The following is a 221,911-nucleotide window of genomic DNA, read 5'->3' as shown; positions in this document are numbered from 1 at the left end:
TGCTTCCACGGCACCCCGCTGGACACGATGCTCCGGATGGGCGGCCACGACACCCTGCTCGTCGCCGGCGAGGCCACCAGCGGGTGCGTGCGCTCGACCGTCGTCGACGCGTGCAGCCGCGGCTACCGCGTCGGCGTCGTCGGCGACTGCTGTTTCGACCGGTTCGAGGCGTCGCACTGGCTGAGCCTGTTCGACCTGGACCAGAAGTACGCGGACGTGCTCACCGCCGAGGCGGCCATCGGCCACCTCCGCCAGACCTCGCGAAGGATCCCGGCATGACCGACCTGCGGAAGTGGCTCGCCGAAGCCGAGGCGGCCGGGGAGGTGCAGACCGTCGAAGGCGCCCACTGGGAGCTCGAGATCGGCGCGCTGTCCCAGGTCAACTACCGGCGCGGCAACCCCAAGGCCCTGATGTTCGACGCGATCAAGGACTACCCGTCCGGGTCGCGCGTGCTGTCCGGCTCGGTCAGCAACCCGCGGCTGCTCGGGTCGGTGCTCGGGCTCGGCTGGGACAACACCGACGAGGACCTCGTCGAGAAGCTCGCCGTCAAGCCGGGGGAGTGGATCTCCCGGTCGGGCGAATTCCGTGCTGTGACGGTGGAAGACGGCCCGCTGCTGTCCCATGTGGACGACGAGGTCGACCTGCTGAAGTTCCCGGTGCCGCGCTGGCACGAAGGCGACGGCGGCCGTTACATCGGCACGGGCTGCGCGGTCGTCACCCGCGACTACGACACCGGGCGGATCAACCTCGGCGCGTACCGGATGCAGGTACAGGACGACGGCCGCGCGGTGAGCGTCAACATCGAGGCGGGCAAGCACGGCGCCCAGCACCTGCGCCGCTGGTTCGAAGCCGAGGGCCGGGCGCCGATCGCGGCGTCGCTGGGCCACCACCCGGCCTACCTCGTGGCGGCCGGCGTCGAGGTGCCCGGCGACGTCTCGGAGTACGACTACGTCGGCGCGATGGCCGGCGCCCCGGTGCGCACGATCGCCGGGCTCGCGACCGGCCTGCCGCTGCCGCACGACGCCGAGATCGCGATCGAAGGCTGGGTGCGGCCGGACGACAAGCGCCCGGAAGGCCCGTTCGGCGAGTGGACCGGCTACTACTCCGGCTCCCGCGACCCGATCCTCACCATCGACGTCGAAAAGGTGTACTACCGCGACGACCCGATCCTGCTCGGCGCGCCGCCGGGCAAGCCGCCGCACGACTACTCGTACATGCGCACGGTGATGAAGTCGGCGATCATCACGGATTCGTTGCGCAAGACGGGTTTACCGGGGCTGCGGGGCGTCTGGGCGCACGAAGCGGGTGGCGGGCGGTCACTGCTGATCGTCGCGATCGAACAGCGCTACGCGGGTCACGCGCGTCAAGCGGCGTACCTGACTTCGCAGCTGCCGAGCGCGGCGTACATGAACCGGTTCACGGTGGTCGTCGACCACGACGTCAACCCGCGCGACCTCGGCGAGGTCGTCTGGGCGATGTGCGGGCGGACCGACCCGTCGCTCGACATCGAGGTCATGAAGCGGACGTGGGGCAGCCGGGTCGACCCGCTGACGTTGCCGGGATCGGTGCCGTTCAACAGCCGAGCGATCATCGACGCGTGCCGGCCGTTCGAGCGGCTGGGCGACTTCCCGGCGGTCGCGGAGTCGAGCCCGTCCCTGATCGCCGACGTGAGCCGGCGCTGGCCCGAGGTCCTCGGCTAGTGACCGCGGCCGATCTCGCGGACCTCCGGCGGGAGCTGCTCTTCACGGCGCTGCGCGGAGTGGACGGCAGCTCGTCGCTGGCGTTCACGATCTTCCAGGAGATCGCGATCGGCATCGTCGAGGGGCGGCTCCCGCCGGGCCACGAGGTGAACTCGGCCGAGCTGGCCCGCCGGTTCAGCACGTCGCGGACACCGGTGCGGGAAGCGTTGCTGCTGCTGGAGCGGGAGTCCCTGGTGATCGTCCCCCCGCGCCGGCGGCCGTACGTGTCCCCGGTGGACATGGCCCAGGTGCGCGAGATCTACGAGATCCGGGCTTCGCTGTACGCGCTGGTGAGCGAGCTGCTGGTGGCGCGGGCGTCGGACGCGGAGATCTTCGGGCTGCGCCGCTGGCAGGGGCTGCTGGAGGCGGACGCTGCTTGTGGTGACGTCGACGCGTACTTCTGGCACAACGTGGGGTTCCGCAACGCGGAGGCGAGCTTGGCGAAGAACGGCGAGCTGCAACGGCGGCTGAGTTCGCTGGGGCTGCAGATGCACCGGTTCCGGCATTTGAGCCTGTCGCTGCCGGGAAGGTTGCTGCATTCGGTGGCGGACCACGAGAGGTTGGTGAACGCGTATGCGGATCGCGACGCGGGATTGGCGGCGGCGGTGAGCCGCTCGCTGGTGATGCGGGGTTACCGGGCAATCGAACGCGCCGGCGGCGTCTGACTCACTCCGCGACCTCGAGCCCCGACCACCCGGAAGCCTCGATGGAGTGCAGCCCGGTCATGATGATCGACCGCGTCAACGCCGTCGCGAGCACCGCGTCCCCGTCGGCATAAGCCCCCAGCAACCGCTCGTGGTCCGCCACCGAGCGGTCCAGCCGCCCCGGCAACGACAAGCTCACGTGCCGCAGCTGCAACGTCCGCAGGCCCAGCGATCCCAGCAACCGGGTCAACTGCCGGTTCCCCGCCACCTCGGCCTCGGCCTGGCGGAACGAAACGTTGTGCCAGAAGTACGCGTCGACGTCGCCACGAGCGGCATCGTCGCGCAGGTGCGCCTGCCAGGAAGCGAGCACCGACAAATCGGCACGCTGAGCCACGATCAGCTCGCTCACCAGCGCGTGCAGCGACGCCCGGATCTCGTACAGCTCCCGGGCCTGGGCCAGCGTCACCGGCGCGACCCGCGGTCGCCGCCGGGCCGGGATGTCCACCAGGCCTTCGCGCTGCAACGTCAGCAGCGCCTCCCGCACCGGCGTCCGCGACGTCGAAAAGCGGCGGGCCAGGTCCACCGAGTTGACGTCGGCACCAGGGGGCAGGGAACCGTCGATGATGCGGCGGGCCAGGTCCTCGACGATCCGGTCGACCAGGGAGACGTCCGCGCGCCCGTCGAGCAGCATCTGACGCAGGACGTCGGGCGGTTCGGTCACGCGTGGTCCTCCGGGTCGGTCGTCGCCACCACCCGCAATACTTCCAGCATCTGCCGCGCCGCGGGGGGATGACTCGCCTCCAGCAGCCGCACTGCCGCGATCCGGCGTCGTGGCGCGGGCCCGGCGATCGCCACCGCGACGACGTCGGGGCGCTGCGCGACGAGCGCCAGCCGCGGGGCCGCGCCGATGCCGATCCCGGCCGCGACCAGGCCCTGCACCGACAGGTAGTCCTCGGTCGCGAAGCCGATCCGCGGTTCGAAACCGGACAACTTGCACAACGTCGTGAACGCTTCGTCGTAGGGCGGCCGGTGGCTGCGCACCACCCACGTCTCGCCGGCCAGCTCCCGCAGCTCCACTTCGGACTCCCCGGCGACCGGGTGGTCCAGCGGCACCAGCACGCACAGCGGGTCGTCGGCCAGGTGCACCCACTCGACGTCCGCGGGCACCGACCGCGGGTCGAAGTCGTAGTCCCAGACCAGGCCGAGGTGGATCGAGCCGTCGCGCAGGGCGGCGGTCATGTCCGACGCGTGCGCCGAGCGCAGCACGAGCTTCGTCTCCGGGTACCGGCGCTGGTACTCGCGCACGACGCGGGGGATGAGATCGGCCCCGGCCGTCGGGAACGCGCCGAGCCGCACCGACGCGTGCTGCGCCTTCAGGTCCGACATCTCCTGCTCGATGTGGGCGATCGTGCCCAACAGGCCGGTGCTGCGTTCGGCCAGCAGCTTGCCCGCTTCGGTGAGCTCGATCCCGCGCGGTCCGCGGATCATCAGCGGCACGCCCAGCTGCCGCTCCAGCAACGCCATCTGCTGCGAGACGGCGGAGTGCGTCATGAACAGGGCTTCGGCCGCAGCGGTGAACGAGCCGTGCTCGGCCACCGCGGAGAAGATCTGCAGCCGCCGCGCTTCCAGCACTCCGGTCCCTTTCGTCACCGCCCCAGCAGGTCGGCCGGGTCGGCCCTGGTCAGCTCGCCGTCCCACGGTTCCGGCGCCAGCTCCCATAGTCCCACCCGGGCCAGCGCGCGGCGAGCCGTGTAGTCCACGAGGTCGCCGACGGTCCGCGGCCGCGCGTAGAACGCGGGCACCGGCGGCGCGATGATCGCGCCGGCCTCGGTCACCGCCACCATCGACTTGAGGTGCCCCAGGTGCAGCGGGGTTTCGCGGACCATCAGCAGCAGCGGCCGTCCCTCCTTGAGGCAGACGTCGGCGGCGCGGCTGACCAGGTCGTCGGTGTAGCCGGTGGCGATCGCCGAGAGCGTCTTGACCGAGCAGGGCACGACGAGCATCGCCGCGACCGGGAACGAGCCGGACGCGATCGTCGCCCCGATCTCGCCCGGCCGGTAGGTGGCGTCGGCGAGCGCGCGGACGTCGGCCACCGTGAGGTCGCATTCGTGGCGCAGGGTGAGGATCCCGGCCTTCGACAGCACCAGGTGCGTCCGGATCTCGGGCTGGTCCCGCAGCAGGTGCAGGACGCGCACGCCCAGGCACGCTCCGCTGGCGCCGGTGATCGCCACGACCACGTTCCGGGTTTCCGTCACGACCGCCGCCCTTCCTCTGTGGACTGCCATCGCAACACGAACGCCCGCCGGAAGCGAGAGCCCGGCTGTCAGTTCTCCTTACGCCTGCTGCCAGGAAAGCGCGCTGGTCCCGCCGCGCCACCCCGCTTAGCGTTCGGACCAGCAACCCGACCGGTGGAGGTGAGTCGGACGGAAGTCCTCGACACGCACGCGCACATCGTGCCGCGCTCGCTGCTGACCGCGCTGGAAACCGCCCCCGTCGCGGGGTTCTCGGCGCGGCGCACGGACGCGGGCTGGGTGGTGGCGGTGCCCGGCACCGGCGAGACCCGGCCGATCGGCGCGCGGATGACCGAAGCCGGGCCGCGCGCGGACTGGCAGCGCCACGCCGGCGTCACGCGGCAGATCCTGTCGCCGTGGCTGGACATCCAGTCGGCGCCGCTGAACCCGGCCCGTGCCCGGGACTGGGCGCGCACGGTCAACGACGCGATGGCGGAGTCGGCGGCCGGCACCGTGGCGCTGGCTTCGGTGGCCACCGACGACGGCGACCGGGCCGCGGACGACCTCCTCGAAGCGTGGAAACGGCCGGAGTTCGCCGGGCTGATCCTCAACACCGACCCGCCCGCCGGCCCCGCCCCGCACGAGCCGTCGTTCGATCCACTGTGGACGCTCGCGGCGGCCGAGGGGATCCCGGTGGTGCTGCACCCGCCGACGTGCGGGCCGTCCGGAGACCTGACGTCGCTGGGCACGATGGGCAACGTCCACGGCCGGCTGATCGACAACACCGTCGCGATCACCAAGCTGATCCTGGCCGGCGTCCTCGACCGCCACCCGGACCTGCGGCTGGTGCTCGTGCACGGCGGCGGTTTCCTGCCGTACCAGGCCCACCGCCTCGACGGCGGCTACCGCACCAAGGAAGCCTTCGCCGGCGAGCTGGAGCGGGGGAAGCCGTCCGCCTACCTCGGCGACTTCCACTACGACACGGTCGGGCTGTCCGGTCCGGCGATCGCGTTCCTGGCCGGGCTCGTCGGCCCCGAGCGCGTTCTGCTGGGCAGCGACTACCCGTTCGCGCTCGGCGACCCCGAGCCGGTCCGGACGGTCCGCGAAAGCGGCCTCGACGCCGCGGCGGTCGACGCGATCCTGCACCCCACGCTCTTCCGGAGGCCCGCATGAGCAAGCCCTTGGCCGTGCGCCGGCGTGGCGCGGGCGAGCCCCTGGTCCTGTTACACCCGCTGGCCCTCTCGGGCGAGCTGTGGACGCCGCTGGCCGAAGCCCTGTCCGACGAGTTCCAGGTTTTCGCCCTCGACCTGCGCGGCCACGGCGACAGCGCCTGGGACGGCAAGCCGTTCACCATCGAGGACCTCGCCGACGACGTCGCGCGCACCCTCGACGCGCTCGACCTGCCCTCGGCGAGCCTGCTCGGCCTGTCGATGGGCGGCAGCGTCGCGGTGAACTTCGCCGGGCGCCACCCCGAGCGCGTCCGGTCGCTCGTGCTGGCCGACACCACGGCCTGGTACGGCGAAGACGCCGGCACGACGTGGGCCGAGCGCGCGCAGAAAGCCGTCGCCGTGCCGCGGGCCAAGCAGGTGACCTTCCAGCTCGACCGCTGGTTCTCCCCGGAGTTCCGCGACCGGCACCCGGAAGAGGCCGACCGCGTCGTCAAGATCTTCCTGCGCACCAACAGCGAGGCCCACGCGGCGGCGTCGATCGCCATGGGTGCCATGGACTCCCGGCCGCTGCTGCCGTCGGTCACCGCGCCGACCCTGGTGCTGGTGGGGCGGCACGACTACGCGACCCCGCCGTCGATGGCCCGGCAGCTCGCCGAGGGCATCGACGGTGCCGAGCTCGAAATCCTGCCCGACCTGCGGCACCTGTCGCTCGTCGAACGCCCGTTGCTCGCCGGCCGCGTCCGGCAGCACCTGCGCCGCGTTACGGAGACCCGATGAAACCCGCCCGCTTCACCTACCACGCGCCGCGCGAGCTCGACGAAGCCCTCGAGCTGCTGCACGACCTGGGCGACGACGCCAAGGTCCTGGCCGGCGGCCAGAGCCTGATGCCGATGCTCAACTTCCGCCTGGCCCACGTCGAGCACCTGGTCGACATCAACCGCCTCGGCCCGACCTGGGAGACACCGGCGTTCGGCGAGGACACGATCACCATCCCCGCCCTGGTCCGGCAGCGGCACGTCGAACGCTCGCCCGAAGCCGCGCGGCTGCTGCCGGTGCTCACCGAGGCCCTGCACCAGGTCGCGCACCCGCAGATCCGCAACCGCGGCACGATCTGCGGCAGCCTGGCCCACGCCGACCCGGCCGCCGAGCTGCCGAGCGTGCTCACGGCGCTGGACGCGAAGTTCACCCTGGCCTCGGCCCGGGGCGTCCGGACGGTGTCCGCGGCGGACTTCTTCCTGTTCCACCTCACCACCGCGCTGGAGCCCGACGAGCTGCTGCTGGAGGTGAGCGTCGACCGGCCCGGGGCGAACCAGTTCTCCTCGTTCCGCGAGTTCGCCACCCGGCGCGGCGACTTCGCGCTGGCCGGCGTCGCCGTGGTGTGCGAAGTGGACGACGGCGTCGTCACGGCGTGCCGGATCGCGGCGGCCGGGGTGGCGCCGACCCCGCAGCGGCTGACCGACACCGAGCTGCTCGTCATCGGGCAGCCCCTCGGACCCGACCTGGGCGCGGCCGCTGAGGCCACCGCCCGCGCCCAGGTCGACCCCACCGGCGACATCCACGCGAGTGCGGAGTACCGCGCCCGGCTCACCGGCGTGCTCGTCAAGCGCGCGCTCGCCGACATCACGGAGAAAGCCCATGTCTGAAGCCACCCACGCGGTTCGCGGCACGGTCAACGGCGAGCCGTTCGACGAGACCGTCGACCCGCGCCTGACCCTGGCGGACTTCCTACGCGAGAAGCTGCGGCTCACCGGCACGCACCTCGGCTGCGAGCACGGCGTCTGCGGCGCGTGCACGGTGATCGTCGACGGCGCCGCGACGCGCGCGTGCCTGATGCTCGCCGTGCAGGTGGACGGCGCGGCCGTCGAGACCGTCGAAGGCCTGGCCACCGACGGCGAGCTGGCGCCCCTGCAGCGGGCGTTCAAGCGCAACCACGCCCTGCAGTGCGGGTTCTGCACGCCGGGGTTCCTGATGAGTGTCACGGCCGCGCTGCGCGAGGAGACCGTGCGTGACGAGGCCCAGGCGCGCGAGGTGCTGAGCGGGAACATCTGCCGCTGCACGGGGTACAGCGGGCTCGTCCAGTCCGTTTTGGACGTCGCGAAAGGACGGTCCGATGCCTGACGCGATGATCGGGCGGCGGCTGCCGCGCCGGGAGGACCAGCGGCTGCTCACCGGGCAGGGCCGCTACCTCGACGACCTCGACCTCCCCGACGCCCTCGCGGCGGCCTTCCTGCGCTCGCCGCACGCGCACGCGCGGATCACGGCGTTCGACGCGTCCGAGGCCCGCGCGCTGCCCGGTGTCGTCGCGGTGTTCTCCGGCGCGGACCTGATGGAGATCCAGAAACCCCTGGCGCCGAAGGTGCTGCACCCGCAGCTGCGCGACTACCCGCGGCTGCCGATGCCGCCGGAGGAGCTGCACTACGTCGGCGAGCCCCTCGCCGTCGTCATCGCCGAGTCGCGCTACCTCGCCGAAGACGCGCTGGAGCTGATCGACGTCGACTACGACGTGCTGCCCGCCGTCGGCTCGACCGCCACCGCGCTGCGCCCGGGCGGCCCGCTCGTGCACACCGGCGACGAGTCCAATGTGGCCGTGCTGCTCACCCAGAGCGCCGGCAACGCCGCCGAGGCATTGCGGACCGCCCCGCACACGCTGAGCGAGGAGTTCTACCAGATGCGCGGCGGCGGCCACTCGATGGAACCGCGGGCCGTGGCCGCGCGCTTCGAGCCGGCGACCGGGCAGCTGACCATCTGGGACACCACGCAGTCACCGCACTACGCGCGCCAGCAGCTGTCGATGATCTACGAGATGGCCGAGGACGACCTGCGCGTGATCGCCCCGCCGGACGTCGGCGGCGGCTTCGGCCCCAAAGCCCAGTTCTACGGCGAAGAAGTCGTCATCCCGTGGGTCGCGAAGAAGCTGCGCCGCGCGGTGAAGTGGGTCGAGGACCGGCAGGAGAACTTCGTCTCGGCGATGATGGAACGCTCGCAGACCCACCAGGTCGAGGTCGGCTTCGACGACGACGGGCGGCTGCTGGCGGTCAAGGACGTGATCGAGCACGACCAGGGCGCGTACTGCGCCGGACTGCAGGTGCCGTCGATCACGACGTCGACCGTGCCCGGCCCGTACAAGGTGCCGAACATCGACATCGAGCTGCGGGCCTGTTACACCAACATGGTCCCGACCTCGTCGGTGCGGGGCGCGGGCCGGCCGCAGGCGGTGTTCGTGATGGAACGCATGATGGACCGGATCGCGGCACACCTCGGCCTCGACCCCGCCGAAGTGCGGCGGCGCAACCTCATCCAGGCCGACGAGTTCCCGTACCAGGTCGGCATCATGTTCCGCGACGGCAGCCCGCTCACCTACGACAGCGGCAACTTCCCCGCGCTGCTCGAAGGCGCGCTGGACCGCATCGGCTACGACGCGGCGCGGGCGGAGCAGGCGCGGCTGCGCGAAGAGGGTCGTTATGTCGGCATCGGGCTCGCGGTGTACGTCGAAGGCTGCGGCCTCGGCCCGTACGAAGGCGCGAAGATCCGCGTCACCAACCGCGGCCGGATCCTCGTGACGCTCGCGGCGGCCGGGCAGGGCCAGGGCTACGAGACGATCTACGCCCAGATCGCCGCCGACGGCCTCGGCCTGGACATGGTCCACATCGACGTCACGACCGGCGACACCGCGCGGATCCCGTTCGGCCAGGGCACGTTCGCCTCCCGCATCACGGCCACCTGCGGCCCGGCGGTGTTCGACGCCGCCAAGCAGATGCGAGAGCGCCTGCTCGACACGGCGGGGGTGCTGCTCGGCTGTTCCCCGTCCGAAGTGGACTTCGACGGCGATCTGGCGTGCGTGGGCGGCGACCGTGAGAAGTCCGTTTCCCTGCACCAGCTCGCTCAGGTCGCGAACATCGGCAAGCACGGCATCACGCTGCCCCGGGGGATCACCGCCGGTCTCGAGACGGCGAGCTACTTCTCACCGGAGCGCGCGGCCTACGCGAGTGGCGCGCACGCGGCGCTGGTCGAGGTCGACCCGGAGACCGGCGGGATCACCATCCTCAAGTACGTCATCGGCCACGACTGCGGGAAGGTGATCAACCCGCTGCTCGTCGACGGCCAGGTGCTCGGCGGGTTCGCCCACGGCCTCGGCAACGCGATGTACGAGGAGGCCGTCTACGACGACGAAGCCACCCCGCAGGCCACGAGCTACCTCGACTACGCGCTGGTGTCGTCGGCCGAGGTGCCGCCGGTCGAGCTGTTCCACATCGAGTCGCCGAGCCCGCTCAACCCGCTCGGCGCGAAGGGCGCGGGGGAGGGCGGCACGGTCCCGCCGCCGGCCGCGATCGCCAACGCCGTCGAGGACGCGCTGCGCCCCCTCGGCGCCCGCGTGACCCGGGCGCCGGTCACTCCCGCCCGCATCGTCGACGCCCTGCTCGCCGCGGCCTCGGCCGCCGACTCAGTTGCCGAAAAGAAGGTCTCCTGATGCTCATCGAGAACTCCTTCGAGGTCGCCGCCGACCCTGACGAGGTGTACCGGTTCCTGCGGGACGCCCACAACGTCGCCGCGTGCTTCCCGGGCGCGGAGCTGACCGAGGACCTCGGCGAGGATTCCTACCGAGGCAAGGTGAAGATCAAGGTCGGCCCGGTGACGGCGGCCTACCAGGGCGTGGCGAAGGTGGTGGAGCGCGACGAGGTCGCCCGCACGGCGGTGCTCCTGGCCGACGGCAAGGACACGCGCGGATCGGGCACGGCCAAGGCCCGCGCGACGATGCGCGTGACGCCGTCGGGCGAGGGGTCGAACGTCGTGCTCGCGACCGATCTGACGATCTCGGGCAAGCTGGCGCAGTTCGGCCGCGGGATCATGGCGGACGTCTCGGGCCGGATGGTGGGGGAGCTGGCCTCCCGGGTGCGGCAGCGCATCGAGCAGGGCGACGAGCCCGCGGCCACGGCTGCGCCTGCTCCGGAGCCCGTCAGCTCACCGGTCAGCTCGCCGCCCGCCGCGCCGCTCGCCGAGGTCCCCGCCATGAAAGCGTCCGCGCTCATCCGCGTCGTCCTCGCCGGAATCCTCGAGCGCTGGGCCGCCCGCCTGCGCGCCACCGCTCCGGGGTCGAGATGACCACGCGCATCACCGTCCCGGCGCCACCCGAGCCGGTGCCGGTCTTCGACGTCGGCATCGACGACAAGGTCCGCGTCGGCAGCGCGGTCGGGCTCGGGATCCAGAACATCCTCGGCATGGCGGGCCTGCTGATCTTCCCCGCGCTGATCGGCACCGCGTTCAAGCTGTCCGCCGCGGACACCGCCTACCTCTACGGCGTCACGTTCATGACGTCCGGGCTGGTCGTGATCCTGCAGTCGGTCCTGCTGCTGCGGCTGCCGATCATCCAAGGCCCGTACGCGGGTTCGCTGGCCGCGTTGCTGGCCGTCGGGCACGGGCGTGGCGGCCTCGGCGCCGCGTTCGGGTCGATGGTCGTCGCCGGGCTGATCTGGTGCGTGATCGCGATCCCGCTCAAGCGCTTCGGGCCGATCACGTACCTGGCGAAGTTCGTGCGGGACCCGATCATCTCCGGCGTGCTCGTGCTCATCCTCGCCACCCAGCTGACGAGCACCGCCCTGCCCAACTGGCTGGGCACACCCACGAGTCCCGGCTTCCCGTGGGTGAACCTGCTCGCCGGCGGTGTCGCGGCGGCGCTGGTCATCGCGTTGACGTTGCTGCGTCGTGGAAAGCTGTTGCGCCGGGGTGCGGTCCTGGTCGCCGTCGTCGTGGGCACGGTCGTCTACGCGCTGCTGGCGCCGACGAACTTCGGCGCGGTGGGCGAGAACATCGGCGTCACCGTGCCGCGGATCTTCCCGTTCGGCTTCGCCGTGCAGGGCGACCTCGTGCTGATCTTCTTCATCACGCTGCTGCCCGCGATCGCCGAGAGCATCGCCACCTACGACATCGTGGCCGGCTGGGGCGGCCAGGAGCTGACCGGCTACCGCGTGTCCCAGGGCGTGTTCGGCGAGGTGCTCGGCAGCACGGTCGGCGCGGTGTTCGGCGGACTGTCCACTTTGGCCTACCCGGACAACATCGGCCTGCTGCGCGTGACGAAGGTCGGCTCGCGGTACGTCACCCTGGCCACCGGCGTGATCCTGCTGGTGCTGGGCGGGCTCGGCCCGTTCGACCGGCTGCTGCAGGCGGTCCCGCTGCCGGTGCTGGCCGCCGCCGGCACGGTGCTGTTCGGCGTCCTGTTCGCCAGCGCGATCGACGTCCTCTCGGGCGTGCACTGGTCCCGCGACAACCTGATGCTGGCCGGTTTCCCGTTCATCACGGCGATCGGCGGCCTGTTCGTGCCCGCGACGACGCTGAAGGTGATGCCGGCGGTCGTCCAGCTGATCCTGGCGCAGCCGCTGATCCTCGGCACGGTGCTGCTGGTCATCCTGAAGCTGGCGTTCGGGTTGCGCCGGAGCTAGCCGGTTCGGTGTGGACGACGACCGCGGTCAGGTGCGGGACCGCGTGCATCAGCCGGTGCTCCACCTCGTGCGCGAGGGTGTGCCCTTCGCGCACGGTCAGCTCCGCCGCGACGGTGACCGCCAGTTCGGCCCGCAGGTGGTGCCCGATCCACCGCATCCGCAGGTCACGGGCGCCGAGCACGCCCTCGACGTCGAGTGCCGTCCGCTCGGCCAGCTCGACCGAGGCCGGGTCGACGGCGTCCAGCAGCCGCCGGAAGACCTCCTTCGCCGCGTCGCGCAGCACGAACACGATCGCGACGGTGATGCCGAGCCCGACGATCGGGTCCGCCGCGGGGAACCCGAACGCGACCCCGGCGGCACCCGCGACGACGGCCAGTGACGTGAAGCCGTCCGTGCGGGCGTGGACCCCGTCGGCGACCAGCGCGGCCGACCCGATCTCCCGCCCGACCTTGATTCGGTAGCGCGCGACGAGCTCATTGCCGGCGAAGCCGATCACGCCCGCCACGGCGACCACCCAGGGGTGGCCGACCGGCTCGGGATCGAGCAGCCGCCGCACTGATTCGTACCCGACGAGCACCGCCGAAGCGGCGACGACCAGCACGACGACCATCCCGGCGAGGTCTTCGGCCCGCCCGAGGCCGTAGGTGTAGCGCCGCGTCGCGGCGCGCCGGCCCAGCACGAAGGCGACGCCGAGCGGGACGGCGGTCAGCGCGTCGGCGAAGTTGTGGATGGTGTCCCCGAGCAGCGCGACCGACCCGGTGACGAGCACGAGCACCAGCTGCGCGACAGCGGTCACGAACAGCGCGGCGAACGACCAGGTCAGCGTGCGCAGCCCGCGCCGGCTGGTGTCGAGAGAGCTGTAGTGGCTGTGCCCGTGTCCGTGTCCCATGCGGTGAGTCTATCTGCGCATGCACGCAGATACGCAAGTAGTAAGGTTCAAGCCATGCACGCGTCGCTGCCGGAGTTCGACATGCCCACCGACGAGCAGGTCCACCTGGCCGCGGAGTCGTTCCGCCTCCTGGCCGACCCGACCCGCATCAAGGTCCTGTGGGCGCTCCTGCAGGGAGAGTCCTCGGTGGCCTGCCTGGCCGAACTGGCGGGCGCGGCCCCGACGGCGGTCAGCCAGCACCTGGCGAAGCTGAGGCTGGCGGGCCTGGTGAAGGGCCGCCGCGAGGGAACGTTCGTGTACTACTCGGCAGCGGACGACCACGTGCGCGGCCTGCTGGCCCAGGCCCTGCACCACGCGGACCACCTGGACCGAGACCTCCCCTCGGAGCACGCCCACCGGCCCTACCCGAGGTGACCGGGTCCAAACCGATCGCTGGCAGCGAAGGGGGTTCCGACGGCAGAGCAAACCTCAGCCGATCGGTTCCTGCAGTTCCGTCACCCAGCCCGTCGGATCCTCCGGGCAGTCCAGGTACAGCTCCCGCTGCGCCCCGGCCGAGGCGAACCCGTGGCCGTCGATCCAGCGGACCACCGCCTGCCAGCTCGGCAGCACCCCGTCGATCGGGCCGCGGTGGACCAGCGTCGCCGCGCGGACCGGGGCCAGGTCCGCGACCGCCAGTCCGTTGAGGTCGCCCGGGCCGATCGACGCCGGGAGCGCCGCGTGCACCACGACCTCGTCCTCCGCGCGCTGCTCGTAGTAGCACGTCAGCCGCCCGGTCGGGGTGACGTCCGCGAGACCGAGACGGCGGCCCAGCTCCGCGCACAGCGGGCGCACCACCGGGCCGATCGCCTCGGGCGCGAACCCCGCCGCCACGCCCGTCAGCTCGACCACCCGCAGCGCCGGCAGCTCCTTGACCACGACGTCCGGTGCGTGCCCCTCTTCCTCGATCGTCCGCAGCCGCGCCTCGACCTGCGTGAGCCGCGCCGCGCCTTCGGCCAGCGCGGCTTCCAGCTCCGCACGCCGCAGCGTCAGCATGCCGCGCACCTGCTCCGCCGAGACGTCGTCGGCCAGCAGCGTCGCCACCTGCTCGAGGGTGAACCCGAGGTCCTTCAGCGCGACGATCCGGTTGAGCCGCGCCAGCTGGCCCGCCGTGTAGCTGCGGTAGCCGGTCGCGGGGTCGACGCGCGCCGGCCGCAGCAGCCCGAGCGCGTCGTAGTGGCGCAGCATCCGGACCGACACCCGGCCGTGGCGGGCGAAGTCGCCGATCGAGAACACGCCCCGATCATTCCGCAGGCGGGACGAACCCGCCGAGGACGTCCGCGGCGAGCTCGGCGAACGTGATCGCGGTGTCGTCCTCGTGCGCCGGCCCGACGACCTGCAGCCCGACCGGCAGCGCGCCTCCCACCGGCGCGCTCACCGCCGGCAGCCCGGGCAGCGACGCCTGCGCGACCCAGAACACCTGGTCGTCGTAGCGGTGCCGGTCGTCGTGCCGCATTGCCGTCGTGAAGACGGTCGGGCAGAGGAAGACGTCGACGTTCGCGAAGGACCGGGCCCACGCCGCTCCCAGCGCCGTCCGCTGCCGCTCCTGCTCGTCCGCGCCGTCCGGTTCGCGGCCTTCCTGCGCGGCGAAGAACCACTCGACCTGGAAACCGAACGCCTCCGCCTGGACGACCGGGTCGACGCCGTCCGGCCAGCCTTCGACGACCTGAACGCCGGCGCGGGCGAGCGCGTCGACGGCGTCCGACAGGGCCCGGCCGACCTCGTCGGTCACCGGGCAGGCCGGGTCGTCGAGGACGACGCCGACGCGGAAGTCCGTCAGCTTCGAACGCCGCGACGGCGTTCCCGGCTCGCCGGTGACGCTCAGCGCGAGCCGCAGGTCGGCGGCCGACCGGGCCAGCGGACCGACCGCCGACGGGAACTCCCGGACGAGCTCGGCCGGCGGCCCGGGCGGCTGGAAACCCCGCAGCGGCACGGTTCCCGGGGTCGGCTTGAGGCCGTAGACGCCGCAGTGCGCCGCCGGGATCCGGATCGACCCGGCCAGGTCGGAGCCGTACTCCAAAAAGGACAGTCCGGCCGCGAGTGCGGCTGCCGCGCCACCGCTCGACCCGCCCGGAGTCCGCGCGCGGTCCCTCGGATTCAGCGTCCGCCCGAAGATCGGGTTCGCCGTCTGCCCGAAGTCGGCGAGCAGGTGGTGGACGTTCGACTTGCCGACGACGATCGCGCCCGCCGCCTGCAGCCGCTCGACGACTTCGGCGTCCTCGTCCGCCACGGCGTCGGCGAACGCCGGCTCGCCCCAGGTCGTGGCCAGCCCGGTGACGGCGAAGGCGTCCTTGACCGTCATCGGGACGCCGTGCAGCGGGCCGCCGGTCGTCGCGTCGGCTTTCGAGGCCGCGGTCAAGGCGAACTCGCGGCGGGTGGCGACGACGGCGTTGACGTCGGAGGCGTCTATGCGCGCGAAGAGCCCTTCGGTCAGCTCGCGGGCCGACAGCGTGCCCCGGCGGAGGTCGGCGGCCACCTCGGTGGCGGTGCGGAAGAACGTCATGGGTCCGGGATAACGGCTGACACGGTGTCAGGGTCAACTGTCCAGTTCGGCCGCGCCCGTTCGTCCTCAATGAGGAGGAACCACCTCGACGAAGGAGCGAAATGGACACGATGGACTTGTACCGGCGCGCCCAGGACGGGTTCGAAGCGGTGCTGGCCGCGGTGCGCGCCGACCGGTGGGACGCGCCGTCGGCGTGCGCGGAGTGGTCGGTGCGGGACGTCGCCGGGCACGTGATCTGGGGCCAGCACCAGCTGCGGGCCTGGGCGACCGGCGAGGACTACGCCGAGACCGGGGGCGCGCCGGGAGCGCCGCACCCCGCCGCGCTGGCCGGGGCGGATCCCGTCGGGACGTGGCGGGCCGCCCGGGTCGGCACGCTGACCGAAGCGGAGCTGAGCCGTCTGGTCGCGGTGCCCGGGCTCGGCGAGATCCCGGTCGCGGGCCTCGTCACGCTGCTGACCACCGACCTCCTCACGCACAGCTGGGACATCGGCTCGGCGACCGGTCAGGACGTGCGCCTGGCGCCGGAGCTGGTGACGGTGGCGTTCGGGTGGGCGCGGGCGAACATCGTGCGCCGGCCGGGGTTCTTCGGCCCGGAGCTGGTCCCGCCCGGCGGCGTCGACGAGCAGACGCGGATGCTGGCGTTCCTCGGCCGCCGGGCGTGGGCGCCGGTGCCGGCGTAGGGGTTTTCGGTTCGCGTCGCGGTGGTAACCATCGGTGATCGCCGTCCGAGTCGCGGACGGCGCAGCGTGGCGGAGGGAAGACCGATGCCGACCACAGTTCGCCTGACCGCACCCCCGGCGCCGCCCGAGGCACCCCCGCCGGATCCCGTCGTGCCGGACCCGGCGCTGCCCGGCCCGGGTCCGGACCGGCCGGCCCCGGAGCCCGGCACGCCGGTCCCGGACCCGCTGCCGCCGGAGACGGAACCCGGTCCGGAACGACACTAAGTACGAGTCACAGATGATATGAGTTTCATATGATCTCGTGTACGGTCGTGGCATGACAACAGCGCAGAACTACCGGCGGATGGTCAACGCCGGGAACAAGATCGTCGTCGGGCTCCAGCGGCTGGGCGTCGCGTTCGGGCCGATGCAGCTGCTCACCGTCCCGGGGCGGCGCACGGGGGTGCCGCGCACGTTCCCGATCGCGGTCATCCCGATCGACGGCGACCGCTACATCTTCCAGGCCTACCCGAAGGCGGCCTGGGTCGCGAACGCCCGTGCGGCGGCCGAGGTGACGCTCACCCGCGGCCGCCGCACGTCACCGGCCCGCCTGACGGAGGTCCCGGTCGAGGAGCGGCGCCCGCTCCTGCGCGAGCTGGTGGCGAACAGCCCGGCCAGCGTCGGAAAGCGGCTGGTGATCACGGGTTTGGCGGACGCGCCGACCCCGGAGGCGGCGGCCGCGGCGGCGGAGCGCATCGCGGTGTTCCGCGTCGAACCGGCCTGAGCCGGCGGGCAAGCCCGAGCCGGCCTCTGGTCGAGGATCCACGTGGCCGGCGCCGGTGGGACCCACAGGCGGGTCGGCCGGCGGCTGCTCGTCGACGACCCCGCCGGGGTGGCGTTCGGCGTCGGCCTCGCCGGGGGTGGCGTTCGCCGTCCACCGCGACGGCGGCCGGGTCCGGTCAGCTGCCGTGAGCCGGCGGTGCGCTCAAGCCGTGCGGCACCGAGTCGAAAGCCGGTCGAGTCCGGCGCCGGTGGGCTGCTCGCCGTCGGCCCGGCCGGCGGCTGCTCCCGACAACCCCGCCGGGGTGGCGTTCGCCGTCGGCCCCGCCGGAGTGGCGTCCACCGCGACGGCGGCCGAGCCAGGTCAGCCACCGCCAGCGGGCAGCACGCTCAAGCCGTCCGGCACCGGGCCGAGAGCCGCTCGAGCCCGGCGCCGGACAGCCGTTCCAGCGCCGCCTCCCGGCCGGTCATCGCCATCACCAGGGCGAGCATCGGACCGGACACCTCCGGCCCGCTCCCGGCCGACCACTCGGCGTCGCTCGCCCGCAGCGTGAGCCCGGCGACCCGGTTCTTCGCGCCGATCAGCAGGTTCGACCGGCGGTAGAACTCGGCGACCCGGGTCAGCGTCGCGGCCGGGAACGCGCGGTCGAGCCCGAGCGGCCACCGGATGTCCGTGCCGTGCACCACGACCTCGCCGAGCCACGAGTCGGCCGGCCCCGGCGGCCCGGTGCTGTCGTCCGCGTGCGCGCGCAGCCGGGCGAGGGTCGCCGAGGGGCCGTCCGCGGTCTCGCGGGCGATGTTCTTCGTCGTCATCGCCGCGAACCGGAACCCGGAGCCGGCCAGCCGGGCGAAGAACGTGACCGGGGTCAGCGGCGCGGTCGAGACGAGGTGGCCGAGTACGTCGTGGACTGTCCACTCGTCACACAGCGAGCGCGTCGACCAGGCATCGACGTCCGCGAGGTCATCGGCCAGCGCGGCGCGCTCCCGGTGGATCTCGGGCCAGGGACCGGCGTCCGGCATCGGGCCTCCTCGGGCCGTCCGGGATCGGCGATCCCGGTGCCCGCACGTCGTCCGGGACGCCCGGGGCGTTACACGCCGGACGGCAGCGGGTACCACCCCGGGCATGGACGACAAGATCCCCGACCGCACCGAAACCCGCGCCGAGCTGCTCCCGGAAGAGCAGGCCGCCGACAGCGCCGACCCCGAAGCCCAGGCCCGCGAGGTGCTGAAGGACTCCGACCGCCGCACCGAGAACCCCGAGCCCACCATGCGCCGCCGACCCGAGGAAACGGCCTGATTACACCATCGCCGGCGCACGCGCCTCGCTGCGCAGCATCAGCACCGCGACCAGCCCGAACGCGGCCACGACGGCGAAGAAGTAGAACCCCCACGGGTACGCGACCCCGGCGGTGACCAGCGCGCCGGTCACGAACGGCCCGAGGATCGACCCGAGCCGCCCGACCGCCGACGTCAGGCCGAGCGCTGTCCCGCGGGCCTGCGCCGGGAACGCCTGGGCCACGTACCCGTAGATCAGCACCTGAGCGGAGAACACGAACACGCCGGTCAGCAGCACGACCGCGTTGAGCACGAACGCGTTCCCGATGCGCAGGCTCAGCGCCGCGAGCAGCACCGCGCCCGCGCCGAACCAGATCCGGGCGATCGGGCGGATGCCGAACCGGTCGGCGATCGTGCCGGCCAGCACCAGCCCGAGCACCGCGCCGATGTTGAGCACCAGCAGCAGCGTGATCGACGTCGAGATCGGGTAGCCCGCGGTGCGCATCAGCTGCGGCAGCCACGTGTTGAGCCCGTAAACCAGCAGCAGCCCCATGAACGAACCCGTCCACACGGCGATGCTGATCCGCCGGAACCGCGCGCCGAGCAGGTCGCGCAGGCCGACGCGCTCGGCCGCCGCGTCCTCGCGGGACGCGAGGTAGGCGGCCGACTCCGGCAGCTTCCACCACATCAGCGGCACGGCCAGCAGGCCGACGATCCCGCCGCCGTAGAACAGCAGGTGCCAGTCGTCCTTCGCGGACAGCGCGAGGATCGACGTCAGCACCGCGCCGACGTGGTAGCCGGTCATGGTGAACGTGCTCGCGCTGGCCCGCCGGCGCGCCGACAGGTTCTCCGTCATGACGGTCAGCGCCACCGGCATGCACGCGCCGAGGCCGAGCCCGGCCACGAACCGGAAGATCCCGAACGTCGCGACGTTCGGCGCCAGCGGCGTCAGCAGGGTGAACAGCGAGAACAGCAGCACCGAGCCGATGAGCATGCCGCGGCGGCCGAAGCGGTCGGTGAGCGGGCCGAGGCCGGCCGCGCCGACCGCCACGCCGATGAGCGACACGGTGGCGACCGCGGTCGCGCCGGCCGCGGTGAAGCCGAGGTGGCCGCTCTTCAGCAGGGTCGGGATGGTGGCGCCCAGCGCGACCAGGTCGTAGCCCTCGAGCAGGACGGTCAGCCAGCAGAGGACCGCCGTCCACACGGGACGGGAAGACGTCGTTGTCATGGTTTCCTCAGAACGGGTAGCCCGCGATGTCGGCGCGGACGGTCAGCCATTGGGTCTCGGTGAAGGCCTCGATGTTGGCCTGGGCGCCGCCGAAGCGGGAGCCGTTGCCGGAGTCGCCGACGCCGCCGAACGGCGCGGTGGGCTCGTCGCCGACGGTCTGTTCGTTGATGTGCACCTTGCCCGAGCGGACTTCGTCGGCCAGCGTCATCGCGGTGCCGACGTCGCCGAGGATGCCGACCGACAGGCCGTACGCGGAGTCGTTGACGATCCGCGCGGCCTCGTCGAGGTCGCGGTAGGCGCGCACCGGCGCGACCGGGCCGAAGATCTCCTCGCGCCACGCGGGGTTCTCATCGGACAGTCCGAAGAGGACGGTCGGCGGGTAGTACGGCGCGTCGGGCTTGCCGCCGGCCAGCACGCGCGCGCCCGCCGCGACACCGCGGTCGACGACGTCGGTGACGTGCGCGAGCTGCCGGTCGTCGATGATCGGGCCGAGCGCGACGGCGCCGGTGGCGGGGTTGCCGACCGGCAGCCGCCGGGCCTTTTCCGCCAGCACCTCGACGTAGTCGTCCACTTGGGACTCGTGCACGAGGTGGCGGCCGGTCGTCATGCAGATCTGGCCCTGGTGCAGGAACGAGCCGAACGCGCCGGCGGACGCGGCCTTGGCGACGTCGGCACCCGGCAGCACGACGAGCGCGTTGTTGCCGCCCAGCTCCAGGTGCACGCGCTTGAGCGCCCGCGCGGCGGCCTCGCCGACCTTCCGCCCGGCGGCGGTCGAGCCGGTGAACGACACGACGGACACCTCGGGCGCGTCGACCACGGCGGCGCCGACGGCGGCGTCGCCGGGCAGCAGGTGCAGCAGTCCTTCGGGCAGCCCGGCCTCCTCGAAGACGCGCACGATGCTCACCCCGCCGGACACCGCGGTGCGCAGGTCCGGCTTGAGCAGGACGGCGTTGCCGAGCGCGAGCGCGGGCGCGACCGAGCGGATCGCCAGGATCAGCGGGAAGTTGAACGGCGAGATCACCGAAACCACCCCGGCCGGGACGCGGCGGGCCAGCGACCAGCGCGGTTCGCCGGTGCTCAGCACCTCACCGCGCGGGTGGGTGGGCAGGGCCGCGGCCTCGAAGCAGATCCCGGCCGCCATCTCCGTCTCGATCCCGGCCTTGGGCCGCGTCGAACCGGTTTCGCGGACGATCCAGTCCTGCACCTCGGCGGCGTGGGTCTCCCACAGCTCACCGGCGCGGCGCAGCACCGCGGCGCGCTCGGCGGGCTTGCGCTTGGCCCAGTCGCGCTGGGCCTTCGCCGCCGCGGTGGCGGCCGCGGCGACGTCGTCCGGCGTCGCGATGCCCACCCGGCCCAGGGTCTCCCCGGTGGCCGGTTCGACGACCGGGTGGGTTCCGCCGGTACCGCGGACGAAGTCTTCGTCGAGCAACGTCATGATCACTCCGGGGAGGTCGGTTCGGTGTCGACCTGGATCAGCCGGGGGCCGTCCGGGGGCGACTTGAGCTGGTTGTGCAGGTCGTCTTCGTCGATGACGGTCGTGGCGGGAACGCCGTAGCCGGCGGCGATCGCGGCGAAGTCGAGGCCGGGGATCTCGGTGCCGGGCACGTCCGGCGTGCCGAGCACCTCGCCGAACCACTTCAGGGCGCCGTAGACGCCGTTGCGCAGGATCACGAACGTGACCGGGACGCGGTAGCGCGCCGCGGTCCACAGCGCCGTGATGCCGTAGTTCGCCGAGCCGTCGCCGATGACGCCGACGACCGGGCGGTCCGGGCTGCCCATGGCGACGCCGACCGCGGCGGGCAGGCCGAACCCGAGGCCGCCGGCGGCGGGGAAGAAGTACGAGCCGGCGCGGCGCAGGTCCATCTGCCGCCACCAGGCCGAGTTCGTCGAGGTCGATTCGACGACGTAGCGGGTGTCGGCCGCTTGGGTTTCGCGCAGCGCGGCGAAGACCTGCTCCGGGTGCAGCGCCCGCTCGCCCGTCCGGGGCGCCGGGTTCGCGACATGGCTCCCGGTCGACGTCCGGGCGGGCACCTTGGCCAGCAGCGCCTCGATCACCGGTGCGGGGTCGGCGACCAGCGCCTCGCCCATCGGCGCGCGGGCGGCGGCGCCGACGTCGTCGGTCACCTGGATCAGCCGCGTGCCTTCCGGCAGATACGCGCCGGGCACGTGCTGGTGGTAGCGGAAGACGGGCGCGCCGAGGACGAGCACGAGGTCGTGCCCGGTCAGCGCGTCCGAGATCGGGGCGATGCCGGCCGGCAGCACGCCGCGGAAGAGCCGGTGCCGGTTGGGGAAGGGCAGCCGGTGCGGCGACGGCGCCACCCAGGTCGGCAAGCCGAGGTGCTCGGCGAGCGCGACGGCCCGGTCGAACAGGCCGGTGGCGTCGAGGTCACCGCCCAGGACGAGCGCGGGGCTCTTCGCCGCGGCGACGGTCGCGACGAGGTCGTCGAGCTGGCTCCCGCTCGGGGAGAGTCCTCTTTGGACACTTCGGTCCAGCGTCACGGCGGCGTTCGCGCCCAGTTCGGCGGCCCAGTCGTCGTAGGGCACCGAAAGGTAGCTCGGGCGCCGGTGCAGCTCGGCCTCGAACACGGCCTGCGCGAGCGAGCGCGGGACGTCCTCGGCGCAGCTCGGCTCGCCGGACCAGCCGACCAGGGGGCGCATCAGCTGCGTGGCGTCGACGTTGGCGAGCATCGCCTCCAGGCCGATGGCCGAGCGCACCTGCTGGCCGGCGGTGAGCACCAGGGGCGAGCGCGAGTAGACGGCGTTGGTCAGCGCGCCCATCGCGTTGCCCGAGCCGGCGGCGGCGTGCAGGTTGACCAGCACCGGGCGGCCGGTGGCCTGGGCGTAGCCGTCGGCCATCCCGACGACGGCGCCTTCGTGCAGGCCGAGGACGTAGGTGAAGTCGTCCGGCAGCTCGGCGAGGAACGGCAGCTCGTTGGAGCCGGGGTTGCCGAAGATCGTGGTCAGGCCGCGGCGGTGCAGGAACTCGTGGGCGAGCCGGCGGGCGGTGGGCATGCGCGGGTCCTCCTCGGACGGGGTTGGCCCAGACCCTAGGGAGGTCGCCGGGCCGTGTTCAAATAGATGTTGGCCGGGTCGTTCATAGACAGGATCGATGATGCGGGATTTCGACCTCAACCTGGTGCGGACGTTCGTGCTGCTGTACGAGACTCGCAGTGTCACCGCGACGGCGGAATCCCTGCACGTCACCCAGCCGACGATCAGCTACAGCCTGCAGAAGCTGCGGCGCCGGTTCTCCGACGAGCTGTTCCGCCGCACCGGCGGCGGCCTGGTCCCCACGACGACCGCCCGCGCGCTCTACGAACCGCTGCACAGCGCGCTGTCCGGCATCGAAACGGCGGTCAGCGGCGCGTGGTCGTTCGACCCCGCGACCGCCCGCGCGGCGTTCACGCTCTGCCTGTCCGACCTGGGGGAGATCTCGCTGCTGCCGCGCCTGATGGCGGCGCTGCCCGCTCGCGCGCCCGGGGTGACGCTGACGGTCCGCCCGCTCGACGTCGAGGGTGCCGCCGACCAGCTCGGCCGCGGCGAGATCGACGCCTTCATCGCGTCGCCGCTGATCAGCTCCCAGCGCGTGGCCCGCGTCCCGCTGTTCTCCGAGGGCTACCTGGGGATGGTGTCCCGCGACCACCCGCGCCTGGGTCCGTCGGTCGGGTTCGCCGAGCTGGCGGCGGAGCGGCACGTGACGGTGTTCGGCCCGACCGGCCACGACGGCCCCCGCCGGGCGCTGGAGGCGTGCGGGCTGCTCGACCGGGTGGTCCTGGAGGTGACGCGGTTCGCGGCGCTGCCGTACCTGGTCCAGGACGGCGAGCTGGTGGCGATGGTGCCGCGCCTGGTGGCGGAGATGTTCGCGGCCGAGCACCGGGTCCGGCTGTTCGAGCTGCCCCTCGAGGTCGAGCCGGCGCAGGTGTCGGTGTACACGCGCCACACGCACGCCCGCAGCCCGGCGCAGCACTGGCTTGTGACATTCATGCGTGAAGTGCTCAGTTGATTTAACACGCATTTTTCATGGCGCCCAATTCACGCCGAAAGATCTGGGCCGATCGTGTAGTGCTTCGTGCTAAACCGATCCCGTCCTCCCTATTGTCGATCACGATCCTGACACCCGAGCTAGGGAGGAATCCGGTGAAGCTCGTCCGCCTGGTCAAGAAAGCGCTTCCCAAGAAGAGCCTGAAGGCCTACGCCTGGTACGGCTGGATCTGATCGCCGCGGCCGGTCCCGGACCTCCGGGACCGGCCCGTTCCCCCTCCGAGGAGTGTCGAACGTGGTCATCGCCCCCGCCCACCGCGAGGTCGTCTTCGCGCCCCGCCTGGCAGCGCTGCTGCGCGACCACCGCGACGACGGGCTCTTCCGGCTCGAACCGGACACCGTCGGCATCGCGGACCCGGAGCTGATGGACGCGGTGCTGCGCGCCCGCCCGGCCGGCGCCGAGGAACGGCCGACGTTCAAGCCGGTGCTGGGCCGCGAGGTCACGCGCGCCGAGTCCGCGAGCCTGATGCAGGGCCTGGCCGCGGACGTGCGGGCGGCGCTGAAGCGTCCCGCCGACCGTCCCGATCTCACCGGCGCGTGGCCCGCCGTGCCGCACGACCACCTGCGCCGGTTCGTCTTCGGGCCGGAGACCCGCCGGTTCCGCGTGCTCGTCGACCGCCGCCTGGAGCTGACGCCGAAGCTGACGTGGTCGGCCGTCACCGCCGGCGCCGCGCTGGTCCGCCCGCCGGCTCCGGACGTCGAGCTGTCCGCCCTGGCGCGGCAGGTCCTGGCCGCGGAAACCCTGACGGAGCGGCGCTTCCGGATGTACCTCTACCGCCGGGTCGCCGCGCCGATCTGCTTCACCGTCGCCGCGCTGGTGACCAACGCCGTCTGGCTGGGCGCGCCGTTCGACGACGACGTCCCCAACGAGTACGTCATCAACGAAGCGCTGCGGCTCCTGCCGCCGTCGTGGAACATCCTGCGCGTCCGCTCGCCGGAGTTCGCCCGGGTCGACGACCGCATCACCCCCGGCGACGACATCCTGCTGCTGCCGCTGCTGAGCCACCGCTCACCGAAGCTCTGGGAGGCGCCGGACGAGTTCCGGCCGCGGCGCTGGGCCGAGCTCGACGCCGACCACCACCCGGGTTACCTGCCGTTCGGGCACGTCGGCGAGCGCTGCTGGGGCCGGCACCTGGTGCTGCCGCTGGCGAGCCGCCTGCTCGACGTCGTCCGCGCCGAAGGCCTGGTGCCCGACCCGCGGCGCACCCGCGCGCACGTCGAGCTCGACGGCCTGCTGGAGCTGGCCGACGTGAAGATCGTCAGCCCGCGTCGCAGCGGGCGCCATTGAGCGTGAACGCCGTGGGCTGGGGGTTACCGCTCGCGAAGGCGCCGTTCAAGCCGGTGCTCACGGTCGCGCCCGGCGCGAGGGTGGCGTTGTAGGACTCGGCGTTCACCGTGACGCGGCTGCCGCTCTGGCCGTACTTGCCGTCCCAGCCGTGGGTGACCCGCTGACCGGCGGTGAACGTCCAGGACAGCGTCCACGGCGAGAGCGTCTCGCTGCCCTTGTTGGTGATGGCGACGCCCGCGGTGAAGCCGTCGTTCCACTGATCGGTCACGGAGAAGCGCACGACGCACGTCGCGGTCTGGACGGGCGGCGCCTGGGACCGCGATGAAGGCGGGGCCGAGGTCGAGGACGCGGTCTGCCGCAGCACGGTCGGGATCGGCGTGGGACTCGGCTTCGCCAGGATCGTCGAACGCGGGGTCGTCGCCGGCGCGAGCGAGTCCGGCGCGAGCGCGGCTTGCCGCCCGGGGGAGCTGTCGGAGGTGACGGCGATGACCACGAGGCTGCCGAGCACCACGACGGCGCCGCCGACCGCGGACACCCACCGCAGCCGCCGGCCGGCCCGCTGCTGGTCAGCGGCCGCTTCCCGCGCTCGCTGCTCGAGGCGTTCGCGGTAGCCGTCGCCGGTGTCCTCTTCACGGGCGGGGGTGCTCTCGGGCGGCCCGCCGAGCGACCGCGGCGTCGCCCCGGTCTCGCGGAGCAGCTCGGCGACCGAGATCTCGTCGTCCCGCCGCCGATCGGCGCGCGCCATCCGGATCCTCCAGTTTCTGCGGCCCGACCGGCGAATCCTAGGAATCCGCGGCGGTCTTGTAAACCGCGTGCACGCGGCGTGCAGCAGCCGTGCACATCGCCGCGCTTACCTGGACCGGTGGCCGGAACGCCCGGCCCGACCCCAGGAGGTTCCCGATGTCCGAGAAGAAGCTCATCGCCGTCGTCGGCGCGACCGGCCAGCAGGGCGGCGGGCTGGCCCGCGCGATCCTCGACGACCCGGAGCAGCGGTTCGCCCTGCGCGCCCTCACCCGCAACCCCGACTCAGCGGCCGCCCGGGAACTGGCCGAGCGCGGCGCCGAAGTCGTCACCGCGGACCTCGACGATGAAGCAAGCCTCACGAAGGCGCTCGAAGGCGCGTACGGCGCGTACCTGGTCACGGCGTTCTGGGAGTACAACTCCGTCGAACGCGAGCAGCAGCAGGCCCGCGCGATGGCGGCGGCGGCTTCGGTCGCGGGCCTGAAGCACGTGATCTGGTCGACGCTGCCGGACACGCGCCTGCACCTGCGCGACGACCGCGTCCCGACGCTCCACGAGCGCTACAAGGTCCCGCACTTCGACAGCAAGGCCGAGGCGGAGGCGTTCTTCGTCGAGGCGGGCGTGCCGACGACGTTCCTCTCGACGACGTTCTACTTCGAGGCCTTCGTCGACTTCTTCCGCCCGGTCCGCGACGACGGCGTCCTCGCGCTGCACCTGCCCATGGGCGACGCGCGCCTGCCGGGCATCGCGGCGGAGGACATCGGGCGGACCGCGTTCGGCGTCTTCGCGCAGGGCCCGTCGGCGGCGGGGGAGCGGATCAGCATCTCCGGCGAGAACCTGACCGGCGAGGAGTACGCGGCGGCGTTCGCCAAGGAGCTCGGGACGGACGTCGCGTACCGGCCGATGAGCGTCGAGGCGCTGCGGACGTCGGGCTTCCCCGGCGCCGACGACCTCTCGAACATGTTCTTCTACTACGCGGAGCACGAAGACGTGTTCGCCGGCGCGCGCGATCCGGAGGCGGTGCGGCGGCTGAACCCGCGGCTGCAGGACTTCGCCACCTGGCTCGCCTCCCACCGGGACGCCTTCCAGGGGCTGTGACGGAATAGGTGTCCGCGGCCACCGGTTGCGCTCTGCGTGACCGATGCGATGCGGTTCGAAGTCCTGGGGCCGATCCGCGCGTGGCGCGGCGACACCGAGATCGAGCTGGGCCCGCCCCAGCAGCGGGCGGCGCTGGCGGTGCTGCTCCTGCAGGAGGGCACGCCGCTGTCGCCGTCCCAGCTGGTCTCGGCGTTGTGGGGCGGCGCCGAGCCCCGGGCGGCGATCGGCATGGTGCGCTCGTACGTGTCGCGCCTGCGGCACGCGGGCGTGCCGATCGAGTCCGCCGCCGGCGGCTATGCGATCCGGGCGGAGTCCCTGGACGTGACGGAGTTCCAGCGCCTGCTGTCCTCCGGCCACCCGCGCGCGGCTCTGCGCTGGTGGCACGGAACCCCGCTGGCCGGAGTGAACGGCGACTACGCGGAGGCGGCGCGCGTCCGCCTGCTGCAGCTGCGTTCGACGGCCCGGGAGGACCTGGCGGCAGCGGACATCGCGGCCGGCCGGCACGTCGAAGCGGCGGCGGCGTTGACGGACCTGATCGCCGAGCAGCCGTTGCGCGAGCGGCCCCGCGAGCTGCAGATGCTGGCGCTGTACCGCTCGGGTCGCCAAGCCGAGGCCCTGGACGTCTACGCCCGGACGCAGCGCCTCCTCGAGTCCGAACTGGGCCTCGATCCCGGCCCCGAGCTGCAGGAGATGCAGCGCCGGATCCTGGCGGCGGACCCCTCGCTGGCACCGATGACGCGCCCCTCACAGCTGCCCCCGGACCTCCCGGAGTTCGTCGGCAGGGCAGCGGAGACGACGGCGCTGTCCCAGGCGCTGACTTCGCGGTTCGCGGTCCCGGTGATCGGCATCGAGGGTTTGGTGGCGATCGGCAAGACGACGCTGGCGGTCCACTTGGGCCACACCCTGACCCCCGACTTCCCGGACGGCCGCCTGTTCCTGGACATGGCGGCATCGGCGGACCCGTTGTCGGAGTTGCTGCACGGCATCGGCAGCACGAACCTCCCGACGTCACCCAGCGAGCGCGCGGCGCTGTGGCGAACCCGCACAACGGGCCGACGGGTGCTGGTGATCTTGGACAACGCCGGCCCCGCCGACGACATCCGCCCCCTGCTCCCGGGCACGGGAGGTCCGGCAGTGCTGATCACGGCGCGTCAGCGTTCGTACGACCTGCCTCACGCACAATGGACGAAACTGGGCGGCCTGGATCTCCCGGATTCCCTGGCATTGCTGTCGCACTTGGTGGGCCGGGACCGAGTGAGCCGCGAGCTCCCGGAGTCCCGAAGGCTGGCAGCAGGCACGGCGGGCCTACCCCAGGTGCTCCAGGCGATAGGGACGCGCCTGGCAGCCCGCCCGGGTTGGACGATGGCAGAGGCACTGAAGCGAGTGGGTCCCCCGACACCGGGCTCGCCGACAAGGCCCCCGGAGTGCGAGGCGATAGAGAAGCCGTACGAGTCGGCACTGGCGGAGCTGACGCCGTGGCAGATCCGGGCATTCGAGCGGCTGTCGGCATTCCCGACGTTCTCGACGGCGACGGCGACCGAGGTCCTGGACCTCGGGCAGTCGGACACGGCAAACCTGCTGGAGTCCCTGATGGACGTGCACTTGCTGGAGTCCCCGGGCCCGGAGCGCTACAGCTACCAGGAGCCGGTCCGCAGGTACGCCCGAGGCCGGGCTGAATCGATGCAGGAAGTCGCAAGCCACCGGATGATGCCAGAGGGTCACAGAGGGTCGATCCAGACCCCCCTGAAGAAGGGTGCGGGGGAGCCGTATACTCTTTCTTCAGCAGGTCCGAGTGGCGGAATGGCAGACGCGCTAGCTTGAGGTGCTAGTGCCCTTAACGGGCGTGGGGGTTCAAGTCCCCCCTCGGACACTTCCCATAACCCCAACTGTGCGCATCGAGACTAGTCTCGATGCGCACTAGTCGTTTTCCGGGGTGGTAGGTCGCGTGTAGCTGGAGCTGCCGGTAGACCTCCGCTTTGCGGTCGGCGTCGGCTGCGGCCAGCACGTTCCGGATGTCGCCCAGCCGCTCGATCAGTTCGGCGATCTGGTCCTTGGTCAGCCGTTGGGGCAGGGGGCGTGCGACGAGGCATGCTTTGGCCTCCGCGCGCCGGGCTTGCGTTTCGGTGATCCAGGCGGTGACCAGCTTGACGTCGGCTCCGGCTTCGAGGGCTGCGCGGTGGCGTCCGAGCGCTCGGTCGCATTCCTCGACCGCCTTGGCGGCAGCTACTGCGCCGGGATCGACATCGAGTTCGGGCTGGGCCTCGTAGAGGTCCTGAATGGTCTCAGTGAGGCGATGGGGTGCGAAGCAGGTGGTGAGCCAGGTGTCGAGCGGTCCGATCAGATCCCGCTCGGCGAGGTAGACGTTGCGGGGGTGCTCGGTCTTATTGGCCAGCCCGTACTCGTTGGGATAGCGGCAGCGGTAGAAGAGCTGGTCACGGCTCTTCTGGCCCTGCATACGACGGCCGCAGATGCCGCATTGCAGCAAGCCGCGCAGGACGTAGCGGTGCTGGGTGCGGGTCCGTTCCCTCGTCTTGCGGCCGGCGCCCTTGGCGGCGGCGATCTCCTGCGCGCGTTGGAAGGTCTCAACGTCGATGATCGGTTCGTGGACGATCTGTTCGGAGAAGATCCACTTGTCGCGGTCGTTCCAGCGCATCTTGGTTTCGTGGCCGAGTCCGACGTCTTCGACGTCGATGAGGACTTCGTCTTTGCGCTGCTTGTTCCAGACCTGGCGGCCGGTGTAGCGGGGGTTGGTCAGGATGACGCCGACGGCGCCTTTGGCCCAGGCGACGCCGGTGCGATGCCGGTTGCGGGCCGGGTCGTTGCTCGAGGGGGAGAGGATGCCGTCGCGGGTGAGTGCCTCGGCGATGGCGAACTTCCCGCGGCCGGCGATGTACTCGGCGTAGATGCGCTGCACGACCGGTGCGGTGGCGGCGTCGGGTTCGAGGCGATGCAACCGTTTGCCTTCAGCGGCTTTGGCCGGGTTGGGGTGAGGTCCGGCGTCGGCGAGTTGGTAGCCGTAGGGTGGTCGGCCGCCGAGGAAGCGTCCTTCGACGGAGGCTTGGGCGGCCATGGCGGCCCTGACGCGGATCTTGATCCGGTTGCGTTCGCCCTTGCTCATCCCGCCGAACACGGACATGACGAGATCGTGGGCTTCGGACTCCGGCTCGATCGCGCCACCGACCTCTGGCACCCACAGCCCGACGCCGTAGTGGACGAGCACGGGGAAGGTCAGCCCGTACTGATTGCCGTAGAACGCGCGCTGCGGCTCGCCGATCACGACGGCATCAAAGCCACGGTCGGGGTCGCGCATCGCCGCGAGCAACCTGATCGCCTCGGGTCGGCGCTTCCAGGGGATCGAGCGGGACTGCCCGATGTCGAAGAACTCGGCGACGATCTCGCCGTGCTTGTCGACCAGCGCCTTGGCCCGGGCCAACTGCCAGTTCCGGGAGGCCTCGGGATCTTGCTGGTCTTCGGTGGAGACCCGGCCGTAGAACGCGAACCGCATGGTCAGGCCGCCTTGTCCGCGTCGAGCAGCAGCCGCAACAGAGCGCCCGCAGCCCCGTGCGACAACTGCGGAGGGGATGTCGGCAGCAGCACCGTCGGCGCGACGTCCCGCCGACGATCAGGTCGAGGCCGACTACCAACGGCGTCCTGGCGCGTCGGCGGTCGTGAACCCCGGGGTGCTGCGCTTGGACGCGGAGTGGTGTTCGGAGGAAGCGTCATGTTCGCCCCAGGAGCTTGGTCGGTGTGCACGGATCGTCCACGACACCGTCGTAGCGGCCAGAGCGGAAGTACCCAGCCAGGTCGACTTCGCCGGTGCGCGTCTCGACGACCAACTCCGCTCGTGAAGCAGCGAGGAGACACGACGACACCAGGTTGTAAAGGGCGGCCGCTCGGACACGGTTGCGTCGGCATGCCCAGGCTTCGTCCAGTCGTAACGTCAGCGACTCGACGAGCGACCGTTCCGACATGACGAATCAATCGAGCGGGCAGCCGGAGAACTACTTGACGGCCACGCAGAACTTGGATGAGACCCTCAACAAAGGGGTCACGATCGATCCCGGTGCCCCAGTCGTCTTTTCACCGACAATCCCCGATCCGACAACGCCCCCGCAGTCGACGCCCCCGGCCACGGAGCCGATCCCAGACGTGGGCGCCGAGTAGCAGGTGGTACCGACGAGCGCAGGCGGCCTGGTCGGGCTCCTGCTGATACTGGCGCCAGGGATCTGGTACGAACTCATCCGACTACGCTCGCGCCCAGGACGGGGGGATTCAACCTTCGTCGAGGCGTCGCGGATCTTGTTGGCCGGTGTGCTCATCAGCCTTGCCGTCTTGGTCTTGCTCGGCCCTATTCGCGCGATCAACCCGCGGCTGCTGGCCGATCCTCAGGCGCTGCTCTCTCAACCGTCTTACGTTGCGTCACATCTCGAGACCGTCGTCTGGACGCTGGTCTGGTTTCTGGTCTTCGCGATGACGATCCCGGCGGTTTGGGTGTACAACACCCCGGGGAAGTCCGCGCACGCGGAGATTCGGCAGGAGAGTCTGTGGGTCTCGTACTTCGATCGGATTCCGAGGCGAGAGGCCGCGAGGAGAGGCCTGTCACCGCCCGAGTTCGTCTACGTACAAGTGAGAACCGATGGCGATGTTCTTTACCGTGGCCGACTCTCTGCCTACGACAATAGCCCCGCAGTCGACGACCGGGAACTGACGATCAGCGGCCCGAATCTGGTTACTAGACCGTCCGGTGAGCAATGGGAGTCACTGGACGCCGAACGGTGGAGCGCGGTGATCATCCGAGGCAACGAGATCAAAGACATCCGGGTCCTGTACTACTCGTCGCCGACACGAAGTCTTCTCGTTGGGACCCGGTCCCGTAGAGCTTCTATGAGCGAGCGACTCCGGACCACGCGGCTCGGTAGATTGGTGGCGGCGACTGAGGCACGCCGGTGGCTGCTGGTCACCTTCTGCTTCGAGCTGCTGGGCTCGTTCTTGCTGGCTGCGACGTACCCCTGAGAGTGGCTCAGCCCGAACAAGGCGTTCGTGGTCGACTCAGCGGACGGATGCGTGTCGGTCGGTGCAGTGAACGATCGTCCGCCTGATCCGTATCGGCGTTCGTGTTCGAAGCCGCACCTCGAAAATCTTCAGCGTGTCGTTGGTTGCCCTGCCGATGGCGGTAAGACTGTTCTGTTAGAACCTTTGTATGGATGTCGCTGCGCGGCCGACGCGCTACATGCAGATGAGCGCCGAGGCTGAGCAGATGCTCAAGCTTGGCGAGTCTGGACGACACGAGTTCAAGCGAGATGCCGAAGCCGTCTCGCCTAAGGTGCTGGCGACGCTGGCGAACTGGGTTGCCCTTGATCCTGCTCGCGAGGTCGCCCAACTCCTCGTCGGGGTCGACGAGGTCGAGGATGCTGAAACCGGATTGGTGTATGGCGTACCGTGCGGCTTGCCGAAGGGGCTTGATAAGGCGGTCGCGCGACTACAAGATCTGGCGAGCAAGACTCGGCCGATCCCGGTCGAGGTTTTCATCGTCGAGGAGGCGGTGGACGAGAATGCTCCGTTCCTTCGAATTGAAGTTCGGCCCACCATGCCGCCTCACTTCGATGACGAAGGGCGCCGTCAGACGCGACAAGGCCGCTCCACGCGCGCGCTCACCGATGACGAGTTGCTTCGAATTTACCTCGATCGGGAGGCGGGGAGCTTTGCGGCTAGGTTCCGTCACACTGCGTCGGAACTGCGGGATGCCGTAGGCGCTGTTGGGGAGCAGGTCGACGAAATCACGGATGCCATCGACCGCAATATCGCTCGCCCGTTGGAGGAACTCACCGAAACGGCGGGTATGGCCGCGACGGCCGCCAGCGCCGCGGAGAGCACTGCTTATACAGTTGAACAAGATTTATCCAATGTTGAACGCCTGGTCCGTGATCTTCAGGAAGTGGTTGACGAGCTCCAAGGCGACTCGTTGGAAGCGCTCGCTGCACGTGTCGCGCGGATCCGTATAAGAGTCTGGTGGGCCTTCACGGTCGATACCTGGCAACGTTCATCTGGTCGCGCTGAACGGCTTTTTTCGGATCTGCACGAGCTCCTTCAAGCGGGGATCCCTTTGGATAGTGTGCGAAATTCTTGGGAGCTAAAGGTTTGGGAAGAGACTCTTTCGGATAGAAAGGAGCAGCGCGGCGCCAGGGGAACATTGAAATGGTGGCATTCTGCTATTGTGGAGATTAAAGAATTCCTTGCGAATCCAGTCTATCGGGCGCCAGAACTCCCAGATTTGCGCGCGGAAATTCGCGGTGATCTAGACAAGGCTCTTGATGATCCGGATAGTTTGACGAATAAGTTCCGTGAAGCAATTAGGAATTGATTGCGGTAGAATTCTCCAAAGGGGCAAGTTGCGGAGTTCCATGTGCGGCTGACTCGCCGAGGGGGAACTGAGTGCAGCAAGTTGAGGTGAGGAACTGGACGGACGCCTCGTCGAAGGTTCGTTGCAGTGGCGTGAGCCTCGGTCGGCCTGGTAGCGCCCGCGGCGTTCCGGTGGCACTGATGGATGTAGTGGTGCCGTCGGCGGCAGTCTGCATGCAGGCGTGGTAGCCGTCTGGCTTGTACATATATGCCGAGTTCGAGTCCTTGCGCAGTCGCCCGCCGTCAGCCTTCGCGAGCATCGGCTTGATCCACTCGGGACGTTCAATGAGGGACGCTCAGCATGTCCAACCTCCGTTCGCGTCGAGACGCGACGGCCTCCCGATTGCTGGATGTGCTGTGTTTATGCTGGTCAACGCACTAACTACTGACAGCAAGTGCTCCCTTGAGCGCTCTGCGCATCAGCCACTCCATCGCAGGGTGACGTTCGGCCGCTCGGCTTGACAGGGCGGGTCTCCGTCTCGCAGTATCCGAACAAGTGTTCGATTAGTGTTCGGGTGCACTCGTGTCTTCCCCGCGGGTGTCTCCGGTGCGTGTTCGTGGTGCTGGAGGTGCGTGGTGGCGGTGCCGGAGGCAGTGGCCGGGCTCGCGGCGATTCCAGGTGTCCGCACGGCCGCCGAGCTGAAGCAGCCGAGCTCCGAGGCGCCGGCCGCGGCCGGCGCCTCGGAGCCGGATCGTTGCCGGTAACGCCCGCGCTCGCCGAGCTGCTGGCCGGCGGTGGGCTGCGGCGCGGCACGACGCTGTCAGTCTCGGGCTCGACCGCCCTGGTTCTGGCTCTGCTCGCCGAGGCGACGCAGCAGGGCTCGTGGGCGGCGATCGCCGGGATGCCGGAGCTCGGGGCCACCGCGGCCGCCGAGCTCGGTATCGACCTGGACCGGTTCGCGCTCGTACCCAACCCCGGGGCGGAGGTCGTCGCGGTCGTGTCGGCGTTGATCGACGGGTTCGACCTGGTCGTTCTGGGCCCGGGTGCCGTGCGAGGAGTTCAGCCGCAGCTGGCCCGCAGGCTGGCCGGGCGGGTTCGCAACCGGGGTGCGGTGCTGATCACCGCCGGCGCGTGGCCGGGAGTCGACCTTGAGCTGCACGTCTCGCGACGCAAGTGGCGTGGCCTGACCGACGACGGGTTCGGCCACCTGGAGTACCGCGACGTCGTCGTCACCAGCCGCGGCCGCGGCGCCGCAGCTCGTCCGCAGACCGTCGCCCTCCAGCTGCCTGGCCCGGGAGGTGCGGCCGCCGCGGGCCGTCCGCTCGCCCGGCGCGGCCTGACCGAGGCCGCCGGATGAGCCCTGCAGCCTGGTCAGGTGCTATCGGCCAGCGGCGCCTCGCCCGATGATCGGCGATCAAGCCGGCGGCGCGGTCCGATCGGGCGCGCGCCGGGAGTTCGGCGAACTGATTCCGCTCCGACCATCGACCGGCCAGCCGGCCACCTGCCTGCGCGGGCACTGGCTGAACCTCGATCTCTACGACAAGCTCGCGCCCTACAGCCATCGCTACCGGCTCCACGCCACCCTTTGCGAGGTCTGCCGCTCGGACGAGGCCTGCAACCCGTCCAAGCGGCGCCTCGCCGAATGGGCTCACCTCGACGTCACGAGCCCGCGGGCGTTCGACCCGGCGTTCGGCGACGGACTCCTCCTCATCGTCCGCGCGCCATCGCCTGGGACGCTGGCCGGTCAGATCGACCTCCACCTCGACCGCGCGCAGGTCGCGACCGTGACGCTCAGCATCTGCGTCCCGTGCCGGACTGCCACCCTCGACTACGTCCACGTCCTCGCGGGTTACCGGTTGCTCGGCTACGGGCGCACGCTCGTCGCCGCCGCAGTAGCCCGCGCTCCCGCCTACCGGTGGACAGCCCCGCTACCTGACGGACCGGTGGCCCAGTCGTTCCGGGCGCGCATCGCCATGCGCCGCGCCGAACCACCATGCACCCACCGCGGTGACGGCGACGTCAGGCGGTAAGAGCCGGGGGAGTATCGGGGAACCGGTCATCAAGGAGCGCCTCGAGGAGCTCCGGCAGCTCGGCCGGGAGCAGCTTGTCCTCGCACCCGCCCAGCGCGACGGCCGGCCACCAGCGGCGCTCGATGAGGCCCGCGCGCTCGTTGGCGGTGTACCGGACGGCGACTTGCGGCGCGTCTTGGCCGGTGCGTGCCAGGTAGACGTGGTCGAGGCGGTGGTGGTCGCGGCCGCGGTAGGTGAACCGGCTTTCGCGTGTCCAGAGCTTGCGGCCGATCTCGTCAAGGACGAGCCCGGTTTCCTCGGCGATCTCGCGGCGTGCGGTGTGTTCGAGCTTCTCGCCGGGGTCCTGCCCGCCGCCGGGGAGTTCCCACCAGTGGTGGCCGGGGTCGTCGGGGTCGCGGGCGTGGATGAGCAGGACTTCGTCGTCGCGGTTGAGGAGCAGGACGCGGGCGCCGACCCGCAGGGCCGGTTCGCTGGCGACGGTCATGCGGTGGGTCCTCGTGCTCGGCGGCTGGCGTGGCGGCCGGGCACGAGTATCCAGGTTCAGAAGAGCGTTGCCTCGCGGTCCGCGGCCGGGTCGGACGTTATCAGCGGCGCGGTCGCGGTCAGTGTCAGTTCGACGGCGAGTCCCGAATGGTCGGTGAGCGCAGGGGCCCCTGAGCGGGTGTCGTGCACGTACGAGCAGTGCGCCAAGTGTTCGAGCAGCGCGGTGGAGGCGTGGGCATGGTCGTAGCGGTAGCCGAGTTCGGCGCGGCGGGCCCAGCTGTGCTCGACGGCGGTCGGCTGCAGCGCACGGAAGGCGTCGGCTAGACCGTGGCGGTGGGTCAGCTCGGTGTAGAAGGCGGTCTCGAACGGGGCGAACTGGCCGGGATGCGGTGGCACGTGGCCAGGCTCGAAGACGTTGAGATCGCCCAGGAGGAGGGCTGGGGCGTCGTCGGCGGTGGCCTCGTAGGCCTGGTGGAAGGCGTCGATCCAGCTGCGTTTGCGGGTGGTCTTCGCTTCGGTGGCGTCGCGGGAAGGGACGTAGGCGCCGAGGATGCGCAGCGGTCCGCGGTCGGTGTCCACCACGATGCCGGCCAGCCGGGCGGGCAGGTAGGTCATCGCGGCGCCGATGGGATCCACCGTGGACTCGAGCTTGGACAGCAGCATGACGCCGCGTTCCTTGTCGGGGTGCTTAGGGAACGTGACCGACCATCCGGCGTCGGTGAACGAGTCGGCAATCAGGCGGGTGCCGGGCCCGGAGCCGGTTTCGGTGAGCACGAAGACGTCCTCGCCGCGACGGGCGAGCCAGTCACGTTGGCGACGGGCTCGCTCGAGGGCGGGGTTGCCGACGTTGAGTGTGAGGACGGTCAGGGGCACGCCGGGTTCTCCGTGAGGGTGCGGTGGATCAGGTCGATGATGGTGCCAGCCGTTGTACGGGGATCGTCGGTGCACTCGATGACATGGACGGGCCAGCCCTGGTCGCGCAGGAACGTTGTCGCCGCCAGGTAGCCGTACGTTTCGCGGAAGCTGCTCCCGACGGCACGCTCGAAGCGGCTGTGCCCACCGCGAGCACGCAGGCGTTGTTCGACGGCAACTGGGGCTGCGCTGAGCGTGCAGACCAGGTCGGGGCGGCACACGTCGTGGTTGAGCGCCCAGACGACATCGAGAGGGATGTCGTCGAACCCCTGCAGGACCAGCGACGATGCCACGTACCGGTCGCAGAGCACGATCTTGCCTTCGGCCAGGGCCGGGAGGATCTCGATGGCCAGCTGGTGATGCCGGTCGGCCGCGCAGAGGCAGGCCAGGGTCATGTCGCGGTAGGTGTCGGTGCCGTGGCGCGCCAGGTCGCCCAGGGGAGAGCGGGACGGCTGGATGGTGGCGTGCACGGGGACGCCGTCTTCTTGGAGCAGCTCAGCGACCAGGGCGGTGATCGTCGTCTTGCCGACGCCGCCGGGCCCTTCGAAGGTCACCAGCTTGCCCGGCAGTCGCGGCGCGCTCATGCGACGTCCAGGGGCAGCAGGCGGCGGCTCTCGGCGGTCACCGGACACAGCTCGGCGTCGACGTCGCCGATGCGGACGCCGGCCGCGACGACCGCGGCCGGACAGCCCTTGCCGCAGGCGGATTCGAGGCTGCAGGACGTGCAGGTCGGGTTCGCGCCGACCTGGAACCGGTCGTGGAAGCGGTAGTTGTCGAGGCGGGCAGCCAGGTCGCGGTCGGTGAAGATGTTGCCGACGATGAAGTCGGTGTCGGGGTGGCGGGAGATCGGGGTCCGAGCGGCGAAGACCAGGTACGGGCAGACGGTAACCTCGCCCGAGGTGAAGACGTAGATGATCGTCCCGGCCTCGCAACCGGCCAGCGGTTTACGGCCGGTGTTGGGGAACCGGATGTGGGCGATGTCGAGGTCAGGGCCGTCGAAGGGCGCGGTCAGCTCGAAGATCTCCTGCATGTGCATGGTTGTCTTCGCGAGTTTCCGCTGGGACTTCACGCCGCGGCCCATGCTGCCGAGTGGGTTGAGCAGGACGTAGCGGGCGCCGTTCTCGCGGGCGAACTCGCACAGCCGGACGTACTCCTCGTTAGCGGCCAGGGAGTTCGGCGTGCACAACAGCCCTTGCAGCAGGCCGGCCGCGGCGAGCTTGCGGACGTTCGCCACGGTCACGTCGAACGAGGTACGGTCGCCGCGGAACAGGCCGTGGGAGTCGGCGGCGAACCCGTCGAGCGAGACGTTGACGTGGACCCCGGCGGTGACGAGCTGCCGGATCAGCTTGTCGTCCAGCTCGGTGGCGTTGGTGCAGATGCCGACATCGATCCCGGCGTTGCGGAAGGCGTGCACGATGCCGAGGAAGTCAGGGTGGACGGTCGGCTCGCCGCCAGTCAGCGTCACCCGCCGGACCCGGGCGTCGGCCAGCCGCGGCACGACCTTCTTCACGACCTCGGTGAGCGGCATGTCCTTGCCGTGCTTGGTCGCCGAGACGAAGCAGTGCGCGCAGCTCAGGTTGCACCGCTCGGTGATCTGCACCAGAGCCTTGCGGTACGGCGAGTCGACGGTGGTGCGGAAGTAGCAGCTCGAAGCCTGCTTTTCGATGGCAATCGGACGGACGATCATCGTTCGGTCCTCCAGTGTTCAGCGGATGCGAAGACGGTCCTGCTGGAGCGGGATACCTTGGTCGAGGCGGTAGATTCGGTCGCAGCTCTCGCATTGCCGAGGGATCTGGCGACTCCGGCGCGCATGCGACGGCCGTAGCTGGACAGCTCCGGAAGCGCCGCAGAGCATGGTGATGGGCTGGCCGGGCTCCGAGAATTCGACGAACTTGAGCCGGTGCCACTTGCCGTCGATGACGGGACGGGTGGTCTGCTCGTCGACATAGATCACCGCGGTCGTCACGATGCCTGCCTTTCGGCCGAGTCGCCCCACTGCTCCACAGTCATGAAGTCTCGGATTCCTTGCCGCTGAATGGTTCTTGCGGTGTCGCTGTATCCGTCGACCAGGAGCGCGTCTGTCAGGTATGAAGTGCAGTAGTTGTGCCGCAGTGCGACAGCGAACGCGCCTTCCCCCAGCTCGAATAGCGTGAACGGGGATATCGACCGTGATGCGCGCACGGTCGGCGGGACGACCCGGATGGTGATGTGCTTCAGCTTTTCCGACGCGCGAAGGTGCGCGATCTGTTGTGGGGCTGTGTCCGGATCGTCGCGAAGGTTGTCGAGCGCCTGCTGTCCGATCATGAACAGGTACTGGCGGGTGCCCTCGTCCAAGGTCTCGTGACGGAACTGGCGATGAAATCGCTCTTGCTCCAAACGGTCCGATCGCGCCAGCGGGATGTCGACGACGGTGTCACCACATGTGGGCGTTTGAAGGAGATCTGGGATGGCGAACGGTGCCCATTCGACGATGCGGCTCGCCAGCTTTTCGTACGCCCACAAGAGGTTGACGAGGCGTGACGATGACTGATCGATGAAGTTCCGGTCGCTGAGGTGCTCGGAGATCTCCATGACCTGATCGAACTCGGAACCGCCGACCCGCAGGCTACCGAGCAGTCGCGCCGCGACTGTCGGCTTCGGCTCGAGGGTGCCGAGTTCCCAGCTCGAAACACGTGACGGGGAAACTCCGAGCTGGCGGGCCAGCTCTCGTACGCCGAGCCCTTGGCGTTCACGGGCTTCTCGCAAGCTGGTGCTGACAGCGAGCAGGGCAGGCTTGGTTATGGCTGGTGCCACGGTGAATCCTTTGCTGAGCGTTGCCACATGGCGGAAAGCGGCTTGTTTGTGATTCAGGCTGCCGAGTTCGTAGTCGTGGTAGGACTTTCACGCTGATCGTCGGGGTCTGGCAGGTGACGCAGTCCGTGAACCACTCGGCTCAGAAGCACATGGTGGGGTTGCTCGGCCAAAGCAAGGTCGCCGGCGTTCGGCCACCGATGAGCGGCAGTGGGACTCCTGCTCGAAGGCGGTCGTCCGCGTGCCGCTGGTACTCCGATTTTATGTTTGTGCCAGCCCGTCTGCGAGGAATCGGGCGGCGTCGTGTTCTGGCGAAGGAGATGGGCGACCGAGGTGTGGTCGTCGAGGTTGCTGTGCTGGCCGTGCGGACGAGCGAACCGGGCCCACAGCCACCAGCCGAACAGCAGGACGGCCGCCAGTCCGACCGCGCATCCGCAGGCCGCGCCTGCGATGTTCACCGTTCGGGCCGCGCTGTCCATCGTTAACTCCTTCGGGTGGATGGCGTCGGTACTGATGTGGTCCGCTGCCGGGGTGTAGGAACCACAAAACCGCAGATCAGACCCGTGAACCACCCAGCTGGACGGTGATCTTGTGATGCAATGTGTCCCTGTTCAACCGGGAGTTTCTGCGCGACAATCCTGGTCGGATACGGTGCACGAAAATCCAGATGAGGAGTCCGCTCGATGCCACCCGCGACCCGAAGCCTGCGACAGGAGCAGCGACAGTTGTCCGCTGAACTCCGTACCCAGTCAAAGACATGGGTCGAGATCGCACAAGTGTTTTCCAAGCGGTACAACGTGAACATGCGGGTGGCTCTTCGCCTGGCGCGCGATTGGAGCCAGCGCGATGTAGCCGATCGCTGGAATTCCCGATGGCCCGAAGACCCCAAGACCTTCAAGAACTTCTCGTACTGGGAGCTGTGGCCCGCCGAGACCGGCCACGCGCCTTCTCTTGTCGTTCTTGGGAACCTGGCAGCGCTCTACGAGTGCAGCGTCGCCGACCTGGTCTCCGACGCCGCAGACTTCCGCGCGTCCGATCTCGCGCACAAGGCCCGCCAGCAACTGGTCGACCTCAGGCCACCGGAACCCGTAGAGCTGCAGGATTTCGTCGCCCGCCTCGACGGCATCGACGTTCGTGATCTTGCGCAGATGGCGTCGACTTGGTCGCACACCGGGGGAGACGCAGTCAGTCGGCGATCGATGCTGTTGAAGGTGAGTGCGGCCTTGTCGCTGGCGTCGGCAGGTTGGGCGCTCGGGCTCGAGTCGACGGCTGCCGCTGTTACGTCGGAAGGTGAGCAGCTGGCCGGTACGGGTCTCTCCGGAATCTGGTTCAGTCAGTACCAGTACCCCAGCTCAGGTCGGCAGAAGATGTTCACGGGCGAACACTACGTGGTGTTGCGGGAGCACGGCGCTCGTCTGGTGGCGCAGAGCCTGCAGCATTCGACGGGATCACGCTTGCGGATCGAGCTGAACAAGGACATGGCGGTCGCCACCGGCACCTGGCGTGAGCAGACCTCACCCACCGGCTACTACAAGGGCGCCGCTTATCACGGCACCCTGCAGCTCGTGGTCGACCCGGCCGGGCGGCGGATGAGCGGGATGTGGCTCGGTTTCGGACGGGATTTCGCCATCAACAGCGGGGAATGGCGCCTGGAGCGATGCGGATCCGACACGTCGCAAGCCGCCCAGGAAGTCTTCCACGGCAAGGTGTAGCGGCTTAGCTCAACACCGCGACAACACGTGTGCCTGGTGTGAAATCGCCGGCTTCTGCGCGCGCGAAGAGCCCGTAGAGCATCTTCGCCTCGTACACCCAGTCAAGGGTGATTCCGTGCCGGTCATTGAAGTCTTCGATGAAGCTGTCGAGCGCTGGACGGCGTTTCGCGTAGCCGCCGAAGTGGAAGTCGACGTCCACGTCCCAATTCGTGGTGGCCGCACCGAACGCTTCGAGCTGGAGGCGGCGAACCTCATCCTCGAGGAACCGTCCTCCCTTCAGCACGGCAAACCCGAGCGCGCGTTGCGGGCCTGACAAGGCGGCCGCGATCCCAGCGAGGGTTCCACCGGTTCCGGTGGCGCAGCAAACGAGGTCGAAGTCGGTCGTGATCTCGCCGACCAGTTCCGCGGTGCCCCGGACGGCGAGGCCGTTGCTGCCGCCCTCGGGCAAGATGTAGCACGGCCCGAACTCGCGGGTCAGTTCGTCGATGACGTCGGTTTCGTCCTTGCGTCGATACGTCGTACGGTCCAAATAGGTCAGTGTCATCCCGTGCGCGCTGGCGTAGGCGAGCGAGTCGTTGAGCGGTTCGTGCTTCTCGCCGCGGATGACGCCGACGGTCTCGAACCCCAGGTGCTTGCCCGCGGCCGCGGTCGCGCGGATGTGGTTCGAATACGCGCCGCCGAACGTCAAGAGTCGCGAGAAGCCTTGATTCTGAGCTGCTTCGAGGTTGTAACGGAGCTTCCGCCACTTGTTTCCCGGTATGTCCGAGCTGATCAGGTCATCCCGCTTGAGCTGAAGGTGAACGCCATGGTGGTCGAGCCGCTCGTCACGCAGCTCCACGACGGGGGACGGCAGGTTGACGAAGCCGGCCATCCTGTCTTCGATGCTGCTCACACAGGACACCTTAGTGCTGTCTACCGTTTGGCGTGCTCTCCTTGATCTGCGACGACCTGACCTTGAGCCACCACCAGCTCGAGACAGCTCAGCAGCTCCAGGTCGCGCAGGGGGTCGCCTTCGACGACGAGCAGGTCCGCTGAGAGGCCGGGTGTCAGCTGACCGGTTGTGTCGCCGATGCCCAGCGCTTCCGCGCTCGTCGTCGTGGCCATGTCGATGATGTGTTCGCGGTCGAACCCTAGGTGCTCGTAGAGCTGGAGGGCACCGGCGAAGTCGTCGAAGCCCGACGTTCCCGCGCCGGCATCGGTGCCGGGGATCATCCGGATTCCGTGCTCGGCCATCCAAGTGAATCGGTCGGCCACCTGGTCGGCGCGGGCCGCTCCGAGCCGGTTCATGAAGCCGCGCCAGTCCGAGGGCCAGGCGACGCAGGCGAAGATGCCGCGTTCGGCCATCTTCTCGGCGACGTCGTCGCGGAGGTCGTAGCCGCCTCCGCCTTCGCGAAGCCAGGTGCAGTGCTCGATGGTGGTGACGCCGGCGTCGACAGCTGCGGCGATCGCGTCCGTGCCGTGCGCGTGCGCCGCGACCGGTAGCCCGGCCCTCCCGGCTTCGTCGACGATGGCGGCCAGCTCGGCGGCCGTGAACTGGCACTCCCACATCGCCGGCGAGTTCGGGGTGATCTGGCCGCCGGATGCCATGACCTTGATGACGTTCGCGCCCAAGTCTACGTTCTTCCGCACCTGCGCTCGGAGCTCGGCTTCGCCGTCGGCTGCGCCGCCGAGGAACCAGCAGTGCCCGTTCGGCACGGTGATCGGTGGTCCGGACGCGAGTACGCGCAGCCCATGCGCCTGCCGATCCCGGAACTGGATGGCGAGACCGTCGCGGTCACCGAGGTCGCGGACGGTGGTCACCCCGGAGCGCAGGAGCTGGGCGGCGCGGTCGGCCAGCTCGGCGTGGGTCGCTTCGGCCGCGGTTTGCACCGGGTCGCCACCGCCGTCGAAGACGAGGTGGACGTGGCAGTTGATCAGGCCCGGCAGGATGGTCCCGCCGGGGAAGTCTTTCCGTTCGGCGGCGGGCGAGGCAAGGCCCTCGACGTCCGCCCGTGGGCCGACGGCGAGGAGGATGCCGTCCTGGAACAGCACGGCACCATCGCGGAGCCGGTGGCCGGCCGGGCCGGGGAGAACCTGGTCGGCGGTGAGGAGCTGCTGGAGCACAGGCGGGGGACCTCTCAGGCGGGGACACACAGCTGGAACACGGCGATCTGCCCCATGAAGGGCAGCACCTGTTCCGGTGGCGCGTCACCGGGGAACGGCCATTCATCGGAGATCCGGGGAAGGCGATCTAGATATCCGGCGACCGCTGCTGCGCCGGCGGCGTCCTCCACGAGCAGAGCGTTGCGGGCCTCGTGCTCGTCGGGTGAGACGGTGCACCGGCCGGCCGCGAGGAGGTTGCGGACCCAGTCGCGGCGCCGATCCGGCGAGCAGACGTACTGGATGCCATCGAGCTGCATGAGCGCGATCGGGATGGATCGCGGCTCGCCGCTGGTGCGGCCGGCCACGGTCAGGACGCGCAGCGCGTAGTAGCCCTCGCGGTGCGATTGCGGGTCCTGCGTGCGGATGCGTTCGAGCATCTGCAGGTTCCGGTCACGGATCTCGGCTTTGGAAATCGTGGTCACGGGGCTCCTTCCCGGGCGAGGGCCCGCGAGAGGTGGATGAGCTGCCGGACATCGGAGTTGATGCCCGCGTCTTCGGGAGCCGCGACGAGCACGCCCGTCCGGCTGGTGGGCGTTCGGCCGCCGGCTTGTAGCTGAAGCGCGCGGCGGAACGTTCCGAGCTGCTGGTCTGCCGGCTGTTCGGTATCGAAGCCCGCGTCGACGAGCTGCGGGCTGAGCTGCAGGAGCCCATCCCTGATCTCGATCACGCGCCGCCAGTACCGGTGGCCGACCCGGTGGGGGAGCAGCGTGTCCAGCCAGCTTCGGGTCGGGGCGTGGTCGAGGGTGTCTGCGGGGAACACCGCGTGCAGCTCCCGCCATAGCGGCCAGAGCTCGGCGTAGGCGCGCCACCGTCGGAGCCACGTCCTCAGCGCGGCGAACCGGGCTGCGAGCCCGACCGAGAACACGCCGACGAGGAACACGAAGGTGCAGATCGGGACCAGCCTGGTGGTCACCTGCATGAGCGGGGCGCCGTACCCGGGGTGGCCGGCCCAGCGGATGATCACCACGATCGTCCGGATGCCGGTCGTGATGGCCGTGGCGACGAGTGCGACGGTGAGGACGCGAAGCCCGAACCGGGCACGGCGGCTGGACTCGGCGGCGTACCGAAGTGCCCAGCGCGCCGTTTGCGCGGCGGCGTAGAGCATGTAGCTGCCGCCGATGATGTAGAAGGGCGCCACGCCGGGGTGGCTCATGTCGTTCGGCAGGTTTCCGGACAACGGGTATGCGCTGTCACGAGCCCCTGGTGGGAGGGCGAGCACCGCGGCGGTCATCGCCGAGCAGGTGCCGATAAGGATGACGCTCTCGATACGGACCCGCCGCCAGGAACCACCTGCGGAGAGCAGGAAGAAGAGCAGGAGTGCGTACCGCGAGGTGTTCAGTGCGACGTTGGTCAGCAGCTTCACCGTGCTCGATGCCGGCAGCTCGCCGAACACCGTCCGGGTGAAGGCGACGAACGTCGACGCGCCGAGCAGCTGGCAGGCGATCGACACCACGACGGCCCATAGCGCGGGATCCCGTGGTGATCGGGCCAGCCGGTAGAGGAACCAGGCCAGCACAAGGAGCAGGAAGTCCGTGAGATTCACAGGACGTCCACCGGGTCACCGAGCGACGTCTGGGCTCGCCGGGCGCGCGGCGACCTCCCCGGCAAGGTGATCTCCTGCGCCTTGGTCGTCGCCTCCAAGAGCACGGTCGCGAGTGCTTCGGCTTCCTGCTCGTATTCGTTCGCATAGGTGGTGCGCTGGCGTAGCGCGCTTCGGATGGCGTCGGGTGGGATGTCGGGGAGCAGTTGACGCCACATCTCGTCGTCGCCCTCGTCCGACGGATGGTCGGCCAGGAGATGCCCGAGTTCGTGGGCGATGATGTGCTCTTGGTGGAATTTAGTGGTCCCCGTGCGCTGGTACAGGATGACGTCGGCGGCTGTCGTCTTGATCCACAGGCCGAACGGGCCGGGCACTTCCATCGGCACGGCCAGCAGCCGGACCGGCTTGCCGCGATGCGCACTGAGCCGGGCGCAGATTTCGGCCATCGGCGTCGGGCCCTCGACGCCGGCCGCGTGCAGCTCAGACCGCAGCCGCCGGCGCAGGCCGGCGATCCGCCGGTCACGGCGAACGCGTTGAACCAGGCTGCTCACGACGGTCCTCCCAGCCCGTTGATGATCACCTCTGAACGATCGTCGCAGATCAGCCGCGGTGTTCGGCAGGCTGGACATCAAGTCACCCGGACGTGTGGTTCTCGCCGCGGCTGGCTTGGAATTCGATGAAGTCCAGGACGCTCGTCAGGACGTCCGGTGAGAGCGCGCTCGCTCGGTACGCGATGTCACGGACTCCTTGCTGGGACAGTCGCTCGAGGAGGGCGTACTGACCTTGGATCTCGCGGGCGCGCTCGCTGGTGCCGAAGTACTCCAACTCGACGTCGAAGTAGGCCGCGAGCTCCTGGGCGAGCCGCAGCTTCGGTTCGTTCGTTCCCTTGATCAGGTTGTAGAGCTGGCTTTTCGAGATGCCGATTTCCTCGGCGACCTCGGACACGGTGTACGGGCGGCCGTCGTCGTGCTTCTTGAGGTGGATGAGCCGTTCGAGAAGTCTGCCGAAAGGTTCAGGCGGCTGGAGCTGTTGCTCTTCGGGCTCGGACACGGTCACCCCCTCCGGATCGGAATTCCAACTTTCTGGAATCTCTACCGCTCTGCGTCCGATTTGTTTGACTCTGCGTCCATGCTTTCGTACCGTTGAAGTTGATCATTCCAAATTACTGGACGCAGAGCGGTGCAGGAACCGCCCGATCGAGTGTCTGCCTCGTCGTCCAGCCGAGATCCGGGTCCCCGCCCACGGTGACGCGCCAACCGGCGCGTCTCGATGCGCGGGGAGGCGCTATGCGCACCATCGACAGCTTCGCAGCGGCGGTGCACCGCAAGCGGAGAGAACGCGGTCTCACACTCGGCGAGGTCGCCGTGAAGGCCGGCTACAGCGCGAGCTACCTCTCGAAACTGCTGCACGGCCATCGCACGCTCCTGCCCGCCGTCGTGCACGACCTCGATACCGTGCTGCTGGCCGAGGGGCAGCTGGAGAAGATCGCGGCGGAACAGCGCGGCGACTCTTGCGCGGTGACCCGTCCCGTCCAGCTTCCCCCTGTAGCCCCCGAATTCGTCGGTCGCGAGGAACAGCTGCAGGTGATGGACCGCGCGTTGATCACCCAGGGACGCCCCGGTGCGACCGTGACCATCGTCATCGAAGGTGGATTCTGGACCGGCAAAACCGCGCTCGCGGTGCACTGGGCCTCCGGCGTGCAAGCCCGATTTCCGGGCGGGTGCCTGTTCGCCGACCTGCGCGGTCTCGCACCCGGCGCGCCGGCGGACCCGGAGGAAGTCCTGGACGGGTTCCTCGTGGCGCTCGGCGTGAGCGCCACCGAACTCGGCGCGTCCGGCCTGCAAACTCGGATCGCGCGCTACCGATCGCTGCTCGCCGAGCGCCCGGCGGTCGTGATCCTGGACAACGTCGCCGACTACCGGCAAGCGGAATGGCTGCTTCCAGGCGCCGGCAGCGTCGCGGTGGCGACGAGTCGGGAACGGCAGCCCGGCTTGCTCGCGCGCACCGGGGGAACGGCGATCGAGCTTCAGCCCTTGCCTCCCGGGCAGGCGCTCGAACTTCTCGGGCGCCGAGCTGGTCACGCTCGGGTGCGGGCCAGCGCAGCTGCCGCTGAATTGATCGTCGAGCGGTGCGGTTGCCTGCCGATGACGATCCTCATCGCGGCTGAGCACCTCCAGCGGTACCGGGAGGTCACGCTGGACGAACTTGGCGACCGCCTCGACTCCGACAAGACCCGCCTCGACCTCTTCACCTCGAACGACCCGGCCGTGAACATCCACGGCGTCGTCGACGTCTCGTACCTGGCCTTGCCCGCCTCGGCGAGGAGGGTGTTCCGGTACCTCGGTGTCGGGCCCGCCAACGTCGTCGGAACCGAATCGGTCGCCGTGCTCGCCGAGCTGGACCTCGACCGCACCCGGGAAGCTCTGCGGCTGCTGGCGGAGGCGCACCTCGTCGAGCCGCTCGCGGACGGCCGGTACCGGATCAGCCACCTGCTCCGCGCCTACGCTCACCAACGTGCGTTGGTCGAGGAACGGCTGTGCGAGGTCGAACGCGCGCACGACCGCGCCTTGCGCTGGTACGCCGCGACAGCGTGGAACGCGAACAACACCCTGATTCCCAGCTGGGCGGACAGCGGAGTCGCCCCGGCCAACCTGGCGGCCGTCGAGCCGATGTCGTTCGAGGATGGCGGCTTCGAAGCTGCGATGGCTTGGTGTGAGCGGGAGGTCGCCACAGCCCTTCAGGTGGCGCGAAGCGCGCGGACACACGGGGCGAAGGACGTCCTGTGGCTGCTGCCCACGGCGTTCCTGCCGTACTTCGTGCTGACCCGCAGCTGGAACACCTGGCTGATCGCGGCACACGATGGCCTCGCGGCGGCCCGGGCCGCCGGCAGCGATGCCGGAGTAGCGCGGAGCCTAGAGGCCCTCGGCTGGGTGGAGCACGAGCTCGGCCGGGCTGACGACGGCATCGCGCACCTGGAGGAGGCGCTCCGGCGCCACGGGGAGCTCGGCGACGATCGATCGCGCGCCTGGACCGCGTACTGCCTCGGTCTGGCCTATGCCTGCCGCCGCCGGACCGCCGAGGCACGTGAACTGCACGAACTCGCTGACCAGTTGTTCTCGAACTCCGGCGTCAAGATCGGAATCGCGGTGAACCGCGCTGCGCTGGCCGAGGTGTGCGACCAGCTCGGCCTCGCGAACAGGGCAATGGAGTACGCCCTCGACGCGCTGAACCGCGCGCAGACGTTCACGTCGAAGGCGGTACTCGGCATCGCCCATCAGCGGATCGGCGTGCTGCTCACCAGACACGGCCACCACCGCGCGGCGCTGAAGCACTTCGACGAGGCGCTGGCCGTCCGCGGCCGGAGCTGGCAGCGCTGGGGAGCAGCCGAGACCTTGATCTCGCGCGCAGAAGTGCTTTCCGAGCTGGGGCAACTCGAGCAGGCGAGAGAGGCATACCTGCGGTGCCTGCAGATCCTCGATGCCATTCGCGACGTGCGAGCCTTGGAAGTCCGCACCAAGTTGGCCTCGTTGGAAGCCCAGGTCGCGGAGTCGTCGAGGTGGGATCGTCGGACCTCTGCCATCGCGTAGCAAATCGTCGACGCGCGATCTCCGCCCGCGTATTCTCGGCCCGGTGAGGATCGTGGGGGCGGCATGCCTTACAGCACTGTGCGCGGCGACGTTGGTCGCATGCGCTCCGGGGAATTCGGACACCGACAAGGCCGCTCGGCAGATCGCCGAAGAGATCGATTCTCCACCGCAGACCTCCGCCGCCAAATATGCGCGGAAGGCTCTTGAGACCACGCTGGGCCGCTCGTCCGGCTTCGCGATCGTCGAGATGCGCGACACGACCTCCGACGACCCGGATGCGGTGACGATGCACCTCGTCTTCCAGGTGCACGACCCCGGCAACCAAGATGAGCTGTTTCCTCAGGAGCCGGTGACGGCTTGCTACGACGTCGGCTTCAACTTTCGCGGGCTCGTGGAAGAGCCGCGGCGCAGGAACTGCCCCGCGGGGGCGACACCGTTGAACCCGCCGCAGATCCCGCCTTGGGAAGTGCCGGAAGGCTTCGACCCGGCCCTGCAGTCCCTGCTGGCGGCGCTGCCGGTGTCCGTGACTAAGGACGAAGTTCTGGCCCGGCTGGCGCACTCGATGCCGACCTTGTCGGTCAACCCTGACAAGCAAGTCCCGTGGCGGCCGCCCGCGCAAGACGTTGCTCTGCGCGGAAACGACATCGGCGTCGCGTATCAGGCGGGCGATCGGTCGACCGGCGGAATCGACTGCTTGCTGGGCTCACGTGTGCAGGGCACCACGCTGGTGTGGCGCCCCAGCTTCGAGCAGGTCCAGCCCGGCGAGCTCCCATGCACGGCGCAGACCGCTCTCGATCGGCAGGGAATCACGCCACCTCACTGACGAGCTTATTGGAAAGGCTTGTCGTCTTGACAAAACCAGCACAGAAGCGGCACTGAAACGGCACAACGCTGGGTCGCCCGGCCAGTTCCCTGACCCTGCTGACAGGTCCAAAGTGGATTCAACGGAGCCATCGATCTCATCGGCTCAAGAATCCACGGAGGAACAATGGAATCGCGCACTCTGCGTGCCACAGCCATCCGCGTCCTGTGCGTCCCCGCGATCGCGTTCGCCGCGTGCGTCGTCGCCGCGGGATCCGCCGGCGCCGCACCTGGCGTCGAGCTTCGTGACCAATGCGGCTACCTGGGCTGGGGCGAATACCGGCACTGCGACAACGGCACCGGCTCGACGGTCGACCTGACCGTCGAGGACATCTGGGGCAACCTCTACCGCTACTGCGTCGGGCCCGGCAAGACCGACCTCCAGCCGGTGATCCGATGGAGGGTGACCGGCGCGTGGTGGAACGGCGGCGTTGGCTGCGGCCCGGGCTTCGAAGGACCCGCGTAGCCAGTTGAACTCGAGGACGTCTCCCAGTCCTCGGCCAGTCGGCGCGGCGGGCGTCTTTGCCCCCTCAGCGGTGCCCGCCGCGCCGGCGTCAACCTGCTACCGCGATCACCGTGGTCATGCCTATCACCAGGCACGGTCCGAACGGCACCGCCCTCTGCCGGCCGCCCTGGTGAGGCACGAGCAGGAGCAGCAGCGCCGTCAGCGAGGCGGTCATCAGCGCGCCAGCGAGCTCAGGCCAACCAGACCAACCGGCTACGAGGCCGACGACGGCCGCCAGGCTCACGTCGCCGGAGCCGACGCCTCCCTCGACCAGGACGGCGAGCAAGAGGTAGAAGCCCGCCGCCGCGAGCGCCGCCCACAGCGCTCGCACGCCAGGAGCCGAGTCGGAACGCAGGACGCACAACATGCCAAGTCCCAGCGCGGCACCGACCAGCTGGGGCAGCACGATGATTCGAGGTAACCGATGTTCCACCCAGTCGATGACCGCAAGCGGGACGCTCAGTGTCAGGACGAAGGCGTACACTGCCAGCTCACCTCGAAGACCGATGCGCCAGCCGAGGACGGCCAGCAGCGGCGCGGTGATGAGCGCGCCCAGCCACCACGACTTCGCGACCCGAGCCGGTCGACGCAGCACACGGCCGGTGATCAAGCTGCCCGCGGCTCCCAGCAGCAGGCCCACGACCGCGCCGGCCGCGCCAAGCCAGGCGCTCATCCCGTCACCGTTCCGACGGTGGCGCTCGTTCCCTTCCCCACGACGCCATGCTGGCCAGCTCGACGCCTCAGCGCACTGCTCGTCCTTCCAACGAGTGAACCTCCGCCGAGGTGGTGTTCCCGACCGGACAGCCAGCTGATCATTCCAATGGGAGGGGAACCCATGGATCCACGCAAAGCAGCTCGCGTCACCGCGGCGTCGTCCGCAGCCCTCATCCTGCTCGGAGGTTGCGCCTCGAATGAGCCGAGCCCATCGCCGACGTCGTCAAGCATTGTCACGACGACGAGTGAGGTGCCGCCGCCGGGCGACATCGCGGAGCAGCGCGCTACCGCCGCGTACCTCGGGATGTGGAACGACATGGCTGACGCCGCGGTGACGTCGGACTGGCAGTCACCCAAGCTCGCGCAGAACGCCACGGCGGACGCGCTGCAGACCATCTCGCGAAGCCTCTACGCCGACCACTACAACGGACTCGTCACCAAGGGGCGGCCCCTCAACCACCCGCATGTCGACGGGGTCCAGCCGCAGGCCGACCCGACGACCGTCACGATCTCCGACTGCGGTGATTCGACGAACTGGCTGAAGTACCGCGCGGACGACGGCCGGCCCGCCGAGGACGGACCCGGTGGTCGCCGCCGGATTGAGGCCCTCGTGAAGAAGGCCGTCGACGGCTCCTGGAAGGTAGCCACCTTCGCCGTACACGAGGTCGGGTCATGCGCCGGATGACCAAGGCGGCGATCTCGACCGCGGCTGCCTTCGGATTCTGCTGGTCCGTGACGCCGTTCGCGCTCGCCGACGGATGGGGCAACGTCCACTGCGGACAGAGAGGAAATCCGTCCTGCGACCTCGGCGCGGGCCGCAACGGCGGGAAGGCGCCGCAGCTGCCCGCAGATCCGGGTAAGCCAGGGCGGCCGCACTCGGCGCCTGATCAGCAGCCGCCTTCGGGAGACAGCATCCTCGGCGGCAACGACATGGCGGCGAAGTGCTCGTACGTCCGGAGCAACTACCAGCCACCGGCGAACGGAGTGCAGACCGTCGGCTACCACGGTGCCGCGTCACCGCGGGTCGTGTTCGTGAGCTGGTCGCAGTCGGTCGTTTTCACCGCGCAGCAGCCACAAGGAGGCTCCTGGTACGTCTACCGGTGTTCCGGACCGGGCGTGCACGACGGGCTCTACCGGGCGCCGATCTGGCTCCCGGACGGCCAAGCTCCGGCTGCAGCCGCGTTGCCTTCGCCCCAGGAATTGGCCGCCCAGGCTCGAGCGCAGCTGCGGCTGCCCACGCCGCGGATCGAGGCGAATCCGGTCGGCGACAAGCTCGTGAGTCTGCCGACCTGGCTGTGGTTGAACCGTGATAGCTGGGGAAGGCGGCAGGCGACCGCGGCCGTACCGGGCGTCTCCGTCACCGCGGTGGCCGCTCCGACCTCGGTGTCCTGGTCGATGGGAGACGGCGGGAAAGTGAGCTGCTCCGGCCCCGGAACACCGTACGCGGCCAGCGAGGCGCCGGCAGCGGCCTCGCCTGATTGCAGCTACACCTACCACCGATCTTCGGCTTCGGCCCCCGGCCAGCCCTTCGGCGTCACGGCGACCATCCACTGGACGGTGACGTGGTCCGGTGCCGGAGCGAGCGGGACGTTCCCCGACATGACGACGTCGGCCACGGCAGCGTTCCGGGTAGCCGAAGTACAAGCGCTCGGCACTGGTCACCGCTAGACCGAATCCCTTTCTGAACCAATTCCCGTTGTGCATCAACAATTTCAATGATGCACGGCGTGGTCGAACCATGCCTGGAGGAACGTCGTGACGAGTATCCGCACCGGTGAACACGGCGCCGGAACCGAGGTGGGTTCCGTGTCGTGGCTGGGGAAGAAAGGCCGTCTTACCGCGGTGCCGACAGGGCGCCGGACGCGCCGGCGCCTGCCGCATCTGCTGATAGGCGTCCTGCTCGTCGTGGTGTGTGTCGGCGGAGCGCTCTGGTGGGCGAGCAGCGCGCAAGGACGGGTGCCCGTGCTGGCCATCGCCCGGCCGGTGAGCGTCGGACACGTCCTCGAGCGAGCGGACGTCCACGAGGTCGAGATCTCAGCCACCGACGCGGTCGCCACCGTGCCGGCCGGACAAGCCGTCTCCCTCCTCGGCAGGCCGATGGCAACGAGCCTCACCGCCGGCGCGCTGCTCACGCCGAGCAGCGTCGGCCCCTCGACGATCCCCGCCGCCGGGCAGTCGGTCGTGGCGGTCGGGCTCAAAGCTGGCCAGTTCCCGCTTGAACTCGCGCCCGGTGCTCCGGTCATCGTCGTGCTCGCGGCGTCGACACCGACCGCCTCGCAAGCTGCAGGTGACGGGCAGATCTGGTCGGCGACAGTGACCGGCCTCGCGAAGGCGGAAACCGATCAGACCACGGTGGTCTCCCTGCAGCTGCCGAGCGCGACCGCGCCGGCGCTCGCGCGCGTCCCGGCCGGACAGGTCACGCTCGTCCTGGTCGCAGGCGGTGAGCGCTGATGCTGATCGCCCTGACCAGCCTGAAGGGATCTCCGGGAGTCACCACCTTCACCGTGGCGCTGGCCGCGAACTGGCCCGTCGCCGTCCGGCGCCTGGTCGTCGAATGTGATCCCGCCGGAGGAGACCTCGCTCAGCGATTCGGCCTCGCGCCGTCGCCCGGCCTGCTCAGCCTCGCCGCCGCGGCCCGACGGCCGGCCGAGCCCGAGGTCGTCTGGAACAACACGCAGCTGCTCACCGACCAGCTGCCGGTCATCGCCGGCCCAGCCGGTGGACCGCAAGCCCGCGCGGCACTGGGCGCCCTGGCAACGCCTGGTTCGCCGCTCCACGGGACCGCACACACCCCTGGAGTGGTGGTGTTCGCCGACTGCGGGCGCCTGGATCCCGGCTCGTCCGCAGAACCGTTGATCCGGCACGCGGATGCGGTGCTCGTGGTTTGCGGCACCTACACCGACGAACTCGCGCATCTGTCCGCTCGGCTTCACGAGCTTGGCCGGACAGCCACTCGGCCGTCCCTCGTCCTGGCCGGGACGGGCCACCCGACGACCGACGTCGAGCGTCAGCTCGGCGTTCCAGTCCTGGCGAGGATTCCTCACGACCCGGCCGCGGCGAGGAGCCTGACCGGGCACGACGTTGCCGGCCGGGGCCGCAAGGGCGGGCTCGCCCAAGCCGCCCTTGCCGTGGCAAGGCTCGTCGTCGGCGATACCGCGCCCGCGCAGGCGCCCCTCGGGGCGCAGGTGCCCGGCGTTCCAGCTCAGCAAGTGCGGACGACCGGCGTCCGGATCGCTCCGGCGCCAGTGCCGCACAACGGCCACCAGCACATCAGCACGCTCGGGAAGGACGTCCCGTCATGACCGTTCTCGACGAGCACCGCCGTCCCGCGTCCGGCGCGGCGAGTCCGGAGGCGCGCCTACGCGACGCTTTCCGCCACGCGCTCACCACCGAACTGCCGGCCCGAGCCGGAGCCGAGGCGAGCGTGGTGACCGGTGAACGCCGCCGGGAGCTCGCACACGAGATCCTGCAGTCCGCCGGTGCCGCGCACAGCGAGTCCGAGCTGCAGGCCGGCCGCGTGCTGTTGCCTCCCGAAGTCGAGGCGCGCATCGCCGAGGCCGCGCTCGACGAGGTCTTCGGACTCGGCGGGCTACAGCCGCTGCTGGCGAACCCGAAGGTCGAGACGATCAACGTCAACCGCTTCGACCGCGTCTTCGTCCAGTACACCGACGGCACGCGTGCGCCGGTAGCGCCGGTCGCGGCGTCGAACGACGAGCTGACCGACCTGGTCCGGACACTCGCCGCGCGCGCCTCGTCGGAAGAGCGCCGTTTCGACCGCGGCTCACCGGCACTGAACCTCCAGCTGCCCGGCGGCGAACGACTATTCGCGGTACTCGGGCTCACCGCCGACGGGGTGACGGCGTGCTCGATCCGCCGGCACGGCTACCTCACGACCAGCCTCGCCCAGCTGCGCCGCCGCGGCACCCTCGACGTCGGCCTCGAGCGATTCCTGCGCGCCCTGGTCCGGGCCCGGAAGAACATCCTCATCACCGGCGGCGCCGGCTTCGGCAAGACCACCTTGCTGCGCGCGATGGCCGCGGAGATGGACCCGCTGGAGCGCATCCTCACCGTCGAAGACGCCTTCGAACTCGGCCTCGGACTCGACCCGCAGCTGCACGCCGACGTCACGGCACTGCAAGCCCGCGAGGCGAACGTCGAAGGTGTCGGTGCCATCAGCCAGGCCGAGCTCGTGCGCTGGGGCCTGCGGATGTCCCCGGACCGCGTCATCGTCGGCGAGATCCGGGGGCCCGAGGTCATCCCGATGTGCAACGCGATGTCGCAGGGCAACGACGGCTCGATGGCGACCTTGCACGCGAGCAGCTCGAGGATCGCCTTCACCCGGCTGGCGTCCTACGCTGCGCAAGGCGCCGAGCGACTGTCGCTGGAAGCGACCGCTTTGCTGGTCGCCTCGAGCGTGCACTTCGTCGTGCACCTGGCCAAGGCCGCCGACCGCAGGACCCGGGTGGTCTCCTCGATCCGCGAGGTCGTCGACGCCGACGGCAGCACCGTCGTCTCCAACGAGATCTACCGCCCCGGATCCGACCTGCGGGCTCGTCCGGTGGCCGGCGCGCTACGCGCGGACACGCTCGACGACCTCGTCGAAGCCGGATTCGAGCCTGAGCTGCTCGCCCAGCCCGAGGGCTGGTGGACGACATGACCAGCACCTTTGTCGCCGCCCTCGCCGGACTCGGTACCGCCACCGGATTGCTGCTCATCATCGGCGGGCTTCGCCCACCCCCGTCGACCAGGCGCCGGCGACCGGCTCGGCCTTGGAGTACCGACCGGACCTGGGGCCTTCGCCTGACGCTCGCGCTCGGAGTCGGTTTGCTGGCCGGCGTCGCGACCGGCTGGCTCGTCGGGGGAGTGCTCGCCGCCGGCGCCGTGTGGTTTCTGCCGCGGCTGGTCGGCCCTGATCGCACTCACGTGCGGCGGGTTGCGCGGATCGAGGCGGTGGCCTCCTGGACGGAGATGCTGCGCGACACGCTCTCGGCCGCAGCCGGGCTCGAGCAGGCGATCCTCGCCACCGCCCCGCTTGCGCCCGCCGCGGTCCGCGGAGAGGTAGCCGCACTCGCCGCTCGGCTGCAGAACGGGCATCGGCTCGCGCCGGCGCTTCGGCTGCTCGCGGAGGAGCTGGCCGACCCGACCGCCGACCTGGTCATCGCCTCGCTTGTCCTGGTCGCCGAGCACCAGGCTCGGCAGCTCGGCGACCTCCTCGGCTCCCTGGCGGATACCGCGCGGGCGCAGGCGGCGATGCGGATGCGTGTCGAGACCGGCCGCGCTCGCACCCGGACTTCGGTGCGCGTGGTCGTCGCCACGACGGTCGCCTTCGCCGTCGGCGTCGTGGTGTTCAACCGTGCTTACCTCGTCGCCTACGACAGCGCGCTCGGCCAGGTCGTCCTGCTGGTCATCGGGGGCCTGTTCGGTACCGGGTTCGGCTGGCTGGTCCGGATCGCCGCCGGCCGGACCACCTCGCGTGCGCTGTCGCTGAGCGATCAGCCCAAGCTGACGGCCGGTGATCCCGCATGATCGTGATCATCTGCCTGGGGCTCGGGACCGGGATCGGTCTCTGGATGCTCCTGAACTGGGCAATCCCGCCGCAGCCGTCGCTCGGCGAGCGCCTCTCAGTCGCCGACGCGAGGACGGGAGTGCTGATCGCGGCCGTCACAGAGGTTGGTTGGGCAGTGGCCGTGGCGCGACCTGCCGTGCCGAGGCTACGAGCGTTGGGCCTGCCGGGGGAGAAGCTCGAACGCGACCTGCGAGTGCTCGGCTGCGGCATCGACACCCACCTCGCGGTCAAGGTCATCCTCGGCTGCGCCGGCCTGCTGACACCCCTGCTGCTCCAAGGCGTGCTCGCGCTCGCGGATCTGTCGCTTGACCTCGAGCTTCCGCTGGTCGCTGCGATCGCCCTTGCTGTCGCCGGGTTCGTCGCTCCCGACCTCGAGGTCCGTGCGAAGGCTGCGCGTGCACGTGCAGAGTTCCGTGGCGCGCTCTCGGCATTCCTCGACCTCGTCTGGATCACCCTGGCCGGCGGCGCCGGCGTCGAAGCCGCGCTGCTCGCGGCCGCCGAAGTCGGACACGGACCCGCGTTCACCCAGCTGCGCCGAGCGCTCGACACTGCCCAGCTGACCCGCACCACCCCGTGGTCCACCCTCCGCCGGCTCGGCGAAGAACTCGACATCGCCGAACTCGCCGAGCTCGCCGCGTCGATCTCGCTCGCCGGCACCGAAGGCGCCAAGGTCCGCACATCCCTGGCCGCGAAAGCCAAAGCCCTGCGGACGCACCTGGTCGCCGACGCCGAGGCCGACGCCCAAGCCGCGACCGAACGCATGGCCCTGCCGGTGACCCTGCTGTTCCTCGGCTTTCTCGGATTCATCGCCTACCCGGCCGTCACCCAGGTCCTCAACGGCCTCTGACAACCGTCCACAGGAGACACCATGCTGACCCACTGCCGGACACTTTGGACCCTGATCACTGCTCGCATCCTGTTGCTGCGTAGGGATGGCGACCGCGGCGAGATCACCACGACCGTCATCGTCACCGCCCTCATGGCGGTGCTGGCCATCGCGCTGATCGCGATCATCGCCGCGAAGCTCACCGCGAAGGCCAACAGCATCGACCTCGGCGGCTGACATGCCGGCGAATCCGTTCAGCACGGTGGTCTGGCGCGTTCGTCGCGCCCTCGCGGGCGACTGCGGCGCGGTGACCGCCGAGCTGGTGATCGCGACGCCCCTGCTGCTGCTTGCCCTGCTGGCGATCGTCCAATTCGCACTCTGGTCGCACGCCACCCACGTCGCGCAGGCATCCGCTTCCCAGACGCTGGCGACGGCCCGGAGTCAAGGCGGGTCGGCCGCGGCCGGACGCGACGCCGGCCAACGGCTGCTGGACGACCTGGCCCAGGGGCCGCTGCGGTCACCGCGGATCGACGTGAGCCGCAGCGCGACCTCGGTGTCGGTGAGCGTGACCGGCGAGGCCGCTGCCGTTCTGCCCGGGGTGCATCTGCACGTGCACGCCGAAACCTACGGCGAGGTCGAGAGGTTCGTACCCGACGCCTGATCCACAGGGGAGAACACCATGCCAACCTTGGGAAAACCGGATCCCGTGACCGACGGCGACTTCGCCGACGGCCCCGACCTCATGCTGTGGAACCCGGACCTCACGACGAAACGCTGGCACGGGGAATTACGTCGTGCCCTCGCGACACGAGCGGTCCTGACACGCTGCATCGGGGGCGTGCTCGCGCTGGTTTTCGGCGTCGAGCTTGTGCACAGCCTGCCGGGCGTATTGATGATCGGCGCCGGTGCCGCGCTCGTGCTGAGCGGCCTCTGCGCAGCCGCCGTCAACCTGACCTGCTTGACCACTGACCACACTCACCCGCGAGGAGCTGTCTGCCGGCTTGAGCGAGAACCCGGCGAGTTCTTCTTCCGCAGTAGGGACTTCACGGACCTGGGCAATGCGACCGCCTTGATCGAGCTGACAGCCCAGCTGCACGCCGCACCGATCCGGAACTGGCTGGAGCCGATGTGGCTCGACGACGTGCACCGGATCGCGTGGGACGCGCTGCGCCTGTTGAACCAGACACGGGCGGCTCGTCAGCCGGCCACGATGCCGGAGCAGATGGACCTCGCAACGGGTTCGGCGATCGACGAGCTGATCTTCCACCTCCGGAGCTGTCTGACGCTGGCCTGGGCGTGGCAGGCAAAGGTGGACGTCCGCCGCGCCCAGGGATTGACGCGATCCGCCGCCGAGCTGGCGGAGTCGGTGTTCGCCTACGTCACTGCCGCTCGCGATCTCACCGGAAGCGGCCCCTTCCCCTGGGAATCGCCGCGACCGGAGACGACGTCATGAGCACCCCGCAACGTCGCCGTACGCCGCTGGCCCGCTGGTGGCGCGGCGAGTGCGGGTCGGTGACCGCCGAGGCCGCCCTCGTCACGCCGGTGCTGGTCATGCTGCTGGTGTTGGTCGCCGTGGTCGTCCACCGCGGTGTCGACGCCCGGATGCGGCTCGACGACGTCGCGCACCAAGCTGCCCGCGCCGCGAGCCTGCAACGTACCCCGGCCACAGCCGTCGCTGCGGCCCAGACAACGGCGAGCACCGCGCTCGCCCACGCCGGCCTGGTCTGCCGCGACGCCACAACCACCACGACGACGTCCGCCAAGCCCGGCAGCACCGTCGTCGTCGATGTGGGGTGCACCGTCGACTTCAGCCAGGCGCTCCTGCTCGGAGTGTTCGGCACCCGAACACTGACCGCGTCGGCGAGCGAGGTCATCGACACCTACCGCTCCCAGCCAACCGGAGGCGCGTGATGACGGCACACCGGCATGCCGCCTGGTGGCGCGCCGAGCAGGGACGTCTCTCCGCGTTCGTCGTCGTGCTGACGCTCGGACTGCTCGCCCTCGCGGGACTGGGCCTGGACGGCGGCCTCGCGCTTGCGGCGAAGGTCCGCGTCACCGGCCAAGCCGAATCTGCGGCCCGCGCCGGCGCCCAGGCGATCGACCTCACGGCGTACCGGGCCACCGGGACGTTGCGGCTGGTGCCGGCCGACGCCGACGATCTGGCCCGTCGCTACCTCGCCGGTGTCGGCGCCGCCGGAACGGTGACCGCCACCGCCGACACCGTGACCGTCACCGTCACGACCAGCCAGCGCACGCAGTTGCTGTCGCTCGTCGGCATTCCGGCGATCAGCGCGCACGGCAGCGGCGCGGCCCACCCCCAACGCGGCATCACCGCACTCGAGCCTTGACCACGGAGGGAGAGTCATGATCACGACTGACGAGATCGAGCGCCGCGTCGAGAAGGCCGACGCGGACAAGAGCGCCAGGAGGACGGCCGCGGCCCGCGAGGTCGGCGAGCTCGCGCACCGTCGTGCCGCACTCGCCGAGGAGCTGGCGGATGTCGAACGCAAGCTCGGCACGGTGCTCGCCGCGGCGGCGGACGTCGTCGGCGTCGACGAGCTGGCCGAGTTCACCGACGTCCCGGCCGCCGACCTCACCAGGTGGCTCACCTCCGGCAAGCCCCGTGCCCGGCGTGGCCGTCCGCCCGGCAGCCGCCGCCCGAAGCCGGACACCCAGCCCGCGACCTCACCGGCACTCACACCGCCGGAACCGCGCTCTGGGCCGCCTGCGCCCGGTACGCAACATCCCGTTGTCCAGGACTAGCGAAGCTGAGCCGGGGAGCTGCGGTGCCTGCTGAGTGGCAGACCGGAACCGGGCCGCGGCGCATTGGTCGCGCGTTCCTGCGCGGCGTGCGACGGTTGCTGCGGGCCGGCGTGGCGGTCGCGCTGCTGGGCGGGTTGTGCGCCGGGCTGCCGTGGGCGCTGGTGCACTTCGTCGGATGGCCGCTCCCGAAGTACGTGCCCACGATGGCGGAGCTCGGCGAGGTGCTGACGGCTCCGCCGTCGACAGGTCTGCTGCTCGACGTGCTCGCGTGCGGCGCATGGCTGCTGTGGGGCGCGTTCATCGTCGAGCTGGCCCGCTGCCTGCGCGACCTCGCTCTCACCGCCGGCCGGCCGCACCTCATCGGTCGCGGTGGCCCGCTGCGGCGGGTCGCCGCGGTGCTCATCACCGCCGTCGTCGTGTCGTTCGTCAGCCGCACGGCCCTCGCCGCGCCCGGCGCGGTCCAAGCCGGCGTGACCTCGTCGGCCGCCGCGTCGACGGCTGTATCGGGGGACATCGAGCTGGTGCGTCCACCCCACGCTGGTGTCCACGACTCGCTGTACCGGATCGCGCAACGTCGGCTCGGTGACGGCGACCGGTGGTCGGAGATCTGGCGCCTGAACACCATGAGCCTCCAGCCCGGCGGTCGAAAGCTGACCTCGCCCAGCCTGATCCATCCCGGCGACCAGATCCGCCTGCCGCCGGTCACCGCCCAGCCGACACCACCACCACAGCTGCAGCGCCCGCCTGAGCCGGTGACGCCCCCGACTGTCTCCCCACTGAGCCCGGTCGCACCTCCCGCTGCGTCGACCAACCCAGAGTCGTGGGGGACCGGCGTGTATGTCGGTCTCGGGCTGGCGGGTGCGATCAGCGCGGCGCTGCTGGTCGCCCGACGACGGCAGCGCGCCGGCTACCGACCCGGTAGCGGGCGTCGCGGCGACGACCTGCCCGTGGCCCCGGTCGTCTACCAGCTGCACCAAGCTCACCAGCACGCGCAAGCCGGACCCGGCGAGCCCGATCCGGACGCTGCCGAACCCAGCACGACGCCCGAGCTGGGCGGCCCCGGCGACGAGGCTGCCGCGGAGCTGGCGCTGGGCCTCGCCGCGACGCACGGCCTCGGTCTCATCGGACCCGGCAGTCACGCCGCGGCCCGCGCACTGCTGCTCACGGCCATGACCTCCACCCGCGCCTCACAGGTCGTGGCGCCTGCCGCGGACCTGCGCGACCTGCTCGGCGTCCCGGACAACGTCGCCGAACTGCCGGAATGCGTCCACGTCGTCGACGACCTCGCCTCCGCGCTCACTTGCCTCGGCAGCCAAAGTCCTCCCGAGGACACCTGCCGAATCCTCGTGGCGAGCGCGCCGGCGGGCGAACCCGATCACACCCGGCTGCAGCAGTCCCTCGCCGAAGGCGGCGCGAACACGACCGTGCTGCTGCTCGGCCAGTGGCATCCCGGCGTTACGGCCTACGTAGACATCGCGGGCGTCATCACCGCGACATCTCCCGGTCCGGGGGAGCCGCTGCGCGGCCGGCGAGCCTTCTCCCTCCCCGAATCCGCAACCCGCGAGCTGTTCACCCTCTTCGAAGCCGCACGCGGCGCTCGCGATGACGAACCTGGAGCTGCCAGCGAGCCGACCCACGGATTGGAGATCGCAAGCGCTCTGGTTGCCGATCAGGCTGAGGCAGCGGAGCCGGTCACGGGATGTGCTGTCGAAATCCAGGAGGGCGCGGTCACGCCGCTGGTGCTGTCGGTGTTCGGGCAGCCGAGGTTGTCATGGCGATCGGACTTCGCCCATCCGGACGAGGCCGTCGAAGTCACCGGCAGCCTGTCGCGGCGGCTGTGGGAGCTGCTGATCTACCTAGCTGTGCATCCGGAGGGAGTTCCGCGGGCGGCGATCATCGACAGCCTGTGGGCGCATCGCCCAGCTCGGGATCCGGCCGCCGTGCTGCGCACCGTCCTGTCCCGCCTCCGCGGCACCGTCGACAAAGCCACCTCGCCCGGTATCGGGGAACTTGTGGTCGTGAACCACGGTAGGTATCGCCTTGACCCTGCCGTTGTCGAGGTCGACTACTGGACGTTCGCCGACGCGCTCGCTCGCCGCCGCGCCGCAACCGACGACGACCAACGTGCCGAGGCCAACGCCGCGATCGTCTCCAGTTACGGAGGCGAGCTGGCTGCCGGCGTCGAAGCCGAGTGGCTCACCGCGCTGCGGGAAGGTGTCCGTCGCGACGCCCTCGACGCGGTCGCCGCCCTGGCGCGCAGCCGGGTCCAGAGCGATCCCGAGTCCACGCTGGAGTTGCTGGAATCGGCGCGGGACTTCGACCCGCACAACGAGCTGCTCTACCGCGACATCATGCGACTCGAGCACAACCTCGGCCGGCACGACGCGATAGCCAGAACCCTCCGCCTGCTCGAGGCACGCCTCGCCGAGATCGACGAAACACCGACTGTCGCGACAACCGAACTCGCTGAACGCCTCCAGGGGCTTCACGCTGGAATGGCGGGGCTCACCTCCTGAGTCATTCTGTGGGCTGTCCAAAGTACCTTTGCGTAGAAACAGCTGGTCGGTCGCGATGGATGTTAGTGTCGGACGCACTGATAGTCGTCACGCAGAAAAGTATCCGGTGTTTCCGTTTAGAGTCGACGTCATTCGACACGCCACCGTCGAGCTTGCGCAACGCTTCATGCGTCCGCGCGCCGAGCTGCACCGGCCTCCTGCTCGGCCCGCTTGGTCGAGGCGGCCGTCCAGAGACTCCGTCCTTCGGTTGCCCGACGGCCAGCGGGGGTGCCGACGCACGCGCCGATCGCCCTGGTGTTCCGGGGGCCGACTAAGTCGGATCGTCCGTCTGCGCGGATACGGGCAGGTCAGCGCCTGTATGAGGGGATCCGCTGGTATCCCAGACTCGCTTGGCGACAAGCAGGTAAGCACATCAGGCCCGCCCCATCGCCCCAGTTGCTGTGATCATGTCCCCGCGTCCCCCTTCGGCGGCCACCTCACCTCATGTCCGTCTATATTTTCGGTTTCTCTTTTTTTGCAAAGAAGCCGGATTCGACTTCTTTTTCGGACCTGTCGCCGGCGGTCTGGTGTCCGCGACCTGCCCAAACCTCCTGGCAAAAGAACTGAGAATTCCTTTATTGGCACGGAATATGTCACCCGAATGGGGCAAGAAAAAGCGTTGCGCACGGGTGTTTCATCGAGTTACTTTTGTTGTGTCACCGGGAAATCCGGAAACAAATCAAGAATCGCGGCAGATCTTTCCTGATCGCCGTATGGCCCGTGTTACTCATTTGGAAAGGAATACCCGCGATGACCACGCCTACCTCGCCCGCCACGGCACCCGCCACCGGGTCGACAACCCCGGCGGGTGGGACGGCAACCCGACTCCGCAACGGCGAACTCCGCGCGATGGTCGCCAAAGTCCTGGCCGACGACCCCGCAGCCATCCAGACCCCGGGCGGCATCGCGGCCACCCTGAACCGCTCATCCGGCGCGGTCGGCAACGCCTGCAAAGCATTGGCCGACAGGGGAGAAGCCGAACTCGTCACCACCGCGCCGCTGGCCTACCGGGCGACTGCTACGACAGCGACCGCCGCCGCCCCCGCCATCATTCCTGGCGCACCCTGCGTGCCGCGTCGCAAGCCGCTCGCGACGGCACCCGCCGCGTCCCCGGCCGCGCCCGCTCCGGCCGGGACCGGCAGCGCCACTGCCCGCCCGGTACGGAAAGTCACCGGCCCGGTGAAACGTCCGAATGGGATGGACTACCACCCCCGGCTCTTGTCCGGCATGCCGGACGTGACCGCGCTGGCCCGGCTACGCGACGCCGGGGTCGCCGCGCTGCTCTATGGCCCGCCCGGCACCGGGAAAACCTCGGTGGTGGAGGCAGCGTTCAACGACTGCCTCACCGTGCAGGGCGACGGCGACACCGTGGTCGCCGACCTCGTGGGCGACTACACCAAAACCCCCGGCGGCGACTTCGTGTTCGTCCACGGCCCGCTGGTCCGCGCGATGCGCGCCGGGGCGCCGCTGTTCATCGACGACGCGACCCTGATCCCGCCGACCGTGCTCGCCGTGGTCTACCCCGCGATGGACGGACGCCGCGAAATCCTGATCAAGGCCAACGGCGGCGAAGCCGTCACGGCCGCACCCGGGTTCTACGTCGTCGCCGGGCACAACCCCGGTGTCCACGGGGCGATCCTCTCCGACGCCCTATCCTCCCGGTTCTCCGTGCACATCCAGGTCTCCAGCGACTACACCCTCGCCGAACAGCTCGGAGTCGACAAGAAAGCCGTACGGGTGGCGCGCAACCTCGCCACCCGGCAGGAAAAGGGCGAGATCGGGTGGGCGCCCCAGCTGCGGGAGCTGCTGGCCTTCAAGAAGCTCGCCGACGCGTGGGACCTCGACTCCGCCGCCGGAAACCTGGTCGGCATCGCACCGGAAGAGGACCGCGCCACCGTCGCCGCCGTGGTGCGCGACGTCTTCGGCCGCACCGTCGCCCCGCTCGCCCTCGGCGCCCAGATCGCCACCAAACCCTGAACCGCCACCCGTCGCGAAAGGACTTCGTCATGAGCACCCACTTCACCACCGACCCGACCGCCACCGGTGCCGCCGTGTTGCCCGCCCGCCCGGAATGGCTGACCCTGTCCGCCGCGTTCGCCGACGAGGTCCCCGTGATCGCCGACCGCGACGACCTCGTGGTCACCGTCGCCCCCGGAGCGGGCGGAGGTGCCCCCGCCTGCTTCTACCCTCACCGCGCCGTGATCGAAGTCGACGGTAACCACCTCGGCGTGAATCCCGCGACCGTGGACCCGGCCAACCTGTCCGACCGCGCCCGGTACGCCCCGGCGTGGGGTGCCCTCACCCACGAGTGCGGGCACGCCAAACACACCGCGTGGGATCCGCCGGACGGCGCCCCGCCCGCCGTGGTCGCGGCCGCGATGCTGCTGGAAGAGCCCCGGATGGAAGCGGCGCACATCCGCCGCCGCCCGGACGACCGGCACTGGCTGCGGGCGTGCGTGAAGGGCATTGTCGCCACCGACCTGCACCTCTACGGCGACCCCGCCACGGCCCCGAAGATGACCCCCGCCGACGCCGCCCACACGGCCGCGCTCCTGCTGGGCCGGGCCGACGGCGGAGTGCTGACCCGCGCCGAGGTCGACCCCGTGGCGCGAGTCGTCGAGGGCGTGCTCGGCGCCGAAGTCCTCCGCGAGCTGCGGGCGGTGTGGCGGCAGGCGCTGCGGACCGCCGACGACGCGGGGGAGAAGATGTTCGACCTCGGGCGGCAGTGGTGCGAGATCCTCGGCACCGACCCCGACAGCACGGACCCGGCCGCCCAGCCCGCCTTGCCGGGCGCCTCTGACCCGTCCGGCGCCTCACCCGGGTCCGGTGCCCCGGCCGCTCCGTCGCCGTTGGCCGACGCCATCGCCGACGTGCTGGGCCGCGTGGCGGCGAAAGTCGCGCGGGAGAAGGCGCCCGAGGACCCAGCCGCCGTCGCGGCCGCCGCCAAGAAGGGCGAAGACGCTGCCGAGAACCAGGCGGGGGAGGTGGCGCGGCGGGTGTTCAGCGTCGGCGGCCCTCCTAGCGGCGGCACCAGCACGACAGGCACCCGGCCACCGACGCCCGAGGAGTGCACGGCCGCGCGGGTGCTCGCGCGGTCGCTGGACACCGCCGGAACCCGGGAACGTGTCGCCGTGCGTTCCACCTCGGAGGTACCGCCGGGAAGGCTGCGGATGCGCGGTGTGCGTGCCGCCGAAGCCCAGCGTGCCGCCGGGGCTGTGGTGACCGCTGAGCCGTTCAGCCGCACCATCCGCACGCCGGTCACCGTGCCGCCGCTGCGCGTCGGAATCGCGTGCGACGTGTCCGGCTCGATGGGCTGGGCGCGCGCCCACGTGGCCTCGGCCGCCTGGATCCTGGCCAACGCCGCCCGGCACACCCGGGTGCCCGCCGATACCGCGAGCGTCATCTTCGGGCACCACGTCCGCCCGCTGACCCGCCCGGGCAAGCCGCCGGCCGAGGTCACCGAGTTCAGCTCGCTCGACAACTACGAGGACATTCCCGGAGCACTCGATGCGCTTGACGGCGCCCTCGGCCTGTCCCGCCCGGGCGCGGCGCGGCTGGTGGTCATCGTGTCCGACGGCGAATACCGCCGCGTACCTCGCCGTGACGGCCAGAAGAAGCTCGACCGGTTGCGCGCGTCCGGATGCGCGGTGCTGTGGCTGACCACCAGCGACATGGACACCCCGCTCGACGGGGCGACCGTCCACGTACTGACCGACCCCACGACTGCCGCCCGCGCCATCGGGCACGCCGCGACCGCCGCACTTCGCGCCGCCGCGCGCCGATGACTCGAGCCCGGCACGAACCGTCCACCCCGACCTGCAACAACACATCAAAGGAGACACTGATGCCTTGCCACCACGCCCGCCATGCCCGCCGCCAATCCCGTCCTCAAGGACGAGACTGTGGGAACCGAACGGAGCACGGGGCGAGCGGGATTCTTCCGGGACAAGGTCCCGGCGCGGCCGTGCGGGCGATCCTCACCTCCGCCGCGCCGAGCGCGCCACCGGCCCCTTCACGCTCGTGACTCTGCCCGTGGGCAGGAAGCTGCTTAGCGCGACCGCCGCCGAAGAGTTCGACAGCGCGCTCCCCCGAAACACCGGCGGTGGCTGTGACGAGATCTCGGCCCCGTTCACGGTGACGCACGCGGCGATCACCTATGCCTGCGCCCAGCGCGGCAAACCCTACGTTTGGAGACGTGACGGCGACGCCGGATTTGACTGCAGCAAACTGACCAGGCCGTGTACGCCGCCGTGGGGATCCGCTGGTCTCTACCTCAGCTGCACCACGATCGACGCGCCCGACTTCGGGAAATCGCGCAGATCCATCCGGACCGCTACCGAGGCAACGGCCGCTATCACGCCACGCGGCCGTTGAGCTAGGATTCGGCCGCATTCGATGCAGCATCGTTGAGGATATGACGCTTCCATTCTAGCCGGGTCAGAGGTTTCGTACCGCCGCTGAAGGCGCAATACGTCGTCGACTGGACAGCGCTGTGCGACCGTCTGTGTCCGGCTTGTCCAGCCGGTAGTATCGCGGACATGTCTTCGGCGGTGCTGGCAACCCTGGTCGCACAATCCGCAGCCAAAGCCGTCGGCGGTATGGCGGTCCGAGCGTCGGCACCCGCGTGGAAGGCTGCGGCGAAGAGGCTCCGTCCCGCTCCGGCGACGGTCAGGCAGTCGGCGAGCTGGCGAGACGTCAAGCTCGTGCGCACCCAACAGACCGCGATCTCCATATACCTGCAAGGCCGCCTGTGCACCGGCCTGCTGGAGATATTCGCCTATCTGGAGATGACCGAAGAAGGCCCGGATACGGCGAGAGAGCGCACCCGGTTGGGGGAGAGCTTTGTCCGGGAACTCTTGGACAAGGTCGACCTCCCCGATGCGCAGGGAAAACGGATCGCCGAGTCCCTCTGGGTCGAGCTGTGCACTTGTGTGCGCCTGCAGCTCCAGGAACTGCGTGAAGAGAATGTCTTCACCGCCGATGATTTACTTTACGCGACAAGCCTTCGTCACCTCGGCGGGAGTCCGCCCGTCGAGTCCTCACTGGCGTCCGCGGTATCTGAGCGATGGGCTCTTTCGGGTCAGAGGCAACGGGCTTCCGCTGCCCACGCTGCCATTCGCGTGATCCGCCAAGCGATGCGCACGCGGTACGCCATGATGGTGATGCCGCATTCGCGCGACGACCACCGAGTCCCGATCGAGCAGATCTATGTTGCCCGCTGGCTGACTCCGCGGCCCCATTTTGAAATGGTCAAGTCCCGTCGAGTCCGCCCCGGCGCCGACGAACGATCGGATACCGGCGGCGCGGCAGAAGCCCTCGAGGACCTTGCGGAAGTCACGAACGACCTGGAGCCGCTGGCGGAGTCAGAAATGGTAGACCGGCGTTTTGTCGTCGTCGGCCACCCCGGGGCCGGCAAGAGCACCTTCATCCGCAACCTCCTCCATCGCGCCGCCTCGCGCCAGGACGATGAGACGCCGATCGCGCCGATGATCGTCGAGCTCAAGGACCATCAGGCGCCGACGGCCTCCTACCTCACCATCCTGGCCGACACCTTGCGCGTCGTGGCGCAGGCCGAGTTCGATGCCGACACCATCCGGGACATCCTTTTCTTGGGGCTCGGCGTGGTCGTGTTCGATGGCCTCGACGAGATCGCCGACATCGACATGCGGCGTTCGACGGTCGCCGGGATCGAGGAGTTCTGCCGCCGCTATCCGCTCGTCACAGTAGTGGTGACTTCCCGCGAGGAGGGCTACCTCCGCGCTCGCCTCGACCCGGCGCTCTTCCCGGTCTACTACCTTCCCGACTTCACCGACGAGCAGTTGGAACTGTACGTTCAGCGCTGGTTTCGGATCGTCGCACAGCCGAGACACTTCGAGGCCGGCGACCGGGTGCGGAACTTCCTCGAAGACAGCGTGCACGTCGCGGACCTGCGGACCAACCCGCTGATGTTGTCGCTGCTGTGCATGCTCTACGAGTACGACGGGTTCATCCCGGAAAACCGGCCGCAGGTCTACGAAGAATGCGCCGAGCTGCTCTTCGAACGATGGGACCGGATGCGCCGGGTACCGATCTCGTTCAAGTCGAACACCAAGACGCGGTACTTGATCCAAGAGCTCGCTTACAACTTCTTCAACCAGGGAAGCGTGCAGAGCGGACTTCCCGAGGGAAGGCTGAAACAGAACATCAAGGACTACTTCGAGCGCAACGTCGTCGACGACGCCGAGTCCGCTTCCCTGCAAGCGCAGGACTTCCTGGACTTCTGCGCCGGACGGGCCTGGCTACTGGCACAGACCGGAACCTCCGAACGCGGGGAACGCCTCTTCGGGTTCACCCACCGCACGTTCCTGGAGTACTTCGCCGCGTGTTTTATCGTCCGCCACTGCAATAGCGCACGCGACATCGTCGGTATGATCCGGCCGCTGATCCAGTTCAACACCAGCGAAGTGGTCCCCCAGATCGCGATCCAGCAGTTCGACGCGCGACGCGCTGACGGCATCGACGACTGCCTGGAGCTGCTCGTCCTCGACCGGTCGGACGCCAGCCGTCGTGTGCAGGTGGAGTTCGCTCTGCGTTCTCTGCGGTTCATGCGCCCGAGCCCGAGAGTGCTCGATCGCCTCTACACGGCCGCGATCCTGCTCTATGCCAGAACCACGGACACCCAACTGCTGGCGTTGCTGCTCTCCTGTCCGCCGGACACCTTCCCGACAGCTCGGCGAAGTTGCCGGGCGATCCTGACCGGGAATGTCGCTGTGAACGTTGAGTGCGGTGCCGCCATCGTCGACGAGTTGTTCCAAGTCGTCGACGACGGAACTGCCCCCACTGCCCTGGCTCGCCGCCTGGAGACCCAGCCGGACGCGTTGGCCGGGGCCGTGGCCGGCCTCGCACCGAGGATCGCGTCTTCCCATCCGGACGTGGTTGTGGAGCTGAGTCGTCGTGACCTGTTGCCGATGAAGCGATACCTTGAAGCCATGGGAGCTCGTGGGCTGTTGTCCGTGCAGCTGCACGGCACGCCCGACGAGACACCGGGTCCGCTGGTTGGCCTGCTCCGACGATTCTTCGCTGCCGGTGAGCTCGATCCGGATCTCCACGATATGCTCGCGCGGATCGCCGCGTCGCCGGCGTACGTGCTCCCGCTCCGATGGCTCGTGTTGTTGGAGCTCGCCGACATCGGCAGGCTGCCCGAGGCGTCCGCGGTTTCCGGAATGTCCGAACAGGTCGAGCCTCAATCCGAGATCACCCTGCTGTCGGCCGAGATGCGCCCCATGTTCGACGACAAGTCGGCGTTGGAAGAACTACTCGCCTCGGACGAGGTACCTAACGAGTTGGCATCCATGGCGCTTGAACCGCGGATGCTGTTCGAGCCGGCCGCCGTACGCCATCACTTCCCGATCGGACGGGACCTTCCCCCGTCGTCGACCGGGTTCTACTTGCTCTTCCTGTCGACGATGCTCGCCGCCTACGAACGTGACCCGTGGCTCGGTGAGAGCCGGTCGGGCACATGGCACATGATCGGCTCTCGCCTACCGGGATTCAGCGATCTCATGACCCCTCTCACTCGAGTGAATAAGACCGGGCAGTTGACGCTGAGCCGTGACGAGTTGGGGGCCTGCGTCAGCCGGTTCGCCACGACGCTGAACTGCAGCACAGAATGGCGTGCCTGGTTCGACGTGTGGGCAAAGGGGGAAGCCGAAGCCTTCGTTCGCCACTGAGTGGCTGCTTCGCGCTGGCCACCGCCGCGAAGGTCCTGGTCCGGCCGCACCGCGACGGCGCGGCATGGCGCGCGGACCCGTCGACATTCTATTCCCGGAGACTTCCGCACTGGCCTCGTGGGAAGGCGACGCACCGGGACGATCTCCCAGCGCCGCAGCGATCGCGGCCTCGGCGACGGCGAGATCCTGGTCACCAGTGCCGCCGCTCGCCCCGATGCCGCCGGTGACCGCCCTGTTCCTCGATAGTCGGCAGGCCGCCTTCGCTGAGCATCACTCGGCCTTCGGTCGCCACGCTGGTCGAGGTGGTGACCTGGACTCGTCCGTCGAACACTGCCGCGCCCTCGGCTGTCGGGCGGGCGAATGCTGCGGCGGTGTAGGCCTTGCCGATCGCCACCTCCGAGAGCGGGAACGGCGTGCCGTCTGCGCGGGCGAACGCCACGAGCGCGCCGCCGCTGTCGACGACGGCGATCGCCATCGGCACGCCCAGCGCCGCTGCTTCCGCACGGGCCGACTGCACCAGGGTGAGGGCGGTTTCGAGGCTTACTCCGGTCATGACGCACTCCTGGTCAGGCCGCCGTCGATGGAGGTGGTCGTGCCCGTCACGTACGAGGCTCGAGGCGAGGCCAGGAACGCGGCGACGTCGGCGAACTCCCGGACGGTTCCCCAGCGCCGCAACGGGATCTCCTCGGCGAGGTGGGGCGGCACGCCATCCGGGTACACCTCGTCGCGGCGGGGTGTCGCGATGCGGCCCGGCGCCAAGGTGTTGACGGTGATGCCGTCCGGCCCCAGCTCGTCGGCGAGGGTCTTCAGGTAGCCGTGGATCCCGGGGCGGACCGCGTTGGACGCTGCCATGCCGGGAGTGGGCTCCCGGACCCCGGTCGTCGTGATCGCGAGGATTCGCCCGCTCGAACTCTGTCGCAGGTGGGGGACGCCGGCCCGGACGAGCCGGAGGAGGGGGAGCAGCACTGTCTCGGCGGCCTCGACGACGTTCGCGGCCGGCAGGTCGACTGCGCTGGTCGGGCGCGGGCCGCCGCTGTTCCAGAGCACGATGTCCAGCTTGCCGAACCGTGCCACCGTCTCCGCGACCACGCGTGCGGGCTCGTCCGGTCGGCTCATGTCCGCCGGGATCGCGTGCGCGCCGATCCTGGCGGCGTGTTCGGCCAGCACGTCGCCGCGTCGGGCGGTCATGACGACGTTCGCGCCTTCCTCCGCGAGGACTTCGGCGATGCCCAGACCCATTCCGGACGACGAGCCGCAGACGAGGGCGGTCTTGCCCTTGAGCTTCAGGTCCACGGCGATGCTCTTCCAGTCCGCTCTCTCATGCGGGCGAAGGTATCGTCGGAAGATCGGTATCTTCAACGAAACCAGGAGGGGCCAGGCGATGGGTTCCGCTCACAAGCTGCTCGCTGCTCGGTGTCCGAGCTGGGCGGTGCTCAATCTGGTCGGTGCGCGCTGGGTGCCGACCGTGCTCAACGCCCTGGCCTCGGGGTCGCTGCGGTTCTCCGAGCTGAAGAAGGTCGTCGAGGGCGTGACGGCCAAGGCACTGACCGAGACGCTTCGCACCCTGGAGTCCGACGGGATCGTCGACCGGGTCGAGACCCTCACGACGGTGCCTCCGACGGTGGAGTACTCGCTCACCCCGCTGGGACGCTCGCTGTTCGCGGTGCTCGTCCCGGTGCAGGAGTGGGCTGAGCAGCACCTCGGCGAGATCGCGGAGGCGCGTCGCCGGTACGAGCTGGGCTCCCGGGCGCCTAGCGACTGACAACGCGGCCCGGCCGCCGAGGTGGCGACCGGACCGCGTCTGACGGAGAGCCTCTGGATCAGCTTGAGGTGAATCGCTTCGGGGCCTCGCAGGTCTTCGTCGCCAGACCGTTGGTGACGAGCTTCTCGAGGGCGTTGTTCACAGCGCCGCTGGATCGGACCAGTTCGGTGCCGATCTTCGCGGGACCGAACTCTTCGCCCGGGTGTTTGTGCAGGAACTCCTTCACCAGTTCATAAAGTGCGCCTTTCGGAAGTCGGCCCTTCTTGGATGCGTCCGTTGTCGAGGTGTCCAGGACTGCCGGATCGGTAGTGATGGGATCGGGAGCAGGCAAGGGATCGGCCTGCTGTTCGTCGGCCTCGTCGGTCTCTGCTACCTCGACTGCGTCGTCGGCCGTATGAGTGCCCCATGTCCAGGTGACGGGGACCGACTGGTCCTTTCCATCGGTCCGGGTCACGACTCCTTCGGCGGCCCAGCGGGAGAGGATCTTCGTGGCCGTGGAGCGGCCCACCCCGGCCGCGGTGGCCAGCGCAGCCGCTGTCGTGCCGGGATCTGCCTCCAGCGCGCGGCGTACCTTCGTTTCCGCGGTGTCGGGCTTGGTGTCGGCTGACGGCGGGCTCTGAGTTTCGGGCATGACGGGCTCCGTTTCAGGAGAAGCGGTGGATGGTCATGCCCCGGCCGGGGCGATCGCCCGCCGGTGCGCATCCGGTGGTTCGGGCTACACGTCTATGGACGCTCCGTGCACCGCTTCATGTCAAGCCATCGTCCAAACAAGACATACGTATCGCCCAGAAGTGCTTACACGATCGCCTACGCACCGCCGCCGGTCAGGCTACTTACGCGACGGTGATCACGACGTTGCCGACTTTCTGTCCGGTCTCGACGTACCGGTAGGCATCGACGATCTGGTCGAGTGCATACCGGCGGTCAATGACCGGCGTGAAGTCCCCGGACTCGATCAACTCTCGCAGGTGGCGGACGATGGCCTGGTTGTCTTGCGGGAACGCGAACTTCACCTTCCTGCCGCGCAGCAGGGGGGTGATCACTGTCAGCATGAGGTTCTGAGCCCAGGGCCCCAGCTCCGAGGACAGGTACACCCCGCCGGGTTTGAGCAGTCGTTTGCAGCGGCCGAACGTGCTCTTGCCGACCGTGTCGAACACCGCGTCGTAGGTCTGCTCGTCCTTGGTGAAGTCCCCTGCCGTGTAGTCGACGACCCGGTCCGCTCCCAGGCTTTTGACCAGCGCCAGGCTGTCGGTGGCGCACACCGCGGTCACGGTGACGTCGAGACTCTTGAGCAACTGCACGGCCGCCGAGCCGATCCCGCCGGTCGCGCCGTGGACGAGGACGTCCTGTCCGGCCCGGGTCCCTGCGTGCCGGATGCACGCGAGCGCGTAGTGCGCCCCCTCGGTACCGGGAGCGGTCTGCTCGAAGGTTGCGCCCGCCGGCATGGTCGCGATCGACCCGTCCTGTGGCACCGGCAGATACTCGGCATGCGCGCCGAACGCGCCTTCGCTGTACCCGAATACCCGGTCGCCGACGGAGAAGGACGTGACGCCGCGGCCGACCGCCTCGACCTCTCCGGCGAACTCGGTTCCCATGATTGTCCGCCGGGGCCGGGTGATGCCGGTGAGCAGTCGCACGAAGAAGGGCTTGGCCGCCCGGTAGGCGCAGTCCGTTCGGTTGACCGTCGTCGCGTGTACCCGGACGAGCACGTCCCGGTTCCCGACCGTCGGTCTGTCCACCTCGCGGATCCGAACGACCTCCGGCGGGCCGTACCTGGTGTGCACCGCAGCCCTCAAGTGAGACCCCCTCGCGCGTTCTACCTTACCGCGTAAGGTTGCCATGTGGAGGCCATGCCGCGCTACTACCACCTGCCCGCCAAGGCGGCGCTGCTCGATTGCGGCGCCGAGCTGTGCGCCGAGATCACAGCCGCCCCCGAACGGGTTGTCGTTGGCCTGGTGGCGCCTACGTAGTCGTCACCGGGATGGCGATACGGCTCCACCTTCACGGCCTGTCCGAAGTCGGGTGCGTCGATCATGGTGCCGCCGCCGATGTACAGACCGACGTGGTGCACGAGCCCGGCGGTCGCGTAGAAGACGAGGTCGCCGGGCAGCAGCGGTGCGCTGGCGGGCACGTGCGGTCCGGCGGCGTACTGCTCGCGCGAGGTCCGCGGCAACGGGACGCCGGCGGCGCCATAGGAGGCGCGGGTCAGGCCGCTGCAGTCGAACCCGGCGTCGCCGCCCTCGGGGCCGTTGCCGCCCCAGACGTACGGGAGCCCGCGTTGCCCGCAGGCGTAGTTGATGGCGGTGAGCGCGGCGGGCGTCGGCGCGGTGATGTTCGCGCAGTCCCCGGCGCCGGTGTGCTCGCAGGCCACTCCGGAGACTGCCGCCACGATGGCTTCGGCGGCCGACTGATGTTGCCCGTACGCGTCCGGTGTGCCGGACCGCTGGACGGCCTGTGCGGCGTCGTTGAGGCTCATTTGCTGCCACCCGGACAGAGCCTGGAGGTGCCGGTAGAACTGGGTCGCGGCGTAGGTCGGGTCCATGATCTGCGCGGGCGTTCCCCAGCCTTGGGACGGGCGCTGCTGGAAGAGCCCGAGGCTGTCCCGGTCGCCGTGGTCGAGGTTGCGCAGGGTGGATTCCTGGATGGCGACCGCGACAGCGATGACCCAGCCGGGCTCGGGGACCTGCAGCTGTTCGCCGACCGAGGTGATGATTGCGGCGTTGGCGAGCTGGTCAGGCCCGTAGCCAGGCACGCTGCCGGCAGTCGTCCCGCTCGGGGTGCAGGTCGTGCTCCCGACGGCCGTGAGCGACGTGACTACGGCGAGCGGGATGGCGCCGAGCAGCACCGGCACCATCGCAAGCACGGCGGCGACACCAATCGCGGTCTTCGATGCCATGAAGCGCTCCTCGCGAGATCAGGACCCGCGATGGCGAGTTCGGCTGGGTGTGGCGTACGGCGGGGTGGGCGACGGCGGCGGCAACCGGTAAGCCGCGGCCTGGCCGGATGTCGAGGCGGCCGCGTCGTCGAGTTCAGAGGTCGCTGCCGAGGCAAGGGCCGGCCAAGCACGTGTCAGCTCGCCGAGCGCGCAGCGTGGGGAAGTAAGACTCGATGGCTTCGCGTTGAGCGGGAGCCAGACCTCGTCCGCCGGACTTGGGCAGGCGGCGGCCTGGAGGAGTTCGGCGGCCGCGGTGGCGACGGGGACGTCGGCGGTCTGGTCGAGGTCGGCGTGGATGCGGGCGAGCGCGGTGCGAGCGCTGGCCTCGCGGCGGCTGGTCGGCAGCCAGAAGAGCACGGGAGTGGCGATGCCGGTGGAGTCGGCGAGGCGGGCGTAGGCGAGCAGCTTGCGGGAGACCTTGGTCAGCGACTCGGTGCCGGTGTCGTGTTCGAGGAAGAACTCGAGCTCGCCGGCGCCGCCTTGCCAGCGGCCATACGCGTCGGGGATGACGAGGTCCCCGAAGTGGCGGGCGCAGCGGGCCTCCGACCACCAGGCCGTGATCCCCTCACCACGTCGAGCAGAGTCGCCGCGTCGGCTGCGGGCGATCAGGGCGGTGAAGAAGTCGCCGACGCCGACGGTGTGGGCGAGCCGCTGGTTGTGGGCGATGGCCATCGCGCGGTCGTGCCGGTAGCCGAGGTCCTTGACCTCCAGGCCGTGCTCGGCGGCCAGCACGGTGGCGCCGGCCGGTCCGAGGACGTAGTGCATTGGCGCCGAGCCGAGCTGCCGGAACGGCTGGAACCGGCTGACCGCCCGCCAGAGGTACAGCTCGCGCAGCCGCTGGCGGGCGGAACGGCCGGAGGGGAACGCCGCGGCCTGCACCTGGGTCGAGGTCAGAACGCGGTGTTCGTGCAGCAGGGCCAGCAGCCACTTGTCTCGTGGCGTGAGGCGCGTCGCGAGCGCGGCCTGGTGCTCGATCGAGTTGGCCGCGCGGGCGGTGGTTGCGCCGGGAAGGTGCTGGCGCAGCTGGTGCTGCCGGGTCGTGGTGGTGATCAACGGGAACCTCCGCGGGTCTCAGAGCCGCGCGCGGCGTGGATCGGTCTTGCGGCCGTGGGCGGCCGGCCTCGTGGGAGTCCGTTCCGGCGGGGCCGTCCGGCTTGCGGGCTCGGACTGGCGACGGCGGAGTTCGGCTCGGATTTCTTTGGCTCGGCCAGGGACGGCGGGGCGCAGGGGAGTGGTGGTCATGGTGAAGGGCTCGGTTTCGGCGCCGTTGACGACGAGGCGGGCGGCGACGTGGTAGACGCCGAGGTGCGCGAGATCGTGTTCGGACAGCCGCGGCGCGGTGTGGCGCGCAAGCTCGCGGGCGTCCTCGGGGGAGGCGTTGAAGAAGATCTTCGACCGGGCGTTGGTCGAAATGCCTTCCTTCAGCTCGCGGGGAAGCTGGCCGAGGTGCTGATGCGCGAGCGTCATAGCGACCCGGAACCCGCGAGCTTCGGCGAGCATGTCCTCGAGCGGGTAGGGCAGGTTGAGGAAGTTGTGGCACTCGTCGACCACCAGCGAGGCGTCCGGACGCTCGCGCTGGGGAACGCGAGCGCGGCCCGTGGTGGCCTGCCATGTCCGGGCGACGACCAGCGAGCCGACGAGCCGGGTCGTCTCATCGCCGAGCGAGCCTTTGGGGATCCGGACCAGGCAGATGCCGCCGTCGTTGAGGACCTGGGCCATGTCGACGGTGGACCGGCCGCCGGCGATCGCGTCCCGGACAAAGGGCCGCAACAGGAACGCGCGGAGCTTGTTCATCAGCGGGGAGATGACCTGGCTGCGGCTGGAGTCGGTGAGATCGTCGTACCACTCCCAGAACCCGGTGAGGACCGGGTCGGTCAAGCCGGAGGTGATGCGAGCGCGGAAGGCTTCGCTGCTGAGCAGCTTGGGCAGGTCGGCGAGAGTCGGCACGCTGTCCTGGGCGCGGAGGGTCAGGCAGGCGGCGCGCATGAGGTCGTCGGTGCGCGGGCCCCAGAACGCGGAGTAGACGCGGCGGAAGACGGAGACGAGGTTGTCGACCTCGCGGTCGGTCTCGCCGCCTTCGAGGGGGTTGAGGCAGGGCGGGCGCTGGCGGGAGTCGGCGTCGAAGAGCACAACCCGGTCGGCGGCTTCGCGCGGGAGTCGGGAGAGGACGTCGGTGACGAGGTCGCCCTTGGGGTCGATGAGAACGATGCCGCGGCCGGCGTCCGCGTCGTCGAGGATCAGGTTGCCCAGCAGCGTCGACTTGCCCGAGCCGGTGGCGCCGAGCACGTGCAGGTGGTGGCGGGCGTCCGGCACGCGCAGGCCGATGCCACGGGCGTGGCCGCTGTCGGCTACCCCGAGCGGCTTGACCTCGGGCCCGGGCACGGCGACGCCTGGTGGCGGCGCGACGGCTTTCGCACCGGCTCGCTCGATGCCGGGGATCTCCAGGTCGACGGGCAGGTGCGCGATGGCGGCCAGCTCGGGAACGGACAGTAGGTCGCCGCGTGCGAGTCGACGCTCGGCGAGCGCGTGTTGCGGGTGGTGGAGGCAGGTTCTGGTGAAGTAGTTGTGCTCGGTGTAGGCGGCGAAGCTCGCGGCGAGGGCGTGCGCGCGGCCGCGGGCGGTGTCGCGAGCTTGCCGGGCTTCGGCGTCGGTGACGTCGGCCGCCAGCTGGGCGGTGACGGCGTAGCGGACGACGACCTCGTACTGCGAGCCGCGCTGCTTTCCCACGATCGCCCGGTTCTGAGCGGAGTACTCCAGGGACAGCTGCGGGTCGTGGCTGATCCGGCGGGCATCCCGGGCGGGTCCGGGCCGAGTCGCCGCCGCTCCAGGGGTGAGCAGGTCGAGGACGCGGCCGCCGAGCCGTCCGGACGCGCCGGCGTGTACCCGCCGAGCTGCGCGACGTGCTCGGCTGACCCGTCGGCCGGTGACCGGCCGGGCGAGGACCTGGACGCTGGCGTACTCGTCGCGGCCGAGCCCGACCGGCGCGCCGAGCAACCCCCGGATCGGGTCGGCGTCGAACCCGGTCCGGATCGGCAGCGCCTCGGGCCGGGCGAGCCGCAACTGACCGCCGACCGTGACCGTCCGCCGGCGAGCGCTGGGCTCGGGCAGCGGCGGGTCGGCGGGGACCGCGCGGGTGTGCGCGCCGGGCCACGCGGCCTCGATCGCGCGCTCGACGAGCCCGGGCGGGATCACGCCCGGGACCCACAGGCGCAGGGCGACGCCGTGCTCGGTGAAGCGGTACTCCCACGCCAGGTGCGGCTGGCCGGCGAACCAGCGTCGCCAGCTCGGTCGCAGCAGTCCGACGAGGTTGGACCACAGCAGGGCGCCGCCGGCGGGGTCGACGGTGGGTGACGCCAGCACGCTGATGCACCGCGCGTCGGCGAGCAGCGCGGCGTGGCAACGGGCTCGCCACCACCGCCGGCCGACCGCTTGGCTCGAGATCACGATGGCGAGTACCGGGATGGCGATCGGCCCCCAGCGCAACACCCCTTCGAGGACGGCAGCGAGGAGGTACTGCACGGCGCTCCACGGATCGGTGAGGTAATCGCCGACCCACCCGCAGTGGCGGTTCATGAGCTGGCGCCCGGGCTAGCGGGGCCGAGGTCGACGACCCCGTCCAGGGCGGGGTCACCGAAGCCCTGCGCGATCTCGGCGAGCTCGGCGGGGTCGGTGGTGACGAGGACGTTTTCCGTCGGCGACGCGAGCGCTTGGAAGGCGACCCATTCGGTGCCGGAGCCGAGCAGGCCTTGGCCGCGGTCGGCGGTGAGCAGGAACTGGCGCTGGCCTTCGGACAGGTTGAACGTCGCGGCGATCTGGTCGATGGCCTGCGGGGATTGGCGCAGCAGCACGCTGGTGGCCGCGTTGGCGACGATCGCGCGGCCGAGGTCGCTGCCGAGGACGTCCTCGATGTCCTGGGTGGCGACGGTGAGCCCGGCCCAGTGCTTGCGGAAGGTCTTCGCCATCCGGAACAGGTACTTTGCGCCCTCCGGCGACTGCATGAGCAGCCAGGCCTCGTCGACGACGACCAGCCGTCGGCGGCGGTCGGCGGGGTTGGAGACGCGTCGCCAGACGGCGTCGAGGGTCAGCAGCGTGCCGATCGCCTTCAGTTCGTCGGGCAGGTCCCGTAGCGAGAACACGACGAGGTGCCCGTCGGGCGTGGTGGTCGTGGGCCCGGAGAAGAGGTCGGCGAACGCGCCGTCGACGAACGGGTGCAGCCGGGCCGCGAGGTCCACGCCGTCTGCGGCGGCCGCGAGGGTGTCACGCAGGTCGCGCATCAACGGGGCCGGGCGGGTCCAGGTGCGCGGATCGGTCGTGATCCCGGCCGCGGCGTAGGTCGCGGCGATGGCGGTGTCCAGGACGGCGCGTTCGCCGGCGCTCAGCTCGGCGCCGAGGCATACGGCGAGCACGGTCTGCAGGAACAGCGCGCGCCGGTTGAGGGCGTCGTGCGGCGCGGTGCGCCGGCCGGCTGCGGTGGTGTGGATGGGCAGGTCGAAGGGGTTGAGCCGGACGCCGCCGGCGCCGAGGTGGACGTAGGCGCCGCCGACCTGCGCGGCGAGGCGGGCGTATTCGTCTTCGGGGTCGATGACGAACGCCTGGATGTCGCGGTAGAGGCTGCGCAGCGTTTCCAGCTTGACCAGATAGGACTTGCCGGATCCGGAGCGGCCGAGCACGACGGAGTTGTGGTTGTCGCAGGCGAACCTGTCCCAGTGCACCAGCCCTTGGGAGCCGACGTTGTAACCGTAGAGTACGCCGCTCGGCGCGGTCGACGTCGGATCCACCGCTGGCATGTCCGGTGATGTGAAGGGGAACGCCGCGGACGCGGCGGCGGTGTCGAACGTCCTTTTCAGACCGAGCGAGTCCAGGCCGAGCGGCAAGGTGGTGACCCAGCCTTGCAACGAGCGGTACGTGGCGGGTTTGGCGTCCAACAGCAGTGACGCGCACAGCGACCGCAGCGCCGAAACCTCCTCGGCGAGCGCTTCTTCGTCCGGTGCGTGGATGGTGAGGTAGAGGCCGAACTTGAACAGCCGGCCTTCGCCACGGGCGACGCGGCGGGAGAGGTCGGCGGCGTCTTCGGCGGCCGCGTCGAGGTCCGGGTCGTCGAGGTGGTCGTGCCGGGCATGGTGGCGGCGGGATGATTCGAGGCGGGCGCGTTGCTTTTTCAGGCCGCTGGCTGCGGTGATCGGGTCGACTGGCTGGACGTGGACGGACACGTCGAGCCGGGCGGGGTAGGTCAGTAGCGGGGCGAGCCAGCCGGGGTAGACCTCCTGCGGGTAGCCGGTGACGCCGAACGAGGCGACCCATTCGTTGCCGACTTCCAGGTGGCGTGCGCCGATCGACAGCGCGTCCGGGGTGAACGCCTCGGCCGTCGACCCGAGGTCATGGATGCGGGACATGCGGGCTCACCTGTCTTCGAAGTCGTCGTAGAGGTCGGTGATCGGTGCGGCGGTGACGATGTCGTCGGCGCCGGCGAGCGCGGCCGACGGCGGCAGGAAGGTGTCGGGGTTGCAGGCGGCGGCCAGCACACCGGTCGCGGTCGTCGCGTCCAGCGCGGTGACGACGATGCCGGCCGGCGCGAGCAGCTCGGTGGCCTCGTTCAGCCGCCGTGCGAGCCGCTGTTCGGCCGCCGTGCGGGCTGCGGGATCGATCGGTTCTGCCGCGGGCTTGCGCCGGAGGTGGCTCAGCGCCGAGGTCACGCTCTCGGCAACGGCGGGGCGCGCGGGTTCCCGCAAGACCAGGAGGACCTGGCGGCGCAGGAGGTCGGCGTGCCGGCTGAGCTGGGTGAGGTAGTCGGCGTGGTCGAGCGCTGCGGCTTCGAGTGCGGGGTGGGGCAGGCCGCCGGCTCGGGCGCGTAGCTCGTCGATCTGCGGGGCGAGGTCGAGTCGTTCGGCGCGGACGAGGAACTGCACCGGCGCGGTCAGCGAGTGCAGGTAGCGCGCGAAGGAGCCGACGAGGGCCTCTTGCTCGGCGGGGGTGCGCAAGGAGAAGTTGACCGTGGAGCAGGCGGCGATCACCGCGAGGCCGTCCGGTCCGAGGTCCACGACGCCGGCGGTGCTGCCGCTGATGACGCCGCGAGCGGGCAGCTCGAGCGGCGTCGGTGCCACCTCATCGTCGGTGGAGTCGCGTCCGGTGGTGAGCCAGGCCGGTGCCGGGCGGATGCCTTCGGGCGCGGAGACCTGGTGGCGCGGAGCGAGGCGCTGCCGGACCGCGGCCAGCAGCAGGCGGTCAAGAGCGACGCCGTCCCGTTGGCCGAGCGCCAGCACCGTCACCGCCAGCGCAACCGGCACCGCGACGACCAGAAACAGCGGCAGGGGCAGGAAGGCGCGGGTGGCGCTGTAGAGGGCGTAGAGCAGCAGGCCGGTGACGCCGAGGATCGCCAGCTGCCGCGCGGTGAGCGGGCCGAGCACGCGGTCGGGGCGGTCGACGTCGGCGGGGATACGAACTGCGTAGGGCCCATTCGTCCGGGTCTCATGGTAGCTCATTGGTGGTTACCCATCCCTTTCATCCGTTGTGCGGCCGCGAGCTGCCCAGCGGAATGGCTGCCGCAGAACTGAGACTCGCCGGCCCCAGCAGCGATCCCAGGTCGCAGGTCGCGATGGACCGGCCTGGCAGTCTTGCCGGAACGGACGCGAGAACCGAAGGGGCGGACATGGCTGGCTGGTCGGCAGTTGCAGGCACGCACGACTACGCGGTCCCCGACAGGACAAGCGCCGAGGCACTGGCCGAGGCGCTGGCCGAATACGGTTTCGCGACGGTCGTCGCTCGCCCGGGACAACCCGAGGGCTGGATCGTCAGCGCGCTGGACGAGGGGCCGTACCCTGTCAGCACCCGGGGACATCGCACCATCGACGCGGTCGGCAAGGCCGCCGCGGTCCTGGCACGCAGTCACCGCGGATACCGTCACGGAGGTAGCCGTTGCGACCCCAGCATGCTCGTGCACCTTCAGAACGGGCCGATCGTGCGCACCAATCCCGGTGCACGTCCGCCGGTTCCCACCGTTCTCGTCGCGCCGGCGCCCTCGCCGCGCGCTCTGGAACTGACCCCAGACCCCGGCTCCGACGCGCACGCCGACCTGACCGGGCTGAACGATGTCGATTGGGCCCAGCTCAGTCACGCCCATGGTCCCGCCGACGACATCACTGCGCTGATCCGGGCGCTCGCGCAGAACGACGACCGATGGGCCGACATCCTCGATGAGCTCTTCGGCGACAACCTGCTTCACCAGGGGACCTGCTACTCCGCGACCGGGCCAGTGCTGCCCTTCATCACCCGCTTGGTCACCACAGGCGGACTGCCCGCGGCGCGGCGGCTCGACCTCTGCACATGGCTGGTCGTTGCGGCAGATTGCTGGCCGGTCAGCCTCCTCGGCGACGCCGACCGCGCCGCTATGCTCGGCCGGATCCCCGAGGCAGCGCCCTGGACGTCGGAGGTGCACCTCGCCGTCGGCGAGCAGCTGCCCGCCTTGTTGGCGCGGTGGGACACCGAGCCGCCTGCGATCCGGTTCGTGCTCGCTTGCCTGGCCGCGCTCTACCCGGAACACGGACAGCAGATCGTCAAGGACGTAGCCGCGATGGCTACCAGCTACGCCGGTCAGCAACCCGGGGAATACCTGCGACTCGCCGAAGCGCTGCTGCTGGCCAACGACACCCAAGCACTGAGGATCGCCGAGGAGATCTTCAGCTGGGACGACGACCTGGGACCAGATTGGCTGGACGTCCCCCACGTCGCCGACGCGCTGAAGGCAGGACATGTACTCGCCGAAGGGACCTTGCGGACCGCGAGCAACACAGCATGACACCCCACGACGCCCTGCCCCTGCCCGAAACCAACCGACCCAACAATCGCAAGAGGTGCAGTATGAAACGACCGTCGGAATGCGGACGGGACGGGACATGACGTCGTTACCTCACTTCGACGTCGGGCGGCGCCGTCGAGTCGGCAGGTCCAGCGGCAACGGCAGCTGCTTGCCGGCCGGCTTCCGCGGCGGCGCGGGCTCGGCGGGCGGTGCCGGTTTCGGCCGGCGGTGCACGCCGAGGGGCAGCGGGTATTGCCCGGACGCGAGCGGCCGGTTGCCGCTGTAGGCGTCGGGGGCCGGACGGCGGTGGGCGCGTGCGGCGCGGTTGATCTGGCCCGAGGAGGTGAGCAGTCCCGGGCCGGTCTGCGGCACACGATTGGTGCGCGCTGGCTCATCGGCGAGGCTGCGACGCGCCGGCTGCGGTGTCTGGGGTGGCAGGTGGATCGGCAGCATGCCCGCGCTCGGCGCGAGCAGCGCGCTCGGCAGCTTCGCGGGCGGACGAGCGTTGCGGTTGATCCGCCCGTCCGGCATCAGCAACCCGGCCTGCCGAGGAGGCCTCGACGCGATTCCCGGGGCCGCGAGGTCCTCGGCGAGGGTGCGCCGCGGCGCGCGGTCGGGATCGCGGCGAACGGTCAACGGCAGTCCGAGCTGGTCGGCCGACAGCGCGTTCGGCAGGTCCTTCAGCGGCAACGCGCGCGGGTTCGCGCGGACCGTCGCCTCGCCGTCGCGCACGGCAGAGCTGAACATCGACAGCTGACCGGGGCCCAGTCCGAGCTCGTTCGGCGCGCCCTCGCGCGGCGGTTCGTCCCAGCCGCGACGCGCGGTCCGGAACGGGCGGGAGACGCGGTGCACCCGCATGGGGAGCATGAACTGGCCGTTGCGCGTCGCCGGCGGATCTGCCAGTGCGCTCGGCCCGCCAGGTCGGGGTCGTGCGCCGCCTCGGCTGGCCGCGGCGCCGCTGAGCAGGCCCATCGTCTTGTAGGCGATGACGCCGCGGGCGATCCGTCCGAGGAGGCTGGGGCGGCCGGAGCGCAGCGGGGCGAGGAACCAGAACGGGATTTTGATCAGCACGTAGAACAGCGCGATGCACAAGAGCAGGTTCATCAGCGCCGAGAGCGACGGCCCGAAGATGGTGAAGCCGCCGGGCGCGAAGAAGATCCGCACCGTCACCACGAGTGTGAGCGACTGACCGACCTGGATGGCCAGCACGCCGCCGGTGCTTTTCCACCACAGGTAGGCGATGCCCTCGGTGTGGGGGAGCGCGTGCAGCATCAGCGCGATCGGCGCGGCGGCGACGAGCAGGATCGTGGCGATCACCCGCACGACGAACACAACCAGCAGCACCAGCAGCATCGCCACCAGGCCGATCCCGAGGATGCCGAGGAACAGCCCGCCGCCGTGCAGGGAGCCCTGCACCATGGTTATCAAGCCGCGGGTCATCTCGGCCGGGTCGGCACCGATCCCGAGGATCGCGGTAGAGACCGCGTTGGCGACCTGGATGCCTTTGGTCGCGAGGAACAGCGACAGCGTGCCGGCGAGGAACCCGACCACGAGCCGGGGCGCGAGTTCCTTGACGGTGTAGCGGGCCTGCAGCGTCTGGTAGCTCATGATGATCAGGCCGGCCAGGAGCACGAGCACGACGTAGGCGGCGAGCAGGATGTGCCACGAGCCGACCCAGATCGCGCCCAGGCCTGGTAGCTTGTCCGGCTCCGGGGTGGTCAGCAGCGTCTTGCCGAGCAGGTCCAGCAGCGGGTTGAGCCCGGCCGCGACGACCGCGGCGAACAACGTGCTCGCGGCGACGACCATGCAGCCCGCGAGGTCGGTCAGGCCGCACTCCGCGGCGTCGCCGACACCGTCGGGAATCGGCGCCGACGGTGGTGTGCTTGGGACCAACGTCGAAGGCTGTGGGATGCAGTTCGGTCCCTGGCACGGCTCCGACGAGCTACTCGGCGGCGTACAACCGGCCTCTAGCGACCCTGGGAAGCACGTCGGCGGCGCGGGCAGCGTGGTGATCGGCGGCAGGGGAGAAGCCGGGATCGACGGCCTCGGCGTCGCACTCGGGAGGTGGGGGTGGCAGGCCGGTTCGCTCGAGCCCGGCGCGCAGCCGGGATTCGGCGGCAACGGCAGCGGCGGTTGCGCGGGAGCGGACTGGCCCACGGGTTCCGCCGGGCGTGGGCTCGAAGCCGCCGAAGCCGAGGTGACGAGGCTGAGCACGACGACCAGCGAGGCGGCCAGCAGGAGGGCGCGACGACGCCACCGCGGTTGTCCGTCGGCGCGAGTCCGTTGTGGAGGTGCGAGCATCCGGCGCTGGGCGGACATCGGCTACACCCCGCCGACGATCGTCTTGAGGATTTCGACCACGAGCGGTGCGAGTGCGGCCAGTCCGAACCCGATGCCGGCGGCCTTGAAGGCGCCTTTCGCTTTCTCGATTTCGCCGGGGTCGTTGGACGCCATCAGATAGCGGAGCCCGCCGATGGTGAGGAACACGAGCGCGACGCCGGCGAGGATGCCCATGATCCATGAGCGGATATTCGACAAAACCTGGTCGACCGTCTGGGCCAGCGCGACATATTGGACGGTCTCGGCGCGCGCCGTCGACCCGGTGAGCGCCAGCGCGGCGGCGACCAAGGTGCAGCCGAGCAGAACAACTGACCGGCGTCGTGGCCGCGGAGAGATCGGAGCTTCCGGCACAGGACGGGCGCGTCGGCAACTCGTTGCGCGGGCTCGAGTCCGGGCGTTGGTTCGGTGGTCGCGCCGGTTCGACGGCCGGCGAGCGCCGGAACGGTGACCGGGGCGGTGCGAGATCAGTCGCATGAGGACGCCTCCTGAACGGCGCCCGGTTCCACTTCGGACCGGGATGGGTGAGGGCGTGCGGGCCATCGGGCCGCGCGATCACCAACTCCGGAATTCAAGAGGCGGGGAGACACCGGACGTCGCGTCTTCTCAGCACTAGGTCGGCTCCGTCGCGTCGCCCGACCTCGCCGTGAAAGGTCGGCGTCGTCGTCGCGGAGGGAGCTGAGATGGTTGGCGAGTTTGCGCTCGGCGCGGTGGCGCGCCTGCTGGGTCGCCTTGTACGTCTGGCCGCGCGCGTGCGCGGCGTCGGCCAGCGACAGCTCACCGAAGCGGGTGTCGCCGATCAACGCCGCCTCCGACGTGGTCAGCGCGCCGGCTTCAACAGCGGTGAGCAAGACGAAGTCCGGGTGCCCGCCGGCGACGGGCGGTCCGGGCGCGCGAGCACCGAGGTCAGCCAGTGGTGTTGCGGCGTCGAGGGCGTGGCGCAGCGCGCGGTGACCGGCGCGGTAGGCGGCCCAGCGCAGACGCACGAGGATGGCCGGCCGGGTGAGGTCGACGTCGGGGAGTGCTTCGAGGAAGCCGGTCAACACCGCGGCGTGGATGTCGTGGACGTCGCCGCGGAACCGCTTGGTCAGCTTCGCCGCCACCGGGATCAACACCGGAAGCGCGAGCCCGACGCACGCGACCGTCCACGTGCCGCCTTCGGCGCGCGATCGCGTCACGAGCGCGGTCCACACCGCGTCCCGCGTCTCTTGTGGACAGCCCTTGGCGATCAACGCTGCGCCGACGTCGTCCATCGGCATTAGCCTCGGCGGCAGTCCGGGAACCCGGCGGCCGTCGAGGGCGACCGGGTGCGGGCCGGTGACGAGCCAGGCGAATGCGGTGCGGGCGGCGTCGAAGACGCCGGGCTCGGTACAACGACCGCGAGCTGACAGTGTTCGGGATTCGGGCTTCGGTGGCGTGGGCAAGTCCATGACGGCACTCCTGAGCGAGCGGAAGGTGACGTCGCCAGGAAGCCAGCCCGACCGCCTCAAAACCGCTTCACGCCCAGGTCAGGACCGTGTCAAAGCCGCATCAAAAGCGTGTCACGCCTGCGTACGAGCGCAGAAATACGTCTCTGACCAGCGGCCGCGGACCTCATCGAGCGGCCTCTGACGGCGGTTCCGGCTGGCGGAGAACTTGTTCGCCGCGGTGATGTCTCTTGCCGACGCGGTCCCCGGAGTTAGCCGACGACAACGCTGAAGCCGCCGCCGTGATCGTCGGCTGCTCGCTCCCGGAGGTTCAACTCGTGACCCGACGTCCGCCGTCTTCGAATACCCGACCGTCCAACCGCGACGATTCGACGAGTCCACGACGGATTCGTCCGGCCAACGGCATCCCGTACCCGGGCGCACCCGACCCCCGCGGCCCGCGCCCACGGCGCGCTGCGAAGACGACCACGGCGGCAAAACGCACACGCGAGCTCCCGCCCATCCCGCCGACCGTCTGGACAACCGGCCCGGATCCCATCGACCCGGCGGCGACCTGGCCCGCGTCGATCGTCGAGTCCATCACGACCAGCTTTTCCACCACCGACGCACGAGTGCTGCTCGCGCCGTGGCCGACGTACGCGGCGCATCGCAGGGCCAGTGACCGCGAGTTGCGTGCCGCGCGCGACGCCGTGCGCGCGCTGGGACGAGACGCCGCGGTCGCCAAGCTCGTCACGGACACCTCGTCGCCGGCCGAGGTTGTCGTGGGCGACAAGCCAGGCTCACCGAAGGCCGAGAAGCGCGGGCGGGCAGACCTGATCATCACGGCGCCGCCGCCGAACTCCGGCAACGGCAGCTCGGTCGAGGCCTTCGCGATCGCGGCGGCCCGGGCTCTCGTCTTCGGCGGCATCCTCGCCGTCTACACCCACCCCGACTGGACGACCGGCCGCCTGATCGACAGCTCCGGGGTGATGATCGCCGCCGCGCAGAACGCCGACCTGATCTACCTCCAGCACATCGTCACCCTGCACACCCCGATCCGGAACAGCCGTCTTCAAGCGCTACCCGAACCCGCTCGCGCGGTACGCGACGACGTCGCGCAGCCCTTCGCTCTGCCTGCGCCGCACGCCCGCGTGCACGGCGACGTCCTCGTTTTCGCCCAGGCCCACGCCGACACCGCAGACCTCCGATGACCGACTAGCCGAAGGACAGGTGCACGACCATGACCACCACACCGCAGAGCAGCCTGCGGGCGCAGGCCGACGAGCCGACCACGCCGCTGTCCCGCGCGTTCATCGACGGCCTCGACACCCCGCCCGCCGACGCGCCAACGGACCGGTACGAGCTGCCGGTATCGGTGTGGGCGACCGCGCAGACCTCGCCAGCCGCGCAGCGCAAGGGCCGGTACGTGCCCGAGTCGACCGCGCACCCGGCCAAGATGCTGCCCGCCGTCGCCGCGCACGCGATCGAGCACTACACGAAGCCGGGCGACCTCGTTCTGGACCCGATGTGCGGGATCGGCACCACGCTCGTCGAAGCGATCGACCTCGACCGCCGAGCGATCGGCGTCGAGTACGAGCCGCACTGGGCCGACATCGCCCGCGCGAACCTCCGCTTCGCGCGCGAGCGCGGCCACGACCACAACGGGCAGGTCGTTCACGGCGACGCCCGCCAGCTCGAGACGCTCCTGCCGGAGCAGTACGTCGGTCAGGTTGCGTTGGTGGTCACCTCGCCGCCGTACGGCCCGTCGGTGCACGGCCTGGTCAGCACGGACCGGGAGGCCGGCGTCGGCAAGGTCAGCAAGCGCCATTACCGCTACGGTAGCGCGCTCGACCGCGGCAACCTCGCCAACATCGGCCACCACCGCCTGCTGGCCGGTTTCACCCGCATCCTCGCCGCGTGCGCACGCGTGCTGCGCCCGGGCGGCCACGTGGCGATCACGGTCCGGCCGTGGCGCGAGCACGCCGAGCTGATCGACCTGCCTTCGCAGGTCATCGCCTGCGGTGCGGCGGCCGGCCTGGTCCCAGTCGAGCGGTGCGTCGCCCTGCTGGCCCGCGTCGCGGAAAACGAACTGGTCGCGCGCGGCAGCTTCTTCCAACGCGACTTCATCCGCAAGCAACGCGAGGCCGGTCTGCCGCTGCACCTGATCGCTCACGAGGACGTCGTCGTCTTCAAGGCGGCCGGTGATCGTGCTCACGAGGACACGATTCGCCGAGCCGGGAACATCAGCGTCCACCACGAGTACGGTGCGAGCGGGCCAGGACACTGGGCGGCCTGAAAACCGGCGGAACAGAGGGTGCTTGCCAGGCGACTTCACCGTTATGAGCGACACTCCGCTGTGGTTACAGATCTCGGTTCCTGCTTTCACGCTCGTTAGCGGGTTCGTGCTCGGACGCGTCACGAAAGTCCTTGATCGGAGGCAGGAGCGACGTGACGAGCATGCAAGTCGGCGGCCGAAGTTCGAGCTCACCCACTTGACCGGTTCCGGATATCGCCTGCAGAACGTCGGCGATGCCGCGGCAACCGACATCCGGGTGGATTCCGGCAAGTATCCGCGAGAGCGTCTCATGCGCTTGCCTGAAGAGCCGTTCGATCTGGCCCAGGACCAACCAGTCGATTTCATCATGTCGACGGGTATCAATCTGCCCAAGCCTGCGGCCCTGCTGGTCCGATGCGCGGAACTACCCGAAGGCGTGCACGTGGCGTTGCCCTAAATCGTGAGGACGGTGCGTCGCCGCCCGACTTTGTCGTGGCCCGCCCGTACCATCGTCGGGAAGGCGAGAGCAAGGAACTCACCATGTTCGATCGCACTGTGGACTACCCGATAGCGGTTGCCAGCTACGACGACGAAGGACTGGACGCGGCCATCGACTGGTGCTGCGAGCACTTGGAGGACGACGACACGGTCTCCGTGTTGACTCACCTGAAGTCCAGCCTGCGGAACTGTCGCAGACTTGAACAGTTCGTCGCTCGGTACCGGAATGTCGAGCACGTGACCGGACGCGGTGGCGGTTACCTTCGCAGCAGCGGTCCGGTCCTGATGGCCTGGCCGGATATGCCCGACATCGGACAGCTGATCCAGGAGGGCGGCTCCCGCGTCCGAGCCCTATGCGTCCTCACCTGGAACGAAGACGCGATCAGACCTTGGGTTTCGGCAGTGCGGCCGACCCTGCTCGGCGACGACTCGCCGTGGGCCGAGCTGACGCCTGGGCTTGATGGCGTCGTGGTCGAGGCACTCAAAAGTCTCGCCCGTTCGGTGAACCACAACAACACCATCTCGGCGGGCTTCGAAAAGATCACGTCGTGAGCACGCTTCTCGCTCTGCGCGACGCCGGCATCGACATGGACGCCGAAGCCATCGAAGGCTGGGCGCTGGCGAACGGCTGGTCCGGCAAGAACCCGCAGCGGCTCGGTCAGTACGTGCGCGACATCAACGCCGGAAAACGTCCCCGTTGTCGCCCCGTTCTTCGAGCTGACTACGTCGACTTCCTGCGTCGACGTGCTGCCGGGAACGGAGAGTGACGTAGTCGTGACTGTCTACAGCGGATGGCTCAGGACGGATGCGTCGCCGCAAGGGGCCATGGAGACGCAGGCCGGGTTCCTGGACCGAATCGCAGGGCCATACTGGGACCAAGTGCGTGACGTCATCAACGACTGGTGCTCCCACCTGCCTGTTGAACTGCACGCGGGCATCCGCAGCCGCCTTCTGGATCGCAACCGGGATGTGAATGTCTATTCCGCACTGTGGGAGCTGTACCTGCACGAGTCTTTGCTCGGCTCTGGATGTTCGGTGGAGATTGAGGCGGCCGTCGGTACCCGAGGAAGGAGGCCGGACTTCCTGGTCTCCCGCGGTGGTGATCAGTTCGTCGTTGAAGCGATCTGGACTGCCGAACGCATCGATGATCCTCGGCACGGCCGGCTGGCGGCTCAGCTGCGTGACTCGATTGAGAAGAATGTTGTGAGCCCGGATTTCGTTCTGTCCATGGTGATCGATGCAGCGGGCCGGACTCTGCCGCCGCAGAAGGGGTTGAAGACGGAGCTGTCCCAGTGGCTGTCCAATCTGGACCGGGAACAAGTTGCTGCACGAGGGTTGCACCAACGCTCTCCGAGATACACCTGGCGCGAGGCAGGCTGGTCGATAACGTTCAGTGCCATACCGCGCCGTCGTGGCTCGCGGGGCGGGCGGATCATCGCTATCTACCCGGGCGTAAGCATGTTCCGAATCGATGGTTCGCCGTTGCTCGGCGCGGTCGAGAAAAAGGGCGCGAGGTACGGGAAACTTGGGCTTCCTTACATCGTCGCGGTAGGTGTCGCGGGCGCATTCGTCGAAGATGACGACATTCAAGCGTCCCTGTACGGCAGCACGATCGACCGCACCGACGCCGGAGTTGGACCGGCGCCGACATTGGCAGCGGACGGCTACTGGAAGCCGTGTCGGGATGACGAGCACTCGCTGGTGAGCGGAGTGCTCGTCGTCGACAATCCGGTGCCCGGGACCTGGACGAAGAAGAGCCCCACCTTGTGGTTGAGCCCCCGCGCAGGCTCGTTCCCCGCACCTGTCCTGCCGACGTGGTCGACGGCGCGACTCGTGGGAAACCAGGTCGACCATCGACCGGCGGCAGCGGCGCCGCACACAGCGTTAGGACTCGCCCGGGATTGGCCTGTCGGAGATCCGTTCCCTCGTGCAGCTGCCGCAGTCGACGACACGGCAGGTGGAACCGGCTACTGATCCCTGCGTGCAGGTGGACGCTGAGTTCCCCCTGTCGCTGCGAGAAGGCAGCAGGGTATTCAGTGGTTGTATAACGCCCTATTCGTTCCGGCTCTTGATGAGAGCGGCCGCGATCGCTACGTGTCGACTGCGTCGTCAGGACGGAGCAGACGTCGCGAAGTTGCTATAGCAGGGTGAGGTAGACGGCCCTGCGTGACGAGTGGATCGGCGCACGCCGCGTCAGCATCGAATCGACTGGCCAGTGTGGCGCTCGTCCAGGATGCTTGCTCGGTGTCGCACATGCGGCGCTGCAAGGTGGGCTCAGGTGACGGCCCAGATCGAAAGGTCCACGGTGAACGAACCCTCTGCCGACGCCGCACTTCGCGCGGAACCTGGCCAGACGCCCGATGAGGTCGAGTTGTTCCTGCAGCTCGGGTCCGCCCGCGATTTTGCCGCTGGGTGCCGTGAGCTGATCCAGGTCGCAGATGAGGTCGCCGCGCGCACCGATACCCGTTCACCGAGGGAAGTGGCCGGCGACGCAGCGCGGCAGGCGGGCATCCCCCCGGACGTCCGAAGCCGGGTGGACGACGTCTTCGCTGAGGCCGAGCTAGAGGCGAGCGCGCTCGTCGCCGCCGCGTTCGATGGAGACGGCGTTGCTGTTGATGAAATGACAGCTGATCCGTTCGCAGTGATCGCCCGACGCCTCCAGCCCGACGCGATTGTCGAACGAATCGCTACTCGGCTGCGTACGGAGTTCGCTGGGGAGCCCGGAGTCGAGCTTTACGTTGCGGCGTACGGTGCCGCAACCCTTCGCCGTCCGCGCAAGCCGCTCTTACTGCGAGCGTTGCTTGCGGCGATCTGCGGTCAAGTGGAGGTCTGCATACTTCGGATACTGCGTCGCGAACTGATGAGCCGGGATAGCTATTCCGGCATCAGCGATCCACAACTGGAGACCGATGTTCGGAAGCTGATGGTGGGCGGCCTCCTGGCGTGGCGGTCCCATCTCGACAGCCACCTGGGTGTCGACGTCATGGCCGGCTGCGCGGACTGGCTGGGTGTGATCGAGGTGTTCGAGCGTCGTCATCTGCTGGTTCATCGGGAAGGATTGGTTGATCACCGCTACCGGACGCGGGTGTCTGATGCGCCGCCGCCTGGGAGCTCGCTGGAGCCGACTTCGTTGTACATGCGTCAGGTTATTGACCTGTGCGAGACCGTTACCGTCGGGCTGATCGGGCAGCTTCTCGCTCGTCGGCGTCCGGAGTTGACGGACCAGCTGGTTGCGATCACAGTGGCTTGGGCCGAAGAGGCTGTTGCCGAGGGTGCGTGGTTGCGAGCGGAGGGCTACCACCTGCTTGCGGGAGTGCTGACGGCTGATCCGGTCGAGGGTGAGCGCCGTCGGGTCGATAGTTGGCTCGATCGACAGGAACGGTTGGGTGTGAACGCGACTCGCGACGAGGTCGCCGCCTGGGACACCGAGCCGCTGCCTCCTGAATTCGAGCTGGCTCGTTTGGTCCTGCTTGGTGAGGACGAAGAGGGTCTGCGCTTGCTGGCACAGCTTCGTGCCGAGGGGCTCGTCAGCGGTCAGGACGTCGACGTGTGGCGGCTCTTCGGCCGGTGGCGTAAGCAAGGTTTGATGTCATGACCGCGGTCCGGGACGCATCGGGTGGCCGGAGCCGACTCGGGAATGTCGGCTCCGGCGACTCTGAGGTCTCCAGGTCAGAACGGGAATGGGTGCGCTGTCTCCCGGTAGGTGACCCAATGCCACTGGGTTGAACTCGTCCCAGCTGCTCTGCGAGCCGAATCGGGCGCTGTTGTCGGACGCTCCGGTGCCGCTGAAGGGTGCGTACGCGTCGTTGTTGGGCGTCTGGTCGTTGACGTGCACGATGCCTGTCCGCAGACGCTGGTCGAGGTCGCGGCCACGCTCCAGCGAGCCGGTCTGTGCTGCTGTGACCAGGCCGTACTCGGTGGCGTTCGCGACCTCGACCGCTTCGTCCGCGTCGCGGACCACCGTGACCGATGCATCCGACGGGTTGCCGGCCAAGGTGGCGAGTCGGGCTGGACTGCTGTGACGCACCGACTGAACCACCTCACGCCGAGATCGGCCAGCGCCACGGCCACGCGTACGAGTCAGATACCTGTCCGGAGGTCGAACCTGCCCGGATTGCAGCCTTCTCCTCGGCGGGCAGCGGCTGTAGCACGGTCGCCACCCCTCCCAGCGGGGGTCCGTCCCTCTTGGCCGTCTGCCTCGTAGAACGCCCACATTCGCTGCTCGGCAGTTGGTTCCACACGTCCGTCCAAGCCTGTATGTAGGTCAGCAAGAGACGGTTTAGTGGTCGGATCCCGAGCCGGTGCAGGCGTTGACCGGTGACCCTTCAGCGCTCGGTTGAGCAGTTCGACCGCCAGGAGCAGGGCCGAGTGCCGGGCAACTCGACCTGACCGCCACCGATCACCGCTTCGACTTCGATCTGCTGGGGCCGGTGCTGGGAGCGTTGCGCTCCCGGGCGGCCACGAAGGTTCAATGCGCAGATGTACACCCTGCGTGCCATCGCCTGTGTGCTCACCGGGTCCTGGTAGGAGATCTGACGGTCGGGCAGTCGTTCAGCGACGAGAGCGTCGGCACCGACGGGCTCTTCCGCGCAGCCGCGCAGGTCGGCCGCGGCCGACCCGGCGGACATGCTGCGGTTCGTTGTTTATGTCGACCAACTCGCGATCGCGGCGACGGCGGTCAACAGCCTCATCTGGGGTCTGGGGCCCACGGGCATCCTCCACGTCGGAGATGTTCTGACCGAGCCGCATTAGTCGGACCAGGCCTGCCGCCGCCGAGCTAGGTTCCACGACGAGGCGCAAAGCCTGGACAACAGACGACGCTGCTGGCTTCTTGAGGAAGCTTTGATTGCGGCGGTCACCGTGACGTGACGTCGAATTCTAGATGGCGGCCCCCTCTCGGTTAATCCTCGATAACGCTTCTACGCCGTACGGGTGATGTGTTCGTTTGCGATGTCACGCAATGCAACTGGTGAACGACTTCGATGCGCACGGCCAGGGATGCCTGCGCCGATGTCGCAGCCGATGAGCACATCTGCGAGGAAACATGTCGAATGATCACGAGATCCACACCGGCGCCGACGGCGAATTGGTCGGGATGACACGCGCCGATGTCGAGCGCATCATCGGCGAGGCCACGACCGGCGACCGGATCGTGCTGCATTTCCACGGCGGGCTCGTCGACGCGGCCACCGGCACGGCGGTAGCCGGAAAATTGCTTCCGGTTTACCAGGGCGCCGGTGCGCGGCCGGTGTTCTTCGTCTGGCGCTCGGGCCTGGTGGAAATCCTCCGGAACAACGTCCTCGAGATCGCCCGTGAAGAAATCTTCGAACGGCTGCTGCGTCATGTGCTCCGCTGGGTCGTGGGCAAGGCACGGGCTCCGCAGGACGGCCGGGCCGGAGCCACTGGCTTGCCGCCCTCGGAAGAGGAACTTTCCGGGAAGCTCGGGAACAGGAAACGGTGGGACGATCCGGACACAGGAACGGAGCCCTTCGCCGGCGAACAGCTCGATTCCCGTGTCGGGGCGAGCCCCGCGGAGGAAGCGGACTTCTTCTTCGGAGTCGAGCAGGACCAGGAACTCCGGCGGCACCTGGCGGCCGTGGTCGCCGGACGAGGGTTGTCGTGGACCGACCACCACGGGGCGAGAGGAGTCCCGAGCGCGCCGGCGCAATCGACGCTTATGGACCACGACGTTCTCACCGGGATCGCGAAGGGGAACCCCGCCGATGCCCGTGGTGCCGCCAGTACGGTCGCGTTGGCGCGCAAGGTGTTCGAGGTGGTCCGAGCGGTCATCGCCCGCTACCGAAACCAGACCGACAGCGGGCTGTACCCCACCGTCGTCGAGGAGCTCTTGAGAGCGTTCTACCTCGCGAACGTCGGCGGCGCGGTGTGGAAGGCGATGAAGCAAGAGACGGCCGATACCTTCGAAGCAGCGGGTGCTCGTGGCGGCCACCTCGTTCTCGAAGCGCTCGAGGCTCGTCTCAAGGCGAAGTCGGACCTGCGGATCACTCTGGTCGGCCACTCGACCGGCGCCGTGTTCATCGACAACTTCCTGCGGGCGGTCCACGAGCGAAGGCAGCTCCCGGGCTCGCCATGGTCCGAGAAGCAGGTCCAAGTGGCACTGCTTGCACCCGCATGCACGACCGCGACGTTCGAAGAAGCCATTTCCGAGGCCGGTGACCTCGTCGGGAGGTTGCGAATGTTCACGATGTCGCCTGAAGCGGAAAAGCAGGACCGGCTCGTCGGAGCTGTCTATCCCCGTTCACTGCTTTACCTGGTATCTGGGCTGCTCGAGCGAGAGGGTGACCGTTCCGCGGTCGTGCCGCTCACCGGGCTTTCGCGGTACCTCGCAAGCGACCTGGATTCCTTGCTGGCATCCGATCAGGGCAGGTCGGCCAAGCTGAAGGAGGTGCGCGAGTACTTCGCCGAAGACGGGCGGGTCGTGGAGTCGCCGAGCCCGGCCGACGCTCCTCCTGGACGGCGGGCAGCCGCGATCAGCCACGGCGATTTCGACGACGACCCGCTCGTGCTGGCGAGTCTCGTGCAGCTGATCGAAAGCTGGTAGACCATGAACAGATTGCATTTCGCGGTCGTGGTCGGGATATCCCGGTATCCCGGAGGCTATTCGACCCTGAACGGCCCGATCAACGACTGCCAGGCGTTCGTCAGCTGGCTCGGCGACCCGGCGAAAGGCGGCCTTCCGGCCGCCAACATCAAGAAAATCGTCAGCCCGGGTTCGGCGAGCATGTCGTTGCGGAGTGCCCGACCCAGGAAAGAAGCGATCGACGACGCGCTGTGGAAGGTACGCCAGCAGTGCTGCGACGTCCTCCAAGCGATGCCCGAAGGCGAGCAGGCGACGGCACGGGACACGTCGCGCCTCTACCTATTCGTCGCCGGGCACGGGATCATGCCGGGGTCCGGGCAGTCGGCACTGCTCGACGCCAATGCGCAACCCGGCTGGCGGACCAACCTGGAGATGAGCTCGTACCAGTCGTGGTTCGAGAAAGACGGTGCTTTCGCCGAGGTGTGCATCTTCGCCGACTGCTGCCGCAACTACGAAGTGCTGGCCGAGGCCGGGAAGCCGTCGTTCGACCAGCCGGCTTACCTGGGCGGGAGCGTCCTTTCCCTGTACGGCTGGGCCACCACCCCGGGCGCCCTGTCGTTCGAGGACGCGGCCGGCACCGTGCCGGATGACGAGCGGCGAGGGCTGTTCAGCAGGGCACTCGTCGACGGGTTGAATGGCAACGCGGCCGACCAGCAAACCGGTCAGGTGACGTCGGTCGGGCTCCGGTCCTACGTCGCCGAGCGGCTGGCGGCGGCGTCGGCGGGCAAGGCGCAGTATCTCCGGCAGAGCGTCGTCATGCCGATCGCCGATCCGGACCGGCCGTTGGTGTTCGGTCCGGTGCACGCTGTTGTCAAGGGCGCGCCGGGTGATCCGGTCGGCGTTCCGGGGCGGGTGCGGCGGAAGGTGGTGATTCATTTCCGGCCCGGATTCACTTCACCGGTGGAACTGGTGGCCCCGGACGGGACGACGATGTACTGGGATCCGGCCGACGGTGCCTGGCCGGTCCGGCTGTTCGACGGTCACTGGGTCGTCCAGCGGGCGAACACCAAGCTGGACACGTCCGGCCTGGGGAAAGACAGTGTTTTCACCGTGGCGGGAAGTGATCGAAATGTCTTCGTCTGAGCCGGCTCGCACCGTGTTGGCGGTCACGTCCCCGGGCGCGAAGATCGAAATCTTCGATGCGTTCCTGCAGCTGGTGCCCGGCGGTGAAGACGACGACGCGGTCGTCGTCGACGTCGGGCCGGGCGTGTACCGGGTGATCGCGACTGCGGGAGCCCGGCAGGAGACAAAGGTCGTGCTCGTCCACGAGGGGAAAACGGAACGGGTCATCATGCCGGTCCGGTTGGAGTCGCCTGCGCCGGTGCCGGGCACGACCGGCGAGAACGCTTCGTACGGCAAGCTTGTCGCGGAACTGACCCAAGCGTCCGGAGAGCCGGGGAGCTCCCGGCTGATCATCCTGGTGCGAGGTGTGGGGACGACCGTTTCTCTCGAGGACCCGCCGTTCTCTCTCCACGATTCGGAAGGCCGCGCGATCCATCTGCCGCTGCCGGCGCTGGATCCCGAAAACCATCCGGGGAACTTGCGGATCCTCGCCTGGAGCGTGCCGGTGGCACCGGGCGGCTACCGCATCCTGTGGCCCTCTCGCGATGGCCTGCAGCTGGAGCAAGCGATGTGGGCGGTGGCAGACTGGCAAACGGTGATCTTCGTGCCGCAGTTGCCGTCGGAGCTGGTGCCCTCGCGATCGTCGGTGCACATGGTGGCACTCGGCCGGTACTGGGATTCAGCCGATGAGCCAGCTGTGGGTGTCGAGCGTGCTTTGACGCGCCTGCGAGGAGGTCCGAGGCACGATCCACCACCTTTGTGGCACCAGGCGCTGAAAGACCAGCGCGATCCGATGTGGACGATCCTGACCCTGCACGACATGCTCCGGAACCGCCGTTTCTTCGAATCCGCAGACACCGAGCAGCGGCGGGTAGTGGCCGACGCGGTCTTCGAGCTCTTGGACCACCTGTCCGACCACCCTGATGTGATCTCGCTGGCCTTGGCGACGGGGGTGTCCCAGCCGGGTGATCAGCCGGGCACCGTGTGGCCGCCGATGCTCGCCGCGTCGTTCGACCTGCTGCTAGCCGCGGACCGTGAAGACGACGAGGTGATTCCGCGGGGCTCGCTGGCCGAAGCGGCCGGCGGACAGCGCTTCGCCGGTTCGCCATGGCTCCTCTGGAACCCGCTGGGCCTTCACCCGTCTGCCGGCCTGCCGTACGACACACTCGGCGGCAGGAGCGGATGGCTCAAGCCGCCGCCGATCGCCCAGGCGCGCGTCCGGAACCTCCTGGACTCGCTCTCGCCGAGGCTGGGGCTCTCGCCGGGGCAAACGGCGCAGCACCTCGGTGCGGCTCAGGTGGCCGACCGGCTCGGCATGACCTCCGGATTGGTCAACGCCTGTTTCGCCCTTCTGGAAGCCGAAGGCCATGAGCGACGCGGGACGCCTGACTTCGCATGACCTTGCGCCGCTGGATGACGCCTGGAATGCGCGATTCCGGTAGTGAAGGAGCTCGGGTGCTTCTGAAGAGCGAGACACGTGACCGGGGCTGCCCAGCGTTGACAGAGAATGCATGAGCTTTCCCCGGTACACCTTGGGACAAGGTGCGCACGACGGCCTCGAGGCATGTCAACGTGTACGCAAACACCTGCCGGATGACCCTGTGGGGCAACGGTATCCGCGTGGGAACGCGGACTCCGGACGACCACATCGCGCAATGGACCAGCTCGCGCTCGCGCCCGATGCGAAGGCGGAGGTCGCAGCGGTGCTGTCGGCCTTGATCGACGGGTGCGGTCTGGTCGCGCTCGGCCTGGCGGTAATCCGCGGCATGTAGCCGCAGCCGGCGCGCCAGCTGTCCGGGCGGGGCCGCAACCGCGCGGTGCTGTCCTGGTCGCCACCAGCCGGGGGTCGCGGAGCCGCGGCTCGCGCACACGAGGTGGCCTTGCAGCTTCCTCGCCCGGCGGTCCGGCTGTCGTCGGGGCGTTTGCCGGCTGCGGGCTGCGCGAGGTCGCCGGATGATCCACATGTCGCGGCGGCACGGGAGCAGCACACGCCCGGCACGGCACTGAGCGACGGGCTCGTCCTGGCCGCCTATTCACCTGCTGGCGGGAATTCTGGCCGGTCGTATCGAACTCCGGCTCGGAGGTCGGCGCGGCCACCGCCTGCCTGTGCGCGAGCCGCCGAACAGACGTCGCCGCCGGGTGCACTCGACCCGCACACCCGAGCACCTGGTCCGGGCGATCGTGCGGCTGCGCTGGCGGCAGCGACTGGGCCCGCTCCAGATCGCCGGCCGGCTCGACCTGCCCGCATCGACCGTGCACGCGGTCCTCGTGCGCTGCCGGATCAACCGCCTCACCCGCATAGACCGGGTCACCGGCGAACCGCTGCGCCGCTACGAACACGACCACCCCGGTTCGCTGATGCACGTCGATGTCACCAAGTTCGGCAACATCCCCGACGGCGGCGGCTGGCGCTACCTAGGCAGACAGCGAGGTAAAAAGAACAGATCAGCCACCTCACGACGCACCGGAACCTGGAGCGCCGACCGGCACGCTCGCACCGGCACCGCATTCGTGCACACCGTGATCGACGACCACTCCCGCCTCGCTTACGCCGACATCTGCGCCGACGAGAAAGCCGACACCGCCATCGGAGTCCTCCGCCGAGCGGTAGCCTGGTTCGCCGACCACGGCGTCACCGTCGAACGCGTGCTCTCTGACAACGGTGCCTGTTATCGCTCGTCGGCTTGGCGTGACACCTGCGCCGAGCTGGGGATCACCCCGAAACGGACCCGGCCCTACCGACCACAGACCAACGGCAAAATCGAACGCTTCCACCGCACCCTGGCCGACGGCTGGGCCTACGCCCGTTTCTACCCCAGCGAAACCGACCGCCGAGCGGCGCTACCGGGCTGGCTGCACTTCTACAATCACCACCGACCCCACTCATCCACCGGAGGCAAGCCGCCCATCACCCGGCTGACCAACCTCCCTGGACATCACATCTAGGCTTCCGGGATGAGCAGCGACTTACCCGATTTTGCGGTGATCAAGGTGCCGCCGTGGCTGTGGGACCACGCCCCCGGAGCGTTCTTCGAGAAGGCCAAACTGCACGCCCGGGCCATGGACGCCGCGATCGGCACCTGGCGGGTCAGGCCTCTTGAGAAGGAACGGCGGACCACGCCCGGCCTGCTCGACGTGCACCACCTCGTCGGCCCCGGCGTGCCTCGCCGGCGTTTCGACCACCTCGACACCTTTGCCGGACCACGCCTCCGAGGCCCAGTCACCCCGCGCGAGGACGAAGCACTTCGCAGGAGAGCGGAAAGAGCAGCCGCGAAAGGCGAAGTGATCGATGCGTTAAACTATTTCCAGCTCCTGACGGCCTTGGCCAACCAGGAAGAGCTGCCCCGGATCGCCGAGCATATCTACGACGAGCTGCTTGACTTCCCTCTCGAAGGGACACAGGCTGCGGCCTTTCCCCACAGCAGCGTTCACGTGGTGAGGCGACGTTCTGAGCTGGTTCACCGCGTCAAGATGGCCGGTGTTCTGATAAGGGTCGAACACGACCCGGAGCTGGCCGCCGGCAACATCACTCCCGCTTACACGGCATTGCAGGACGGCAGCACGGTGTTTTCGTCGTCCGACGAACTGGTCAACGGCGTGTACTTCCTGGACCTCTACTTCGGGCCATTGCTGGGTGCGCTGTCGCCGGCGATCTGGGGATTCCACACTCCCAACGAGATCGGCATGATGCTGTACAGCGTCGGTCGCCCTCTCAGCGGGTCTCGAGGCGACGCCGCCGAGATGTTGCACCTTCTGCCTTCCCGGTCTCCGATGACATCGACTCCCTTCCCCGAGCTGCCCAGGCACGCCACTCGGGAAGCACTCGATTGGTGGGCCGCCCGGCTCGACTCGCTGTTCGGCGTGCTCACCAATCCAGCCGTTTTCAGCGACCAGGACGGGGTATACGTACCGGTCAAGCACCTCCAGGGCCTGTCCACGGTCGAACAGTTGTTCAAGCGGGTTACTTCGCTACAGGCGTCCCACCGTGACACGACGGCGCGCAACGTCATCTTGTACTCCATCCTGGACACGTTGCCCAGGCTGACCAGCCGCACGCTCGAAAAGCACTGCACCCTGCAGTTCGCCAGGGAGACGCTCGCCCGGCTGGAAAAGGGCATACCCGCCGCAGCGGCGGAGATCCTCCTCCCCGGCGCACGGCGAGCAGTCGAGGCTCTCCGCCAGGTTCAAGACGGTTTCTTCCTGCTGCGCCAATCGGGACGCGAAGCGATCGATATTGTCGACGGCGGGAGAGTCGTATCGTCGATCAAACCAGAACTCGCCGCGGCCGAGTACATCAAGATCCTGCGCAACGCGACCCACGGTTTCGGTACTAACAAGACCAGTCGAACCGCAATCACGAACACGCTGCTCGCACACCACGACGGCACCGTTCCCCAGGATCTGCCCCTACTCGGCTACCTGTATCTCCTCGACCTCCTCAGCCACCCGGAGGTCGTGGCACGCTCACTGTATGAAGGCGGCAAGGGCTGAGACGTCTGCTTTACCGGAGTTCGCGAGAGCGCGAGCATGTCGGTCCGGTCCGTTCCATGGCCTTAGTGGGCTCCACGAGGCTGTGACCTGGCGGACACCCGCCCCGGGCGATGTCCGGGGAGCGTCGGAGACCGGGCAGGTTTTGACTGCCTCCTGCTCGTCTTCGACACCCCAAACGCGGCCTGCCGCCGCGCCACCTCTCCGACCTCTGATGCCGCCAGAAGTAGCTGTCTAGCTTACCTCGGGATGTGGACGGCGGAGGTGGTGAGCCGATCGGAAGGGTTGGTGCAGATCGACACTACGCCGCTGGACGTCATGGCGGTGCTGGGTGACGGGGTCGTCGGCCGAGTTGAGCTGACCATCGCTCTCGACGTCGCAACGCGCACCATCGCCGCGGCGGTGCTGCGTCCACAAGATACGAAAGCGGTCGACGCATCGCGGCTGCTGGCGTGGACCCTGTTCCCAAAACTGGTGCGGCCGGGCCGACCGTGCTGCTGTGCGGAGCAGCTCAGCTCGTGGCACCGGCGAGCGCGCATCGGTGGCGTCCAGTACTCCCGATCGCCGGGTCCTGGCTGATCGTGGCGCCGCTGGCGCTCGGCTACAACCACGGGACACCGGCGCCGGCCACCACCGCGAGCGACGTCGCGGCCGGCGTCGTCGTGCTGGCGCTCTGGGCCACCGGTGTTGTCGTGCTGGCCCGGTTGCTGCGCGATCGGAGTGAGCGGTGACCACAACGGAGCCGGTGGTCATCGTGTCCGGATACGATGGCACTCAGGAGTCTCTGCGCGCCGTTTTCTGGGCCGCGGCGGAGGCCGACCGTCGACGCGGCGCGCTCGTCCTGGCTCGTGTTCTGGACTGGAGCTGGCCGAGCGGGGGCTATCCCGAGGTCGCGCTCGCACCGTTGAACGGGGGAGCCGAGCGGCTGCGCGAGGACGCCGAGGCGCAGACACGCGCGGTCGTGCGGGAGGTCGGCCATTCGCATCCCGATCTCGAGGTGCGGACGGTTCTGCTCGAAGACGTTCCGGGCCCGGCCTTGGCGCGCGTCGCTGCCCGAAGCGAAGCGGCGATGGTGGTGGTGGGTCCGCCGGGGGCGGGCCCTCTGGGCCGGGCGGTCTTCGGGTCGACCACCGCTGGGCTGGCGAAGTCGTCCGGGCGGCCGGTCGTCGTCGTCCGAGGCGACGACCCGGCCGAAGGGACCGCGCGTCTTCCCGTCGTGGTCGGTCTCGACCCGGCGGCCGACAACTCCGCCGCCCTGGCCTTCGCGCTGGACTTCGCTCAACGGCACGCGGTCCCGGTGCGCCTCGTCCACGCTGTGACGGGCAGGTCCCGCAAGCATCCCGGCCCGTCGGAGGCGATGGTGACGGAGCTGGCGGAGTGGCTGTCCGCCTATCCCGAGGTTCCCTTCGAACACGAGCTGGTCCGGGACTTTCCCGAGCGGGCGTTGCTCGACCGCGCGACCCGTGCCGCACTGCTCGTGGTCGGCGACAGCCGCCGGAATCCGCTCAAGCGAGTGTTGTGCGGTTCGGTGAGCCGGACTGTTTTGCACTACGCACCCTGCCCGGTGAGCGTCGTCGGTGCCGGCAGGCTGCGCAGTATCGAAGGGGAGTGGCTCGACGAGCCTCAGCTACCCGAATCCTCCTGCTTGCGGCCGGCTCCGGTCCTCAACCGCAGTTCGTTCGCGCGCTACCGCTGGCTGGGGCTGCCGGTGGACGTCGCCGAGAGCGTCACGTGGAGCGTCGAGCGCTACGGGTACGACAGCACCGTGGTCCGCGCCTACGTCTGGGCGGAATTCCGAACGGGGCTGCGCGCGCGGCTCATGGAGCTGGCCTTCGCCCGGCTGTTCGGCGGCGTTGCTCGCGATCGCGCGCACACCCGCTCCGAGTTGCGCCACCTGAAACGGATGAGTGAGGGGCTTCGACGTGGAGCACGGTGATCCGGAGGAGTCGCGGCTGCGGGAGATCGCCGAGCTGATGTGGCGTGCAGCGGCGGTGCACCGGGCCCGCGCGGCCAGGCTCGCTTTGACGGGCGAGGAGGGGGCGCTTTCCGCGCCGGCCTCGAGCGAGGGCTGGCGAAGGTCGCGGCCGAGCACGCGATGGCCTACCAGGAACTGGCGAACGTCGTCCAAGCCCGGCGTTCGGCCGAGGGCAGGCCCAGTACCTCGCCGGACTGGAACGCGGCGATGAACCGTTCACGCGAGGCACTTAGCCGGGCCGAAGCCCACCACCGCCGGGCGGCGGCCGTGCCCGCGTCCGACGGGACGCGCCGGTGACCGTCCTGTTCACCGTGGCTCTGGCGATGATGGCGCTCGTCCTGGTCCCGGCGCGCTACCGGTTCTGGCGGCTGGTCGCCGTGCTCGGCTGGGCGGCTGTTTGGCTCGACGGGCACGCCGGCCTGAACCCCGGTTGGGACAGTGAGCTGCCGGTCGGGGCGATGCAGTATTACGCGGGTCCGCGACGGCTGTCCGGCGCGGAGGTCGGCACCGCTCTGCGCGGGTGAAGTTCAGTCGTTTACTCGGCTTCGGCGGCGACGTTGCGGATGCCCCGTGGTCGCCCGGACCGTGCCCACAGCCAGTACAGCGCGGCGGCGAGGAGCAGCGCTGCGGCGATCGACACGACCGGGTCGCCGCGCGTGAGGTTCACCGCCAGGGTGAACGCCACCGCGAGGGCGCCGGTGAGGTTGATCGCCAGGAACCCGAACCGGCGGTCCCGCCAGGAGAACCGGGCCATCGCGACCAGGCCGGCGAAGAAGCTGACGAACACCGAGGCGGCGTAGAAGAGCACCAGCTCCTGGTCCCGGCCGCCCGCGGCTGCGGTGACCAGCGCGGCCGCGGCCATGAAGACCACGACACCCCAGTACGGCGTGTGATGGCTGTTCGTGCGGCCCAACCAGGCCGGCAGGATGCCGGTGCTCGTGCCGTCGGCGTGCTGGTGGCGGGCGAGCGCCTTGAACAGGCCGGGACCGGCCTGGAACGACGAACTCGCCGCCGAGAGCAACAGCAGCGCGGTGGTGAGCTGGAACGCCGCGAAGACCGGCGTCGACGTCGCGGCCCGCGCGAGCTCGGCGATCTGGGTGGTGTTCTCGTGTGGGACTCCGATGCCGAGGCGGACCGCCTGCGCGGTCAGGCCCAGCGTGCTCGTGCCGACCACGCCGAGCGTCAGCCAGAGGGTCACCCGGCCGAAGCGGCGGCGCCCCGGGTCGTCGAGCTGGCCGAGCTGGGCGATCGCCGACGACGGTGCTTCGATGCCGGTGGCGAGCGCCATCGCCACCGGGAAGGCCAGTGCCACCGCGATGAACGGGGAGTGGCCGGGGTCGGGTGCCGGTGTGGCCGTCGCCTGAGCGGGGACGAAGAACGCCGACACCAGGACCGCGACGGTGAGCGCGATGAACGCCGCCGTCATCAGGGCGAACACCGTGCGGCCCAGGTGGCCGAACCAGGTGCCGCCCGCGACGCCGATCACCAGCAGCACCGCGATCGGGATCCGCCACGGCGCGAGCGCCGGGAAGAACGCGATCACGGCCGAGGCGCCCGCCGCCGAGCTGATCGCGATCGTCAGCACGAAGTCGACGATCAGCGCGCCGATCGGGACGAAGGCGGTCCCCTCGCCGAACGCCTCGCCGGTCGCGGCCGCGGCGCCGCCGCCCTGGGGATAACGGGCCACGAGCTGGTGGTAGTTCACGATGACCAGCACGACGATCCCGACGACCAGCGCCATCGTGGGCAACAGGAGAGCGAGGTCGCCGCGCAATGCCCGCAGCGCGGCTTCGATGGCGTAGGCGACCGAAGACACCGGGTCGGCCATCACGGCGAAGGCGAACGCGAAAAGCAGCACCCCGCGGCGGTGCGTCGCCGGCCCGCCACGGCTCTTCAGCTGGGTCAAGCGGGTTCCTCCAGGTCAAGCCGGGCGCCGGATCCTTGCGTAAACCGCACGGTGTGGGCATGCCCACCCTGGCGGCCGGGTATGCGCCGCCGGTTTGCCCCGCGCGGACCTTTGCGGCATCTTTACGCGTGGAGTGCCGGGAAGTCTGGTCGGCCCTTCGCCCGGAGCGGGTGGAGGACGCGGCTCGAGGACGGATTTTCCATGGCGCTCGTACTGGCGTTCGGCGTCGTCCTGCTCATCAGCGTGTCCCTCTCCGGGGTTGCCGCGCGGACAGTGCTGTCGACGGCCCTGCTGTTCCTGCTCGCCGGTGCGCTCATCGGCCAAGGCGGCTTCGGCCTGGTGAAGATCGCGCCGCACGACCCGCTGGTCACCTCGCTGGCCGACATCGCCCTCTTCACCGTGCTGTTCACCGACGGGCAACGTGCCAACGTCCGCGCGTTGCGGGAGGGCTGGCGGCTCTCCGGCCGCGCGCTCGGGCTCGGTATGCCCCTGACGATGATCGGGATCGCGGTCCCGGCGCACTTCCTGGTCTGCCTGGACTGGCCGACGGCCCTGCTGCTGGGCGCGATCCTCTCGCCGACCGACCCGGTGTTCGCGGCCGCGATCGTCGGCCGCGACGACGTCCCGCTGCGGCTGCGGCGGCTGCTCAACGTCGAATCGGGCCTCAACGACGGGCTCGCGCTGCCGTTCGTGCTGATCTTCCTGGCCACCGCCGCGCACGCCGACTCCGATCTCGGGAAGGTCGGGATCGAGCTGGTGCTCGGGCTGGTCCTGGGCGTCGCGATCCCCGCGCTGGTCACGCTGGCGTGGCGGCTGAAGGGCCTGACCGCCGAGCCCCGACTGCAGGCGCTGGGCCCGCTCGCGATCGCCGTGATGCTCTACGCCGCGTGCCACCTGACCCACGCCAACCCGTACCTAGCCGCCTTCGCCGCCGGGTCGACACTGGCCACGATGGACAAGATGGCCGCCGAGCACTTCGAACCGCTCGGGGACCTGCTCTCGGAGATCACGAAGTTCGCGGCGCTGCTGGTGTTCGGCGCGCTGGTCACGCCCGAGCGGCTCGGACACCTGAGCGTGGGCGGCTGGGTGCTCGCCGTGCTCGCGATCGTCCTGGTCCGGCCGGCCGCGATGGCGCTGTCGCTGCTGCGGACGAAGATGTCCGGCCGCGAGCGGGCCGCGGCCGCGTGGTTCGGGCCCAAGGGGTTCGCCTCGGTGGTCTACGGGCTGCTGGCCCTGCAATCGGGCATCCCGGACGCCGAGCTGGTGTTCGACCTGGTCACCGTCACGATCGCGTTGTCGATCGTGCTGCATTCCTCGACCGACGTCCCGGTGGCGAAGGCACTGAGCTTCGAACCGCCGGACAACCTGCCCACCGGCCGTCAAGAAACCGAAAGGAGCACCGGATAGTGCGCCGCGACCCCGGTCCGCCCGCCGTACCCTGGGCGGATGCACGCAGTGGAGATGGCCGAGGAGTACCCGGTCGTGGACGTGGACTCCGACGCTCTCGCGGCGGCGAAGCTGCTGGCCGAGCAGCGGCTGCCGGGCATCGTGGTGACGGACGCGTCCGGCTGCCCGTGTTCGATCCTGCCGGCGTCGCAGGTGGTGCAGTTCCTCGTACCGCAGTACGTGCAGGACGACCCGTCGCTGGCCGGGGTGCTGGACGAGTCGATGGCCGACCGGATCGCGGACAAGCTGGGCGGCAGGACGGTCCGGTCGCTGCTGCCGGAGAGGCCGTCGGAGCTGCCGCGGGTGCAGGGCGACGACACGATCGTGGAGGTCGCGGCGATCATGGCCCGCCTGCGCTGCCCGCTGGTCGCGGTGATGGAGGACAAGCGGCTGCTCGGGGTCATCTCGGCCTCGCGGCTGCTGGAGCTGGCGCTCACGCACCCCTGAGGCCGGGGGCGGGGCGATGAACTCCGTCATCGCCGTCGTGGTGTTCGTCGTCGCGTACGTCTTCATCGCCACCGAGAAGATCCCCAAGATGGTCGCCGCGCTGGCCGGCGCGGGGGTGGTGCTGGCGCTCGGGGTGACCGGCGCCGAGGACGCCTTCTACTCCCATGACACCGGCATCGACTGGGACGTCGTCTTCCTGCTGCTCGGCATGATGATCATCGTCGGGGTGCTGCGCCGCACCGGCGTGTTCGAATACATCGCGATCTGGGCGGCCAAGCGCGCCAAGGGCTCCCCGCTGCGCGTAATGCTGCTGCTGGTGCTGATCACGGCGGTCGCGTCGGCGTTCCTGGACAACGTCACGACCGTGCTGCTGATCGCGCCGGTCACGCTGCTGGTCTGCGACCGCCTCGACATCAAGCCGACGCCGTTCCTCATCGCGGAGGTGCTGGCGTCGAACATCGGCGGCGCGGCGACGCTGATCGGGGATCCGCCGAACATCATCATCGGCAGTCGGGCGGGCTTGTCGTTCAACGACTTCCTGGTGAACATGGCCCCGATCGTCGTCATCGAGCTGGTGGCCTTCGCGTTCGCCCTGCGCTGGGTGTTCCGCGGGTCGTTCGCGGTGGATCCGGCGCGGGTGGCCGATGTGATGCGGCTGAACGAGCGGGAGGCGATCCGCGACCGGCGGCTGCTGGTCAAGTGCGGTGCCGTGCTGCTGGCGGTGTTCGTCGGGTTCGTGGGGCACTCGGTGTTCCACATCGAGCCGTCGGTGGTGGCCCTGCTCGGTGCCGGGGTGCTGGTCCTGATTTCGCGCGCCGAGCCGAAGGACTTCCTGGCCGGGGTCGAGTGGGAGACGCTGCTGTTCTTCGCCGGGTTGTTCATCATGATCGGTGCGCTGGTGAAGACCGGCGTCATCGGGAACCTGGCGAAGCTGGCCGCCGACGCCACCGGCGGCAACGCCCTGCTCGCCGTGATGCTGATCCTCGTGGTGTCCACCGTGCTGTCGGGGGTGATCGACAACATCCCTTACGTGGCCACCATGAGCCCGCTCGTCCTCGCGCTCACCCAGGACATTCCGGATCCGGCGCATTCGGATGCGCTGTGGTGGTCGCTGGCCCTGGGCGCGGACTTCGGCGGCAACATGACGGCCATCGGCGCGAGCGCGAACGTCGTCATGCTCGGCATCGCGGCCCGCTCCGGCAGCCCGATCTCTTTCTGGGAGTTCACCCGCAAAGGCGCTCAGATGACGTTGCTGACGGTGCTGATCGTGGCGCCTTATCTCTGGCTGCGCTACTTCGTGTTCGGCTGAGATCGCAAGGCAATCGTCAGGTCGGCCGGCCGTCGCGTGCGGGACAGTGGAGTCCGGCGCCGGCAGGCCGGAGCGGCTGTCGTGAGCGAGGAACGCGTCATGGGTTCGGGGGCGCGGACCCCAGGTGCCGAACGGCTTCGGCCTGGGCGGAAGCGGCGTCGTGACGCGGCGGCGGGGGCACAGCGTTGTGTCCCCGCCGCCGCGCCGATTCTTCGTCGGAGGAGTAAACTGTTGTCTTGTGCAACGGTAAGCGACGAGGGACGCCGGAGGGGTCATGGTCACTCGTGGTGGCGAACAGCACTTCTGGATCGGTCCGGGGACCGAAGGCGCGCTGACGCCCAGCCTGCCCAGTTCACTGGCCTTCGTGGCCGCTTTGTGGCTCGGGTTCGCGCCCTACGTGCTGCACTTCAGTCAGGTGCGGGGCGGGCTCGCCGACGGCATCGACGTGCTGGTGGCCCTCGTGGTTGCCGTCCTTGCCCTGGTCCGGACGGTCGTGCCCCGGGACTACCCGGCCTTCAGTGTCGTCAACGCCGCACTCGGTCTGTGGCTGATCGTCGCGCCCTTCGCGCTGGGGTACGGCCTCGCCCGCGTGATCGTCACCGACCTCGTCGTGGGTGTTCTGCTGCTGGGCCTGAGCGGGCTCAGTGCGGTGCTGACCTATCGGCAGCGCGCGAAAGCGAAGGTGGGGGGACGCCGCCGCGTGACTGAACCAAGTGTTGCATAATGCAATAGTGTCTTCAGGTAGTAGCATGTCGGTCAGGCGCGTTCCGGTCCCGGTCCGGCAGCCGATCGGGAGGTGGCTGCGGGAAAGCCGGAGCGGACTGGTCGGGCTGGCCGTCCTCATCGGCGCCGGCGCCGGGCTCGGCGCCATCGTCTTCCGCTGGCTGATCACAACCTTCACCCACCTGTTCTCCGGCCAAACCGACTACTCCGACGCCGGGCGCGCCGCCCATCCCTGGCTCCCCGAGCTGGGACCGTGGTTCCTGCTGCTCGCGCCGGTGGTCGCCGGGCTGGTCTACGGGCCGCTCGTGTACAAGTTCGCGCCGGAGGCCCGCGGCCACGGAGTTCCCGAGGTGATGTACGCGGTCGCCGAGCGCGGCGGCCGGATCCCCGCGCAGGTCAGTGCGGTGAAGGCGCTGGCCTCGGCGCTGACCATCGGCTCCGGCGGATCGGTCGGCCGCGAAGGCCCGATCGTCCAGATCGGCTCCGCACTGGGTTCGACGCTGGGACGAATCACGAAGCTGCCGGAGTCCCGCCTGCGGGTGCTCGTCGCGTGCGGCGCGGCGGGCGGGATCGCGGCGACGTTCAACGCACCGCTGGCCGGGCCGTTCTTCGCGATGGAGCTGATCCTGCGGGACTTCGCCGCGGAGTCCTTCGGCGCGGTGGTCCTGGCCAGCGTCACAGCCAGCGTGGTGGGCCGTGCGGCGCTCGGGAACGTGCCCTTCCTCGACCTGCCGCCGTTCACCCTGCGCAACCCGGTGGAGTACCTGCTCTTCGTCGTGCTCGGGGTCGTCGTGGGCGCCTGCGGAGTGCTGTTCACCCGGGTGCTGTACTGGATCGAGGACTTCTGCGACTGGGTGTGGCGGGGGCCGGAGTGGCTGCGCCCGGCTGTCGGGGGCGTGTTCCTCGGCGGGCTGTTGCTGGTGCTGCCGCAGATGTACGGCGTCGGGTACCCCGTGCTGCAGAACGCCGTCGAAGGCAAATACCTGATCGGATTCTTGCTGTTGCTGCTGGTGGGCAAGATCGTCGCGACGAGCCTGACGATCGGGATCGGCGGGTCGGGTGGGGTGTTCGCGCCGTCGCTGTTCATCGGGGCGATGGGCGGGACGGCGTTCGGCATCGTGGTCCACGCATGGTTGCCCTCGCTGACCGCATCGCCCGGCGTCTACGGGCTGATCGGGATGGGTGCGGCGTTCGCGGGATCGGCACGGGCACCGATCACGGCGGTGATCGTGCTGTTCGAGCTGACCGGGCAGTACACGATCATCCTGCCGATGCTGACGGCGATCGTCATCGCGACCGCGACGAGCCGGGCGTTGTCGCGGGACACGATCTACACGCTGAAGCTGCGTCGCCGCGGGGTCGACTTGGACCGGCACCCGCAAGAACGCCGGCTCGCCGCGACGATGGTCGAGGCGGTCGCCGAGCCACTTCCCGAACCTCTGCCTGCCGGCACGCCGCTCGAGCGGGCCGCGCACGCACTCGCGGTGTCGGGGCACGGGATCTTGCCCGTGGTCGACGAAGATGGCCGTTACCAGGGCTGTGTGACGGCACAAGCCGTCGCCGAGGCGCTAGGGGACGACTTCGACGGCGAGGTGGGGAAGCTGGCCGAGCTGCCGCCCCTGGTCACCTGTGAGACGTCGCTTGCCGACGCGCTGACCGCCTTGACGAACGCGCCGGGCACCGGCCTGCCGGTACTGGACGGCGAGCACCAGCTGACCGGGTGGCTCACACACCAGGCGGTGCTTTCCGCGCTTTCCGGGCGGCAGGGGAACGAGTGATGCTGGACGCCGACGCGACACACGAGATGTCGGCTTGGCAGGCTACGTGCGAGCGGTGGCCGCGGCCGTAGGGGTGCCCTGGCCGGATGCGGCCTGGGAACTCGGCCACCACCCGGCCGCCTACCTCGCGCTACCCGGTCGCTGCGTCGACCGTCCCGGTCGTGACCTGATCCTCATCTGGTCGTCCCGGCGCGGGTGGAAGCTCGGCACGGAAAGCACGCTCCACGACCCGCCGGCGGTTATCGCCCGGCTGGGAACACGCGTTGTCCCGCCGCCGGCCGAGGTCGGGGAATTCGTGGGCGAGGTGCTTGCCGGACGTCGTAAGGGTGGTCGATCGGCGCCGTCCTTGGCAGAGGAAGGACCGGGGCTCACCGAGCTCCTGTCCGGTTACGCGGTCGGGCGGGACGCGCCGCGGCTGTAGCCAGGTCGCGGTCAGGTCCAGACGGCTTCGGGAGCGACGGTCGAGGCCGGGGGTTCGCCGCCGGCCTCGGCGAAGGCGGTGAGGCTGTCGACCAGGCCGTGGCGGGCCTCGTCGGGCATCCCGGCGACGATCTTCGCGATCTCCTTGCGCCGGCGCGCGGTCACCTGGCGGACCACCTTCGTGCCCTCGCGGGTCAGCGCCAGCACGATCTCCCGGCGCGAGACGGTGCTGTGCTGCCGGTCGACCACGCCGACAGTGACGAGCCGGTCGACCATCCGGCTCGCGGTCGAGGGTGTGACCTGCAGGTACTCGGCGAGGTCGGCGTGCTTCAGCGGGCCTCGGGTCTGCAGGATCACCAGGAGCCGGAACTGCGGCAGGGTGATCGTGTCGCCCGCGGCGGCAATCGACCGCGCGGACACGGCGACCAGCAGGCGGGAGGCGGTCAGCACGGCGTCGGTGACAGCGTCGACGTCCGTCGCGTCGAGGGCAGAGGAACTGCGGGGCATGCCCACCAGTGTGCCCGATAGGCGCTTGGACGCGCCGATCAACCAGGCACGTCTCCTGCGAGACGCCTAATTCATCCGGAATGTCCGGGCGATCGACCTCACAGGCACGCGTCCGCAAAGTATTGCATACTGCAACAATGAGTGGAGGAACATATCGCGGTGGAACGCGCATGAGCCCGCGTGAGGGCCCGTCCCGGCCGATGTTCGGGCAGATCGACCCGTACTGCCTGCTCGCGGTGCTGCCGATGCTGCTCGTCGCCGGGATGATCGCCGCGTTGGTCAGCGTGCCCGTGGGGCTCGTCGTCGCGGTGTTCGCCGGGCTGATCCTGGTGTTCGACTCGTGGGCGAACCGGCCCGGCCCGGTGCCGCCGGTCCGGCACCCGCGGCCGCAGGCGAGGCCCGTGGCGGCACGCCGGCCGCGACCGACCGCGGCGAGGCCGATCCCGTACCGGCCGCGGCCGGGGGTGCGGCAGCAGGCGCCCGGGGCGCCGTACCGCCGCTGACCCGCGGCCTCACAGGTTCGGCACCGGAAGTTGCGCGTAGTCGACGTCGCCGGTCTTCTCCAGCAGGTTGATGTGGGTCTTGATGTAGTCGCCGGCGAGGTCGGCGAACGGCCGGACCAGGGTGTTGCGGGTGTCGGCGCGCACCGTCGAGACGAGGATCAGCGCCTCGGCGTGCGCCTTGCGCAAGGTGTTGACGTAGTCCCGGTCGAACTCCTCCCCGAACTCGCCGCGCATGCGGTCGATGCCGACCTGCATGTCCGGGGCCGGCTGGGTCGGGACGGTCAGGTGCATCCGGGTGCTGATGTCGGTGTCGCGGGTTTCGAGGTCGTTGTGCTGGTTGATGATCACCCGGGCGGCCTCTTGGACGGCGGGGTTGGCCGATCGCTGGATGGCCCAGTTCGAGGTGGTGATCTCGCGGAGGCTGGTCTGCTCCACGATGGTGAGGAGCTTCTTCGCGGCCGGGCTGATCGGCCCGAACGGCGTCTCGGTGAGGTCGGCTTCCGTCCGCGTCGCGGGCGGGGCCGCGGGCGGCTGACCGGTCACGGCCGGGGCTTGGGGCGCGGTGACGACCTGGGCGTTCGGCGGGGCACATGCCGTGACGGCGAGGGCGAGTGCGCCGCACAGCGCGATCCACGGCTTCCGGGACTTCATCGTCGGCCTCCAGGGGAGTTCGGTGTCTTCCCTTGGAAACACGGATCCCGGGAGCAGCTGGTTCAGTCAAACTGTTGTTCCATCGATCTGTTCGACGCAGAAACTGACAGGGTGAACCGGTTGCGGCCGAGCCAGCCGATCGTGTTCCGGACCGCTTCGCGGGTTCCTTCGAACCGGATCGCTTGCTCGGCCAGTGCCTCCCGCCAGGTCCGGTGGCCGAGCCAGACGCCGGCCAGCGCGGAAACGGTGCAGTCGATCCGGGCGACCGTGGGCAGCCGCGGATCGATATCGGTGGACGAGGCGCCTTCGGGGGACAGGACCAGCCACCACCAACGCGGTGGTGGCGTCTCGGCGAACCTCAGGTGCAGAGAGACTTTTTCTCGTGGCAGCCGGGCGGGGTCGATGCCGCGACAGATGTCGAGCAGCAGCAGGTTCGGCTTCAGGTCGCCGCCGCGCGGGGGCGGCAGCCACCGGCGACCCCAGCGACCCAGCTGCTCGACCACCGGCGCGAGATCGCGGCCCGCGGGAGTGAGCGCGAAGCGCCCTTCACCGGTAGACGCGAGCCGCGTCACGACGCCGGCCTCCGCGAGCTGCTTGAGCCGCCGGGCCAGCATTGCGGACGACATCCCGGGCACGCCGCGGGCGATCTCGCTGACGCGGCTGTTGCCGTGCAACAGCTCGCGCACGACCAGCAACGTCCACGACTGGCCGAGCACCTCCGTCGCGGTGGCGACCGGACAGTGCTGGCGGTAGGCCGTCATGAGCGTTCGAGGGTGCGCAGGACGCGGAACCGGGCCAGCCGGTGCAGCATCTCGCCCATCGCTTCGGGCACGATCTGGCCTTCGAGGTCCGTGCGCGCCGACCGGACGATCGCGACGATGTCGGCCGCGGGCAGCAGTGAGGCGAACTCACTGGTCAGCCAGGTGCTGACCTCGTCGGTGATGGCCTCCGCCTGGTGCGTTTCGACGCTCATGCCCTCATTGTGTGGGCGACGGCGTGGGCTGCACCTGACGACTGCCTGACGATTCGAGGGTGGGTGTGCAGGGCGTCGGTGGCGCCGGCCTGCTGGTGACGGTCGGGGTCGCGGTCGGAACGGGCGTGGTGATCGGTTCCGGTTCGTCCTCGGTGGTCACTCCACAGCCGGCGAGACACAGAGACGCGACCAGGGCGAGGGCGATCCTCATGACGTGGCCTCCGGAAGCTCGACGACGAACCGGGCACCGCCGCCGGGGCGGTCTTCGACCCAGACGCGGCCTTCGTGGCGGTGGACGTGGTCGGCGACGATCGCCAGGCCGAGGCCGCTGCCGGTGTCCTGATCCCGGCGGGCAGCGTGCAAGCCGCGGGCGAACCGTTCGAAGATGCGCTCGCGCAGCGCGGGCGGGACGCCGCTGCCGGCGTCGTCGACCTCGATCCGGGCGTGGTCGTCGTGGCGGTGGACGGTGATCGCGATGGCGCCGCCACCGTAGTGGTCGGCGTTGTCGAGCAGGTTGGCGACCACGCGATCGATGCGTCGGCGATCGGCGGAGACCAGCGGAGTGTCGGGCTCGGTCTCGATGCGTACTTCGCAGCCCGGCCGGCGGTCGACGATGTTGCGGACGAGCTCGCCCAGGTCGACGAGCTCGACGGTGCTGTCGGCCTCGTCCTGGTCGGCTCGTGAGATCTCGAGCAGGTCGACGACCATCCGCTGGAACCGGCGTAGTTCCGAGCGCAGCAGCCGCAGGGCTCGCTGGGCCGTCGCGGGCATGGCTTCCTGCCGGCGTTCGAGCACCTCGGTGACGTTGACCATGGTGGTCAGGGGTGAGCGCAGTTCGTGGCTGACGTCGGAGGCGAACCGGGCGTCCCGGCGCACGCGTTGTTCCAGGTTGCCGGTGGTGGTGTTGAAGCTGGTGGCCAAGGGCGCGAGATCGGGGTCGGACTGGTCGGGGAGCCGGGCCGTCAGGTCTCCGCGCGCGACGCGGGAGGCGGCTGCGGTCAAGGCGGTCAACGGGCGCAACGCCCGGCGGGCGGACCAGGCGCCGAGGCCCACCCCGAAGAGTGCGGCCACGACGGTGCCGGCGATGAGCAGGGTGCTCAGGTAGCGGAAAGTGCGGTCCAGCTCCAGCAGCGGGTACAGCTCGACGTACACGCTGTCCGGGCCGACCGGTGTCGCCACGCCGAGCACGGGAATGCCGTCGGCGGTGAACCGCTGCCGGGCCGACACCCCGTTGCGCGCCTGCTGCAGCAGGCCGCCCGGCATGACGGCGGGATCAACCTGCCGACCGCTGGTCAGCCAGCCGGCCGGGCAGGACAGCAGGATCGAAGAGTCCGGGCCGGTGGCCAGGCCGGTGAGCAGCTCGTCGAGGTCGTCGGCGTGCTCGGCCAGCGCGGCGTCGACGAGGCGGACGTTGACCTCGGACTGGCGGGTGACGCTCTGCTCACGCTGGTCGAGCATGTAGCCGGTGGTGAGGTTCCAGGTCGCCACCGCGAGGACGGTCATCACCAGTGCCAGGCCGATGCCGAACGCGGCGGCGACGCGCCAGCGCAGCGAAAGGCGGCGGATCACGGCTCGGGGGCGATGCGGTAGCCGCTGCCGCGCACGGTCAGCACCAGGCTGGGCGTGTCGGGATCGAGTTCGACCTTGCGACGCAACCGTCTGATGTGGACGTCCAGCAGCCGGGTGTCGCCGAAGTAGTCGTGCCCCCACACGCGCTGCAGAAGCTGCTCGCGAGTGACGACCTTGCCGTCGGCCGCGGCGAGCTCGGCCAGCAGCCGGAACTCGGTGCGGGTCAGGTGCACGGGAACGCCGTCGCGGTGGACTGCTTCTTCGTCCGGGCGGATCTCCAGCCCGCCCAGGCTGACCCGGGCCGGTCGTTCCGGCGACGCCCGGCGGAGCAGCGCGCGGATGCGGGCGGCGAGCTCGCCCGCGACCAAGGGTTTGGTGACGTAGTCGTCGGCGCCCGCTTCGAGCCCCGCGATGACGTCCTGGGTGTCCGTGCGCGCGGTGATCACGATGATCGGCAGGTCGCTTCCCTCGCGCACCGCGCGGCAGACGGTGAGCCCGTCGATCCCCGGCAGCATCAGGTCGAGCAGCACGACGTCGACGGTGGTGGACTCCAGCAGCTCCAGGCCGTCTTCGCCGGTCGCGGCGGTGGTCACGGCGAAGTCTTCGTCTTCCAGGGCGAGGCTGAGGGCTTCGCTGATCATGGCGTCGTCTTCGACGAGCAGTACTCGCGTCGGCATCTTCAGGATCCTATCAGCGGTCAAATTGTTGCATAGGCGAACAGTTGTGCTAGCCTGTTCTGGACGCGGTAGGACGAATGTTCAGGGCGATCGTCCTGGAGGAGGTCGCGATGTCATCTCCGTCCGCTGCTCGGGGTGAAGCGGTCAGGCAGCGATTGCTTGCCGCCGCTGCCGAGCTGATCCCGGAGCGTGGCTGGACGGCGGTGAGTACCCGGGTGCTCGCCGAGCGGGCCGGTGTCACGCCGAGCGTGGTGCACTACCACTTCCCCTCGGTACAGGCCGTGCTGGTCGAAGCGGTGCTGGGGGCGATGCGGTCGGTGTCGGCGGAGCTCGGCCCGGTGCTGACGGCAGCCGGGACGCCCGGAGCTTTGGTCGAGGCGATGGTCGCTGCGGTCGAGCAGTACACCGGCACCGACCCGATGTCGCTGCTGTTCGTCGAGGGCTATCTCGCCGCGACCCGCGACGACACGCTGCGCGCGGGCATCGCGGCGGTCCTGGCCGACCTGCGCGGCGTGATCTGCGACCGGCTGCGCGAGCTCGGCGTCGCCGATCCCGACGGCACGGCCGCGGTGCTCGGCGCCGCGATCGACGGATTGCTCATGCACCGCGCGGTGGCTCCCGACGCGGCTCCGGCCGGCGTTGCGGGCGTCCTGCGGCGGCTCGTCTGAAACGAAGGAGAAAGCAATGAAAGTCGTGGTGTGCGGGGCCGGCATCACCGGCCTGGCGATGGCGGGCAAGCTCGCGCAAGACGGCGTCGAGGTGGTCGTGCTGGAGCGGGCCCCGGCACCGCGCGAGCAGGGGTACATGATCGACTTCTTCGGCGCGGGGTTCGACGCCGCCGAAGAGCTCGGTGCGCTGCCGCGGATCCGGGAGCTGGCCTACCAGGTGGACGAGGCCAGCCTGCTCGACGAACAAGGCCGCCGTCGCGCGGCGGCGCGGTACACGACCTTCGCCCGCGCCATGCGGGATCGGCTGTGTGGCATCATGCGCCCCGACCTCGAACAGGCACTGCGTGAGCATCTGCCGTCCACGGTGGACCTGCGGTTCGGTGCGGGAGTGACGGCGGTCGAGGACCTGGGCGACCGGGTGCGGGTGACCGCCGGGGGCCAGGTGGTCGAGGCGGACGTGCTCGTGGGCGCCGACGGCATCCATTCCGCCGTGCGACGGCTGGTGTTCGGCGAGGACAGCGAGTTCCTGCGGTACCTCGGGTTCCACACCGCGGCGTTCGTGTTCGCCGACCCCGAGATCCACCACGCGATCGGCGACCGGTTCTGCCTCACCGACACCATCGGCCGTCAGATGGGCTTCTACAGCTTGCGCGACGGCCGGGTCGCCGCGTTTGCCGTCCACCGGACCGATGATCCCCGGCTGCCCGAAGACATCCGGACGGCGCTGCAGAGCGAATACGGTTCGCTGGGCTGGCTGGTTCCTCGCGCGCTGCGGCGGTGCCCGCCGAGCGAGGCGGTGTACTACGACCAGGTCGCCCAGATCGTCATGCCGCGCTGGAGCCGTGGGCGCGTAGTCCTGGCGGGGGACGCATGCTCGGCCGTCTCGTTGATCGCCGGACAAGGCGCGTCCCTCGGCGTCGCCGGCGCCTTCGTCCTCGGCGAACAGCTGCAGCACCGGTCGGTCACCGAGGCGTTCACCGAATACGAACGGCTGATGCGGCCGGTGGTCGAGGAAAAGCAGGGAGTGGCGCGGCGGAGTGCCCGCTGGTTCCTGCCGGAAAGCCCGCTCCAGCTCAGGATCCGGCGCGCGGCGCTGCGGTTGTCCCGGTTGCCGGTGCTCGACCGTTACGTCGCCGCAGTCCTCGCGGGCAAGTCCACCGCGGTGGTCACTAACCTCCGCCGGGCCGCAGCCGGGGCCGCGCGGTGAACCGGATCGCCAGAGCCGTCTTCCGCGCGCCGGTCCGGTTGTACGACAAGGGGTTCGGCCGGCTGCTCGGTCACCGTTTCCTGTGCCTGACCCACCTCGGGCGGAAATCCGGGCGGATGTACCGCACCGTGCTCGAAGTCGTCGGCCGGGAGGGCAGCGAGTACGTCGTGGTCGCCGGGCTGGGCGCGGGAGCGGACTGGTTCCGCAATATCACAGCTCGGCCGCCGGTCGAGGTCGTTGTCGGACGGCACCGGTTCCCGGCCGACCATCGCGTCCTCGGTGAAGAGGAGGCCGTCGCGGTCATCGCCGGCTACGAACACCGCAACCGCCTGGTCGGGCCGGTGGTGCGGTTCGCGCTGGGGAAGTTGCTGGGGTGGCGTTACGACGGCAGTGACCTCGCTCGCCGCCGGATGGCGCGGCAGCTGCCCCTGGTCGGGCTGCGGCCGCGATCGTAAGGCAGCCGTCAGGTGAAACTTCCTCCTCCCGTGTCAGGGTGGAACCCGAGCGAGGAAGAAGGAAGGTGACCACGACATGACGACCGACGTAGCGGTGAAGGAGAACTCCGGAACCTGGGTGCTCCCGGAGGTCCGCAAGCTGCGCCTGGATGCGGAACGGGTCTGGGAAGCCGCGGAAACGCACCGCAGCTTGGCGGTCGAGCTGGAAACCGGCGTCGAACCCGACGGCCTCTACCGGGGAAAGCAGCAGCGCTGGCTCGCGGATGTGGCCGACTGCCACGCGATGGCGTATCTGGAGCTGGCCTCGGCCGCCGAAGCTCGTGGCGAAGCGCGGCGGTACCCGCGGCACACTCCACAGTGGGCGCGGTTGGTGGAGGAGTCCTTCGCCGCGATCCGCCGCGCGGAAGCCCATCACGAACGAGCAGCCGCTCAGTCCGCCAAGGCGGCCGGAGACGAGGCCGCGGCCCGCAGGCACGAGGCCGCCGCGGTAGAGGCGGACCGTCGTGCGTTGGCACCGATGAAGCGCAGCGCCTGACCCGGAAATGCGTCGATTCCGAACCGTCGTGCACCGCGGTGGCCCCGCGGCGCAGCACAGGGATCGGGAGAACTCGGTGGCTCGCAAGCTCCGGGAGGCGAAGCCGGCCGTCCGGGTCGATCGCACGATGACCGAGGACCAGATCCTGGCCGCGTACCTCGACGTGGTCCACTTCGGGACGAGCGCCGCGATGCTCACGGTCCTGCAGGCGGCCTTGCTCGCCGGAATGGTGAACAGCCCGTCGCGCTACGACCCGTACACCCATCCCGACGCGACGTCGTCCTGGACGCGATGGCCGACGCGGGCACACTCCCCGTTCCCGCCGCCCGCGCGGCTTGGTCCTCGGCGTCTGTGCGGCCGTGGCCAACGCTTTCGCCGTCCAGCTTGGCGCCGGCTGGGCCCGCGGGCTGTCCCCGTTCCGGTACTACATCGGCGGGGAGCCGCTCAAGAACGGCGTCCAATGGGCCGACACCGGGGTGCTCGCCGGCGCGGCCGGGGTCCTGGTCGCCCTTGCCGCGGCGAGCTTCGCCCGGCGCGACCTGGCCACCTGAACCGGCGTCAGCGGCGCTCGGCGTAGACCGAACGCTCGACTTCCGACACGGGCAGCGTGCGTCCGCTCGGCCGGAGGTAGCGGTCGGTGAACTCGGCCGGCCCGCACTGCTCGACCACGTGCCAGCCGTATTCGGCGAGGAACGCGCCGACCTCGCCGGGATTCAGCCCGAAGTGCCACAACCGGCGCTTCACCACGAACTCGTCGTAGGCGGCTTGGGCGCCGAAAGTCCGCGTCCCGTCGAGGAAGTCCCGGCGGAGGTAGGTGAACGCCAGCTTGCTGCCGGTCACGGCGGTGGAAAGCGTGTCGAGGGTGCGGCGCACCGCGGCCTCGGTCAGGTACTGGGTCACGGCCTCCCAGACGAAGAACGTCGGCCGGTCGGCCCGGTAGCCGTGCTCGCCGAGCTCACCGGCCAGGTCCTGGGTCTCGAAGTCGACGGGGACCAGCGTGACGTTCTCCGGCGGCCGCCCGAAAACCCTCCGAAGCGCGGCGCTCTTGCGGGCGATGTTCGCGGGCAGGTCCACCTCGTAGACCGGAATTCCCCGAACCGTGGCCGACCGGTACGCACGGGTGTCGAAGCCGGCGCCCAAGACGACCACGGTGTCGATGCCGGTCGCGGCGGACGAAAGCTTGTCGTCGATGAACCGCTTGCGGCACAACATGCTCGCCCACAAGCCCGGCATCTTCGCCTCGGTCGCCGAGACGAGCACCTTGCGCAGGGGCTGCCACGCGGTCAGTGCGGCGGTGATCCGTCCGGCGGCGGGCAGCATCTTGCGGGCGAGGTCGTCGGTGACCAGTGGCGAGGTTTCGTGCTGGTCCGCGGCGACGATGACCATCGGTCCGAATGCGGTACCGGCCGGGCCCTGTGGTGTGCGCCTTCGCTTCGCGGCGTTCACTTGCGGTTGAGCCGCCGATGCGCGATCCGCAGTCCGGCCGCGAGCACGAGAAAACCCGCGATGAGAGCGAGTGCGTCGACCAGACCGGACACGCGATCCTCCTCGAGCCGAGCGGCGTACCGATGACCTCGGATCATCTCACGGTACGCCGCCCGCCGCCCGTCTCGGTACTACGCGGAGACGGCTTCGAGGGCTTCGCCGGCCGGCCGCGGCGTATCCACGGCGGCGGGGGTGTTCCGGCCGAGGAAGCCGTAGCCCGCGCCGACGAGCAGCCCGCCGCCGACGAGGTTGCCCAGCCCGACCAGAACCAGGTTGAGCGCGAATGCCCCGAAGGTGGCACTCGGCACGTCCTCGAACAGACCGAGGGAGAACACCGTCATGTTCGCCACCACGTGCTCGAACCCGGAGCCGATGAACGCCAGCAGGCACCAGAAGATCAGCGCCAGCTTCGCGCCGTCGGACTTGGTCCTCGCGGCCATCCAGACGGCGAGGCAGACGAGGAAGTTGCACAGCACACCCCGGAAGAACAGCATTCCGGCCGATTCCGCGGCCTTCGCCTTCACCGTCGCGGCCAGCAGCGCTGCAGCCGGAGCGGCGTGCCCGGGCGTCGCACCGGCCTGCAAGATCCCGCTTTCGTGGACCAGCCAAGCGAACACCACCGAACCGGCCAGGTTCCCCACGAACGACCCGGCGATCACGGCGAGCCCGGCTCCGGCGCCCCGCCGGCGGGCGAGCGCGCCCTGGACCATCGTCATCATGTTGCCGGTCGACAGTTCCGCACCGGCGAACACGACCGCAGTCAAGGCGATCCCGAAGACCAGCCCCTGCACGAGTTTCGTCCAGGGTGACTGTGCCGCGCTGAGCGGACCGGTCACGGCGAGCAGCAGCACCACGGCGATGCCGATGTACGCACCCGCCAGCGCCGAGCTCAGCAGGTACCGGCCGGGCCGCCGCAGTTCGGCTATCTTGCTCCGGGCGGAGTCCGCTTGGGCGGTGAGAGCTTCCGAGAGGGGAACGGGCACGTTTGCTCCTGCTGGACGTGTCGGCTGGGGCGATCGGGCGATCACTTGCTCAGTCGAACTGTTGCCTGATGCGCGCCGATGACCCCGCCGTCACAGCCGGATGAGCGGAACCGCACGTCCGCACTCGGCTCCGGTGAGATCGCCTATTCGCCCGTCGACCGGGCAAAGTAGTCGTATCCGGCTCGGAGCCCGGTCAGCACCGGTTCGACGATGGCGACGCCCACCGCGCCGGCGTAAGCGCGCGCCGCGGCGTCGGCCCACGAGCCGCGACCGGCGAGTTCCCTCGAGGCGAGGTTCCGGGAGAGCCGCCGGATGTCGAACCGAACCGTCCCGGCGACCGTGCCCCTGGCGTCGCGCGACGGCGCCGACCGGAGGGGCCACGGGGTGCCGTCCACCGCCGCGGGGACGTCCGCCGACCGGGCCGGGATGGCCGAGCCTCCCGTGGTGACGGCGAAGGACAGATCGGCCCCGCTGGTACCGAGGTGGACGATCTGGTCGAAGCGGCGGTGGAAGGCGGTGCCGGCCCGGCCACTCCGGCCCCACAACGCGGTGGACGTCCTCGAGGTCCACTCGTGGAAGATGCCGGGGCCGAACCGGTCGACCGTGTCGATGATCCGGGCGCCCCAGCCGGCTCAGCCGGGGGACGGGCGCTCAGCAGCCCTTCGGTGACCGCGCCGATCGCCTCGGCCTCCGGACCCGCCTCGTCGAGGCGCGGGTGTTCGGGAGATACGAGGTGGAACGTCTTCCCGTCACCGGCCCAGAACTCGTGCCGGGCACCGGGTTTCGAAGCCGGCCGCAGGTCGTACAGGCAGGTGCCGACGTCCGCCGGCTGCACCTGTTCGACCCCGGCGATCGCGACCGGTTGTTCACCGCCGGTCCCGCGAGCCAGCACCACGCTGCCCGCCCCCAGGATCCCGATGCCCCGCTCGCCGAGGCCAGGGACGTCCCACGCGAGCGCGTCCGGGTCCACCGCGAGCAGTTCGGGCCGGTTTCCCGGCGCGCGCTGTTGGTCGAGCTGGCCGTTGTGGCTGACGCGGCAAGGTCGCCTGGCGTCTTCGCCACCCGTTCGGCCGACGGCGTCGACGTTGCGCCTTCAACTCGGCCAGGCAGCGCATCTGTTCGGCCGCGGCGTTGCACCGGTAGTGGCTACGTCATCGCGTGGAGACCACGAAGAACTCGCTCCATGAAGTCGATGCTGGGACGATCGCCGGGGGCCAGCTTCGTGTCTTGGACAGCTACCAGGCCACGGTCGGCGAGATCGGACACCAGGACCCGTGCTACGCCCAGCGGAATTCGCCGATACGCGGCGATCTCCGCGACCGATTGAGAAGAGCGGCACAGGAGGCAGATCGCTGCTTCTTCCCGGGAGCAGGTGTGCTCCGGATTGCGGCCTCGTTCGGTTGCTGCGATGAGCGTTTCGACGGGGAGCGTGCGCGTGGGCCGCGTACGTCCATGAGTGCGGAAGTACGGCCGGACAAGATCTGCCGTGCCCGGGTCGAGCCCCAACGCCGGCTCCACATCGGCTCCTCACTGAAATATCGACTGTCGAAAAGTATTTGCCGGTCAACCAATCGTCGGCAATCGACCGAACGGGTAGGGAGCTGATAACGGTCGCCGGCTTCGGCATCGACGCGGTCGAGCTGCCGATGGAGCAGGTGGCCGAGGGCGGGATCGACGACCGTGATCATGGCGAGTTCGGTGTCGCGGACAGGTGCAGGTGCCCAGCGCATCCGCGCTGGCTGGGTCGTATCACCGTGCGCTGCGCCATACCATCGTGAGTCGCCGTGGCGTGGGCGACTTCAGGTGGTGAGCGCCGGAGTGAAGGCGGGGAATCGACCGTCGAGGAGCGCTTCGAGCAGCTCCGGCAACCCGGCCGGGAGCAGCTTGTCCGCGCAGTTTGCCAGTGCCGAGATCGGCCACCAACGGCGTTCGATGAGGCCGGCGCGCTCGTTGGCAGTGTGCCGGACGGCGACCTGCGGCGTGGTCGGGTCGGTGCGGGCGAGGTAGACGTGGTCGAGGCGGTGGTGCTCGCGGCCGCGGTAGGTGAAGCGGCTTTCGCGTGTCCAGAGCTTGCGGCCGACCTCGTCCAAGACCAGACCGGTGTCCTCGGCGATCTCGCGGCGGGCCGTGTCCTCGAGCTTCTCACCGGGGTCCTGACCGCCGCCGGGCAGCTCCCACCAGTGATGGGCGGGGGCGTCGTGACGGGAGGCAGACGGATGCTCTTTGTCCTGCGTGGTAGAGGATCCGTAGGCTCCGTTCGAGTTCGGTGTGAAGGTCAGTGTGGGGCGGCTGCTGTCAACGGGGTGGTCATGTGAGCATCTGCATGCCGCCGAACACGACGACCAGCACGGCACCCATGCCGAAGCCCGTCAGGAGTGCGCCGCCGATGTCGGGGCGGAGCCGGACGCCGGCGTAGGCCAAGCCGAGGGCGAACATCATCCAGGCGCCGACGAACGCGATGTTCGTCATCATGGTGTTGCTGAGCTCGAAGGCTCCCTTCGCGCCGGCCGCGACCACCAGTGCGAAGACCACGGCGATTCCCGCGCGTGTCCAACGGATGGTGATCGGTGATCGGTGTGCGTGACTGCGGGTCATGGTGACCTCCTCGTCGGATCACCTCAGTCTCACACGGATCGTCGGCGGTGATCCTTACCGTGCGGTTACGCGGAACTCTCCGCCGCAGGACTCGGTTTCCCGGCGGTGCGGGCGGGCGTTGTGGACGGACAGCAGGGCGTAGGTGAGGAGCCGGTGGATCTGGGAGCCGGTCCAGCCGGTGTCCTCGACGATGTCGGCGACGCTGCGGCCGGCGAGCGCGGCGCGGAGCGTGTCGCGCTGGCGGCGGGGGAGGTGGTCGACGGTGTCGGTGAGCAGCGCGTCGGCGACGGCCTGGTCGAGCACCGCACCGTCGGTCATCGGGCTGAGGGCCGTGTGGATCCGCCGGGCCAGGAATCGGGGTGTTTCGGTGGGGTTCAAGGCCAGTCGGGCGCAGAGCCGCTCGGCGCGGCGACGGGAGCCGCCGGTGGCCAGGGTGATCCGGTAGACCAGCGTCACGGCGCGGCCGAGGTCGTCGTCGCTCATCGGCCGGTGACCCGGACGCGGCAGCGGCTGGACGGACTCTGCTCGGCTGCTGCGGCCAACGCGGCGGGAACGTGCTCGCTGCCGGTGTCGGAGACGATCAGGACGACCACGCCGGTGCAGAGGTCGTAGGCCTCGGCGAGCTCGGTCGCCAGCATCGGGACGTCGTGGTGGGAGAGGACGCCGATCGCTTCGACCGTCATTGTGCCGTCGGCGACCAGCGTCCGGATCTTGACTCCCGATGCCGGCTTCGGCTGTGCGTGTATCTCGGCTGTGCTCATCCACCCCACCGTTTCGCTGGCCCGCAGAATTCCCGCTTACGGAGTTCTTACACCTCGGACTCGACGACGTGGGGGCCGCCCAGCGATCCGGTCTTGCCGTAGCGGTGCGCCGACCTGCGGCTGAGTCGTTGCGCACAGCCGATGCGGCAGACGTGGCAAGGGGGTGAGTTCACCCAGTGGTGTGAGACTCGGCACGTGGCCCGTCAGGTCGCCTCAAGGTCGAAAGCCGTGGCTTCCTTGGTGGCTCGGGGCGGTGCCGGAACGGCGGGCTCAGGCGCAGAGGGCTCGGTCATCAGCTGGGCCACTGCCGTGCGCGGGTCGAGGCGGCGCAGCTCGCCGAGTTCGGCGAGCGGTTTGCGCAGCTGCGCGAACTCGGGCCCGATCTCCGCTTCGATCTGCTGCTGTGCGGAGGCGAGGGCGTCCTTCGCCTTCTGCGCGGTCTTGCGGACAGCTGAGAGGGCACCAGGGAGTCGTTCCGGGCCGAGGATGAACAGGGCGGCGAGCAGCAGGACGAGCAGGTGTTCCGGGCTGAGTCCGAGCATCGCGCTCTCCGTCGTGGTCCAGGTGCGACGGGGTGCCGGGCCGCCCCGACAGCGGCCCGGCACCCCGCGCGGGTCAGTTGGCGGCGCTGGTGTTGACCTCGCCGTTGACGCCCTTGGGGAAGAACCCGCCGGAGGTGGCGGCCTTGTTGGTCAGGTAGACGATGTTGAGGACCTGGCCGGGGGAGCGGCTGTAGGCGATGCCGTTGGCGTCGGTGGGGACGATGTTGGCGTTGCCGTGGCTGTCGATGACGCCTTGGTCGTCGTCGCCCGCGCCGTCGAGGCTGTCGCGGGCGTTGGAGAGTTTGACCGTGGCCGGCGCTTGTCCGCGCTGGTAGAGGGCGCTGCGGATGTTGGCCGCGTGGTACGCCTCGACGGCGAGGATGCCCGCGGCGGCTTCGAGGTAGGTCTTGTTGGTGATCAGCGGGGCGGCGCCCTTGTAGGCGGTGACGCCGACGTCTTCGAACAGGAAGGCCGCGAGCAGGAAGTTCTCCTCGCAGGAGAACGCGTCGAAGCTGCGGCCCGGCTTCACGAGCCCTGCGGCCTGGGCGGCGGCGGTGAAGCTGGACTGCAGGTCGATCGCCGGACGGCTGACGGCGGCCGAGCCGAGCGCGGTGCGCAGGAACTGGACGTGCGCCTTTTCGTCGGAGGCGATCTCCTGGGCGTATTGGCGGGCGGCTTTGGTCTGGAAGTGGACGGCGCGACCGCCGGTGACGCCGCCGCGGGTGCCGGTGCCGGTGGTCATCGAGTCGGCCAGGCCCTTGCCGGTGACGGCGTGGAGGTAGAACTCGGCTTCGAGGTATTCGAGGTTGAGGGCGAAGTTGAGGACGGCGCCGTCGCTCACGCCGCTGGGTGCGGCCGCTGCGGCGGTGGGCCGGGCTGTGGCCGCGGTCGCGGTCCCGGCGGTGAGGCCGCCGAGCGCTCCGGCGCCGACGACGCCGAGGCCGGTCATGCCGGCCGCCTTGAGGAAGCGGCGGCGGTCCTGGTCGTTCTCGGCACTTCGGTTGATCATCGAAGCGGCATAGCGTTTGCCGAACACGTGTTCTCCTTCCCGCCCGCGCGCGACCGAGCACGACATCGGGCGTGTCCCGTGCGCCCGGTGTGGCCTCCCCGGGCGCACGGGATGGATCCGTCGTTGACCTCTTCCGTTCGGGGCCGTGGGGCCGGCGGACAGGTCGAAATCCGGATCGGGTGAGGCGGGTTGCGAGCCGGCGGCGGTGGTGTCCACTCTGTCCGGTCCGGCGGCGAAACCTCCCTGGAGCAGCAAGAAAACTTCGACGCATACCCACTACCGGTCGGTAGAAACCCTTGGTAAGAAAGAAAAAAAGATTGCCGCCACGCCCAATCCGGTGACGATCTCGCGGCGAAAGCCCACTGAAGGGTGAAATTCGCACTCGAAGGGAGGTGAGATGGATGAATACTTCCCAGTTCGACAGTGTGTCGGCGGACGAACGCTCGGTGTTGGTGCGGGTACTCGTGGTCGCGGGCACGCTGGTCGGGTTCGGTGTCCTGGCGGTGCTGCTGTCGGGCACCGCGAACGCGTCCGAAAGGCCGCCGGACCAGCCGGACCGGCCTGGCCTGCTCTCCGTGGTCGACAAGCCGCTGCGGAGCACGGTCAAGCAAGCCGACCCGGTGCTGCGGCCGGTGACCGACGTCGTGCACACGGTGTCGTTGCAGGTGGCGCCGGTGGTCAAGCCGGTGACCGACCTGGCGGAGCCGGTGCTCGCGCCGGTGACGCGGCCGGTCGTCAAGGCGGTCGCGCCGGTGCTGTCGGTGGTGCGTCCGGTGACCGAGCCGCTGCTGCGGCCGGTGCTGGACGCGGTCGCCCCGGTGACTGAACCGGTGGTCCGCGCGGTGGGAGCCGATCCCGCGGTCAAGGCTGTCGCCGGAACCGCGGCGACGACTCCGCGGGACGACGTCACACCCGCTCCCGCGTCGCCGGCACAGCCGGCGACAACGGTGCCGGCCGGACACTCCGATGCGGTCACTCCCGCGGAGAAACCGCTTTCGGAGCGGGTGCTGTCTTCTGCCGCGCAGGAGCAGCGGCACCCGAGCGTCCCGGCTGATCACGAAGGTGCCGGCCGGATGTCCGGATCGGACGGTGGCGGCAGCATGCCGCCGGCGCCCGCCGCACCCGCGGCGAGCGGTGCCCTGTCGGTGAGTTCGGCCGGTCAGCACGGCGGCGAGTACGCCGTGACCGAGACCGGTTCGACCGTGCCGGGCACGGACCGCACCTGGCGAGCACCGCCAGGGGGTCGGCCGTCGTTGTACTGGCTGGTCTTCTACGGAAACGACCATCCGAGCTGACGAACCCCTTTCCATCCTCAAAATCCACAATGGACAGAGAGTGTGAAAGGGAAGTCATGCACAAGTACGTGCGACGCGGCCTGACCGCCGCGTTCATCTCCGGCGGGTTCGTCCTGCTGGGGTCAGCGGTGGCCAGTGCGGACACCGGGAACCAGGGCCCGCTGGGCGGGCTCGGCACCACGCTGCACTCGGTCGTCTCCGGCACCGCGAATGGCGGTAACGGCGGCGACTCGGGCTCCGGCGGGAACGCGACCAGTGGCAACAACGCTGTCAGCGGGAACTCCGGTAACTCGGGCAACTCCGGTTCGACCGGCGGCAACAGCGCTTACGGCGTCTGCGTGCTGGCCCAGTGCAGCACCTCGGTGTCCTCGGGCAACTCCGGGAACACGGGTGCGACCGGGTCGACCGGGAACGCCTCGAACACCAGCACCACCACCGGCGGCAACTCCGGGACCGCCGGCCACGGCGGCTCCGGGACCGCGGCGGCGTCGGGAAAGAACACCGCGGACTCGCGGGGCGCCCGCGGCGTCCTCGGCTCGGTGACCGGGGCCGCGAAGGGCGGCAACGGTGGCAATTCCGGCGATGCCGGGAACGCCACCAGCGGCAACTCCGCGGTGTCGGGGAACTCGGGCGACTCCGGGAACTCCGGTTCCACCGGCGGCAACAGCGCCTACGGCCTGTGCGTGCTGGCGCAGTGCAGCACCACCGTGTCCTCGGGTGACTCCGGGAACACCGGCGCCACCGGTTCGACCGGCGACGCGACCAACACCAGCACCACCATCGGCGGGAACTCCGGGAACGCGGGCAACGGTGGCGACGCCACCACGGCCGCGTCCGGGCACAACTCCGCCACGAACACCGGTGGGCACGGCTGGGGCTGGAACCGGCACGACCAGGGCGGCAGCACGGGCGTCCTGGGTGTCGTGACCGGTACTGCCAAGGGCGGCAACGGAGGCAACTCCGGCGACGCCGGCAACGCGAACAGCCACAACAACGCGGTGACCGGGAACTCCGGCAACTCGGGTGACTCGGGCTCGACCGGTGGCAACTCCGCCATCGTGTGGACAGTGGGCGGCCAGAACAACGGCCGCGGAAACCACGGCGGCTGGAACCACGAGAACGGCACGAAGTCGGCCACCACGGTGACCTCGGGCAACTCGGGTGACACCGGCGCCACCGGCTCGACCGGTGACGCGGGGAACCACAGCACCACCACCGGCGGGAACTCCGGCTGGGCGGGCAACGGTGGCGACGCCACCGTGGTGAGCACCGGCCACAACTCCGCCACGAACAACGGTGGGCACAGCTGGAACCGGCACGAGCAGGGCGGCCGCACCGGCGTCCTGGGTGTCGTGTCCGGTACCGCCAAGGGTGGTAACGGTGGCAACTCCGGCGACGCCGGAAACGCCACCAGCCACAACAACGCCGTGAGCGGCACGTCCGGCAACTCGGGTGACTCGGGCTCGACCGGCGGCAACACCGCCGTCACGTCGACCCGCGGGCACGAGCAGCAGGGCCGTCACCACGGTGGCTGGAAGCACGACGAGGGCACGAAGTCGGCCACCACGGTGACCTCGGGCAACTCGGGTGACACGGGTGCCACCGGCTGGACCGGTGACGCCGGGAACCACAGCAGCACCACCGGCGGGAACTCCGGCTGGGCGGGCAACGGCGGCGACGCCGGCGTCCACGCCTCGGGCTGGAACACCGTCGCGCACGCCCCGCACACCGTCTGACGGTTCGCGGGAGACCAAGGAGCGGGGCACCGGAGGAATCCGGTGCCCCGCTTTTCTTCGTACGGCGACCGATCCGGGCCCGACCGAGCCACGAACGACCAGGGACAGTGTCCTGAGCCGAGTGGACACACAGGAGGCGCGCCGCTCGTGACCACGATCGCGATCGTCGCCGGCGGGATCGCCGGCATCGGGATGGGTTACGTGCTGCAGCGCGCCCAGCTGTGCTTCCGTGCCACGTTCTCCGGTGTTCTCGAGCGGCGGTTCCTGCTGGCGCGCGGCTGGCTGCTCGGCGTGGCGATCGGCTCGGTCGGGTTGTCGGCGCTGTTCCTGACGCCGCTCGGCGACGGCCTGAACCAGGGCCTGCCTTTCGCGCCGGTCGCCGACGTGGTGGGCGGCGTGGTGATCGGTGCCGGGATGGCGGTCGCCGGGACGTGCGTGTCGGGACTGTTCTTCAAGCTCGGCTCGGGCATGCTCGGCTGCCTCGCCGGAATCGGCGGCTGGGCGGCCGGCGAGCTCGCCGCGCGACAGGTCGTGCTGCCGGGGCCGACCCTCCTGCCCGGGGGAGCCGGGGCGACGTTTCCGGCGCTGATCGGCGTCCCGCGGCCGGCGTTCGCCCTCGCGTTCCTGGCCGTCGTGGGTGGCGTGCTGTGGATCTGGCGCAGCGCGGACCGCCCGCGACCGCGGCAGTGGGACTGGCCGATCGCCGGCGTCGCGCTCGGCGCCGTGACGATCGCGGGCTGGGGGCTCGTGGGCGCGGCCGGTGCGGGCTTCGGGCCCAGCACGGTCGGCGCGGTCACCGGCTTCGCCCTCGGCGAGCCGAACTGGTGGCTGACGGCGTTCCTGCTGGGCATCGTCGCGGGCGGCGTACTCGCCGCGCGGGTGACCGGCGACTTCCACCTGCGTGGCGAGTCCCGCGTCCGCTACCTGCGGCTGATCGCCGGTGGGTTCCTCCTCGGCGCCGGCGGGTGGCTGGCCGGTGGCTGCAACCTCGGCCACGGCTTGTCCGGCGTCGCTCAGCTCAACGTGTCGTCCTGGGTCGTCGTGGCCGCCATCCTCGGCGGTCTCGGGATCGCCCGAGGTGTTCGTGCCCTGGTCGACCGCCGGGTGGATGCCTGAACTGGGTCACCGGTGCGGGGCACCGGAAGCCCGGTGCCCCGCGGTGCTGCCGGAGGTCAGTCGCCGAGCGTCAGGCCGCCGTCGCCGAGGAGGCCGCCGTCGCAGTCGTCGCCGTCGTGCCAGCCGCCGTGGCCGGTGATCTGCAGGCCCAGCACGAGGCTGAGGTGCAGGCCCAGGCCGTGGTGATGGTGGTGTCCATGGCCGTCGTCGGAGGACTGCGCGACCGCCGGGGCGGGTGCGGTGGAGGCGGACGCCGCGCCGGGGGCGGCGAGCAGGAAGCCGAGTGCCGCGGCGGGCAGCGCGGCGGTCACCAGCAGGCGACGGCGGAATGTGCTCACGGTGTTCTCCTTCTCCTCAAACGGTCATCGGACGCGATCCGGATGGCGAGTGGATCACCAGGAGTTCGGAGGGGCCGGGCTCGGCGGACAGGTCCCTGGCGTCGGACCACGCCTGTGGGTGACAGCACGAAGGCCCGGTCACCATCGTGACCGGGCCTTCGTGCCGGCTTCAGCTGACCGTGAGGGTCGCGACCGACGGTGTGGTCGGCTGCAGCGATCCGGTCGCGGGCTCGACCGTCACCGCGACACCTTCGGTGCCCGCGGGGAAGGCGGTCTCGACGGTGCCCTCGGGCCCGACCAGTCCCGCCGACCGTGGCGCGCCCGGGCCGGTCAGCCACACCTCGTAGGCGTGGCCGGCGTCCAGCTTCGGCAACGCCTGCGCGGCGACGAGGACCTTGCCCAGCTGCCGGGAGACCGTGGCCGAGACCGAGCCGCCAGTGGTCGCGGCGGTCCGCACGGTGCTCGCGTCGGGTGCGGAGGTCACCGCGCCGCCCTCGGCTACCGGCACCGGGCGGCCGGGGACCGACTGGTCCAGCCCGATGCTGATCCCGCCGACGAGCACCGCCGCCGCCGCGGCGACGGACGCGATCCCGATCAGCGCGCGCTTGCGCCACGGGGCGCGGCGCGCCGGGACGGCGGGTTCGGTGACGCGGGGTCGCAGCTGCCGCGTCTGGGAGATCTCGGCGAGCACCCACCCGCGGAGGCTCTCGGCCGGAACGGCGTCGGCCGCGGCACCCAGAAGCGCAGCGGTCTCCTGGAAGCCGGCGACCTCCGTGGCGCACTCGGAGCATTCGCTCAAGTGCCGGGCGAAGGCGGCGCGTTCGAGGTCGTCGACCGCGTCGAGGGCGTACGCGCCGGCGAGGATATGGGCGTCGGCGGTGGTCATCGGTGCACTCCCAGAGCGTCGCGCAGGCGGATCAGTCCGTCCCGCATGCGGGTCTTGACGGTGCCGATCGCGACACCGAGCTTTTCGGAAACCTCCCGGCAGGTGTAACCCTGAAAGTAGGCGAGCAGGATCGACTCCCGCTGGAGATCGGTCAGGACCGCCAAGGCGGCGCGGACCTCTGCCCGGTCGAGGTGGTCCAGCGTCGCTTCGGTGACGTCGTCGTAGGGACGGCGCAGGTCCAGCTGCTCGGCGCGGTCTTCCCGGTTGACGGACGCCTGCTCGGACCGGACCCGGTCGATCGCGCGGCGGTGCGCGATGGTCAGCGCCCAGGTCTGCACGCGCCCGCGCCCGGCGTCGAACGTCGCCGCCTTGCGCCAGATCTCGAGCAGGACCTCCTGGGTGACTTCTTCCGCGTGGGCCCGGGAGCGCAGCACCTGCAGCACCGTTCCGAAGATCGGGCCGGCCAACCGGTCGTAGAGCTCGGCGAAGGCCTGCTCGTCGCCGAGGGCGGAGCGGGCGAGCAGCTGCTCGGGTGAGTTCTCCGGTTCCGGCACCGAGGCGATGCCGGTGTGGAGCGCGACTGCGCGGGCGGTCATGGCAGTCGTTCGTCTCGGCGAGCCCCTGCGGATTGGTGCTGTGACGAGAAACCCAGCCGGGTCACCCACAGGGAGCAGCGGACTCTCGCTGTCCACAGTGGATCAGGCAATCCTCGGCGCCGGTCGCTCCGAACAGGAGGGGAAACCGTTGAGGAGAATCTGATGACCGGCTCGAAAGCGGTCTCGTTCGGGCACTACCAGCCGAGCCGGACGGTCACGAACGACGAACTCGCCGACCGGCTGGGGACGTCCGACGCCTGGATCCGCGAACGCGTGGGCGTGCGCAGCCGCCGGGTCGCGGCCCCCGGTGACTCGGTCGCCGACATGGCGACGGCCGCCGCGGAAACCGCGTTGCGGCGGTCCGGCCACGGTACCGCCGACGTCGACCTCGTGATCGTCGCCACGTGCACGGCGTTCGACCGGATGCCCAACGTCGCCTGCCGGGTCGCCGAGCGGCTGGGGATCACCGCGCCCGGTGCCTTCGACCTCAACGCGGCGTGTTCGGGGTTCTCCTACGCGCTGGCCGCGGCCGACCACGCGATCCGGGCGGGCGCCGCAACCCGGGCGATCGTGGTGGGCGTCGACAAGATGAGCGACTTCCTCGACTGGACGGACCGCACGACGTGCGTGATCTTCGGCGACGCCGCCGCGGCTGCCGTCGTCGAGCGGGCGCCGGCCGGGATCGGTCCGGTGGTGTGGGGTTCGGATCCGGCGAAGGGCCGCTGCATCACGCTCGAGGCCGCCGGGCCGGGCGGCCTGCCCGCGGTGTTCCGGCAGGAGGGCCAGGCGGTGTTCCGCTGGGCCACCACGGCCCTCGCCCCGATCGCCCGGGAGGCGTGCCGTCGCGCCGGTGTCGACCCGGCCGGCCTCGGCGGGGTCGTGACCCACCAGGCCAACGTCCGCATCATCGACGCACTGGCCCGCAAGATCGGCGCGACCGGCGCGGTGGTCGCCACGGACGTCGCCGAGTCCGGCAACACCTCGGCCGCCAGCATCCCGCTGGCGCTGTCGAAGCTCATCGAGCGACGCGAGATCGCGGCGGGCGCGCCTGTACTGTTGTTCGGCTTCGGCGCCGGGCTGACTTACGCCGGCCAGGTCATCAGCTGCCCGTGAAATTCGGCTCTTCACCCGATCCGGTGAAAATAATCAGCACGACCAATACTTTGACCGCGCACTAACGAATTGCTGGTATGACCGCCACCGAGCTCGACGTCCCGGAAGCGCCCTCAGCGCCGCCGCACACCCGGTTGCGGTTCTTCGCGGCCGCGTTCACCGGTGTCCTGGCGCTGGCCGCCGCGCTGGCGGCCGGGCACCTGGTCGCCGGGTTCATCAGCATCAACGCCTCGCCGTACCTCGCGGTGGGCAACGGCGCCATCGACCTCACCCCGGTCGAGCTGAAGGACTTCGCCGTCCGCACCTTCGGCACCTACGACAAGCTCGTGCTGCTGGGCAGCATGGCCGTGGTGATGCTCGGTGTCGCCGCGCTCGCGGGTGTCCTGTCGCGACGGTCACCGGTGCCCGGGACCGTGCTCATCGCGCTGTTCGGCCTCGTCGGCGGGTTCGCCGTGTTCGAACGGCCGGACCTGACGGTGGTCGCGCTGCTGGCCCCGGCCGCGAGCCTGGTCGTGGGCATCGCCGTGTTCCTGCTGCTGCACCGCATCGCACCCCGCGTCTGGCGGGAGCCAGACTCCGACGAGAAGACCGGCACCTCACGGCGAGCGTTCCTGCTCGGCGGCGCCGGCGTCGTCGTCGGCGCCGGCGCGGCCGGGCTGGGCGGACAGCTGATCAGCTCGTCGCGGGATGCCACCGCGTCGCGGGCGGCGGTCGGCAAGCTGGTCCCGGCACGCACCGCCCCGACCATCCCGGCCGACGCCGACTTCGCGAAGCTCGGGACGCCGCCGTTCCTGACCCCCAACGACAAGTTCTACCGCGTCGACACCGCGTTGTCGGTGCCGCAGGTGCGCACCGAGGACTGGAGCCTGCGCCTGCACGGCATGGTCGACCGCGAAGTCCGCTTCAGCTACAACGACATCCGCAACCGGCCCCTGGTCGAACGCACCGTCACGATGACCTGCGTGTCCAACGAGGTCGGCGGCGACTACGTGTCGACGTCGAACTTCATCGGCGTCGACCTGGCCGACCTGCTCGCCGAAGCCGGCGTGAAACCCGGCGCCGAGCAGCTGTTCTGCACCAGCGTCGACGGCTGGACATCCGGCACGCCGGTCGCGGCGGGGCAGGACCGTGCCCGCGGCGCGATGCTCGCGATCGGGATGAACGGGGAGCCGTTGCCGCTGGAGCACGGGTTCCCGGCCCGGCTGGTCACGCCCGGCCTCTACGGCTATGTGTCGGCGACGAAGTGGGTCGTCGACATCGAAGTCACGACGTGGGCCGCGCGGCAGGCGTATTGGCTCAAGCGGAGCTGGAGTCAGGAAGCACCGATCAAGACCGAGTCACGCATCGACTCCCACCGCGGCTTCGCCAACGTCCAAAAAGGAAAGGTGCGCGTCGCCGGGGTCGCCTGGGCGCAGCACACCGGGATCGAGAAGGTCGAAGTGCGCATCGACCAGGGTCAGTGGCAGGACACGACGCTGTCGCAGGAGGTCAACCTCAACACGTGGCGGATGTGGTGGACCGAGGTCGACATCCCGTCCGGGGTGCATCAGGTGTTCTGCCGTGCCACCGACAAGTCCGGCTACACCCAGACCGACCAACGCGCCGGGACCGTCCCCAACGGCGCGACCGGGTGGCACAACGTCACGTTCACGGCTGCCTGAAAATTTCTTCCCCGATCGACCAATCCGGTTCCTGCCGGGTCCCGAATCACCAGTAACAAGAGGCTCTCGCCGCCTCGGCAGCCTCAGCCGCGTAATCAATTGGAGTGAATTCTCGTGCGTAATCTTCGTATTGCCGGTATTGGTCTGACCGCGGCCGCTGCGCTCACCCTCACCGCGTGCAGCGGCAGCGACACCGCTTCCTCCGCCTCGAGCAGCGCGCCGGCTCCGTCGTCCTCGGTGGCGGCGCCGTCCTCCAGTGCCGCGGCCGGTGGCGACGGCATGACCACCAACGCCGACGTCTTCGGCCCGGCCTGCTCGCAGCTGCCGCAGGGTTCCGCGCCCGGTTCGCTGGACTCGATGGGCCCGCAGCCGGTCGCGTCGGCGGCGTCGACGAACCCGCTGCTGACCAAGCTGGTGGCGGCGGTGAAGGCCACCAACCTGGTCGACACCCTCAACAGTGCCCCGGCGATCACGGTGTTCGCGCCGGCTGACCCGGCGTTCGCCGCGCTGGGTGACGCGAAGTTCGCCGAGCTGGCGGGCAAGCCGGCCGAGCTGTCGCCGATCTTGCAGTACCACGTCGTCGGCAAGCGTTACGACGCCAAGGGTCTGGAGGGTGCCGGCACGCTGGAGTCGCTGAACACCGCCGGTGGGCCGCTGAAGATCGAGGGCTCGGGCGAGAACATGACCGTCAACGGCGCGAAGATCCTGTGCGGCAACATCCCCACGAAGAACGCCACCGTCTTCGTGATCGACAAGGTGCTGACCCCCGGCACCAACAAGTAACACCGGCTTGGCCGCCGACGGGCGGCCGGCACCGGACGGCTGACTCGGGCTCCCCAACCTCCTGGAGCCCGAGTCAGCCGTCCTCCGCTGTCGTGGCTCCGACCGCGGCCGCAGTCTGGCGGCGGGTTGCAGGAGATCCGCCGCCGGGGACGCCGAAGCGGCGGCGTCCGCCGGTCGTCGCCACTGCCGGGTCACTCCAGGGCCGTGGCGACGACCGGCCCCGCGCAAGCAGCAGGGCAGTCAAAGGCAAAAGGGGAAAGACCCGGATCGGCATCAGCGCCCCCACCACTTTCCCGTCGCTGTCGGCGCGCACGCCCCGATCGATGGACAGCTGCTCCACCAGCCGGAGTCCGTACCCACCGGAGCCCGGGTGGCAGACCCTCACCGATGGCGCACCGAAGGTCGGCGACCCGACGACTTGTGAGCGCACCGCGCGCAGATCCGGAAGATCACCCAGCGGCAGTCGTGGGGAAGACCAGCCTGTCCTGCCCGGCGGCCGTCGCGAATCCACAGTGGACTTGTCGGCCGACCCCGGAGTTTTCGTGATCAAGGTTCGTAGTACCGGTACCGTTCTGGCCGCAGCGGCCGTGCTCTCGCTGACCGCGTGCGGCGGCAGAGTCACCGCTGTCCCAGGCGGTCCCGGCAGACCGATGGTCCCGGCGCCGAGTACCGCCGGGACGACGGGCACTCCCGACGGTGTGACCTCCAGCGCCGACGTCTTCGGCTCGGCGTGTTCGCGGTTGCCGCAGGGCACTGCGCCCGGCTCGCTGAGCTCGATGGGCTCGTTGCCGGTCGTGTCGGCCGCCGCGACGAATCCGCTGTTGACCAAGCTGGTCGCCGCGGTGAAGGCGGCGAGCCTGGTCGACACCCTCGACAGCGAGCCCGCGCTCACCGTGTTCGCGCCCGCCGACGCGGCGTTCGCGACTCTGGGGGACAAGAAGACGGCCGAGCTGGCGCCGATCCTGCGCTACCACGTCGTGGGCGAGCGCTACGACGCCAAGGGCCTGGCGACCGAGGGGGCGGCCGAGACGCTCGACGCTGCAGGCGGCCCGCTGACGATCGAAGGGGTGGGCGAGAGCATGACCGTCAACGGCGCGAAGATCCTCTGCGGCAACATTCCCACGAAGAACGCCACCCTCGTCGTCATCGACAGGCTGCTCACTCCCGGAGCGAACAAGTAGCGCCACGGGCTACGGCCGCCACGGTTCCTCGATCACGGGAACCGCGGCGGCCGCTGTCACCCGGGAACGCCGAAGCGGCGGCGTCCCCAGGTCGCGCTTGGCACCTAGTGGGGCAGGTGGAAGTCGTTGCCCGAACCGATGGACAGGTGGCTCAGGTCGGCACCGATGTTGCCGCTGAGCGCGCCTTCGCCGATGTTGCCGACGACGTCGTGGACGTTGCCGCTGTCGGACGCGATGTCGCCGACGTGGTTGGTCACGTCGCCGAGGTGGGTGGTGACGTCGCCGAGGGTGCCGTTGTGCGAGACGTCGCCCAGGTGCGCGGTCGCCTGGTTCACGACGTCGCCGACGGTGTGCTCGATGCCGGCGTTGGTGCCGAGGTTGCCGGTGAGGTCGCCGATCGTGGAGCCGACGCCCTGGGCGCCGTCGACCGCCGAGGTGAGGCCGGAGACGTTCTGCAGGCCTGAGGTGAGGTTGCCGGCGTCGAGCGCGCCGGTGACGTCGCCGCCCGTGACGTGCCCGGTGACGTCGCCGAGGGCGCCGGTGACGGTGGTGACCGGGTCGGCCTGGCCGCCGCCGATGTGGTCGATGTTCCCGGTGAGGTCGCCGGCGGCGGAGAACGGGTCGGTGATGTTCTGGGTGAGAGCGGTCATGCCGCTCACCGCGCCGAGGACGTTGTTCTCGGAGGTGGCGTCACCCAGGGAGAGGTTCTGGGTGAGGGCCTTGAGCTGCTCGATCGCGCCGGCCTGGCCGGTGGTGATCGAGTCGAGGTCGAGGCCGTTCGCGCCGATGTTGCCGACCGGGGCGAAGTCCAGGACCAGCGGGAGGATGTCGTGCAGGTCGGCGCCCGAGATGTCGCCGAGGCCCGCGCCGTCGAGGGTGCCCTGCGGGTCGTCGCCGAAGGCGCTGCGGGCGGAGGAGTCGTTGAGCAGGTTGAGCGTGAATTCGTACAGCGACTGCGCGGGGTTCATCGACCAGGCTCTCTGTGGGGAACGGATGGTGTCGTCGACCACGGGGATCACCGACCGCACCGAAGCTAGGGCGTCGGCCGGTCCGCAGGCATCGGGCGTGACGCCTAACGGTGATCTTCGTGATCCCTGAGGGGGTTCCGTGACCCGTTAGGGGGTAGCCCGTTCGCGTGACCTGGGTCTCATGCGAAAACGGGGGACGTGTCGCCCATCTGACGCGGTTCGCTGGCACGAACCTCTTGTAGGTGGCCATTCCGGGGGCGCCGTCAGGGAGGTGTCGTGGAGGAGCTGCTGTCGGCCCGGCTGCGTGAGGTGCTGGCCGGGATCGACGCCCGTCCGGGTGATCCGGTGCGGCTGGTCCTGACCGGCGCGCACGGGCACGGCAAGTCGACGGTCTTGACCGCGATCGGCCGGAGATATCAGGCGGCCGGTGTTCCGGTGATCGGCAAGGACGACCTCACCACGACCATGATCACGTCGGATGCAGCTGTGCTTCTCGACGACGCCGAAACGCTCACCGGCGAAGCCGGCGAGGCCTTGCTCAGGCTCGCGGAAGGCACGTCCCGGCTGGTGCTCACCCACACTCCGGGAGTGGCGGGCCCAGTCGTCACCATGCTGGCCGGGTTGCCGGCCCGGTACGTGCGCTTGACGCCGTGGAGCGCGGGCGACGTCGTCCGGTTCTCCGGCGACGTGCTCGGCCGGCCGCTCACCTGGGAGCGTGCGGTGTCGGTGCAGCGGGCCACGAGTGGAGTTCCACGGCTGGTGACGCGCTGTCTGCGGATCCCGGCGGTGGAGGAGCTGATCGACCAGTTGCGGGCCGAGCTGGACGGCCTGGGCGAACCGGGGCTCACTTATCTGATCGCGGCCGGGGCCGGCGGAAGCAGCGACCTGGAACTGCTCGCGGTCGCCCTGAACCGTCCCCGCGACGCGGTGTCGGCGGTGGTCGAGCAGGTCCGGGCCGCCGGGCTGCTCGCCGCCGACGGCGCGGTGCCGCCGGTCGTGGCGCGCGCGGTGCGCGAGCACACCGGCGCTGATCGCCGGTTGACCGTGCTGGTGCGGATGCTCGAAGCCCAGCTCGCCGCTGAGCGGCCGGTACTGACGATCGCACGGGAGCTGCTGCGGCTCGGCGCGGCCGGCGGTCTGGTACGCGCCGGGTTCGAGACGGCGGCGGCCGAAACTGTCGCCGACGACCCCGCGCTCGCTTCCGACCTCTACGCCGCCGCAGCCCACGCCGGCAGTTCACGGATCCGCCTGGCGCCGGACTGGGCGCGCGCGGCGGTGCTGAGCGGGCGGTACGACACGGCGCTGCAGCTCGGCGACGAACTGCTGAGCACCGCCGAGCAGCCCACCCGGAGCCGGGGAGCGCTCGTCGCCGGCACGGTGATCGCCCGCCGCGGCGACCTCGCCCGCGGCGCGGAGCTCCTGCGCTGGTCCGCCGATCCCGCAGCGGCCCAGCTGGCGGACCTGGCCGCGATCGCGCTCGGGGAAACCATCGTCGACCCGCACGACGTGCCGGCCGACCTGGCTTCGGCCTACGGGCGTGTCGCCGCGCAGCTGCTCGCCGGCATCCGGGAGTCGGTGGCCGGCCGGTCGGAGGCCGCGCTGGCGACCTTGCTGGGCGCGGCTGATTCGGCGGCGGCCACCGGGACCGGGCACCTGCTGCCGGACTCACCCGCGGTGCTCGCGGCGCTGGTCGCGCTGCACGCGGCCGAGTTCGACCTCGCTCGCGGGGTGCTCGAGCGGGCCGGTGGGGGAGAACGGCACGTGCTGCTGCTCGGCTGGACGGCGATGCTGCAGGGCGACCTCGCCACCGCCGAAGCCCACCGAGCCGCGGCACGCCGGTCGGAAGTCCGTCTCGTGCCGCGCGACGAGCTGTTCCTGCACGGGCTGGAGCTGGGGCTGGCGCGCCGCGGCGGGACACCCGAAGTCGTGCGGGAGCGCTGGGGAGCGGCGTACGAAGCCGTGATGCGGCAACCGGTCGACCTGTTCGCCCTGCTGCCCCTGGGGGAGGTGCTCGTGGCCGCGGCGCGCATCGACGAGGGCTATCGCGTGACCGTGCACCGGGACCGCGCCTTCACGTTGCTCGACCGCCACGGCTCCCCGGTGCTGTGGTCCGCGTGGCTGCACTGGGCAGCGTTCCACGCGGCGATCGCTTCCGGCGACGAAACCACCGCGCGGAAGGCGTTGCGCCCGTTGGCCGCGACCACCGATCCCGGACGGCTCGCGCGGGCTTTCGCCACCGCCGGCGCACAGTGGCTGGCCGTCCTCGCCGGCTCGGTCGAGGTCGAGCCGGTCCTGGCCGCCGCGGACCTGCTCAACCGCGCCGGCGTGCGGTGGGACGCGGCCCGGCTGGCCGGTCAGGCCGCGGTCCGCGCGACCGACCGCACGGCCATGGTCACGCTCCTGCGCGCGGCCAAGCAGCTCCCGGCCGGCGCCACCGCGCCCACCCAGACCACGCCAGTCGCGGCGCCGGCGGCCGAGCCACCGGTCTTGACCCCGCGCGAGCGCGACATCGGGCTGCTGTTCGTCGCCGGGCACACCTACAAGGAGATCGGCGAACAGCTGCACATCTCCGGCAAAACCGTCGAACACCACATGGCCCGCATCCGTGCCAAGCTCGGCGTCTCCGACCGCCGTACCCTCGCGACCCTGTTGAGCGGTCTGCTGGGCGACAGGAACTGAAGCAGCCGATCCAGGGCACCCGACGGTGCGGGCGAGGCCCGCAGCGCGGCCTCGGGATGATCGGGAAGTCGATCTTGTCTCGGTAACGGGGCTCGATTTCGCTCCAGTCGTAGTACCTGCCCATCGGCAGGTCGTTGAGAGCTTCGCGATCCATGTGGACGAGGAACTCGTCGCCCGCCCTTCGCGGGCGGGGCCGCTATCCGACGGCTCACCTCGAACCGTTGCGCCGTCCTGGGGTTCGAGCCTGCCACGGACAGCGTCCCGCGCGCCGTGCGGATCGGACGCGGTGCCGGTCGGCGTCATCCGGGCACGACGCAGCGGCACCCGCCGCCAGTGTGGAGTCCGCGAAGGCACAGGCGTTGCTCGAGGCGCCGGCGCCTCAGCAGGCCGGGGACAGCGACCAGATCGTCGTGTCCGTGCAGGACGGTTCGATCCGCGACGCGACCGTCCGGGACAAGGTCACCCGGATGCCGGACAAGGACGGCAGGACTGCCCATGCGACGGTGACGTTCGACGCGGCGGCCGACCGGATACCGATGCTTCGGAGGGCGGAGCGGAAAGCACCGAGGCAGTCGGGGTGGAACCGCCGATGTGCGTGTGGCAACTGCGGCCGCCGACGTTCAGCGGGATCTGCGGCTGCCAAGCCCCTGACCGCCATCCAGGACCTGACGCTTGAGCACGACCAGGTCGTCGCGCTGATCAGCCGCGTCCGCGCCGCACAATGCGACGTCCGGCGATGGCCGAAATGGCGGGCCGGATCACCGGGATCCTCGGCCCGCACACGGCGGTCGAGGACGAAGGCCTGTTCCCGGCGCTGGCGGCCGAGTTCCCGGACCACATCGCCGACCTGACCGCCCAGCACCGCTTCATCGAGACCGTTCTTGGTGAAGCGGACGACGGGGCGCCCGCCGACCCGGGCTGGCCGGCCCGCCTGCTGGAGGCGCTGCACGTGCTCCGCGAGCACATCCTCGCCGAGCAGGACGGCGTCTTCCCCACGGCACTCGGCCGGCTGGACCCGGCAGACTGGGACGCGATCGAGGCGGTCCGCGGGCACAGCACCCACCGCGCCGCGCGGACCCTCATCACCGGGACGACGCACTCGCCGACGGCGCCGAGCTCGCCGAGCACGACTCGCCGCCGGCTTCCCCCCTCTACGTCGTCACCGGCCGGGTGCGGTTGCACACCCACGACCACACCTGGACCCTCGAACGCGGCCAGCTCGCCCGCATCCCACCGGACCGGCACGGGCTGACCGCGCTCGCCGACAGCGCCGTCCTGCTCACGGTCGCCCTGCATTGAGGCTGTGCTCCGTCAATGGCGTTGCAGGACAAGGAGAACTCGGCGATGCCGTGGTCGGCCAGTGACCCGAAGGGGTCGTAGCCGACCGGGCTCGGCAGGGCGGTGATCACCGCCAGGCTTTTCCCCACTGTGAACCTCCTGGCCGCGAAGACCGGGTTCGAACACCAGCTGAACGGCCTTCCGGAGGTACCAGCAGGCGTCGCTCACCTTCCGGTGGGGAGTGCCCGCATGCGCGGGCGGCTCCACCCAGGTCCTTCACGTCCGTATCGCACTGGTACTCCGAGCATCAGGCTCGGCGTGGCCGCGCGTGGGCCGGCCGGGTGCCGTGCTCGGTGGCGAACGGCGCCAGCAGGTCGTGCACCTCGGCGGGCGACAGTGGGCCATTGCGCTTGTGCGTGGCCGGGGCCGGTTCGATGTGGTCCAGCCCGAGCATGGCCATCAGCTCGGTCTCGTCGTGGTCGTCCCGGGCGTGCCGCTTCACCACTCGGCCGGCGCGGCTGCGCTCTTCGGACGTAGGCTCGTCGAGCACAGCGGTGCCGTCTCAGCACTCGGGCTCGGCGACGTCGAGCCGGTAGCCGGGGACGAGCCGTGCTAGACCGGGGCTGAACTCGACCCAGACCGAGCCGGGCCGCAGGTCGGGCGCGTGGCCGACGACGACGCCGGTCCGTCCGGCGAACCGGCCGCCGTGCGCGCACACCCGCAAACCGCTGGGGAATCCGCCCGCCCGCGCTGGCCCGACGTCGCGATCCCGGTGGGAGAAGCTCATCTCGGCCCCCTGTCGTCGTGGGTGCCGGCGCTTGCCGACACCCACGAGGATCCCGCCAGGTGAGGGACCGCGATCAGAGGCGGAAGCCCGGTTCTTGTGAGAAGTTCCTCCCATCCGGTGGGGTCCTTGGACCCACGAGGTTTCGCGCGCTTCTCGGCTGCGAAGCGCATGGCCGGGATCAGCGGCCAGGGCCGCGCGGGGCCGGGGTCGAGCTGAACTGGCCCTGCCAGCTCGCCTGGGCTCCGGAGTCGCCGATGCGGTAGATGTCGTACACCGCCGCGCCCGCGGCCGCGACCGCCAGGACCGACAGCACCACCGTCACGGCGCTCGACGCCGGGGCCAGGAACGTGCGGCGGCCGGTGGTGTCCGCGGCTGGGGTCCGCAGGCTTTCCCGCCGGCGCCACCAGACCAGGAGTGCGAGCACGGCCACCGGGATCGCGACCCACTGTGCGGTATCACCCAGTTCGGTGTGGGTTCGCACGAGCGGGGTCGAGGCGACGCGGCGCTCGAGCCATTCGCCGGCGTCGGTCGTGATCGGGACGAGGATCACGACGATGACCGACAGGATCGCGTTCGGCCCGGCGAGCTTGCCGCGTGCGGCGGGCCAGAGCGCGCTGAGCACCAGCAGGAGCGCGGACAGGGGGAGCAGGACGACGATCGCGTGCACGAGCAGCACGTGGGCGGGCAGTCCGTTGACGGTGGTCATGGTGGGAGCGCGTGCGAGTGCGGCGACGCGGTAACCCGGCGCGCGCGTCGCGACCCATCGGCGACGTCGTCCCCGCCACGGGCGAACGCGGCCGTGGCGAAGACGTCGGCCCACGACAGCGTCGGGCCGGTAACCGTCACGGCGAGCAGTTCGCGCGGGTGGAGGCCGGTGTGCGGGTCGATGATGTGCGGGCCGCGGGCGGCGGAGCCGGAGGTCGCGATGCCGCCGTCCCGGAGATCGAGGACGGTCAGAAAGGCGCACTTGTCGGTGGGGTTTTCGACGGCGACCCGCCACGGTGGACCGTGCGCGATGTCGGCGCGGCCGGTGATGTCGCCGCCGACGTTGAGGTAGTGGTCGAACCCGTTCAGGTGGGTGAGGTGGGCGGCGGCGCGCTCGGTGGCCCAGCCTTTCACCAGACCGGAGGGATCGAAACCGCCGGGCAACGCAGCGTCGAAGTAGCCGTCCGTGCGGTCGCGCGCTTCCTCGCACAGCGCTACGACTTCGGTGAGCCACGGGTGCCACTCGCCGCGGGGCAGCGTGCCGCGGCGGAGTGCGCTGACCTGGCTGTAGCCCTCGAGGTCGAGGGCTCGGACGAGCGACTCGCGGATCGCGCGGTCGTCGTCGGCGAGCAGGACGCGGTGCGGCATGGCCGCCATGATGCCGGGCGCGGGCTCCCCGTCCTGTCGGGTTTTCGTTGTGCCAGCAGAGGGTTAGCGGCCGGTAAAGCGCGGTGTCATGGCGGCCCCGATTCCGTCGAGTCATCCGCGTCCGGCAGACGGGCGGGCCGGCGGCCTTCGACCCGGTCGAGGCTGATCCGCAGCAGCCGATCGCGCGGTGGGGGAGCCCACGAGCGCAGGCCGGCACCCAGCTGTGCGGCCACGGTCTCGACGTCGGTTGTGAGGGTGGCGATCCCGCTGACGATCACGCTCCAGCCTGTGTGGCCGCCGGGGTCGTAGGCGTCGGCTTCGAAGGTGACCGGCTGCCCGTCGAGCCGGTCGGCCCAGGAGTTCCGGCCCGCCCGCAGCCAGATCGCGTCGCCTGCCACGGTGAAGTTGACCGGACGGATCGCCGGCCGCCCGTCGCGGACGAAACCCAGACGGCCCAGGGGGACGGAAGCGAGGAGCGCGCGGCAGCGGGCCGGGCCCAGCGGGGCCAGATCAGGGGCGCTCATCGGTCTCGGCCCGGTACTTCAGCTTCGCCAGCCGCGTAGCCGCGAAGAGCGCCGCCACGGCGATCGCACCCAGTGTCGCCAGGAGGCGGTTCACGTCGATCGCCGGCTCCCAGTGGAGCTTGCCGTCCTTGATGACGTACGCCCCGACCGGCTTGGCCGACAGCCCGAACCCGCCGCCTTCGCCGGAGCGGCCCTTCTCGTCGCGGCTGTCGCCGCCGCCTCCGCCGGTGCCGACGCTCGACGCCACGATCACCGTGACTCCGTCGACCTCGTACGGCTCGCCGTAGACCATCCTGGTCTCCAGCCCGTCCTTCGCCTTCGCGAGCAGTTCGTCGACCTTCATGCGACGCAGTCTCACCGCGCGGGATACCCGGGTGGCAGTGCCGATGGTCCCTCCGGCCGGTGACCGAGGGCCCCGGTGCCGGGGGCGTTCGCCAGCGGTGGTGGGACCCCCGGCGCGATTTGCTGGGCTCGTCACGCATTCAGCGACTCCGGAGGCCGCCATGGCGCACCGTCCCCCGCTGGCCGAGCTCGGGCTGAACACCGGCAAGAAGACCCGGCTGCACCGCATCCTGCACGAGCACGGCCTGCGCAACGGCACGGCGTTCTTCCTGCCCTACGACCAAGGCCTGGAGCACGGGCCCCGCGACTTCTTCGCCAACCCGGCCGCGGGCGACCCGAAGTACATCCTCAAGCTCGCGATCGAGGGCGGCTTCAACGGCATCGCGATCCAGATCGGGCTGGCCGAGAAGTTCTACTGGGACTATGCGGGCGAACTGCCGCTCGTCCTGAAGCTCAACGGCAAGACCGAGATCCCGTCCGACGCCGAGGCGCTCTCGCCGCTGCACGGCAGCGTCGAGGACGCCGTCCGGCTCGGCGCCGACGCGGTCGGCTACACCCTCTACGTTGGGACTCCCTCCCAGGAACAGGACTTCGCGCAGCTGCGGCGGGTCCGTGCCGACGCGCACCGGCTGGGGATGCCGCTGATCGTCTGGGCCTACCCGCGCGGCTCGGCCATCGAGGCCAAGGGCGGCCGCGACTCGTTCTACGCGGTCGACTACGCCGCCCGGACCGCGTCCGAGCTCGGCGCCGACGTCGTCAAGGTGAACTTCCCGCACCCGGCGAAGATCGACAACGTCCCCGGCGCGTACGCACAGGAGACATCCAGCCAAGAGGCGATCGACGCGGTCGTCCGCTCCGCCGGGCGCACCTTGCTGCTCGTCTCGGGCGGCAGCAAGGCCGGCGACGACGCGATGCTGGAGAAGGCGCGCGAGTCGATGGAGGCCGGCGCGACCGGGCTGATCTTCGGCCGCAACGTCTGGCAGCGCGACCACGACGAGTCCTTGCGGTTCGTCTCGGCGCTGCGGGACATCCTCGCGAAGTACCCGAGCGCATGAGCGTGACCGAGGTCCGCATCCACGGCCGCGGCGGCCAGGGCGTGGTGACCGCGGCCGAGCTGCTGTCGGTCGCCGCGTTCACCGAAGGCCGGCACGCGCAGGCGTTCCCCAGCTTCGGCTCGGAGCGCACCGGCGCGCCCGTCGTGTCCTTCTGCCGGATCGCCGATGGGGTGATCCGGACCCGCGAGCCCGTCGTGCGACCGGACGTGCTGATCATCCAGGACGCCACGCTGCTGCACCAGGTGAACGTCTTCGAGGGATTCGAGCCCGGCGGGTACCTGTTGATCAACTCCGCGCACGGCTTCGACGAGCTCGGGCTCGGCGAGTTCGTGCGCGGGTTCCGACGCGACCGGCTGCTGGTCGTTCCCGCGACCGAGTTCGCCCGTGAGCACCTCGGCCGTCCGGTGCCGAACGCCGCGTTGCTCGGCGGGTTCGCCGCGATGACCGGGATCGTCGGGCTCGAGAGCGTACTCGCCGCTATCGCCGGCCGGTTCCGCGGCCGGGCCGCCGAAGGCAACCTCGCTGCGGCGACCGCCGCGTACGAGTTCGTCCGGGCCGAGCGGGAGGAGCTGGCCGGTGCTCAGGCAGATTGAAGGATCCCGGGCCGTCGCCGAGGCGGTGGCGCTGTGCCGCCCGGAAGTCGTCTGCGCGTACCCGATCTCGCCGCAGACCCACATCGTCGAAGGCCTGGCGGAGCTGGTGAAGTCCGGTGCGCTCACGCCGTGCGAGTTCGTCAACGTCGAGTCGGAGTTCGCCGCGATGTCCGTGGCGATCGGGGCGTCCGCCGCCGGCGCGCGGGCCTACACCGCGACGGCCAGCCAAGGGCTGCTGTACATGACCGAAGCGGTGTTCAACGCGTCCGGGCTCGGCCTGCCGATCGTGATGACGGTGGCCAACCGCGCGATCGGGGCCCCGATCAACATCTGGAACGACCAGAGCGACAGCATGGCGCTGCGCGACGCCGGGTGGATCCAGCTCTACGCCGAGACCAACCAGGAAGCCGCCGACCTGCACGTCCAGGCGTTTCGGATCGCCGAAGAGCTGTCCACGCCGGTGATGGTGTGCATGGACGGCTTCGTACTGACCCACGCCTGGGAACCGGTGGACACACCCACCCAGGAAGAGGTCGACGCGTTCCTGCCGCCGTACGAGCCGCGCCAGGTCCTCGACCCGGCCGAGCCCTCGTCGATCGGCGCGATGGTCGGTCCGGAGGCCTTCACCGAGGTTAAGTACCTCGCGCACGCCCGGCTGATGGAAGCGCTCGATGTCGTCCCCGACGTCGCGGATCGCTTCGCCGGGGCGTTCGGCCGCAACTCGGGCGGGCTCACCCGCTCCTACCGCACCGAAGACGCCGAGACGATCGTCGTCGCGCTCGGCTCGGTGCTGGGCACCCTCAAGGACACCGTCGACGAGCTGCGGGAGAACGGCTTGCGCGTCGGCGTGCTGGGCCTGACGTGCTTCCGGCCGTTCCCCGTCGACGCCGTCCGCGCGGCGATCGGGCACGCCCGGCGCGTCGTCGTCCTGGAGCGGGCCTTCGAGCCCGGCGTGGGCGGGATCGTCACGCAGAACGTCGTCACGGCGGCGCCGGCGGCCGATGTCCACACGGTGGTCGCCGGGCTCGGCGGCCGGGCGATCACGAAGAAGTCCCTCACCGGGATGCTGCGGGCGGCGGACCGGTTGCCGTCGTTGACCTTCCTCGACCTCGACCATTCGCTGATCGGCCGCGAACTGTCCCGGCTCGCCGCGACGCGCCGGTCGGGACCGACGGCCGAAAACATCCTGCGCGACCTCGGTGCGGTCGCCTCAAGAATCGGGTGAAGACATGGCGGTGATGCCGATCAAGTTCTACCAGACCGGCAGCTTCGCGGTCGGCGGGCGGCTGCTCGGTGAAGACCAGCGCAGCGTCCAGTCCGACCGCGAGCGGATCAACTCCATCGACTGCGGGCACCGCGCCTGCCAGGGCTGCGGCGAGGCCCTGGGCGCGCGGTACGCGCTCGACGCGGCGATGCGCGCGACCGGGAACCGGATGGTGGCGGTCAACGCGACCGGCTGCCTGGAGGTGTTCTCGACGCCCTACCCCGAGACGTCGTGGCGGATCCCGTGGCTGCACTCGCTGTTCGGCAACGCCCCGGCCGTGGCCACCGGCGTCGCCGCGGCGATGAAGGCCAAGGGCCGCGACGACGTCCGCGTGGTCGCGCAGGGCGGGGACGGCGGGACCGTCGACATCGGGTTCGCGTGCCTGTCCGGCATGTTCGAGCGCGACGACGACGTGCTCTACATCTGCTACGACAACGAGGCGTACATGAACACCGGCGTCCAGCGCTCCGGGGCCACCCCGGCCGCCGCGCGCACGGCGACGACGCCGACCGTCGGTCCCGAGCCCGGTGCGGTGTTCGGCCAGGGCAAGAACCTGCCGATGATCGCGATGGCGCACGAGATCCCCTACGTGGCAACGGCGACCGTCGCGGACCTGCGTGACCTGGAGACGAAGGTGACGCGGGCCATGGAGTTCCACGGCGCGCGCTACCTGCACGTCCTGGTCCCGTGCCCGCTCGGCTGGGGCAGCGCGTCCCACGACACCATCCGGATCGCGCGGCTGGCCAAGGAAAGCGGGATCTTCCCGGTGTTCGAGGCCGAGCGCGGCGAAGTCGTCGCCACTTCGAAGATCCGCCACCGGGTGCCCGTCGAGGACTACCTGCGGTTGCAGACCCGGTACGCGCACCTGTTCGGTGACGAACCGCGGACCGGCGTGATCGCCGGGATCCAGGCGCAGGCCGACCGGAACATCCGCCGTTACAACCTGCTCGGGGAGGCCTGAGGTGGCGCACGAGAAGCCGTTCGCGATCACGCTCGACGTCGGCTCGAGCCGGGCGAACAAGACCGGCGCCTGGCGTTCAGAGCGGCCGGTCTACGTGGACCTGCTGCCGCCGTGCAACCAGGCGTGCCCGTCCGGGCAGGACATCCAGAAGTGGCTCTACCACGCCGAATCCGGTGACTACCAGGACGCGTGGCGCGGCATCATGGCCGACAACCCGCTGCCCGCCGTGCTCGGCCGGATCTGCTATCGGCCGTGTGAGAGCGCGTGCAACCGCGGCCAGCTCGACGAAGCCGTCGGGATCAACTCCGTCGAACGCTTCCTCGGCGACGAGGGCATCAAGCACGGCTGGACGATCCCGGTCGCGGAGCCGTCCGGGAAGCAGGTGCTCGTCGTCGGTGCCGGTCCCGCCGGGTTGTCCGCCGCCTACCACCTGGCCCGGCTCGGGCACGCCGTCACCGTCCGCGACGCCGAGGCGGAGCCGGGCGGGATGCTGCGCTACGGCATCCCGCGCTACCGGCTGCCGCGCGACGTCATCGACGCGGAGGTCGGCCGGATCCGGGACATGGGCGTCGTCTTCGAGCAGAACTGCCGCGTCACCGACGTCGTGGCGGCGAAGACGGGGTTCGACGCGGTGTTCCTCGCAGTCGGTGCGCAGGTCGGCAAGCGGGCCTACATCCCGGCCGGTGATTCCGCGCGGGTGCTCGACGCCGTCTCGCTGCTGCACGACCTGGAAGCCGGTGAACGACCGCTGCTCGGCCGCCGGGTCGCGGTCTACGGCGGCGGCAACACCGCGATGGACGCCGCCCGCACCGCGAAGCGGCTCGGCGCCACCGACGCCGTGGTCGTCTACCGCCGCACCCGTGACCGGATGCCGGCGCACGAGTCGGAAGTGGCGGAAGCGGTCGAAGAAGGCGTCGCGATGCGCTGGTTGTCGACGATCAGCGAGATAGACGGCGAAGGCATCACGGTGGAGAAGATGAGGCTGGACGAGTCCGGGTTCCCGCAGCCGACCGGCGAGTTCGAGCGGCTGGCCGCCGACAGCGTCGTGCTGGCCCTCGGGCAGGACACCGATTTGTCCCTGGTGGACGGACTCCCGGACGTCGAGCGCGCGGACGGTGTGGTGCGCGTCGGCTCGGGTCGGATGACCGGGCACCCGGGCGTCTTCGCCGGCGGCGACATGGTGCCCTCGGGGCGCACCGCGACCGTCGCGGTGGGGCACGGCGCCAAGGCGGCCAGGGAGATCGACTCCTGGCTGCGGGGCACCGCCGTCGCCTCGCCGCCGCTCGCGCGCCCGGCGACGTTCGAGAACCTCAACACCTGGTACTACAGCGACGCCGACCGGAAGGTCCGTCCACACCTCGACCTGTCCCGGCGGGTGTCGACGTTCGACGAGATCAAGGGTGGGCTCGACCCGTCGACCGCGCTGTTCGAAGCCCGCCGTTGCCTGTCGTGCGGCAACTGCTTCGAATGCGACAACTGCTACGGCGTCTGCCCCGACAACGCCGTGATCAAGCTCGAACCGGGGGACCGCTACGCGATCGATCTCGACTACTGCAAAGGATGCGGGATCTGCGTCGCCGAATGCCCTTGCGGCGCCATCGAAATGGTGCCCGAAGAATCCTGAGGAGGAGCCGTGCACGAGAAACGCTGGCACGTCGAGGTGCACATCGACGAGGACGACGACGGCCGGACCCGGGCCACCGCCCGGCTGGAGACCGCCGACGACACCCGGATCTCCGGGACCGGGACCGCCCGGCTCAACCCGGCCGACCGCGGCGTACCCGAGGTCGGGGACGAACTGGCGGCCTCGCGGGCGCTCAGCGACTTGGCCCACAACCTGCTCGAATGCGCGGCCGGCGACATCGAAGCGCTCACCCGCAAGCCCGTCCGGCTCGACCGCTGAAAGGAATGGACATGCGGATCCTCGTCGTCTTCGAATCGATGTTCGGCGCCACCGAAGAGGTGGCCGAGGCCATCGGCAAGGGGCTGGCCGTGACCGCCCCGGTCGAAGTGGTCAACGTCGACAAAGCGCCACCCGACCTCACCGGTGTCGACCTGCTCATCGTCGGTGGGCCGACCCACGTGCACGGCATGAGCCGCGCCACGACCCGGAAGTCGGCCGCGGACCAGGTGGACGACCCGCCCCGGTCGCGGACCGGCGTGCGCGAGTGGCTGGACTCCCTCGAAACGGTGCCGGCCGATTTGCCGGCCGCGACCTTCGACACGCGCGTCGAGAAGGCTCGCGTGCTCACCGGGGCGGCGTCGCTCGGCGAAGCCAAGCGCCTGCGCCGGCTCGGGTCCCGTCTCGTCGTACCCGCCGAGAGTTTCTTCGTCGAAACGAGCCCGGCCGACGCCGGGTTGAAGGCCGGAGAGGCCGAGCGGGCCGAAGCGTGGGGTGCGGCACTGGGCCGCATCGTGTCCTGATCGTCGTGGGGGGTCCGCTGACGATCGGGGTGGAGGAGGAGCTCGTGCTGCTGGACGCCCGGACCGGGATGACCGTTCCCGCTGCGCCGCGGGTCCTCGATGCGCTGAGCGGCGAACCCGGTGTGGTGCCCGAGTTCCTGCGCTCCCAGATCGAGACGCTGACGGGGGTGTGCCGGTCGCTGGCCGAGGTCCGCGCGGACCTGACCCGGCTGCGCCACCGGGTGAGCGAGGCCGCGGGCGACGCGGGGTGCCTGGCCGTGGCGACCGCCGTCGCGCCGTTCGGGACCACGCCTCTGGTCACCGCCGACGCGCGGTACGAGCAGCTGGCGACGCGGTTCCCGGCTCTGGTCGGCGGCGCGGGGACCTGTGCCTGCCACGTCCACGTCGGCATCCCGTCCCGTGCCGCCGGCGTACGGGCGCTCGCCGGGCTGCGGCCGTGGCTCGGCGTCCTCCTCGCGCTGAGCGCCAACTCGCCGTACGTCGACGGCCTCGACTCGGGCTGGGCGAGCGCGAGGTACCCGCTGTGGTCGCGGTGGCCGACGGCCCGCCCGCCGGCGGCGTGGCGCGACGTCGCCGAGTACGACGCGGCGGTCGGGGAGGCGATCCGGAGCGGAGCCGCACCGGACGCCCGCGGCGTGTACTTCTACGCCCGGCTTTCGCCGCGGCACCCGACGGTGGAGGTGCGGATCGCCGACGTCTGCCTGGATGTCGGCGACACCGTCGTGCTCGCCGGCCTGGTGCGGGCACTCGTGATCACGGCGCTCGGTGAAGGGGATCCGCTGCGGCGGCCGCCGGACTCGATGGTCGCGCGGTCGCTGCGCACCGCCGCCCGGCACGGCCTGGCCGGGCCGGGTCTGGACATCACCACCGGATCGCCGGCCCCGGCGGAGAAGCTCGTCGCGGACCTGCTGGCCTACGTCCGGCCGGCTTTGCTTTCCGCCGGCGACCTCGACGAGGTGCGGCGGGGGTGCTGCGCCCTCGGGTCCCGGGGTGGCGGCGCGGGCCGGCAGCGTGCGCTCCGAGCGGCGTCGGAAACTCCGGCGGCGTTCGCCGCCCGGCTGGCCGCGGTAACTCGGGGTACGGACGACGAGAGCCTGGAGGCGGCACGATGAGCTCCGGAACGGTGATGGACACGAACGAGTTCCACGCGCTGCCGGTGCCCGCGGTCGCCGAGCGGCTCGGCGTCGATCCCGGGCGCGGACTAAGCAGCGAAGAGGCCGAAGCGCGGCTGAGCCGCTTCGGCGCCAACACCGTCAGTGTGCCCGCCGGGCCGGGGCCGATCCGGCGGTTCCTCGTGCAGTTCCACAACCCGCTCATCTACGTCCTGCTGCTCGCGGGCGTCGTGACGTGGGTGTTCGGCGGTCGCGTCGACGCCGGGGTGATCGGCGGGGTCGTGCTGCTGAACGCCGTGGTCGGGTTCGTGCAGGAGTCACGGGCCCAGCGGGCCCTGGAGGCGCTGTCGACCATGGTCCCGGTGGCGGCGACCGTCGTCCGGGACGGTGTCCCGCAACGGATCCCGGCCGCGCGGCTCGTGCCCGGTGACGTCGTGGAGCTCGCGGCAGGCGACCGCGTGCCCGCGGATGTGCGGCTGGCCGAGGTGCACCTGGCCGAGATCGACGAGTCCGCGCTGACCGGGGAGTCGGTGCCGGTGGTGAAGTCCGTCGATGCGGTGCCCGTGGCGGCTCCGGTCGCCGACCGCGCCGGCTCGGCGTACTCGGGGACGCTGGTGACCCGCGGCCAGGCTCGCGGTCTGGTGACCGCCACCGGCGGCGCGACACAGCTGGGCGACATCCAGCACCTCGTCGCCACGGCGGAAGTCGTCACGACGCCGTTGACGCGGAAACTGGCCCGGTTCTCCCGGCAGCTGAGCATCGCGATCGTCGCGGTCTCGGCCGGGGCGTTCGCCCTCGGTGTCGTGCGGGGCACGCCCGCGCCGGAGATGTTCACCGCGGTGGTCGCCCTCGCCGTCGGCGCGATCCCCGAGGGGCTGCCGGCCGCGGTCGCGATCGTCCTGGCCATCGGCGTGGTGCGGATGTCGCGGCGCGGCGCGATCGTCCGGCACCTGCCGGCGGTCGAGACCCTCGGCGGGACGACGGTGATCTGCACGGACAAGACCGGCACGCTGACCCGCAACCGGATGACCGTCACCACCCTCGCGGCGGCCGGCGAGCTGATTCCCCTGGCACAAGCGGAAAGCACGCTGCGAGAGTGTCTCGTCGCCGGCGTCCTCTGCAACGACGCCGAACTCGATGAAGGCGATCCGACGGAGATCGCGCTGCTCGCCTCGGCGTTCGAGGCCGGGCTGGATCCGGCCGCGATCCGGGCCGCCGCGCCGCGGACGGAGACTGTCCCGTTCGAGTCCGAAACCCGGACGATGACCACGGTCCACGGCGGGGTCGCGTATCTCAAGGGTGCGGTCGAAGAGGTCGCGGCCCGTTGTGAGACCGAGGTGCTGCCCGGTGGCGGCGAGCGTCCGCTCGACAGGGACGCGCTCGACGGGCTGCACCGGACTCTGACCGGCCAAGGACTGCGGGTTCTCGCGTTCGCGAGGCTCACTCCGGTGCCGGCGTTGCTGGGACTGCAAGCGATGCAGGATCCACCGCGCCCGGAGGCGGTCGCCGCGGTCGCGGCCTGCCGCAGCGCGGGAGTCGATGTCAAGATGATCACCGGTGACCACGCCGGGACGGCGCTCGCGGTCGCGGACGCGGTCGGACTGGCCGATTCCGCGCGGGTCCTCACCGGAGCCGAGCTGGCGGAGTTGCCGCCGGCGGAGTTCGACGAGGCCGTGGCGGAAACCCCGGTGTTCGCCCGGGTGTCGCCGGGGCAGAAGCTCGAGCTCGTGCAGGCGTTGCAGCGGCGCGGGCACGTCGTCGCGATGACCGGCGACGGGGTGAACGACGCTCCGGCGCTGCGTCGCGCGGACATCGGCGTCGCCATGGGCGCGGGCGGGACCGACGCGGCCCGGCAAGCCGCGGACATGGTCCTGACCGGCGACGACTTCGCGTCGATCGAGGCGGCCGTGCGGGTGGGCCGCGGGGTGTTCGACAACCTGCGCAAGTTCATCGCCTGGACGCTGCCGGCGAACATCGGCGAGGGCATGGTCGTGCTGGTGGCGATCGTGCTCGGCGTGACGTTGCCGATCGTGCCGGTGCAGATCCTGTGGATCAACATGACCACGGCGGTGTTCCTGGGCTTGACGATGGCGTTCGAACCGACCGAGCCCGGCGTGATGCGGCGTCCACCGCGGCCCCCGTCGCGGCCGTTGTTCACCGCGTCGCTGCTGCGCCGGGTCGTGCTCGTCTCGCTTCTGCAGGTGGTGGTCGCGTTCGCCGCGTACCGCCTGCAGCTCGGTTCGGGTTCGTCGGTCGAGGAGGCGCGGACGACCGCGATCAACGTGTTCGTCGGCGTCCAGGCCGCTTACCTGCTCAGCTGCCGCTCGCTCGACCGCCCGGTGCTGCGGGCGTGGCCGGGGCACAGCCGGATGTTCGCGCTGGGGATCTTCTTGACGGCCGGGCTGCAGCTGGTGCTCACGTACGTGCCGGTGATGAACACGTGGTTCCACACGGCGCCCGTCGGTGCGGCGTCGTGGCTGTGGGTGCTGGGGGCCGCCGTGGCGGCGTTCGCGGTCGTAGAGGTGGACAAGCTGCTCTGGCTGCGGTTCACCGGGGGCGCGGTGCGGGGAGACCGGCGGCGATCAGGGCTTCCCAGAGGGGCCTCGCGTCGAACCGGCGGAGACCGAGCCCTTCGACGAACTGGCAGCCGTGACTTTCGGCGGTGAGGGTCGTGGTCCGGCCCTGGGCGTCGAGGAACCGGAGTTCGTAGCTCGGTCCCAGTTCGAGGGTGCAGGCCAGATCCCGCGGCGGGGTGGGCAGGGAGCACGCGGCGCCGGCGATCTTCCTGATCGCGGCCGCGTCCGTCGAGCGGGTTTCGTCCGCTGGACGTCCTGGGGCGGTCGGCAGGCCGGAGGGAAACGCCGGGTACAGCGGGCCGTGCTCGACGAGCTCCCGGGGATCGTACGACGGAGAGCACAGCGCGTCCCCGCCTCCGGGCAGCTGCTCGTTGCGCCCGCATGCGGACGCGCCCAGGACGAGAAGGAGCACGCCCGAGGCGGCGGACAGTCTTCTCATGGAGAGCCCTCCTCGGTTTCGGTGCTTCCTGGACGAGACGGCCCGGGTGCGGGGTTGCACTGGCGCGGTCGCCCGTGGTCGGTGGGCCTGACTGCCGTCTCCTGTGACTCGTTGACGTCGCGCTTTTCAGGTGCGCGCTCCCGAGTGGGCGTGGGGTCAGCCGGGCGACGGGGCCGAGACGGCCTGGGCGCGCCGAGCGTGCGACCGTGCGTGGGCGACAGCGTCGTCGAGGCTCGTGAAGAGATGGTCTTCGTGCGCGAGCCGGCTGAGCGCGCCGGTGGCGGCGAGCACGTGGTGGTGACGTTCCTGTACGCCCTTGACCAGCACCGTGACTCCGCTCGCCTCGAGGTCCTCGATCGTGTCACCGAGTGCCTTCGCGCCGGTCGCGTCGAGCAGGTGCAGATGGGACAGCCGGAGGATCACGACGCGGACGTCGCCGGCCGCGCCGGCGATTCCGGCCAGAACGCGTTCGGAGGCGCCCCAGAAAATGGCGCCCTCGAACCGGAACAGCGCGATGTGCTCATCGCCGGCCGCGGCGGCGCCGGGTAGCGGCTCCAGGCGGGCGCCGGCCGCCCGTGCGACGGTCCGCAGAGCGAAGAACGCCGCGACCACGAGACCGATCTCGACGGCGAGGATGAGGTCGGCGGCCACGGTGACGGCCGCGGTGATGGCGAAGGTCACCGCGCTGGACCTGCTCGCGCGGACCACGTCGCGGATCGTGCCGGCGGGCGCCATCCGCAGGCTGGTGATCATCAGGACACCGGCCAGGGCGGCCAGCGGGATCCGGGACACCAGTCCGGTGGCGGTGTAGATCACCGCCATGACGACAACGGCATGCACCACCGCGGAAAGCCGGCTCCGCGCCCCGGAACGGACGTTGACCGCCGTGCGCGCGATCGCGCCGGTGGCCGGCATTCCGCCGAACAGGCCGCTGACGATCGAGGCCAGCCCCTGCCCGACGAGCTCGCGGTCTGGCCGCGTCGGTCCGACGGGTGGTCCGACGCGGGTCATCGCCACCGCCACGCGGGCCGAAAGCAGGGATTCGATCGCGGCCAGGGCTGCCACCGCGACGGCTCCTCCGGCCAGGTCGCCGATCGTGCCGGGCGTGAACGAGGGCAGGGCGACGTCGATCGAGTCCGGCAGGATGCCGATCCGCGGAACGGGCACACGGAGGACTTCTGCGGCGATGGTCGTCAAGGCGACCGCCACCAGCGACGCGGGAATCCCGCGGTGCAGCCGCGGTAGGACGAGCATGATCACCGCGACCACGACGACGACGGCCACCGTCCAGCCGGCCTCGGACCCCGAGTGCGCCACGGCGGTCAGCGCGGCCAGGAAAGAGTTCTGCCCCGGGGCCGCAGCCTTGCTCACCGCGGCCGGGACCTGCTGTAAGAAGATGATGCAGGCGATCCCGAGCGTGAAGCCCTCCACAACCGGCCAGGGCAGGTAGCCGACCAGCCGGCCCAGCCGAGCCGCGCCGGCGAGGAGGACGAGGACGCCGCCCATGATCGACACGAGGGCCACGGACGACGCGCCGTGGGTCGCGACGATCGGGGCGAGCACCACGGCCATCGCCCCGGTCGGCCCGGACACCTGCACCGGTGAACCCCCGAAGATCGCGGCCACCACTCCGGCGACGACGGCCGTGACCAGCCCGGCCGCGGCGCCGGCGCCCGAGCTGACGCCGAACGCGAGCGCCAGCGGAAGCGCCACGACCCCGACGGTCACCCCGGCGATCACATCGACCCGTACGACCGAAGGACGGAAGTCGTAGTCGTCGCGGGTGGGAAGCAGGGCCTTGACCGCCGATAGCCCTCTCACACGCGCTCCGCGACAGCGTCGAGAATGGCCTGCGGGCTCGCGCCGGGAAGCGGCGGCAGTTGCCGGGCCAGCCGAAGCTGATCCGATCCTGGCCGGAGACTCGACAGCAGGAAGGCGCGGGCGACCACGAGGATTTCGGCGACCAGGGGTTGCGCGAGCCAATACTCCACGGCGTTGCCTGTGCGTGTCGAGGTCACCACCCCGCATCGGCGCAGGACGGCCAAGTGCTGGGAGAGCTGCGAAGCCTCGCATCCGGTCACTTCGAGCAGTTTGGTCACGGCGGTGCCCTCGTCGCCTGCGGCGGCCAGTACCTCCAGCACCTGGATACGGGTCGGGTGGGCAAGGCACTTGAACAGGTCTGCCTTGATCCGGTAGAGCGGCTCGGTCGTCCGGGACCTCGCGGGCATCGGCTTCACCTCCTGGTTTGATGACTATATCAATCCATCAACCGGTCGGATCGTCGGTCTTCGACGGAGGGGACTGTGGTCCTGGGGCAGCCCAGGGCACGAGGGCACGTGCGGTCTGGGCGACCACGACCGGCGGAGATCCGGTATACGGACAACCGGGCGGTCAGGAACCCCTGCCACCAAAGGAGTTCAGAGCCAGTCCCGGCGCTTGAACAGCGCGTACAGCGTGGCGGAGATGACCAGGATGGCCAGCGTCGAGACCCACACGCCCGAGGCCTGCCCGAACCCGGGGTAGGGGATGTTCTGCCCGTAGAAGCCGGTGATCGCCGTCGGCACCGCGATGATCGCCGCCCAGCTCGTCACCTTCTTCATGATCGTGTTGAGCCGGTTGCCCTGGATGCTCAGCTGGGTCTCGCGGATCGTCGCGATCAGGTCGCGCAGGGACTCCGTCCACTCCGTCACGCGCAGGACGTGGTCGTAGACGTCCTGGAAGTACGGCAGCAGTGTGTCGTCGCGGCGCATCAGCGAGGCCACGATCTCCCGCATCGGCACGGCCAGGTGACGCAGCCTGCTGAGGCTCCGGCGCAGGCGCAGGGACCGGCGCTGCAGGTCCGTGTGGTCGACGTGGTCGGCGAACACCAGGTCCTCGAGCGCTTCGACCTGCTCGTCCAGCACCTGGACGGCGTCGAGGTGCCCGTCGACGAGGTAGTCGAGCAGCCCGTGAAGCAGGAACGCGGCGCCGTTCTTGGCGAGTTCGGGAGTGCTGTCCCACCGCTCCGTGAGGGCGTCGATGTCGGTGGTGTTGTTGTGGTGCACGGTGATCAGCACGCGCTCGGTGAGGAACGCGTCGATCTCCGACGCCGCCAACGTGCCTTCGGTGACGCGCACGGTGTACGCGGCGAGGAACGAGTGCCGGTCGTAGTGCACGAGCTTGGGCCGCTGGTGGTCGTCGTCGAGCACGGACGCGACGGCGAGCGGGTGCAGGCCGAGCTCGCCGGCGAGGGCGGCCAGGTCTTGCGCGGTGGGAGCGTCCAGGTCGAGCCACAGCGTCACCGACGGGTCGGTGAGGTGGTAGGCGGCTTCGGCGGCGGGGAAGTCTTCCCGCTCGAGGACACCGCTGCGGTACAACCGGCTGCGCGTCATCGTCGGCTCAGCGGTCGTGCGCGGCGGCCAGGCTCGCGCGGCAGGCGCGGACCAGCTGGCGGGTGGCGCGCGTCGAGGGCGTTTCGCCGCAGGACGGGCAGCACACCGAGACGTCGCCGGCGAGCTGGTCGATCGCGACGTTCAGCGCGCATTCGCAGGTGCGGCACCAGCGGGTGCCCGTGACGATGACGACGTGCAGCGGGGACGCGACGCAGTCGTGCAGCCAACGCCGGTGGGTGCGGCAGGTGACGCGCTCCAGCGCCTCCAGGCCGTCCTCTTCGGACCGGTCTTCCGCGGTCAGTGTGCGCGCCAGGCGCTGGTCGGCGACGTCGGCGTAGCGCGGGTCGACGAAGTCGGCGGGGCACAGGGCCAGCCGGTCACGGCGGTTGCGGCGGAGGGACGTCGGCTCGGCGGTCGTCGCCGGGGTGGTTCCGGGCTGGGTGTCCATGGTGTGCCTCGCTTTCGTCGTGATCCAGAGTCCGCTCCGCGAGGCCGGGCGACGAGGGCCGGACCGCCCCGGATCCCGGGGCCCGGTGGCCCCGGTTCCGAGGGGGCGAAGGCCCATCCGGGTGAGGACTTCGGTCGTCTCGGGAGGCAGCCTGGCCGCTCCGGGGTGGCTCAGGAGGTGGTGCGGACGAGGTACACCGGGCACGTCGCGTTGTGCAGCAGGGCCTGGCCCGTGGAGCCCAGCAGCAGGCCGGGGAAGCCGCCGCGGCCGCGGTCTCCGAGCACGACGAGCTGCGCGGTGGCGCTGCGTTCGATCAGCTCGCGACGGGGATGGCCGCGGACCACGACCCGCTCGATGCGGACGTCGCCGGCGTCGTGCGCATCGGCCAGGCCGGTGAGCAGCCGCTGACCGGCATCGGTGACCGTCCGCGGGTCCAGGTGCGGTTCGGCTTCCGGGCGGGGTGGGTCGTCGGCCGACGCGTGCACCACGACCAGGCGGGTGTGCCGTGCCCGCGCCTCCGCGACCGCCGTCGCCAGGATCCGGCCACTCGGTTCGCTGCCGTCGATCCCGGCGACGATCGGCCGGTCTTCCACGCCGGGCGCGTCCCAGGAGTCACCGCGGACGACCACCACGTCGGAGAAGGCGTGTGCGCCGACGGCCGAGGCGACCGAGCCGGCGAGGAGACCGGTGAGCCGCCCGCGTCCGCCCGAGCCGACGACGACGAGCGAGGCCTTACGCGACGCTTCGATGAGTGACTGCGCGGCCCGGTCGGAGTCGAGCCGGGTGGTGACGGCGGGTGCGCCCTGCGCTTCGGCGATCTCCTGGGCCGCGCGCAGGTAGCGCTGCCCGTGCGCGCGGAGGACGTCCTTCATCTCCTCCGGCGGGGGCACGACGCCGCCGGCGAGCAGCGCCGAGAAGTCGAGGGCGTGCACGATCTCCAGCGGAGCGTCGTGCAGGCGAGCCTCACGTCCGGCCCAACGGACGGCGTCGAGCGCCTCGCCCGACCCGTCCACTCCGGTGACGATCGGTCGGTGGGTAGTGGTCATGCCAGCTCCTGAATACGGGTGTCGTGGCCCGACCGTAGGGCGGCGTGGTGCTGCAGGGCTGCGGCCGGAAGTCCTCCGGAGGCGGGACTTCCGGCCGCAGCTCGGAGGTTCTCGCGGCCCGCATTCCCGATTCGGGCGGTCCTGGCGGTCACCCATCGACGGAACACCGAATGGCACCCGATGTCCAGTCCGGGTCGGTGACGCTCCACATACATCGCCCACCGGTGCCGCCGAAGCCGTTCCAGAAACAGACATCGCCGAGACTGCAGTCCCACGGGGCGAGTGTGGCGCCGGTCTCGGCATCCCAGGTCGCCGGAGCGGGTTTTCCCGAAGCGGCGACAGTCGTGTGGGCCACCGACGTGACCGCGGTCTTCGCCTGTTTCGACGGCGCCGCACTGTGATTACTCGAATGAGTGCCGGCCATGCCGACTGGTCCTGAAAATTAGCCCCGTCGGGTGGCCAAAGCACTGGCGTGCACGGCCATCCGTGTGAACCGCTTGGCGGTTTTCCGCATCGGCCTGGCCGGACTGCTAAGACGGAGGCGGACACGGGTCGCGCTGGGGAGGGCGGATGGTCCGGATGGTCATTGCTACTTTCGCGGGTCGCCCGCAGCGGGTCGAACGGCGAGCCCCCTCGTCTCCCCGTGCGTGCCGGCTGCGAGCGATCCGCGGTTTCACGATCGCATCCGGGCTGTACACGATCAGCACATCCGGCGAACATTGAGGGATAACGAGGGATCGAGCGGAGGGTCTCGTGGAGTTCCTGCTCCTGGGGTCGGTCGACGCGCGATCTGGCGCCGAGCATCTGCGGCTGACCTCCCAGCGGCAACGCGCTGTCCTTGCGGCCCTGCTGATGACGCCCAACGTGGTGGTGCCGCTGCGGCGGCTGGTGGAAGTCGTCTGGGGGGAAGCTGCGCCGGCGTCGGCGATGGCGAACCTGCGGACGCACGTTTCGCGGCTGCGACAGCAGCTCGCCGCGTTGGACAGCGGGCAGCGGATTCAGGCCAGGGCGGGCGGGTACCTGATCGAAACCCGGCCGGACGAGATCGACGTCGAACGGTTCCACCGCATCGCCGATCACGGGCATCGTGCGTTCCTGGCCGGAGACGACGCATTGGCCGCACAGCTGCTTGGCCAGGCGTTGAGCCTATGGCGAGGGCAACCGCTGTCCGGTCTACCCCCGACCCCGGCGATCGATGGTGAGGCCCAGCGCCTGCTCGAGGCCCGGTGGGCTGTCGTCGAGGACGACTGCCGGGCTCGGATGAACCTCGGGGCGTGCGCCGACGTTGCCGGTGAGCTGCGCCGGCTGGTCGCCGATCACCCGCTCCACGAACGGCTGTGGTCACTGCTGATGCTTGCGCTGGCCGGCGCCGGGCAGCAGGCGGCCGCGCTCGACGCTTACGGCGTCATCCGCGACCGGCTGGCCGGCGAGCTGGGCGCCGAGCCAGGACCCGACTTGCGCGACGCTCACTTGGCGGTCCTGCAGCAACGCGGTGTTCCCGCCGCATTGCCCGTGACGCCCGCGCAGCTGCCCCGGGCCGCCACCGGATTCCGTGGGCGTCACGCCGAACTCCTCGCGCTCGACCGGCACTTGCTCTCCGGCGACGGTCCACGCCTCGTGGTCATCGCCGGGACTGCAGGAGCCGGCAAGTCCGAGCTCGCGACCCAGTGGGCGCACCGAGCCCGCGAGAGGTTCCCCGACGGCCAGCTCTACGCAGACCTCCACGACACGTGCGGTCCCGCCTCGGTCCTTGCGCGGTTCCTCCGGGCGCTCGGTGTCCCGGCTCAGCAGATTCCGCACGACGTCATCGAGGCAACAACGCTGTACCGGTCGGTGCTGGCCACGAAACGCGTGCTCTGCCTCGTGGACAACGTCACCGACGCCGCTGACGTCCGGCCACTGCTGCCGGCGGCGTCGAGCTGCGCGGTCGTGGTCACCAGCCGTAACCGCCTGGATGGACTGATCGCTCTCGAGGGTGCCCACCGCATCAGCTTGGACGTCTTGCCCCCGGCCGACGCTGTCGCTGTGCTCACCGCTGCTATCGGCGCAGAACGTTCGACAGAAGAATCGGCGGCCACCGCCGAACTCGCCGAGACGTGTGCGCGGCTGCCCCTCGCGCTGCGCATCGCCGGGGCGCAGATTCGGCACCGCGCCGGGCGCCGGGTGGCCGACCACCTCGCCGACATGCGCAGTCACGGTGTGCTGAACAGCCTGACCGTCGACGGCGACACCAGTGCGGTCCGCGCTGCCTACGATCTGTCGTACCAGGCTCTCGACGGCGCTACCCGTCGCACGTTTCGCCTGCTCGGCCTGGTGCCCGGGGGCGACATCACGCCGGATGCGGCCGGTGCGCTGACCGGCGCGCCGACCGCAGTGATCACCCGCCAGCTGGAGCGGCTGGCTTTCGCGCACCTGGTTCAAGAGCACGCACCGAACCGCTACCGCCTGCACGACTTGCTCCGTCACTACGCTGCCGAACGCGCCCAGACCGAGGACGACAGCGACGCAGCGACGGGAGCGCTTCTCGGGCACTATCTCGTCTATGCCGACGCGGCGGCAGATCTCTTGTACTCGCCCATGCTGCGCCTGCCCGGGTCGCGCTCGCATCCGGATGCGTTCGCTGATCGGGATGCCGCTCGGGCATGGTTCGGGACTGAGTTCCTCAATCTGGTCGCTGCGGTCCGTTACGCCCACACGCGCGATAACCCCGTGTTGGTGTGCCGGCTCGTCGACGCCCTGCGTGGGTACTGCATGACCAACTGGTCTGTCGAAGGGCCGGAGCTCGCCCGCATCGGGCTGGAATCGGCGAACGCCACCGGCCGGCCCGATCTGTGCGCGGTGGCGCACAACCACCTCGCGGCATGCCACGCCGTCCGCTGCGATTTCCCGCCCGCTATCAGGCACTTCGAAGCCGCCTTGCACCTCTACCGAGCACTGCGGTCCCGCCGCGGCATGACCGCTGTATTGAGCAACCTCGCCTCGCTTCTCCTGACCACCGGAGACCTGGAGCGTGCGACCACTGCTTTCGCGGAGGCGATCGCGCTGGAGGACGCGCCCAATCCATGTCGTCAGCTGAGCCTCGGCATCTTGCACGAATACCGTGGGGACGTGACGAAGGCCGCGGCCATTTACACGCAGGTGGCCGATGACCTCCAATCTTGCGCTCTTGTCCTGCTCGCCCGGGTCGGCGTTCGTGTCGGTGACTACGTCGCAGCGCGTCACGCCGCCGAAGAAGCCGCCGAACAGGCCAGGCGCATCAACGACCGCAGCACCGAGGCGTCCGCACTCACGGTGCTCAGTACGGTCCATGCCGGCGTCGGCAACCACGCGGGCGCGGTGCAACTCGCTGAAACCGCGATCGAGTCCGCCGCCGACCCCGCCGCTGAAGCAGCCGGGTATGCCGCCTTGGCTGCAGGCCACCTCGCGGGCAGTCAGTACCGGCTCGCGCTGCTCAACGCCCACCACGCGCTCCACCTCACACGTCGGCTCGGTACCCGCTTCGAGGAATGCGAGGCACTCTTGCAATTGGCCCACATCCACCGCGCCGCCGGTACCCGGGCAGAGGCCGACCACTACTTCGGTGCGGCCCTGCGAATCGCTGAATTCCACGGCTATCGCGGTCTCGCCGGCCGTGGACTGCGGCCAGCGGCAAGGACGTCGTAGCCGTGGAGTGCTGACCCGAGCCACAGTGCCGCGCAGTCTCGTCAGGCGCCCGCTCGTCGGCATGAGCGGACATCCAGGAGCGGATCGCGGCCGGATAGGCTGTCTCCTCGTGAAGAGCGAGGAGTGCGCGATTGTCGCTCGAGGCTGGGACGGGTCGTTCTATCGAGTCCGGACTTCGGTCTTCGATGTGACCTTCATGGTCGGCGGTGGCGAACGACTCGAGGCGGTGGCGAACGTCGATGCCGAAGTTCGGTTGCCTGACGGCTCTCGCTGGAGCGTGACGATCTTCACGCTGGCCGAGGTAGAACGTCTCATGCGGGAATGGGCCGGCACCGGAGAGCACGGCGGGGGAAGCTACTTCTGGTGCTTCGACGGCATTGTCGTCCGTGAGCCCGGCGTGGACAACATGGTCATCGCGCTCGCAGACCTTTGCCGCAGCGGCAACCTTCGCAACGCACTGCATCGCCTCGACGAAGCGGCCGGGTAGCTCGGGCGACACGGTCCGGGCTGGACCGGATACGGCATTCTCCGCACACGCTCTTCGGCATGAGCGCGCGTACCGCCGTACGCCCACTCATCCGGGTGGCCCGGCCGTCGACCGCCGACTCAGCGCTGTGAACTACCCCTTGGACGTGAGGAATCCCCGAAGTGGATCTACCCCGTAGCTTCACCATCCGCGAAAGCGGCCACCGCATCCACAACCCGCTCACCAGCGGGAAACTGGCTGTCCTGGGCGAGGCGCTGAATCCGGCGCCGGGCACTCGGATGCTCGACCTGGCTTGTGGCTCGGGCGAGCTGCTGTGCACCTGGGCGCGCGATCACCGCATCACCGGAACCGGCGTCGACATCAGCACCGTGTTCCTGGCCTCGGCCCGGGCGCGGACGATCGAGCTGGAGGTCGCCGAGCAGGTCGCTTTCACCCATGGTGACGCGTCGAACCACGTCGCCGACGACCCGGTCGACATCGGGTCGTGTGTCGGCGCGTCCTGGATCGGTGGTGGCGTCGCCGGCACCGTGGACCTGCTCCGGCGCAGCGTGCGCCCGGGCGGCGTGATGCTGATCGGCGAACCGTACTGGCGCAGGGAACCCCTGGACCAGGCGACCGTCGAAGGCTGCCACGCCACGAGTGAAGACGACTTCCGCGCGCTGCCGGAACTGCTGGAACAGTTCGGAGAGCTGGGGTGTGACGTCGTGGAGATGGTCCTGGCCGACCAGGACAGCGTGAGTACCTCGGTTGGGGCGTCTTCGCTCTGATGGATCGCTGACACCAGAGTGAGTCCCGGTGACCCGTCACCGGGACTCACTCGCCTCGGCATCGAGCGAGGACGGTGTTGACATGGTCAGCACACTTCTTCGCGCATTTTCGCGGCGGTCCCGGACGCGAAATGGCCGAACGTCCCCGACCGCGAGGACCGGGGAAGGTCGCGCCGCGCCGTTGGTGGCGGCATCCTGGCCGAATCCGTCCGCGATTGAGGAGGCCGCCCATGGATTTGCCGACGTCGATGACGGCTTGGCGCGTTACCCGTCCGGGCCCGATGGCTTCGGGGCCGCTCGAACGGGCCGGGGTACGAGTGCCGCGGCCGGCCGCGGGTGAGCTGCTGGTGCGGGTACTCGTGTGCGGCGTGTGCCGGACGGACCTGCACGTCGCGGAAGGCGACCTTCCCGTACACCGGCCCGGGGTGACGCCGGGGCACGAGGTCGTCGGCGAGGTCGTCGCGCTCGGCGACGACGTCACGGGGTTCGGCACCGGCGATCGGGTGGGTATCGCGTGGCTGCGCGAAACCTGCGGCCGATGCCGGTTTTGCCTGCGCGGGCGCGAGAACCTCTGCCCGGAGTCGCGCTACACGGGCTGGGACGCCGACGGTGGCTACGCCGAGTTCGCGGTCGTGCCGGCGGCCTACGCGCTGCCGCTGCCGGCCGGCTACACCGACGACGAACTGGCGCCGCTGCTGTGCGCCGGGCTGATCGGCTACCACGCCCTCGCCCGGGCCGAAGTGCCGGAACACGGCCGGCTCGGGATCTACGGCTTCGGCGGGAGCGCCCACCTGACCGCCCAGGTCGCCCTCGCCCGTGGCGCCACCGTGCACGTCATGACCCGGAGCGCCGACGCGCGCAAGCTGGCCTTGGAACTGGGTGCGGCGTCAGCCGGCGACGCCGCGGACCCGGCGCCGGAGCCGTTGGACTCCGCGATTCTGTTCGCCCCGGCCGGCGAGCTGGTGCTGCCGGCGCTGGAAGCGCTCGACCCTGGCGGAACGCTGGCCATCGCGGGCATCCACCTGTCCGACGTGCCGGGGTTGAACTACCGGCAGCACCTGTTCCAGGAGCGTCAGGTGCGCAGTGTCACGGCGAACACCCGGGCCGACGCGCGGGAGTTCCTGGACTTCGCCGGTACCCACCACTTGAGCGTCAGCACGGTGCCCTACGCCCTGGACCAAGCGGACCAGGCGCTGACCGACCTCGCCGAAGACCGGGTCAACGGCGCGGCGGTGCTGCGGGCCGGCTGACCCGGCCACCGGCCGGCTGGTCACGGCCGCCCGGCCGGGGCGCGGACGTGCCGGACCGTGGTCACCACCCGCAACGTCACGATCAGTCCGACGCGCGGGTCCGGGCCCGCGCACCGAACACGTACGCAGCCGGGCCCGGCACGAGCGCTGTCACGGCCATCGCACGAGGGCCGTGGACCCACAGCGCCGCTCCGCCGGTCACGTAGCCGACGTACAGGCGACCGTGGCCAAGACCGGCACGGACGCCGCGGCGTCTCGCCATTCCTGTCGCATCGCGGAAACCTCCTCGCGGCTCACGATGCCCGCACCGTCGTGCGGCCAGGAGCGGCCGAAGGTCACTCGGCACGGGGACGAACGACCGCAGCGACCGCCACGGCCGGCGACCTACCGTCGGGCCCACGAACTCGAACCGCGGAGGGAAATGTCATGGTCGCAACCGGAAACCCGCCGATCGTGGTGGCCGTCGACGGCTCGGAGAGCGCCGCCGCGGCCGCGCTGTGGGCGGCCGGGGAAGCGGCCCGCCGGCACGCTTCGCTGCTCGTCTTCACCGCGTACGGCTACGAAGACGTCGCGTTCGGCGGCAAGGTCTATCCGCCGTCGGACTGGCTCGCGGTCAAGGAAGCGGAGGCCGACCAGCTGCTGCGAAAGACGCGTGCGGCCCTCGAAGCCGCCGTCCCCGGTCTGGAGATCGCCACCGAGGCCAGTGACCGCGGCCCGGTCCCCGCGCTGCTGGAAGTCTCGGGACATGGCCGGCTGCTCGTCACCGGCGAGCCCGTCGGCCCGATCGCGGGCCTGTTCAGCGGTTCGCCCGACGTCGACCTCGCCGCCAAGGCGCACTGCCCGGTCGTCGTCGTGCGCGGGAACGAGAGCGTCGACGGCCCGGTGGTCGTCGGCGCCGACGGCAGCCCGCTCAGCGAAGCGGCGATCGCGTGGGCCTTCGAGGAGGCCTCGATCCGCAGCGCGCCGCTCGTGGCCCTCCACACGTGGCACGACGGCGACACGGCCGGCCTGTTCAGTGACGGCAATGTCGCGTTCCAGGGCGAATCCCTGCGGGACTCCGGTCAGCGGCTGCTCGCGCAACGGCTCGCCGGGTGGCAGGAGAAGTACCCGGACGTGTCCGTCGAGCGCCGGGTCGAGCACGACAAGCCGCGCTCCCGCCTGCTTTCGGCGAGCCACGGCGCGCAGCTGGTCGTCGTCGGCAGCCGTGGCCGCGGTGGCTTCACCGGTCTCGTCCTCGGCTCGACGAGCCAGGCCCTGCTCCACCACGCCGCCTGCCCGGTGATGGTCGTCCGCACCGAAAACGTCTGAAACGCAAGGAGTCCTGCCATGACCACGGTATCCGCGGTGATGACCGCCGACCCGATCACCGTCCCCCCGCAGACGCCGTTCAAGGACATCGCCGAGCTGCTCACCGGCAACGGGATCAGTGCGGTCGGTGTCGTCGACAAGACGGGCGCGCTCGTCGGCGTCGTCTCCGAAGCCGACCTGCTGCCGCATCTGTGGGAAGACCCGAAGCCCCGGTGGCGGGACCGCAGGCTGGCCCGCAAGGCGACGGCGTGCACCGCCAAGGACCTGATGACCAGCCCGGTCGTCACGATCGGGTCCGACGACCCGCTCGCGGCCGCCGCGGCGAAGTTCGCGCGCACCGGCGTGCGCCGGTTGTTCGTGCTGCGCAACGGGAAGGTGGCGGGCGTCCTGGCCCGCCGCGACCTGGTCCGGGTCTTCACCCGCGGTGACGCGGACCTCGAGCGGGAGGTCAGCGTCCGGGTGCTGCGCGAGCAGCTGAACCTCGGCCCGGACCGCGTGCGCGTCGAGGTGCGCGCCGGGATCGTGACGGTCGTGGGCCGGGTCGAGCGGCGCAGTGACATCGACCCGGTGACGCGGCTGATCCAGGAGCTGTCCGGAGTCGTGGAGGTACGCAACCGCCTGGACTACGTCTGGAACGACGTGGCTTGATCAGGGGGCTCACCCGGCGGTCGAGACGACGTCGGCCGGGTGGCGCGGATGATCGCCGAGTGCAGCCGGTCGCCGACTTCGTGAGTGGGCCGGACGTCGATGGCGGTGAACCCGGCGTCGCGGAGGAGAGTGCGGTAGCGAGCGGCGGTCAGCGCCCCGCCGAGGCATTCGACCGCGCCGGTGCGGGCCGCGCGTTCGGCGTCGGTCAGCATGTCGTCGGCCAGGATGTCGGTGATGCCGAGCCGGCCGCCGGGGCGCAGGACGCGGGCGATCTCGGCGAACACAGCCGGTTTGTCGGGGGACAGCGCGATCACGCAGTTGGAGATGACGACGTCGACCGAGGCGTCCGGCAGCGGGATCTGTTCGATGGTGCCCTTGACGAACTCGGTGTTCGTGACGCCGGCCTGCTCGGCGTGGCGGCGGGCGAGGGTGAGCATGTCGTCGGTCATGTCCAGGCCGATGGCGCGGCCGCCGGGGCCGACGCGGCGCGCGGAGAGCAGGACGTCGAGTCCGCCGCCGGAGCCGAGGTCGAGCACGGTCTCCCCGGGATGCACGTCGGCGACGGCCAAGGGGTTGCCGCAGCCGAGACTGGCCGCGGCCCACGCCGGTGGGATCTCCTCGCCGGGGTAATGGACGGCGCCGAGCTTGTCTTCGTCGCCGGCGAGCAGCCCGGTCACTTCACCGTTGAGTGCGTTCCGGGCTGCGTTGGCGTAGCGCTCGCGGACGGCGTCGCGGTCGGGGTTCATCCGGCGGTCTCCTCGCGGGTGACAGCCGCGAACGGCACGGCTTCGCGGCCCATGACGACGTCGGCGGCGGTGGGGAAGCAGGACACACAGCGCTGGTTGACCTGGTAGAGCCGGGCCGTGCCGCGTGGTTCGGCGAGCACGAACCGGGCTTCGGTGAGGACTTTCAGGTGGGCGGACACGGTGGACTGGCCGACGTCGACCCGCTCGACGATCTGCCCGACCGTCATCGGTGCGCCGGTGGAGGCCAGCAGGTTGAGGATCTGGACCCGGGTCGGGTCGGCCAGCGCCCGGAACCAGCCGGCGTAGGTCTCGGCGGTAGCGCGATCCAGCACGGCAGCCCCTTTCATCGTCGATCGACGATAAACGATGAAAGCTTCTCGCGGAAGACTCAGGTGACGGCGGGGACCAGCTCGGCGAGCAGGGCGCGGACCCGGCGGTCGATCTCGTCACGGATCGGTCGGACCTGCTCGACGAGCAGGCCGGCGGGGTCGTCGAGCTGCCAGTCGAGGTAGCGCTTGCCGGGGAAGATCGGGCAGGCGTCGCCGCAGCCCATGGTGATCACCACGTCGGCGGCCTCGACCGCGTCGGTGGTCAGGCGCTTGGGGAACTCGCGGGAGACGTCGATCCCGAGTTCGGCCATGACCGCGACCACGGCCGGGTTGACCTCGTTCGCCGGGGTCGACCCGGCGGAGCGGACGGTGACGCGGCCGGCGGCGTGGTGGTCCAGCAGCGCGGCGGCCATCTGGGAGCGGCCGGCGTTGTGGACGCAGACGAACAGGACTTCAGGGGTTTTCACGGGGTGACCTCCACCGGGGCCGGGGTGAAGCGGCGGCGCAGCGCCAGGGACACGTACACGAGTGCGACCAGCACGGGGACTTCGATCAGTGGCCCGACGACCCCGGCGAGTGCCTGCCCGCTGGTCGCGCCGAACGTGGCGATGGCCACGGCGATAGCGAGTTCGAAGTTGTTGCCCGCAGCGGTGAACGCGAGCGTCGTGGTGCGCTCATAGGACAGGCCGACAGCGCGGCCGAACGCATACGACCCGGCCCACATCAGTCCGAAGTAGACCAGCAGCGGCACCGCGATGCGGACGACGTCCAGTGGTCGGGCGGTGATCTGCTCGCCTTGCAGGGCGAAGAGGACCACGATGGTGAACAGCAGCCCGTAGAGCGCGGCCGGGCCGACCTTGGGCAGGAACCGCGTCTCATACCAGGTTCGGCCTTTGGCGCGTTCGCCGAGACGGCGGGTCAGGTAGCCGGCGACCAGGGGGATGCCGAGGAAGATCAGCACGCTTTTCGCGATCTGCCAGCCGGAGACGGCGAGGTCGGCTTGGGGGAGGCCGAGCCAGCCGGGCAGGACGGACAGGTAGAACCAGCCGAGCAGGCCGAACGCGAGCACCTGGAACACCGAGTTCAGCGCGACGAGCACGGCGGCGGCTTCGCGGTCACCGCAGGCGAGGTCGTTCCAGATGATGACCATGGCGATGCAGCGGGCGAGCCCGACGATGATCAGCCCGGTCCGGTACTCGGGCAGGCCCGGCAGCAGCAGCCAGGCCAGGGCGAACATCAGCGCCGGGCCGACGACCCAGTTCAGCACCAGCGAGGGCCACAGCAGTCGCCGATCGGCGGTGACGGTGCCGAGCCGGTCGTAGCGGACTTTCGCCAGGACCGGGTACATCATGACCAGCAGCCCGAGGGCGATCGGCAGCGAGATCCCGTCGACCTGCACCGCGGACAGCGCGGCGTTCAGCCAGGGAACCCACCGGCCGGCCAGCAGCCCGGCGACCATCGCGGCGCCGATCCAGACGGGCAGGAACCGGTCCAGGATGGACAGCCTGCCGACGACGGTGTCACTCACGCCGGGACGATCGCGTCACCGGGGACCAGCACGGCCGAGAGCCGGGCCAGCACCTCGGGGTGGACGCGGTAGTAGACCCAGGTCCCGCGCCGTTCCCCGGTGATCAGCCCGGACTCGCGCAGCACCTTGAGGTGGTGGGAGATGGTCGGGCCGGTCAGATCGAAGGCGTCGGTCAGGTCGCACACGCACGCCTCACCTCCGGCGTGGGAGGCGATCAGCGACAGCAGTCGCAGGCGCACGGGGTCGGCCATCGCCTTGAACAGCTTCGACAGCTCGACGGCCTGGTCCTCGTTCAGCGGTTCGCGGGCGAGCGGGGAGCAGCAGGCGTCCATCGCGACGATCGGCAGCTGTTTAGGCATGCGCCTATCTTGACATACTTCTAAGTAGAGGACAATCTAAGTCTCGTCAGTGATTTGATGAACGCCTATCCAAGGAGGATGGGATGTCACGGGTACAGCTCGCGCTGCGGGTCGGGGACCTCGCAGGCTCGATCGACTTCTACTCGAAGCTGTTCGGCGCGGAACCGGCCAAGCTCCGGCCCGGGTACGCGAACTTCGCCATCGCCGAACCCGCGCTCAAGCTCGTGCTGCTGGAGGGTGAGCCCGGCCAGGCGACCGTCATGGATCACCTCGGGATCGAGGTCGAGTCGACCGACCAGGTCGATGAAGCCAGCAAGCGTCTCACCGGCGAGGGCCTGGAGACGCTGACCGAGGACAACACCACCTGCTGCTACGCCGTGCAGGACAAGGTGTGGGTGCACGGTCCCGGCCAGGAACCGTGGGAGGTCTACACCGTCAAGGCCGACTCGCAGACCTTCGGCACTGACAGTCCGCGATCGCCACCCCGGCCACGTGTTGCACACCCGACGCCGAGACCGGCCAAGCCGCCCGGCCCGAAGGCTGCTGCTCCTGAACTCCGAACCCCGGACGACCTTGCTCTAGCCGAAGGTCAGCTGACGGCGGTGGAAGTCGAAGTGCCGCGTCGGAAACCGGTAGACGTCGGCCAGGGTCATGTAGTCCTGGAAGAAGGGGTCCCACCGCGTCGGGTAGTGCATGCCCCGTGCGAGTTCGTCGTCCGTTTCGCGGTCGAGGCGGCGGTGCAGCGCCGCGATCGTCCGGTCGAACAGCGTCAGCATCCAATGCCGTCGCATCAGGGTGCCGCCGAGCCAGGAGCCGGCGAAGTTCACCGCGTCGAACGGCACAGTCCCCGCATTCATCAGACGTGCGAACTGCCGGCTCGTCCCGCGGGGCAACCGATCGAACAGCCGGACCAACCGTAGGAGGGCGCGGATGATCAGATAGCCGAGCAGCATGTGGAACAGCACCTGACGGTTGTTCCACCGCGTACCCGTGCTCGCCCGCCGCAGATCGCTTTCGCTCACGCCGGCCAGCAGCTCGTGGAAGGTCCTGCGCGCCCGCTCCAGCTCCTCGTGCACAGCCGCCCGGTCCACCCGCACCTCACCGGCCACGCAGTTGTTCGGGGATCGGCAGCCCCGTGCCGTACGGGTGGGGGAACGGCCGGAGAACCTCTCCGATCGGTCGCCGCGGCGTCGCCGGCAGGGGAGCCGTGTTCTCGGGCAGGCGACCGACGCGCACGATCAGCTGCGGTTCGAGCCGGCCGCCCAGCACGCAGTCCCGGACCAGGCCGCGCGTGCTCGTGAGCTCCAACGGCTCGGCTCGGTGTACACGCACGACGCGAGGTTCAGCCGGGTCGCGGTGAGCAGCACCGCGCTGGCGGCCTCTCCGGCGCGAAGGTGGTCGAGAGCGGTGTCTCCCGCGGTGGCGAGCACCGTCAGGACCGCGCCGTCGGCACCGGCCGTGTCCGGCAGCCGCGCGCCGGCGAACTCGCGCACCCGCAGTTCGTGCGGCGAAACCGAGGCGAGGACGGCGTTCCGCGCGGGCACGCCGTCCGGGGCGTAGTCGCGCCCGCTCCACGCCGCCAGTTCGATCTCGTAGTCCGGGTCGGCCCGGTGCAGACCGGAGGCCTCCGTGGCCGCGCCCGTGAGCGCGGACCGGGGCGCTGCCTCCGTGACGATCCGCAGGACCGCGCCCTGGTCGGACGCACTCTTCTGCAGGAACACCTCGTCACGCACCGGCAGCGGCCGGCCGGCGAAGCGCCGGCGGTCCGAGCGGCGCCGGGGAATGGCCGCGGCCAGGGCGATGTCGCCGTCGCGGGTGTCGTGGGGCACCAGGTCGATGCGGGCCAGCAGGTTGGGCTGCGCGGGGTCGGGCAGCCGGTGGGCCTGTGCGGCCCAGCCCAGCGCCGCGGCGGCGACCGTGAAGTGGTGCAGCGCGCAGCCGCAGCTGACGAACAGGTCGCGTCCGTCGGGGTCGGCGCGCCGCAACCGGCGGCGCCGGTCGGCCCGCAGCTCGACCGTGCGGCCGCTGAAGTGCCACTGCCACGGCTGGGAGTTGTGCACCGAAGGGGCGCGCACCGCGAGCGCGACGGCCGCCCTCACGGTGTACGCGTCGGGCATCGTGTGGTCCATCGCTCCTCCTCGGATCGCCTGTCCCCATGCTTGCTCCGGGCCGGTCTCGGACCCAGAGTCGAAGGGCTTCGTCGAAGGGACCCGGTTGAGGCCCTTAGGCCCTTTCCGGCCGAGGCCCGGCGGCCGACCCTGGGCCGACACCCGGGAGGATCCATGCACTCGAACGATCCCTTCGCCCACGCGGAGAACACCGCACACCGGTGGCTGGTCGTGGTGGGCGACCGGCTCGGCACCGAAGACCGCCAAGCCGCTTACCGGATGCTCCGGGCGTGGCTGCACACCGTGCGCGACCGGCTGACGGTCGAGGTGGCGGTCCACTTCGCGGCGCAGCTGCCGGAACTCCTCCGCGGCGTCTACTACGAGGGCTGGACACCGAGTCACGTACCGACCCGCTACGACACCTCCGGGTTCGTCGCGCGGTTCGCCGGCTCGGCGGGCATCACCCGGGCCGAAACGTCCGCTGCCGCGGCGGCGGTGACCGAGGCCCTCGACGAGCTCTGCTCGCCGGGTCAGCTCGACCACGTCTTGAAGCTGCTGCCGGACCGCCTCGCCGAGCTGCTCATCGGTGTCGGCCGTGCGACCTGAAGCACGGCGGGAGGCCGCCCTGCTCGGTGGCGTCCTGCTGCTCGTCGCGACCGGTGGTGTCGCGTGGTGGCTGGCCGCCCCGGTCGCCGCGAACGTCGTCTGGGCCGGCGCGGACCTGGTGACCCTGGTCCCGGCCGTGGTGTGGGTCGCGGCGGATCTGCGCGCCCGCCGCTGGGGCGCCGACCTGCTCGCCGTGCTGGCGCTGGTCGCCACCCTCGCGGTGGGGGAGTACCTCGCGGGCGCGATCGTCGCGGCGATGGTCGCCACCGGACGCGTCCTCGAAGCCGGGGCGCAGCGGCGGGCGAGCCGGAACCTGACGGCGCTGCTCGATCGGGCCCCGCGCGTGGCCCACCTGCGGACTCCGGCCGGCCAGGAAACCGTACCGGTCGACGCCGTGCGGCCCGGGCAGCTCGTGGTCGTATTACCGGGTGAGGTCGTGCCGGTGGACGGCGTGCTGCCCGACGGCGGGACCTTCGACGAGTCCGCGCTGACCGGCGAGCCCCTGCCGGTGCCGCGGCCCGCGGACGACACCGTCCACAGTGGAGTGGTCAACGCCGGGGCCGCCGTCGACGTCCTGGCGAGCGCGGCCGCGGCCGACAGCGCCTACGCCGGCGTCGTGCGGCTCGCCGAGCAGGCCGCGGCGCGCACCGCGCGGGTGGCCCGGATCGCCGACCGCGTCGCGGTCTGGTTCCTGCCCGCGTCCCTGCTGATCGCCGCGCTCGCCTGGGTGCTGACCGGAGAGGCCGGCCGGGCGGTCGCGGTCCTGGTGACCGCGACGCCCTGCCCGCTGCTGCTGGCCGTGCCGATCGCGGTGACCGGCGGCATGTCCCGGGCGTCGAAGGCCGGCGTCGTCGTCAAGGACGGCGCCGCGCTCGAGGCGCTCGGCCGGGCTTCGGTGCTGTTGATGGACAAGACCGGCACCGTGACGCGGGGTCGGCCCGAGATCACCGATGTCGTCTGCGCGCCGGAGCACGACCTGGCCGAGGTGCTCGCCCACGCGGCCGGTATCGAGCAGTACTCGCCGCACGTGCTGGCGGCGGCGGTCGTGCGGGCCGCGGCTTCGGCGGGAGTCGGGCCGGCGCCCGCCGAGGACGTCACCGAGGAGGTCGGTGCGGGCGTCGGCGGCAGGATCGGCGAGCGGCGCGTGCGGGTCGGCCGCTCCCGCCGGAGCGACCTGCCGGCGTGGGCGCGGGGCGCGGCCCGCCGTGGCCGGCTCGATCTCGCGTCCGTGCTGTGGGTGGAGTTCGACGGCGAACCGGTCGCCGCGCTGCTGGCCAAGGACCCGATCCGGCCGGACGCGGCCCGCACGATGCGCCGGCTGCGCGCCGCCGGGATCGGCGAAGTCCGGCTCCTCACCGGCGACCGCGTCGACAACGCCCGCGAGGTCGCCGCGATGCTCGGCCTGGACGACGTCCACGCCGAGGTGACGCCGGCGGAGAAGGTCGCCGAGGTCGACGCCGCGTGCGCCCGCGGTGTGACCGTGATGACCGGTGACGGCGTCAACGACGCGCCCGCGCTGGCCGCGGCCGACGTCGGGGTCGCCCTCGGCTCGCGCGGAGCGACGGCGGCCGCGCAGGCCGCCGACGCGGTCATCCTCGACGACCGCCTCGACCGGCTCGCGGACGCCGCCGAGATCGCCCGCAGGTCGCACCGGCTGGCGGTGCAGAGCGCGGTGGCGGGGACGTTGCTGTCCCTGGTGGCGATGCTCGCCGCGGCCGGCGGCTTCCTGGTGCCGGTGGCGGGTGCCCTCGTCCAGGAAGCCATCGACGTCGTGGTGATCTTGAACGCGCTGCGCGCCCTCGGCGACCGGAAAGCGCGGGGACCGGCACCGGCGGCGATGGTGCGGAGGTTCGAGTCGGAACACGAGCGGTTGCTCCCCGCGCGCGCAGCCGTCCGGCAGGCCGCCGACGCACTGGCCGGAGGTCCGTCTCCGGCGGCCGACGCGGCGGCGCGGACAGCCGCGCGGCTGCTGACCGACCAGCTGCTGCCGCACGAGGAGGCCGAGGAGACCGAGCTGTACCCGGCGCTGGCCGAGGCGCTGGGCGGACCGGAGGGCACGGTGACGATGAGCCGCGAGCACGCGGAGATCGGCCGGCTCGCCCGGCGCCTGCAGCGGCACCTGACGGAGGCGCCGGACGGGATCCAGCCCGATCAGGTCGACGACCTGAGGGCGACGCTCTACGGCCTGGACGCCGTGCTGACCCTGCATTTCGCGCAGGAGGAGGAAGCGTACTTCACGCTGCCGTCTCGGTGAACGGAGTCGGCTGCGGTAGATCAGCGGCGGAACCACACCGGAGTGTCAGCCGTCGATCGTGACGGCGGTGAGTCAGCTACGACGAACGCCCTTTCCGGCGCATCGGGCTGTCCTCCAGCAGCGCACGCCGGGAGACCTCGGCGAACTCTGTTTCGGCCGCTCGGCATGCGTGGACTACCTCTGTCGGAATCTGCCCGAAACCGTCCCGTGCTCGGGACCGCAGGAGTTTGAGCAACTTCCAGTGCGCGTCCCGAGCTACTTCGACCACTTCCTGTGACGTCATGACGATCGACAGTTGCGAGATCGCCTCGTCGTACGCCTGGATGTACGGCTCACTGCCTTCGATCGACCAGCTTCCTTTCGTCGTCTCGCTTCCCGGTACTTCATGCACCGGTACGTCGTTGTACATGGCGTATCGACGGTAGCGACGGACCGCCTGAAGGAGCGCGATGCAGGCGTCCTGCTTGCGGTGGAAGACCGCGATTTCGAACTCGACGTTCTTCTGCCGGGCCTGGGAACGGAAGGTGATGTAGCCGCCGATGATCACGCCGATCACCGCGCTCAGCGGGCTCACAACGGCGGACAGGGTGTTCACTGGCGCGGTCCGGGTCGGACTGCGAAGTCTGCTGGCATAGGCCCATTGTGTCGCACTGGCCCCGGAGAGAAATGACCAAAGACCCCTGCTCAGCCGACGTCCGGCCGCAGCACCGGTATGCGGGGGATTCCTACTGTCGAGGCATGGCCGGACGGAAGAAGGCGCGGATCCCGCGCGCGAGCTACGAGCGTGAGCTGCTGCGCCTGCAGGCCGAGCTGGTGAAGCTCCAGGAATGGGTGCGGGCCGAAGGGGCTCGCCTCGTCGTGGTGTTCGAGGGCCGGGACGCCGCCGGCAAGGGCAGCACGATCAAGCGCGTCACCGAGCACCTCAACCCGCGCGTGGTGCGGATCGCGGCGCTGCCGAGCCCCACCGAACGCGAACGCACGCAGTGGTACTTCCAGCGGTACGTCGAGCAGCTGCCCGCCGCGGGCGAGATCGTGCTGTTCGACCGCAGCTGGTACAACCGCGCCGGCGTCGAGCGGGTGATGGGGTTCTGCACCCCCGAAGAACACCGGCGGTTCCTGCAGCAGTGCCCGATCTTCGAACGGCTGCTCGTCGACGACGGCATCCTGCTCCGCAAGTACTGGTTCTCGGTCAGCCTCGACGAACAGGAGCGCCGGTTCTCCGCGCGCATCGACGACCCCATGCGCCGCTGGAAGCTCTCGACCATCGACCTGCAGTCGGTGACGCACTGGGAGGACTACTCGCGGGCGAAGGACGAGATGTTCGTCCACACCGACACCGCCGAATCTCCTTGGCACGTGGTGGAAAGCGAGGAGAAGCGGCGCGGGCGGCTGAACATGATCGCGCACCTGCTCGCGAGCGTGCCCTACTTCGAGGTGCCGCGTCAGGCGGTCTCCTTGCCACCGAGGCCCGAGCCGAGCGGCTACTTCCGCACCGACCGGCGGCTGCAGACCTACGTACCCGACCACGCGGCGAGCCTGCTGCCGCACTGACCGGAGGAGAGAACAATGGACGAGAAGGAAAAGGCGGTCATCGAAGCCGAGGCGCGTCGCGACGTCGCCGAGCGCGGCCGGCACGGCCCGAACGTGGGTCGCTACCTGCACGCGGTCGAGCACCACGCGGTGAAGGAGAACGAAGAGGACGTCGTTCCGGCTACCGAGGACGAGCCCCGGCGGCCGGCGGCGGGACGTCAGGACTGACCGGTGCGCGTGTAGGCCGCGAGGGCCCGTTCGCGGGCGTTCGCGGCCATCGTGCGGACGAGCGCGGTGTGAACGGAACCGAGGGCGGGCCGGAAGATCCGCCAGTGGCGGCGGAACTTCAGCCAGCTCTCGGGGTCGCTCAGCCGGATCCGCGTGTGGACCGTCAGCACCGTGCGGTGCGGACCGTACGGGAACGCCGACACGGCCAGCACGAGCTTCCCGTACCCGGGCTCGTCGAACGCGGCGAACTCGTCGGTCGGCACCCGGCGCCAGGTGATCACCGGCTTCCAGAACTTGCCCGCGACGCCGAGCGCGAACTCGCTGCCCGGCCGGTCGCCGAGGAGGGTCCAGTCCGAGCCGGCGTCGAGGTTGTCCGGGGTCAGCCGGGTCGGGCGCCGGGGTGGGCCGTGGCGGCGGTTGTGCCGGCGTTCGGGCAGCAGGCGCAGCCAGGCCGCGGCCGAAAGGACGCCGCCGCGGACGTCGGTGAAGTCGAGTTCGCGCGCCGCCGAGCAGGTCTCCTTCACCGGCGCGTCCACGATCTCGGTGCGCACCAGCTCGAAGTGCGGGTGCGGCAGGAAGTGGTCGATGAACAGATCGGGTGCGGTCATCGCTCCAGCGTCGGCGAAGCCGGCCGCGGGGGCAGGCGGATTTGGTCCCCGGCGAAAGGGACTTCGTGCTCTGACCGGCGAGTACCCGCCCGGCCCATGCTGAATTTCCGGACCGCAGGAGGACCCGATGACCGCTACCCGGAACCGCCCGGTGCTCGCCGGGGTCGACGCCTCGGCGCCGTCGCTCGAAGCTGTTCGCTGGGCGGCGAAAGAAGCGCAGCGCCGCGACACGACGCTGCGGCTCGTGCACGCCTGCATCTTCGACGACACGCCTCCGCGAGAGCACGACGAACTGCTGCTCGAACACGTCTACCGCTGGCTCCACCGCGCCGCCGAGATCGCGCGCGAGGTGGCGCCCGGCGTGCGGGTCGAGACCGCGGTCCGGCTCGGCCTGGCCGTCGACCTGCTGCTCGAGGAAGCCGCCGACGCGGCGCTCGCGGTACTCGGCTCCCACGGCCTCGGTGGTCTGCGTGGCGCGCTGATCGGCTCGGTGGCCCTGCGGGTGGCGGCGGAGGCGCCGTGCCCCGTCGTGGTGGTCCCCGGTCACCAGCGGGCCCGGACGGGCCCGGTCGTCGTCGGGATCGACCGGACGGAGTCCGCGGAACACGCGCTGCGGTTCGCGTTCGAGGCGGCCGACGCGGCACGGGCCGCGGTGCTGGTCGTGCACGCCTGGCACACCGGAGACGGCGTCGCCGAACAGCGGGAACTGGAGACGCGGGCCGCGGCCTGGCAGGACAAGTACCCGAACCTCGAGGTCTTCACCCAGGTCGTGCGGGACCGCGTACCCGCGCGCGCCCTGCAGCACGTGGCGCCCGGCGCTCGCTTGATCGTCGTCGGCACGCGTGGCCGCGGCCCGGTCGCCGGCGGAGTACTGGGCTCGACCGGGAACGCCCTGCTCACGCACGCGCCCTGCCCGGTCGCCATCGTGCACTGATCTCAGAGAGGAGCCGTCGTGAAGGCACGCGACATCATGACCAGGCCCGTCGTGCGGGTCGGCCCGGGAACACCGGTCCGGGAAGCGATCGTGCTGCTCACCGAGCACTGCGTCGCGGCCCTGCCGGTGGTGGGGGCGGAGGACGCCGTGCTCGGGATGTTCACCGAAGCCGACGCGCTGCGCAGCGGCGTCGCGGGGGAAGGGCCGGCGGCCGAGCTCCTGGTGGGCTCCAAGATGACCACCCCGGCCCAGACGGTGGAGCTCGACACCGACGTCATCGAGATCGCCCGGCGCATGCTCGGCGACCGCTTGCGCAGCATCCCGGTGGTCGACGACGACGGCGTGCTCGTCGGCATCGTCAGCCGCCGCGACATGCTCAGCCCGCTGGTGCGCCAGGACGACACGATCGCTTCGCACCTCAACGCGCTGCTGACCGACTACTCCGGCCACCGCGACCGGTGGACGATCTCCGTCACCGGCGGAATGGTGACGATCCGCGGCGTCTTCGTCGACGAGGCCGAGCGCCGCGTCGTGACCGCGCTGGCGAGGACGGTTTACGGCGTCGTCGGTGTCGAGCTGTGGGAAGAGGCTTCGGTGACGACATGAAGATCCTCGTAGCGGTGGCCACCCGGCACGGCGCCACCAGGGAAATCGCCGAAAGCGTGGCCATCGCGCTGACCGACGCCGGCCAGTGGTCACTGGTCGAGGTCCGCGACGCGGGCCTGGTGCACTCGGTCGAGGGTTTCGACGCGGTCGTCGTCGACGACCTGGTGCGGCGGCTCGACGCCCACGGGCACCGGCTGTTCGGCGGCAGGATCGACCGCCACACCCTGAACGTCCCCGAACGCGCCGCGGTGGCGGCGCTGCGGGTCGCCGACGCCGACAACCGGGACTGGCCTTCGATCCGCGCCTGGGGTCGCGAGATCGGGACGAGCCTGGCCCACGCGGAAAGGAGCGTGTCATGACCGACTACCCGGTCCGGGTCGAGGCGACCTTGGACGAGCCGCTGTCGCGCGGACTCTGGCTGGTGAAGTGGCTGCTGGCCGTCCCGCACTACCTCATCCTGGCGTTCCTGTGGTTCGCCTACCCGTTCGTCACGATCGCGGCCTTCTTCGCGATCCTCGTGACCGGCCGGTACCCGCGGCCGTTGTTCGAGTTCACCTCCGGCGTGCTGCGCTGGAGCTGGCGGGTGCAGTACTACTCCTACGCCGCGCTGGGCACCGACCGGTACCCGCCGTTCACCTTCGCCGATGTCCCGGACTACCCGGCGCGGCTCGAGATCGCTTACCCCGAAAGGCTTTCCCGCGGCCTGGTGCTGGTGAAGTGGTGGCTGCTGGCCGTCCCGCACCTCCTCATCATCGGCCTGTTCGTCGGCGGCGGCAGCTGGCTGGCGTTCCGCGCGAGCGGGGACGGCTTCGACTGGGCCGCCGGTGGTCTCGTGGGCGTACTGGTCGTCGTGGCCGGTGTCGTCCTGCTGTTCACCGGCCGCTACCCCCGGCCGATCTTCGACTTCGTGCTCGGCATGGATCGCTGGGTGCTGCGCGTCGCGGCCTACGTGTCCCTGATGACCGACGAATACCCGCCGTTCCGGCTCGACATGGGCGGCGCCGAGGCGGGGCACGAGCCGCCGCACCCGCAGCCGGCCCACCCGCACGCGGGCGGCTGGACGGGCGGCCGCATCGCCGCCGCGGTGACCGGCGCGGTGCTCGTGCTCGGGTCGATGGGCCTGCTGACCGGCGGCGGGGCCGTGCTGTGGGCGGACCGCACCCAGCGTGACGCCGACGGCTACCTGACAGCGTCGACCACGTTCGTCTCGACCGGCTACGCGGTCGCTACCGACCCGGTCCGGCTGGAAGGGGTGGCCGCACCGAAGATCACGAGCTTCGTGGGCGACGTCCGGATCCGCGTGACCGGCACCGCCGGTCGCCCGGTCTTCATCGGCATCGGCCCCACGGCCGACGTCGAAAGGTACCTGGCGGCGACCGAGTACACGACCGCCGGGGACCGGCCCCACTCAGGCGGCGCCCCGGCTGTCCTGCCCGGTGACGCCGGGGTGTGGGTCGCGAGCGCGTCGGGCGCGGGCACGCAGACCGTCGGCTGGCCGGTGCTCGACGGGCAGTGGACCGCCGTCGTGATGAACGCCGACGGCTCGCGCGGGGTTTCCGTGCGCGCCGACGCGGGCGCGACCGCGCCCGCGCTGGGCTGGATCGCACTGGGCCTGCTCGCCTCCGGGTTCGTGGCGCTGGCGGGCGGCGTCGTCCTGATCGGCGTCGCCGCGCACCGCGCTTCGCGGCGCCCGGCGGCACCCACCCCACCTGAGCCGTCCACAGTGGACATTTGAGGAAGGAACGATCATGCACGCACAGCTGGGCGACTGGCTCGTCGTCAAGGGGCCGCGGGTCGACGCGCCCGAACAGCGCGGCCGGATCATCGAGGTCCGCTCGGCCGACGGGTCTCCGCCGTACGTCGTCCGCTGGACGGCCGACGACCACGTGTCGACGGTCTTCCCCGGCCCCGACGCCATCGTGGTTACGGCCCGTGAAGAACACGAGCGGGTGGAGCGGATCCTCCACGAGGAGGACGGTCATGTCCGCGTTCGTTGACGGTGCGGTCGTCGCCGGGATCGACGGTTCGTCGTCCGCGGTCCAGGCCGCGGTCTGGGCCGGTGGGGAAGCCACCCGCCGCGGCCGTCCGCTGCGGCTGGTGCAGGTCTACACCCTGCCCCAGGTGAGCGCGCCGGTCGTGTTCGGCACCCACGAGCAGGTCCGCGCCGGACTCGCGGAACAGGCCGAGGAGTGGCTCGCCGAAGCGAAGGCCGCGGTGCTCGAAGCGCAGCCCGGCGCCGAGATCGTCACCGCGGCGCGGGAGTGGAGCCCGGTCACCGCGCTGATCCAGGAGTCCCGGCACGCCGAGCTGGTCGTGCTGGGCTCGCGCGGACTGGGCGGGTTCACCGGATTGCTCGTCGGCTCGACCGCCGTTTCGATCGTGGCGCACGCCCACTGCCCGATCGTCGTCGTCCGCGGCCGCACTCCGCACGACCCGCCCCCGGCCGCCGGCCCGGTCGTGGTCGGTGCCGACGGCTCGCCCGACAGCGAAGCCGCGTTGGCGTTCGCCTGCGAAGAAGCCCGCCTGCGTGGCGCCGGGCTCGTCGCGGTGCACATGTGGAGCGACGTCCTCGCCGACGGAATGCTCCGCCCGCACCCACTGGAGGAGGACCCGGCGGCGATCCAGCAGGCGGAGCGGGACAAGCTCGCCCAGCAGGTGGCAGGCTGGCAGGAGAAGTACCCGGACCTCGCGATCGGGTTCGACGTCACGCGCGGGCGGCCGGTCCGCGCCCTGCTGGAACGCGGCGAGCACGCTCAGCTGATCGTGGTCGGCTGCCGCGGCCGCGGCGGCTTCACCGGCATGCTGCTCGGCTCGACCAGCCAGGCGCTGATCGCGCACGCGCCGTGCCCGGTGGCGGTGGTGCGACCCCAGCGGACCGGGAGCGGGACGTGACGACGCTGCGGACCCGCGCCACGATGCGGGTGCTGGCCACGTTCGAGACGCTGCTCGCCGCGAGCGCGGTGTACGGCGGTATCTCCCTGATCGCCGGAGCGCCGGGGTTCGCGCTGCCGGTCGACTGGCTTTCCCCGCTGGGTCTGACCAGCTGGGTGCTGCCCGGGATCGCGCTCGTCCTCGTGGTCGGCGGATCGCTGGCGTCGGCGTCGGTGTTCGCCTGGCGGATCGACTTCCGGGCGCCGGTCGCGGCGCTGGCCGCGTGCGCGGTGCTCGCGGGCTGGCTGGCGATCCAGTTCGGCGTGATCGGCGTGCGAGCCCCGGTCCAGTGGGTGACCCTGGTGCTCCTGCTCGTGCTGCTCGGGTTGGCACTGCTGGCTCGCCGACGGCTGGCGTCGTCATGAGCGCGACCGTCACCGTCCTGCACGAAACGGAGTTCTTCGACACCGAGTCGCTACGCCTGCTCCGGAACGGCTTGACACTGGGCATCGATGCCGGACGGTGGTGCCTCGACACCCCGGATGGGCCGATCGGCATGTCCGGCTCGGCCGCGGGTGTGCCGCCGACGCTGGCCCGGCTCGTGCGCGCCTACACCCGTGACGACGAGCTCGTGCCGGTTGCCCGGCTGCGGGGCGGCGCCGCCGAGCTGCGGGCCCTGCTCGGCGACCGGCTCGCGGTGCCGCCGCGGCCACCCGACGACTCGGCGCGGGGATTCGTCCTGGCGTACGTGCGGGAGCAGATCGCCGCGCTGGCGGCCGCGGATCTGGCGGTGCGGCAGGGGAAGTCCGATTCCGTGCACCGGATGCGCGTGGCCGCCCGGCGGCTGCGGGGCGTCTTCTCCACCTACGCGCCCGTGCTCGGCGGGCGCAAGCTGCTGAAGGAGCTGGGCGGTGCCCTGCGCTGGCTGGGCGGCGAGCTCGCCCCGGCGCGCGACACCGAAGTCCAGTGGGCGCGGTCCCGGACCTGGGCGCGGGAGCGGACGGACGCCTACTTCGCGGAACTCTCCGAGCAGGCGAACACCCGGGTGCGGCGCGCCCTGGACAGCCACCGGTACGTGCAGCTGCTCAACGCGCTCGACGTCCTCGAAGTGGTGCTGAGCGAACAGCCGCGGCGCGAGTGGCGGAAGGCCGCTCGGCGACCGGCCGCGAAGGTGCTGCCGGGCCTCGCCCGTGCGGTCGCCGGAGACGTCGACGGCCGGGTCGCCGCCCTGCGCGCCGCACCGGATCGGGATCGCGCGGTGCACGACGTGCGCAAGGCCGCCAAACGGCTGAGGTACGCGCTCGAGGCCGGTGCGGACGTGCTGCCGGTCGACGCGAAACCGTTGCGGGCTTTCCAGGACCTGCTCGGCGAGTTCCAGGACGCGGTCGTCGCGCGAGAGCACCTGCGGCTGCTGCGAGCCCGGTACGGCGGGTTCGCCACCGCGTTGGACGCCGAAGCGGCCGCGGCCGAGCGGTGCGCGTCGGCGTTGCCCGGAGCGTGGCGCGACCTCCGGCGGGACCTTCGTCCTTTGTGGACGTAGTGGCGCGAAGGGACGTAAGTCCTCACGACCGGTGACCGACGCCAGCGGTCACCCGGTCGCCGCCGTCCTAGGTTGGGAGGTGACCGAAAGGCAGGAACCCCCCGATGCGAGCACGCGACCTGATGACCGCGCCGGTGATCACCGTGCACCCGTGGACGTCCGCCAAGGAGGCGGCCGAGCTGCTGTCCATGCACGGCTTCACCGCACTGCCCGTCGTGGACGACGACGACCGGCTGATCGGCATCGTCACCGAGGCCGACCTGATCCGCGGCCGCATCCCGGCCGACCCCCGCTACGTCCACGAACCCCGTGAATCCATCTCCGGCAAGACCGTCGGCGACCTGATGACGACTCCCGCCACCGCGATGGGCACCGGCACCGACGTCGCCGACCTCTGCCAGGCACTGGTGGACGCCCGGATCCGCGCGATGCCGATCGTCGACGGTTCGGCCGTCGTCGGCATCATCACCCGCGGCGACGTCGTCCGCGTGCTCGCGCGGGAGGACGTCGAGATCGCCCGGGACGTCAAGCACCGCTTGGAGATCTACGGCGGCGGTGGCCGCTGGCAGGTCGAGGTCCGCGACGGGTTCGTGCACATCACCGACCAGTTCGACGACGACACCGACCGGCACGTCGCCCAGCTGCTGGCGCTCGCCGTGCCGGGCGTCGTCGCCGCCGAAACCGCTTACGCGGGTGAGGAGCAGACACGATGACCGCCATCGACCCGAGGATCACTGTGGGCGTGGACGGCTCGGCGGGGGCCTCCGCCGCCGTCACGTGGGCCGCCAAGATCGCCTCTTTGCGGCACCTCGAGCTCAGGATCGTCCACGGGCTGCAGGTAGCCGGCCTCTACTACGGCGGTGGCTTGACCGGGATCGGCGCGGAACGGCTGTTCGACGCGATCGTGGCCGACGGGCAGCGGGCGGTCGGTGACGCGCGCACCCTGGCCGTGTCGATCGACCCCGAGCTGGTCGTCACGACCGAGGTGCCCAACGAGCCGCCGGTGCCGATGCTGATCGACGAGTCCCGGCACGCCCGGATGCTCGTCCTCGGCCACACCGGCACCGGCGGGTTCGCCGGGATGCTGATCGGCGGCACCGCGGCCTCGGTCGCCAGTCACGCCCATTGCCCCGTCGCGGTCGTCCGCGGCCGCCACGGCACGACGAACATTCCCGACACCGGCCCGGTCGCGGTCGGCATCGACGGCAGCCCGAACAGCGAACCGGCCATCGCCGTCGCGTTCGAAGAGGCGTCGCTGCGCGGCGTGCCGCTCGTCGCGGTGCACGCCTGGAACGATGCCACCTACGAGGACACCCGCGGAACCGCCCGGATCCTGACCCAGCCGGAAACCCTGGAGAAGGACGAGGAGCGGCTGCTGACCCAACGGCTCGCGGGGTGGCAGGAGAAGTTCCCCGACGTCGAGGTGCGCCGCGTGCTCGTGCGCGACCGGCCGCGGCACGCGCTGCTGGAAGCCGGTGCGGAAGCCCAGCTCGTCGTCGTCGGCAGCCGCGGCCGCGGCGGGTTCTCGGGCATGCTGCTGGGCTCCACGAGCCAGGCCCTGGTCCAGCACGCCGAGTGCCCGGTGCTCGTGGTCCGCCCGGAGAAGAAGGCGTGACCGCCCTCGACGCCCGGCCCGCGGTGCTCGGCGGCACCGAGCTCGCGCAAGTGGACGCCCTCTGGCGGGCCGCGAACTACCTCGCGGCCGGCCAGATCTACCTGATGGCGAACCCGCTGCTGCGGGACCCCCTGTGCGCCGGCGACATCAAGCCGAGACTGCTCGGGCACTGGGGGACCTCACCCGGCCTCAACTTCGTCTACACCCACCTCAACCGCGCGATCCTCACCCACGACCTGGACGTCATGCTCGTCACCGGTCCTGGCCACGGCGGCCCGGCCCTGCTGGCGAACACGTGGCTCGAAGGCAGCTACACCGAAGCCTGGCCCGAGGTCACCCGGGACGCCGCCGGGATGGCGGAGCTGTTCAAGCAGTTCTCCTTCCCCGGCGGTGTCCCCAGCCACGTGGCGCCGCAGGTGCCCGGCTCGATCCACGAAGGCGGTGAGCTGGGCTACTCGCTCGCGCACGCCTTCGGGGCCGCGTTCGACAACCCCGGCCTCGTCGTCGCGTGCGTCGTCGGCGACGGCGAGGCCGAGACCGGCCCGCTGGCGACGTCCTGGCACGCCAACAAGTTCCTCGACCCGGTCAGCGACGGCGCCGTGCTGCCGATCCTGCACCTCAACGGCTACAAGATCGCCAACCCGACCGTGCTGTCGCGCATCGCCCCGGCCGAGCTGGACGCCCTGCTGCGCGGGTACGGCTACGAACCGATCTACGTCGAGGGCAGCGACCCGGAGACGATGCACCAAGCGATGGCCGCCGCGCTCGACTCGGCGGTCGCCGACCTCGCGGTCATCCGGCGGCAGCGCAGCCGGCCGGCGTGGCCGATGATCGTGCTGCGCAGCCCCAAGGGCTGGACCGGTCCGTCCGTTGTGGACGGCAAGCAGGTCGAAGGCACGTGGCGTGCGCACCAGGTGCCGCTCGCCGAGGTCCGGCACAACCCGGACCACCTGAAGCAGCTGGAAGAATGGCTGCTGTCGTACCGGCCTTCGGAACTGTTCGACGAAGCCGGCCGGCCGGTCGCCGACGTCACCGCGATGATCCCGGTGGGGGAGCGGCGGATGGGCGCGAACCCGAACGCCAACGGGGGCGTCCTCCTGCGCCCGCTGACCCTGCCGGACATCGCGGCCCACGCCGTCGACGTTCCCTCGCCGGGAGCCACCCAGGCCGAGCCGACCCGCGTGCTGGGCCGGTTCCTGCGGGACGTCTTCGCGCTCAACGCCGACCGGGCGAACTTCCGCCTCTTCGGCCCCGACGAGACGGCGTCCAACCGGCTCGACGCGGTGTACGACGTCACGGCGAAGGAGTGGCAGGCGGCGGTCGAGCCGGTCGACGAGCACCTGGCCCCGGACGGTCGGGTGCTGGAGGTGCTCTCGGAGCACCTGTGCCAGGGCTGGCTCGAGGGGTACCTGCTTTCGGGGCGGCACGGGCTCTTCTCGTGCTACGAGGCATTCGTGCACATCGTCGACTCGATGGTGAACCAGCACATCAAGTGGCTGCGGGTGCACCGGCAGATCCCGTGGCGGCGCCCGGTGGCGTCGCTGAACTACCTGCTCACCTCGCACGTGTGGCGGCAGGACCACAACGGGTTCTCCCACCAGGACCCGGGGTTCGTCGACCACGTGGCGAACAAGAGCTCGGAGGTCGTGCGGATCTACTTCCCGCCGGACACCAACACGTTGCTCGAGGTCGCGGCGCACTGCCTGCGCAGCCGGGACTACGTGAACGTCGTCGTGGCCGGCAAGAACGACAGCCCGAACTGGCTCGACGCCGAGCAGGCGGCGCTGCATTGTTCGCGCGGCGTCAGCATCTGGGAGTGGGCGAGCACGCACACCGACCGCGAGCCGGACGTCGTGCTCGGCTGCGCGGGCGACGCCCCGACGCTGGAGATCCTGGCTGCCGCGAAGATCCTGCGGGAGGAGCTGCCGGATCTGGCGGTGCGGGTGGTGAACGTCGTCGACCTGATGCGCCTGCAGCCCGAAGCCGAGCATCCGCACGGTTTGAACGACCGCGAGTTCGACGCGCTGTTCACCCCGGACCGGCCGGTGATCTTCGCCTACCACGGCTACCCGTGGCTGATCCACCGGCTGGCCTACCGCCGGACCAACCACCACGACATGCACGTGCGCGGCTACACCGAGCACGGCACCACGACCACGCCGTTCGACATGCTGGTGCTCAACCACATGGACCGGTTCCAGCTGGTGATCGACGTGATCGACCGGGTTCCCGGTCTGGTGGCGACGGCGGGGATCCTGCGGCAAAAGATGAGCGAGGCCCAGGGCCGGCACCGCCGCTGGATCCGCACCCACGGGGAAGACCTGCCGGAAGTGCGGAACTGGACCTGGGAAGGCTGACCCGTGGACGCCACGGTCCTGCTGGCCGTGGCGATCGCGATCACCCTGGTCATCGACTTCACCAACGGGTTCCACGACTCGGCGAACTCGGTGGCCGCGCTGGTCGCGACCCGCGCGGCCACGCCCGGCGCGGCGCTGCTGCTGGCGGCCGCCTGCCACGTCGCGGGGCCGTTGCTGGCGGGGACGACCGTCGCCGACACCGTCGGCGGAGTGGTCCGGCTGCCGGCCGCCGACGTCCTGCCCACGGTCGGCGCGGCGGTCACCGCCGGGATCGTGTGGAACCTGGTGACCTGGTGGCGCGGACTGCCGTCCAGTTCATCCCGCGCGCTGGTCGGCGGCCTGGTCGGGGCGAGCGGGTTCACGGGCGGTGGGGCGGCCTCGACGGCCTGCACGTCTCCGGGGTGCTCGGAGTACTGGCCGGCCTGGCCTTGTCGCCGGTGCTCGGCGCCGGGCTGGGCGCCCTCGCCGACCGGCTCGCCCGCCGAGCATTGCGTCGCGCACGCCGGCGGGCGGACGTCGTGATCCGGCGGGCGGAGTGGGTGACCGCCGGTGCGCTGGCCTTCGGCCACGGTGTCAACGACGCCCAGAAGTCCATGGGGGTCATCACGCTGTTGCTGGTCGCCACCGGGCACCTGAACGCCTTCGCTGTCCCGTTGTGGGTGAAGCTCGCGGCGGCGACGGCTTTGACGCTCGGCACCGCGTCGGGTGGCTGGCGCGTGGTCAAGACCGTGGGCCGCGGCATCTACCGGATGCGCCCGGTCGACGGCTTGGCGAGCCAGGGCAGTTCGGCCGCGGTGATCCTCGCCGCCGCCGGGGTGGGCGCCCCGGTCAGCACCACTCATGTCGTGGCCGCGTCGGTGGTCGGCGTCGGCGTCAGCCGCCGCGCCCACCACGTCCGGTGGTCCGTGGTCGGTGAGATCTGTTCCGCGTGGCTGGTCACCCTGCCGGCGTGTGCCGTGCTGGGGGCCGTCGCGCTCCCGCTCTGGAGGTGGTTCGCGTGAAGCTCCCGAAGACGTGGTTCCTGCCGCACAACCCGGACGTCCTCGGGTTGTTGCGGGACCAGGCCGACACGGTCAGCGACGTGATGACCGCGTTGGCGGGCTGGGCCCGCGGCGAGCCGACCGGCGGGGAGTTGCACACGCCCTTGCTGGTCCAGTCGTCCGAACGCCGCGAGGTGCTGGTGGCGGTGCGGGAGGCGTTCAGCACGCCACTTGAAGCCGAGGACGTCTTCGAGCTGGCCGAAAGGCTCGGGGAAATCGCGGAAGCGGCCTACATGCTGGTTCGCGAGTCCGATCTGTCGCGAACTCCACCGGACGAGCACTTGATGGCGATGGTGCTGACTTCGGTGACCGCGTTCGACATGCTGCACGAAGCACTCGACGCGTTACCCGCCGCCGGTGCGGCGGGGGAGGCCGACGCGGCGGTGTCCTCTTTGGACGCCGCGGAGCACGCCTACCGGCGGGCGATCGCGGGTCTGGAGAACGAGCCGGATCCGCGCCGCGAGATGCGGCTGCGGGAGCTCTATCGGCGGGCTGAGCACCTCGCGTCGGCTGTGCAGCGTTTGGGGCGGCGCACGTGGTACGCGGTGTGCAAGATCTCCTGAAACGCCGGTGGGCGATTCACCGCACTGACGCACAGCGCGGCTTGACCAGCACCCGGTGGCGAGCGGGAGAATGTTCGCGTGAGCGGGACGGGCGAGGAGCAGGACCGGCTGACGTTCCCGGATCTGCCGCGGATGGAACTGGACCAGTTGCTGGGTCAGCTCGTGGAGCGGGCCCAGGAGGTCATGGGCACTCAAGGGCGCCTGCGGGGGCTGCTGCACGCAAGCCAGATGGTGACCGGGGACCTTGCGCTGCCGACGTTGCTGCGCCGGATCGTCGAGGCGGCCAGAGAGCTGCTGAGCGCGCGGTACGCCGCACTCGGCGTGATCGGGCCGGACGGCCAGCTCGCCGAGTTCGTCCACGTCGGCATGGACGACGAGACGGTCGCCCGCGTCGGGCAGCTACCCGAGGGGAAGGGGCTGCTCGGGGCCGTGGCCGAGGACCCCCGGCCGATCCGGCTCGCGAACATCACCGACGACCCGCGCTCGTCCGGGTTCCCCGGCGAACACCCGCCGATGCGCAGCTTCCTCGGCGTGCCGATCCGGGTCCGCGGGGTCGTGTTCGGGAACCTCTACCTCACCGAGTGCCGGCACGGTGAGTTCACCGCGGAAGACGAGCAGCTCGCGCTCGCGCTGGCGGCGACCGCCGGCCAGGCCATCGACAACGCGCGGCTCTACGAGACCGCGCGCAAGCAACAAGAGTGGCTGGGAGCCTCCGGCGCGATCATGCGCGAGCTGCTCGCGACCCGGTCCGGGCGCCCACTGGAGCTGATCGCCGAGCACACCCTCGACCTCGCGGACGCCGACCTGGTCACGGTGGTGCGGCCCGACGGCGAGCGGCTTCGCATCGAAGTGGCGGTCGGCTTGGGGGCCGGCGAGCTGGCCGGAAGCGTGGTCGATCCCGCCGGCACGATGTCCGGTCAGGTCTTCGCCACCGGCGCGCCGTTGCTGGGGTCGTGGCTCGACCGGCAGGCGCGGTCCGACGCGGCCGATCCGCTCCGCGCCGACCTCGACGCCGTGCTGGTGGTCCCGTTGACCGGGGCCGGGCAGGTGAACGGCGTGCTCACCGCGGCTCGGAAGATCGGCAGGCCGGGGTTCACCGGCGACGACCTCGAGATGGCCGCCGGCTTCGCGAGCCAGGCCTCGGTCGCGATCGAGCTGGCCGACGCCCGGGCCGAGCAGCAGCGCAACGAGCTGTACGACGAGCGCGACCGGATCGCGGCGGAACTGCACAGCCAGGTGGTCCAGCGGCTCTACGCGATCGGCTTGTCCCTGCAAACCACCGCCGGAGCGGCCCGCTCCGAAGTCGTGGCCCGCCGTGTCCGGACGTCGATCGCCGACCTCGACTCGGTGATCACCCAGATCCGCGACACGGTGTTCCAGCTGGACGACGTGCTGCCGCGGTCCGCGGCCAGCGTGCACGACCGTGTGCTCGAGGTGCTGTCGGAGGCAGGCGAGGAGCTCGGGCTCACGGCGTCCACGGAGTTCTCGGGCAAGATCGACGCGATCGCGTCGGACGACCTCGCCGACGAGCTGGTGACGGCACTTCGGGAGGGACTAGCGCTGATCGCCCGGCACACCGGCGCCGGATCGGTCCAGGTGGCGGTGCGTTCGGGAGCGGAGCGACTGAGCGTGATCCTCGCGCACGACGGCAGCGGCACGCTCGCCGCGACGTCGAGCGAGGAGCTGGCCCGGCTCACGGAGCCGGCGAGCCGCCGGGGCGGGCTTTCCGAGGTCAACGAGCGCGAGCTGATCTGGTGGGTGCCGCTGTCCTGACGTGGACGGGTCCCGCGGTCGGCGGGGCCGGGCTTTCGCGGGCCGGATCGATGCATCATGATGGCCCGGACAATGCGGTGGGGCTGACCGCGAAGGATGCATGTTGTGCTGGAGTCGGTCCCTTGCCGTGGTGCGCGGCGGCCGGTGGAGGACACCGTTCTGGCGGCGCTCGGACGGGCGCAGCGGGGTGACGAGGAAGCCTTCCGCGTGCTGTACCGGTCGGTCCATCCCGGGTTGTGCCGGTACCTGCGGGTCCTGGTCGGGCAGGACGCCGAAGACGTCGCTTCGGAGGCGTGGCTGCAGATCACCCGGGACCTGGCGTCGTTCCGGGGCGACCTGGACGGCTTCCGCGCCTGGACCGCCACGATCGGACGGCACCGGGCTCTGGACCACCTGCGCCACCAGCGCCGCCGCCCGGTCGGGGAAGCGGCGGACGAGTGGTTTTCCGAGCGGCCCGCGCCCGACGACACCGCCGGGGCGGCGATCGAAGCGACGACCACCGACGAGGCGCTGGCGCTGATCGCGACACTGCCGCGCGACCAGGCCGAGGCGGTGCTGCTCCGGGCCGTGATCGGCCTCGACGCCAAGGCCGCCGCGGCGGTGCTCGGGAAGCGCCCGGGGGCCGTTCGCACCGCCGCCTACCGGGGACTTCGCACGCTCGCCGACCGTCTCGGTGGGCGACAGTGACACTTTCGGGCGGCCCGGCGCTGAGGGATACGTGATGGGCAAGCAGCGAGGCCGCCGGATCGACCGGCACACCGCGGAGCAGGTGCTGCGGGGTGTGCCGGTCGACACCGCGGACGCTTTGACCGGTCTGCTCGCCGCCGCGGCCGCCCCACCGCGCGACGGCGAGCAGACCGGTGAACAAGCGGCCGTGACGGCGTTCCTCGAGGCGGGCCGGCACGCCCCTGCCCCTCGGACCCGGAGTTCCCCCATGATCGAGAGCGCGGGGATGAAGCTGCGTACGGCGAAGGTCGCGGCCGCCGTGGCGGCGGTCCTGGCCGTCGGCGGAGTCGCCGCGGCGGCCGCCACCGGCGCACTCCCGCTGCCGGCGGGCGACTCCCCGCCGGCTCCCTCGGCGTCCGACCACGCTCACCCGGCCGCCGGTTCTCCGGCCACTCCCACCACGACGCGTGCCCGCGACGAGACCCCGGCGGTGCACCAGCCCGCACCGGCACCCTCGCTGGTGGGCCTGTGCCGTGCCTACGACGCCGGCGGCAAGGCCGAGCGGGGGAAGGCGCTGGAGAGTCCGGCGTTCACCGCGCTCATCACGGCCGCGGGTGGCGAAGCCGGGGTCGACGGCTACTGCGGAGGCCTGCTGGAGAACGCGGCCCGAGGGCACGGCACCGACTCGTCCGGACCGCCTGCCGGCCCGGGGTACCCGGGCAACGGCAAGGACCATCCGGCCGGGCCGGCCGCCACGCACCCGTCCGGGCCGCCCGCGACCCGCCCATCTGGGCCGCCGGCCACGCATCCCGGCCACTGATCCACCCCGCCACGAACCGGCGGCGGTCCCACCACCCCCATTCCGGGACCGTCGCTACCGGACGGGCGGCGGCCGCACCCCATCATCGGGCCGCCGCCCGTTCATCCACCGGACGCTCCGGAGCACTCGTGAGCCGGGCCGACGGAAGCCCGGGGAACTCCGCGGGCCGGTGTGTGACGACCAGCGCCGACCGGCCTTCGGTCGCCGCCAGCACATCGGCCGCCAACGCCGTGGCCGTGCTGGCGTCCAAGTGTGCCGTCGGCTCGTCGAGCAGCAGGATCGGGCGGTCCGACAGCAGCGCCCGGGCCACGCCGATGCGCTGGCGCTCGCCACCCGACACCGGGGTGCCGTGCGTGCCCAGCGCCGTGTCGAGGCCTGCGGGCAGGCCGCCGAGCCAGCTGCCCAGCTGCGCCAGGCCGAGCGCGGCGGTCAGCTCCGCGTCGGAAGCGGAAGGCCGGGCCAGCCGGAGGTTCTCTCGCAGCGTGCTGTCGAACAGGTGGGTTTCCGGCCCGCACCAGGCGATCTGCTCACGCACCGAGTCGCCGCCGTAGGTCCGGGTGTCGACGTCGTCCAGCAGCACCCGCCCGGCCGACGGGTCGAGGTAGCGCATCAGGGCCGCGATCACCGTGCTCTTGCCCGCCCCGGACCGGCCGGTCAGCGCGAGCCGCCGGCCGCCACCCACCCGGAGGTCCACGCCGCGGACCGCATCCGCCGGTGCCGACGGCCAGCGGACCGACAGGTGCTCGGCCGCCAGTTCCGCGGCGATCGGCGCGGGCGTCGCGGACCCGGGCTCGGCCGGCCCGGCGAGCGTGTCCAGCTCCGCGAGCCGCCGGGCGGAGTGCCCGGCGCCGAGCAATCGCTGCGCCGCCTCCGGCAGTCCGGCCACCAGCTCGGCGGTCGCGAGCGGCGTCAGCGCCAGTACGGCCAGCGCGGGGCCCGGGATCGTGCCCGCGCGCACGGCCAGGATGCCGAGTGCCAGGCAGGCCACGGACGTGAGGCCGACGCCCAGCGTCGCGATCCCGGCGCCGAGCCCGCGGCGCGCCGCCGACCGGCGGGCGAGGGCCGTCAGCACGGCGTCGAGCTCGCGGAGGCGGAGGTGGCGGGGGACCGCCGCGTCGTGGGCGATCAGGTCGGCCGACGCCTGCAGCAGCTCCACCGTGCCGGCTGTGAGGTCCGCGCGCAGGCGAGCAGTTTCGCGCTGGGCCCGGCGGGCCGCCAGGGCCGCGACGAGAGGCGCCAGCACGCCCGCGACCGCCAGTCCGAGTGCTGCCGCGAAACCGGCGCCGGGCAGCACGATCCCGAGGGTGACGGCCGTCCCGGTGAGGACCAGGAACGTCGACACACCCGGCACCAGCCCGCGGACCAGGACGTCCTGCTGGCTGTCCACATCGGACACCAGCCGGTGCAGCAGGTCGCCCCGGCGCAGCCGCGCCGTGCCCGCCGGGCCGATCCGGACCAGCTGGGCCCACACCCGAACCCGGAGCTCGGCGAGGGCCCGCAGCGCGACGTCATGGGACAGCAGCCGTTCGACGTAGCGGAAGATGCCCTTCGCCAGGCCGAACGTCCGCACCGCGACGATCGCCACCATCAGGCTCAGCACCGGCGGGTGCAGGGCCGCGCTCGCGATCAGCCACGACGACGTCGCCGTGAGCGCGACGCCGCAGCCCAGCGCGGCCGTCGCGGCCAGGCACGACAGCGCCAGCCGCCACCGGTGGGGCCCGATCGCGTCGAGCAACGGCCGCCACTTCGAGCCGGTCAGGTCCACAGTGGACGACGGAGTGGCGACCGGCGACGCGGCGCGGACGGCCGGCCGGGACGCCGGGGAAGGCGATTCCGCGGCGGCCGGGACCGGACCGCCGAGCGAGACGACGCGGTCGCAGCGGGCCAGCACCGCGGGATGGTGGCTGACGATGACGGCGGTCCGCCCGGCGAGCACCTTCGGCAGCCGCTCGAGGATGGCGGCCTCGGTCTCCGCGTCGACACCTTCGGTGGGCTCATCGAGCAGGATCAGCGGCCGGTCGAGCAGTACCGCCCGGGCCAGCGCGACGCGGCGGCGCTGGCCGGTCGAGAGCCCGGCGCCCAGTTCTCCGACCACAGTGGACAGCGGGACGTCGAGTGCCGCGGTGTCGGCGGCGGCGAGCACGGCCTCGTCGGTGGCGTCGGGGGAGCCGAGCCGGATGTTCTCGGCCACCGTCCCGGCCACCAGGTGCGGCTGCTGCGGCACCCAGGCCAGGTGCCGGTGCCAGGTGGCCCGGCCGATGTCCGCCAGATCGGCGTCGCCCACCAGGATCCGGCCGGAGCCGGGCCGGCGCCAGCCGAGCAGGAGGTCGAGCAGCGTCGACTTGCCCGCCCCGCTCGGCCCGGTGACACCGACGATCTCGCCGGGTGGCAGGCGCAGGCTGAAACCGTCGAGGATCGGCCCGGACCGGCCCTCGACCGTGACGTCTTCGTAGCGCAGTGCGGTGTGTGTCAGGTCGGGCACCACCGCCGTGCCGTGGTCACCGGACGGCGTGTCGGCGAGCGCGATGATCTCCTCGGCGGCGGCGAGGCCTTCGGCGCTGTCGTGGAACCGCGCGCCGACCGCGCGCAACGGCAGGTAGACCTCCGGCGCGAGGATCAGCACGACGAGCGCGGTCCGCAGGTCGAGTTCGCCGGCCAGCAGGCGTAGCCCGATCGACACCGCGACCAGGGCGACCGACAGCGTGGCCAGCAGCTCGAGGGCGAGCGCGGACAGGAATGCGACGCGCAGGGTTCGCATGGTGTGCGTGCGGTACTTCCCGGTGATCTCCCGCAGCGAACGGATCTGCGCCCGCGCGCGCCCGAACGCCGTCAGCTCGGCGAGTCCGGCGACGAGGTCGAGGAAGTGATCACCCAGCACCGCAAGCGTTTGCCACTGGCGCCGGACGTCGCGCTGGGTGTACATCCCGATGAGGACCATGAAGACCGGGATGAGCGGCACCGTCAGGCCGACGACGACCGCGGCGACCCAGTCGGCGAGCAGGATCCGTACGCCCACGACGAGCGGGACCACCGCGGCGATCAGCAGTTGCGGCAGGTATCGCGAAAAGTAGCCCTCGAGGCGATCGACGCCGTGCGTGGCCAGGGCGGCGACCTCCGCGGGGGAGCGTTCCGCGTGGCGCGGCCCGATCCGCAGCGCGGCCGTGACGACCGTCTCCCGCAGCTGCGACAGGGCACGGGCGGCCGCGCGGTGGGCGGTCGTCTCCGACAGCCACGTGATCCCGGCCCGGGAGAGCACGACCAGCAGGAGCATCCCGAGCGGCACGAGCAGATCCCGCATCGAGAGACCGTCGAGGAAAGCCCAGGTGATCGTCTTCGCCAGCAGCTCCGCCTGGGCGAGCACGAGCATCGCGGTGAAGACGCCCAGCGCGGCGCAGGCCAGCACGAACGGCCGGACCGCGCTCGCGTGGCGCAGCAGCCGCGGGTCGAGGGGCTTCACCGGCGGCCCGCGGGTAGGCCGCCACCGGCGGGGATCGAGGCGCGGCTGATCCGCTTGCGGAACACCCAGTACGTCCAGGCCTGGTAGGCCAGCACGATCGGGGTGAACGCGACCGCCACCCAGGTCATGATCTGCAGCGTATAGTGCGTCGACGACGCGTTCGTCGTGGTCAGGCTGAACGCGGGGTCGGTTGTCGAGGGCAGCACGTTCGGGTAGAGCGACCAGAAGAGCGAGAAGGTGACGGCGATGATCGCGCCGGCGGTGCTCGCGAAGGCGAGCCCGTCCCGCTCACCCGCGGCGAACAGCACGGCGGCGACCAGCAGCAGCGCGGCGACCAGCGAGGTCAGCCAGGACCAGCCGCCGTGCTCGACCGCTGTGTAGGCGAGGAACACGCCACCGAACACGATCGCGGCGCCGCCGAGCGCGCGGCTGAGCGTCCGGGCGCGGTCGCGCAGGGCGTCGGTCGTCTTCAGCGTGAGGAACACCGCGCCGTGGAAGGTGAACAGGCTGAGCGTGGCCAGCCCGCCGAGCAGCGCGTAAGGGTTCAGCAGCGTGAAGAACGTCCCGGTGAAGTGGTGCTGCGCGTCGACGGGTACGCCGTGGACGATGTTGCCGAACGCGACGCCCCACAGCAGGGCGGGCGCCGCGGAACCGAACACGATGACCCAGTCCCAGGAGTTCCGCCAGCGCGGACTGTCGATCTTGCCGCGGAACTCGAACGCCACACCCCGCAGGATGAGCGCGACGAGCACCAGCAGCAGCGCGAGGTAGAAGCCGGAGAAGAGGCTCGAGTACCACAGCGGGAACGCGGCGAAGGTGGCGCCGCCGGCGACGAGCAGCCAGACCTCGTTGCCGTCCCAGACGGGGCCGATGGTGTTGACGAGGACGCGGCGGTCGGTGTCGTCGTGGCCGAGGACGCGCAGCAGTGTGCCGACGCCGAAGTCGAAGCCTTCGAGGACGAAGTAGCCGGTCCAGAGGACCGCGATGAGCAGGAACCAGATGTCGGTGAGGGCCATGGCGGTGCTCCGGCGTCAGTAGGCGAAGGCCGCGGGGCGCGGCTCGTCGGAATCGGTGTCTTCGCTGGGTGCTTCGGGCGGCGGCCCGGCCTTGGCGTAGCGGACCATCAGGACACCGTCGACGACCGCGAGGACGCCGTAGAGCACGGTGAACACGATCAGCGACGTCAGCACGCTGCCCGCGGCGACGGTGGGGGACACCGAATCGGCGGTCTTCAGTACTCCGAACACCGACCACGGCTGGCGGCCCATCTCGGTGAAGATCCAGCCGACGCTGTTGGCCAGGAACGGCAGCGCGAGGCCGAGCGTCGCGACGGGGAAGAACCAGCGGGCGCGCGGGGTGCGGCCGCGGCGTAACAGCCAGAGTCCGACCAGGGAGATGAGCAGGCAGAGGAAGCCGAAGCCGATCATCAGGCGGAACGTCCAGTACGTGACCGGGATGTCCGGCCGGTACTCCCCGGGCCCGTAAGCCTGCTGCTCCTGGGCCTGGAGGTTGTTGATGCCTTCGACCCGGCCGTCGAACGTGCCGGTGGCCATGAAGGAGAGCACACCGGGGACGCGGATGCTGAACTTCTCCTGCGAGCCGTCGAGCGAGCCGATGGTGAACAGGGAGAACGACGCGGGCGCGACGGTGTCGTAGAGCGCTTCGGCGGCGGCCATCTTCATCGGCTGCTGCTCGGTCATCAGCCGGGCCTGCAGGTCACCGGTGACGATGACGCCGAGGCTGGCGATGAGCACGGTGACCAGCGCGAGCTTCATCGACGGCCGGAAGACGTCGGCGTCGCGCTGCTTCTTCAGCTGCCACGCGCTGATCCCGACCACGAACATGCCACCGGTCAGGAAGCACGCCGTGATGGTGTGCGCGAAGGCGCCGACGGCGGTCGAGTTGGTGAGCACGGCGCCGAAGTCCTTGAGCTCCGCGCGGCCGGTCGCGGGGTTGACCGCGTAGCCGACCGGGTGCTGCATCCAGGAGTTGGCGGCGAGGATGAAGTACGCCGAGAGCACGGTACCGATCGAGGCGAGCCAGATCGTCGCGAGGTGCAGCTTCTTCGGCAGCTTGTCCCAGCCGAAGATCCACAGGCCGAGGAACGTCGACTCGAGGAAGAAGGCCAGCAGCCCTTCGATGGCCAGCGGCGCGCCGAAGATGTCGCCGACGAACGTGCTGTAGTCCGACCAGTTCATCCCGAACTGGAACTCCTGCACGATGCCGGTCGCCACGCCCATGGCGAAGTTGATGAGGAACAGCTTCCCCCAGAACTTCGTCATCCGGCGGTACTTGTCGTTCCCGGTGCGCACCCACGCCGTCTGCATCCCGGCGACCAGGAAGGACAGCCCGATGGTCAACGGGACGAAGAGGAAGTGGTAGACGGTGGTGATCCCGAACTGCCATCGGGCGAGGTCCAGGGCGTTCATCCGGTTCTCCTGCTCGCGCGGACGCTGTGACCACGGAAGCATCGGGTCCGGCGGTCCTCCGGCGAGAGGGTCCTTGGTCACTTCCCGGACGGTCACTGGACCCCGAAGGCCGGTCCGGCGGAACCGGACCGGCCCTGGCCGTGCGCTAGCCGAAGTTCACGTCGCTGCACCACATGTAGGTCTGGTCCTGGTGGGACGCCTGCCAGATGGTGAACACAACGTGGTGCCCGCGGTAGGCGCCGGCGGTCTGGACGGTGAACGTGATGTCCTTGGCCGGGGCGTACCTGCCGGTCTGGGTGATGAAGTCGAGGTTTCCCCAACCGAGGCGCTGGGTGGTGGGGTCGAACCCGTTCTTGCTGACGTAGACCCGGAGGTAGTCGGCGCCGTGGCTGGCCTGGTCGTACAGGTGCATCGAGAAGCTGCTGCCGAGGCTGGTGGTCTTCCACGGGCCGGGAGTGTTCAGGGAGTCGTTGCGTGACAAGGCATTGCTGCAGAGCTGGCCGTCGGGGGTCTTGCCCTGGAAGTTGCCGCCGAGGCCGTCCCGTAGTGCGCTCATCCAGTTCCACATGGTGTCGGCGTTGGCCTGGAAAGCCTGCCAGCACGGGGGGTCCTGCTGCTGCATGGCCGGGTTCGTGTGCTGGCTGCCCCAGTCCTGCCAGCACTGGTAGGCGCGGGTGGCGGGGCTGACGATGGTGCCGTGCGCCGAAGCCGCCGGCACCCAGAGGAACAGGCCGGCCAGCGCGGCGACCAGTGCTACGACGATGCTCCGCCGTCGGGTGGTTCGTGTACGCATGAATGGGCCTCCAGTCGTGATGAGTGGTGGTGATCCATTGGGAGCGCTCCCAGCGTGGGTGACAGCGTAGCGACGATCCGGAAAAACGGCAACGAAACCGACAGGGATTCCGGTGCCTGTTCGCCAAACGTGCCGGGACCTGTGGCGCGGAGCCGGGGACTTTGGTCCTCACCGCCCGGGGCCCGGTGGTCGTATCCTGATCTCGGTACAGCCGTCCACGGGAGGTCGGAATGCTCCGCGTTTTCCTGGTCGACGACCACGAGGTGGTTCGTCGTGGTGTCGCCGACCTGCTGGACGAGGACGAGAACCTCACGGTGGTCGGCCAGGCAGGCAGCGTCTCGCAGGCCCTGGCCCGCATCCCGGCGCTCGACCCCGACGTCGCCGTCCTGGACGTCCGGCTGCCCGACGGCAACGGCATCGAACTGGCCCGGGAGCTGCGGTCCAAGCTGCCCGAGCTCAAGTGCCTGATGCTCACCTCCTACACCGACGAGCAGGCGATGCTCGACGCGGTGATGGCCGGCGCCAGCGGTTTCGTCATCAAGGACATCAAGGGCATGGACCTGGTCTCGGCGGTCCTGGACGTCGGCGCGGGCAAGTCCCTGCTCGACGCGCACGCGGCTGCCGCCCTGATGGCCAAGCTGCGCGACAGCCAGGCCAAGAAGGGCCCGCTGGCCGATCTGTCGGATCAGGAGCGGAAGCTGCTGGAGCTGATCGGCGAGGGGCTCACCAACCGCCAGATCTCGGAGCGGATGTTCCTGGCCGAGAAGACGGTCAAGAACTACGTCTCGCGCCTGCTCACCAAGCTGGGCATGGAGCGACGGACGCAGGCCGCCGTGCTGGCCACCGAGCTGCGCAACCAGGCTCACTAGCGGTTCGAGGCGGCCCGGGCGGCTAGACCGTCGCCAGCATGACGTCGTCGAGCGAGCGCCGCGGTGTCCACGGGACCGGCGTGCCCCGGCCCAGGCGCAGCACGATCTGCGGCCACAGCCCACCGCCGAGCAGCTGGCGCAGCTCCGATCGCACCCCGGACACTTCGACCGGCTGGGAGATGAACGACGCGTCCAGCCCGGCCGCTGTCGCCGTCAGCAGGACCCGCTGCATCGCCTGGCCCGCCCGGATGCGGTCGACCGGGGTGTCGTCGAAGGAGCCGATCACCACGACCAGCGGTTCGGAGTGGTCGGTCCGGCCGCGCGGCCGTGAACCGAAGTCGCGCAGGACCCAGCCCCCGTTGTTCGACGGCATCGCGCCGGCCGCGTACTCGGGGACGCCGTCGCGGCTGTCGGGTGTGCGGGCGGTCCAGCGTTGCCATTCGTCGAGGAACGCCGGGTCGGAGACCTGGGTGTGGTGGGCCTTGTGCACCAGCTCCCGCAGCCCCTCGAGCTGGTTCGCGTCCAGCCGGGGCAGCCAGGCCTGCTCCACCTCCGCGGCGTGCCGCAGCTCGGCGACCACCGACGGCGGGATGACGTCGGCCTCGAACGGGGTCCGGTTCGTGTGCCGGCGCGGGATCGCGTCGGCCAGTTCGACCATGCGCGGGTCGGGGCGGCGGGCCCCGAACGGCCTTACCAGCGCCACCAACGCCGGATGGTCGCGCCGGGGGAACAGCGTCGTGGCCGGGTGGGCGCCCAGCGCGTGGATCGCGGTGCGCAGGTTGAACAGTGCGGCGCCGCACGACACCAGGAGCTCCCGCCGGTCGGCGTCGGCGATCGGCAGGGCGCGGTCCGGATCGGCGTGCAGCTCCAGGCCCGCCGGGGTACAGCGGAACCGCCAGGGCTGCGTGTTGTGCGTCGACGGCGCGAGCACCGCGGCGCCGATCACGGACTTCACCTGATCGGAGTCCAGCAGGCCGATCGAGGTGATGGGTAGTGTCATGGTTTCCCCTTGGTGCCGTGGAGCGGCACACTGTCGAACCGAAAGCTTCCTTCGACGATCTCTCGCGCCGCGGTGCCGCGGAAAGGGGACAAAGTCACTCATGATGCGGAGGCCTCGGTGAGCGAAGCCCGGCAGGAGCCGCGGCGCATGGCGGGCACGTTGTCCGGCCTGCGGCTGCGTGAGCTGCTGCGCGATCTGCAAGACCGGATCGAGCTGCTGATCGGCACCCGGGACAAGATGGACGGTCTGCTCGACGCCGTCCTGGCCGTCGCATCCGGACTGGAGCTGGACACGACGCTGCGGCGCATCGTGCAGGCGGCGATCGAGCTGGGCGAGGCGAAGTACGGTGCGCTCGGTGTGCTCGCCGAGGACGGGACCCTGTCCGAGTTCGTCTACCTCGGCATCGATGACGACGCGCGGCGGCTCATCGGCGACCTGCCGGAGGGCCACGGTGTGCTCGGCGTGGTCATCGAAGAGGCGAAACCGCTGCGCCTGCAGGAGATCTCCGAGCACCCCGCCTCGGTGGGGTTCCCGGCGCACCACCCGCCGATGCACACGTTCCTCGGGGTGCCGGTGCGGGTGCGCGACGAGGTGTTCGGCCGGCTTTACCTCACCGAGAAGAAGAACGGGGAACCGTTCACCGACGACGACGAGGTCGTCGTCCAGGCCCTCGCCGCGGCGGCGGGCATCGCGATCGAGAACGCCCACCTCTACGAGCAGGCGCGCATCCGGCAGCAGTGGCTCGCCGCCACCAGCGAGGTGACCACCGAGCTGCTGGGCGGCACGGACCCGGCCGAGGCGCTGAACCTCATCGCCAGCCGGGCGTTGGAGCTGACCGGTTCGGACGTCACGATGCTCGCGCTGCCGAACTCCGGGCGCCTCGACGTCGACGAGGACTGGGGCGACGACGTCGACGACCTCACGGTCACGGTGTGCGCCGGGGCGCGGGCGGCCGAGCTGTCGGGAACGCACATCGACCTCGAAGACAGCGTCCCGGGCGCGGTGTACCGGGACCGCACGCCGCGCAGCGTGCCGGAGCTCGCGCTGCGCGAGCACCGTTTCGGACCCGTCATGGTGGTCCCGCTGCGCGCGGGTGACCGGACGACCGGCGTGCTCATCGCCGCCCGGGAAGTCGGGGCGGGCTCGTTCGAAGTGGCCCAACTGTCGGTGGTGGCGTCGTTCGCCGACCAGGCGGCCCTGGCGCTGCAGCTGGCGGCGCAACAGCGGGCGGCACGGGAGCTGGACGTGCTCGGCGACCGCGACCGGATCGCCCGTGACCTGCACGACCACGTGATCCAGCGGCTGTTCGCCGTAGGGCTGTCCATGCAGAGCACCCAGCGGCGGACGAAGTCGCCGGAACTGCAGAAGCGGCTCGGCGACAGCATCCAGCAGATGCACGAGATCGTCCAGGAGATCCGCACGGCGATCTTCGACCTGCACGGCGGCGCGGCGGGGGAGACGGGCCTGCGCCTGCGCCACCGCCTGCACGACGCGATCGCCGAGCTGACCGACGACGCCCCGCTCCACCCGACGGTCAGCATGGCCGGGCCGATCGACACGGTGCCGGCGCAGCTGGCCGAGCAGGTCGAGGCAGTGGTGCGCGAGGCGGTCAGCAACGCGGTACGCCACGCGGAGGCCTCCTCGGTGATGGTGTCGGTCGCGGTGACGGACGACGCGATCCGCATCGTGGTCGTCGACGATGGCAAGGGGCTGGCGGAAGGGATCTCGCCGAGTGGCCTCGGCAACCTGCGGGACCGGGCCGAGGCGGCCGGTGGGACGTTCACGCTCGGCAGCGGCCCGGAGGGCGGGGTCAAGATCGAGTGGGTTGCCCCCGTCGGCTGACCACCTTCCGGAAGACCGGTGTTCGGACGGCGTCACCGGGGACGATCCGATAGCGTCCGGGCGCTACCTCCCCTCGGTGCGCCGGTCCGCACGTCCTCGCTGGTCTCCGGCCCAAGCCCGCCCGACTTCGGTCTCCGGCGCCGTCGTCGCGGCCTCGACCGTTTTCTCCCCGTACCTCAGGCGGTGACAAGCGGGCCACCGGGGCATCGCATCCGAACCGGTGACGAAGGTCCTCGCGGTTCGGGTAGTCCGGCCGCGTCGGCAGGCCCCGCCACCGAGGTCTCCTTGTCCTGCGACACCTGATGTCGCGGAGAGGAGAGAACGGATGACTGCCCTGGTGCCGGGCTCACGCCTGGCGTTGCCGAGCATCGCGGCGTGGCTGGACAATCCCTGGCCGTTCGCCGAGCACAACCCGGTCCGGATCGAGGAGTCCACAGAGGACGGACGGTACCTCGTGCGGGCCGAACTGCCCGGCTTCGACCCGGAGAAGCACATCTCCGTGACCACGCACAACGGCCTGCTCACCATCGCCGCCGAACGGGAGGCGAAGGAGCAGGCGGAGGGTCGCAGTGAGTTCTACTACGGCACCTTCAGCCGCACGGTCAGCCTGCCGGCCGGGGCGGACCCGGCGAAGGTCAAGGCGACGTACACCGACGGCATCCTCGAGATCTCGATGCCGGTTTCGGAGCACCCGCGCGACAAGCACGTCAAGATCCAGGTCACCAAGGACTAGGTGACCCCCTTCGGTGGGCGCGGCCCCTTGGCCGGTCGCGCCCACCCTCGCGCCCGAAGGAGAAGCGATGACCCGCGCCCTGCTCGCCGGTGGTGACGTGGTGCTCGTGCGCCCGTTGCACCCGGCCGACACCGCCGAGGTGCTCGCCCTGCACACCCGGCTGACCCAGCAGGACACCTACTTCCGCTTCTTCGGCGCACCGTCCGGCCTGGCCAAACTGGCCGCCGACATGACGGCCGAACCCGGCCCGGGCCACTACGCGGTCGGCTGCTACCGCCGCGGCGAGCTGCTCGGCGTCGCGAACTACGAAGTGCTGAAGGAGTCCACCGATGCCGAGGTCGCGCTCGTCGTCGACGCCTCCGTGCGCACTCAGGGTGTCGCCACTCTGCTGATGGAGCACCTCGTCTCCCACGCCCGGAAGACCGGCTTGCGGCGGTTCCTCGCCGAGGTCCTCGCCGAGAACGCCAAGGTGATCCACGTCTTCAAGGACCTCGGGCTCAGCTTCGAGGCCAGTATCGGCGGCCCCGAGCGTGACGTCGTGATGAACCTCGACGAAGACCCCGCCTACCTGGACGCCGTGCTGAAGCGCGACTCGGTCGCCGACGCGGCCAGCTTGACGCACTTGCTCAGGCCTTCCTCGATCGCCGTGATCGGTGCCGGCCGGAAGCCGGGCTCGGTGGGCCACGCGGTGCTGGCCAACCTGGCCACCTCCGGTTATCGGGGCCCGGTCGAGGTGGTGAACCCGCACGCGCGCGTGATCCTCGGCGTGCCGAGCGTGTCGACCGTCGCGGACCTGAGCCGTACCCCCGAGCTGGCCGTGGTCTGCTTGCCCGCGCCTGCCGCGGCCGAAGCGGTCGAAGCGTGCGGAAAACGCGGTGTCCGGGCGGTCGTCGTCGTCTCCTCCGGGCTCACCGGTACCGAATACGGCGACCGGATCCGCGCGGCCGTGCACGAGTACGGCATGCGGCTGGTCGGGCCGAACTGCCTCGGGGTCGTCTCCACCGACCCGGCGTGTCCCTTCGACCTCACGTTCCTCGCCACTCGGGTCCGGCCGGGCAACATCGGCGTCGCCACCCAGTCCGGCGGCGTCGGCATCGCCCTCGCCGAATCGCTCGACGACCTCGGCCTCGGCATGTCCACGCTGGTCTCCACCGGCGACAAGTACGACGTCAGCGGCAACGATCTGCTGATGTGGTGGACGGCCGACCTCCACACCGAAATGGTGGTGCTCTACCTCGAGTCGTTCGGCAACCCCCGCAAGTTCAGCCGCCTGGCCCGCCGGCTCGCCAAGACGCGCCCGGTGCTCGCGGTCCGCTCCGGCAGCGGCGACACCGCCCAGCGGGCGGCTGCTTCGCACACCGCCGCGGCCGCGACCCCCGCCGTCACGCGGGACGCGCTCTTCGAACAGGCCGGGGTCATCGCCGTCGACACCGTCGCCGAGCTGGTCGACGTCATCGCCGGACTGTCCTGGCAGCTCCTGCCCGGCGGGCCCCGCGTGGCCGTCGTCAGCAACGCCGGGGGCGCCGGTGTCCTGGCCGCCGACGCCTGCGAGCGCGAAGGCCTGGTCATGGCGGATCTGTCCGACGAAACTCGTGCTCGGCTCGCGAAGCTCCTTCCGGCCGAGGCCGCGGTGCGGAACCCGGTCGACACGACAGCGGCGGTCGCGCCCCGGGTGTTCGCCGACGCCTTGCGCGCGGTCCTGGACGACGACGGCGTCGACGCGGTCATCGCCGCGACGGTGCCCACCGCTGTCGGCGATCCCGGCACGTCGCTCGCCGACGTGCTCCCGCCCGAGTACAAGACCGTCTTCGCCGTGCGGCCCGGGCAGCGCGCCCGCGTCGCGCCACTGGTGCCTGGCACCGGCGTGACAGCCTGCTACGACGATCCCGCCGCGGCTGCCGCCGTGCTGGCGCGGCTGGTCCGGTACGAGCAGTGGCTCAACCGGCCCGAATTCGAGAAAGACCTCGCTCCGCTGGACGATCCGGAGGCCCTGCGCGGGTTCGCCGCCGAGCGGGAGGGATGGCTCCCACCCGTGGACGCCGTCGAACTGCTGCGCCTCGCCGAAATCCCGATGGTGGAGACCCACTACGTCGAAGCCGACGACTCGATGGCCGCCGTGGCGGCCGACCTCGGCTCCCCGGTCGTGCTGAAGGCCGATGCCGACGGCCTGCTGCACAAGACCGCCGGCGGCGGTGTGCTGCTGAACGTGCACGGCGCCGACCGGATCCTGGAGGCGTTCCGGACCCTGCGGTCCCGGTTCGGGTCCGCGCTGCGCGGCGTGACGGTCCAGCCGATGGCCGAGCCCGGCCGCGAGCTGCTCGTCGGCGTGCGCTCGGACCCGGTGTTCGGGCCGCTGGTCGTGTTCGGCCTCGGCGGTGTCGACACGGACCTGATCGCCGACCACGCCGCCCGGCTCGCGCCCCTCACCGATGCCGACGCCGACCTGTTGCTCGACAGCCTGCGCTCCTCGAAGGCGTTGTGGGGGAACGGACAGCTGGACCGGAGCGCCGTGCGCGACCTGCTGCTGAAGGTCAGCCGGCTGGCCGCGCTGGTGCCGGAGCTGGCCGAACTCGACCTCAACCCGGTGCGCGTCGGGTCCGCCGGTTGTGTAGCGCTCGATATTCGCGCCCGGCTGGAGCCGTCCGCGGCCGCCGATCCGTTCCTGCGCCGGTTGCGGGACTGACTTCCCAGGAGGAAAGCCGTGCGTGTGCTGACCCTGAACCCGGGCTCGTCGAGCATGAAGGTGTCGCTGGTCGACGACGGCACGGGCGTCGGCTGGGCCGCGTGGGACCTGGCCGATCCGGGCGCGATCGCCCAGGCGATCGGCCGGTGGTCCGAGGTGGACGCCGTCGCCGTCCGGTTCGTCCACGGCGGTTCGCAGAAAGTCCCGGCCCGCGTCGACGACGCCCTGCTCGCGAACCTGGCGCGGCTGACGTCGCTGGCGCCGAACCACCAGCCGCTGTCGCTGCGGGTCACGCGAGAGGTCCGGCGCCTGCTGCCGGAGATCCCGGTGGTCGCCTGCTTCGACACCGCCTTCCACGCCCGGATGCCCGAAGCCGCCGCACGCTACCCGCTGCCCCGGGCGTGGACCGCGCAGAACCGTTTGCGCCGGTACGGTTTCCACGGCCTTTCGTGCCAGTACGCGCTGCGCCGCACCGGTGAGCTGCTGGGCAGGGCGCCGGAGCGGCTGCAGGTCGTGTGCGCGCACGTCGGTGCCGGGGTGTCGGTGACCGCGATCCGTGACGGCCACGGCGTGGACACCAGCATGGGCTTCACCCCGCTCGAAGGCGCCATGATGGCGACGCGGTCGGGCTCGGTCGACCCGGGCCTGCTGCTGCACGTCATGCAGACCGTGCCGATGAGCGCGGCGGAGATGGCCGACGCGCTGTTCCACCGCTCGGGTCTGGCCGGGATGACCGGCACCAACGGCGACCTGCGGCGGGTGCTCGCCGCGGCCGCGAGCGGTGAGGCGGACGCCGCGGTCGCCCTCGACGTCTACCGCCACCGGCTCCGGCGCGAGATCGGGGCGGCCGCGACGAGTCTGTCCCATGTGGACGCCGTGGTGTTCACCGGCGGGGTCGCCGAACACCAGCCCGAGCTGATCACGTCCGTCGTCGACGGGCTGGGAGTGCTCGGCCTGCGGGCCGGGAAGGTGCCGCACACCGAAGTCGACCGGGTCATCACCCGGTCGGACTCACCGGTGCCCGCTCTGATCGTCCTGCCCCGCGAAGACCTGGAACTGGCCCGCGGCGCCGAAGAGGCGCTCGCCCGAGAGTCCGTGAGGTGACACCATGCACGTCCTGCTGACCGAAGCATCCTTCGGCGACGCCGACTTCCTCCTCCAGCCCCTGCGCGACGCCGGTTGCCTCGTCAGCCGCTGCCACAGCCGCGCCGGGCTCTGCCGGGCGCTCGCGGTGGGCGGCCGCTGCCCGCTCGACGAGCCCTTCGCCCAGCCCGACCTCGTCGTCGACGTCCGCAGCCAGGAGTCCGAGCTGACGGCACGCGAGTTCGGCGTCGTGTGCGCGGTCCGCGACCACGTGCCCGTCGCGCTGGTCTCCCCGGATCCCGACGTCCGCGCCGAGGTGCCGCCGGGCCTGGAGAACCGGGTCACCGTGATCGACGTCGACGGCCTGCTGGCCACGTGCCGGGCCGCCGAGAGACACCTCGGCGTGCCCGTCACGGGCAGATGACCCGGCCGGGGTTCCGCTGGGAACGGTCGTCGCGCGCCGTGCTCGGTGACGCCCTGGAGCGGCTGGGCCCGAACCGGTGCGTCGCCGAGGTCCGGTCGGACGAGGTCGTGCTGACCGAGCCACCCTCCCGGCGTGAACGGGCGGGCAACGCGGCCCTCCTCGAATGCGGAGCCGCGTTGTCGACCACCTGGACCGTCGTGCGGGTGCTGGGCCGGGAGCCGGCCGTGACGTTCCCGGCCGACCCGGATCGGCCCGACATCACCGCCGTCGTCCGGGTGGGCGGCCCGCGCGTCCCGTCGAGCGGGGAGTGGGCGCGGTACGTCGCGCTGCGCGAGGTGGCGGATCCCGGCCGCGGGACGGTCCTGCGCCCGGTCAGCCTCGCCGTGCTCGGCGCGCTGGCCGGCGACGACTTCTGGCCGGAGACCGACGTCCGGATCGTCCGGCCCGGCTGGGCTTCGACGCTCAACCGGCTCGGCGCCGACGTCACCGGGCAGTCGTCCCTGCTCGTCACCACGCCGGGTGACACCCGCCGCCACCACGTCCTCGCCGGCGCCGCGCTCCACGCGACCCGGCTCGCCGCGGCGGTGCGCGGATTCGGCTCGGCGCGGGTCCTGCTGCCCTACGTGGCGCCCGCCGAGCGGGCTCGCTACGCCGAAGTGCTGCCCGGCGTCCCGCAGGGGCTGCTGCTGGTCGGCCTCGCCACCCCGAAGCGAAGGAAGGCATGATGACCACCCACCTGAGGACGAAACCGGCCGCCGCGGAGGCACCGCCGGTCGATGCCCGTGAGCCGGTCGCCCGGCTGCTGCGGGACCTGCGGACCGCCCCGGCCGGCCTGACGGCGCGGGAAGCCGCGCGCCGGCTGCAGGTGAGCGGTCCGAACGTGTTGCCGTCGCGTGGCGGGCACCGCTGGCCACTCGCCCTGCTGCGGCAGCTGATCCACCCGCTCGCCCTGCTGCTCTGGGTCGCGGGCGGGCTGGCCTGGGTCGCCGGGACGACGAACCTGGCGATCGCCATCGCCGGGGTCATCCTGCTCAACGGGCTGCTGGCGTTCGTTCAGGAGCAGCAGGCGGAAAAGGCCGTCGAGGCACTGGGGAAGTACCTGCCGGACCGCGCGCCGGTCCTGCGCGACGGCCAGGTGCGGCACGTGCCCGCGACCGAGCTGGTGCCGGGAGACGTGCTCGTGCTCGAGGAGGGCAACCGGGTCCCGGCCGACGCCCGGCTGATCGACGGCACGGTCGACGTCGACGCCTCCATGCTGACGGGGGAGTCGGCCCCGGTGACGCGGATGGCCGACGCGACCGACGACGCGACGCGTGCGCTCGATTCCCCGGTGCTCGTGTTCAGCGGCACGGTGTGCGTCGCCGGGGCCGCGCACGCCGTCGTCCACGCCACCGGCCGGCACACCGAGATCGGCCGGATCGCGTCGCTCTCTTCACGCGTCGGTCGTGAGGAGAGCCCGCTCGAACGGCAGGTGCGGCGGGTCGCGTGGCTGATCGCGTTGGTCGCCGTCGTCGTGGGGATCGGGTTCCTGCCGCTGGGGTGGCTGGCCGGGCTGTCATGGTCGGCGGCGTTCGTGTTCGCGATCGGCCTGCTGGTGGCCAACGTCCCCGAGGGGCTGCTGCCGACGATCACGCTCGCCCTGGCGGCGGGCGCGCGGTCGATGGCCAAAGAGGGAGCGCTGGTCAAACGGCTCTCCGCGGTCGAAACGCTGGGGTCGACGACCGTGATCTGCACGGACAAGACCGGCACCCTGACGCGGAACGAGATGCGCGTCGAGGAGGTTCACCCGGCGGGGGAGCCGGAACCACTGGCCGCGGCGCTGGCCCGGTGCAGCACCGCGGATCCCGCCGGCGCGAGCGGTGACCCGACGGAACTCGCCCTGCTGCGCTACGCGGACTCCCACGGTGCCGATCTGTCCACCCGGGACGCGCATCGGAAGGCGTTGTACCCGTTCGACCCCCGGTTGAAGCGGATGTCCACTGTGGACGCGGTTGGCGAAGAGCTGTGGATCTCCACCAAGGGCGCGCCCGAGCAGATCCTGCCGCGCTGCGCGCTGCCTGCCGAAGAAAAGACCCGGCTCGCGGCGCTCGTCGACGAGATGGCGGGCCGGGCCTTGCGGGTACTGGCGGTCGCCGGCCGTCCGGTGCGGTCGGTACCGGCGGACCGGGTGGAAGCGGAGACGGACCTGCGCCTGGTGGGGCTGGTGGGACTGGTCGACCCACCGCGGCCGGAGGTCGCCGCGGCGGTCGCGGACTGCCACTCGGCGGGGATCAAGGTCCACGTGGTGACCGGCGACAACGGCCTGACCGCCGCCGAGATAGCCCGCCGTGTCGGCATCGGCGCGGACCGCGTGATCAGCGGAGAAGATCTGGCCCGCATGCCGGAGCCGGCCCTCGACGACGCCCTCACCGCCGACGGGGAGGTCGTGTTCTCCCGGGCCGCGCCGGAGGACAAGCTGCGCATCGCGGACGCCTTGCGCGACTGCGGCGAGGTGGTGGCCATGACGGGCGACGGCGTCAACGACGCGCCGGCCTTGCGCCGGGCCGACATCGGCGTGGCGATGGGGGTGGGCGGTACGGACGTCGCGAAAGAAGCCGCGACGGTGGTGCTGACGGACGACAACTTCGCGACGATCGTCGCCGGCGTGCGGGAGGGGCGGCGGGTCTTCGACAACGTCCGGAAGTTCGTGCTCTACATCTTCGCCCACGCGGTGCCGGAGGTGCTCCCGTTCCTCCTGTTCGCGGTGTCGGGCGGGATGATCCCGCTGCCGCTGACGGTCCTGCAGATCCTGGCGATCGACCTGGGCACCGAGACGCTGCCCGCGTTGGCGCTGGGGCGCGAACCCGCCGAACCGGGCCTGATGGCGCGACGTCCGCGCCGGCGTTCGGAAGGCGTGGTCACCGGCCGGATGCTGCTGCGTGCGTGGGGGATCATGGGCCTGCTGTCGGGAGTGCTGGTGCTGGGCGCGTTCTTCGCGGTGCTGTACGCGGCGGGCTGGCACCCCGGAGCGGACGTCTCGTCGGGCGCTTTGCACTCCGCTTACCTGCAGGCGACGACGGCGAGCTTCGCGGCGATCGTGGCCTGCCAGGTGGGTACGGCATTCGCATCCCGGACCGAGCGCGTGTCGTTGCGTTCGGTGGGGTTGACGACGAACCGGTTGCTGCTGGGCGGGATCGCGTTCGAGCTGGTCTTCGCGGCGGCGTTGATCTACCTGCCGCCACTGCAGTCGCTGTTCGGAACGGCGGCGCTGCCGGCGTGGGTGGTCGCGATGCTGCTTCCGATGCCGGTGCTGGTCTGGGGTGCGGACGAGCTGTTCCGCCGGCTGACCCGGTAGTGATCGGTCGGTCCGGCTCGTCCCGGGTCACCCGCGGCACGGCCCGGACGACCTTGCCGCCCGACGATGCGCCGGCCCAGCCCCGGAGCCGGGGTTCCCGCCCAGTCGCGAAGGCGAGCCGCGACGAACGGGAACACCGTCGCGGGTGAGGCTTCGCCGATGGCGAGGTGACTCACCTCGGCGATCGAGCCGCGCGGCGCGTCCGCGGCGATCTTGACCAGGCCGTCCCGCAGGACCGCGGCGAGGTCCTGACGTGTGACCGAACCTTTGCCCGCCAAGAAACCCGCGCTCACGCGGGCGCGAGCCGGTGGGCGGCTTCCGGGGTGATGACCACGACCGGGCACCGGGAGAAGCGCACGCACTCCCGCCCCACGCTGCCCAGCACCAGATCCGCCACCGCGCCACCGCGGTGGGTGCCGAGCACCAGCAAGTCCGCGTCGGCGGACGCCGTCACCAGCTCCGTCGCCGGGTCACCGTGGACCTGCCGGGTCTCGACCGTGGCCGCGGTCTCGATGCCCAGTTCGCGCACGTGGGAGTCGAGGGAGTAGTCGACCTCCGGCACCCGACCGTGCGGCTGGATGGTGAACGACGTGCCGGGCAGCAGGGTGTCCCGGGGCCGCACGAGGATCGCGCGGACCGTGTCCCCGGCGTGCGCGCCGATCTCGAGGGCCCAGCGCAGCGCCGCGTCGCCGCGGGGGGATCCGTCCGTTCCGACGACGATGACGCGTCCGTCAGCCATGGCTTCCTTCTTTCTCTTCGGGTTGTGCCGATCGTGCGACTGGGGCGAGGCCGCCGGTAGGGGACGAATTACGCCGGACCGAGGGACTTTGTGCTCCGGTGCCCGCCCGGCGACCGCGGCGACCATGAACGGCGGCGGAGCGTCCGGTTCTCCGCAGGAGGAGGACTGACCGCGATGACCGCCGCCGCACCGGCCGCACTGACGTCCGACCAGATCGGCGTCCTCGCCCGGGCCGTGAGCCGGGCGCCTTCGGTGCACAACAGCCAGCCGTGGCAGTTGCTCGTCCGGGGCACCGAGGTGGACCTGCTCGAGCGCCGGGACGTCGAGCTGCGCCGGCACGACCCGTTCGGGCGGGACCGGCTGCTCTCCTGCGGCGCCGCGGTGACGAACCTCGAACTGGCGGTCCGGGCTCTCGGCCGGGACTGTCACGTCCGGTACGGAAACGACGTTGCGGCCACCGTGACGATCGGCCGCCCGCACGCCACGCCGGCCCGGGACTTCGCGCTGTACAACGCCATCTCCCGTCGCCGCAGCTACCGGCACGGGTTCTTCCACAACCGGGTGCCCGCGACCGTCGGCGCCGCCGTGGCCGCCGCCGGGGAGGCCACCGGCGTGCACCTCGTGGTACCCGGGCGCTTGGACAAACTGGCCGAAATGCTCGGCTTTGCCACGCGCGTGCTGCGCGAAGACCGCGGCTACCAGCGTGAGCTCGAAGTCTGGACCGCGCACACCCACGGCTGGGGAGCTGTCGGCGACGGTGTTCCGGAGGACGCGCTGAACGGCGAAGCCCTGCCGGTGGCGGGCCTCGTCCGCGAGGACACCCCGGTGCCGGACGACGTCGTGCTCGCCGACCGGCTGGCCGAAGAGAACCTGCTGATCGTCTGCACCGACGGCGACACCCGAGCCGAGCACCTCGCCGCCGGCGCGGCGCTGCAGCGCGCCTGGCTCGCCGCGACGGTGAAGGCGCTGGTCGGCTCGGTGCTCACCCAGCCCCTGCACCTCACCGGCTTCCGGGCGCGGCTCGTTTCGGAACTGGCGCTTCCCGGTTGCCCCCAGGCGATCTTCCGCTTCGGCTACCCCGCCGTCCCGGCGGCACCCTCACCTCGGCTTCCGCTCGGCGAGCTGTTCCCACCCTCAGGAGGACCCCGATGACCTACGTACGCGACCTGACCGAGATCCGGCTCGCCGACGACGAAACCGTCGGCGGCAAAGGTGCCAACCTCGGCGAACTCATTTCGGCCGGCTTCCCCGTGCCGGGTGGCTTCGTCATCTCCCGCGAGGGCTACTGGGCCGCGCTCGAAAAGGCGGGTGTCCGCGCCGAGGTCGCCGACCTGCACGCCAAGGCACTGTCCAATGTGGATGATGCCGATGCGCTGTCCGAGCACTGCGACCGCATTCGCGATCTCGTCCGCCTCTCCGGCCTCACCGGCGAGCTGCGGGAGGAGATCGCGCAGGCCTACCGCGAACTCGGCGCGTCGACGCCGGTCGCCATCCGGTCCTCGGCCACCGGTGAAGACGGCGCGGAAGCCTCGTTCGCCGGGATGAACGCCACCTACACCAACATCTGGGGCGACCACGCGGTCGCCGAGCACGTCATCGACTGTTGGACCTCGCTGTTCAGCCCGCGCGTCGTCAGCTACCGCGCCAGCCGCGGCTTCACCGGCGAGCCGGCGATCGCCGTCGTCGTGCAGCGCATGATCCGCTCGGAACGGTCCGGCGTGATCTTCACGGCGGACCCGCGCACCGGCGACCTCGACCGCGTCGTCATCGAAGCCGTGTTCGGCCAGGGCGAGGCGATCGTCAGCGGGGCGGTCGAGCCCGACACCTACGTGGTCGGCAAGCAGGACCTGCTGATCCTGTCCGTCCGCGTCGGCAAGCAGACCCACAAGATCGTCGCGGACGAAGGCGGCGGCGACGTCACCATCCAGCTGCCGGAGCCCGCGGGCGGACGCCGCGTGCTGAGCGAGACCGCCGTGCTCGAGCTCGCACGCATGGCCACCCGCGTCGAGGAGCACTACGGCGTGCCGCAGGACATCGAGTTCGCGATCGCCGACCACGAGATCTTCCTGGTGCAGTCCCGGCCGATCACCACCCTGCCCCCGACCACGCCGGCGAGCACTACGGCGCTGGTGACCGGGCTCGGGGCGTCGCCGGGCGAGGGCAGCGGCGCGGTGCGCGTGCTGCACGACCCGGTCGAGGCGAAGCACCTGCGCGACGGCGAGATCCTGGTCGCGCCGATGACCAACCCGGACTGGGTGCCGGCGATCCGCCGGGCGGCCGCGGTGGTCACCGACGGCGGCGGGATGACCTGCCACGCGGCCGTCGTCGCCCGCGAGCTCGGCGTGCCGGCCGTCGTCGGCACCGGCGACGCCACCCGCGTCCTGGCCGACCGCAGCCTGGTCACCGTCGACGGGACTCAGGGGGAGGTCCGGCCCGGTGCCGTGAAGCACGAAGCCGCTCGCACCACCCCGGTCGTGGCTCAGGTGGCGCCGGAAGCGATCGGCACCAAGCTGTACGTCAACCTGGCCATGCCCGAGCACGCCGAAGAGGTCGCCGCCCAGGCGGTCGACGGCGTCGGCCTGCTGCGCGCCGAGTTCCTCCTCACCGAAGCCCTCGGCGGTCGGCACCCGCGGGACCTGCTCGCCAAGGGCGAGGAACGGTCCTTCGTGGACAAGATGGCGGAGTCGCTGCTGAAGATCACCAAGCCGTTCGGCACCCGCCCGGTCGTGTACCGGGCGACCGACCTGCGCACCAACGAGTTCCGCGGCCTGGCCGGCGGGGACGCGTTCGAGCCGGTCGAGAGCAACCCGATGATCGGCTACCGCGGCTGCTACCGGTACGTGCGCGAGCGCGACCTGTTCGCCCTCGAACTGGAGACCCTGGCCCGGGTGCGCGAACAGTCGCCGAACCTGCACCTGATGATCCCGTTCGTACGCACCAAGTGGGAGCTGGAGGAGTGCCTCGAGCTGGTCGACGCCAGCCCGCTCGGCCGGCAGCGCGGCCTGCACCGCTGGGTCATGGCCGAGGTGCCCTCGGTCGTCTACTGGCTGGGCGAGTACGCCGGGATGGGGATCGACGGCGTCTCCATCGGCAGCAACGACCTCACCCAGCTGGTGCTGGGCGTCGACCGCGACTCGGGCCAGTGCGCGGAGCTGTTCGACGAAGCCGATCCGGCCGTGCTGGACACCATCGAGAAGATCGTCCGCATCGCGCGGCACCGGAACATCACGTCGTCGCTGTGCGGCCAGGCACCGTCCACGAAGCCGGGCTTCGCCGAGCACCTGGTGCGCTTCGGGATCACCTCGATCTCAGTCAACCCGGACGTCATCGGTACCGCTCGCGCGACGATCGCGGCGGCCGAGCGGCGCATCCTCCTCGAGGCCACCCGGTGAGCGCGGCGATCGAGATCCGGGGCCTGCGGAAGTCCTTCGGGCGCACCCGCGCCCTCGACGGGCTCGACCTCACGGTCGAAACCGGCGAGGTGCACGGGTTCCTCGGCCCGAACGGCGCCGGGAAGACGACGACGCTCCGGCTGCTCCTGGGCCTGCTGCGCGCCGGCGCCGGCGAGATGCGGCTGCTCGACGGCAACCCCTGGCACGACGCGGTCGCGCTGCACCGGCGGCTCGCGTACGTGCCGGGGGAGGTGTCGCTGTGGCCGAACCTCACCGGCGGGGAGGTCATCGACCTGCTCGGCCGGCTGCGCGGCGGGGTGGACCCCGCGCGCCGCAAGCGGTATCTGGACCGCTTCGAGCTCGACCCGCGCGTCAAGGGCCGGGCGTACTCGAAGGGCAACCGGCAGAAGGTCGCCGTCGTGGCCGCGCTCGCCTCCGACGTCGAGCTGCTGCTGCTCGACGAGCCGACCGCGGGACTCGACCCGCTGATGGAAGAGGTCTTCCGGGAGTGCGTCCGGGAGGAACGCGAGCGGGGCCGCACGGTCCTGCTGTCCAGCCACATCCTGTCCGAGGCGGAGGCCCTGTGCGACCGGGTCAGCATCATCCGCGGCGGCAGGCTGGTGGACTCGGGCAGTCTCGACGACCTGCGTCACCTCACCCGCACCGCGATCACCGCCCGGCTTTCGGGCCCGCCGGACGGCCTCGCGACATTGCCCGGGGTGCACGACTTCGTGCTGGACGGGTCCGATGTCCGGCTGACCGTCGACACCGCTTCGCTGTCGCCGGTGCTGGCCGCGCTCGGCCGGTCCGGGGTTCACAGCCTCGTCAGCCGGCCGCCGACGCTGGAGGAGCTGTTCCTGCGGCACTACCGGAGCGAGCCGGAGGCGGTGCCGGTATGAGCGAAGCGCTGACCGGCGCCGGCGCGCTGGTCCGGCTGGCGCTGCGGCGCGACCGCGTCCGCCTGCCGGTGTGGATCGCCGTCTTCGCGGCGACGGCGGCCTCCGCCGCGGCCGCGACGATGGCGGTCTACCCGACGGACGCCGACCTGCGCGCGGCGGCCGGCAGCATCAACGCCGTGCCGTCGCTGCGGGCGTTGTACGGCCCGGTGCACGAGGCGACCCTCGGCGCGACGTCGGTGTTCAAGCTGACCGCGTTCGGGGCCGCGCTGGTCGGCCTGCTGATGATCTTCACCGCGGTCCGGCACACCCGGGCCGAGGAGGAGGCAGGGCGCCGCGAGCTGCTGGGGTCGGCGGTGGTGGGCCGGTACGCCGGGCTCGCCGCCGGGCTGGCCGTCACGGCGGGCGCGAGCGTCGTGCTCGGCTTGGCGACCGCCGCGGCCCTCGTCGCGACCGGGCTGCCGGTTGCCGGCTCGCTGGCCTTCGGGCTCTGCTGGGCGGCCGCGGGCCTGGTCTTCGGCGGTGCCGCGGCGGTGACGGCCCAGCTGACGAAGAGCGCCCGGTCCGCGTCGGGCCTGGCGGTGCTCGCCCTGGTCGTCGCGTACTTCCTGCGCGCGGTGGGCGATTCGTCCGGCCCGGCCTGGCTGTCCTGGGTGTCGCCGATCGGATGGAGTGAAGAGGTCCGTCCGTACGCGGGAGACGTCTGGTGGGTGCTCCTGCTCCCGGTCGTCACGGCCGCGACACTCGGCGGGCTCGCGGTCGCCCTGGTCCAGGTCCGCGACCTCGACGCGGGCTTGCTGCCCGACCACCCGGGCCCCGCCGGCGCGGGCCGGTCGCTGCGGAGTCCCTGGGGCCTGGCCTGGCGGCTCAACCGGGGATCCCTCGCCGTCTGGGTGAGTGCGTACGTGCTGCTCGGGATGGTGTGCGGCAGCCTCGCCGGCAACGTCGGCTCGATGCTCACGAACTCGCAGGCGCAGGCGATGATCACGGCACTGGGTGGTGAGAAAGGGATTTCGGACGCGTTCCTGGCCGCCGAGTTCGCGATGGCCGGCGTGATCACGTCGACCTACGTGATCGCCGCTCTGGCCCGGCTGCGTGCCGAAGAACGGGCCCTGCGGGTCGAGCCGCTGCTGGCCGCCGCGGTGGACCGGCGCCGGCTGCTGGGCGGCTACCTCGTGTTCGGAGCGGCGGCGCCGGCGGTCCTGCTGACCGCCCTCGGCCTCGCTGCCGGGCTGACGAACGGCGCGCAGCTGGGCCGGGTCGGGCCCGAGGTGGCCCGGCTCGTCGGCGCGGCGATAGCGCAGCTGCCGGCGGTCTGGGTGCTGACCGGCATCGCGACCGTGGTGTTCGGGCTGTTCGGCCGCGCGCTGACCGCCGCCTGGGTCGCGCTGGTGGTGTTCCTGCTGCTCGGGGAGTTCGGCACGCTGCTGAAGCTCGACCAGTGGGTGCTCGACCTGTCGCCCTTCACGCACTCGCCGAAGCTCCCGGGCGTCGCGGTGCAGGCGACGCCGCTGCTCTGGCTCACCGCGCTCGGGGCCGCTCTGGTCGCGACGGGCGTGGTGGGGTTCCGCCGGCGCGACATCGCCGGCTGACCGCAGGAAGGGGACGAACCGATGTCCGAGGGCTCCCGCGCCGCCGCGCTCAGCGCCGCCCGCCGCGCGTCCGCGCGCTACCGCACCAGCCCGTGGCCGGGCGGGCTCCACGTGACCGGCCACCGGCTCGCGTCCCACCCCGGCCCGGTGCTGACCTTCCTGGGCGGCACCGGCTGCGCCCGGTACCTCCTTGAGACGCCGGACGCGAAGCTCGTGGTTGGGTGTGGCCTGTTCGCCGGGCCGGACACCCTGTGGCGCCGCAACTTCTCGCCCGGCCCGGACGAGCTGCACGCGGCCAACGCGGTCATCCTGCCGAGTGCCGGCCTCGGCCACGCGGGGTTCCTGCCGCAGCTGGTCGCCGAAGGCTGGCACGGACCGGTGTTCGCGACGCCCGGGACGGCCGCGTTGCTGCCGGTGGTGTTGTCGGACGCGGCGAAGCAGTTCGCGGCGGATGAGCATCCGTTCGGCGTTGCCGTGCCGCCGTTCCGGCCGGACGACGTCACGCGGGCGGTCGCGCTCGTGCGGCCGGTCGAGTTCGGCACGCTCCGGCGGCTCGAGGGTGCCGAATTCGAGTTCGGCCGCGCGGGCGGGCGGCTCGGGGCGGCCGGGGTGCGGATCCGGACCGGCGGCCGGTCGGTCGTGTTCGCCGGACCGCTCGGCGCCGCGGGCCACCCGCTGCTGCGTCCGCCGGACCCGCGGCCGCGTTCGGACGTCCTCGTGATCGCCGCGCCGTGGCCGGCCGCCGAAGGCCACCTGCCCGGCCGCTTCGCGGCGGCGGTGTGCCGCGCGGTCCGCCGGGGCGGCAGTGTCGTCGTCCCCGCGTCCGCTGCCGGCACCACCGAGCTGCTGACGATGGTGCGTGACCTGGTGGAGGCGCGGGAGATCCCTCGGCTGCCGCTGGTCCTCGACGGCGGCACCGGGATCGAAGTCCATCGGCGCGCGGTGGCCGAGCACTGGCACGAGGTGCGGCGCGACGGCCGGCTGGGCGCCCCCGAACTGCTCTCCGACCGGGTTCCGGACCGGCCCTCGATCATCGTGGCCGGGCTGGAGACGGCGGACTCGGGCCGGGTGCTGGGGCATCTGGAAGCCCTGCTGCCGGATCCCCGCAACGGCGTCGTCCTGCTGGGCCATCCCACGCCGGGGACGCGTGCGGCGCGGCTCGCGGCCGGGGCTCGCCAGCTGAAGCTCCACGGGCGGTACGTCCCGGTCCGGGCGGAGGTGACGGCGCTGGGTCCCACCGGCGAGTTCGCCGGCCCGGCGGAGGTGCTGGAGTGGGCGACCGCGGCCCCGGCCCCGGAGACGTCGTTCGTCGTCGAGGGAGAGGAGGAGCCGGCGCACGCGCTGGCGAAGGCGTTGCACGCCGAAGCGGGCTGGTGCGCGGTCGTCCCGGAGGACGGCGAGCGAGTGCTTTGTTGAATCGTGCGCCGAACGGGTGATCTCGGGCCCCGAAGCGAAACACGGAACCGTCCTCTACCGAATGGGTCGGCACGATCATCGGCATCCGACCCTGTGAGGAGGGAACGTGAAGAAGGAGGCGCGCCTGCTCAAGGACAAGTCGCTGGCTTCCCTGACACTGAGCGTCGAGCATTTCAACCGGCCCTGGGATGTCGGACGTACGGATGCGGTGCTGATGCTGCTCGACCATGCATTCGAGATGCTTCTCAAAGCGGCGATCCTGCACCGGGGAGGGCGGATCCGGGAATCGGGCGAGAAGAACACCATCGGCTTCGACCAGTGCGTGCGTCGCGGGCTGTCGACGGACGGTGTCCGGTTTCTCAGCGACGAACAGGCGCTGACCTTGCAAGCGATCAACGGGCTGCGGGACGCCGCGCAACACCACCTCGTCGACATCAGCGAGGCCCACCTCTACCTGCAGGCCCAGTCGGGCATCACGCTCTACCGCGACCTCGTCCGGGAAGTGTTCGGCGAGGAGTTGCGTGACGTACTGCCGGAGCGGGTGCTACCGATCGCGACTGTCGCGCCGCAGGATCCGCTGGCGTTGTTCGCGGACGAGATCGCCGAGGTCGCCCGGTTGCTCCGGCCGGGGACACGCCGACGTGCCGAAGCCACTGCCCGGCTTCGGGCGCTGGCCATCGTCGACGGGGCGATGCGGGGGGAGAAGCTCCAGCCGGGCGAGGCGACTCTGCGGAAGCTCGGCGGGCGGATCGGCGCAGGCGTCACCGACATCGACGTGCTGTTCCCGGGGATCGCCGCTGTCCAGTTCGTCACGGATGGGTCCGGACCCACGATCAGCCTGCGCATCGCCAAGAAGGAGGGCATTCCGGTCACCCTGGTGACGGACGGGGCGGCCGACTCGAGCGTCGTCGCGGTCCGGTGAGTTTCCGAGCTGGACTTCTACAACCTGCGGTTCAAGGGACTGGCCGAAAAGCTGGATATCACGACCAACCAGGTCATCGCCTTGATCAGCCTTCTCGGGATCAAAGAGAACGAAGACTACGCGAAGCACTTCTTCAACACATGGTGCTATTCGCAGAAGGCACTGGCGCGGCTCCGCGAAGCGCTTCAGGATCAGACGCCCGAGCAGTGGTGGCGGCAGTACAAGGCTCAAAAGGCGGCGTGAGTCCGGACCGGAAGGCCTTTGGTCCTTCCGAGACGTGACGCGCGGCCGTCGTCGTGGTGGGCGGGTGGCGGTGATGCTGAGGGTGTTCGTCCCCCAGGAACCGGAGCCCGACGATGAGCCGACCGCTGCCAGCCGTGTTCGACCAGGCCCTCGCCTCGGCCGTGCGCGCGCCCTCGCCGCACAACACCCAGCCTTGGCGGTTCGTCGTCGAGCACGAGGTGATCGAAGTCTGGCTGGACCGTGAACGCGTGCTCGCCGTCGCCGATCCGCACGGGCGGGAAGCCCGGCTCGCCTGCGGGGCGGCCGCCTTCAACCTGCAGATCTGCCTGCGCGCCAACGGGCTCGCCACCGTCGTGCGGTTGCTGCCCGACCCGGCCGAGCCCGACCTGGTCGCCGTGATCCGGCTCGACGGCAACGAAAAAGCCACCGCCGTCGAGCGCAGGCTCGCCGAAGCCGTGTTCCGCCGGCACACCAACCGCCGTCCGCTGCTGGACAAGGAGGTGCCGTCCGTGGCGCGGGCCGCGCTCAAGTCCGCGGCGCTGAGCGAAGGCGGGCAGATCGAGTACCTCGACGCTTCCGGCCGCTACACCCCGGTCGCGTCGCTGGTCCGGCAGGCCGAAGCGCTGCAGGCGGACGACCACGCCTTCAGCGCGGAAGCCGCGTTCTGGACCCACCGCGAACCCGACAGCCCCGACGGCGTCCCGAAGATCGCCGCCGGTCCGCCGCCGCACAGCCCCGGGATCGTCTCGCTGCGCGGGTCGCACGAGAACCTCGAACTGCCTGAGCGCGAATACGAACAGGAGCCGCTGCTCGGTGCGGTGCTGACCCGGGATCGGGGACCGCACGCGGAAGTCCGGGCCGGGAT

General features: G+C 70.7%; 224 protein-coding genes, 1 tRNA gene and 3 pseudogenes (2 of these 228 running past the window's edge). 140 read left to right on the top strand and 88 right to left on the bottom strand.

Annotated features, from left to right (window positions below):
* The 3 genes in view from ACZ7PG_RS35010 to ACZ7PG_RS35000 are tightly spaced (each overlapping or abutting the next) and all read left to right on the top strand, a layout consistent with a single transcriptional unit that may run on beyond the window.
* Positions 1–279: the 3' portion of an isochorismatase family protein gene (locus ACZ7PG_RS35010; RefSeq protein ID WP_470243432.1), read on the top strand. 426 nt of this gene lie to the left of the window's left edge; the window shows 279 of its 705 coding nt (coding positions 427–705); the start codon falls outside the window, past its left edge; it ends in the stop codon at positions 277–279.
* Positions 276–1,700 (top strand): UbiD family decarboxylase, encoded by a 1,425-nt coding sequence (locus tag ACZ7PG_RS35005; RefSeq protein WP_470243431.1) that lies wholly within the window; start codon positions 276–278, stop codon positions 1,698–1,700. Before ACZ7PG_RS35010 ends, ACZ7PG_RS35005 begins: the two co-directional genes overlap by 4 nt.
* Entirely contained in the window at positions 1,700–2,404 is a 705-nt protein-coding gene (locus ACZ7PG_RS35000) for a GntR family transcriptional regulator (protein WP_470243430.1), read from the top strand. Before ACZ7PG_RS35005 ends, ACZ7PG_RS35000 begins: the two co-directional genes overlap by 1 nt.
* 1 nt (position 2,405) lies before the next feature.
* Here the strand turns inward: ACZ7PG_RS35000 and ACZ7PG_RS34995 are convergent, their stop codons facing one another.
* From ACZ7PG_RS34995 to ACZ7PG_RS34985, 3 genes are read right to left on the bottom strand one after another with little or no spacing between them, the layout of a single operon-like run.
* Positions 2,406–3,104: a GntR family transcriptional regulator gene (locus ACZ7PG_RS34995; RefSeq protein WP_470243429.1), complete on the bottom strand. Its 699-nt coding sequence runs from the start codon at positions 3,102–3,104 to the stop codon at positions 2,406–2,408.
* On the bottom strand, positions 3,101–4,033 hold the full coding sequence (locus tag ACZ7PG_RS34990; protein ID WP_470243428.1) for a LysR family transcriptional regulator: 933 nt from the start codon (positions 4,031–4,033) through the stop codon (positions 3,101–3,103). The genes ACZ7PG_RS34995 and ACZ7PG_RS34990 overlap by 4 nt, the downstream gene beginning before the upstream one ends.
* Positions 4,030–4,638 (bottom strand): UbiX family flavin prenyltransferase, encoded by a 609-nt coding sequence (locus ACZ7PG_RS34985; protein WP_470243427.1) that lies wholly within the window; start codon positions 4,636–4,638, stop codon positions 4,030–4,032. Before ACZ7PG_RS34985 ends, ACZ7PG_RS34990 begins: the two co-directional genes overlap by 4 nt.
* A gap of 159 nt (positions 4,639–4,797) precedes the next feature.
* Here ACZ7PG_RS34985 and ACZ7PG_RS34980 point away from each other — a divergent pair, with 159 nt between their 5' ends.
* The 7 genes from ACZ7PG_RS34980 to ACZ7PG_RS34950 are packed head-to-tail and all read left to right on the top strand — an operon-like array spanning position 4,798 to position 12,217.
* A complete protein-coding gene (locus ACZ7PG_RS34980; RefSeq protein WP_470243426.1) occupies positions 4,798–5,787 on the top strand; it encodes an amidohydrolase family protein in 990 nt (329 codons plus the stop codon).
* The gene (locus tag ACZ7PG_RS34975; RefSeq protein WP_470243425.1) at positions 5,784–6,560 is read left to right on the top strand and encodes an alpha/beta fold hydrolase; all 777 of its coding nucleotides are present in this window, start codon (positions 5,784–5,786) and stop codon (positions 6,558–6,560) included. Before ACZ7PG_RS34980 ends, ACZ7PG_RS34975 begins: the two co-directional genes overlap by 4 nt.
* On the top strand, positions 6,557–7,426 hold the full coding sequence (locus ACZ7PG_RS34970) for an FAD binding domain-containing protein (protein WP_470243424.1): 870 nt from the start codon (positions 6,557–6,559) through the stop codon (positions 7,424–7,426). The genes ACZ7PG_RS34975 and ACZ7PG_RS34970 overlap by 4 nt, the downstream gene beginning before the upstream one ends.
* A complete protein-coding gene (locus tag ACZ7PG_RS34965) occupies positions 7,419–7,901 on the top strand; it encodes a (2Fe-2S)-binding protein (protein ID WP_470243423.1) in 483 nt (160 codons plus the stop codon). Before ACZ7PG_RS34970 ends, ACZ7PG_RS34965 begins: the two co-directional genes overlap by 8 nt.
* Complete coding sequence (locus ACZ7PG_RS34960) at positions 7,894–10,251, top strand: xanthine dehydrogenase family protein molybdopterin-binding subunit (protein ID WP_470243422.1); 2,358 nt, start codon at positions 7,894–7,896, stop codon at positions 10,249–10,251. Before ACZ7PG_RS34965 ends, ACZ7PG_RS34960 begins: the two co-directional genes overlap by 8 nt.
* Complete coding sequence (locus ACZ7PG_RS34955; protein WP_470243421.1) at positions 10,251–10,883, top strand: SRPBCC family protein; 633 nt, start codon at positions 10,251–10,253, stop codon at positions 10,881–10,883. The genes ACZ7PG_RS34960 and ACZ7PG_RS34955 overlap by 1 nt, the downstream gene beginning before the upstream one ends.
* Positions 10,880–12,217, top strand: a complete 1,338-nt coding sequence (locus ACZ7PG_RS34950; protein ID WP_470243420.1) for a uracil-xanthine permease family protein — start codon at positions 10,880–10,882, stop codon at positions 12,215–12,217. The genes ACZ7PG_RS34955 and ACZ7PG_RS34950 overlap by 4 nt, the downstream gene beginning before the upstream one ends.
* Here the strand turns inward: ACZ7PG_RS34950 and ACZ7PG_RS34945 are convergent.
* Entirely contained in the window at positions 12,180–13,106 is a 927-nt protein-coding gene (locus ACZ7PG_RS34945) for a cation diffusion facilitator family transporter (RefSeq protein WP_470243419.1), read from the bottom strand. The genes ACZ7PG_RS34950 and ACZ7PG_RS34945 overlap by 38 nt on opposite strands.
* A 54-nt stretch (positions 13,107–13,160) precedes the next feature.
* Between ACZ7PG_RS34945 and ACZ7PG_RS34940 the strand changes: the two genes are divergently transcribed.
* Positions 13,161–13,520, top strand: a complete 360-nt coding sequence (locus ACZ7PG_RS34940; RefSeq protein WP_470243418.1) for an ArsR/SmtB family transcription factor — start codon at positions 13,161–13,163, stop codon at positions 13,518–13,520.
* Positions 13,521–13,574: 54 nt separating this feature from the next.
* Here the strand turns inward: ACZ7PG_RS34940 and ACZ7PG_RS34935 are convergent, their stop codons facing one another.
* Entirely contained in the window at positions 13,575–14,378 is an 804-nt protein-coding gene (locus tag ACZ7PG_RS34935; protein WP_470243417.1) for a MerR family transcriptional regulator, read from the bottom strand.
* A 7-nt stretch (positions 14,379–14,385) separates the two neighbouring features.
* Entirely contained in the window at positions 14,386–15,645 is a 1,260-nt protein-coding gene (locus ACZ7PG_RS34930; protein ID WP_470243416.1) for an amidase family protein, read from the bottom strand.
* 101 nt (positions 15,646–15,746) lie between these two features.
* On the opposite strand from ACZ7PG_RS34930, the gene ACZ7PG_RS34925 reads away from it, so the two are divergent.
* The 3 genes from ACZ7PG_RS34925 (at position 15,747) to ACZ7PG_RS34915 (ending at position 17,088) form a co-directional block, all read left to right on the top strand.
* The gene (locus ACZ7PG_RS34925; RefSeq protein WP_470243415.1) at positions 15,747–16,325 is read left to right on the top strand and encodes a TIGR03086 family metal-binding protein; all 579 of its coding nucleotides are present in this window, start codon (positions 15,747–15,749) and stop codon (positions 16,323–16,325) included.
* 84 nt (positions 16,326–16,409) lie between these two features.
* Complete coding sequence (locus ACZ7PG_RS34920) at positions 16,410–16,589, top strand: hypothetical protein (protein WP_470243414.1); 180 nt, start codon at positions 16,410–16,412, stop codon at positions 16,587–16,589.
* 52 nt (positions 16,590–16,641) lie between these two features.
* Positions 16,642–17,088, top strand: a complete 447-nt coding sequence (locus tag ACZ7PG_RS34915) for a nitroreductase family deazaflavin-dependent oxidoreductase (RefSeq protein ID WP_470243413.1) — start codon at positions 16,642–16,644, stop codon at positions 17,086–17,088.
* Positions 17,089–17,474: 386 nt separating this feature from the next.
* Here ACZ7PG_RS34915 and ACZ7PG_RS34910 read toward each other — a convergent pair whose 3' ends face one another.
* Complete coding sequence (locus ACZ7PG_RS34910; protein WP_470243412.1) at positions 17,475–18,104, bottom strand: maleylpyruvate isomerase family mycothiol-dependent enzyme; 630 nt, start codon at positions 18,102–18,104, stop codon at positions 17,475–17,477.
* A 103-nt stretch (positions 18,105–18,207) separates the two neighbouring features.
* Between ACZ7PG_RS34910 and ACZ7PG_RS34905 the strand changes: the two genes are divergently transcribed.
* Entirely contained in the window at positions 18,208–18,381 is a 174-nt protein-coding gene (locus ACZ7PG_RS34905; RefSeq protein WP_364621888.1) for a hypothetical protein, read from the top strand.
* Here the strand turns inward: ACZ7PG_RS34905 and ACZ7PG_RS34900 are convergent, their stop codons facing one another.
* Genes ACZ7PG_RS34900 through mdlC form a run of 3 tightly spaced genes read right to left on the bottom strand, consistent with a single transcriptional unit; the run spans position 18,382 to position 22,599 of the window.
* Positions 18,382–19,587 carry an MFS transporter gene (locus ACZ7PG_RS34900; protein WP_470243411.1) on the bottom strand — a complete coding sequence of 402 codons (1,206 nt, stop codon included), beginning with the start codon at positions 19,585–19,587 and terminating at the stop codon, positions 18,382–18,384.
* A gap of 7 nt (positions 19,588–19,594) precedes the next feature.
* The gene (locus tag ACZ7PG_RS34895) at positions 19,595–21,022 is read right to left on the bottom strand and encodes a benzaldehyde dehydrogenase (protein WP_470243410.1); all 1,428 of its coding nucleotides are present in this window, start codon (positions 21,020–21,022) and stop codon (positions 19,595–19,597) included.
* Between the two features lie 2 nt (positions 21,023–21,024).
* Positions 21,025–22,599: a benzoylformate decarboxylase gene (gene mdlC, locus ACZ7PG_RS34890; RefSeq protein ID WP_470243409.1), complete on the bottom strand. Its 1,575-nt coding sequence runs from the start codon at positions 22,597–22,599 to the stop codon at positions 21,025–21,027.
* Positions 22,600–22,696: 97 nt separating this feature from the next.
* On the opposite strand from mdlC, the gene ACZ7PG_RS34885 reads away from it, so the two are divergent.
* The 3 genes from ACZ7PG_RS34885 (at position 22,697) to ACZ7PG_RS34875 (ending at position 24,916) form a co-directional block, all read left to right on the top strand.
* Positions 22,697–23,590, top strand: a complete 894-nt coding sequence (locus ACZ7PG_RS34885) for a LysR family transcriptional regulator (protein WP_470243408.1) — start codon at positions 22,697–22,699, stop codon at positions 23,588–23,590.
* Between the two features lie 92 nt (positions 23,591–23,682).
* Positions 23,683–23,802, top strand: a complete 120-nt coding sequence (locus ACZ7PG_RS34880) for a tryptorubin family RiPP precursor (protein WP_470243407.1) — start codon at positions 23,683–23,685, stop codon at positions 23,800–23,802.
* A 61-nt stretch (positions 23,803–23,863) separates the two neighbouring features.
* Positions 23,864–24,916: a cytochrome P450 gene (locus tag ACZ7PG_RS34875; RefSeq protein WP_470243406.1), complete on the top strand. Its 1,053-nt coding sequence runs from the start codon at positions 23,864–23,866 to the stop codon at positions 24,914–24,916.
* On the opposite strand, the gene ACZ7PG_RS34870 is transcribed toward ACZ7PG_RS34875, so the two are convergent.
* Positions 24,888–25,661: a cellulose-binding domain-containing protein gene (locus ACZ7PG_RS34870; RefSeq protein ID WP_470243405.1), complete on the bottom strand. Its 774-nt coding sequence runs from the start codon at positions 25,659–25,661 to the stop codon at positions 24,888–24,890. The two genes, ACZ7PG_RS34875 and ACZ7PG_RS34870, sit on opposite strands and share 29 nt — an antisense overlap.
* A 155-nt stretch (positions 25,662–25,816) precedes the next feature.
* On the opposite strand from ACZ7PG_RS34870, the gene ACZ7PG_RS34865 reads away from it, so the two are divergent.
* From ACZ7PG_RS34865 to ACZ7PG_RS34855, 3 genes are all read left to right on the top strand, one after another.
* Positions 25,817–26,755, top strand: a complete 939-nt coding sequence (locus tag ACZ7PG_RS34865) for an NmrA/HSCARG family protein (protein WP_470243404.1) — start codon at positions 25,817–25,819, stop codon at positions 26,753–26,755.
* A gap of 36 nt (positions 26,756–26,791) precedes the next feature.
* Positions 26,792–28,576, top strand: coding sequence for an AfsR/SARP family transcriptional regulator (locus ACZ7PG_RS34860; RefSeq protein WP_470243403.1), 1,785 nt, complete (start codon positions 26,792–26,794; stop codon positions 28,574–28,576).
* Positions 28,542–28,625 (top strand) — tRNA-Leu (locus tag ACZ7PG_RS34855). The genes ACZ7PG_RS34860 and ACZ7PG_RS34855 overlap by 35 nt, the downstream gene beginning before the upstream one ends.
* On the opposite strand, the gene ACZ7PG_RS34850 is transcribed toward ACZ7PG_RS34855, so the two are convergent.
* Positions 28,590–30,260 carry a recombinase family protein gene (locus ACZ7PG_RS34850; RefSeq protein ID WP_470243402.1) on the bottom strand — a complete coding sequence of 557 codons (1,671 nt, stop codon included), beginning with the start codon at positions 30,258–30,260 and terminating at the stop codon, positions 28,590–28,592. The two genes, ACZ7PG_RS34855 and ACZ7PG_RS34850, sit on opposite strands and share 36 nt — an antisense overlap.
* A gap of 662 nt (positions 30,261–30,922) precedes the next feature.
* Between ACZ7PG_RS34850 and ACZ7PG_RS34845 the strand changes: the two genes are divergently transcribed.
* The 4 genes from ACZ7PG_RS34845 to ACZ7PG_RS34830 all read left to right on the top strand — a co-directional run bounded on the left by ACZ7PG_RS34845 (position 30,923) and on the right by ACZ7PG_RS34830 (position 35,125).
* Positions 30,923–31,768, top strand: coding sequence for a DUF6338 family protein (locus tag ACZ7PG_RS34845; RefSeq protein ID WP_470243401.1), 846 nt, complete (start codon positions 30,923–30,925; stop codon positions 31,766–31,768).
* A 187-nt stretch (positions 31,769–31,955) separates the two neighbouring features.
* A complete protein-coding gene (locus tag ACZ7PG_RS34840; protein ID WP_470243400.1) occupies positions 31,956–33,116 on the top strand; it encodes an AlbA family DNA-binding domain-containing protein in 1,161 nt (386 codons plus the stop codon).
* Between the two features lie 733 nt (positions 33,117–33,849).
* Positions 33,850–34,452, top strand: a complete 603-nt coding sequence (locus tag ACZ7PG_RS34835; RefSeq protein ID WP_470243399.1) for a hypothetical protein — start codon at positions 33,850–33,852, stop codon at positions 34,450–34,452.
* 46 nt (positions 34,453–34,498) lie between these two features.
* Positions 34,499–35,125 (top strand): GNAT family N-acetyltransferase, encoded by a 627-nt coding sequence (locus ACZ7PG_RS34830; RefSeq protein WP_470243398.1) that lies wholly within the window; start codon positions 34,499–34,501, stop codon positions 35,123–35,125.
* On the opposite strand, the gene ACZ7PG_RS34825 is transcribed toward ACZ7PG_RS34830, so the two are convergent.
* The 6 genes from ACZ7PG_RS34825 to ACZ7PG_RS34800 are packed head-to-tail and all read right to left on the bottom strand — an operon-like array spanning position 35,115 to position 39,313.
* Positions 35,115–35,609, bottom strand: coding sequence for an NUDIX domain-containing protein (locus ACZ7PG_RS34825; protein WP_470243397.1), 495 nt, complete (start codon positions 35,607–35,609; stop codon positions 35,115–35,117). The genes ACZ7PG_RS34830 and ACZ7PG_RS34825 overlap by 11 nt on opposite strands.
* 56 nt (positions 35,610–35,665) lie before the next feature.
* Positions 35,666–36,481: an endonuclease/exonuclease/phosphatase family protein gene (locus ACZ7PG_RS34820; protein WP_470243396.1), complete on the bottom strand. Its 816-nt coding sequence runs from the start codon at positions 36,479–36,481 to the stop codon at positions 35,666–35,668.
* Positions 36,472–37,104, bottom strand: a complete 633-nt coding sequence (tmk, locus tag ACZ7PG_RS34815) for a dTMP kinase (protein WP_470243395.1) — start codon at positions 37,102–37,104, stop codon at positions 36,472–36,474. The genes ACZ7PG_RS34820 and tmk overlap by 10 nt, the downstream gene beginning before the upstream one ends.
* On the bottom strand, positions 37,101–38,207 hold the full coding sequence (locus ACZ7PG_RS34810) for a radical SAM protein (protein ID WP_470243394.1): 1,107 nt from the start codon (positions 38,205–38,207) through the stop codon (positions 37,101–37,103). Before ACZ7PG_RS34810 ends, tmk begins: the two co-directional genes overlap by 4 nt.
* A gap of 18 nt (positions 38,208–38,225) precedes the next feature.
* Positions 38,226–38,486 carry a hypothetical protein gene (locus ACZ7PG_RS34805; protein ID WP_470243393.1) on the bottom strand — a complete coding sequence of 87 codons (261 nt, stop codon included), beginning with the start codon at positions 38,484–38,486 and terminating at the stop codon, positions 38,226–38,228.
* Positions 38,483–39,313 carry a Scr1 family TA system antitoxin-like transcriptional regulator gene (locus ACZ7PG_RS34800; RefSeq protein WP_470243392.1) on the bottom strand — a complete coding sequence of 277 codons (831 nt, stop codon included), beginning with the start codon at positions 39,311–39,313 and terminating at the stop codon, positions 38,483–38,485. The genes ACZ7PG_RS34805 and ACZ7PG_RS34800 overlap by 4 nt, the downstream gene beginning before the upstream one ends.
* A gap of 722 nt (positions 39,314–40,035) precedes the next feature.
* Between ACZ7PG_RS34800 and ACZ7PG_RS34795 the strand changes: the two genes are divergently transcribed.
* Positions 40,036–41,022, top strand: coding sequence for a hypothetical protein (locus tag ACZ7PG_RS34795; RefSeq protein ID WP_470243391.1), 987 nt, complete (start codon positions 40,036–40,038; stop codon positions 41,020–41,022).
* Positions 41,023–41,026: 4 nt separating this feature from the next.
* Here ACZ7PG_RS34795 and ACZ7PG_RS34790 read toward each other — a convergent pair whose 3' ends face one another.
* From ACZ7PG_RS34790 to ACZ7PG_RS34765, 6 genes are all read right to left on the bottom strand, one after another.
* Positions 41,027–41,914 carry a 1-aminocyclopropane-1-carboxylate deaminase/D-cysteine desulfhydrase gene (locus tag ACZ7PG_RS34790; protein ID WP_470243390.1) on the bottom strand — a complete coding sequence of 296 codons (888 nt, stop codon included), beginning with the start codon at positions 41,912–41,914 and terminating at the stop codon, positions 41,027–41,029.
* A gap of 20 nt (positions 41,915–41,934) precedes the next feature.
* Positions 41,935–43,125 carry an amidohydrolase family protein gene (locus tag ACZ7PG_RS34785; RefSeq protein WP_470243389.1) on the bottom strand — a complete coding sequence of 397 codons (1,191 nt, stop codon included), beginning with the start codon at positions 43,123–43,125 and terminating at the stop codon, positions 41,935–41,937.
* 14 nt (positions 43,126–43,139) lie between these two features.
* On the bottom strand, positions 43,140–43,586 hold the full coding sequence (locus ACZ7PG_RS34780) for a PNPOx family protein (RefSeq protein WP_470243388.1): 447 nt from the start codon (positions 43,584–43,586) through the stop codon (positions 43,140–43,142).
* A complete protein-coding gene (locus ACZ7PG_RS34775; protein WP_470243387.1) occupies positions 43,583–44,707 on the bottom strand; it encodes an MAB_1171c family putative transporter in 1,125 nt (374 codons plus the stop codon). Before ACZ7PG_RS34775 ends, ACZ7PG_RS34780 begins: the two co-directional genes overlap by 4 nt.
* On the bottom strand, positions 44,704–45,255 hold the full coding sequence (locus ACZ7PG_RS34770) for a hypothetical protein (RefSeq protein ID WP_470243386.1): 552 nt from the start codon (positions 45,253–45,255) through the stop codon (positions 44,704–44,706). Before ACZ7PG_RS34770 ends, ACZ7PG_RS34775 begins: the two co-directional genes overlap by 4 nt.
* 82 nt (positions 45,256–45,337) lie before the next feature.
* Positions 45,338–45,754, bottom strand: a complete 417-nt coding sequence (locus tag ACZ7PG_RS34765; RefSeq protein ID WP_470243385.1) for a helix-turn-helix domain-containing protein — start codon at positions 45,752–45,754, stop codon at positions 45,338–45,340.
* A 236-nt stretch (positions 45,755–45,990) separates the two neighbouring features.
* On the opposite strand from ACZ7PG_RS34765, the gene ACZ7PG_RS34760 reads away from it, so the two are divergent.
* From ACZ7PG_RS34760 to ACZ7PG_RS34750, 3 genes are all read left to right on the top strand, one after another.
* The gene (locus tag ACZ7PG_RS34760) at positions 45,991–48,291 is read left to right on the top strand and encodes a helix-turn-helix domain-containing protein (RefSeq protein WP_470243384.1); all 2,301 of its coding nucleotides are present in this window, start codon (positions 45,991–45,993) and stop codon (positions 48,289–48,291) included.
* A gap of 43 nt (positions 48,292–48,334) precedes the next feature.
* Positions 48,335–49,114, top strand: a complete 780-nt coding sequence (locus ACZ7PG_RS34755; protein ID WP_470243383.1) for a hypothetical protein — start codon at positions 48,335–48,337, stop codon at positions 49,112–49,114.
* Between the two features lie 165 nt (positions 49,115–49,279).
* A complete protein-coding gene (locus ACZ7PG_RS34750; RefSeq protein ID WP_470243382.1) occupies positions 49,280–49,618 on the top strand; it encodes a DUF6355 family natural product biosynthesis protein in 339 nt (112 codons plus the stop codon).
* Positions 49,619–49,706: 88 nt separating this feature from the next.
* Here ACZ7PG_RS34750 and ACZ7PG_RS34745 read toward each other — a convergent pair whose 3' ends face one another.
* Positions 49,707–50,330, bottom strand: coding sequence for a prepilin peptidase (locus ACZ7PG_RS34745; RefSeq protein WP_470243381.1), 624 nt, complete (start codon positions 50,328–50,330; stop codon positions 49,707–49,709).
* A gap of 162 nt (positions 50,331–50,492) precedes the next feature.
* Here ACZ7PG_RS34745 and ACZ7PG_RS34740 point away from each other — a divergent pair, with 162 nt between their 5' ends.
* The 17 genes from ACZ7PG_RS34740 to ACZ7PG_RS34660 all read left to right on the top strand — a co-directional run bounded on the left by ACZ7PG_RS34740 (position 50,493) and on the right by ACZ7PG_RS34660 (position 69,790).
* Complete coding sequence (locus tag ACZ7PG_RS34740; RefSeq protein WP_470243380.1) at positions 50,493–51,056, top strand: hypothetical protein; 564 nt, start codon at positions 50,493–50,495, stop codon at positions 51,054–51,056.
* Positions 51,044–52,039 (top strand): hypothetical protein, encoded by a 996-nt coding sequence (locus ACZ7PG_RS34735; protein WP_470243379.1) that lies wholly within the window; start codon positions 51,044–51,046, stop codon positions 52,037–52,039. The genes ACZ7PG_RS34740 and ACZ7PG_RS34735 overlap by 13 nt, the downstream gene beginning before the upstream one ends.
* An 87-nt stretch (positions 52,040–52,126) precedes the next feature.
* Positions 52,127–52,822, top strand: coding sequence for a hypothetical protein (locus ACZ7PG_RS34730; RefSeq protein WP_470243378.1), 696 nt, complete (start codon positions 52,127–52,129; stop codon positions 52,820–52,822).
* Positions 52,822–53,673, top strand: a complete 852-nt coding sequence (locus ACZ7PG_RS34725) for a carbon monoxide dehydrogenase maturation protein (RefSeq protein WP_470243377.1) — start codon at positions 52,822–52,824, stop codon at positions 53,671–53,673. Before ACZ7PG_RS34730 ends, ACZ7PG_RS34725 begins: the two co-directional genes overlap by 1 nt.
* On the top strand, positions 53,670–55,028 hold the full coding sequence (locus ACZ7PG_RS34720; protein ID WP_470243376.1) for a CpaF family protein: 1,359 nt from the start codon (positions 53,670–53,672) through the stop codon (positions 55,026–55,028). Before ACZ7PG_RS34725 ends, ACZ7PG_RS34720 begins: the two co-directional genes overlap by 4 nt.
* Positions 55,016–55,897: a type II secretion system F family protein gene (locus ACZ7PG_RS34715; RefSeq protein WP_470243375.1), complete on the top strand. Its 882-nt coding sequence runs from the start codon at positions 55,016–55,018 to the stop codon at positions 55,895–55,897. The genes ACZ7PG_RS34720 and ACZ7PG_RS34715 overlap by 13 nt, the downstream gene beginning before the upstream one ends.
* The gene (locus tag ACZ7PG_RS34710; RefSeq protein WP_470243374.1) at positions 55,894–56,784 is read left to right on the top strand and encodes a type II secretion system F family protein; all 891 of its coding nucleotides are present in this window, start codon (positions 55,894–55,896) and stop codon (positions 56,782–56,784) included. The genes ACZ7PG_RS34715 and ACZ7PG_RS34710 overlap by 4 nt, the downstream gene beginning before the upstream one ends.
* 21 nt (positions 56,785–56,805) lie before the next feature.
* Positions 56,806–57,000, top strand: coding sequence for a hypothetical protein (locus ACZ7PG_RS34705; protein ID WP_470243373.1), 195 nt, complete (start codon positions 56,806–56,808; stop codon positions 56,998–57,000).
* A gap of 1 nt (position 57,001) precedes the next feature.
* Positions 57,002–57,424, top strand: a complete 423-nt coding sequence (locus tag ACZ7PG_RS34700) for a TadE/TadG family type IV pilus assembly protein (RefSeq protein WP_470243372.1) — start codon at positions 57,002–57,004, stop codon at positions 57,422–57,424.
* Between the two features lie 45 nt (positions 57,425–57,469).
* Positions 57,470–58,216 carry a hypothetical protein gene (locus ACZ7PG_RS34695; RefSeq protein WP_470243371.1) on the top strand — a complete coding sequence of 249 codons (747 nt, stop codon included), beginning with the start codon at positions 57,470–57,472 and terminating at the stop codon, positions 58,214–58,216.
* Entirely contained in the window at positions 58,213–58,674 is a 462-nt protein-coding gene (locus ACZ7PG_RS34690) for a TadE/TadG family type IV pilus assembly protein (RefSeq protein ID WP_470243370.1), read from the top strand. Before ACZ7PG_RS34695 ends, ACZ7PG_RS34690 begins: the two co-directional genes overlap by 4 nt.
* Positions 58,674–59,111, top strand: a complete 438-nt coding sequence (locus ACZ7PG_RS34685) for a hypothetical protein (RefSeq protein ID WP_470243369.1) — start codon at positions 58,674–58,676, stop codon at positions 59,109–59,111. Before ACZ7PG_RS34690 ends, ACZ7PG_RS34685 begins: the two co-directional genes overlap by 1 nt.
* Positions 59,112–59,127: 16 nt before the next feature.
* Complete coding sequence (locus tag ACZ7PG_RS34680) at positions 59,128–59,526, top strand: hypothetical protein (RefSeq protein ID WP_470243368.1); 399 nt, start codon at positions 59,128–59,130, stop codon at positions 59,524–59,526.
* A 23-nt stretch (positions 59,527–59,549) separates the two neighbouring features.
* Positions 59,550–62,042 (top strand): BTAD domain-containing putative transcriptional regulator, encoded by a 2,493-nt coding sequence (locus ACZ7PG_RS34675; protein ID WP_470243367.1) that lies wholly within the window; start codon positions 59,550–59,552, stop codon positions 62,040–62,042.
* Positions 62,043–62,831: 789 nt separating this feature from the next.
* The gene (locus ACZ7PG_RS34670; protein ID WP_470243366.1) at positions 62,832–64,058 is read left to right on the top strand and encodes an AAA family ATPase; all 1,227 of its coding nucleotides are present in this window, start codon (positions 62,832–62,834) and stop codon (positions 64,056–64,058) included.
* 29 nt (positions 64,059–64,087) lie between these two features.
* Positions 64,088–65,866, top strand: coding sequence for a vWA domain-containing protein (locus ACZ7PG_RS34665; RefSeq protein ID WP_470243365.1), 1,779 nt, complete (start codon positions 64,088–64,090; stop codon positions 65,864–65,866).
* 753 nt (positions 65,867–66,619) lie between these two features.
* Positions 66,620–69,790, top strand: a complete 3,171-nt coding sequence (locus ACZ7PG_RS34660; protein WP_470243364.1) for an NACHT domain-containing protein — start codon at positions 66,620–66,622, stop codon at positions 69,788–69,790.
* A gap of 190 nt (positions 69,791–69,980) precedes the next feature.
* Here the strand turns inward: ACZ7PG_RS34660 and ACZ7PG_RS34655 are convergent, their stop codons facing one another.
* Positions 69,981–70,343, bottom strand: a complete 363-nt coding sequence (locus ACZ7PG_RS34655; RefSeq protein WP_470243363.1) for a GlcG/HbpS family heme-binding protein — start codon at positions 70,341–70,343, stop codon at positions 69,981–69,983.
* A complete protein-coding gene (locus ACZ7PG_RS34650; protein WP_470243362.1) occupies positions 70,340–71,083 on the bottom strand; it encodes an SDR family oxidoreductase in 744 nt (247 codons plus the stop codon). The genes ACZ7PG_RS34655 and ACZ7PG_RS34650 overlap by 4 nt, the downstream gene beginning before the upstream one ends.
* Positions 71,084–71,219: 136 nt before the next feature.
* Here ACZ7PG_RS34650 and ACZ7PG_RS34645 point away from each other — a divergent pair, with 136 nt between their 5' ends.
* Positions 71,220–71,552 carry a winged helix-turn-helix transcriptional regulator gene (locus ACZ7PG_RS34645; protein WP_470243361.1) on the top strand — a complete coding sequence of 111 codons (333 nt, stop codon included), beginning with the start codon at positions 71,220–71,222 and terminating at the stop codon, positions 71,550–71,552.
* Between the two features lie 58 nt (positions 71,553–71,610).
* Here the strand turns inward: ACZ7PG_RS34645 and ACZ7PG_RS34640 are convergent, their stop codons facing one another.
* From ACZ7PG_RS34640 to ACZ7PG_RS34610, 7 genes are all read right to left on the bottom strand, one after another.
* Complete coding sequence (locus tag ACZ7PG_RS34640; RefSeq protein WP_470243360.1) at positions 71,611–72,183, bottom strand: hypothetical protein; 573 nt, start codon at positions 72,181–72,183, stop codon at positions 71,611–71,613.
* Positions 72,184–72,385: 202 nt separating this feature from the next.
* A complete protein-coding gene (locus tag ACZ7PG_RS34635; RefSeq protein WP_470243359.1) occupies positions 72,386–73,291 on the bottom strand; it encodes an NAD(P)-dependent alcohol dehydrogenase in 906 nt (301 codons plus the stop codon).
* A gap of 122 nt (positions 73,292–73,413) precedes the next feature.
* Entirely contained in the window at positions 73,414–74,448 is a 1,035-nt protein-coding gene (locus ACZ7PG_RS34630) for a C40 family peptidase (protein WP_470243358.1), read from the bottom strand.
* An 18-nt stretch (positions 74,449–74,466) separates the two neighbouring features.
* On the bottom strand, positions 74,467–75,540 hold the full coding sequence (locus tag ACZ7PG_RS34625; RefSeq protein WP_470243357.1) for a replication-relaxation family protein: 1,074 nt from the start codon (positions 75,538–75,540) through the stop codon (positions 74,467–74,469).
* An 18-nt stretch (positions 75,541–75,558) separates the two neighbouring features.
* A complete protein-coding gene (locus ACZ7PG_RS34620) occupies positions 75,559–78,060 on the bottom strand; it encodes a DUF8128 domain-containing protein (RefSeq protein WP_470243356.1) in 2,502 nt (833 codons plus the stop codon).
* Positions 78,057–79,880 carry a VirB4 family type IV secretion system protein gene (locus tag ACZ7PG_RS34615; RefSeq protein ID WP_470243355.1) on the bottom strand — a complete coding sequence of 608 codons (1,824 nt, stop codon included), beginning with the start codon at positions 79,878–79,880 and terminating at the stop codon, positions 78,057–78,059. The genes ACZ7PG_RS34620 and ACZ7PG_RS34615 overlap by 4 nt, the downstream gene beginning before the upstream one ends.
* Before the next feature lie 6 nt (positions 79,881–79,886).
* Positions 79,887–80,966: a PrgI family protein gene (locus tag ACZ7PG_RS34610; RefSeq protein ID WP_470243354.1), complete on the bottom strand. Its 1,080-nt coding sequence runs from the start codon at positions 80,964–80,966 to the stop codon at positions 79,887–79,889.
* Positions 80,967–81,133: 167 nt separating this feature from the next.
* Between ACZ7PG_RS34610 and ACZ7PG_RS34605 the strand changes: the two genes are divergently transcribed.
* Positions 81,134–82,279, top strand: a complete 1,146-nt coding sequence (locus ACZ7PG_RS34605; protein ID WP_470243353.1) for a hypothetical protein — start codon at positions 81,134–81,136, stop codon at positions 82,277–82,279.
* 111 nt (positions 82,280–82,390) lie between these two features.
* Here the strand turns inward: ACZ7PG_RS34605 and ACZ7PG_RS34600 are convergent, their stop codons facing one another.
* The 3 genes from ACZ7PG_RS34600 to ACZ7PG_RS34590 all read right to left on the bottom strand — a co-directional run bounded on the left by ACZ7PG_RS34600 (position 82,391) and on the right by ACZ7PG_RS34590 (position 85,869).
* Positions 82,391–84,172, bottom strand: coding sequence for a TrbL/VirB6 family protein (locus ACZ7PG_RS34600; RefSeq protein WP_470243352.1), 1,782 nt, complete (start codon positions 84,170–84,172; stop codon positions 82,391–82,393).
* Positions 84,173–84,601: 429 nt separating this feature from the next.
* Entirely contained in the window at positions 84,602–84,907 is a 306-nt protein-coding gene (locus ACZ7PG_RS34595) for a pilin (RefSeq protein WP_470243351.1), read from the bottom strand.
* Positions 84,908–85,083: 176 nt separating this feature from the next.
* A complete protein-coding gene (locus ACZ7PG_RS34590; RefSeq protein ID WP_470243350.1) occupies positions 85,084–85,869 on the bottom strand; it encodes a sigma-70 family RNA polymerase sigma factor in 786 nt (261 codons plus the stop codon).
* Positions 85,870–86,273: 404 nt separating this feature from the next.
* Here ACZ7PG_RS34590 and ACZ7PG_RS34585 point away from each other — a divergent pair, with 404 nt between their 5' ends.
* The 7 genes from ACZ7PG_RS34585 to ACZ7PG_RS34555 all read left to right on the top strand — a co-directional run bounded on the left by ACZ7PG_RS34585 (position 86,274) and on the right by ACZ7PG_RS34555 (position 92,390).
* Positions 86,274–87,233, top strand: a complete 960-nt coding sequence (locus ACZ7PG_RS34585; protein WP_470243349.1) for a hypothetical protein — start codon at positions 86,274–86,276, stop codon at positions 87,231–87,233.
* A gap of 29 nt (positions 87,234–87,262) precedes the next feature.
* Positions 87,263–88,318: a TRM11 family SAM-dependent methyltransferase gene (locus ACZ7PG_RS34580; protein ID WP_470243348.1), complete on the top strand. Its 1,056-nt coding sequence runs from the start codon at positions 87,263–87,265 to the stop codon at positions 88,316–88,318.
* A 43-nt stretch (positions 88,319–88,361) separates the two neighbouring features.
* On the top strand, positions 88,362–88,754 hold the full coding sequence (locus ACZ7PG_RS34575) for a hypothetical protein (RefSeq protein WP_470243347.1): 393 nt from the start codon (positions 88,362–88,364) through the stop codon (positions 88,752–88,754).
* Positions 88,755–88,837: 83 nt separating this feature from the next.
* Entirely contained in the window at positions 88,838–89,347 is a 510-nt protein-coding gene (locus ACZ7PG_RS34570; protein ID WP_470243346.1) for a hypothetical protein, read from the top strand.
* A complete protein-coding gene (locus ACZ7PG_RS34565) occupies positions 89,344–89,562 on the top strand; it encodes a hypothetical protein (protein WP_470243345.1) in 219 nt (72 codons plus the stop codon). Before ACZ7PG_RS34570 ends, ACZ7PG_RS34565 begins: the two co-directional genes overlap by 4 nt.
* Positions 89,563–89,674: 112 nt before the next feature.
* Complete coding sequence (locus ACZ7PG_RS34560; RefSeq protein WP_470243344.1) at positions 89,675–90,769, top strand: hypothetical protein; 1,095 nt, start codon at positions 89,675–89,677, stop codon at positions 90,767–90,769.
* 304 nt (positions 90,770–91,073) lie between these two features.
* Positions 91,074–92,390, top strand: coding sequence for a hypothetical protein (locus ACZ7PG_RS34555; RefSeq protein WP_470243343.1), 1,317 nt, complete (start codon positions 91,074–91,076; stop codon positions 92,388–92,390).
* On the opposite strand, the gene ACZ7PG_RS34550 is transcribed toward ACZ7PG_RS34555, so the two are convergent.
* Positions 92,385–92,789, bottom strand: a complete 405-nt coding sequence (locus ACZ7PG_RS34550; protein WP_470243342.1) for an aldehyde dehydrogenase family protein — start codon at positions 92,787–92,789, stop codon at positions 92,385–92,387. The genes ACZ7PG_RS34555 and ACZ7PG_RS34550 overlap by 6 nt on opposite strands.
* A gap of 331 nt (positions 92,790–93,120) precedes the next feature.
* Positions 93,121–93,423 (bottom strand): hypothetical protein, encoded by a 303-nt coding sequence (locus tag ACZ7PG_RS34545; RefSeq protein WP_470243341.1) that lies wholly within the window; start codon positions 93,421–93,423, stop codon positions 93,121–93,123.
* A 416-nt stretch (positions 93,424–93,839) separates the two neighbouring features.
* On the opposite strand from ACZ7PG_RS34545, the gene ACZ7PG_RS34540 reads away from it, so the two are divergent.
* From ACZ7PG_RS34540 to ACZ7PG_RS34495, 10 genes and pseudogenes are all read left to right on the top strand, one after another.
* Positions 93,840–95,357, top strand: coding sequence for a hypothetical protein (locus ACZ7PG_RS34540; RefSeq protein ID WP_470243340.1), 1,518 nt, complete (start codon positions 93,840–93,842; stop codon positions 95,355–95,357).
* Positions 95,358–95,360: 3 nt separating this feature from the next.
* Positions 95,361–96,479 carry a caspase family protein gene (locus ACZ7PG_RS34535; protein ID WP_470243339.1) on the top strand — a complete coding sequence of 373 codons (1,119 nt, stop codon included), beginning with the start codon at positions 95,361–95,363 and terminating at the stop codon, positions 96,477–96,479.
* On the top strand, positions 96,457–97,857 hold the full coding sequence (locus ACZ7PG_RS34530; RefSeq protein ID WP_470243338.1) for a hypothetical protein: 1,401 nt from the start codon (positions 96,457–96,459) through the stop codon (positions 97,855–97,857). Before ACZ7PG_RS34535 ends, ACZ7PG_RS34530 begins: the two co-directional genes overlap by 23 nt.
* Positions 97,858–98,588: 731 nt before the next feature.
* Positions 98,589–99,404 (top strand): annotated as a pseudogene (locus ACZ7PG_RS34525) (IS481 family transposase); the annotation flags it as partial.
* 9 nt (positions 99,405–99,413) lie between these two features.
* Entirely contained in the window at positions 99,414–100,949 is a 1,536-nt protein-coding gene (locus ACZ7PG_RS34520) for a hypothetical protein (RefSeq protein WP_470243337.1), read from the top strand.
* Between the two features lie 246 nt (positions 100,950–101,195).
* The gene (locus tag ACZ7PG_RS34515; protein ID WP_470243336.1) at positions 101,196–101,525 is read left to right on the top strand and encodes a hypothetical protein; all 330 of its coding nucleotides are present in this window, start codon (positions 101,196–101,198) and stop codon (positions 101,523–101,525) included.
* Between the two features lie 2 nt (positions 101,526–101,527).
* Positions 101,528–101,677 (top strand): hypothetical protein, encoded by a 150-nt coding sequence (locus tag ACZ7PG_RS34510; protein WP_470243335.1) that lies wholly within the window; start codon positions 101,528–101,530, stop codon positions 101,675–101,677.
* Complete coding sequence (locus ACZ7PG_RS34505) at positions 101,674–102,882, top strand: universal stress protein (protein WP_470243334.1); 1,209 nt, start codon at positions 101,674–101,676, stop codon at positions 102,880–102,882. Before ACZ7PG_RS34510 ends, ACZ7PG_RS34505 begins: the two co-directional genes overlap by 4 nt.
* Positions 102,883–103,041: 159 nt before the next feature.
* Positions 103,042–103,218 carry a hypothetical protein gene (locus ACZ7PG_RS34500; protein ID WP_470243333.1) on the top strand — a complete coding sequence of 59 codons (177 nt, stop codon included), beginning with the start codon at positions 103,042–103,044 and terminating at the stop codon, positions 103,216–103,218.
* Positions 103,215–103,445 carry a hypothetical protein gene (locus tag ACZ7PG_RS34495; RefSeq protein WP_470243332.1) on the top strand — a complete coding sequence of 77 codons (231 nt, stop codon included), beginning with the start codon at positions 103,215–103,217 and terminating at the stop codon, positions 103,443–103,445. Before ACZ7PG_RS34500 ends, ACZ7PG_RS34495 begins: the two co-directional genes overlap by 4 nt.
* Positions 103,446–103,456: 11 nt before the next feature.
* Here ACZ7PG_RS34495 and ACZ7PG_RS34490 read toward each other — a convergent pair whose 3' ends face one another.
* The gene (locus ACZ7PG_RS34490; protein ID WP_470243331.1) at positions 103,457–104,827 is read right to left on the bottom strand and encodes an APC family permease; all 1,371 of its coding nucleotides are present in this window, start codon (positions 104,825–104,827) and stop codon (positions 103,457–103,459) included.
* Positions 104,828–105,028: 201 nt separating this feature from the next.
* Here ACZ7PG_RS34490 and ACZ7PG_RS34485 point away from each other — a divergent pair, with 201 nt between their 5' ends.
* The 6 genes from ACZ7PG_RS34485 to ACZ7PG_RS34460 all read left to right on the top strand — a co-directional run bounded on the left by ACZ7PG_RS34485 (position 105,029) and on the right by ACZ7PG_RS34460 (position 110,951).
* The gene (locus ACZ7PG_RS34485) at positions 105,029–106,234 is read left to right on the top strand and encodes a cation:proton antiporter (RefSeq protein ID WP_470243330.1); all 1,206 of its coding nucleotides are present in this window, start codon (positions 105,029–105,031) and stop codon (positions 106,232–106,234) included.
* 39 nt (positions 106,235–106,273) lie between these two features.
* On the top strand, positions 106,274–106,720 hold the full coding sequence (locus tag ACZ7PG_RS34480; protein ID WP_470243329.1) for a CBS domain-containing protein: 447 nt from the start codon (positions 106,274–106,276) through the stop codon (positions 106,718–106,720).
* Between the two features lie 16 nt (positions 106,721–106,736).
* A complete protein-coding gene (locus ACZ7PG_RS34475; protein WP_470243328.1) occupies positions 106,737–108,029 on the top strand; it encodes an ArsB/NhaD family transporter in 1,293 nt (430 codons plus the stop codon).
* Between the two features lie 274 nt (positions 108,030–108,303).
* Complete coding sequence (locus ACZ7PG_RS34470; RefSeq protein WP_470243327.1) at positions 108,304–108,753, top strand: SPW repeat domain-containing protein; 450 nt, start codon at positions 108,304–108,306, stop codon at positions 108,751–108,753.
* Between the two features lie 25 nt (positions 108,754–108,778).
* Positions 108,779–110,530: a chloride channel protein gene (locus ACZ7PG_RS34465; protein ID WP_470243326.1), complete on the top strand. Its 1,752-nt coding sequence runs from the start codon at positions 108,779–108,781 to the stop codon at positions 110,528–110,530.
* 34 nt (positions 110,531–110,564) lie between these two features.
* A complete protein-coding gene (locus ACZ7PG_RS34460) occupies positions 110,565–110,951 on the top strand; it encodes a DUF6292 family protein (protein WP_470243325.1) in 387 nt (128 codons plus the stop codon).
* 11 nt (positions 110,952–110,962) lie between these two features.
* Here the strand turns inward: ACZ7PG_RS34460 and ACZ7PG_RS34455 are convergent, their stop codons facing one another.
* On the bottom strand, positions 110,963–111,457 hold the full coding sequence (locus ACZ7PG_RS34455; RefSeq protein ID WP_470243324.1) for a MarR family winged helix-turn-helix transcriptional regulator: 495 nt from the start codon (positions 111,455–111,457) through the stop codon (positions 110,963–110,965).
* A 170-nt stretch (positions 111,458–111,627) separates the two neighbouring features.
* Between ACZ7PG_RS34455 and ACZ7PG_RS34450 the strand changes: the two genes are divergently transcribed.
* Positions 111,628–111,960, top strand: a complete 333-nt coding sequence (locus ACZ7PG_RS34450) for a hypothetical protein (RefSeq protein WP_470243323.1) — start codon at positions 111,628–111,630, stop codon at positions 111,958–111,960.
* Between the two features lie 9 nt (positions 111,961–111,969).
* Here the strand turns inward: ACZ7PG_RS34450 and ACZ7PG_RS34445 are convergent, their stop codons facing one another.
* From ACZ7PG_RS34445 to ACZ7PG_RS34425, 5 genes are all read right to left on the bottom strand, one after another.
* Complete coding sequence (locus ACZ7PG_RS34445) at positions 111,970–112,611, bottom strand: DUF4142 domain-containing protein (RefSeq protein ID WP_470243322.1); 642 nt, start codon at positions 112,609–112,611, stop codon at positions 111,970–111,972.
* A gap of 62 nt (positions 112,612–112,673) precedes the next feature.
* On the bottom strand, positions 112,674–113,372 hold the full coding sequence (locus ACZ7PG_RS34440; RefSeq protein ID WP_470243321.1) for a winged helix-turn-helix transcriptional regulator: 699 nt from the start codon (positions 113,370–113,372) through the stop codon (positions 112,674–112,676).
* Entirely contained in the window at positions 113,369–113,584 is a 216-nt protein-coding gene (locus ACZ7PG_RS34435) for a hypothetical protein (RefSeq protein WP_470243320.1), read from the bottom strand. The genes ACZ7PG_RS34440 and ACZ7PG_RS34435 overlap by 4 nt, the downstream gene beginning before the upstream one ends.
* 207 nt (positions 113,585–113,791) lie before the next feature.
* Positions 113,792–115,153 carry a sensor histidine kinase gene (locus ACZ7PG_RS34430; protein ID WP_470243319.1) on the bottom strand — a complete coding sequence of 454 codons (1,362 nt, stop codon included), beginning with the start codon at positions 115,151–115,153 and terminating at the stop codon, positions 113,792–113,794.
* The gene (locus tag ACZ7PG_RS34425) at positions 115,150–115,830 is read right to left on the bottom strand and encodes a response regulator (RefSeq protein WP_470243318.1); all 681 of its coding nucleotides are present in this window, start codon (positions 115,828–115,830) and stop codon (positions 115,150–115,152) included. The genes ACZ7PG_RS34430 and ACZ7PG_RS34425 overlap by 4 nt, the downstream gene beginning before the upstream one ends.
* A 110-nt stretch (positions 115,831–115,940) precedes the next feature.
* Between ACZ7PG_RS34425 and ACZ7PG_RS34420 the strand changes: the two genes are divergently transcribed.
* From ACZ7PG_RS34420 to ACZ7PG_RS34395, 6 genes and pseudogenes are all read left to right on the top strand, one after another.
* Positions 115,941–116,498 (top strand): TetR/AcrR family transcriptional regulator, encoded by a 558-nt coding sequence (locus tag ACZ7PG_RS34420; protein ID WP_470243317.1) that lies wholly within the window; start codon positions 115,941–115,943, stop codon positions 116,496–116,498.
* A 16-nt stretch (positions 116,499–116,514) separates the two neighbouring features.
* The gene (locus ACZ7PG_RS34415; RefSeq protein WP_470243316.1) at positions 116,515–117,705 is read left to right on the top strand and encodes an FAD-dependent monooxygenase; all 1,191 of its coding nucleotides are present in this window, start codon (positions 116,515–116,517) and stop codon (positions 117,703–117,705) included.
* On the top strand, positions 117,702–118,160 hold the full coding sequence (locus tag ACZ7PG_RS34410) for a nitroreductase family deazaflavin-dependent oxidoreductase (RefSeq protein WP_470243315.1): 459 nt from the start codon (positions 117,702–117,704) through the stop codon (positions 118,158–118,160). Before ACZ7PG_RS34415 ends, ACZ7PG_RS34410 begins: the two co-directional genes overlap by 4 nt.
* Before the next feature lie 76 nt (positions 118,161–118,236).
* A complete protein-coding gene (locus ACZ7PG_RS34405; protein WP_470243314.1) occupies positions 118,237–118,695 on the top strand; it encodes a hypothetical protein in 459 nt (152 codons plus the stop codon).
* Positions 118,696–118,702: 7 nt separating this feature from the next.
* Positions 118,703–118,966 (top strand): annotated as a pseudogene (locus tag ACZ7PG_RS34400) (transglycosylase domain-containing protein); the annotation flags it as partial.
* 88 nt (positions 118,967–119,054) lie between these two features.
* Positions 119,055–119,246, top strand: a complete 192-nt coding sequence (locus tag ACZ7PG_RS34395) for a hypothetical protein (RefSeq protein ID WP_470243670.1) — start codon at positions 119,055–119,057, stop codon at positions 119,244–119,246.
* 7 nt (positions 119,247–119,253) lie between these two features.
* On the opposite strand, the gene ACZ7PG_RS34390 is transcribed toward ACZ7PG_RS34395, so the two are convergent.
* The 10 genes from ACZ7PG_RS34390 to ACZ7PG_RS34345 all read right to left on the bottom strand — a co-directional run bounded on the left by ACZ7PG_RS34390 (position 119,254) and on the right by ACZ7PG_RS34345 (position 126,097).
* Complete coding sequence (locus ACZ7PG_RS34390) at positions 119,254–120,141, bottom strand: SAM-dependent methyltransferase (protein ID WP_470243313.1); 888 nt, start codon at positions 120,139–120,141, stop codon at positions 119,254–119,256.
* A gap of 170 nt (positions 120,142–120,311) precedes the next feature.
* Positions 120,312–121,163, bottom strand: a complete 852-nt coding sequence (locus ACZ7PG_RS34385; protein ID WP_470243312.1) for a formate/nitrite transporter family protein — start codon at positions 121,161–121,163, stop codon at positions 120,312–120,314.
* A 143-nt stretch (positions 121,164–121,306) separates the two neighbouring features.
* The gene (locus tag ACZ7PG_RS34380) at positions 121,307–121,708 is read right to left on the bottom strand and encodes a hypothetical protein (protein ID WP_470243311.1); all 402 of its coding nucleotides are present in this window, start codon (positions 121,706–121,708) and stop codon (positions 121,307–121,309) included.
* A 601-nt stretch (positions 121,709–122,309) separates the two neighbouring features.
* Positions 122,310–122,681, bottom strand: coding sequence for a DUF742 domain-containing protein (locus ACZ7PG_RS34375; protein WP_470243310.1), 372 nt, complete (start codon positions 122,679–122,681; stop codon positions 122,310–122,312).
* Positions 122,682–122,962: 281 nt separating this feature from the next.
* Positions 122,963–123,517 (bottom strand): NUDIX domain-containing protein, encoded by a 555-nt coding sequence (locus ACZ7PG_RS34370; RefSeq protein ID WP_470243309.1) that lies wholly within the window; start codon positions 123,515–123,517, stop codon positions 122,963–122,965.
* Entirely contained in the window at positions 123,471–123,695 is a 225-nt protein-coding gene (locus tag ACZ7PG_RS34365) for a hypothetical protein (RefSeq protein ID WP_470243308.1), read from the bottom strand. Before ACZ7PG_RS34365 ends, ACZ7PG_RS34370 begins: the two co-directional genes overlap by 47 nt.
* A 117-nt stretch (positions 123,696–123,812) precedes the next feature.
* Positions 123,813–124,241 (bottom strand): hypothetical protein, encoded by a 429-nt coding sequence (locus ACZ7PG_RS34360; RefSeq protein WP_470243307.1) that lies wholly within the window; start codon positions 124,239–124,241, stop codon positions 123,813–123,815.
* The gene (locus ACZ7PG_RS34355; RefSeq protein ID WP_470243306.1) at positions 124,238–124,519 is read right to left on the bottom strand and encodes a hypothetical protein; all 282 of its coding nucleotides are present in this window, start codon (positions 124,517–124,519) and stop codon (positions 124,238–124,240) included. Before ACZ7PG_RS34355 ends, ACZ7PG_RS34360 begins: the two co-directional genes overlap by 4 nt.
* A gap of 203 nt (positions 124,520–124,722) precedes the next feature.
* Positions 124,723–125,061: a twin-arginine translocase TatA/TatE family subunit gene (locus tag ACZ7PG_RS34350; protein WP_470243305.1), complete on the bottom strand. Its 339-nt coding sequence runs from the start codon at positions 125,059–125,061 to the stop codon at positions 124,723–124,725.
* A 73-nt stretch (positions 125,062–125,134) separates the two neighbouring features.
* Positions 125,135–126,097: a ferritin-like domain-containing protein gene (locus tag ACZ7PG_RS34345; RefSeq protein WP_470243304.1), complete on the bottom strand. Its 963-nt coding sequence runs from the start codon at positions 126,095–126,097 to the stop codon at positions 125,135–125,137.
* Between the two features lie 374 nt (positions 126,098–126,471).
* On the opposite strand from ACZ7PG_RS34345, the gene ACZ7PG_RS34340 reads away from it, so the two are divergent.
* The 3 genes from ACZ7PG_RS34340 to ACZ7PG_RS34330 all read left to right on the top strand — a co-directional run bounded on the left by ACZ7PG_RS34340 (position 126,472) and on the right by ACZ7PG_RS34330 (position 130,217).
* Positions 126,472–127,365: a hypothetical protein gene (locus ACZ7PG_RS34340; protein ID WP_470243303.1), complete on the top strand. Its 894-nt coding sequence runs from the start codon at positions 126,472–126,474 to the stop codon at positions 127,363–127,365.
* Positions 127,366–127,421: 56 nt separating this feature from the next.
* Positions 127,422–129,101, top strand: a complete 1,680-nt coding sequence (locus ACZ7PG_RS34335) for a beta strand repeat-containing protein (RefSeq protein ID WP_470243302.1) — start codon at positions 127,422–127,424, stop codon at positions 129,099–129,101.
* A gap of 147 nt (positions 129,102–129,248) precedes the next feature.
* Positions 129,249–130,217 carry a YeeE/YedE thiosulfate transporter family protein gene (locus ACZ7PG_RS34330; protein ID WP_470243301.1) on the top strand — a complete coding sequence of 323 codons (969 nt, stop codon included), beginning with the start codon at positions 129,249–129,251 and terminating at the stop codon, positions 130,215–130,217.
* A gap of 56 nt (positions 130,218–130,273) precedes the next feature.
* Here the strand turns inward: ACZ7PG_RS34330 and ACZ7PG_RS34325 are convergent, their stop codons facing one another.
* From ACZ7PG_RS34325 to sigK, 3 genes are all read right to left on the bottom strand, one after another.
* Positions 130,274–130,555 (bottom strand): hypothetical protein, encoded by a 282-nt coding sequence (locus ACZ7PG_RS34325; protein ID WP_470243300.1) that lies wholly within the window; start codon positions 130,553–130,555, stop codon positions 130,274–130,276.
* Between the two features lie 169 nt (positions 130,556–130,724).
* Entirely contained in the window at positions 130,725–131,441 is a 717-nt protein-coding gene (locus ACZ7PG_RS34320) for an anti-sigma factor (protein ID WP_470243299.1), read from the bottom strand.
* Positions 131,438–132,037: an ECF RNA polymerase sigma factor SigK gene (gene sigK, locus ACZ7PG_RS34315; protein ID WP_470243298.1), complete on the bottom strand. Its 600-nt coding sequence runs from the start codon at positions 132,035–132,037 to the stop codon at positions 131,438–131,440. The genes ACZ7PG_RS34320 and sigK overlap by 4 nt, the downstream gene beginning before the upstream one ends.
* Before the next feature lie 162 nt (positions 132,038–132,199).
* Between sigK and ACZ7PG_RS34310 the strand changes: the two genes are divergently transcribed.
* The 4 genes from ACZ7PG_RS34310 to ACZ7PG_RS34295 all read left to right on the top strand — a co-directional run bounded on the left by ACZ7PG_RS34310 (position 132,200) and on the right by ACZ7PG_RS34295 (position 136,775).
* The gene (locus ACZ7PG_RS34310; RefSeq protein WP_470243297.1) at positions 132,200–133,150 is read left to right on the top strand and encodes a beta-ketoacyl-ACP synthase III; all 951 of its coding nucleotides are present in this window, start codon (positions 132,200–132,202) and stop codon (positions 133,148–133,150) included.
* A gap of 77 nt (positions 133,151–133,227) precedes the next feature.
* Positions 133,228–134,811 carry a molybdopterin-dependent oxidoreductase gene (locus tag ACZ7PG_RS34305; RefSeq protein ID WP_470243296.1) on the top strand — a complete coding sequence of 528 codons (1,584 nt, stop codon included), beginning with the start codon at positions 133,228–133,230 and terminating at the stop codon, positions 134,809–134,811.
* A 114-nt stretch (positions 134,812–134,925) separates the two neighbouring features.
* The gene (locus tag ACZ7PG_RS34300) at positions 134,926–135,594 is read left to right on the top strand and encodes a fasciclin domain-containing protein (protein WP_470243295.1); all 669 of its coding nucleotides are present in this window, start codon (positions 134,926–134,928) and stop codon (positions 135,592–135,594) included.
* A gap of 542 nt (positions 135,595–136,136) precedes the next feature.
* Positions 136,137–136,775, top strand: a complete 639-nt coding sequence (locus ACZ7PG_RS34295; RefSeq protein WP_470243664.1) for a fasciclin domain-containing protein — start codon at positions 136,137–136,139, stop codon at positions 136,773–136,775.
* Positions 136,776–136,879: 104 nt separating this feature from the next.
* Here the strand turns inward: ACZ7PG_RS34295 and ACZ7PG_RS34290 are convergent, their stop codons facing one another.
* Positions 136,880–137,743, bottom strand: coding sequence for an IniB N-terminal domain-containing protein (locus ACZ7PG_RS34290; RefSeq protein ID WP_470243294.1), 864 nt, complete (start codon positions 137,741–137,743; stop codon positions 136,880–136,882).
* Positions 137,744–138,019: 276 nt separating this feature from the next.
* Between ACZ7PG_RS34290 and ACZ7PG_RS34285 the strand changes: the two genes are divergently transcribed.
* Positions 138,020–140,422 (top strand): helix-turn-helix transcriptional regulator, encoded by a 2,403-nt coding sequence (locus ACZ7PG_RS34285; protein ID WP_470243293.1) that lies wholly within the window; start codon positions 138,020–138,022, stop codon positions 140,420–140,422.
* Positions 140,423–141,158: 736 nt separating this feature from the next.
* On the top strand, positions 141,159–141,674 hold the full coding sequence (locus ACZ7PG_RS34280; RefSeq protein ID WP_470243292.1) for a hemerythrin domain-containing protein: 516 nt from the start codon (positions 141,159–141,161) through the stop codon (positions 141,672–141,674).
* A 333-nt stretch (positions 141,675–142,007) separates the two neighbouring features.
* Here the strand turns inward: ACZ7PG_RS34280 and ACZ7PG_RS34275 are convergent, their stop codons facing one another.
* From ACZ7PG_RS34275 to ACZ7PG_RS34250, 6 genes are all read right to left on the bottom strand, one after another.
* On the bottom strand, positions 142,008–142,250 hold the full coding sequence (locus tag ACZ7PG_RS34275; protein ID WP_470243291.1) for a hypothetical protein: 243 nt from the start codon (positions 142,248–142,250) through the stop codon (positions 142,008–142,010).
* Between the two features lie 12 nt (positions 142,251–142,262).
* The gene (locus ACZ7PG_RS34270; RefSeq protein WP_470243290.1) at positions 142,263–142,487 is read right to left on the bottom strand and encodes a hypothetical protein; all 225 of its coding nucleotides are present in this window, start codon (positions 142,485–142,487) and stop codon (positions 142,263–142,265) included.
* 178 nt (positions 142,488–142,665) lie between these two features.
* Positions 142,666–143,193: a DUF2231 domain-containing protein gene (locus tag ACZ7PG_RS34265; protein ID WP_470243289.1), complete on the bottom strand. Its 528-nt coding sequence runs from the start codon at positions 143,191–143,193 to the stop codon at positions 142,666–142,668.
* Positions 143,190–143,840: an FAD:protein FMN transferase gene (locus ACZ7PG_RS34260; RefSeq protein WP_470243288.1), complete on the bottom strand. Its 651-nt coding sequence runs from the start codon at positions 143,838–143,840 to the stop codon at positions 143,190–143,192. Before ACZ7PG_RS34260 ends, ACZ7PG_RS34265 begins: the two co-directional genes overlap by 4 nt.
* Positions 143,841–143,926: 86 nt before the next feature.
* Positions 143,927–144,364, bottom strand: coding sequence for a pyridoxamine 5'-phosphate oxidase family protein (locus ACZ7PG_RS34255; protein ID WP_470243287.1), 438 nt, complete (start codon positions 144,362–144,364; stop codon positions 143,927–143,929).
* Positions 144,351–144,707: a spore germination protein GerW family protein gene (locus tag ACZ7PG_RS34250; RefSeq protein WP_470243286.1), complete on the bottom strand. Its 357-nt coding sequence runs from the start codon at positions 144,705–144,707 to the stop codon at positions 144,351–144,353. Before ACZ7PG_RS34250 ends, ACZ7PG_RS34255 begins: the two co-directional genes overlap by 14 nt.
* A 160-nt stretch (positions 144,708–144,867) precedes the next feature.
* Between ACZ7PG_RS34250 and ACZ7PG_RS34245 the strand changes: the two genes are divergently transcribed.
* The 9 genes from ACZ7PG_RS34245 to ACZ7PG_RS34205 are packed head-to-tail and all read left to right on the top strand — an operon-like array spanning position 144,868 to position 154,781.
* Positions 144,868–145,761, top strand: coding sequence for a class I fructose-bisphosphate aldolase (locus ACZ7PG_RS34245; protein WP_470243285.1), 894 nt, complete (start codon positions 144,868–144,870; stop codon positions 145,759–145,761).
* On the top strand, positions 145,758–146,354 hold the full coding sequence (locus tag ACZ7PG_RS34240; RefSeq protein ID WP_470243284.1) for a 2-oxoacid:acceptor oxidoreductase family protein: 597 nt from the start codon (positions 145,758–145,760) through the stop codon (positions 146,352–146,354). The genes ACZ7PG_RS34245 and ACZ7PG_RS34240 overlap by 4 nt, the downstream gene beginning before the upstream one ends.
* Positions 146,338–147,579, top strand: coding sequence for a transketolase C-terminal domain-containing protein (locus ACZ7PG_RS34235; RefSeq protein WP_470243283.1), 1,242 nt, complete (start codon positions 146,338–146,340; stop codon positions 147,577–147,579). The genes ACZ7PG_RS34240 and ACZ7PG_RS34235 overlap by 17 nt, the downstream gene beginning before the upstream one ends.
* A 4-nt stretch (positions 147,580–147,583) precedes the next feature.
* On the top strand, positions 147,584–148,579 hold the full coding sequence (locus tag ACZ7PG_RS34230) for a thiamine pyrophosphate-dependent enzyme (RefSeq protein WP_470243282.1): 996 nt from the start codon (positions 147,584–147,586) through the stop codon (positions 148,577–148,579).
* Position 148,580: 1 nt separating this feature from the next.
* Positions 148,581–150,203 carry an NAD(P)-binding protein gene (locus tag ACZ7PG_RS34225; protein WP_470243281.1) on the top strand — a complete coding sequence of 541 codons (1,623 nt, stop codon included), beginning with the start codon at positions 148,581–148,583 and terminating at the stop codon, positions 150,201–150,203.
* Positions 150,204–150,212: 9 nt separating this feature from the next.
* Positions 150,213–150,482: a DUF1876 domain-containing protein gene (locus tag ACZ7PG_RS34220; protein ID WP_470243280.1), complete on the top strand. Its 270-nt coding sequence runs from the start codon at positions 150,213–150,215 to the stop codon at positions 150,480–150,482.
* A gap of 11 nt (positions 150,483–150,493) precedes the next feature.
* Complete coding sequence (locus ACZ7PG_RS34215; RefSeq protein WP_470243279.1) at positions 150,494–151,003, top strand: flavodoxin family protein; 510 nt, start codon at positions 150,494–150,496, stop codon at positions 151,001–151,003.
* Positions 151,004–151,008: 5 nt separating this feature from the next.
* Positions 151,009–152,115, top strand: a complete 1,107-nt coding sequence (locus ACZ7PG_RS34210) for a carboxylate-amine ligase (RefSeq protein ID WP_470243278.1) — start codon at positions 151,009–151,011, stop codon at positions 152,113–152,115.
* Positions 152,112–154,781, top strand: coding sequence for a cation-translocating P-type ATPase (locus ACZ7PG_RS34205; protein ID WP_470243277.1), 2,670 nt, complete (start codon positions 152,112–152,114; stop codon positions 154,779–154,781). Before ACZ7PG_RS34210 ends, ACZ7PG_RS34205 begins: the two co-directional genes overlap by 4 nt.
* On the opposite strand, the gene ACZ7PG_RS34200 is transcribed toward ACZ7PG_RS34205, so the two are convergent.
* The 7 genes from ACZ7PG_RS34200 to ACZ7PG_RS34170 form a co-directional block, all read right to left on the bottom strand.
* Positions 154,663–155,130, bottom strand: a complete 468-nt coding sequence (locus ACZ7PG_RS34200) for a hypothetical protein (RefSeq protein ID WP_470243276.1) — start codon at positions 155,128–155,130, stop codon at positions 154,663–154,665. The two genes, ACZ7PG_RS34205 and ACZ7PG_RS34200, sit on opposite strands and share 119 nt — an antisense overlap.
* A 156-nt stretch (positions 155,131–155,286) precedes the next feature.
* Entirely contained in the window at positions 155,287–156,951 is a 1,665-nt protein-coding gene (locus tag ACZ7PG_RS34195; protein WP_470243275.1) for a SulP family inorganic anion transporter, read from the bottom strand.
* On the bottom strand, positions 156,948–157,358 hold the full coding sequence (locus ACZ7PG_RS34190; RefSeq protein ID WP_470243274.1) for an ArsR/SmtB family transcription factor: 411 nt from the start codon (positions 157,356–157,358) through the stop codon (positions 156,948–156,950). Before ACZ7PG_RS34190 ends, ACZ7PG_RS34195 begins: the two co-directional genes overlap by 4 nt.
* Positions 157,359–157,547: 189 nt before the next feature.
* A complete protein-coding gene (locus ACZ7PG_RS34185) occupies positions 157,548–158,501 on the bottom strand; it encodes a magnesium transporter CorA family protein (RefSeq protein ID WP_470243273.1) in 954 nt (317 codons plus the stop codon).
* A gap of 7 nt (positions 158,502–158,508) precedes the next feature.
* On the bottom strand, positions 158,509–158,949 hold the full coding sequence (locus ACZ7PG_RS34180) for a hypothetical protein (RefSeq protein WP_470243272.1): 441 nt from the start codon (positions 158,947–158,949) through the stop codon (positions 158,509–158,511).
* Between the two features lie 170 nt (positions 158,950–159,119).
* On the bottom strand, positions 159,120–159,995 hold the full coding sequence (locus ACZ7PG_RS34175; protein WP_470243271.1) for a universal stress protein: 876 nt from the start codon (positions 159,993–159,995) through the stop codon (positions 159,120–159,122).
* A 148-nt stretch (positions 159,996–160,143) separates the two neighbouring features.
* Entirely contained in the window at positions 160,144–160,419 is a 276-nt protein-coding gene (locus tag ACZ7PG_RS34170) for a peptidase inhibitor family I36 protein (RefSeq protein WP_470243270.1), read from the bottom strand.
* 329 nt (positions 160,420–160,748) lie between these two features.
* On the opposite strand from ACZ7PG_RS34170, the gene ACZ7PG_RS34165 reads away from it, so the two are divergent.
* From ACZ7PG_RS34165 to ACZ7PG_RS34140, 6 genes are all read left to right on the top strand, one after another.
* Positions 160,749–163,658, top strand: a complete 2,910-nt coding sequence (locus tag ACZ7PG_RS34165) for an AfsR/SARP family transcriptional regulator (protein WP_470243269.1) — start codon at positions 160,749–160,751, stop codon at positions 163,656–163,658.
* Positions 163,659–163,767: 109 nt separating this feature from the next.
* Positions 163,768–164,145, top strand: coding sequence for a hypothetical protein (locus ACZ7PG_RS34160; RefSeq protein ID WP_470243268.1), 378 nt, complete (start codon positions 163,768–163,770; stop codon positions 164,143–164,145).
* A gap of 161 nt (positions 164,146–164,306) precedes the next feature.
* Positions 164,307–164,912 carry an SAM-dependent methyltransferase gene (locus ACZ7PG_RS34155; protein ID WP_470243267.1) on the top strand — a complete coding sequence of 202 codons (606 nt, stop codon included), beginning with the start codon at positions 164,307–164,309 and terminating at the stop codon, positions 164,910–164,912.
* 248 nt (positions 164,913–165,160) lie between these two features.
* Positions 165,161–166,162 (top strand): zinc-binding alcohol dehydrogenase family protein, encoded by a 1,002-nt coding sequence (locus tag ACZ7PG_RS34150; protein WP_470243663.1) that lies wholly within the window; start codon positions 165,161–165,163, stop codon positions 166,160–166,162.
* A gap of 426 nt (positions 166,163–166,588) precedes the next feature.
* The gene (locus tag ACZ7PG_RS34145; protein WP_470243266.1) at positions 166,589–167,470 is read left to right on the top strand and encodes a universal stress protein; all 882 of its coding nucleotides are present in this window, start codon (positions 166,589–166,591) and stop codon (positions 167,468–167,470) included.
* Between the two features lie 18 nt (positions 167,471–167,488).
* A complete protein-coding gene (locus ACZ7PG_RS34140) occupies positions 167,489–168,118 on the top strand; it encodes a CBS domain-containing protein (RefSeq protein ID WP_470243265.1) in 630 nt (209 codons plus the stop codon).
* Here the strand turns inward: ACZ7PG_RS34140 and ACZ7PG_RS34135 are convergent.
* The 5 genes from ACZ7PG_RS34135 to ACZ7PG_RS34115 are packed head-to-tail and all read right to left on the bottom strand — an operon-like array spanning position 168,094 to position 171,080.
* Entirely contained in the window at positions 168,094–168,864 is a 771-nt protein-coding gene (locus ACZ7PG_RS34135) for a methyltransferase domain-containing protein (RefSeq protein ID WP_470243264.1), read from the bottom strand. The two genes, ACZ7PG_RS34140 and ACZ7PG_RS34135, sit on opposite strands and share 25 nt — an antisense overlap.
* The gene (locus ACZ7PG_RS34130; protein WP_470243263.1) at positions 168,861–169,196 is read right to left on the bottom strand and encodes an ArsR/SmtB family transcription factor; all 336 of its coding nucleotides are present in this window, start codon (positions 169,194–169,196) and stop codon (positions 168,861–168,863) included. The genes ACZ7PG_RS34135 and ACZ7PG_RS34130 overlap by 4 nt, the downstream gene beginning before the upstream one ends.
* A gap of 56 nt (positions 169,197–169,252) precedes the next feature.
* Complete coding sequence (locus tag ACZ7PG_RS34125; protein WP_470243262.1) at positions 169,253–169,660, bottom strand: arsenate reductase ArsC; 408 nt, start codon at positions 169,658–169,660, stop codon at positions 169,253–169,255.
* Entirely contained in the window at positions 169,657–170,721 is a 1,065-nt protein-coding gene (arsB, locus tag ACZ7PG_RS34120; protein WP_470243261.1) for an ACR3 family arsenite efflux transporter, read from the bottom strand. The genes ACZ7PG_RS34125 and arsB overlap by 4 nt, the downstream gene beginning before the upstream one ends.
* Entirely contained in the window at positions 170,718–171,080 is a 363-nt protein-coding gene (locus ACZ7PG_RS34115) for a metalloregulator ArsR/SmtB family transcription factor (RefSeq protein WP_470243260.1), read from the bottom strand. The genes arsB and ACZ7PG_RS34115 overlap by 4 nt, the downstream gene beginning before the upstream one ends.
* A gap of 83 nt (positions 171,081–171,163) precedes the next feature.
* Between ACZ7PG_RS34115 and ACZ7PG_RS34110 the strand changes: the two are divergent.
* Positions 171,164–171,633 (top strand): annotated as a pseudogene (locus tag ACZ7PG_RS34110) (ArsI/CadI family heavy metal resistance metalloenzyme).
* 25 nt (positions 171,634–171,658) lie between these two features.
* Here the strand turns inward: ACZ7PG_RS34110 and ACZ7PG_RS34105 are convergent.
* Positions 171,659–172,189: a DinB family protein gene (locus ACZ7PG_RS34105; protein WP_470243259.1), complete on the bottom strand. Its 531-nt coding sequence runs from the start codon at positions 172,187–172,189 to the stop codon at positions 171,659–171,661.
* Between the two features lie 129 nt (positions 172,190–172,318).
* Entirely contained in the window at positions 172,319–173,209 is an 891-nt protein-coding gene (locus tag ACZ7PG_RS34100; protein ID WP_470243258.1) for an Acg family FMN-binding oxidoreductase, read from the bottom strand.
* A gap of 153 nt (positions 173,210–173,362) precedes the next feature.
* On the opposite strand from ACZ7PG_RS34100, the gene ACZ7PG_RS34095 reads away from it, so the two are divergent.
* Entirely contained in the window at positions 173,363–173,794 is a 432-nt protein-coding gene (locus tag ACZ7PG_RS34095; protein WP_470243257.1) for a DUF2267 domain-containing protein, read from the top strand.
* Complete coding sequence (locus ACZ7PG_RS34090) at positions 173,784–176,048, top strand: heavy metal translocating P-type ATPase (protein ID WP_470243256.1); 2,265 nt, start codon at positions 173,784–173,786, stop codon at positions 176,046–176,048. The genes ACZ7PG_RS34095 and ACZ7PG_RS34090 overlap by 11 nt, the downstream gene beginning before the upstream one ends.
* Positions 176,049–176,124: 76 nt before the next feature.
* Here ACZ7PG_RS34090 and ACZ7PG_RS34085 read toward each other — a convergent pair whose 3' ends face one another.
* Positions 176,125–176,643, bottom strand: coding sequence for a hypothetical protein (locus tag ACZ7PG_RS34085; protein WP_470243255.1), 519 nt, complete (start codon positions 176,641–176,643; stop codon positions 176,125–176,127).
* Between the two features lie 143 nt (positions 176,644–176,786).
* On the opposite strand from ACZ7PG_RS34085, the gene ppk2 reads away from it, so the two are divergent.
* Positions 176,787–177,599, top strand: coding sequence for a polyphosphate kinase 2 (gene ppk2 / locus ACZ7PG_RS34080; RefSeq protein ID WP_470243254.1), 813 nt, complete (start codon positions 176,787–176,789; stop codon positions 177,597–177,599).
* A gap of 15 nt (positions 177,600–177,614) precedes the next feature.
* Positions 177,615–177,806 (top strand): hypothetical protein, encoded by a 192-nt coding sequence (locus ACZ7PG_RS34075; RefSeq protein WP_470243253.1) that lies wholly within the window; start codon positions 177,615–177,617, stop codon positions 177,804–177,806.
* On the opposite strand, the gene ACZ7PG_RS34070 is transcribed toward ACZ7PG_RS34075, so the two are convergent.
* On the bottom strand, positions 177,797–178,414 hold the full coding sequence (locus ACZ7PG_RS34070) for a hypothetical protein (RefSeq protein WP_470243252.1): 618 nt from the start codon (positions 178,412–178,414) through the stop codon (positions 177,797–177,799). The genes ACZ7PG_RS34075 and ACZ7PG_RS34070 overlap by 10 nt on opposite strands.
* Before the next feature lie 127 nt (positions 178,415–178,541).
* On the opposite strand from ACZ7PG_RS34070, the gene ACZ7PG_RS34065 reads away from it, so the two are divergent.
* The 17 genes from ACZ7PG_RS34065 (at position 178,542) to ACZ7PG_RS33985 (ending at position 193,199) form a co-directional block, all read left to right on the top strand.
* Positions 178,542–179,348, top strand: coding sequence for a universal stress protein (locus tag ACZ7PG_RS34065; protein ID WP_470243251.1), 807 nt, complete (start codon positions 178,542–178,544; stop codon positions 179,346–179,348).
* Between the two features lie 18 nt (positions 179,349–179,366).
* The gene (locus ACZ7PG_RS34060; protein ID WP_470243250.1) at positions 179,367–179,954 is read left to right on the top strand and encodes a CBS domain-containing protein; all 588 of its coding nucleotides are present in this window, start codon (positions 179,367–179,369) and stop codon (positions 179,952–179,954) included.
* Positions 179,951–180,313: a hypothetical protein gene (locus ACZ7PG_RS34055; protein WP_470243249.1), complete on the top strand. Its 363-nt coding sequence runs from the start codon at positions 179,951–179,953 to the stop codon at positions 180,311–180,313. The genes ACZ7PG_RS34060 and ACZ7PG_RS34055 overlap by 4 nt, the downstream gene beginning before the upstream one ends.
* Positions 180,310–181,689 carry a DUF4389 domain-containing protein gene (locus tag ACZ7PG_RS34050; protein WP_470243248.1) on the top strand — a complete coding sequence of 460 codons (1,380 nt, stop codon included), beginning with the start codon at positions 180,310–180,312 and terminating at the stop codon, positions 181,687–181,689. Before ACZ7PG_RS34055 ends, ACZ7PG_RS34050 begins: the two co-directional genes overlap by 4 nt.
* Positions 181,690–181,702: 13 nt before the next feature.
* A complete protein-coding gene (locus ACZ7PG_RS34045; protein WP_470243247.1) occupies positions 181,703–181,951 on the top strand; it encodes a DUF1918 domain-containing protein in 249 nt (82 codons plus the stop codon).
* The gene (locus tag ACZ7PG_RS34040) at positions 181,935–182,846 is read left to right on the top strand and encodes a universal stress protein (protein WP_470243246.1); all 912 of its coding nucleotides are present in this window, start codon (positions 181,935–181,937) and stop codon (positions 182,844–182,846) included. Before ACZ7PG_RS34045 ends, ACZ7PG_RS34040 begins: the two co-directional genes overlap by 17 nt.
* Positions 182,843–183,250, top strand: a complete 408-nt coding sequence (locus ACZ7PG_RS34035; protein ID WP_470243245.1) for a hypothetical protein — start codon at positions 182,843–182,845, stop codon at positions 183,248–183,250. Before ACZ7PG_RS34040 ends, ACZ7PG_RS34035 begins: the two co-directional genes overlap by 4 nt.
* Entirely contained in the window at positions 183,247–184,365 is a 1,119-nt protein-coding gene (locus ACZ7PG_RS34030; RefSeq protein ID WP_470243244.1) for a CHAD domain-containing protein, read from the top strand. The genes ACZ7PG_RS34035 and ACZ7PG_RS34030 overlap by 4 nt, the downstream gene beginning before the upstream one ends.
* A gap of 104 nt (positions 184,366–184,469) precedes the next feature.
* A complete protein-coding gene (locus tag ACZ7PG_RS34025; RefSeq protein WP_470243243.1) occupies positions 184,470–185,078 on the top strand; it encodes a CBS domain-containing protein in 609 nt (202 codons plus the stop codon).
* Positions 185,075–185,980, top strand: coding sequence for a universal stress protein (locus ACZ7PG_RS34020; RefSeq protein ID WP_470243242.1), 906 nt, complete (start codon positions 185,075–185,077; stop codon positions 185,978–185,980). The genes ACZ7PG_RS34025 and ACZ7PG_RS34020 overlap by 4 nt, the downstream gene beginning before the upstream one ends.
* The gene (locus tag ACZ7PG_RS34015; RefSeq protein ID WP_470243241.1) at positions 185,977–188,337 is read left to right on the top strand and encodes a phosphoketolase family protein; all 2,361 of its coding nucleotides are present in this window, start codon (positions 185,977–185,979) and stop codon (positions 188,335–188,337) included. Before ACZ7PG_RS34020 ends, ACZ7PG_RS34015 begins: the two co-directional genes overlap by 4 nt.
* 3 nt (positions 188,338–188,340) lie before the next feature.
* Positions 188,341–188,859 (top strand): inorganic phosphate transporter, encoded by a 519-nt coding sequence (locus ACZ7PG_RS34010; RefSeq protein WP_470243240.1) that lies wholly within the window; start codon positions 188,341–188,343, stop codon positions 188,857–188,859.
* A complete protein-coding gene (locus tag ACZ7PG_RS34005) occupies positions 188,775–189,338 on the top strand; it encodes an inorganic phosphate transporter (RefSeq protein ID WP_470243662.1) in 564 nt (187 codons plus the stop codon). The genes ACZ7PG_RS34010 and ACZ7PG_RS34005 overlap by 85 nt, the downstream gene beginning before the upstream one ends.
* The gene (locus ACZ7PG_RS34000) at positions 189,335–189,940 is read left to right on the top strand and encodes a hypothetical protein (RefSeq protein WP_470243239.1); all 606 of its coding nucleotides are present in this window, start codon (positions 189,335–189,337) and stop codon (positions 189,938–189,940) included. Before ACZ7PG_RS34005 ends, ACZ7PG_RS34000 begins: the two co-directional genes overlap by 4 nt.
* Before the next feature lie 78 nt (positions 189,941–190,018).
* Positions 190,019–191,713: a sensor histidine kinase gene (locus ACZ7PG_RS33995; protein WP_470243238.1), complete on the top strand. Its 1,695-nt coding sequence runs from the start codon at positions 190,019–190,021 to the stop codon at positions 191,711–191,713.
* Between the two features lie 144 nt (positions 191,714–191,857).
* Positions 191,858–192,400: an RNA polymerase sigma factor gene (locus tag ACZ7PG_RS33990; protein ID WP_470243237.1), complete on the top strand. Its 543-nt coding sequence runs from the start codon at positions 191,858–191,860 to the stop codon at positions 192,398–192,400.
* A gap of 34 nt (positions 192,401–192,434) precedes the next feature.
* A complete protein-coding gene (locus tag ACZ7PG_RS33985) occupies positions 192,435–193,199 on the top strand; it encodes a hypothetical protein (protein ID WP_470243236.1) in 765 nt (254 codons plus the stop codon).
* 82 nt (positions 193,200–193,281) lie between these two features.
* Here ACZ7PG_RS33985 and cydD read toward each other — a convergent pair whose 3' ends face one another.
* The 4 genes from cydD to ACZ7PG_RS33965 all read right to left on the bottom strand — a co-directional run bounded on the left by cydD (position 193,282) and on the right by ACZ7PG_RS33965 (position 199,878).
* A complete protein-coding gene (gene cydD / locus ACZ7PG_RS33980; protein ID WP_470243235.1) occupies positions 193,282–196,656 on the bottom strand; it encodes a thiol reductant ABC exporter subunit CydD in 3,375 nt (1,124 codons plus the stop codon).
* Entirely contained in the window at positions 196,653–197,672 is a 1,020-nt protein-coding gene (cydB, locus tag ACZ7PG_RS33975) for a cytochrome d ubiquinol oxidase subunit II (protein ID WP_470243234.1), read from the bottom strand. The genes cydD and cydB overlap by 4 nt, the downstream gene beginning before the upstream one ends.
* A gap of 15 nt (positions 197,673–197,687) precedes the next feature.
* Positions 197,688–199,085, bottom strand: a complete 1,398-nt coding sequence (locus ACZ7PG_RS33970; RefSeq protein ID WP_470243233.1) for a cytochrome ubiquinol oxidase subunit I — start codon at positions 199,083–199,085, stop codon at positions 197,688–197,690.
* A 145-nt stretch (positions 199,086–199,230) separates the two neighbouring features.
* Positions 199,231–199,878, bottom strand: coding sequence for a lytic polysaccharide monooxygenase auxiliary activity family 9 protein (locus tag ACZ7PG_RS33965; protein ID WP_470243232.1), 648 nt, complete (start codon positions 199,876–199,878; stop codon positions 199,231–199,233).
* A 230-nt stretch (positions 199,879–200,108) separates the two neighbouring features.
* Here ACZ7PG_RS33965 and ACZ7PG_RS33960 point away from each other — a divergent pair, with 230 nt between their 5' ends.
* Entirely contained in the window at positions 200,109–200,747 is a 639-nt protein-coding gene (locus ACZ7PG_RS33960) for a response regulator transcription factor (protein WP_470243231.1), read from the top strand.
* Positions 200,748–200,769: 22 nt separating this feature from the next.
* Here ACZ7PG_RS33960 and ACZ7PG_RS33955 read toward each other — a convergent pair whose 3' ends face one another.
* On the bottom strand, positions 200,770–201,747 hold the full coding sequence (locus ACZ7PG_RS33955) for an Acg family FMN-binding oxidoreductase (protein WP_470243230.1): 978 nt from the start codon (positions 201,745–201,747) through the stop codon (positions 200,770–200,772).
* Positions 201,748–201,894: 147 nt separating this feature from the next.
* Between ACZ7PG_RS33955 and ACZ7PG_RS33950 the strand changes: the two genes are divergently transcribed.
* From ACZ7PG_RS33950 to ACZ7PG_RS33920, 7 genes are all read left to right on the top strand, one after another.
* Positions 201,895–203,589, top strand: coding sequence for a sensor histidine kinase (locus tag ACZ7PG_RS33950; RefSeq protein ID WP_470243661.1), 1,695 nt, complete (start codon positions 201,895–201,897; stop codon positions 203,587–203,589).
* A 325-nt stretch (positions 203,590–203,914) separates the two neighbouring features.
* Entirely contained in the window at positions 203,915–204,322 is a 408-nt protein-coding gene (locus ACZ7PG_RS33945; protein ID WP_470243229.1) for an Hsp20/alpha crystallin family protein, read from the top strand.
* Between the two features lie 67 nt (positions 204,323–204,389).
* Positions 204,390–207,005, top strand: a complete 2,616-nt coding sequence (locus ACZ7PG_RS33940; protein ID WP_470243228.1) for a bifunctional acetate--CoA ligase family protein/GNAT family N-acetyltransferase — start codon at positions 204,390–204,392, stop codon at positions 207,003–207,005.
* 18 nt (positions 207,006–207,023) lie between these two features.
* Entirely contained in the window at positions 207,024–208,109 is a 1,086-nt protein-coding gene (locus tag ACZ7PG_RS33935; RefSeq protein ID WP_470243227.1) for an acetate/propionate family kinase, read from the top strand.
* 4 nt (positions 208,110–208,113) lie between these two features.
* Positions 208,114–208,512 carry a hypothetical protein gene (locus ACZ7PG_RS33930; protein WP_470243226.1) on the top strand — a complete coding sequence of 133 codons (399 nt, stop codon included), beginning with the start codon at positions 208,114–208,116 and terminating at the stop codon, positions 208,510–208,512.
* A complete protein-coding gene (locus tag ACZ7PG_RS33925; protein WP_470243225.1) occupies positions 208,509–209,237 on the top strand; it encodes a hypothetical protein in 729 nt (242 codons plus the stop codon). Before ACZ7PG_RS33930 ends, ACZ7PG_RS33925 begins: the two co-directional genes overlap by 4 nt.
* A complete protein-coding gene (locus ACZ7PG_RS33920; protein WP_470243224.1) occupies positions 209,237–211,846 on the top strand; it encodes a cation-translocating P-type ATPase in 2,610 nt (869 codons plus the stop codon). The genes ACZ7PG_RS33925 and ACZ7PG_RS33920 overlap by 1 nt, the downstream gene beginning before the upstream one ends.
* A gap of 289 nt (positions 211,847–212,135) precedes the next feature.
* On the opposite strand, the gene ACZ7PG_RS33915 is transcribed toward ACZ7PG_RS33920, so the two are convergent.
* The gene (locus ACZ7PG_RS33915) at positions 212,136–212,585 is read right to left on the bottom strand and encodes a universal stress protein (protein ID WP_470243223.1); all 450 of its coding nucleotides are present in this window, start codon (positions 212,583–212,585) and stop codon (positions 212,136–212,138) included.
* Between the two features lie 174 nt (positions 212,586–212,759).
* Here ACZ7PG_RS33915 and ACZ7PG_RS33910 point away from each other — a divergent pair, with 174 nt between their 5' ends.
* The 8 genes from ACZ7PG_RS33910 to ACZ7PG_RS33875 all read left to right on the top strand — a co-directional run.
* On the top strand, positions 212,760–213,737 hold the full coding sequence (locus ACZ7PG_RS33910) for an Acg family FMN-binding oxidoreductase (RefSeq protein ID WP_470243222.1): 978 nt from the start codon (positions 212,760–212,762) through the stop codon (positions 213,735–213,737).
* The gene (gene ppsA, locus ACZ7PG_RS33905; protein WP_470243221.1) at positions 213,734–215,977 is read left to right on the top strand and encodes a phosphoenolpyruvate synthase; all 2,244 of its coding nucleotides are present in this window, start codon (positions 213,734–213,736) and stop codon (positions 215,975–215,977) included. The genes ACZ7PG_RS33910 and ppsA overlap by 4 nt, the downstream gene beginning before the upstream one ends.
* Positions 215,974–216,876 (top strand): ABC transporter ATP-binding protein, encoded by a 903-nt coding sequence (locus ACZ7PG_RS33900; RefSeq protein WP_470243220.1) that lies wholly within the window; start codon positions 215,974–215,976, stop codon positions 216,874–216,876. Before ppsA ends, ACZ7PG_RS33900 begins: the two co-directional genes overlap by 4 nt.
* Positions 216,873–218,465: an ABC transporter permease gene (locus tag ACZ7PG_RS33895; RefSeq protein WP_470243219.1), complete on the top strand. Its 1,593-nt coding sequence runs from the start codon at positions 216,873–216,875 to the stop codon at positions 218,463–218,465. The genes ACZ7PG_RS33900 and ACZ7PG_RS33895 overlap by 4 nt, the downstream gene beginning before the upstream one ends.
* Before the next feature lie 21 nt (positions 218,466–218,486).
* Positions 218,487–219,881 (top strand): MBL fold metallo-hydrolase, encoded by a 1,395-nt coding sequence (locus tag ACZ7PG_RS33890; protein WP_470243218.1) that lies wholly within the window; start codon positions 218,487–218,489, stop codon positions 219,879–219,881.
* Positions 219,882–219,987: 106 nt separating this feature from the next.
* Entirely contained in the window at positions 219,988–220,803 is an 816-nt protein-coding gene (locus tag ACZ7PG_RS33885; protein ID WP_470243217.1) for a DUF3644 domain-containing protein, read from the top strand.
* Positions 220,804–220,884: 81 nt separating this feature from the next.
* Positions 220,885–221,046 carry a hypothetical protein gene (locus tag ACZ7PG_RS33880; protein WP_470243216.1) on the top strand — a complete coding sequence of 54 codons (162 nt, stop codon included), beginning with the start codon at positions 220,885–220,887 and terminating at the stop codon, positions 221,044–221,046.
* A 113-nt stretch (positions 221,047–221,159) separates the two neighbouring features.
* On the top strand, positions 221,160–221,911 hold the 5' portion of the coding sequence (locus ACZ7PG_RS33875; RefSeq protein WP_470243215.1) for an Acg family FMN-binding oxidoreductase. Its footprint extends 235 nt past the window's final position; only the first 752 of its 987 coding nucleotides appear in the window; it begins with the start codon at positions 221,160–221,162; its stop codon lies beyond the right edge, outside the window.

It is taken from the genome of Amycolatopsis sp. NPDC114504 (assembly GCF_055633595.1).
This window is presented reverse-complemented; position numbering and strand designations above follow the sequence as displayed.

Bases quoted from the DNA above. Each gene is read 5' to 3' on its own strand.
- ACZ7PG_RS34965 (WP_470243423.1), top strand. From the start codon at position 7,419: ATGTCTGAAGCCACCCACGCGGTTCGCGGCACGGTCAACGGCGAGCCG.
- ACZ7PG_RS33930 (WP_470243226.1), top strand. From the start codon at position 208,114: ATGCACGTCCTGCTGACCGAAGCATCCTTCGGCGACGCCGACTTCCTC.
- ACZ7PG_RS34150 (WP_470243663.1), top strand. From the start codon at position 165,161: ATGACGGCTTGGCGCGTTACCCGTCCGGGCCCGATGGCTTCGGGGCCG.
- ACZ7PG_RS34045 (WP_470243247.1), top strand. From the start codon at position 181,703: ATGCACGCACAGCTGGGCGACTGGCTCGTCGTCAAGGGGCCGCGGGTC.
- ACZ7PG_RS34630 (WP_470243358.1), bottom strand. From the start codon at position 74,448: ATGGCATCGAAGACCGCGATTGGTGTCGCCGCCGTGCTTGCGATGGTG.
- ACZ7PG_RS34540 (WP_470243340.1), top strand. From the start codon at position 93,840: ATGTCGAATGATCACGAGATCCACACCGGCGCCGACGGCGAATTGGTC.
- ACZ7PG_RS34975 (WP_470243425.1), top strand. From the start codon at position 5,784: ATGAGCAAGCCCTTGGCCGTGCGCCGGCGTGGCGCGGGCGAGCCCCTG.
- ACZ7PG_RS34230 (WP_470243282.1), top strand. From the start codon at position 147,584: ATGGCGGTGATGCCGATCAAGTTCTACCAGACCGGCAGCTTCGCGGTC.
- ACZ7PG_RS34660 (WP_470243364.1), top strand. From the start codon at position 66,620: ATGTCTTCGGCGGTGCTGGCAACCCTGGTCGCACAATCCGCAGCCAAA.
- ACZ7PG_RS34245 (WP_470243285.1), top strand. From the start codon at position 144,868: ATGGCGCACCGTCCCCCGCTGGCCGAGCTCGGGCTGAACACCGGCAAG.
- mdlC (WP_470243409.1), bottom strand. From the start codon at position 22,599: ATGCCCACCGCCCGCCGGCTCGCCCACGAGTTCCTGCACCGCCGCGGC.
- ACZ7PG_RS34925 (WP_470243415.1), top strand. From the start codon at position 15,747: ATGGACACGATGGACTTGTACCGGCGCGCCCAGGACGGGTTCGAAGCG.
- ACZ7PG_RS34605 (WP_470243353.1), top strand. From the start codon at position 81,134: ATGGCTGGCTGGTCGGCAGTTGCAGGCACGCACGACTACGCGGTCCCC.
- ACZ7PG_RS34425 (WP_470243318.1), bottom strand. From the start codon at position 115,830: ATGCCGACGCGAGTACTGCTCGTCGAAGACGACGCCATGATCAGCGAA.
- ACZ7PG_RS33940 (WP_470243228.1), top strand. From the start codon at position 204,390: ATGACCCGCGCCCTGCTCGCCGGTGGTGACGTGGTGCTCGTGCGCCCG.
- ACZ7PG_RS34700 (WP_470243372.1), top strand. From the start codon at position 57,002: ATGCCGGCGAATCCGTTCAGCACGGTGGTCTGGCGCGTTCGTCGCGCC.
- tmk (WP_470243395.1), bottom strand. From the start codon at position 37,104: ATGAGCGCGCCGCGACTGCCGGGCAAGCTGGTGACCTTCGAAGGGCCC.
- ACZ7PG_RS34265 (WP_470243289.1), bottom strand. From the start codon at position 143,193: ATGACCACCGTCAACGGACTGCCCGCCCACGTGCTGCTCGTGCACGCG.
- ACZ7PG_RS34140 (WP_470243265.1), top strand. From the start codon at position 167,489: ATGACCACGGTATCCGCGGTGATGACCGCCGACCCGATCACCGTCCCC.
- ACZ7PG_RS34610 (WP_470243354.1), bottom strand. From the start codon at position 80,966: ATGAGCTACCATGAGACCCGGACGAATGGGCCCTACGCAGTTCGTATC.
- ACZ7PG_RS34450 (WP_470243323.1), top strand. From the start codon at position 111,628: ATGAGCCCGCGTGAGGGCCCGTCCCGGCCGATGTTCGGGCAGATCGAC.
- ACZ7PG_RS34420 (WP_470243317.1), top strand. From the start codon at position 115,941: ATGTCATCTCCGTCCGCTGCTCGGGGTGAAGCGGTCAGGCAGCGATTG.
- ACZ7PG_RS34305 (WP_470243296.1), top strand. From the start codon at position 133,228: ATGACCGCCACCGAGCTCGACGTCCCGGAAGCGCCCTCAGCGCCGCCG.
- ACZ7PG_RS34270 (WP_470243290.1), bottom strand. From the start codon at position 142,487: ATGAGCTTCTCCCACCGGGATCGCGACGTCGGGCCAGCGCGGGCGGGC.
- ACZ7PG_RS34055 (WP_470243249.1), top strand. From the start codon at position 179,951: ATGAAGATCCTCGTAGCGGTGGCCACCCGGCACGGCGCCACCAGGGAA.
- ACZ7PG_RS34320 (WP_470243299.1), bottom strand. From the start codon at position 131,441: ATGACCACCGCCGACGCCCATATCCTCGCCGGCGCGTACGCCCTCGAC.
- ACZ7PG_RS34445 (WP_470243322.1), bottom strand. From the start codon at position 112,611: ATGAAGTCCCGGAAGCCGTGGATCGCGCTGTGCGGCGCACTCGCCCTC.
- ACZ7PG_RS34620 (WP_470243356.1), bottom strand. From the start codon at position 78,060: ATGAACCGCCACTGCGGGTGGGTCGGCGATTACCTCACCGATCCGTGG.
- ACZ7PG_RS33970 (WP_470243233.1), bottom strand. From the start codon at position 199,085: ATGAACGCCCTGGACCTCGCCCGATGGCAGTTCGGGATCACCACCGTC.
- ACZ7PG_RS34335 (WP_470243302.1), top strand. From the start codon at position 127,422: ATGCACAAGTACGTGCGACGCGGCCTGACCGCCGCGTTCATCTCCGGC.
- ACZ7PG_RS34135 (WP_470243264.1), bottom strand. From the start codon at position 168,864: ATGAACCCCGACCGCGACGCCGTCCGCGAGCGCTACGCCAACGCAGCC.
- ACZ7PG_RS33890 (WP_470243218.1), top strand. From the start codon at position 218,487: ATGTCCGAGGGCTCCCGCGCCGCCGCGCTCAGCGCCGCCCGCCGCGCG.
- ACZ7PG_RS34260 (WP_470243288.1), bottom strand. From the start codon at position 143,840: ATGCCGCACCGCGTCCTGCTCGCCGACGACGACCGCGCGATCCGCGAG.
- ACZ7PG_RS34095 (WP_470243257.1), top strand. From the start codon at position 173,363: ATGCACTCGAACGATCCCTTCGCCCACGCGGAGAACACCGCACACCGG.
- ACZ7PG_RS33985 (WP_470243236.1), top strand. From the start codon at position 192,435: ATGGGCAAGCAGCGAGGCCGCCGGATCGACCGGCACACCGCGGAGCAG.
- ACZ7PG_RS34580 (WP_470243348.1), top strand. From the start codon at position 87,263: ATGACCACCACACCGCAGAGCAGCCTGCGGGCGCAGGCCGACGAGCCG.
- ACZ7PG_RS34250 (WP_470243286.1), bottom strand. From the start codon at position 144,707: ATGAAGGTCGACGAACTGCTCGCGAAGGCGAAGGACGGGCTGGAGACC.
- ACZ7PG_RS34870 (WP_470243405.1), bottom strand. From the start codon at position 25,661: ATGGCGCGCGCCGATCGGCGGCGGGACGACGAGATCTCGGTCGCCGAG.
- ACZ7PG_RS34575 (WP_470243347.1), top strand. From the start codon at position 88,362: ATGAGCGACACTCCGCTGTGGTTACAGATCTCGGTTCCTGCTTTCACG.
- ACZ7PG_RS34065 (WP_470243251.1), top strand. From the start codon at position 178,542: ATGACCGCTACCCGGAACCGCCCGGTGCTCGCCGGGGTCGACGCCTCG.
- ACZ7PG_RS34930 (WP_470243416.1), bottom strand. From the start codon at position 15,645: ATGACGTTCTTCCGCACCGCCACCGAGGTGGCCGCCGACCTCCGCCGG.
- ACZ7PG_RS34485 (WP_470243330.1), top strand. From the start codon at position 105,029: ATGGCGCTCGTACTGGCGTTCGGCGTCGTCCTGCTCATCAGCGTGTCC.
- ACZ7PG_RS34040 (WP_470243246.1), top strand. From the start codon at position 181,935: ATGTCCGCGTTCGTTGACGGTGCGGTCGTCGCCGGGATCGACGGTTCG.
- ACZ7PG_RS34750 (WP_470243382.1), top strand. From the start codon at position 49,280: ATGGAATCGCGCACTCTGCGTGCCACAGCCATCCGCGTCCTGTGCGTC.
- ACZ7PG_RS34310 (WP_470243297.1), top strand. From the start codon at position 132,200: ATGACCGGCTCGAAAGCGGTCTCGTTCGGGCACTACCAGCCGAGCCGG.
- ACZ7PG_RS34465 (WP_470243326.1), top strand. From the start codon at position 108,779: ATGTCGGTCAGGCGCGTTCCGGTCCCGGTCCGGCAGCCGATCGGGAGG.
- ACZ7PG_RS34950 (WP_470243420.1), top strand. From the start codon at position 10,880: ATGACCACGCGCATCACCGTCCCGGCGCCACCCGAGCCGGTGCCGGTC.
- ACZ7PG_RS34915 (WP_470243413.1), top strand. From the start codon at position 16,642: ATGACAACAGCGCAGAACTACCGGCGGATGGTCAACGCCGGGAACAAG.
- ACZ7PG_RS34760 (WP_470243384.1), top strand. From the start codon at position 45,991: ATGCGCACCATCGACAGCTTCGCAGCGGCGGTGCACCGCAAGCGGAGA.
- ACZ7PG_RS34735 (WP_470243379.1), top strand. From the start codon at position 51,044: ATGCGCCGGATGACCAAGGCGGCGATCTCGACCGCGGCTGCCTTCGGA.
- ACZ7PG_RS34480 (WP_470243329.1), top strand. From the start codon at position 106,274: ATGCACGCAGTGGAGATGGCCGAGGAGTACCCGGTCGTGGACGTGGAC.
- ACZ7PG_RS34920 (WP_470243414.1), top strand. From the start codon at position 16,410: ATGCCGACCACAGTTCGCCTGACCGCACCCCCGGCGCCGCCCGAGGCA.
- ACZ7PG_RS34900 (WP_470243411.1), bottom strand. From the start codon at position 19,587: ATGACAACGACGTCTTCCCGTCCCGTGTGGACGGCGGTCCTCTGCTGG.
- ACZ7PG_RS34665 (WP_470243365.1), top strand. From the start codon at position 64,088: ATGAGCACCCACTTCACCACCGACCCGACCGCCACCGGTGCCGCCGTG.
- ACZ7PG_RS33915 (WP_470243223.1), bottom strand. From the start codon at position 212,585: ATGGCTGACGGACGCGTCATCGTCGTCGGAACGGACGGATCCCCCCGC.
- ACZ7PG_RS34905 (WP_364621888.1), top strand. From the start codon at position 18,208: ATGGACGACAAGATCCCCGACCGCACCGAAACCCGCGCCGAGCTGCTC.
- ACZ7PG_RS34720 (WP_470243376.1), top strand. From the start codon at position 53,670: ATGACCGTTCTCGACGAGCACCGCCGTCCCGCGTCCGGCGCGGCGAGT.
- ACZ7PG_RS34970 (WP_470243424.1), top strand. From the start codon at position 6,557: ATGAAACCCGCCCGCTTCACCTACCACGCGCCGCGCGAGCTCGACGAA.
- ACZ7PG_RS34205 (WP_470243277.1), top strand. From the start codon at position 152,112: ATGAGCTCCGGAACGGTGATGGACACGAACGAGTTCCACGCGCTGCCG.
- ACZ7PG_RS34745 (WP_470243381.1), bottom strand. From the start codon at position 50,330: ATGAGCGCCTGGCTTGGCGCGGCCGGCGCGGTCGTGGGCCTGCTGCTG.
- ACZ7PG_RS34255 (WP_470243287.1), bottom strand. From the start codon at position 144,364: ATGAGCGCCCCTGATCTGGCCCCGCTGGGCCCGGCCCGCTGCCGCGCG.
- ACZ7PG_RS33960 (WP_470243231.1), top strand. From the start codon at position 200,109: ATGCTCCGCGTTTTCCTGGTCGACGACCACGAGGTGGTTCGTCGTGGT.
- ACZ7PG_RS34415 (WP_470243316.1), top strand. From the start codon at position 116,515: ATGAAAGTCGTGGTGTGCGGGGCCGGCATCACCGGCCTGGCGATGGCG.
- ACZ7PG_RS34670 (WP_470243366.1), top strand. From the start codon at position 62,832: ATGACCACGCCTACCTCGCCCGCCACGGCACCCGCCACCGGGTCGACA.
- ACZ7PG_RS34500 (WP_470243333.1), top strand. From the start codon at position 103,042: ATGGCCTACCAGGAACTGGCGAACGTCGTCCAAGCCCGGCGTTCGGCC.
- ACZ7PG_RS34830 (WP_470243398.1), top strand. From the start codon at position 34,499: ATGATCGGCGATCAAGCCGGCGGCGCGGTCCGATCGGGCGCGCGCCGG.
- ACZ7PG_RS34355 (WP_470243306.1), bottom strand. From the start codon at position 124,519: ATGAGCACAGCCGAGATACACGCACAGCCGAAGCCGGCATCGGGAGTC.
- ACZ7PG_RS34280 (WP_470243292.1), top strand. From the start codon at position 141,159: ATGGCCGAAATGGCGGGCCGGATCACCGGGATCCTCGGCCCGCACACG.
- ACZ7PG_RS34435 (WP_470243320.1), bottom strand. From the start codon at position 113,584: ATGAGCGTCGAAACGCACCAGGCGGAGGCCATCACCGACGAGGTCAGC.
- ACZ7PG_RS34030 (WP_470243244.1), top strand. From the start codon at position 183,247: ATGAGCGCGACCGTCACCGTCCTGCACGAAACGGAGTTCTTCGACACC.
- ppk2 (WP_470243254.1), top strand. From the start codon at position 176,787: ATGGCCGGACGGAAGAAGGCGCGGATCCCGCGCGCGAGCTACGAGCGT.
- ACZ7PG_RS34050 (WP_470243248.1), top strand. From the start codon at position 180,310: ATGACCGACTACCCGGTCCGGGTCGAGGCGACCTTGGACGAGCCGCTG.
- ACZ7PG_RS34180 (WP_470243272.1), bottom strand. From the start codon at position 158,949: ATGGACACCCAGCCCGGAACCACCCCGGCGACGACCGCCGAGCCGACG.
- ACZ7PG_RS33965 (WP_470243232.1), bottom strand. From the start codon at position 199,878: ATGCGTACACGAACCACCCGACGGCGGAGCATCGTCGTAGCACTGGTC.
- ACZ7PG_RS33945 (WP_470243229.1), top strand. From the start codon at position 203,915: ATGACTGCCCTGGTGCCGGGCTCACGCCTGGCGTTGCCGAGCATCGCG.
- cydB (WP_470243234.1), bottom strand. From the start codon at position 197,672: ATGGCCCTCACCGACATCTGGTTCCTGCTCATCGCGGTCCTCTGGACC.
- ACZ7PG_RS34025 (WP_470243243.1), top strand. From the start codon at position 184,470: ATGCGAGCACGCGACCTGATGACCGCGCCGGTGATCACCGTGCACCCG.
- ACZ7PG_RS34115 (WP_470243260.1), bottom strand. From the start codon at position 171,080: ATGCCTAAACAGCTGCCGATCGTCGCGATGGACGCCTGCTGCTCCCCG.
- ACZ7PG_RS34535 (WP_470243339.1), top strand. From the start codon at position 95,361: ATGAACAGATTGCATTTCGCGGTCGTGGTCGGGATATCCCGGTATCCC.
- ACZ7PG_RS34640 (WP_470243360.1), bottom strand. From the start codon at position 72,183: ATGCCCGAAACTCAGAGCCCGCCGTCAGCCGACACCAAGCCCGACACC.
- ACZ7PG_RS34145 (WP_470243266.1), top strand. From the start codon at position 166,589: ATGGTCGCAACCGGAAACCCGCCGATCGTGGTGGCCGTCGACGGCTCG.
- ACZ7PG_RS34850 (WP_470243402.1), bottom strand. From the start codon at position 30,260: ATGCGGTTCGCGTTCTACGGCCGGGTCTCCACCGAAGACCAGCAAGAT.
- ACZ7PG_RS34515 (WP_470243336.1), top strand. From the start codon at position 101,196: ATGTGGACGGCGGAGGTGGTGAGCCGATCGGAAGGGTTGGTGCAGATC.
- ACZ7PG_RS34455 (WP_470243324.1), bottom strand. From the start codon at position 111,457: ATGCCCCGCAGTTCCTCTGCCCTCGACGCGACGGACGTCGACGCTGTC.
- ACZ7PG_RS34405 (WP_470243314.1), top strand. From the start codon at position 118,237: ATGACGACCGACGTAGCGGTGAAGGAGAACTCCGGAACCTGGGTGCTC.
- ACZ7PG_RS34240 (WP_470243284.1), top strand. From the start codon at position 145,758: ATGAGCGTGACCGAGGTCCGCATCCACGGCCGCGGCGGCCAGGGCGTG.
- ACZ7PG_RS34185 (WP_470243273.1), bottom strand. From the start codon at position 158,501: ATGACGCGCAGCCGGTTGTACCGCAGCGGTGTCCTCGAGCGGGAAGAC.
- ACZ7PG_RS34020 (WP_470243242.1), top strand. From the start codon at position 185,075: ATGACCGCCATCGACCCGAGGATCACTGTGGGCGTGGACGGCTCGGCG.
- ACZ7PG_RS34710 (WP_470243374.1), top strand. From the start codon at position 55,894: ATGATCGTGATCATCTGCCTGGGGCTCGGGACCGGGATCGGTCTCTGG.
- ACZ7PG_RS34685 (WP_470243369.1), top strand. From the start codon at position 58,674: ATGACGGCACACCGGCATGCCGCCTGGTGGCGCGCCGAGCAGGGACGT.
- ACZ7PG_RS34440 (WP_470243321.1), bottom strand. From the start codon at position 113,372: ATGACGGCCTACCGCCAGCACTGTCCGGTCGCCACCGCGACGGAGGTG.
- ACZ7PG_RS34680 (WP_470243368.1), top strand. From the start codon at position 59,128: ATGATCACGACTGACGAGATCGAGCGCCGCGTCGAGAAGGCCGACGCG.
- ACZ7PG_RS33925 (WP_470243225.1), top strand. From the start codon at position 208,509: ATGACCCGGCCGGGGTTCCGCTGGGAACGGTCGTCGCGCGCCGTGCTC.
- ACZ7PG_RS34340 (WP_470243303.1), top strand. From the start codon at position 126,472: ATGAATACTTCCCAGTTCGACAGTGTGTCGGCGGACGAACGCTCGGTG.
- ACZ7PG_RS34885 (WP_470243408.1), top strand. From the start codon at position 22,697: ATGATGCGGGATTTCGACCTCAACCTGGTGCGGACGTTCGTGCTGCTG.
- ACZ7PG_RS33920 (WP_470243224.1), top strand. From the start codon at position 209,237: ATGACCACCCACCTGAGGACGAAACCGGCCGCCGCGGAGGCACCGCCG.
- ACZ7PG_RS34865 (WP_470243404.1), top strand. From the start codon at position 25,817: ATGTCCGAGAAGAAGCTCATCGCCGTCGTCGGCGCGACCGGCCAGCAG.
- ACZ7PG_RS34175 (WP_470243271.1), bottom strand. From the start codon at position 159,995: ATGACCACTACCCACCGACCGATCGTCACCGGAGTGGACGGGTCGGGC.
- ACZ7PG_RS34470 (WP_470243327.1), top strand. From the start codon at position 108,304: ATGGTCACTCGTGGTGGCGAACAGCACTTCTGGATCGGTCCGGGGACC.
- ACZ7PG_RS34545 (WP_470243341.1), bottom strand. From the start codon at position 93,423: ATGTCCGCCGGGTCGGCCGCGGCCGACCTGCGCGGCTGCGCGGAAGAG.
- ACZ7PG_RS33895 (WP_470243219.1), top strand. From the start codon at position 216,873: ATGAGCGAAGCGCTGACCGGCGCCGGCGCGCTGGTCCGGCTGGCGCTG.
- ACZ7PG_RS34960 (WP_470243422.1), top strand. From the start codon at position 7,894: ATGCCTGACGCGATGATCGGGCGGCGGCTGCCGCGCCGGGAGGACCAG.
- ACZ7PG_RS35005 (WP_470243431.1), top strand. From the start codon at position 276: ATGACCGACCTGCGGAAGTGGCTCGCCGAAGCCGAGGCGGCCGGGGAG.
- ACZ7PG_RS34075 (WP_470243253.1), top strand. From the start codon at position 177,615: ATGGACGAGAAGGAAAAGGCGGTCATCGAAGCCGAGGCGCGTCGCGAC.
- ACZ7PG_RS34520 (WP_470243337.1), top strand. From the start codon at position 99,414: ATGAGCAGCGACTTACCCGATTTTGCGGTGATCAAGGTGCCGCCGTGG.
- ACZ7PG_RS34615 (WP_470243355.1), bottom strand. From the start codon at position 79,880: ATGTCCCGCATCCATGACCTCGGGTCGACGGCCGAGGCGTTCACCCCG.
- ACZ7PG_RS34655 (WP_470243363.1), bottom strand. From the start codon at position 70,343: ATGACCGGAGTAAGCCTCGAAACCGCCCTCACCCTGGTGCAGTCGGCC.
- ACZ7PG_RS33910 (WP_470243222.1), top strand. From the start codon at position 212,760: ATGACCGCCGCCGCACCGGCCGCACTGACGTCCGACCAGATCGGCGTC.
- ACZ7PG_RS34810 (WP_470243394.1), bottom strand. From the start codon at position 38,207: ATGATCGTCCGTCCGATTGCCATCGAAAAGCAGGCTTCGAGCTGCTAC.
- ACZ7PG_RS34740 (WP_470243380.1), top strand. From the start codon at position 50,493: ATGGATCCACGCAAAGCAGCTCGCGTCACCGCGGCGTCGTCCGCAGCC.
- ACZ7PG_RS34170 (WP_470243270.1), bottom strand. From the start codon at position 160,419: ATGGCCGGCACTCATTCGAGTAATCACAGTGCGGCGCCGTCGAAACAG.
- ACZ7PG_RS34825 (WP_470243397.1), bottom strand. From the start codon at position 35,609: ATGACCGTCGCCAGCGAACCGGCCCTGCGGGTCGGCGCCCGCGTCCTG.
- ACZ7PG_RS34475 (WP_470243328.1), top strand. From the start codon at position 106,737: ATGAACTCCGTCATCGCCGTCGTGGTGTTCGTCGTCGCGTACGTCTTC.
- ACZ7PG_RS34360 (WP_470243307.1), bottom strand. From the start codon at position 124,241: ATGAGCGACGACGACCTCGGCCGCGCCGTGACGCTGGTCTACCGGATC.
- ACZ7PG_RS34570 (WP_470243346.1), top strand. From the start codon at position 88,838: ATGTTCGATCGCACTGTGGACTACCCGATAGCGGTTGCCAGCTACGAC.
- ACZ7PG_RS34895 (WP_470243410.1), bottom strand. From the start codon at position 21,022: ATGACGTTGCTCGACGAAGACTTCGTCCGCGGTACCGGCGGAACCCAC.
- ACZ7PG_RS34190 (WP_470243274.1), bottom strand. From the start codon at position 157,358: ATGCCCGCGAGGTCCCGGACGACCGAGCCGCTCTACCGGATCAAGGCA.
- ACZ7PG_RS34705 (WP_470243373.1), top strand. From the start codon at position 56,806: ATGCTGACCCACTGCCGGACACTTTGGACCCTGATCACTGCTCGCATC.
- ppsA (WP_470243221.1), top strand. From the start codon at position 213,734: ATGACCTACGTACGCGACCTGACCGAGATCCGGCTCGCCGACGACGAA.
- ACZ7PG_RS34840 (WP_470243400.1), top strand. From the start codon at position 31,956: ATGGATGTCGCTGCGCGGCCGACGCGCTACATGCAGATGAGCGCCGAG.
- ACZ7PG_RS34215 (WP_470243279.1), top strand. From the start codon at position 150,494: ATGCGGATCCTCGTCGTCTTCGAATCGATGTTCGGCGCCACCGAAGAG.
- ACZ7PG_RS34940 (WP_470243418.1), top strand. From the start codon at position 13,161: ATGCACGCGTCGCTGCCGGAGTTCGACATGCCCACCGACGAGCAGGTC.
- ACZ7PG_RS34070 (WP_470243252.1), bottom strand. From the start codon at position 178,414: ATGACCGCACCCGATCTGTTCATCGACCACTTCCTGCCGCACCCGCAC.
- ACZ7PG_RS34290 (WP_470243294.1), bottom strand. From the start codon at position 137,743: ATGAACCCCGCGCAGTCGCTGTACGAATTCACGCTCAACCTGCTCAAC.
- ACZ7PG_RS34350 (WP_470243305.1), bottom strand. From the start codon at position 125,061: ATGCTCGGACTCAGCCCGGAACACCTGCTCGTCCTGCTGCTCGCCGCC.
- ACZ7PG_RS34100 (WP_470243258.1), bottom strand. From the start codon at position 173,209: ATGGACCACACGATGCCCGACGCGTACACCGTGAGGGCGGCCGTCGCG.
- sigK (WP_470243298.1), bottom strand. From the start codon at position 132,037: ATGACCGCCCGCGCAGTCGCGCTCCACACCGGCATCGCCTCGGTGCCG.
- ACZ7PG_RS34690 (WP_470243370.1), top strand. From the start codon at position 58,213: ATGAGCACCCCGCAACGTCGCCGTACGCCGCTGGCCCGCTGGTGGCGC.
- ACZ7PG_RS34590 (WP_470243350.1), bottom strand. From the start codon at position 85,869: ATGGACGACGTCGGCGCAGCGTTGATCGCCAAGGGCTGTCCACAAGAG.
- ACZ7PG_RS33955 (WP_470243230.1), bottom strand. From the start codon at position 201,747: ATGACACTACCCATCACCTCGATCGGCCTGCTGGACTCCGATCAGGTG.
- ACZ7PG_RS34945 (WP_470243419.1), bottom strand. From the start codon at position 13,106: ATGGGACACGGACACGGGCACAGCCACTACAGCTCTCTCGACACCAGC.
- ACZ7PG_RS34200 (WP_470243276.1), bottom strand. From the start codon at position 155,130: ATGAGAAGACTGTCCGCCGCCTCGGGCGTGCTCCTTCTCGTCCTGGGC.
- ACZ7PG_RS34955 (WP_470243421.1), top strand. From the start codon at position 10,251: ATGCTCATCGAGAACTCCTTCGAGGTCGCCGCCGACCCTGACGAGGTG.
- ACZ7PG_RS34910 (WP_470243412.1), bottom strand. From the start codon at position 18,104: ATGCCGGACGCCGGTCCCTGGCCCGAGATCCACCGGGAGCGCGCCGCG.
- ACZ7PG_RS34725 (WP_470243377.1), top strand. From the start codon at position 52,822: ATGCTGATCGCCCTGACCAGCCTGAAGGGATCTCCGGGAGTCACCACC.
- ACZ7PG_RS33950 (WP_470243661.1), top strand. From the start codon at position 201,895: ATGGCGGGCACGTTGTCCGGCCTGCGGCTGCGTGAGCTGCTGCGCGAT.